General features: G+C 71.2%; 209 protein-coding genes, 5 tRNA genes, 1 other RNA gene and 8 pseudogenes (1 of these 223 only partly in view). 129 read left to right on the forward strand and 94 right to left on the reverse strand.

From position 1 onward, the window contains the following. The 10 genes from O7623_RS22540 to O7623_RS22585 all read left to right on the forward strand — a co-directional run. A protein-coding gene (locus O7623_RS22540) for an amino acid adenylation domain-containing protein (protein ID WP_282225003.1) crosses the window boundary here: on the forward strand, nt 1–993 show its 3' portion. It extends 570 nt beyond the left edge of the window; only the last 993 of its 1563 coding nucleotides appear in the window; the start codon falls outside the window, past its left edge; it ends in the stop codon at nt 991–993. Beyond that, nucleotides 993–1244, forward strand: a complete 252-nt coding sequence (locus O7623_RS22545; RefSeq protein ID WP_282225004.1) for a phosphopantetheine-binding protein — start codon at nt 993–995, stop codon at nt 1242–1244. Before O7623_RS22540 ends, O7623_RS22545 begins: the two co-directional genes overlap by 1 nt. A gap of 50 nt (nt 1245–1294) precedes the next feature. Further along, on the forward strand, nt 1295–2323 hold the full coding sequence (locus O7623_RS22550; RefSeq protein WP_282225005.1) for a 3-oxoacyl-[acyl-carrier-protein] synthase III C-terminal domain-containing protein: 1029 nt from the start codon (nt 1295–1297) through the stop codon (nt 2321–2323). 63 nt (nt 2324–2386) lie between these two features. Then, on the forward strand, nt 2387–3487 hold the full coding sequence (locus O7623_RS22555; RefSeq protein WP_282225006.1) for a hypothetical protein: 1101 nt from the start codon (nt 2387–2389) through the stop codon (nt 3485–3487). Next, nucleotides 3487–4893, forward strand: a complete 1407-nt coding sequence (locus tag O7623_RS22560) for an aldehyde dehydrogenase family protein (RefSeq protein WP_282225007.1) — start codon at nt 3487–3489, stop codon at nt 4891–4893. The genes O7623_RS22555 and O7623_RS22560 overlap by 1 nt, the downstream gene beginning before the upstream one ends. Further along, entirely contained in the window at nt 4890–6389 is a 1500-nt protein-coding gene (locus O7623_RS22565) for a class I SAM-dependent methyltransferase (protein ID WP_282225008.1), read from the forward strand. The genes O7623_RS22560 and O7623_RS22565 overlap by 4 nt, the downstream gene beginning before the upstream one ends. A 32-nt stretch (nt 6390–6421) precedes the next feature. Beyond that, the gene (locus O7623_RS22570; RefSeq protein WP_282225009.1) at nt 6422–6910 is read left to right on the forward strand and encodes a PhzA/PhzB family protein; all 489 of its coding nucleotides are present in this window, start codon (nt 6422–6424) and stop codon (nt 6908–6910) included. Between the two features lie 39 nt (nt 6911–6949). Beyond that, on the forward strand, nt 6950–8182 hold the full coding sequence (locus O7623_RS22575) for a 3-deoxy-7-phosphoheptulonate synthase (protein ID WP_282225010.1): 1233 nt from the start codon (nt 6950–6952) through the stop codon (nt 8180–8182). A gap of 10 nt (nt 8183–8192) precedes the next feature. Beyond that, nucleotides 8193–8882 carry a class I SAM-dependent methyltransferase gene (locus O7623_RS22580; RefSeq protein WP_282225011.1) on the forward strand — a complete coding sequence of 230 codons (690 nt, stop codon included), beginning with the start codon at nt 8193–8195 and terminating at the stop codon, nt 8880–8882. Next, nucleotides 8879–9256, forward strand: coding sequence for a VOC family protein (locus O7623_RS22585; RefSeq protein ID WP_282225012.1), 378 nt, complete (start codon nt 8879–8881; stop codon nt 9254–9256). The genes O7623_RS22580 and O7623_RS22585 overlap by 4 nt, the downstream gene beginning before the upstream one ends. Nucleotides 9257–9322: 66 nt before the next feature. Here O7623_RS22585 and O7623_RS22590 read toward each other — a convergent pair whose 3' ends face one another. Both O7623_RS22590 and O7623_RS22595 read right to left on the reverse strand, forming a co-directional pair. Next, entirely contained in the window at nt 9323–10822 is a 1500-nt protein-coding gene (locus O7623_RS22590) for a DHA2 family efflux MFS transporter permease subunit (protein ID WP_282225013.1), read from the reverse strand. Further along, entirely contained in the window at nt 10819–12183 is a 1365-nt protein-coding gene (locus O7623_RS22595; protein WP_282225014.1) for an FAD-binding oxidoreductase, read from the reverse strand. The genes O7623_RS22590 and O7623_RS22595 overlap by 4 nt, the downstream gene beginning before the upstream one ends. A 282-nt stretch (nt 12184–12465) precedes the next feature. Here O7623_RS22595 and O7623_RS22600 point away from each other — a divergent pair, with 282 nt between their 5' ends. Then, nucleotides 12466–12810, forward strand: coding sequence for a nuclear transport factor 2 family protein (locus tag O7623_RS22600; RefSeq protein WP_282229511.1), 345 nt, complete (start codon nt 12466–12468; stop codon nt 12808–12810). Between the two features lie 182 nt (nt 12811–12992). On the opposite strand, the pseudogene O7623_RS22605 reads toward O7623_RS22600, so the two are convergent. Both O7623_RS22605 and O7623_RS22610 read right to left on the reverse strand, forming a co-directional pair. Next, nucleotides 12993–13238 (reverse strand): annotated as a pseudogene (locus tag O7623_RS22605) (methyltransferase); the annotation flags it as partial. 125 nt (nt 13239–13363) lie between these two features. Next, a pseudogene (locus O7623_RS22610) lies at nt 13364–13597 on the reverse strand (hypothetical protein); the annotation flags it as partial. A 15-nt stretch (nt 13598–13612) separates the two neighbouring features. On the opposite strand from O7623_RS22610, the gene O7623_RS22615 reads away from it, so the two are divergent. Next, entirely contained in the window at nt 13613–13798 is a 186-nt protein-coding gene (locus O7623_RS22615) for a hypothetical protein (protein ID WP_282225015.1), read from the forward strand. 1062 nt (nt 13799–14860) lie between these two features. Then, nucleotides 14861–16432 (forward strand): aldehyde dehydrogenase, encoded by a 1572-nt coding sequence (locus O7623_RS22620; RefSeq protein ID WP_282225016.1) that lies wholly within the window; start codon nt 14861–14863, stop codon nt 16430–16432. Nucleotides 16433–16817: 385 nt separating this feature from the next. On the opposite strand, the gene O7623_RS22625 is transcribed toward O7623_RS22620, so the two are convergent. The 3 genes from O7623_RS22625 to O7623_RS22635 all read right to left on the reverse strand — a co-directional run bounded on the left by O7623_RS22625 (nt 16818) and on the right by O7623_RS22635 (nt 18863). Next, nucleotides 16818–17099, reverse strand: coding sequence for a hypothetical protein (locus tag O7623_RS22625; protein ID WP_282225017.1), 282 nt, complete (start codon nt 17097–17099; stop codon nt 16818–16820). 68 nt (nt 17100–17167) lie between these two features. Continuing rightward, nucleotides 17168–18061: a hypothetical protein gene (locus tag O7623_RS22630; RefSeq protein WP_282225018.1), complete on the reverse strand. Its 894-nt coding sequence runs from the start codon at nt 18059–18061 to the stop codon at nt 17168–17170. Beyond that, a complete protein-coding gene (locus tag O7623_RS22635) occupies nt 18054–18863 on the reverse strand; it encodes a hypothetical protein (RefSeq protein WP_282225019.1) in 810 nt (269 codons plus the stop codon). Before O7623_RS22635 ends, O7623_RS22630 begins: the two co-directional genes overlap by 8 nt. A 672-nt stretch (nt 18864–19535) precedes the next feature. On the opposite strand from O7623_RS22635, the gene O7623_RS22640 reads away from it, so the two are divergent. After that, entirely contained in the window at nt 19536–21041 is a 1506-nt protein-coding gene (locus tag O7623_RS22640; protein WP_282229514.1) for an ISL3 family transposase, read from the forward strand. A gap of 285 nt (nt 21042–21326) precedes the next feature. Beyond that, nucleotides 21327–22166: an IS5 family transposase gene (locus tag O7623_RS22645; protein WP_282225020.1), complete on the forward strand. Its 840-nt coding sequence runs from the start codon at nt 21327–21329 to the stop codon at nt 22164–22166. Nucleotides 22167–22286: 120 nt separating this feature from the next. On the opposite strand, the gene O7623_RS22650 is transcribed toward O7623_RS22645, so the two are convergent. From O7623_RS22650 to O7623_RS22660, 3 genes are all read right to left on the reverse strand, one after another. After that, nucleotides 22287–22359: transfer RNA gene (locus O7623_RS22650), tRNA-Arg, on the reverse strand. Between the two features lie 36 nt (nt 22360–22395). After that, nucleotides 22396–22486: transfer RNA gene (locus O7623_RS22655), tRNA-Ser, on the reverse strand. Between the two features lie 119 nt (nt 22487–22605). Further along, the gene (locus O7623_RS22660; RefSeq protein WP_282225021.1) at nt 22606–23916 is read right to left on the reverse strand and encodes a multidrug effflux MFS transporter; all 1311 of its coding nucleotides are present in this window, start codon (nt 23914–23916) and stop codon (nt 22606–22608) included. A gap of 154 nt (nt 23917–24070) precedes the next feature. Here O7623_RS22660 and O7623_RS22665 point away from each other — a divergent pair, with 154 nt between their 5' ends. From O7623_RS22665 to O7623_RS22685, 5 genes are all read left to right on the forward strand, one after another. Then, nucleotides 24071–25276, forward strand: a complete 1206-nt coding sequence (locus O7623_RS22665) for a transposase (protein ID WP_282225022.1) — start codon at nt 24071–24073, stop codon at nt 25274–25276. A gap of 544 nt (nt 25277–25820) precedes the next feature. After that, on the forward strand, nt 25821–26492 hold the full coding sequence (locus tag O7623_RS22670) for a trypsin-like serine protease (protein ID WP_282225023.1): 672 nt from the start codon (nt 25821–25823) through the stop codon (nt 26490–26492). A 195-nt stretch (nt 26493–26687) separates the two neighbouring features. Beyond that, the gene (locus O7623_RS22675; protein WP_282225024.1) at nt 26688–27587 is read left to right on the forward strand and encodes a hypothetical protein; all 900 of its coding nucleotides are present in this window, start codon (nt 26688–26690) and stop codon (nt 27585–27587) included. After that, the gene (locus O7623_RS22680) at nt 27584–30679 is read left to right on the forward strand and encodes a LuxR family transcriptional regulator (protein WP_282225025.1); all 3096 of its coding nucleotides are present in this window, start codon (nt 27584–27586) and stop codon (nt 30677–30679) included. Before O7623_RS22675 ends, O7623_RS22680 begins: the two co-directional genes overlap by 4 nt. A gap of 220 nt (nt 30680–30899) precedes the next feature. Further along, entirely contained in the window at nt 30900–31664 is a 765-nt protein-coding gene (locus tag O7623_RS22685) for a DUF5995 family protein (RefSeq protein WP_282225026.1), read from the forward strand. A gap of 21 nt (nt 31665–31685) precedes the next feature. On the opposite strand, the gene O7623_RS22690 is transcribed toward O7623_RS22685, so the two are convergent. After that, nucleotides 31686–32114, reverse strand: coding sequence for a helix-turn-helix domain-containing protein (locus O7623_RS22690; protein ID WP_282225027.1), 429 nt, complete (start codon nt 32112–32114; stop codon nt 31686–31688). A 131-nt stretch (nt 32115–32245) separates the two neighbouring features. Between O7623_RS22690 and O7623_RS22695 the strand changes: the two genes are divergently transcribed. After that, nucleotides 32246–33118: an SDR family oxidoreductase gene (locus tag O7623_RS22695; protein WP_282225028.1), complete on the forward strand. Its 873-nt coding sequence runs from the start codon at nt 32246–32248 to the stop codon at nt 33116–33118. 16 nt (nt 33119–33134) lie between these two features. On the opposite strand, the gene O7623_RS22700 is transcribed toward O7623_RS22695, so the two are convergent. The 5 genes from O7623_RS22700 to O7623_RS22720 are packed head-to-tail and all read right to left on the reverse strand — an operon-like array spanning nt 33135 to nt 38823. Next, nucleotides 33135–34013, reverse strand: coding sequence for a Dam family site-specific DNA-(adenine-N6)-methyltransferase (locus tag O7623_RS22700; RefSeq protein ID WP_282225029.1), 879 nt, complete (start codon nt 34011–34013; stop codon nt 33135–33137). After that, the gene (locus O7623_RS22705; protein ID WP_282225030.1) at nt 33964–34446 is read right to left on the reverse strand and encodes an NUDIX domain-containing protein; all 483 of its coding nucleotides are present in this window, start codon (nt 34444–34446) and stop codon (nt 33964–33966) included. Before O7623_RS22705 ends, O7623_RS22700 begins: the two co-directional genes overlap by 50 nt. A gap of 15 nt (nt 34447–34461) precedes the next feature. Then, a complete protein-coding gene (locus O7623_RS22710; protein WP_282225031.1) occupies nt 34462–35898 on the reverse strand; it encodes an ATP-binding protein in 1437 nt (478 codons plus the stop codon). After that, nucleotides 35895–37553 carry an FAD-dependent oxidoreductase gene (locus O7623_RS22715; RefSeq protein ID WP_282225032.1) on the reverse strand — a complete coding sequence of 553 codons (1659 nt, stop codon included), beginning with the start codon at nt 37551–37553 and terminating at the stop codon, nt 35895–35897. Before O7623_RS22715 ends, O7623_RS22710 begins: the two co-directional genes overlap by 4 nt. Before the next feature lie 7 nt (nt 37554–37560). Next, nucleotides 37561–38823 carry a nucleotide disphospho-sugar-binding domain-containing protein gene (locus O7623_RS22720; protein ID WP_282225033.1) on the reverse strand — a complete coding sequence of 421 codons (1263 nt, stop codon included), beginning with the start codon at nt 38821–38823 and terminating at the stop codon, nt 37561–37563. Nucleotides 38824–38916: 93 nt separating this feature from the next. Between O7623_RS22720 and O7623_RS22725 the strand changes: the two genes are divergently transcribed. Next, nucleotides 38917–39867, forward strand: a complete 951-nt coding sequence (locus tag O7623_RS22725) for a methyltransferase domain-containing protein (protein WP_282225034.1) — start codon at nt 38917–38919, stop codon at nt 39865–39867. Here O7623_RS22725 and O7623_RS22730 read toward each other — a convergent pair. From O7623_RS22730 to O7623_RS22740, 3 genes are all read right to left on the reverse strand, one after another. Next, complete coding sequence (locus tag O7623_RS22730) at nt 39852–41021, reverse strand: 4-hydroxybenzoate 3-monooxygenase (RefSeq protein ID WP_282225035.1); 1170 nt, start codon at nt 41019–41021, stop codon at nt 39852–39854. The genes O7623_RS22725 and O7623_RS22730 overlap by 16 nt on opposite strands. Further along, the gene (locus tag O7623_RS22735; RefSeq protein ID WP_282225036.1) at nt 41018–41704 is read right to left on the reverse strand and encodes a hypothetical protein; all 687 of its coding nucleotides are present in this window, start codon (nt 41702–41704) and stop codon (nt 41018–41020) included. Before O7623_RS22735 ends, O7623_RS22730 begins: the two co-directional genes overlap by 4 nt. A gap of 593 nt (nt 41705–42297) precedes the next feature. Further along, nucleotides 42298–42564, reverse strand: a complete 267-nt coding sequence (locus O7623_RS22740; protein WP_282225037.1) for a hypothetical protein — start codon at nt 42562–42564, stop codon at nt 42298–42300. Between the two features lie 311 nt (nt 42565–42875). Here O7623_RS22740 and O7623_RS22745 point away from each other — a divergent pair, with 311 nt between their 5' ends. Both O7623_RS22745 and O7623_RS22750 read left to right on the forward strand, forming a co-directional pair. Continuing rightward, nucleotides 42876–43115, forward strand: a complete 240-nt coding sequence (locus tag O7623_RS22745; protein WP_282225038.1) for a DUF397 domain-containing protein — start codon at nt 42876–42878, stop codon at nt 43113–43115. A 243-nt stretch (nt 43116–43358) separates the two neighbouring features. Then, on the forward strand, nt 43359–44186 hold the full coding sequence (locus O7623_RS22750) for a helix-turn-helix transcriptional regulator (RefSeq protein ID WP_282225039.1): 828 nt from the start codon (nt 43359–43361) through the stop codon (nt 44184–44186). A 63-nt stretch (nt 44187–44249) separates the two neighbouring features. Here the strand turns inward: O7623_RS22750 and O7623_RS22755 are convergent, their stop codons facing one another. Next, entirely contained in the window at nt 44250–46229 is a 1980-nt protein-coding gene (locus tag O7623_RS22755; RefSeq protein ID WP_282225040.1) for a PhoX family phosphatase, read from the reverse strand. Between the two features lie 381 nt (nt 46230–46610). Between O7623_RS22755 and O7623_RS22760 the strand changes: the two genes are divergently transcribed. Further along, nucleotides 46611–50951, forward strand: a complete 4341-nt coding sequence (locus tag O7623_RS22760; RefSeq protein ID WP_282225041.1) for an ExeM/NucH family extracellular endonuclease — start codon at nt 46611–46613, stop codon at nt 50949–50951. A 103-nt stretch (nt 50952–51054) separates the two neighbouring features. Here the strand turns inward: O7623_RS22760 and O7623_RS22765 are convergent, their stop codons facing one another. Then, entirely contained in the window at nt 51055–51492 is a 438-nt protein-coding gene (locus O7623_RS22765) for a DoxX family protein (RefSeq protein ID WP_282225042.1), read from the reverse strand. A gap of 262 nt (nt 51493–51754) precedes the next feature. Here O7623_RS22765 and O7623_RS22770 point away from each other — a divergent pair, with 262 nt between their 5' ends. The 3 genes from O7623_RS22770 to O7623_RS22780 all read left to right on the forward strand — a co-directional run bounded on the left by O7623_RS22770 (nt 51755) and on the right by O7623_RS22780 (nt 53375). Then, nucleotides 51755–52162 carry an STAS domain-containing protein gene (locus O7623_RS22770; RefSeq protein ID WP_282225043.1) on the forward strand — a complete coding sequence of 136 codons (408 nt, stop codon included), beginning with the start codon at nt 51755–51757 and terminating at the stop codon, nt 52160–52162. Further along, the gene (locus O7623_RS22775; RefSeq protein WP_282225044.1) at nt 52159–52905 is read left to right on the forward strand and encodes an ATP-binding protein; all 747 of its coding nucleotides are present in this window, start codon (nt 52159–52161) and stop codon (nt 52903–52905) included. Before O7623_RS22770 ends, O7623_RS22775 begins: the two co-directional genes overlap by 4 nt. A 62-nt stretch (nt 52906–52967) precedes the next feature. Further along, complete coding sequence (locus tag O7623_RS22780; RefSeq protein ID WP_282225045.1) at nt 52968–53375, forward strand: four-helix bundle copper-binding protein; 408 nt, start codon at nt 52968–52970, stop codon at nt 53373–53375. A 16-nt stretch (nt 53376–53391) separates the two neighbouring features. Here the strand turns inward: O7623_RS22780 and O7623_RS22785 are convergent, their stop codons facing one another. Continuing rightward, nucleotides 53392–54744 (reverse strand): polysaccharide biosynthesis protein, encoded by a 1353-nt coding sequence (locus tag O7623_RS22785; protein WP_282225046.1) that lies wholly within the window; start codon nt 54742–54744, stop codon nt 53392–53394. Further along, nucleotides 54741–56408: a DUF885 domain-containing protein gene (locus tag O7623_RS22790; protein WP_282225047.1), complete on the reverse strand. Its 1668-nt coding sequence runs from the start codon at nt 56406–56408 to the stop codon at nt 54741–54743. The genes O7623_RS22785 and O7623_RS22790 overlap by 4 nt, the downstream gene beginning before the upstream one ends. 62 nt (nt 56409–56470) lie before the next feature. Here O7623_RS22790 and O7623_RS22795 point away from each other — a divergent pair. Beyond that, a pseudogene (locus O7623_RS22795) lies at nt 56471–57382 on the forward strand (DMT family transporter); the annotation flags it as partial. A gap of 18 nt (nt 57383–57400) precedes the next feature. Here the strand turns inward: O7623_RS22795 and O7623_RS22800 are convergent. Then, the gene (locus O7623_RS22800; RefSeq protein ID WP_282225048.1) at nt 57401–58495 is read right to left on the reverse strand and encodes a PHP domain-containing protein; all 1095 of its coding nucleotides are present in this window, start codon (nt 58493–58495) and stop codon (nt 57401–57403) included. Between the two features lie 109 nt (nt 58496–58604). On the opposite strand from O7623_RS22800, the gene mtnA reads away from it, so the two are divergent. After that, nucleotides 58605–59594 (forward strand): S-methyl-5-thioribose-1-phosphate isomerase, encoded by a 990-nt coding sequence (gene mtnA / locus O7623_RS22805; RefSeq protein WP_282225049.1) that lies wholly within the window; start codon nt 58605–58607, stop codon nt 59592–59594. 93 nt (nt 59595–59687) lie between these two features. Here the strand turns inward: mtnA and O7623_RS22810 are convergent, their stop codons facing one another. Further along, complete coding sequence (locus O7623_RS22810) at nt 59688–60695, reverse strand: prephenate dehydrogenase/arogenate dehydrogenase family protein (RefSeq protein WP_282225050.1); 1008 nt, start codon at nt 60693–60695, stop codon at nt 59688–59690. Between the two features lie 128 nt (nt 60696–60823). Between O7623_RS22810 and O7623_RS22815 the strand changes: the two genes are divergently transcribed. From O7623_RS22815 to O7623_RS22830, 4 genes are all read left to right on the forward strand, one after another. Next, nucleotides 60824–61186: a hypothetical protein gene (locus O7623_RS22815; RefSeq protein WP_282225051.1), complete on the forward strand. Its 363-nt coding sequence runs from the start codon at nt 60824–60826 to the stop codon at nt 61184–61186. 58 nt (nt 61187–61244) lie between these two features. Beyond that, nucleotides 61245–61409 carry a hypothetical protein gene (locus O7623_RS22820; RefSeq protein ID WP_282225052.1) on the forward strand — a complete coding sequence of 55 codons (165 nt, stop codon included), beginning with the start codon at nt 61245–61247 and terminating at the stop codon, nt 61407–61409. Nucleotides 61410–61578: 169 nt separating this feature from the next. Continuing rightward, nucleotides 61579–62214 carry a tRNA adenosine deaminase-associated protein gene (locus O7623_RS22825; RefSeq protein WP_282225053.1) on the forward strand — a complete coding sequence of 212 codons (636 nt, stop codon included), beginning with the start codon at nt 61579–61581 and terminating at the stop codon, nt 62212–62214. Beyond that, nucleotides 62211–62708 (forward strand): nucleoside deaminase, encoded by a 498-nt coding sequence (locus O7623_RS22830; protein ID WP_282225054.1) that lies wholly within the window; start codon nt 62211–62213, stop codon nt 62706–62708. Before O7623_RS22825 ends, O7623_RS22830 begins: the two co-directional genes overlap by 4 nt. Nucleotides 62709–62795: 87 nt before the next feature. Here O7623_RS22830 and deoD read toward each other — a convergent pair whose 3' ends face one another. Beyond that, nucleotides 62796–63503, reverse strand: coding sequence for a purine-nucleoside phosphorylase (deoD, locus tag O7623_RS22835; RefSeq protein ID WP_282225055.1), 708 nt, complete (start codon nt 63501–63503; stop codon nt 62796–62798). 92 nt (nt 63504–63595) lie between these two features. Between deoD and O7623_RS22840 the strand changes: the two genes are divergently transcribed. Continuing rightward, nucleotides 63596–63685, forward strand: a tRNA-Ser gene (locus O7623_RS22840). Nucleotides 63686–63774: 89 nt separating this feature from the next. Here the strand turns inward: O7623_RS22840 and O7623_RS22845 are convergent. Beyond that, entirely contained in the window at nt 63775–64689 is a 915-nt protein-coding gene (locus O7623_RS22845) for a LysR family transcriptional regulator ArgP (protein WP_282225056.1), read from the reverse strand. A gap of 84 nt (nt 64690–64773) precedes the next feature. Here O7623_RS22845 and O7623_RS22850 point away from each other — a divergent pair, with 84 nt between their 5' ends. Both O7623_RS22850 and O7623_RS22855 read left to right on the forward strand, forming a co-directional pair. Continuing rightward, entirely contained in the window at nt 64774–65367 is a 594-nt protein-coding gene (locus O7623_RS22850; RefSeq protein WP_282225057.1) for a LysE/ArgO family amino acid transporter, read from the forward strand. Between the two features lie 123 nt (nt 65368–65490). Then, the gene (locus O7623_RS22855; RefSeq protein WP_282225058.1) at nt 65491–67122 is read left to right on the forward strand and encodes an LLM class flavin-dependent oxidoreductase; all 1632 of its coding nucleotides are present in this window, start codon (nt 65491–65493) and stop codon (nt 67120–67122) included. Here O7623_RS22855 and O7623_RS22860 read toward each other — a convergent pair. Next, on the reverse strand, nt 67109–67855 hold the full coding sequence (locus O7623_RS22860; RefSeq protein ID WP_282225059.1) for a maleylpyruvate isomerase family mycothiol-dependent enzyme: 747 nt from the start codon (nt 67853–67855) through the stop codon (nt 67109–67111). The genes O7623_RS22855 and O7623_RS22860 overlap by 14 nt on opposite strands. 643 nt (nt 67856–68498) lie before the next feature. Between O7623_RS22860 and O7623_RS22865 the strand changes: the two genes are divergently transcribed. Together O7623_RS22865 and O7623_RS22870 are read left to right on the forward strand one after the other, a co-directional pair. After that, on the forward strand, nt 68499–68951 hold the full coding sequence (locus tag O7623_RS22865; RefSeq protein ID WP_282225060.1) for a SigE family RNA polymerase sigma factor: 453 nt from the start codon (nt 68499–68501) through the stop codon (nt 68949–68951). 114 nt (nt 68952–69065) lie between these two features. After that, complete coding sequence (locus O7623_RS22870; protein WP_282225061.1) at nt 69066–70568, forward strand: recombinase family protein; 1503 nt, start codon at nt 69066–69068, stop codon at nt 70566–70568. 166 nt (nt 70569–70734) lie between these two features. Here the strand turns inward: O7623_RS22870 and O7623_RS22875 are convergent. Both O7623_RS22875 and O7623_RS22880 read right to left on the reverse strand, forming a co-directional pair. Then, nucleotides 70735–70860 (reverse strand): annotated as a pseudogene (locus O7623_RS22875) (transposase); the annotation flags it as partial. Nucleotides 70861–70876: 16 nt separating this feature from the next. Beyond that, nucleotides 70877–71761 (reverse strand): PaaX family transcriptional regulator C-terminal domain-containing protein, encoded by an 885-nt coding sequence (locus tag O7623_RS22880; RefSeq protein WP_282225062.1) that lies wholly within the window; start codon nt 71759–71761, stop codon nt 70877–70879. Nucleotides 71762–71958: 197 nt separating this feature from the next. Between O7623_RS22880 and O7623_RS31385 the strand changes: the two genes are divergently transcribed. After that, the gene (locus O7623_RS31385) at nt 71959–73017 is read left to right on the forward strand and encodes a cellulose-binding domain-containing protein (RefSeq protein ID WP_348775104.1); all 1059 of its coding nucleotides are present in this window, start codon (nt 71959–71961) and stop codon (nt 73015–73017) included. Between the two features lie 337 nt (nt 73018–73354). Here the strand turns inward: O7623_RS31385 and O7623_RS22890 are convergent, their stop codons facing one another. Beyond that, nucleotides 73355–73510, reverse strand: a complete 156-nt coding sequence (locus tag O7623_RS22890; RefSeq protein WP_282225063.1) for a hypothetical protein — start codon at nt 73508–73510, stop codon at nt 73355–73357. 748 nt (nt 73511–74258) lie between these two features. Next, nucleotides 74259–75989 (reverse strand): replication-relaxation family protein, encoded by a 1731-nt coding sequence (locus tag O7623_RS22895; RefSeq protein WP_282225064.1) that lies wholly within the window; start codon nt 75987–75989, stop codon nt 74259–74261. A gap of 977 nt (nt 75990–76966) precedes the next feature. On the opposite strand from O7623_RS22895, the gene O7623_RS22900 reads away from it, so the two are divergent. Further along, entirely contained in the window at nt 76967–77350 is a 384-nt protein-coding gene (locus tag O7623_RS22900) for a hypothetical protein (RefSeq protein ID WP_282225065.1), read from the forward strand. 69 nt (nt 77351–77419) lie between these two features. Here O7623_RS22900 and O7623_RS22905 read toward each other — a convergent pair whose 3' ends face one another. Next, a complete protein-coding gene (locus O7623_RS22905; RefSeq protein WP_282225066.1) occupies nt 77420–78376 on the reverse strand; it encodes a hypothetical protein in 957 nt (318 codons plus the stop codon). A 247-nt stretch (nt 78377–78623) separates the two neighbouring features. Here O7623_RS22905 and O7623_RS22910 point away from each other — a divergent pair, with 247 nt between their 5' ends. Continuing rightward, a complete protein-coding gene (locus tag O7623_RS22910) occupies nt 78624–79484 on the forward strand; it encodes a hypothetical protein (RefSeq protein WP_282225067.1) in 861 nt (286 codons plus the stop codon). 20 nt (nt 79485–79504) lie between these two features. On the opposite strand, the gene O7623_RS22915 is transcribed toward O7623_RS22910, so the two are convergent. Continuing rightward, nucleotides 79505–79927, reverse strand: coding sequence for a hypothetical protein (locus O7623_RS22915; RefSeq protein WP_282225068.1), 423 nt, complete (start codon nt 79925–79927; stop codon nt 79505–79507). Between the two features lie 355 nt (nt 79928–80282). Further along, nucleotides 80283–80630, reverse strand: a complete 348-nt coding sequence (locus tag O7623_RS22920; protein ID WP_282225069.1) for a hypothetical protein — start codon at nt 80628–80630, stop codon at nt 80283–80285. 638 nt (nt 80631–81268) lie between these two features. Here O7623_RS22920 and O7623_RS22925 point away from each other — a divergent pair. Together O7623_RS22925 and O7623_RS22930 are read left to right on the forward strand one after the other, a co-directional pair. Further along, nucleotides 81269–81442, forward strand: a complete 174-nt coding sequence (locus O7623_RS22925) for a hypothetical protein (RefSeq protein ID WP_158632279.1) — start codon at nt 81269–81271, stop codon at nt 81440–81442. 217 nt (nt 81443–81659) lie between these two features. Further along, nucleotides 81660–82712 (forward strand): phosphotransferase, encoded by a 1053-nt coding sequence (locus O7623_RS22930; RefSeq protein WP_282225070.1) that lies wholly within the window; start codon nt 81660–81662, stop codon nt 82710–82712. A gap of 81 nt (nt 82713–82793) precedes the next feature. Here O7623_RS22930 and O7623_RS22935 read toward each other — a convergent pair whose 3' ends face one another. The 11 genes from O7623_RS22935 to O7623_RS22985 all read right to left on the reverse strand — a co-directional run bounded on the left by O7623_RS22935 (nt 82794) and on the right by O7623_RS22985 (nt 92370). After that, nucleotides 82794–83879, reverse strand: a complete 1086-nt coding sequence (locus O7623_RS22935; protein ID WP_282225071.1) for a zinc-binding dehydrogenase — start codon at nt 83877–83879, stop codon at nt 82794–82796. A 24-nt stretch (nt 83880–83903) separates the two neighbouring features. Then, on the reverse strand, nt 83904–85106 hold the full coding sequence (locus tag O7623_RS22940) for a DegT/DnrJ/EryC1/StrS family aminotransferase (protein ID WP_282225072.1): 1203 nt from the start codon (nt 85104–85106) through the stop codon (nt 83904–83906). After that, on the reverse strand, nt 85103–85495 hold the full coding sequence (locus O7623_RS22945) for an AraC family ligand binding domain-containing protein (protein ID WP_282225073.1): 393 nt from the start codon (nt 85493–85495) through the stop codon (nt 85103–85105). The genes O7623_RS22940 and O7623_RS22945 overlap by 4 nt, the downstream gene beginning before the upstream one ends. Before the next feature lie 29 nt (nt 85496–85524). Further along, nucleotides 85525–86457, reverse strand: coding sequence for an aminoglycoside phosphotransferase family protein (locus O7623_RS22950; protein ID WP_282225074.1), 933 nt, complete (start codon nt 86455–86457; stop codon nt 85525–85527). Beyond that, nucleotides 86454–87437 carry a Gfo/Idh/MocA family oxidoreductase gene (locus O7623_RS22955; RefSeq protein ID WP_282225075.1) on the reverse strand — a complete coding sequence of 328 codons (984 nt, stop codon included), beginning with the start codon at nt 87435–87437 and terminating at the stop codon, nt 86454–86456. Before O7623_RS22955 ends, O7623_RS22950 begins: the two co-directional genes overlap by 4 nt. Next, on the reverse strand, nt 87434–88066 hold the full coding sequence (locus O7623_RS22960; protein ID WP_282225076.1) for an AAA family ATPase: 633 nt from the start codon (nt 88064–88066) through the stop codon (nt 87434–87436). Before O7623_RS22960 ends, O7623_RS22955 begins: the two co-directional genes overlap by 4 nt. Further along, complete coding sequence (locus O7623_RS22965) at nt 88050–89600, reverse strand: glycosyltransferase family 2 protein (RefSeq protein ID WP_282225077.1); 1551 nt, start codon at nt 89598–89600, stop codon at nt 88050–88052. The genes O7623_RS22960 and O7623_RS22965 overlap by 17 nt, the downstream gene beginning before the upstream one ends. Further along, nucleotides 89597–90508, reverse strand: coding sequence for a glycosyltransferase family 8 protein (locus tag O7623_RS22970; protein WP_282225078.1), 912 nt, complete (start codon nt 90506–90508; stop codon nt 89597–89599). Before O7623_RS22970 ends, O7623_RS22965 begins: the two co-directional genes overlap by 4 nt. Next, complete coding sequence (locus tag O7623_RS22975) at nt 90505–90684, reverse strand: hypothetical protein (RefSeq protein ID WP_278172123.1); 180 nt, start codon at nt 90682–90684, stop codon at nt 90505–90507. The genes O7623_RS22970 and O7623_RS22975 overlap by 4 nt, the downstream gene beginning before the upstream one ends. A gap of 678 nt (nt 90685–91362) precedes the next feature. Further along, nucleotides 91363–91536, reverse strand: coding sequence for a hypothetical protein (locus tag O7623_RS22980; RefSeq protein ID WP_278172122.1), 174 nt, complete (start codon nt 91534–91536; stop codon nt 91363–91365). Between the two features lie 333 nt (nt 91537–91869). Continuing rightward, nucleotides 91870–92370 carry a hypothetical protein gene (locus O7623_RS22985; protein ID WP_282225079.1) on the reverse strand — a complete coding sequence of 167 codons (501 nt, stop codon included), beginning with the start codon at nt 92368–92370 and terminating at the stop codon, nt 91870–91872. 248 nt (nt 92371–92618) lie between these two features. Between O7623_RS22985 and O7623_RS22990 the strand changes: the two genes are divergently transcribed. After that, nucleotides 92619–93989, forward strand: a complete 1371-nt coding sequence (locus tag O7623_RS22990) for a helix-turn-helix transcriptional regulator (RefSeq protein ID WP_282225080.1) — start codon at nt 92619–92621, stop codon at nt 93987–93989. Continuing rightward, entirely contained in the window at nt 93986–94903 is a 918-nt protein-coding gene (locus O7623_RS22995) for an aminoglycoside phosphotransferase family protein (RefSeq protein WP_282225081.1), read from the forward strand. The genes O7623_RS22990 and O7623_RS22995 overlap by 4 nt, the downstream gene beginning before the upstream one ends. A gap of 60 nt (nt 94904–94963) precedes the next feature. Here the strand turns inward: O7623_RS22995 and O7623_RS23000 are convergent, their stop codons facing one another. From O7623_RS23000 to O7623_RS23010, 3 genes are all read right to left on the reverse strand, one after another. Further along, nucleotides 94964–96253 (reverse strand): hypothetical protein, encoded by a 1290-nt coding sequence (locus O7623_RS23000; RefSeq protein WP_282225082.1) that lies wholly within the window; start codon nt 96251–96253, stop codon nt 94964–94966. A gap of 134 nt (nt 96254–96387) precedes the next feature. Further along, nucleotides 96388–97203, reverse strand: coding sequence for a DUF2637 domain-containing protein (locus tag O7623_RS23005; RefSeq protein WP_282225083.1), 816 nt, complete (start codon nt 97201–97203; stop codon nt 96388–96390). A gap of 29 nt (nt 97204–97232) precedes the next feature. Beyond that, nucleotides 97233–97607 carry a hypothetical protein gene (locus O7623_RS23010; RefSeq protein WP_282225084.1) on the reverse strand — a complete coding sequence of 125 codons (375 nt, stop codon included), beginning with the start codon at nt 97605–97607 and terminating at the stop codon, nt 97233–97235. An 88-nt stretch (nt 97608–97695) separates the two neighbouring features. On the opposite strand from O7623_RS23010, the gene O7623_RS23015 reads away from it, so the two are divergent. Further along, nucleotides 97696–98181, forward strand: a complete 486-nt coding sequence (locus O7623_RS23015; RefSeq protein ID WP_282225085.1) for a hypothetical protein — start codon at nt 97696–97698, stop codon at nt 98179–98181. Between the two features lie 757 nt (nt 98182–98938). Here the strand turns inward: O7623_RS23015 and O7623_RS23020 are convergent. After that, a tRNA-Ser gene (locus O7623_RS23020) sits at nt 98939–99023 on the reverse strand. An 87-nt stretch (nt 99024–99110) separates the two neighbouring features. Here O7623_RS23020 and ffs point away from each other — a divergent pair. The 9 genes from ffs (at nt 99111) to O7623_RS23065 (ending at nt 109058) form a co-directional block, all read left to right on the forward strand. Continuing rightward, nucleotides 99111–99201: signal recognition particle sRNA small type (ffs, locus tag O7623_RS23025), an RNA gene on the forward strand. Between the two features lie 235 nt (nt 99202–99436). Continuing rightward, nucleotides 99437–101857, forward strand: coding sequence for a DNA polymerase III subunit gamma and tau (locus O7623_RS23030; protein WP_282225086.1), 2421 nt, complete (start codon nt 99437–99439; stop codon nt 101855–101857). A gap of 113 nt (nt 101858–101970) precedes the next feature. After that, nucleotides 101971–102279 (forward strand): YbaB/EbfC family nucleoid-associated protein, encoded by a 309-nt coding sequence (locus tag O7623_RS23035; protein WP_282229515.1) that lies wholly within the window; start codon nt 101971–101973, stop codon nt 102277–102279. A 12-nt stretch (nt 102280–102291) separates the two neighbouring features. Then, the gene (gene recR, locus O7623_RS23040; RefSeq protein WP_282225087.1) at nt 102292–102885 is read left to right on the forward strand and encodes a recombination mediator RecR; all 594 of its coding nucleotides are present in this window, start codon (nt 102292–102294) and stop codon (nt 102883–102885) included. Nucleotides 102886–103123: 238 nt separating this feature from the next. Continuing rightward, the gene (locus O7623_RS23045) at nt 103124–104785 is read left to right on the forward strand and encodes an ABC transporter substrate-binding protein (protein ID WP_282225088.1); all 1662 of its coding nucleotides are present in this window, start codon (nt 103124–103126) and stop codon (nt 104783–104785) included. A 115-nt stretch (nt 104786–104900) separates the two neighbouring features. Next, nucleotides 104901–105905 (forward strand): ABC transporter permease, encoded by a 1005-nt coding sequence (locus tag O7623_RS23050; protein ID WP_282225089.1) that lies wholly within the window; start codon nt 104901–104903, stop codon nt 105903–105905. An 88-nt stretch (nt 105906–105993) separates the two neighbouring features. Beyond that, nucleotides 105994–106965, forward strand: a complete 972-nt coding sequence (locus O7623_RS23055; RefSeq protein ID WP_282225090.1) for an ABC transporter permease — start codon at nt 105994–105996, stop codon at nt 106963–106965. 3 nt (nt 106966–106968) lie between these two features. Beyond that, nucleotides 106969–107964, forward strand: a complete 996-nt coding sequence (locus tag O7623_RS23060; RefSeq protein WP_282225091.1) for an ABC transporter ATP-binding protein — start codon at nt 106969–106971, stop codon at nt 107962–107964. Next, complete coding sequence (locus O7623_RS23065) at nt 107961–109058, forward strand: oligopeptide/dipeptide ABC transporter ATP-binding protein (protein ID WP_282225092.1); 1098 nt, start codon at nt 107961–107963, stop codon at nt 109056–109058. The genes O7623_RS23060 and O7623_RS23065 overlap by 4 nt, the downstream gene beginning before the upstream one ends. A 48-nt stretch (nt 109059–109106) precedes the next feature. On the opposite strand, the pseudogene O7623_RS23070 reads toward O7623_RS23065, so the two are convergent. From O7623_RS23070 to O7623_RS23085, 4 genes and pseudogenes are all read right to left on the reverse strand, one after another. After that, nucleotides 109107–109349 (reverse strand): annotated as a pseudogene (locus O7623_RS23070) (hypothetical protein); the annotation flags it as partial. A 59-nt stretch (nt 109350–109408) separates the two neighbouring features. Further along, nucleotides 109409–110110 (reverse strand): HNH endonuclease family protein, encoded by a 702-nt coding sequence (locus O7623_RS23075; protein WP_282225093.1) that lies wholly within the window; start codon nt 110108–110110, stop codon nt 109409–109411. 226 nt (nt 110111–110336) lie between these two features. Continuing rightward, nucleotides 110337–112127 carry a 2-isopropylmalate synthase gene (gene leuA / locus O7623_RS23080; RefSeq protein WP_282225094.1) on the reverse strand — a complete coding sequence of 597 codons (1791 nt, stop codon included), beginning with the start codon at nt 112125–112127 and terminating at the stop codon, nt 110337–110339. A gap of 278 nt (nt 112128–112405) precedes the next feature. After that, nucleotides 112406–113161 carry a hypothetical protein gene (locus O7623_RS23085; protein WP_282225095.1) on the reverse strand — a complete coding sequence of 252 codons (756 nt, stop codon included), beginning with the start codon at nt 113159–113161 and terminating at the stop codon, nt 112406–112408. Nucleotides 113162–113479: 318 nt separating this feature from the next. Here O7623_RS23085 and O7623_RS23090 point away from each other — a divergent pair, with 318 nt between their 5' ends. Together O7623_RS23090 and O7623_RS23095 are read left to right on the forward strand one after the other, a co-directional pair. Next, nucleotides 113480–114745 (forward strand): aspartate kinase, encoded by a 1266-nt coding sequence (locus O7623_RS23090; RefSeq protein ID WP_282225096.1) that lies wholly within the window; start codon nt 113480–113482, stop codon nt 114743–114745. 6 nt (nt 114746–114751) lie between these two features. Beyond that, on the forward strand, nt 114752–115831 hold the full coding sequence (locus tag O7623_RS23095) for an aspartate-semialdehyde dehydrogenase (protein WP_282225097.1): 1080 nt from the start codon (nt 114752–114754) through the stop codon (nt 115829–115831). A gap of 51 nt (nt 115832–115882) precedes the next feature. Here the strand turns inward: O7623_RS23095 and O7623_RS23100 are convergent, their stop codons facing one another. From O7623_RS23100 to O7623_RS23110, 3 genes are all read right to left on the reverse strand, one after another. After that, the gene (locus tag O7623_RS23100; RefSeq protein WP_282225098.1) at nt 115883–116230 is read right to left on the reverse strand and encodes a hypothetical protein; all 348 of its coding nucleotides are present in this window, start codon (nt 116228–116230) and stop codon (nt 115883–115885) included. A gap of 336 nt (nt 116231–116566) precedes the next feature. Continuing rightward, nucleotides 116567–116643: transfer RNA gene (locus tag O7623_RS23105), tRNA-Pro, on the reverse strand. 95 nt (nt 116644–116738) lie between these two features. Beyond that, a complete protein-coding gene (locus O7623_RS23110; protein WP_282225099.1) occupies nt 116739–117632 on the reverse strand; it encodes a metallophosphoesterase in 894 nt (297 codons plus the stop codon). Nucleotides 117633–117657: 25 nt separating this feature from the next. Here O7623_RS23110 and O7623_RS23115 point away from each other — a divergent pair, with 25 nt between their 5' ends. After that, nucleotides 117658–118113 (forward strand): GatB/YqeY domain-containing protein, encoded by a 456-nt coding sequence (locus tag O7623_RS23115; protein WP_282225100.1) that lies wholly within the window; start codon nt 117658–117660, stop codon nt 118111–118113. Nucleotides 118114–118186: 73 nt separating this feature from the next. On the opposite strand, the gene O7623_RS23120 is transcribed toward O7623_RS23115, so the two are convergent. After that, the gene (locus O7623_RS23120) at nt 118187–120631 is read right to left on the reverse strand and encodes a transglycosylase domain-containing protein (protein WP_282225101.1); all 2445 of its coding nucleotides are present in this window, start codon (nt 120629–120631) and stop codon (nt 118187–118189) included. A gap of 397 nt (nt 120632–121028) precedes the next feature. Between O7623_RS23120 and O7623_RS23125 the strand changes: the two genes are divergently transcribed. Next, entirely contained in the window at nt 121029–121325 is a 297-nt protein-coding gene (locus tag O7623_RS23125) for a WhiB family transcriptional regulator (RefSeq protein ID WP_282225102.1), read from the forward strand. 19 nt (nt 121326–121344) lie between these two features. Here the strand turns inward: O7623_RS23125 and O7623_RS23130 are convergent, their stop codons facing one another. From O7623_RS23130 to O7623_RS23140, 3 genes are read right to left on the reverse strand one after another with little or no spacing between them, the layout of a single operon-like run. After that, nucleotides 121345–122493, reverse strand: coding sequence for an ArsA-related P-loop ATPase (locus tag O7623_RS23130; protein ID WP_282225103.1), 1149 nt, complete (start codon nt 122491–122493; stop codon nt 121345–121347). A gap of 37 nt (nt 122494–122530) precedes the next feature. Then, nucleotides 122531–123541, reverse strand: a complete 1011-nt coding sequence (locus O7623_RS23135) for an ArsA-related P-loop ATPase (protein WP_282225104.1) — start codon at nt 123539–123541, stop codon at nt 122531–122533. Between the two features lie 25 nt (nt 123542–123566). Next, nucleotides 123567–124493, reverse strand: a complete 927-nt coding sequence (locus O7623_RS23140; protein ID WP_282225105.1) for a hypothetical protein — start codon at nt 124491–124493, stop codon at nt 123567–123569. Between the two features lie 145 nt (nt 124494–124638). On the opposite strand from O7623_RS23140, the gene O7623_RS23145 reads away from it, so the two are divergent. The 10 genes from O7623_RS23145 to O7623_RS23190 all read left to right on the forward strand — a co-directional run bounded on the left by O7623_RS23145 (nt 124639) and on the right by O7623_RS23190 (nt 135865). Next, nucleotides 124639–124794, forward strand: coding sequence for a hypothetical protein (locus O7623_RS23145; RefSeq protein WP_282225106.1), 156 nt, complete (start codon nt 124639–124641; stop codon nt 124792–124794). Next, a complete protein-coding gene (locus O7623_RS23150) occupies nt 124791–125252 on the forward strand; it encodes a RidA family protein (RefSeq protein ID WP_282225107.1) in 462 nt (153 codons plus the stop codon). The genes O7623_RS23145 and O7623_RS23150 overlap by 4 nt, the downstream gene beginning before the upstream one ends. Nucleotides 125253–125318: 66 nt before the next feature. Next, nucleotides 125319–126089 carry an MBL fold metallo-hydrolase gene (locus O7623_RS23155; RefSeq protein ID WP_282225108.1) on the forward strand — a complete coding sequence of 257 codons (771 nt, stop codon included), beginning with the start codon at nt 125319–125321 and terminating at the stop codon, nt 126087–126089. After that, nucleotides 126086–129703, forward strand: a complete 3618-nt coding sequence (locus O7623_RS23160; protein ID WP_282225109.1) for an adenylate/guanylate cyclase domain-containing protein — start codon at nt 126086–126088, stop codon at nt 129701–129703. Before O7623_RS23155 ends, O7623_RS23160 begins: the two co-directional genes overlap by 4 nt. A gap of 55 nt (nt 129704–129758) precedes the next feature. Beyond that, complete coding sequence (locus tag O7623_RS23165) at nt 129759–130187, forward strand: hypothetical protein (RefSeq protein WP_282225110.1); 429 nt, start codon at nt 129759–129761, stop codon at nt 130185–130187. A 58-nt stretch (nt 130188–130245) separates the two neighbouring features. Beyond that, the gene (locus tag O7623_RS23170; RefSeq protein WP_282229516.1) at nt 130246–131883 is read left to right on the forward strand and encodes a serine/threonine-protein kinase; all 1638 of its coding nucleotides are present in this window, start codon (nt 130246–130248) and stop codon (nt 131881–131883) included. Nucleotides 131884–131963: 80 nt separating this feature from the next. After that, nucleotides 131964–132980: a hypothetical protein gene (locus tag O7623_RS23175; protein ID WP_282225111.1), complete on the forward strand. Its 1017-nt coding sequence runs from the start codon at nt 131964–131966 to the stop codon at nt 132978–132980. Nucleotides 132981–133088: 108 nt separating this feature from the next. Beyond that, nucleotides 133089–133757 carry a DUF305 domain-containing protein gene (locus O7623_RS23180; protein WP_282225112.1) on the forward strand — a complete coding sequence of 223 codons (669 nt, stop codon included), beginning with the start codon at nt 133089–133091 and terminating at the stop codon, nt 133755–133757. Between the two features lie 141 nt (nt 133758–133898). Then, the gene (locus tag O7623_RS23185; RefSeq protein ID WP_282225113.1) at nt 133899–134852 is read left to right on the forward strand and encodes a transporter substrate-binding domain-containing protein; all 954 of its coding nucleotides are present in this window, start codon (nt 133899–133901) and stop codon (nt 134850–134852) included. After that, entirely contained in the window at nt 134849–135865 is a 1017-nt protein-coding gene (locus tag O7623_RS23190) for a hypothetical protein (RefSeq protein ID WP_282225114.1), read from the forward strand. Before O7623_RS23185 ends, O7623_RS23190 begins: the two co-directional genes overlap by 4 nt. A gap of 15 nt (nt 135866–135880) precedes the next feature. Here the strand turns inward: O7623_RS23190 and O7623_RS23195 are convergent, their stop codons facing one another. Beyond that, entirely contained in the window at nt 135881–136558 is a 678-nt protein-coding gene (locus O7623_RS23195; RefSeq protein WP_278119492.1) for a Crp/Fnr family transcriptional regulator, read from the reverse strand. Between the two features lie 285 nt (nt 136559–136843). Between O7623_RS23195 and O7623_RS23200 the strand changes: the two genes are divergently transcribed. The 6 genes from O7623_RS23200 (at nt 136844) to O7623_RS23225 (ending at nt 142159) form a co-directional block, all read left to right on the forward strand. Continuing rightward, nucleotides 136844–137449 carry an adenosylcobinamide amidohydrolase gene (locus tag O7623_RS23200; protein WP_282229517.1) on the forward strand — a complete coding sequence of 202 codons (606 nt, stop codon included), beginning with the start codon at nt 136844–136846 and terminating at the stop codon, nt 137447–137449. Nucleotides 137450–137565: 116 nt separating this feature from the next. Then, a complete protein-coding gene (locus tag O7623_RS23205) occupies nt 137566–138696 on the forward strand; it encodes a CapA family protein (RefSeq protein ID WP_282229518.1) in 1131 nt (376 codons plus the stop codon). Nucleotides 138697–138719: 23 nt separating this feature from the next. Continuing rightward, entirely contained in the window at nt 138720–139529 is an 810-nt protein-coding gene (gene nth / locus O7623_RS23210; protein ID WP_282225115.1) for an endonuclease III, read from the forward strand. Continuing rightward, complete coding sequence (locus O7623_RS23215) at nt 139526–140179, forward strand: TlpA disulfide reductase family protein (RefSeq protein WP_282225116.1); 654 nt, start codon at nt 139526–139528, stop codon at nt 140177–140179. The genes nth and O7623_RS23215 overlap by 4 nt, the downstream gene beginning before the upstream one ends. Continuing rightward, complete coding sequence (locus O7623_RS23220) at nt 140176–140919, forward strand: CoA pyrophosphatase (RefSeq protein ID WP_282225117.1); 744 nt, start codon at nt 140176–140178, stop codon at nt 140917–140919. The genes O7623_RS23215 and O7623_RS23220 overlap by 4 nt, the downstream gene beginning before the upstream one ends. Nucleotides 140920–140980: 61 nt before the next feature. After that, nucleotides 140981–142159: a MarP family serine protease gene (locus O7623_RS23225; protein ID WP_282225118.1), complete on the forward strand. Its 1179-nt coding sequence runs from the start codon at nt 140981–140983 to the stop codon at nt 142157–142159. On the opposite strand, the gene mycP is transcribed toward O7623_RS23225, so the two are convergent. Together mycP and eccCa are read right to left on the reverse strand one after the other, a co-directional pair. Further along, a complete protein-coding gene (gene mycP, locus O7623_RS23230; protein ID WP_282225119.1) occupies nt 142080–143510 on the reverse strand; it encodes a type VII secretion-associated serine protease mycosin in 1431 nt (476 codons plus the stop codon). The genes O7623_RS23225 and mycP overlap by 80 nt on opposite strands. A 126-nt stretch (nt 143511–143636) precedes the next feature. Then, complete coding sequence (eccCa, locus tag O7623_RS23235) at nt 143637–147872, reverse strand: type VII secretion protein EccCa (protein WP_282225120.1); 4236 nt, start codon at nt 147870–147872, stop codon at nt 143637–143639. Between the two features lie 126 nt (nt 147873–147998). Between eccCa and eccD the strand changes: the two genes are divergently transcribed. Further along, complete coding sequence (gene eccD / locus O7623_RS23240) at nt 147999–149402, forward strand: type VII secretion integral membrane protein EccD (protein ID WP_282225121.1); 1404 nt, start codon at nt 147999–148001, stop codon at nt 149400–149402. Nucleotides 149403–149442: 40 nt separating this feature from the next. On the opposite strand, the gene O7623_RS23245 is transcribed toward eccD, so the two are convergent. Further along, a complete protein-coding gene (locus O7623_RS23245) occupies nt 149443–149949 on the reverse strand; it encodes an inorganic diphosphatase (RefSeq protein ID WP_282225122.1) in 507 nt (168 codons plus the stop codon). Between the two features lie 1154 nt (nt 149950–151103). On the opposite strand from O7623_RS23245, the gene dacB reads away from it, so the two are divergent. The 3 genes and pseudogenes from dacB to tilS all read left to right on the forward strand — a co-directional run. Beyond that, nucleotides 151104–152618: a D-alanyl-D-alanine carboxypeptidase/D-alanyl-D-alanine-endopeptidase gene (gene dacB, locus O7623_RS23250; RefSeq protein ID WP_282229519.1), complete on the forward strand. Its 1515-nt coding sequence runs from the start codon at nt 151104–151106 to the stop codon at nt 152616–152618. A gap of 52 nt (nt 152619–152670) precedes the next feature. Then, a complete protein-coding gene (locus tag O7623_RS23255; RefSeq protein ID WP_282225123.1) occupies nt 152671–153744 on the forward strand; it encodes a zinc-dependent metalloprotease in 1074 nt (357 codons plus the stop codon). A gap of 7 nt (nt 153745–153751) precedes the next feature. Continuing rightward, nucleotides 153752–154714, forward strand: a pseudogene (gene tilS, locus O7623_RS23260) (tRNA lysidine(34) synthetase TilS); the annotation flags it as partial. A 131-nt stretch (nt 154715–154845) separates the two neighbouring features. On the opposite strand, the pseudogene O7623_RS23265 reads toward tilS, so the two are convergent. After that, nucleotides 154846–155805: pseudogene (locus tag O7623_RS23265) on the reverse strand (helix-turn-helix domain-containing protein); the annotation flags it as partial. 152 nt (nt 155806–155957) lie between these two features. Between O7623_RS23265 and O7623_RS23270 the strand changes: the two are divergent. The 4 genes from O7623_RS23270 (at nt 155958) to folE (ending at nt 159800) form a co-directional block, all read left to right on the forward strand. After that, nucleotides 155958–156086 carry a hypothetical protein gene (locus O7623_RS23270; RefSeq protein WP_282225125.1) on the forward strand — a complete coding sequence of 43 codons (129 nt, stop codon included), beginning with the start codon at nt 155958–155960 and terminating at the stop codon, nt 156084–156086. Between the two features lie 71 nt (nt 156087–156157). Then, complete coding sequence (gene hpt / locus O7623_RS23275) at nt 156158–156730, forward strand: hypoxanthine phosphoribosyltransferase (protein WP_282225126.1); 573 nt, start codon at nt 156158–156160, stop codon at nt 156728–156730. A gap of 377 nt (nt 156731–157107) precedes the next feature. Next, the gene (gene ftsH, locus O7623_RS23280; protein ID WP_282225127.1) at nt 157108–159123 is read left to right on the forward strand and encodes an ATP-dependent zinc metalloprotease FtsH; all 2016 of its coding nucleotides are present in this window, start codon (nt 157108–157110) and stop codon (nt 159121–159123) included. A 50-nt stretch (nt 159124–159173) separates the two neighbouring features. Then, nucleotides 159174–159800, forward strand: coding sequence for a GTP cyclohydrolase I FolE (gene folE, locus O7623_RS23285; protein WP_282225128.1), 627 nt, complete (start codon nt 159174–159176; stop codon nt 159798–159800). A gap of 64 nt (nt 159801–159864) precedes the next feature. On the opposite strand, the gene O7623_RS23290 is transcribed toward folE, so the two are convergent. Further along, on the reverse strand, nt 159865–160500 hold the full coding sequence (locus O7623_RS23290; RefSeq protein ID WP_282225129.1) for a hypothetical protein: 636 nt from the start codon (nt 160498–160500) through the stop codon (nt 159865–159867). After that, the gene (locus O7623_RS23295; RefSeq protein WP_282225130.1) at nt 160497–163172 is read right to left on the reverse strand and encodes an FtsK/SpoIIIE domain-containing protein; all 2676 of its coding nucleotides are present in this window, start codon (nt 163170–163172) and stop codon (nt 160497–160499) included. Before O7623_RS23295 ends, O7623_RS23290 begins: the two co-directional genes overlap by 4 nt. 216 nt (nt 163173–163388) lie before the next feature. On the opposite strand from O7623_RS23295, the gene O7623_RS23300 reads away from it, so the two are divergent. Next, on the forward strand, nt 163389–163940 hold the full coding sequence (locus tag O7623_RS23300; protein WP_282225131.1) for a hypothetical protein: 552 nt from the start codon (nt 163389–163391) through the stop codon (nt 163938–163940). A gap of 13 nt (nt 163941–163953) precedes the next feature. Here O7623_RS23300 and O7623_RS23305 read toward each other — a convergent pair whose 3' ends face one another. The 7 genes from O7623_RS23305 to O7623_RS23335 all read right to left on the reverse strand — a co-directional run bounded on the left by O7623_RS23305 (nt 163954) and on the right by O7623_RS23335 (nt 172604). Then, nucleotides 163954–164556 carry a hypothetical protein gene (locus O7623_RS23305; RefSeq protein WP_282225132.1) on the reverse strand — a complete coding sequence of 201 codons (603 nt, stop codon included), beginning with the start codon at nt 164554–164556 and terminating at the stop codon, nt 163954–163956. A 22-nt stretch (nt 164557–164578) separates the two neighbouring features. Further along, the gene (locus tag O7623_RS23310; RefSeq protein WP_282225133.1) at nt 164579–165706 is read right to left on the reverse strand and encodes a M23 family metallopeptidase; all 1128 of its coding nucleotides are present in this window, start codon (nt 165704–165706) and stop codon (nt 164579–164581) included. Continuing rightward, a complete protein-coding gene (locus O7623_RS23315; RefSeq protein WP_282225134.1) occupies nt 165703–166251 on the reverse strand; it encodes a hypothetical protein in 549 nt (182 codons plus the stop codon). The genes O7623_RS23310 and O7623_RS23315 overlap by 4 nt, the downstream gene beginning before the upstream one ends. Before the next feature lie 6 nt (nt 166252–166257). Beyond that, nucleotides 166258–168189 (reverse strand): MFS transporter, encoded by a 1932-nt coding sequence (locus O7623_RS23320; protein WP_282225135.1) that lies wholly within the window; start codon nt 168187–168189, stop codon nt 166258–166260. A 1-nt stretch (nt 168190) separates the two neighbouring features. Further along, nucleotides 168191–171838 carry an ATP-binding protein gene (locus tag O7623_RS23325; protein ID WP_282225136.1) on the reverse strand — a complete coding sequence of 1216 codons (3648 nt, stop codon included), beginning with the start codon at nt 171836–171838 and terminating at the stop codon, nt 168191–168193. A gap of 64 nt (nt 171839–171902) precedes the next feature. Beyond that, on the reverse strand, nt 171903–172265 hold the full coding sequence (locus O7623_RS23330; RefSeq protein ID WP_282225137.1) for a hypothetical protein: 363 nt from the start codon (nt 172263–172265) through the stop codon (nt 171903–171905). A 15-nt stretch (nt 172266–172280) separates the two neighbouring features. After that, nucleotides 172281–172604, reverse strand: coding sequence for a hypothetical protein (locus O7623_RS23335; protein WP_282225138.1), 324 nt, complete (start codon nt 172602–172604; stop codon nt 172281–172283). 328 nt (nt 172605–172932) lie between these two features. Between O7623_RS23335 and folP the strand changes: the two genes are divergently transcribed. From folP to O7623_RS23365, 6 genes are all read left to right on the forward strand, one after another. Next, entirely contained in the window at nt 172933–173862 is a 930-nt protein-coding gene (folP, locus tag O7623_RS23340) for a dihydropteroate synthase (RefSeq protein ID WP_282225139.1), read from the forward strand. Further along, nucleotides 173855–174217: a dihydroneopterin aldolase gene (folB, locus tag O7623_RS23345; protein ID WP_282225140.1), complete on the forward strand. Its 363-nt coding sequence runs from the start codon at nt 173855–173857 to the stop codon at nt 174215–174217. The genes folP and folB overlap by 8 nt, the downstream gene beginning before the upstream one ends. Continuing rightward, the gene (folK, locus tag O7623_RS23350) at nt 174214–174741 is read left to right on the forward strand and encodes a 2-amino-4-hydroxy-6-hydroxymethyldihydropteridine diphosphokinase (RefSeq protein ID WP_282225141.1); all 528 of its coding nucleotides are present in this window, start codon (nt 174214–174216) and stop codon (nt 174739–174741) included. The genes folB and folK overlap by 4 nt, the downstream gene beginning before the upstream one ends. Nucleotides 174742–174826: 85 nt before the next feature. Beyond that, the gene (locus tag O7623_RS23355) at nt 174827–175294 is read left to right on the forward strand and encodes a DUF3180 domain-containing protein (RefSeq protein ID WP_282225142.1); all 468 of its coding nucleotides are present in this window, start codon (nt 174827–174829) and stop codon (nt 175292–175294) included. Between the two features lie 210 nt (nt 175295–175504). Then, nucleotides 175505–176929: an ABC transporter permease gene (locus O7623_RS23360; RefSeq protein ID WP_282225143.1), complete on the forward strand. Its 1425-nt coding sequence runs from the start codon at nt 175505–175507 to the stop codon at nt 176927–176929. 74 nt (nt 176930–177003) lie between these two features. Continuing rightward, entirely contained in the window at nt 177004–177324 is a 321-nt protein-coding gene (locus O7623_RS23365) for a hypothetical protein (protein WP_282225144.1), read from the forward strand. A 39-nt stretch (nt 177325–177363) separates the two neighbouring features. On the opposite strand, the gene O7623_RS23370 is transcribed toward O7623_RS23365, so the two are convergent. Then, a complete protein-coding gene (locus O7623_RS23370; RefSeq protein ID WP_282225145.1) occupies nt 177364–178347 on the reverse strand; it encodes an ABC transporter ATP-binding protein in 984 nt (327 codons plus the stop codon). A gap of 2 nt (nt 178348–178349) precedes the next feature. Between O7623_RS23370 and O7623_RS23375 the strand changes: the two genes are divergently transcribed. The 4 genes and pseudogenes from O7623_RS23375 to O7623_RS23390 all read left to right on the forward strand — a co-directional run bounded on the left by O7623_RS23375 (nt 178350) and on the right by O7623_RS23390 (nt 183003). Then, the gene (locus O7623_RS23375; RefSeq protein ID WP_282225146.1) at nt 178350–179045 is read left to right on the forward strand and encodes an ABC transporter permease; all 696 of its coding nucleotides are present in this window, start codon (nt 178350–178352) and stop codon (nt 179043–179045) included. 38 nt (nt 179046–179083) lie between these two features. Next, nucleotides 179084–179782, forward strand: a complete 699-nt coding sequence (locus O7623_RS23380) for an ABC transporter permease (RefSeq protein ID WP_282229520.1) — start codon at nt 179084–179086, stop codon at nt 179780–179782. 117 nt (nt 179783–179899) lie between these two features. Next, nucleotides 179900–180922: pseudogene (locus tag O7623_RS23385) on the forward strand (glycine betaine ABC transporter substrate-binding protein); the annotation flags it as partial. A 320-nt stretch (nt 180923–181242) separates the two neighbouring features. Further along, complete coding sequence (locus O7623_RS23390) at nt 181243–183003, forward strand: hypothetical protein (RefSeq protein ID WP_282225148.1); 1761 nt, start codon at nt 181243–181245, stop codon at nt 183001–183003. Between the two features lie 7 nt (nt 183004–183010). Here the strand turns inward: O7623_RS23390 and O7623_RS23395 are convergent, their stop codons facing one another. Together O7623_RS23395 and O7623_RS23400 are read right to left on the reverse strand one after the other, a co-directional pair. Further along, nucleotides 183011–184192 (reverse strand): NADH-quinone oxidoreductase subunit D, encoded by a 1182-nt coding sequence (locus tag O7623_RS23395; RefSeq protein WP_282225149.1) that lies wholly within the window; start codon nt 184190–184192, stop codon nt 183011–183013. Between the two features lie 5 nt (nt 184193–184197). After that, nucleotides 184198–185319, reverse strand: a complete 1122-nt coding sequence (locus tag O7623_RS23400; protein WP_282229521.1) for an SAM-dependent methyltransferase — start codon at nt 185317–185319, stop codon at nt 184198–184200. Between the two features lie 136 nt (nt 185320–185455). Here O7623_RS23400 and O7623_RS23405 point away from each other — a divergent pair, with 136 nt between their 5' ends. From O7623_RS23405 to O7623_RS23450, 10 genes are all read left to right on the forward strand, one after another. After that, nucleotides 185456–186403 (forward strand): Rossmann-like and DUF2520 domain-containing protein, encoded by a 948-nt coding sequence (locus O7623_RS23405; RefSeq protein ID WP_282225150.1) that lies wholly within the window; start codon nt 185456–185458, stop codon nt 186401–186403. Between the two features lie 20 nt (nt 186404–186423). Further along, nucleotides 186424–187329 carry a pantoate--beta-alanine ligase gene (panC, locus tag O7623_RS23410; protein ID WP_282225151.1) on the forward strand — a complete coding sequence of 302 codons (906 nt, stop codon included), beginning with the start codon at nt 186424–186426 and terminating at the stop codon, nt 187327–187329. Next, nucleotides 187329–187775 carry an aspartate 1-decarboxylase gene (panD, locus tag O7623_RS23415; RefSeq protein ID WP_282225152.1) on the forward strand — a complete coding sequence of 149 codons (447 nt, stop codon included), beginning with the start codon at nt 187329–187331 and terminating at the stop codon, nt 187773–187775. The genes panC and panD overlap by 1 nt, the downstream gene beginning before the upstream one ends. A 118-nt stretch (nt 187776–187893) precedes the next feature. Then, the gene (locus O7623_RS23420) at nt 187894–188799 is read left to right on the forward strand and encodes a septum formation family protein (protein WP_282225153.1); all 906 of its coding nucleotides are present in this window, start codon (nt 187894–187896) and stop codon (nt 188797–188799) included. 78 nt (nt 188800–188877) lie between these two features. After that, nucleotides 188878–190572 (forward strand): L-aspartate oxidase, encoded by a 1695-nt coding sequence (locus O7623_RS23425; protein WP_282225154.1) that lies wholly within the window; start codon nt 188878–188880, stop codon nt 190570–190572. Further along, nucleotides 190557–191462 (forward strand): carboxylating nicotinate-nucleotide diphosphorylase, encoded by a 906-nt coding sequence (gene nadC / locus O7623_RS23430; RefSeq protein ID WP_282225155.1) that lies wholly within the window; start codon nt 190557–190559, stop codon nt 191460–191462. The genes O7623_RS23425 and nadC overlap by 16 nt, the downstream gene beginning before the upstream one ends. A gap of 17 nt (nt 191463–191479) precedes the next feature. After that, nucleotides 191480–192238: a type III pantothenate kinase gene (locus tag O7623_RS23435; RefSeq protein ID WP_282225156.1), complete on the forward strand. Its 759-nt coding sequence runs from the start codon at nt 191480–191482 to the stop codon at nt 192236–192238. A 172-nt stretch (nt 192239–192410) separates the two neighbouring features. Further along, entirely contained in the window at nt 192411–193865 is a 1455-nt protein-coding gene (gene lysS / locus O7623_RS23440) for a lysine--tRNA ligase (protein WP_282229522.1), read from the forward strand. A 109-nt stretch (nt 193866–193974) separates the two neighbouring features. Continuing rightward, entirely contained in the window at nt 193975–194325 is a 351-nt protein-coding gene (locus O7623_RS23445) for an Lsr2 family protein (RefSeq protein ID WP_123603817.1), read from the forward strand. Nucleotides 194326–194826: 501 nt separating this feature from the next. Next, nucleotides 194827–197358 carry an ATP-dependent Clp protease ATP-binding subunit gene (locus tag O7623_RS23450; RefSeq protein ID WP_282225157.1) on the forward strand — a complete coding sequence of 844 codons (2532 nt, stop codon included), beginning with the start codon at nt 194827–194829 and terminating at the stop codon, nt 197356–197358. A gap of 192 nt (nt 197359–197550) precedes the next feature. Here O7623_RS23450 and O7623_RS23455 read toward each other — a convergent pair whose 3' ends face one another. After that, on the reverse strand, nt 197551–198447 hold the full coding sequence (locus O7623_RS23455; RefSeq protein ID WP_282225158.1) for an A/G-specific adenine glycosylase: 897 nt from the start codon (nt 198445–198447) through the stop codon (nt 197551–197553). A 95-nt stretch (nt 198448–198542) separates the two neighbouring features. On the opposite strand from O7623_RS23455, the gene O7623_RS23460 reads away from it, so the two are divergent. The 3 genes from O7623_RS23460 to O7623_RS23470 all read left to right on the forward strand — a co-directional run bounded on the left by O7623_RS23460 (nt 198543) and on the right by O7623_RS23470 (nt 200451). Beyond that, nucleotides 198543–199055: an ACT domain-containing protein gene (locus O7623_RS23460; RefSeq protein ID WP_282225159.1), complete on the forward strand. Its 513-nt coding sequence runs from the start codon at nt 198543–198545 to the stop codon at nt 199053–199055. Next, nucleotides 199052–199612 carry a peptide deformylase gene (locus O7623_RS23465; RefSeq protein ID WP_282225160.1) on the forward strand — a complete coding sequence of 187 codons (561 nt, stop codon included), beginning with the start codon at nt 199052–199054 and terminating at the stop codon, nt 199610–199612. The genes O7623_RS23460 and O7623_RS23465 overlap by 4 nt, the downstream gene beginning before the upstream one ends. A gap of 68 nt (nt 199613–199680) precedes the next feature. Further along, nucleotides 199681–200451, forward strand: coding sequence for a hypothetical protein (locus O7623_RS23470; protein WP_282225161.1), 771 nt, complete (start codon nt 199681–199683; stop codon nt 200449–200451). Nucleotides 200452–200541: 90 nt separating this feature from the next. Here the strand turns inward: O7623_RS23470 and disA are convergent, their stop codons facing one another. The 4 genes from disA to O7623_RS23490 form a co-directional block, all read right to left on the reverse strand. After that, nucleotides 200542–201729: a DNA integrity scanning diadenylate cyclase DisA gene (gene disA, locus O7623_RS23475; RefSeq protein ID WP_282225162.1), complete on the reverse strand. Its 1188-nt coding sequence runs from the start codon at nt 201727–201729 to the stop codon at nt 200542–200544. Nucleotides 201730–201798: 69 nt separating this feature from the next. Then, on the reverse strand, nt 201799–203259 hold the full coding sequence (gene radA, locus O7623_RS23480) for a DNA repair protein RadA (protein ID WP_282229523.1): 1461 nt from the start codon (nt 203257–203259) through the stop codon (nt 201799–201801). A gap of 11 nt (nt 203260–203270) precedes the next feature. After that, nucleotides 203271–203927, reverse strand: a complete 657-nt coding sequence (locus O7623_RS23485; protein ID WP_282229700.1) for a hypothetical protein — start codon at nt 203925–203927, stop codon at nt 203271–203273. Nucleotides 203928–204081: 154 nt separating this feature from the next. Next, entirely contained in the window at nt 204082–204921 is an 840-nt protein-coding gene (locus O7623_RS23490; RefSeq protein WP_282225163.1) for a UbiA family prenyltransferase, read from the reverse strand. 47 nt (nt 204922–204968) lie between these two features. Here O7623_RS23490 and O7623_RS23495 point away from each other — a divergent pair, with 47 nt between their 5' ends. Genes O7623_RS23495 through O7623_RS23505 form a run of 3 tightly spaced genes read left to right on the forward strand, consistent with a single transcriptional unit; the run spans nt 204969 to nt 208160 of the window. Further along, complete coding sequence (locus O7623_RS23495) at nt 204969–205775, forward strand: methyltransferase domain-containing protein (protein ID WP_282225164.1); 807 nt, start codon at nt 204969–204971, stop codon at nt 205773–205775. Between the two features lie 25 nt (nt 205776–205800). Beyond that, the gene (locus O7623_RS23500) at nt 205801–206970 is read left to right on the forward strand and encodes an acyl-CoA dehydrogenase family protein (protein ID WP_282229524.1); all 1170 of its coding nucleotides are present in this window, start codon (nt 205801–205803) and stop codon (nt 206968–206970) included. Continuing rightward, complete coding sequence (locus tag O7623_RS23505; RefSeq protein ID WP_282225165.1) at nt 206967–208160, forward strand: type III polyketide synthase; 1194 nt, start codon at nt 206967–206969, stop codon at nt 208158–208160. Before O7623_RS23500 ends, O7623_RS23505 begins: the two co-directional genes overlap by 4 nt. Here O7623_RS23505 and O7623_RS23510 read toward each other — a convergent pair. After that, a complete protein-coding gene (locus O7623_RS23510) occupies nt 208147–208977 on the reverse strand; it encodes a hypothetical protein (RefSeq protein WP_282225166.1) in 831 nt (276 codons plus the stop codon). The genes O7623_RS23505 and O7623_RS23510 overlap by 14 nt on opposite strands. A gap of 328 nt (nt 208978–209305) precedes the next feature. Here O7623_RS23510 and O7623_RS23515 point away from each other — a divergent pair, with 328 nt between their 5' ends. Genes O7623_RS23515 through O7623_RS23530 form a run of 4 tightly spaced genes read left to right on the forward strand, consistent with a single transcriptional unit; the run spans nt 209306 to nt 212236 of the window. Beyond that, nucleotides 209306–209791 carry a CarD family transcriptional regulator gene (locus O7623_RS23515; protein WP_282225167.1) on the forward strand — a complete coding sequence of 162 codons (486 nt, stop codon included), beginning with the start codon at nt 209306–209308 and terminating at the stop codon, nt 209789–209791. A 53-nt stretch (nt 209792–209844) separates the two neighbouring features. Continuing rightward, the gene (ispD, locus tag O7623_RS23520) at nt 209845–210570 is read left to right on the forward strand and encodes a 2-C-methyl-D-erythritol 4-phosphate cytidylyltransferase (RefSeq protein ID WP_282225168.1); all 726 of its coding nucleotides are present in this window, start codon (nt 209845–209847) and stop codon (nt 210568–210570) included. 52 nt (nt 210571–210622) lie between these two features. Then, the gene (gene ispF, locus O7623_RS23525) at nt 210623–211108 is read left to right on the forward strand and encodes a 2-C-methyl-D-erythritol 2,4-cyclodiphosphate synthase (RefSeq protein WP_282229525.1); all 486 of its coding nucleotides are present in this window, start codon (nt 210623–210625) and stop codon (nt 211106–211108) included. A gap of 9 nt (nt 211109–211117) precedes the next feature. After that, nucleotides 211118–212236, forward strand: coding sequence for a tetratricopeptide repeat protein (locus tag O7623_RS23530; protein ID WP_282225169.1), 1119 nt, complete (start codon nt 211118–211120; stop codon nt 212234–212236). 5 nt (nt 212237–212241) lie between these two features. On the opposite strand, the gene O7623_RS23535 is transcribed toward O7623_RS23530, so the two are convergent. Continuing rightward, the gene (locus tag O7623_RS23535; protein WP_282225170.1) at nt 212242–213411 is read right to left on the reverse strand and encodes a homogentisate 1,2-dioxygenase; all 1170 of its coding nucleotides are present in this window, start codon (nt 213409–213411) and stop codon (nt 212242–212244) included. A gap of 94 nt (nt 213412–213505) precedes the next feature. On the opposite strand from O7623_RS23535, the gene O7623_RS23540 reads away from it, so the two are divergent. The 4 genes from O7623_RS23540 to O7623_RS23555 all read left to right on the forward strand — a co-directional run bounded on the left by O7623_RS23540 (nt 213506) and on the right by O7623_RS23555 (nt 216262). Next, the gene (locus O7623_RS23540; protein ID WP_282225171.1) at nt 213506–214363 is read left to right on the forward strand and encodes a hypothetical protein; all 858 of its coding nucleotides are present in this window, start codon (nt 213506–213508) and stop codon (nt 214361–214363) included. After that, on the forward strand, nt 214360–215643 hold the full coding sequence (gene fahA / locus O7623_RS23545; RefSeq protein WP_282225172.1) for a fumarylacetoacetase: 1284 nt from the start codon (nt 214360–214362) through the stop codon (nt 215641–215643). The genes O7623_RS23540 and fahA overlap by 4 nt, the downstream gene beginning before the upstream one ends. A gap of 72 nt (nt 215644–215715) precedes the next feature. Continuing rightward, nucleotides 215716–215955, forward strand: a complete 240-nt coding sequence (locus O7623_RS23550; protein ID WP_282225173.1) for a hypothetical protein — start codon at nt 215716–215718, stop codon at nt 215953–215955. Continuing rightward, a complete protein-coding gene (locus O7623_RS23555; protein ID WP_282225174.1) occupies nt 215945–216262 on the forward strand; it encodes a type II toxin-antitoxin system PemK/MazF family toxin in 318 nt (105 codons plus the stop codon). Before O7623_RS23550 ends, O7623_RS23555 begins: the two co-directional genes overlap by 11 nt. 96 nt (nt 216263–216358) lie before the next feature. Here O7623_RS23555 and O7623_RS23560 read toward each other — a convergent pair whose 3' ends face one another. Both O7623_RS23560 and O7623_RS23565 read right to left on the reverse strand, forming a co-directional pair. Next, entirely contained in the window at nt 216359–216781 is a 423-nt protein-coding gene (locus O7623_RS23560) for a hypothetical protein (protein WP_282225175.1), read from the reverse strand. A 45-nt stretch (nt 216782–216826) separates the two neighbouring features. Further along, nucleotides 216827–216994, reverse strand: coding sequence for a hypothetical protein (locus tag O7623_RS23565; protein WP_282225176.1), 168 nt, complete (start codon nt 216992–216994; stop codon nt 216827–216829). Nucleotides 216995–217363: 369 nt separating this feature from the next. On the opposite strand from O7623_RS23565, the gene O7623_RS23570 reads away from it, so the two are divergent. Both O7623_RS23570 and O7623_RS23575 read left to right on the forward strand, forming a co-directional pair. Then, on the forward strand, nt 217364–218236 hold the full coding sequence (locus O7623_RS23570) for a helix-turn-helix transcriptional regulator (protein ID WP_282225177.1): 873 nt from the start codon (nt 217364–217366) through the stop codon (nt 218234–218236). Then, entirely contained in the window at nt 218233–218433 is a 201-nt protein-coding gene (locus O7623_RS23575; protein ID WP_282225178.1) for a DUF397 domain-containing protein, read from the forward strand. The genes O7623_RS23570 and O7623_RS23575 overlap by 4 nt, the downstream gene beginning before the upstream one ends. Nucleotides 218434–218535: 102 nt before the next feature. On the opposite strand, the gene O7623_RS23580 is transcribed toward O7623_RS23575, so the two are convergent. The 4 genes from O7623_RS23580 to O7623_RS23595 all read right to left on the reverse strand — a co-directional run bounded on the left by O7623_RS23580 (nt 218536) and on the right by O7623_RS23595 (nt 220465). Beyond that, nucleotides 218536–218931: a DUF805 domain-containing protein gene (locus O7623_RS23580; protein ID WP_282225179.1), complete on the reverse strand. Its 396-nt coding sequence runs from the start codon at nt 218929–218931 to the stop codon at nt 218536–218538. A 107-nt stretch (nt 218932–219038) separates the two neighbouring features. Continuing rightward, nucleotides 219039–219311: a type II toxin-antitoxin system Phd/YefM family antitoxin gene (locus O7623_RS23585; protein ID WP_348775171.1), complete on the reverse strand. Its 273-nt coding sequence runs from the start codon at nt 219309–219311 to the stop codon at nt 219039–219041. 163 nt (nt 219312–219474) lie between these two features. Further along, entirely contained in the window at nt 219475–220011 is a 537-nt protein-coding gene (locus O7623_RS23590; RefSeq protein WP_282225181.1) for a DUF6244 family protein, read from the reverse strand. Between the two features lie 70 nt (nt 220012–220081). Next, nucleotides 220082–220465 (reverse strand): MerR family transcriptional regulator, encoded by a 384-nt coding sequence (locus tag O7623_RS23595; protein WP_282225182.1) that lies wholly within the window; start codon nt 220463–220465, stop codon nt 220082–220084. Nucleotides 220466–220519: 54 nt separating this feature from the next. Here O7623_RS23595 and O7623_RS23600 point away from each other — a divergent pair, with 54 nt between their 5' ends. From O7623_RS23600 to O7623_RS23610, 3 genes are all read left to right on the forward strand, one after another. Beyond that, the gene (locus tag O7623_RS23600) at nt 220520–221482 is read left to right on the forward strand and encodes an aldo/keto reductase (RefSeq protein ID WP_282225183.1); all 963 of its coding nucleotides are present in this window, start codon (nt 220520–220522) and stop codon (nt 221480–221482) included. Nucleotides 221483–221526: 44 nt separating this feature from the next. Further along, nucleotides 221527–222165: a hypothetical protein gene (locus O7623_RS23605; RefSeq protein ID WP_282225184.1), complete on the forward strand. Its 639-nt coding sequence runs from the start codon at nt 221527–221529 to the stop codon at nt 222163–222165. Nucleotides 222166–222262: 97 nt separating this feature from the next. Further along, on the forward strand, nt 222263–222898 hold the full coding sequence (locus tag O7623_RS23610) for a hypothetical protein (protein ID WP_282225185.1): 636 nt from the start codon (nt 222263–222265) through the stop codon (nt 222896–222898). Here O7623_RS23610 and O7623_RS23615 read toward each other — a convergent pair. Both O7623_RS23615 and O7623_RS23620 read right to left on the reverse strand, forming a co-directional pair. Beyond that, on the reverse strand, nt 222885–224819 hold the full coding sequence (locus O7623_RS23615) for a HAMP domain-containing sensor histidine kinase (RefSeq protein WP_282225186.1): 1935 nt from the start codon (nt 224817–224819) through the stop codon (nt 222885–222887). The genes O7623_RS23610 and O7623_RS23615 overlap by 14 nt on opposite strands. Further along, nucleotides 224812–225507 (reverse strand): response regulator transcription factor, encoded by a 696-nt coding sequence (locus O7623_RS23620; protein WP_282225187.1) that lies wholly within the window; start codon nt 225505–225507, stop codon nt 224812–224814. The genes O7623_RS23615 and O7623_RS23620 overlap by 8 nt, the downstream gene beginning before the upstream one ends. A gap of 98 nt (nt 225508–225605) precedes the next feature. On the opposite strand from O7623_RS23620, the gene O7623_RS23625 reads away from it, so the two are divergent. From O7623_RS23625 to O7623_RS23635, 3 genes are read left to right on the forward strand one after another with little or no spacing between them, the layout of a single operon-like run. Then, entirely contained in the window at nt 225606–226886 is a 1281-nt protein-coding gene (locus O7623_RS23625) for a hypothetical protein (protein ID WP_282225188.1), read from the forward strand. 32 nt (nt 226887–226918) lie between these two features. Beyond that, entirely contained in the window at nt 226919–227578 is a 660-nt protein-coding gene (locus O7623_RS23630) for an ABC transporter ATP-binding protein (protein ID WP_282229526.1), read from the forward strand. Continuing rightward, complete coding sequence (locus O7623_RS23635; protein WP_282225189.1) at nt 227575–228810, forward strand: ABC transporter permease; 1236 nt, start codon at nt 227575–227577, stop codon at nt 228808–228810. Before O7623_RS23630 ends, O7623_RS23635 begins: the two co-directional genes overlap by 4 nt. Nucleotides 228811–228996: 186 nt before the next feature. Here the strand turns inward: O7623_RS23635 and O7623_RS23640 are convergent, their stop codons facing one another. After that, entirely contained in the window at nt 228997–229230 is a 234-nt protein-coding gene (locus O7623_RS23640; protein WP_282225190.1) for a hypothetical protein, read from the reverse strand. Nucleotides 229231–229313: 83 nt separating this feature from the next. Here O7623_RS23640 and O7623_RS23645 point away from each other — a divergent pair, with 83 nt between their 5' ends. Continuing rightward, nucleotides 229314–229904: a helix-turn-helix domain-containing protein gene (locus O7623_RS23645; protein ID WP_282225191.1), complete on the forward strand. Its 591-nt coding sequence runs from the start codon at nt 229314–229316 to the stop codon at nt 229902–229904. Then, entirely contained in the window at nt 229897–230667 is a 771-nt protein-coding gene (locus O7623_RS23650) for an SRPBCC domain-containing protein (protein WP_282225192.1), read from the forward strand. Before O7623_RS23645 ends, O7623_RS23650 begins: the two co-directional genes overlap by 8 nt. Nucleotides 230668–230686 lie beyond the last annotated feature (19 nt).

Raw genomic sequence — 230686 nt, forward strand, 5'->3', positions numbered from 1 at the left:
GACGACCGCTGGCTGCTCTTCCACTCCCTTGCGTTTGACGTCTCGGTCTGGGAGATGTGGGGCGCGTTCACCACCGGTGCCCGGTTGGTGGTGCTGCCCTACTGGAGCACGCGTTCCCCGGAGAAGTGCCTGGACACCGTCATCGACGAGGGCGTCTCGGTGCTGAACGTCACCCCTACCGCGTTCAACGGGCTGGCTGGTGCGGCGCTGCGTGCGCAGGCCGACCTGCCCGCCCTGCGGTACGTCGTCTTTGCGGGCGAGAAGCTGACCCCTGCCGTGCTCCGGCCGTGGGCGAAACGGTTCGGGCTGAGCCGGCCCATGCTGGTGAACATGTACGGGATAACAGAGGTCACCGTGCACGCCACCTTCCACCAGGTTACCGAGGACGACCTCGACGGCGATGTCTCGGTGGTCGGTCGGCCTCTTCCCGGTTTCACCCATCGGATCCGTACCCCAGACGGCCAGGACGCCGACATCGGTGAGGAGGGGGTTCTATGGCTCGCCGGCCCCCAGCTCAGCGCGGGCTACCTGAACCGACCCGATCTGAACGCCGAACGCTTCGCCCTGCTGCCCTCTCCGGACGGTGGCCCGCCGCAGCGGTACTACCGCTCCGGCGACTTGGTCAGAGTCCGAGCCGACGGCAACCTGGTCTACCGCGGCAGGGAGGACCTACAGGTCAAACTCCGTGGCCACCGAATCGAACTGAGCGACGTGGAGGCCGCCGTCGCCGATCATCCCGCTGTGCTTTCGGCGGTGGTCTGGGTACGGCGGTTCGGCCCGGAGGACGAACGGCTGGTCTGCGCCTACGTCCCAACCGAAGCCGGATCGCGAGTCGAGGTCCCGGCGCTGCGTGAGCACGTCCGACGAGTGCTGCCGCAGTACATGCGGCCAGCAGCCTACCAGGAACTGCCGGCGTTGCCCCGAACCATCAACGGAAAGGTCGACCGGGACACGGTCGCTCGCGCCTGGGAACGGCAGAAGGGAGAACGGTGATGACCGAGACCGAAGACCGCAATGCGGAGGTGGAGCGGCAGACCGTCGAATGGGTCGCCGAAATGCTGGGTGAGCCAGAGCTCTCCGCCCAGGACAACTTCATCGACCTCGGTGGGCACTCAATTCTGGCGCTGCGGCTCTGCCAGTACGCCAAGGAACAATTCGGCGCAGAGTACGACCTGATGCTCCTGTTCGAGCAGAACCTCGCGACCGCAGCGGCGGAGCTGGCCTCCCGTGTTCCCCCGCCCTGACCGAGCCACCCCACCCCGACGGCACGGACCGCTCACGAGGAGACGCGCGCATGGCCCGACCCACCGTGGATCTCGGAATAGCTAGCTTTGGTATCGCCCTCGGCCAAGAACAGGACGTGGCCGCCACCGCCGCCCGCTACGTCGACAACCCCGAGCGGGTGACGAACTGGGGCTACCGCACCTACCACCGGGCGGCGGAGGGGGTGCACGCCACCGACCTCGCGACGACGGCCGCGCAGCAGGCCATCGACCGACTCGGTATCGAAGCGGACTCGATCGACCTGGTGGTGTTCACCAACTCGGACGTCCCAGAGTATCTCTACTGGGACGGAGCCGCAGCGCTCGCCCGCAACCTAAAGATCGGGCAGGTGCAGACCCTGCTGCTTGACGAGGGATGTGCAGCGGGCGTGCACGGGTTGTACTACGTCGCTGCGACGATGGCGATGCAGCCCGAGGTCTCCACTGCCCTCTTCGTAGCGGTCAACCGGGTCAGCGAGTTCCACCGCAACCGGATGAACGTGGTTAACGCCGTGATCAGCGACGGTGCCGGAGCGGCCATCGTACGGCGCGGGCATCCGGCGAACCGATGGCTGGCGACCGAGCAGTTCACCGACCCCGAGCACTGTGATCTGCTGCGCTTGGACTTCGGCGGTGCGGTGCAGCCGTTGCCTCGGCCGGGCTGGTCGAGCACCACCGCGCCGGGTGGACACGCCGAGGTGCGGGCCAGGTTTGGCAACGACCCTGCAGTGCTCCGGTCATATCTGCAGAGCCGATACGCGCGCATGCTGGATGCGATCGACGGTGCCTGCACACGAGCCGGGTTGACCCGAGACGAAATCGCGCATCTGATTTACCTCAACGACAGCGCTAGCAGCATCGCCGCGATCGCGGAGCCGCTCGGGATCCCGCTTGCCCGCACCAACGCCGCGCTCGCGCCGGAGCATGGCCACATGGGCGGCGCGGACCAACTCGTCTCGCTAGCGGTGCAGCTGGACAGCGGCGAACTGCGTCCCGGCGAGGTGGTGGCGCTCTGCGGCATCTCGGCCGGCCGCTGGTCCGCCACCCTGATCCGGGTGTGACCGCTACCCCGAGCGTCCGTGCACGCCGCCTGACCAGTGTCTTCGAGTTGGAGCGAGTCAAACGTGCCTACAGCCGAACTAGATCTCCTCGACCTGCCCCGCGACGTCAATCCTGACCCCGACGAGTACGTCCGCGCCGCGATGCGGTGGCATTTCCAGCCCGAGACCGGAGCGCCGTTCTGGCTGGCACGCGCCGCCACCCTGCACTTCGATCCCCTGGCGGATGTGAAGTCCTACGCCGACCTGCGGCTCTTCCCGAACGTCGTCGCCGAGCTGCGCACCGCCCGCGTAGCGGATCTGATCCCGCGCGGGTACGGCCACCGTCCCGAGGTGATCGGCGTCTTCGACAGCGGCGGCACCACTGGACTGCCCAAGCGAGTGGTGCTGATGCGTGACTGGCTGGATCGGATGCTCGCCGCCAGCAACGCGAACCTCGACGCGCACGGGTTCCCACGCTCGGTCGACTGGCTGGGGGTGGTTCCAACCGGCCCGCATATCGTTGGGGAGTATTTCCGACGGTCGGCGAGTACCCACGGTCGGTACGGATTCTGTGTCGACATGGACCCGCGGTGGGTCCGGCGGCAACTTGCCCAGGGCCACCGCGAGGTTGCCGACGCGTACGCCGAACACGTCGTCGACCAGGTCGAGCATGTGCTGCGTACCCAGGAGATCGGCGTGATGACGGTTACGCCAACGCTTCTGGAACGGATGGCCCGCCGTGAGGAGTTGGTGGAGTTGATCCGTCGGCAGGTACGCGCCATCCGCTGGGGTGGCACCCAGCTCGACCCGGATTCGCGGCAGCTCTACCGAACCCAGGTATTCCCGGACGCTGTGCTCTGTGGCAACTACGGCAGCACGATGGTGCTCGGAATGGCCGGCGAACGTCCCGGCCTGCCCGCCGAGGCGGCGTGCGTGTTCGACGGGCTCGCTCCGTACATCACATTCGAGGTGGTGCGCTCCGAGGATCTGACGCCGGTGCCATACGGCGAGCGGGGTCGGGTGCTTGCTCACCATGTCAGCAAGTCGTTCCTGTTGCCGAACAACCTGGAACGCGACGAGGCGACCCGGGTGGCGGCCCGCCCCGGGCAGGTCGGCGACGCGGTGGCCGACATCGCCCCGGTGAGCACCTTCGAGGACGAACCCGTCATCGAGGGGGTCTACTGATGACTTCCCGTGTCCCACCCGCAAAGATCGACGCGCTCGGCCCGGAGGGGTCGTACCGCACACGACGCCGGCAAACGCTCACCGACGTGGCCGGCGAGGTCGTCGCCGAACTGAGCTTGGTCCCACCGCTCTACATCGAGCGTACCGTTGCCGCACTGCGTCGGGCCCCGGCGCGACCGGCACAGGAGCAGGCCGCGCTGGTCGCCAAGGCAGCTGGGATGTTCGCCTCGGCCACCCTCGCAGACCAGTCGGTGGATCAGTACCAGTACGCGGTGAGCCGGGTCGGCGGCATACCGATCTCAGTAGTCCGCGCCGCCACCCGGACCACCGCCGAGCGGCTAGCCCAGGTGGCAGAGACGGTCGAGTGCGCCCGTCCGGCCGGCACGGTCAGGGACTGGCGGGCTCCGGCCACCGCCTCCGGCAGCGGGGTGTGGCTGCGCCGAGGCGAAGTCCTCGCGGTGAATGCCGCTGGCAACCATCCCGGGACGCACAGTCTATGGCCGGAGGCGTTCGCCCTCGGCTACCGGGTCGCGGTACGCCCCTCACGACGCGACCCGTACACCCCGCGCCGGCTCATCGCGGCGCTGCGCGCTGCGGGTCTCGACGACGACCAGGCTGCGCTGCTCCCCACCGACCACGAACACGCGGGGACCCTGGTCCGCAGCGCCGACCTGAGCATGGTCTACGGCGACGACGCGGTGGTACGTCGGTACGTCGGCGACCCGACGGTGCTTCCTCAGGGACCGGGCCGGTCGAAGATCCTGCTCACCGCAGAGGCGGACTGGCGGCGGCACCTGGGCACCATCATCGACTCAATCGCAGGCAACGCCGGAACCGGTTGTGTCAACGCCACCGCGATCCTGGTCGAGGGCGATCCCGCGCCGCTCTGCGCCGAGCTGGCCGCGCGGCTGGCCGCGTTCCGCGCGTACCGGCCGGAGGACGACCGGGCCGTACTGCCAGTGCAGCCCAGCGGTGCGGCGCGGGCGATCGAACGGCATCTGCTCCGCCGGGCCTCCGGCACCCGCGCCTGGCTCGGCGGCGACGGCGTCGCCGAGGATCTCGGCGACGGCAGCGCGGCACTGCGTCCCGCGCTGCACCAGCTCGACCGGGCGGACGCCCCGCAGGCTGCCGTGGAGCTGCCCTTTCCATGCGTCTGGGTGGCACCGTGGCGCCGGGCAGACGGGGTCGGTCCACTGCGTAACAGCTTGGTCCTCACTGCGTTCACCCACGACACCGAGCTGATCGAGCGGCTGGTGACCGAGCCGACCATCGGCAACGTCCACGTCGGCGACCATCCCACGTCCCAGATGACAGCCGGCCTGCCCCACGACGGCTACCTCGCCGAGTTTCTGATGCGCAGCAAAACGGTCATCCACGACCCACCCCGCTCCGGAGGCCTGCCATGATCGAGTTCGGTACCGCCCAGCGCCCATTCCGGCCGTCGACGAACGGTGCCAGCCGGGTGGAGGCCGCCGCACCGGGCATGGTCGAACGCCTGCTGGCGCGCCACGACCAGGTCGCGGCCGCCACCGTCGTACCAGGCGAGCGTGGACCGGTCGCATACGTGGTGCCCGTCGCCGAGATCAACAGCGGCGGCGAGGAAGTGATCCACCGGCAACTCGACGAGTGGCAGCAGATTTACGACCGGCTCTACCGATCCTCCGCGGGCTCGCGGTTCGGCGAAAATTTTGACGGCTGGATCAGCAGCTACACCCGCCAACCCATCGCGCTCGACGAGATGCGCGAGTGGCGGGCGGCGACCGTCTCCCGGGTCCGGGCTCTCGAGCCGCGTCGGGTGCTGGAAATCGGTGTCGGCAGCGGGCTGCTCCTGGCCCACCTCGCCGCCGACTGCGAGGCGTACTGGGGCACCGACCTCTCCTCGGCCGCTGTGGAGGAGCTCCGTCGGCAGGTCGCTGCCGATGCCGACATCGCCGACCGAGTCGAGCTGCGCGCCCAGGGGGCCGACCGAATCGACGGGCTGCCGACCGGGTACTTCGACACCATCGTGATCAACTCGGTCGTCCAACTCTTCCCGCACCAGCGTTACCTCAGCGCTGTGATAAACCGGGCGCTTACCCTGCTGGTCGACGGGGGGGCGATCTTCCTCGGCGACATCCGGGACCTACGAGCGGCACCGGTCCTGCACGCCGCTGTCGCCGTCGGCCGCTCCCGCACCACCGAACCAGCGGTCGTCCAGCACCTCGCCCGAAAGGGCGAGAACCTGGATGAGGAACTGCTGGTACGCCCAGAGTTCTTCACCATGCTGCCGGCCGCCAACCCGGCTGTCGCCGCCGTCGACGTGCGACTCAAGGCTGGTCGATACCACAACGAACTGTCCCGCTATCGGTACGACGTGGTCTTGCACAAGGCACCTCGGGCCGTCGTCGACCTCTCGGAGAACCCCGTCTGGCGCTGGGAAGTCGACATCGACGACGTCGACGCACTCACGTCTGGTCTGACCGGCACCGCCGTGCGGGTGCTGCACATCCCCAACGCGCGGGTGGCGGCCGAAACGGCGGTCTGGCGAGCCCTGCGCCAAGGCAACCTGCCGTATGCCCGAGAGCTGCTGGCTGGCGGCGTCCGAGGCCTCGACCCGGAAATCTTCGGCGAGCAGGTGAGCTCCGCGACCGGGTTCGCCTGCGTCCTGACCCTCTGCCCGGAGCACGTCGACCACTTCGAGGCCGTGCTCCTGCCCCCAGGTTCCCCGGACGCGACGGTCGGCGGGACGTACCGGACACCAGCAATCCTGGATCAGCCGCTCGCGATGGTACCGGCAGCAGCTCACCGCGCAGACCTGCTCGCCACCCGCCTGGCCGAGTGGCTGCGGGCGCACCTGCCCGCTGACGCCGGCCCCATCGACGTCGTGGTCGTCGACGAACTCCCGACACCGGCTGCCCATTGAACTGAGGCTATTAACAGGAAGGAAGGAACACCGTGTCCGCCAACGGCTCGAAGTGCGACCCGAACGACGAGACCTCGGTGCGTGCGCACAACCGCACCATCGTCGAGCGCTACATGAACACTCGGGGCCAAGATCGGCTCCGGCGCCACCTGCTGTTCGCCGAGGACGGCACCGGTGGGCTCTGGACCACCGAAAGCGGTGCGCCCATCGTCATAAGTGGACGAAATCGGCTCGGTGAGCATGCGGTCTGGTCCCTGCGCTGTTTTCCCGACTGGGTATGGACTAACATCGAAATCTATGACACTCAGGATCCGGAACGTTTCTGGGTGGAGTGCGACGGTGAGGGCAAGATTCTCTTTCCGGGTTACCCGGAGGGGCACTACCAGAACCACTTCCTGCACTTCTTCCGTTTCGAGAACGGGTGGATCAAGCAGCAGCGCGAGTTCATGAATCCATGCCAGCAGTTCCGCGCCCTGGGCATCGCGGTGCCCGAGATCGTCCGGGAGGGGATACCCACCTGATCCGAGCCAGCATCGGCCCGACCCAGTGAGGAACCAGCCGTGCCACCTGACGTTGTCACCGTAGCCCATCAGCAGCCCGAATGGCCCGACCCAGACCAGGCCCGACAGGTCCGAAACTTCCTGCGCACCTGCCCGGTCCTGGTCGGCCCCGACGACGTGCTCGCGCTCCGTGCCTTTCTTGGCCGCGTCGCCGCTGGCGAGGCGTACGTCCTCCAGGCCGGAGACTGCGCCGAGCCCACCGAGGAATGCGACGCCACTCACGTTCGTCGCAAGATGGAGCTCATCAACCTGATGGCGGCGACGATGAGGGAGCGGCTGCCTTGCCCGGTGCTGCGGGTCGGTCGGATCGCCGGGCAGTTCACCAAACCCCGGTCCAACCCCACCGAGACAGTCGGTGGGCTCACCCTGCCAGCGTACCGTGGGCACTTGGTCAATGGGCCAAATCCTGACGCGACGAGCCGGCAGCCGGATCCACTGCGGATCATCTCCGGCTACGCGGCGGCCGGCGGCGGCATGAGCCACCTGGGCTGGCCCCGGCCCGAGCCGCTGACCTGGTCCACGATCGAATCTGCGGTCTGGAGTAGTCACGAGGCGCTGTTGCTCGACTACGAAATGCCGCTGACCCGGGAGATGCCCGACGGGCGGCGGTGGCTCGGTTCCACCCACTGGCCGTGGATCGGTAACCGTACTCGCCAACTGGACGGGGCCCATGTCGCGCTGATGTCCAGCATCGTCAACCCCGTCGCCTGCAAAGTCGGCCCGGGGATGGATCCGACGGAGCTCGTAGCACTCTGCGACCGGCTCGACCCCCGCCGCGAACCCGGACGCCTGACGCTGATCACCCGTATGGGGGCTGACCGGATCGCCAACGAACTACCCCGGCTGGTCCAGCGGGTACGCGCGGCCGGCCACCCGGTGATCTGGCTCTGCGATCCGATGCACGGCAACACGGTTCTCGCGACAGGCGGTCGCAAGACTCGCACGCTGACGGCGATGACCCGGGAGGTGCAGCTCTTCACCGAGGCAGTCGCCCAGGCCGGAGGTGTCGCCGGCGGCCTGCACCTGGAGGTGACCCCGCAGGACGTCACCGAGTGTGTCGCCAGTGATAGCGAGTTGGCGCAGGTCGCTGGTCCCTACACCAGCTATTGCGACCCCCGACTCAACCCGCAGCAGGCGGTCGCCCTGGTGCAGGCCTGGTCCCCGGCGCGCCGACTGGCGCCGGCAACGGTCGGACCAAACAACACCACCCACCCCACCAGCGACCTTCGATGAAGGAGAAGAAATGGCTGGCTACGACTTCCAATCGGCCGACTTCGACGCCGCATACCGTGGCCAAGACCTGCTGCCCGGGGCGGGCATCACCCGCGTGCCCTGGGACATCGCCGAGGCACAGTCGGCGGTGATCGAAATGGAGCGCGCTGGATGGTTCCGCGGCCGGGTGCTGGATGTCGGGTGCGGACTCGGTGACAACGCGATCTTCCTGGCAGGGCGCGGATATGAGACGACCGCCGTGGACGCCGCCCCGAGCGCAATCGAGGAGGCACGCCGCCGTGCCGGTGATCGACCGGTTGAGTTCGCGATTGCCGACGCGACGCACCTGGCCGGGTACGAGGGCGGCTTCGACACGGCGCTGGACAGCGCCTTCTACCACACCCTCACCGCCGAGGACCGTTCTCGATACCTCATCGCCCTGCACCGGGCGACCCGGGCCGGCGCTCACCTGAACATGCTTTGCTTCGCAGACGTACCCGGAGGGATGCCGGCCCCACTCGCGGTCACCGAGGCGGACGTGCGGACAGGGCTGACCGCAGGGGGCTGGCGGGTCGTGCACATGTCCCGTGCCGAGTACGCCGGGCTGGCCGCGCCTATGCAGACGTTCTTCGAGCGGCTCGGCCGACATCCGAAGCTCGACCAGCGGGGCCGGACCCGCCTGCCGGTGTGGCTAATCCGGGCCGAGCGGGTCGAGGCGTGAACGCGAGGGGCGTGGGCCGTCGCGCGTTCCCGGTCATCTACACCGACCAAGTGTCGGCGCTGGCGGCCTTCTACGAGTTGCTCGGATTCGTCAGGCACATCCAACATCCTCCGGCGGGTCCCGTACGCTTCGTGGCTTTGCGCCGGGACGCGGCCGAGGTGGGCGTCGCCGCAACCGACGGTACGGCGCGACGGGCAGGTTCTGGTCCTGTCGAAATGTTCGTCTTCGTCGACGCGGTCGACGAACTGGTTGACGAGTTGCGTGCGCGGGGCGTGCCGGTACTGCGCGAACCGGCGGACACGCCCTGGGGTGAACGGGTAGCCCAGGTCGGTGACCCGGATGGCAACCCGGTCGCCCTCGCGGCCCCTGCCTGACCTCTGGCCGCCGCCTCGGCCCCCACCCCGCACGGCGGAGTGCCCTCCCACCGTCAGGCAGAGGGATCAGCCCTCGGCCGGAACCGGCTCTTCGGCGGTCTGTGCCGGAGAGCCGGGGGGCTCGGCTGGCCGCGCGGTCATCAGAAGACACGCCACGGCGCCGACCAGCAGCACCGCGAGTAGTAGGTAGAACGCGGCGGCAGCGGCGTCCGCGAGGTCCTGCGGCGGCAGTCCGTCTCCGGCTCCGAACACCCCGGCCGGCTCCGCCGTACCTGTGAGCTGGGCCTGCAACAGAACGCCAACTGCAGCGCTGCCCAGAACGCTACCGACCTGGCGGACCGTGTTGTACGTGCCGGAGGCGACCCCCATCAGCGGGCCGGGCATGCCGCTCATGGCGACGTTCGCCATGGCGGAGAAGCCACCGCCGGTGCCTAGACCCGCCACGAAGAGACCAAGCACCACCCACGACAGGCTCACGCCCGGCCGGGAGGCTGCGGCCAGGATCCCGATCCCCGTGGCGAAGAGCAGAAATGAGGTCAGCACCACCCAGCGGCCGCTGATCCGGTCGGAGAGCACCCCGGCGATCGGACCCGCGACGATCCCGGAGACCGCCATCGCCACCAGGGTCAGCCCGGTGTCCCGGGCGGACATCCCGAGCACGGACTGGAGGAAGAGGGACAGCGGAAGGTACATCCCGGTCAATGCGAACGCGATCGAGACCGCCGCGATCGAGGCACCGCTGAAGTTGCGCCGCCGGAAGACCGTCAGCGGCATGAGCGGGTCGTTCGAACCGGCCCGCTGCCACCAGGCGAAGACCGCCAACAGCAGCACCCCGACGACGATCAGGCCGGTGATCGTGACTGGGCCGAAGACCCGCCCCCAGCCGTAGCGATCGCCGTTCTGCAACCCGAATACCAGCGAGAAGAGACCCAGAGCGGAGAGCAAGGTGCCGACGAGGTCGAACCGCCGCTGGCGGCGCGGCTGCCCACCAGGCACTAGCAGGACCGTCAGCACCACCCCGAGCAGCCCAATGGGCAAGTTGATCAGAAAGATCCACTGCCAGCCGCCTGCAGCGACCAGGAAACCCCCAGCGAGCGGCCCCACGATGCTCGCCAGCCCGGCCACCGCGCCCCACGCGCCGAGCGCAGCACCCCGTCGGTTCTCGGGAAACAACGTGCCGATGAACGCCATCGTCTGCGGTGCCATCAGCGCGGCGCCGAGGCCCTGAACGGTGCGGGCGGCGATCAGCTCCGTGGCGCTATTGGCCAGCCCGCAGAAGAGCGACGCGCTAGTGAAAACCACCATGCCGGCCAGGAAGACCGGCTTGCGCCCGAGTCGGTCACCCAGCCTGCCGGCAAAGAGCAACGGGACCGCATACGCGAGCAGATACGTGCTGTTGACCCAGACAATCTCGTGTAGACCGGCCGACAGGTCGATGAGCATATCGGGAATGGCCACGTTCACGATGGTGATGTCCATCATGATCAAGAAAAACCCGATGCAGAGCGCCGAAAGAGCGGCCCAAGGATTCGTCCTGCAGATGGCAGGGCGCGCGGCCGCGCTCATGCCAGCTCCAGGTTCTGATTGCGGCGGAAGATGTTGGCGGGGTCGTGGACCTTCTTGAGAGCGACCAGACGGTGCAGGATGTCCGGCTCGTACAGCTCAGAGCGGAGATCGGTCGGATTCCGTCGGCCGTAGATGAAGTTGAGCGAACGGCCCAGCGTCCGGGGCGCAACCCGCTCGAAGAGGTGCTCGTGCAGCTCGCGGACCCGCGTCGCATCCGCACCATCGAGCGGGGAGAGCACGCGCAGGATGTATTGCGCCGAGCGGAACGACACCGCGTTGGGGACGGCGGGCTGCCGAGCAAGCGCGCCGCCAAGGTGCCGTAGGTCGACGATGCACGGCACCTCGGCGGCGGGCCCCACCAGCTCCCGCACTGCCAGCAGGTCCTGCGGATCGAGATCCTCCAAGAGGACGCTGTTGCCGTCATAGGCGTGCGGGAAGTTCGGCTCACGATAGACAGATCCCGCCTTCCGGTAGGGCAACTCGCCGAGGTGCTCGACGATGGGCGGTGCCACGTCGAGCCACGGCCGGACCAACTCCGCCCCGCCAGCCAGGTCGGTCGTGGCGAACCTGACGTGCACGACGTGCCGCCCGCGCAAGGGTTCGGGGAAGGCCGGCAGGTCCGGGTAGCCGATCATGCCCAGCGAGGCGGTGATCGTCTCGGGCACCCGCGTCGTCCAGCTGTGAAAGAAGCTCAGCAGGGCCTCGGCGTGTACGGAGTCGAAGTAGATTCCACCGCCGTAGATCGAGCCGACCGGCGCGAGCGCGATCTCGATCCTGGTCACCACGCCGAAGTTGTCTCGCCCGCCCCGAATGGCCCAGAACAGGTCGACGTCCTCCGCGTCCACCCGGCGTAGCTCACCGTCCGCCGTGACCACATCAAGCGCGCGTACGTGGTCGGCAGCGTAGCCGAACTCACGCGCGAGCAGCCCAATCCCGCCGGCTAGGGTGTAGCCCGCGACCCCGACGTGACCGGCCGAACCGCTCGGCGGCACCAACCCATGCGGCTCTGCCGCTGCAACCACTTGGTCCCAGCGGGCACCCGGGCCGATCCGCGCCAACCCAGACTCCGGATCGACCTCGACGGCGTCCATCCGCCGGGTGGAGACCAGCACGCCGCCCTCATCCGGAACAGTCAGGCCGTGGCCGGTGGCCTGCACGGCGACCGGCAGATCCAGTGCCGCGGCAGCGCGCACGGCGGCGCAGACATCGGTGGCCCCACGCGCTCGCACAACGATCGCCGACTGGTGGCGCAGCCCGGTCTGGAACCCGGTCACCTCATCGTCGTAGCCGTCCATACCAGGCCGCAGGACCGAGCCGTCGAGCCCTGTCAGTAGTTCCGCCAATCGATCATCGAAGCTCATCCGAGAGTCTCCCAGGGATTGCCTACAAGAGTTCGGCCACAGCACGGCCCGCGAGTCTAATTCTCGGCAGACAAGACTGAAATGTCCAAGAGCGATCAGCACTGGAGCTTAGAACCAATGGTTATAGCGCCTCGGGTAGTGCCTGTTCCATCGGCGCCGCGCTTGTGGTACGGCGGGATTTGGCGCTATTCTGGAAAAGGTCGGAGTTGGCCCGGATACCGGTAACATGAAGATGTCGGGCGTGAAAAGTGAGGAGAGGTCATGTCGGAGTACGAGAAGGCGATGCGGCCCGAGGACATCACGCGGCTCTTCGTCGAGCGATCCAACGCGGGTGACGCGGCCGGCGTCGCCGCGCTGTACGAGGAGGACGCCGTGATGGCTTATCCTCCCGGCGGTCGTACGGTTGGCCGTGAGGCGATCCGGGAGCTGTGGGAGAAGGTGCTGGCCAACCGGCCGCACTTTGAGCCCGAGGAGCCGCTGCCGACGTTGGTCAGCGGAGACATCGCGCTCACCTCGACGCCGCCGAAGGACGGAGCCGGGGCGCGCGCCCAGGTCGTCCGGCGGCAACCGGACGGCAGCTGGTTGCGCCTGCTCGACCAGCCCGAGTTCGTCCAGCCGGGCACCTGACCGAGGTCGTCTGCAGTGGCGTGCGATCGAACAGCTCGACGCCGAGGGAGCCAGGCCGGTCGTCTCAGCGCGGCTGGCCCTCAACGATCGATAGCCACCCTGGCTCCGGTTTCGAAACGACCCGGGTCAGGCGAAGGCCGGCCGCTTCGAACAGTTCGGCGAATTCCGTCCTGGTTCTCTCCCTACCCCGTGAACGAGGCCAGGATGACCAGGTCGATGTACCTGCCGGGATGCGCGGCATCGCCTTCGGGTAAGACCGTGTCCAGCGCCACCACGCGGCCGCCCGGATTCATCGCCTGCCGGCAGTCGCCCAGGATGCGGACACACCGCTCGTCGTCCCAGTCATGCAGGATGTACCGCAGCGAGTAGAGGTCCCCGCCGGCCAGCACCTTCCCGAAGTCACCGGGGACGGCGGTCCAGCGTTGATCGTCGCCGGCGCGGCAAGTTCGTGTTGGGCGACCACATGTTCGTGGTCGAACAGCACCGCGCCAACCGGGGGCGGGTACCCAGCACCTCTAGAGGTTGTCTCGTAACTCGATGATGGCGTTGCCGGTCAACGTGTCGGCGTCATCCCGCCAGGATGACGTTTGTGGAGGTGGGCGACGCCGGAAGCGGTGTCGGTCAATGTGCGGGCGGCGCGGCGGTAGTCGCGCAGGATCTTGAAGGTCTTCATGTGGGCCAGGGCGTGTTCGACCTGGGCCCGGACAGTGCGGTGATGCTTGTTCAGGGTGGTCTTCCAGTCGGGCGGTTCCCTGCCGTCGGTGGGTTTGCGGTACGGGATGATCACCTCGGGGTGCCAGAGGTGGGCATCAGCGCCGTCCAGTCCGAGATCCGTCTCGGTCGTTTCGCCGAGGCGATCCGGCTGGCTGCCGAGGTGTTCATCCCAGACCACTACCCGCCGGACCGCCAGGCGCGGTACTTCTCCGCTGGCTTTCTCCACGCCCGGCGCAACGAGGACGCCGCCGCAGCCTTCGCACTGGGCGACTGATGCTGCTCGGCACCGGTATGGTCTGCCGTCCGCACCGACGTCGCTGCGGGGCTGGCTGACCGGGGGGACCGGCAGCGTTTCGACGAGGCTCGGCACGGCACGGGGGCGGATGTCTGGCTCCCGTCCGTTCCCGGTTGGGGTTGTCAACTCAGCACAGGGCCAGCGACCGCCGCCAGCAGGAGTGTCGGCGACGCGGCGGCGGTGCCGAGCGCAAACGACGATCTGATCCGGTTTCTTGCCAGGAGTCTCCGTAGCAGGATCAGACCAGTCAGTAGGGTGCCGAGAAGTTGCGGGTGCCGAGAACCCATCCATCCTGGTCACAGCAGTCTTGATCATCGAGGTGGAAGCTCCGGTGAGACGTGGAACGTCTCGGCTGGACCGTGATGGCCCGTCTACCTTGGGCACTGCGCGACCATGGGAGGTGCTGTTTCGACTGGCCCACCTCGGCGTGACCAGCACCCTCGCACTACTCCGGCTACGGGAATATGGCGACTTCCGTGTTTGACCTGGGTGTGGTCCGTTGGGCAGGACGACGTCGATCCCATCCAGAAGGACCACGTCATGGCAGACAAGAAGAACCAGGTCCAGCTTTCGGAGCCGACGACAGCGGAGCGGGAGTTCGCCCAGCGGCTGGTCGGGCGGGCCAAGGCCGACGGAGTCTCGTTGGTCAAACCGGGCGGGCTCCTCACGCCGACGCGGGAATTTCTCGACCGAGCAGGCCGCGATGAAGGTCCTCTACCTCGTCGTCCAGCAGAAACGCAAGGGCGGTGGGAGCATCACCGGACGGGTCTACGGTTGGGCAAGGAGCCTGACGCGTCCCAACATTCCTGACGCAAAGGTTGTCGCATAGCTGGGCAGCCGCCGGTCACGGTGGTGATGAGGCCGTGGGGGCGGGCAGGGTGCCTGGGCGATGTTGGTTTCGCCGTCGCAGCCGCCGTCTAGCGGTGGTGGCTGCCGTTGTGAGGGTTCCGTTCGAAAGAGCAGGCCGACCTCCGCCTTCACCAGTATGCTGCTGGAAATGGTGCAACTCGGTCACTCTGGACATCAGGTCGGACTTCGGTGTTGCGGCTGTGCTGGTGGTCGAGTCGCGCCGTGGCAGCGACAGGTCGTGTCGCGCGACTGGAGGGAGACCGCGTCGCCATGCCGGACGCTATCCGTACCGTCGATCTGTTGATCGGTGGGACGTGGACACCTGCTCAAGCAGGGCGAAGAACCACAAAGGTACACAATGTAGATGATGAGCCGCTGTGGGAGGTTGCAGCCGCCGGCCGTGCCGACGCGACGGCTGCCGTTGATGCGGCGGCCGCCGCCAAGGCCACCTGGGGAACCTGGTCGCCGGGGCAGCGGCGCGAGGTACTACAGCGCGCTGCGGGTCTGCTCACCGAACGCGGCGAGGAGATCGTCGGGACCATGTGCCAGGAGACCGGCGCGGTGCTCAGCTGGTGCCGATTCAACCTGAAGCTCGCCACGGACATGCTCATCGGGGCGGCCGCGGCGACGTACGACATCGTCGGCGACGTCATCCCCTCCGACGTGCCCGGCATGACCGCGCTCGGCGTCCGCCAGCCGGTAGGGGTTGTCGTCGGCCTTGCCCCGTGGAACGCGCCGCTCATCCTGGGTGTGCGAGCCGTCGCGCTTCCGCTCGCATACGGCAACACGGTGGTGCTCAAAGCGAGCGAGGAGGCCCCGGCGACCCACGTGGCGATCGCCGCCGCCCTGCACGACGCTGGTATGCCGCCCGGCGCGATCAACGTGATCACGAACGCCCCGGCCGACGCGGCGGAGGTTGTCGACGAGTTGATCTGCCACCCGCAGACCCGCTGCATCAACTTCACCGGTTCGACCTCAGTCGGGCGGATCATCGGTGAGAAGGCCGGCCGGCACCTGAAGCGCACCGTCCTCGAACTCGGCGGCAAGGCACCGATGCTGGTGCTGGCCGACGCGGACATCCCCGCAGCGGTCCGCGCCGCCATCGCCGGCTCCTTCATGAACCAGGGTCAGATCTGCATGTCGACCGAGCGAATCGTGGTGGACCGCACGGTCGCCGACGACTTCCTCGACGAGTTGGTGGTCAACGCAGGCAGGCTGGCCAAGGGCGATCCGCTTCAACCGTCGACCGAACTCGGCCCACTGGTGAACCAGCATTCCGTCGACCACGTCGCGTCGCTCGTCACCGACGCCCAGGACAATGGCGCCGAGGTGCTCATCGGAGGCAAGGCCGACGGATTGTTCTATCCACCGACCGTACTGCGTGGAGTGACCCCGAAGATGCGGATCTACCATGAGGAGTCGTTCGGGCCAGTCGCCGCGGTGATCGAGGTGGATGGCGTCGACGAGGCCGTCCGAGTCGCCAACGACACCGAGCTCGGCCTGGCCAGCGCGGTGTTCAGCCGCGACGTCGCCAACGCCTTGCAGGTGGCCCGTCGGATCGAAGCCGGGATCTGCCACATCAACGGCACCTCCGTTCACGACGAGCCGCAGATGCCATTCGGCGGCGTCAAGGCAAGCGGCTGGGGTCGGTTCGGCTCCCAGGCTGCGCTTGCCGAATTCACCGACCTACGATGGATCACCATCTCGCCCTTGGACCGGCAGTACCCGATTGGGCCACGCGTCCCGTCCCTGTCCGGGATCTGAGAAGCGGCCTCATTCGCAGCGGATTACGCGGACCCGAAGGGAGGGCTGGTTACCGTCATGTCGAGGTCCACGCGAGGGAAGGATGAAAACGCCACATGGGCGACCAGCTGACTGACGCACTCCAGATGCTGGAGCGTGGGGAGAGCCGTACCTTTAGTACTCCAGCCGCACTTTCAGGTTCGAAGTCTGCGCTGGTAGTGGCTAGTTCGGGCGCGTCGAGCCACGTCGGCGCGCCCGTGGTTACCTACTCGGACTGCTGTCGTCTGCCGTCCGCACCGACGTCGCTGCGGGGCTGGCTGACCGGGGGGACCGGCAGCGTTTCGACGAGGCTCGGCACGGCACGGGGGCGGATGTCTGGCTCCCGTCCGTTCCCGGTTGGGGGTTCTCAACTCAGGACAGGGCCAGCGACCGCCGCCGCCAGCAGGAGTATCGGCGACGCGGCGGCGGTGCCGAGCGCAAACGACGATCTGATCCGGTTTCTTGCCAGGAGCCTCCGTAGCAGGATCAGACCAGTCAGTAGGGTGCCGAGAAGTGCCGGTGCGCCGACGTAGACCCCGAAGATGGCCATGTCCTCGCACGGCGAGTTGCCATGTGCCACCCTCAGCCCGGATTGCTGGTCGAGGATGACGAAGTAGGCAAGGACCACCGAACCATGCCAGCCGATCATGACCAGGTACGGGGAGAAGCGGTTCGCGGCCGATCTGGTCCCGGGTGGTGTTACCGGGCGTGGGGCGTTCATTCTGGCCCGCATGAGGGGGCGGGGCGGGTTGCCGGGTCCCGGACGATTTCCGGGCAGCGAACGAGCCGGGGTGTGGGCAGCAGGGTCCAGTAGTGCTGAGCGGGTATGTACCCCATGCCGGCCAGGTCCTCACTCCATCGGAACGGCGCGTCGCCGGCGCCTGTCGTGAACTCGTGCCGTGCACCGTCAATCAGCACCACCCCACGCAGCACGTAGTCGTACTGCCATGGGCCGTAGATCGGTTCGACGGGCACCGTGAGCGTCGCCTCCCCGCCGGCGTTGAGATCAAAGACATATGTCATGTAGAACGAACTGTCAGGCGGTACATGGTCTGCGGCGACGGTGGTCACCGGCGCGAGGTCGTATGACTCGTCATGCTGGACTGGGCGGGAACCAGGCTCGGTGCGGCAGTGCAGCCGGACCAACTGCTCCTCGACCGTCGGACGCCGGGTCCGAGCCGTGACCGGCAGTTGCTGCGCCCAGAGTTGGTCGAGCACCACCCGGGCGGTGCGCCCGGTCCGGATGGACAGGGTGTGTAGGACCGTGCCGGTTCGGGCAGCGCCCGCGGAGTAGGCCCAGTCGGCGAAGGTCCGGCAGTCCCGGACCGTGGCTGGCGGGGTCTGCGATGCCAACTGGCGGGGAGCGATAAGCGGCGCACCGACGGCAGGGTCGGTGACAGTCATCGACGCCGTGACGACGACGTCGCCCGATGCCTGTTCCGTGCCGGACGTCGGATCCGCGCCGTTGGATCTGGCCGCTGGACCCGGTTCCTGCGGTCCGACTGCCCGATGAGCCGGTTGGGGGTCGGCCAGCATCCGGCCGATGCCCAGGCCGGCGACGACCGCGCAGGCCAGGACCAGACTGCGGATCAGCCAGCGCCGCCTACCCATGGAGGCCCCCACGCCCGCGCGAGCGCCAGTGTCCGGGCCATTCAACCGAGTAGAAGTAGCGAGACTCGTACCGTTCGGCGAAGGCGCTGGTCCGGAAGGGTCCGCTACCGGAGTCGACGGAAAGTGTCTGTTCCTTCTGGTCGACGAGTAGCGTCAACTCGATGGTCCACTCGTGGAGTTGACGGCCGCTGCGGGCGGTGATGTCCAGCGGCACGAGCTCCTGCGGGTCAATGGTCAGCGCGTTCCGGTCGAGATAGGGCACGCCGAGTCGACCGTCGTCGGTCGGGATTCGCGCAGGCGGGTTCGGAGCGTCCAGGTCGAAGCCGATCTCGATCGGCGGTCCGCCGCCTTCGGCGCCCCGGAAGACCAGCGCGCCGGCTAGTGGCGGGCCTGAGCGGTGCACACGGGCGCGGATGTCGACCACCTGAACCGGCCGTATGTGCTGTCCGCGCAGGGCGACCCGGATCCTGTTGAAGCCGACGCCTGCGAGCTCCGGAATGCCCAGGGCGCAGATGTAGACTCCGCCGGCCGCCGCAGCCCAGTCGCCTGGTCCGTCGGCGTCGCGGCTGTCCAACAGCAGCCTCTCGCGTTCGGGCGACAACGGCTCCGCGAAGGCCCATCCGAGCGAGTCGTCTGCCCTGGGGCGATAGGCGGCCGTACCTACGACCGGCGCTCTACCTGCGGCCTCCCGTTCCTGAGCGTCCCGTACCGCCTCCTGCGAGCGGACCTCCTGGCCCGGCGCGAACAACCAACCGGCGGCCACACTGGCCGCCGCTCCGGCCAGCGCGCCGCCACCCAGCACCAGGATCTCCCGACGGTTACGGCGGATCCACGACCCGCTATCGGATGACGTCGGCTCGGAAGGCTTCCGATGCTCGGGCAAGTCGAATGTGGTCGGGACCGGCGGCCGTACCGGAGTAGCCGGCGTCGCGGTCTTCGCCGCTGTCGGCTGACGCGGGGCACGGCCAGCTCGTTTCGGGGACCGTCGGCTTCTCCTGGTCACGACACCACCATCTTCAGTAGAGTGTCCGACTTCGGAAGGCAGAGTACCCGGCCGAATCAAAGTCGGGCACCCGCGCATCCGCGGCGAGTCCCCGCGCGTCGACCTTGTCGTTTAGTCATGATCGATTGCGATCATGGGCAATGGGTACCCCGCCCCACCTCATGCCGGGGTAGTACCCAATCGTGAATCGGGCGACACCCTACGCACCTGCACAATCCATGACGGTATGAAGACGACTGTGGCCAGACGTCTAGAGTGACGTGGTCTGGGGTGGTGCCCGGCGGTGCCAGGTGTGGGGATATCACAGGACGGAGTTCCTGGCGGGCTGTGGCCGCGAACAGGCGCCGCCGTGTCGTCGCTTCCTGAAAAGGGTCTGTAAGAACAACGGCCCTGTCTCACATCCGGTGGTGACGGAGGGTCGTCCGGCTCGTTGACACCCGCGTGATCGACGCCAACACGCTTGCGCAGACGGTGTTTTCGGGTCTTTCCCCGCTGGTCATCGAGGATGTGGTCGACGAGGGCGAGCGGATCGTGGTGCGGGCACGGACTCCACACGGCACCGCTGTCTGTCCGATGTGCGGCGTTCAGTCGGGCCGGGTGCACGGATACCACCTACGGACCGTCACCGACGTGCCGGTCGACGGACGGCAGGTCGTCCTCCGGGTCCGGGTGCGACGCCTGGTATGCCCCACCCACGGCTGCCAGCAGACCTTCCGCGAGCAGACCCCCGGAATCCTGGAGCGCTACCAACGACGCACACACCGGCTGTCCCAGCAGGTCAAGGCCGTCGTCACCGAACTGGCGGGCCGAGCAGGGGCACGGCTACTCGCGGCCCTCACCATGGGGCTGTCCCGCCACACGGCCCTGCGGGCCCTGCTGCGCATCCCGCTACCCACCGCACGCACGCCCCGGGTGATCGGCGTCGACGACTTCGCTCTACGGCGGCGGCACCGCTACGCCACCGTCATCATCGACGCCGAAACCCACGACCGCATCGACGTACTACCCGACCGCGCCGCCGACACCCTGGAAGCCTGGCTGCGCGAGCATCCCGGGATCGAGGTCGTCTGCCGTGACGGCTCCGCCACCTACGCCCAGGCCATCCGCCGCGCCCTGCCCGACGCGGTGCAGGTCGCGGACAGGTGGCACCTGTGGCACAACCTGTGCGAAGCCGCCCTCAGCGAAGTGAAGGCGCACAGCACCTGCTGGGCCGCCGTGCTGGACGCACCGGTGTATGACGGACCCCGCGCGCAGACGACCCTGCACCGCTGGCACCAGGTCCACCATCTGCTCGACCAGGGCGTGGGCCTGCTGGAATGCGCCCGCCGCCTCCAACTGGCGCTCAACACCGTCAAACGCTACGCCCGAGCCGACCGACCCGAACGGATCCTCCGCGTCCCCAAGTACCGGCCCAGCCTCGTCGACCCCTACCGCGAGCACCTGCGCACCCGCCGGGCCGAGGACCCCGCCGTCCCCGTCGCGCACCTCTACGACCAGATCAAGGCCCTCGGCTTCACCGGCTGCCTCAACCTGCTGCACAAGTACATCAACCAGGGCCGCGCCGACGCCGACCGCAGTCACATCTCCCCACGCCGGCTCGCCCGGATGATCCTCACCCGACCCGCCACCCTCACACCCGACCACCGCGACCTCCTGGCACGGCTGACCGCGGCCTGCCCCGAGATGACCGAACTCGCCGCCGCCGTCGGGCGCTTCGCCGTACTCCTGACCCCTCACGCAGGAAACACCGACCGGCTCTCCCGCTGGATCGACCAGGTCCGCACCGTCGACCTGCCGCACCTGCACGCCTTCACCCGGGGCCTGGACCGCGACCGCGACGCCGTGAACGCCGCGCTCACGCTGCCCTACAGCAACAGCCCCACCGAAGGCGTCAACACCAAGACCAAACGCATCGCACGCCAAATGCACGGACGAGCAGGCTTCACCCTCCTCCGCCACCGCATCCTCCTCGGATAACGGCACGCTCCGTCACCACCGGATGTGAGCCAGGGCCGAAAACTTGACAGACCCGAGAGTGGAGCCACCGTAACTGGCCTCAAGATGATTGGGGCGAGCATCCACCACTCGAGGAGTCCGCCGTTCCAGTATTCGGACTAGCTAGCCAGCGGGAAGCTTCGCTGTCTAAACGTCCTCGTGCGGGGGTGGTACGGCACCGGACGGAGCAGGACGTGAGAGGGTGTTTGACAAGGGTGTCGCACGGCGTGTCCGACTGATGGTTGCCGATGGATCGGTAGTCCGTGCATGGGAAGGCGACGGGCGTACCCCTCGGACCTGACGGATGAGCAGTGGGCGGTCATCGAGCTGATACTGCCGTTGATCAAGGAGCCTGGTCGGGTGCCGAAGCACCCGCGTCGGGACATCGTGGACGCGATCCTCTACGTGATCGTCGGTGGTGTGTCGTGGCGGCAGCTGCCGGCGGACTTCCCGCCGTGGCAGACGGTGTACTGGCAGTTCAGGCAGTGGGAGAGGCGTGGGGTCACCGAACGGATCGTGTGGGTGTTGCGGGAGGAGCTACGGGTCGACGCGGGCCGGGATCCGCAGCCGTCGGCGGGGATCATCGACTCGCAGAGCGTCAAGGGTGCGGACACCGTCGGGTCGGACAGCCGTGGCTATGACGCGGGGAAGAAGATCAACGGCAGGAGGCGGTTCATCGTGACCGACACGATGGGTCTGCTGGTCACGGTGTGGGTGCTCGCCGCGTCGTGGCAGGACCGGGACGGGGGCAGGGGTGCGCTGGTCGCGGCCATGGCGGCGACGCCGTCGCTGCGTCTGGTCTTCGCTGACCAGGGGTTCGCGGGCAGGTTTGTCGACTGGTGTGACTCGGTGTTGGGGCTGGCGGTGGAGATCGTGCGTCCGCCGGCGGGTCAGCGCGGGTTTCAGGTGCACCGCCGGCGGTGGGTGGTCGAGCGCACGTTGGCCTGGTTGACCGCCTGTCGGCGTCTGGCCCGTGACTACGAACGCCACCCGGCGGTGTCGGAAGCGATGATCCGGTGGGCGGCGATCAATCAGATGGTGCGTCGATTAACTCGCGGTGGACCCTCTCGCCGTCAGCGACGTCGGACCTTCGACTGGCCCGACTGACACCCCTGTCAAACACCCACTGAGGCACGCTCGTCGTACGAGCACCCAACCGACCACAAGGGATGGAAAGGCGAAGGGGCCTGACTGCCGTCTCGGCAGGTCAGACCCCTGTTGATCTTGCGCGCCCGAAGGGACTCGAACCCCTAACCTTCTGATCCGTAGTCAGATGCTCTATCCGTTGAGCTACGGGCGCAGGCTGCCTGGCAAGCATACACACCCTGCCGAAGCGCGGAGACTCCGGGATTCGAACCCGGGAGGGGCGGTAAGACCCCAACCGCATTAGCAGTGCGGCGCCATAGACCAGACTAGGCGAAGTCTCCTCGGCGGCCGCTGCAGACCACCGCCGACCGAGGATACAGGGCGGGGCGCTGCCGGGGCAAAGCACCCTGCCCTGGGTCGTATCACCCCGACCTCCAGGGGTGGTACGACCCAGGCTCGGTCAGTGCCCTCCCAGTGGGATCGACTCGTTGCGGTCCGGAACCGGCAACCGGCCGGGCCGTACGACGACCACCAGCACGATGACTGCGGCCAGCATGCCGCCGGTGATCACTGTCGCCATCGCGGTGCTGCCGGTGCCGAGCATGCCGACGGCTGGTGCGGCGAGTGCGCCGACCCCGAACTGCACGGCGCCGAGTAGCGCGGAGGCAGTGCCGGCGGCTTCGCCGTGGCCGGCCAGTGCCAGGGCCGGCGCGTTCGGCAGGGCGAAGCCGGTGGCGGCGAGCACGGCCCAGAGCGGGATCAGCACCCCGGCGAGTCCGCCGAAGTTCGTGACGGCGAAGCCGAGGAGCACGATGCCGCACGTCAGAGCGGCGATCAGGGAGGTCAGCAGGATCTGCTGCGGGGAGTAGCGGCGCAGGAGCCGAACGTTCAGCTGGGTCGCGGTGATCATGCCGATCGCGCCGGCCCCGAAGGCGATGCCGAACTGCTGCTCGTCCAGCCCGTACTGGTCCTGCAGCACGAAGGACGAGCCGGCGACGTACGCGAAGAGTGCCGCCATGGCGAAGCCGGCGACCAGCACGAGGCCGACGAAGACGCGGTCGCGCAGCAGGCTGCCGTACACGCGCAGGGTGTCCAGCACCCGCGCCGGGCGACGGTGGTGCGGCGGGAGCGTCTCCGGCAGGCCGAACATGGTCACCGCGAACAGTGCGACCCCCAGTACGGCGAGTGCGGCGAACACCCCGCGCCACTGGGTCCAGTTCAGCAGAGCGCTGCCGAGCGTGGGCGCGAGCACCGGCGCCACTCCCATTACCAGCAGCAGCCGGGACAACACCCGGGCGAACGCGATGCCGGTGAACAGGTCACGGACGACGGCCATCGCGATCACCGAGGCGGCTGCGGCGCCGAAGCCCTGCACCACCCGGAGGCCGCCAAGTACCGCGATGTTCGGTGCAATCACACAGAGCAGTGAGGCGAGTACGTGCAGTGCGGTTCCGGCGAGCAACGGTCGCCGCCGGCCCCACACGTCGGAGAGCGGGCCGATGATCAGCTGCCCGACGGCGAGTCCGGCAAGGGTGCCGGTCAGGGTCAACTGGACCCCGGCGGCGGTCGTCTGGAGGTCGTCACCGATCGCCGGCAGCGCGGGCAGGTACATGTCGATCGTCAGTGGGCCGACCGCGATGAGCGTGCCGAGCACCAGGATCAGTCGGACCCGTTGCCACGTGGTGAATAGCTCACCTGGGGTCGGCCCCGCCGCAGGAGTCGACGCGGTGGCGGGAGCCGGCGCGTCCGGGCGTTGGGCGAGCGCTGTCATCGGATTCCTTCCGTGGATACTTCGGTCTTCAGGCCGGGGAGGAACGGAACCCCTGCGGAGCGGGGCAGGGATAGCCGATCCGCCGCCAGGGCGGATCGGCGTCCGTCCACACGCCGCCCCCTGGGCTCATGACGGGATTGTTAGCCTGTGGACTGTGTCCAGGACCGTGAAGCGGGCGTTCAAGTACCGCTTCCACCCCACCCCGGAGCAGGCCGGCGAGCTTGCCCGGACGTTCGGTTGTGTCCGGCTGGTCTACGACATGGCCCTGGCCGCCCGCAGCGAGGCGTGGACCCAGCGTCGGGAACGGGTCACCTACCACGCCACGTCGGCGATGCTGACCGGGTGGAAGAAGACCGACGAACTCGCGTTCCTCAACGACGTCTCCTGCGTCCCTCTGCAGCAGGCGCTGCGGCATCTGCAGACCGCGTTCACCAACTTCTGGGCGAAACGCGCCGGGTATCCGACGTTCAAGTCGAAAAGACGGTCGCGCCGGTCGGCGGAGTACACCGCGAGCGCGTTCCGGTGGCGCGACGGCCGGCTCACCCTGGCGAAGATGTCCGAACCGTTGGACATCGTCTGGTCCCGGCCGCTGCGGCAGGGTGCGGTGCCGTCGACGGTGACGGTGTCGCAGGACCCGGCGGGCCGCTGGTTCGTCTCCCTGCTCTGCGACGACCGGATCGAGCACGTACCGGCGTCGGGTGCGGTAGGGGTCGACGCCGGCCTCGACAGCCTGTTCACCCTCTCCACCGGGGAGAAGGTCCCCAACCCGAGGCACGAACACCGCGACCGCGATCGGCTGGCCCGCGCCCAGCGCAACCTCGCGCGCAAGGCCCGAGGTTCGGCGAACCGGGCCAGAGCCCGACTGGCGGTGGCCCGGGTTCATGCCCGGATCGCCGACCGCCGCCGCGACCACCTGCACAAACTCACCACTCGGCTCGTTCGTGAAAACCAAACGATCGTGATCGAGGACCTGACCGTCCGCAACATGATGGCCAACCACAGTCTGGCCCGCGCCATCTCGGATGCGGCCTGGCGGCAGTTCCGCACCATGCTGGGGTACAAGGCGGACTGGTACGGCCGGGACCTGGTGGTAGTCGACCGCTGGTTCCCGTCGACCCGACGGTGCTCCGCCTGCGGCGCCATCGCTGACCGGATGCCGTTGACGGTCCGGTCGTGGACCTGCCGGTGCGGGCGGACCCACGACCGGGACGTCAACGCGGCCCGCAACATCCTCGCGGAGGGGCTTTCCGTGACTGCCTGTGGAGGCGGTGTAAGACCCCAACGGACGCACGTCCGGACGGGGCGGCCGCCGGCGAAACAGGAACCCCCTGGGGCGACCCAGGGAACCCCAGTCCGTTAGGGCGGGGAGGATTGTCAAGGTGCCTCTTCCGCGAGGGCGCGTCGTCGCGCGCGTGCCGGTGCGGGCCGACCGGCCCAGGTGGGTACGGGTGCTGCGGGACTGCCACGCAGCATCGGTGACAAGGTGGTCGACCTGTCGGGCATTCCCGCTAGGGCCAAGGGTGTGGCGGGTCACAGCGCGGTGCCACCGCCGGCCGGCGCGGTGCGGGGCCCGCTGGATGCCGGCAGCGGATCACGGCCGACGGACCGTGGCGCCGGTGTACCTGGTCACCTTTGATCACCGACGACAATGCATATTGCGCGCATCATATTATCCGTGTACGTCTGGGATCCGTCACACGCTATCAGAAATAATTGCCATGAGTGCTTGTTCGTGAAACCTGCTACCCCTAGCCTCTGGCCTCACCAGTGTGCGATCGGCACATCGGCGTGGCACCCGTCCGGGTGTCACCCACCTCAGGCGTTCCTGCGGTGTGACCCGCAGCAGGACGCCTCGGCCCGGCCGACCCGGAAACCCGGGTTCACCCCTCGGTAAGGAGCCAGACTTGCGTATCCGACTCACCTTGGCGATCGCCGCGACAGCTCTCGTCGGTGTATTCGTCGCGCCGACCGCAGCGGCTGCGGCGCCAGAGCCGATCATTGGCGGCAGTACGGTTTCCTCGGCGCCCTGGGCGGCGGCCGTGTTCCAGAACGGCTCGTTCGCCTGCTCGGGCTCGATCATCGCGCCGCGCTGGGTGCTGACCGCGCGGCACTGCATCGGCGGCACGATGTCCGTACGGGTGGGCAGCGTCTACCGTTCCTCCGGCGGCACGACCAGCTCGGTCAGCGCCACGTACAGCCGCTACGACCTCGGCCTGCTCTACCTGAGCTCGTCCATCTCCACCACCTACGTCACGCTGGCCTCGAGCAACCCGCCGGTCGGCTCGACGAACACGATTTTCGGCTGGGGCCGGACCTGCAGCACCTGCGATGCGTCGCCGCAGCTCAAGACCGCGTCGGTGCGGACGACCACGAATGGCGCCAGTGACGCGTACGGCGGCCCGGCGATCCGCAGCACCGGGGTCAACGGGGTCGCCTGGCGGGGTGATTCCGGTGGCCCGCAGTTCTACAACGGACAGCAGGTCGGCGTCTGCTCGACCGGCAACGGTTCGACCTACCAGAACTACGGATCGGTTGCCGCCAGCCGGAGCTGGATCGCTTCGGTCGCCGGTGTCTGAGTAGCCGTCGGCGCGGGCGGGGTGACCCGTCCGGCCCGGGTGCGGGGTGCCGGTCGGCGCCCCGCACAGCGGTTGCCACACCTCGACGGGCTCGTCCCGGCCGGCGACCGACATCGGGGCCAGCCGCCGGAAGGCCATCCGGGCCCGGACACAACGGTAGGTGTCCCGCGCGACGGCCACCGTGCCGGGTGCGGTGTGCGCCTGGAGCCGGGCCGCGATGTTGATCACGTCACCGGTGAGGAAACCGACGCCGCCGTCGACCGCCTCATCCGGGTCGACGACGGCGGTGCCGGTGGCCACACCGACCCGCAGCGCTGGCCGTACGCCGTGCGGGAACTCGGTACGCCGTACCGCCTCGGCCAGCTCCGCGGCGGCCCGGACCGCCCGGAAAGCGGCCTCGCCCGCGCCGTCGGACTGGCCCGCGCCATCGGACTGGCCCGCGCCGTCGGACTGGCCCGCGCCGTCGGACCGGTCGACCGCGCCGCCCGGGTGGCCGGCGCCGGGCTCGCTCCCGGCACCGAAGACGGCCATGACCGCGTCGCCGATGTACTTCTCCACGATGCCGGCGTGGCGGTGGATGACCGACCGCACCGCGTGGAAGTACCGGAGCTGTATCTGACGGACGTCCTCAGGGTCGAGCCGGGCGGACAGCCTGGTGAAGCCGACCATGTCGACGAAGAGGACGGTGACGGTGCGTCGCTGCGTACACACGGTTGGTCCGATCCACCCGGTCGGCGGTACACGTCGCCGACCGCAGTCGGCACAGTAGCGGTGGGTGGATCGGTCCGAAGCAGTGCAGCTCGGGCAGATCAGGCCCGTGACGGTGGGGTGCCGGTGGTCGCCGGACGGACAGTGGTGGGCATCGGCGACGACCCGCACGGTGTCGAGTCCGGCGCGACGGCTGGGGTTGCGACGGAGCGTCCTCATGATCGCCTCCTGCGCTGTGCTGGTGCTCCGGTTCCGCTCCGAGGTGGACGTGATCCGGTCCGTGCGGACCGACGTATGGAACGGATGGCTGAAACGGTCCCAGCACGGCGCAGCCCTAGGATCTGTAGAACGACGTATGTCAGATACTCCCACCCTTTATGTCGGTGATCGGATTGACACAGTCACGCGAAGCCAGCTCGCTGGCCTGGGGCGCCGACGATGTTCCCTTCGTCGGGCGCCAGGACCAGCTGCGGGTGCTGCACGAGTCGCTACGTAGGGTCGAACGGGGGGACACGGCCGCGGTCTTCGTCATGGGCGAGAGCGGCATCGGCAAGACGCGGCTGCTCAGCGCGGCCAGCGACAGGTTACGGACCGCCGGTGCATTGGTTCTTACTGGCGCATGTCTGGACATTGGGGACTCATCACCATTGCATCCGCTGCGCCAGGCGTTGCGGCGATACCGTCCGGAGCCGGGCCGATCCGGTGCCGTCGCCAGCGCCGCAGCCCGCGACCTGCTCGCGGTGCTCGACGGCGACGCCCGGGACCCCGACGGGGCCGGTGCGGTGCTGGAGCGGGTCTCTCGCGGGCTGGGTGGCGTTGCCGCCGGCCGCACCCTGGTCCTTGCCGTCGACGATCTGCAGTGGGCCGACCTGACCACCCGTCACCTGCTGCTGTACCTGATCGCCGGGTTGAGCGACGTACGGCTGCTGCTGCTCGCCGCCGCCCGCTCCGACACGCTGCAGGCCGACGACCCGATCCGCCGGATGGTGCTGGAACTACGCCGCTCCCGGGCTCGCTCCGGAGCGGTGCACGTGCTGGAGCTGACTCCGTTGGACCGGACCGAGACCGCCGAACTGGTGGCCGAGGTGGTCGGCGGCCAACCCGATCCCGACCTCGCCGAGTCGGTGTGGCGGCGCAGCGGCGGTGTGCCGTTCGTGGCCGAGGAGCTGGCCCGCGACGCCCGCGACGGCCGGGTCGGGCTCTCCGAGACGCTGCGGGAGATCACCCTGGCGCACGTGGACGCGCTGCCGGCCGACGCGCAGCTGGTGGCCCACGCCGTCGCGGCGGGCGTGGAGCCGGTGGCGCACGACCTGCTGGCCGGGGTGGTGCAGCTGGCCGAGGACCGGTTGCTCCAGGCGGTACGGGACGCGGTCGGTCAGCGGGTGCTGCTGTCCGAGCCGGACGGCTACCGGTTCCGCTATCCGTTGATCAGGGAGGTGCTGCAACCCCGGCTGCTGCCGGGTGAGCGGGTCCGCTGGCACCGCCGGTACGCCGAGACCCTCGCCGCCGTACCCTCCGGCGACCTGCAGCACGCCCGCTTGGCGTACCACTGGCGGGAGGCCGGGGAGACGACGCGGGCGTTGCCCGCGGTGGTGGCCGCGGCCGAGGAGGCCGAGCGGCTGTACGGTTTCGCCGAGGCGTTCGAGCACTGGGCCAGCGCCGTGGACCTGGCCAACCAGGTGCCGCCCGCCTGGCTGATGGAGTTCGACGTCACCACACTGGGGCGCCGGGCGGCGGAGGCGGCGCACCGCAGCGGGGAGCACGAGCGTGCGCTGGCGTTGCTGGAGCAGTTGGCGACGAACCTGTTCGGGCCGCCGCCGTCCTGGCTGTACACGCTGCGGGCCCGGTACCTGACGGCGGTCGGGCAGTTGGCCGCCGCCGAGCGCGAGTACGACCGGACGCTCGCCGCCGCCGACGTCGCCCCGAGTGAACGGGTCGCCGCCGCCGCGCACTCGGCCGACCTGCTGCTGCAGCTGTGTCGGTACGCCGACGCCGGTCGGCGGGCCCGTGAGGCCCTCGACCTGGCTGCCGGGGTGCCCGACGCCGCCTCGGCGATGGTGCTGGCGGGGGTGACCCTCGGCTACAGCCAGGCGTACCTCAACGACCCGGCGGCCGGCAAGGAGGCGGTCCGCGAGGCTCGGCGTACCGCCGAGTCGTTCGGCGGCCCGGAGGACGTCGCCGTCGCCGACCTGCAGCTCGCCGAGCTGCTCAGCGGCCCGTTGAACGAGCTGGAGGACGGCGTCGCGGTCGCCCGGCAGGGTGCCGAGCGGGCCGAACGGGTGGGGTTGGCCCGCACGTACGGCACCCGGCTGCTGTCGGTCGCGGCGAACGGTCTGTTCCGGCTGGGCCGGTGGGCCGAGGCCGAGGAGCTGATCGCCGCCGCCCTGCGGCACCGCCCGTCCGGCGCGGACGCGGTCGAGCTGCTGCTCGCGCGGTGCCGGATCCATGTCGGTTTCGGGCGGCTCGACGGTGCCGAGGCCGACCTGGAAGCGATCGAGACGCTGCTCGCCGCCGGTGGCGGGGTCCGGTACATGCTGCCGTTGCTGACGCTGCGGGCCGGTCTGGCGATGTGGCGTGGCCGGCACCGGGAGGCCCGGGACGCGGTCGGGCAGGGGATCGACCTGGCGGAGAGCCGATCCGACGACGTCTGGCTGCAGGCGCCGCTGGTCTGGCACGGGCTGCGGGCCGAGGCGGAGGCCCGGTCGGCCGGCGCGCCGCCCTGCCCGAAGGTCGTGCAGCGGCTGGTCGGGGTGGTCGAGCGGATGGAACGCAGCAGCACCACTGACACCGCGGCCCCGGTACGGGACGCGGTGATCGGCTACCGGGAGCTCTGCGCGGCGGAGATCAGCCGGATCGACGGCCGGTCCGATCCGGCGCTGTGGGACCGGGCCGCCCAGGTGTGGGAGCGGCGCAGCCACCCGTACCCGGCGGCCTACGCCCGGCTGCGGCAGGCGGAGGCGCTGTACGCGATCCGTACCCGTAACGCCGAGGCGACCCGGGCGCTGCAGTCGGCGTACCGGACCGCCCGGCGGCTCGGTGCCCGGCCGTTCACCGAGGAGATCCAGGCGCTGGCGAAGCGGGCCCGGATCGCCCTGCACGCCGGGGAGTCCGAGCCGATGCCCGAGGTGGACAGTGCGGAGCCGGTCACCCTGCGGGCCGGGTTGACCAGCCCGCCCAGCGTCGGCGACCGGGTCGCTCGCGCGCTGGGCAACGAGCGTACCGGCCGGTCGTCGGTGACCGAGCGGACCAGCCGGGTGCTGTCGCCGCGCACGGCGGACGAGTTGGCGGTGCTGACCGACCGGGAGCGGCAGGTGCTGGAGCTGGTGGCGGAGGGGCGGACGAACCGGGCCACCGCCGAGGCGTTGTTCATCAGCGAGCGCACCGTGGGCGTACACGTCTCGAACATCCTGAACAAGCTGCAGGTCAAGACGCGGGTCGAGGCGACCCGGGTGTTCATGCGCAATCAGCCACGTGCCTGAAACCCGACTGTAGACCTGCCAGTCCGGCTGGGGGCGGGCACCGACCGGCCGACCGCACCCGGCCGGTCGACGGTGCCGGTCGGGCGACCGCGTCGGTGTCGGCCGGGATCGGCCAGCGCACACCCGTCGTTGCGCGGATACCTGCGACTTGGCAGGCCCTGCCACTGTAGGGATCGACTGTCTCGAAAGAACAGGGGCCACTGCAGACTGGAGGTGTCCGATGCCGGAACTTCGCTGGGGTCACGTGCACGACCAGATCATGGAGATTCTCTGCCATCGGCCGACCGACGTCGCCGGTGTGGTCGAGGATCTGGCCGCGCTGCAACTGCTGCTGACCGAGGCCACGCCGGACGACCCGGAGAACCCGGTCGCCGACTTCAACCATCTCTACTGGGTCATCACCCGGACCATTCAGGAACGACTCGAGGCCGGTGCGTTCGCCGACCCGGAGTTCCTCACCCTGCTGGACATCGAGTTCGCCGAGCGGTACTTCGAGGCGTTGCGCTGCTGGGGCAACCGGGCCGACACCCCGGCCGCCTGGCAGGTCCTGTTCCGTCGGCTGCGGGACGAGAGCGTACGGTCGTTGCCGTCGGCGGCCGCCGGGGTGAACGCCCATATCAACTACGACCTGCCGTTCGCGCTGCTGAACACCTGGGCGAAGCTGGGGTCGGGTCCGGAGAACGACGCCCAGCACCGCGACTACCTGTACATCAACGAGATCTTCTTCGACCGGATCCCCGAGCTGCGGCGCAGCTACCTGAGCACCTGGCAGATCTGCATCGACCGGTTGAACGGGCGTATCGACGACTGGTACCAGAACCGGTTGGTCGAGTTCACCCGGGACATCGCCTGGCGCGACGCCGCCCGGATGTGGGCGATGCGCGACGACTCGGCGGCGATGGAGAGCGAGCGGATTCGGCTGGACCGGCACACCGCGTTCCTGGGTTGGGCGCTGCTGTCTCCGGTCGGCAGCCTGCTGCAGTGACCGACCGCGGGGCCGAAACCCTCAGTTGGCGGCGTCGAACCGGGCGCGGGCCGCGAGTACGGTCGGCATCGCGCCTTCCACGAGTTCGATCAGCCCCATCAGAGTGGTCGCGACGGACTGCCCGAGCGGAGTGAGGCTGTACTCGACGCGCGGCGGGATGGTGGCCTGGACGTCACGGTTGACCATCCCGTCGCGCTCCAGCGCCTGCAGGGTCTGGGCCAGCATCTTCTCGCTGATGCCGTCGACCCGGCGCCGCAGGGCGTTGAAGCGGTAGTTGCCCTCCAGTAGCGCGACGAGCGCCAGGATGCCCCATTTGCCGGACACGTGCTCCAGGGTCTCCCGGGACGGGCAGACCCGTGCGAACACGTCGGCGATCAGTTCCGCCATGGGGTCGTCGGCGGTGGCACCGGCGTGGTCGGGGTGCGGCGTGGTCGGGGACCGGGTGGCCATGGACCCAGGTTAGCCCCGATCGGGTACGAAGTCAGTGACAGCGCTCACCAATGGATTGCACTTTCTAAAAGTTAGTGCACTCTTGTGGGTGGCGGCCGCCGGGTCGCCGCCCACCAGACCCAGGAGCAGACATGATCACTGTCACCGGCGCAGCCGGCCATCTCGGTCGCCTCGTCGTCGCCGACCTGCTGGACCGCGGCGTACCGGCCGGCGAGATCGTCGCCGTCGTCCGCGACCCGGCCAAGGGCGCCGACCTCACCGCCCGGGGCGTGCAGGTCCGGGTCGGCGACTACGACCGTCCGGAGACCCTCGGCCCCGCCCTCGCCGGCACCCGCCGGCTGCTGCTGGTCTCCGGCAGCGAGGTCGGTAAACGGGTACCGCAGCACCGCAACGTGATCGACGCCGCCACCTCGGCCGGGGTCGAGCTGATCGCCTACACGAGCATCCTGCGCGCCGACACCAGCAGCGTCCCGCTGGCCACCGAGCACCTTGCCACCGAGGAGCTGGTCCGCGCCAGTGGGCTGCCGTTCGTGCTGCTCCGCAACGGCTGGTACCTGGAGAACTACACCGAGACCGCGCTGCCGCAGGCGTTGGCCACCGGCAGCGTCTTCGGCTCCGCCGGCGACGGTCGGGTGGCCGCGGCGACCCGTGCCGACTTCGCCGCCGCCGCGGCAACGGTGCTGACCGATCCGGCCGGCGCCGGACCGGCCGGATCGGTGTACGAACTCGGTGGCGACCACCCGTTCACCCTCGCCGAACTGGCCGCCGAGATCAGCCAGGCCAGCGGACGTACGGTCAGCTATCAGGACCTGCCTGCGGACGTGTACGCCAAGGCGCTGACCGACGCGGGCGTGCCGGCGGAGCTCGCCGCCGTGCTGGCCGCCTGCGACGTCGGGATCCAGCAGGGCGACCTGACCACCGACAGTGGTGACCTGCGCCGGCTCATCGGCCGGCCCACCACCACCCTCGCGTCGGCGGTCCGGGCGGCCGTCGCCGCCGGGTAGGCGGGCGGCGGGACCTTCACCCCGCCGGCCCGACCGGCATCGGCAGCTCGTAGTTGGTGATCAGCAGGTCCCAACTGCGCCGGTTGGCCGCCTGCAGATTGATGTCCCGGCGGGTGGCCATCCGGGCGATCGAGAAGTCAGGGCCGAACAGGTCCCGGACGAACGGTGTGTCGCTGTTGGTCAGGGTCAGCCAGACCCCCCGCTGAGCGGCCCGCACCATCGCGTCCCGCAACCGGACGTGGTCGTGCGGGCCGAACTGCTCCGAGGTGTACCGCTTGAAGTCGGACCAACCACCCAGCGGCACGTACGGCGGGTCCAGGTACACCCAGTCGCCGGCCTGTGCCGCGTCGAGCTCGTCGACGAAGTCGCCCGTACGCAGCTCGGCCCGGCGCAGCGCCCGGGCGGCGTCGAGTAGCACCCGCCGGTCGTAGTACGGCCGGTCGTAGGCGCCGTACGGCGTGTTGAACTCGCCCCGCCGGTTGACCCGCCACAGTCCCCGGAACGCGGTCTTGTTCAGATAGATGACCCGGACCGCGCGTTCCAGGTCCGAGCAGTCGGCGGGCGAGCGGCGACGCATGGCCGCGAAGTGCTCGGCGGTGTTGGGCTGCTCGTCGAGCAGCCGCATCACCGCCTCCGGGTCGGCGGCCACCACCTGGAAGCAGACGATCAGCTCCGGGTTGGCGTCGCTGAGCACCGCCCGTTCGGGGGCCAGCTCGAAGAAGACCGCGCCGCTACCCAGGAACGGCTCCCGGTAGGTGCCGGTGAACGGCGGGGCGGCGGTGACGATCGTCGTCGCGTACCGCGTCTTGCCGCCTGCCCACTTGAGGAACGACCTGCCCGTCGGCCTACCCGTCGGCCCGGTGGAGCGCGCGGAGCTGGCGCCGGTCCGGATCATGCGGCGAATGGTACGCGGCGCCGGCGGTACCCCAGGCGTAGTGCGGTGAGGCCAGGAACTCGGCGAGCAGGCTGGCCGAGCCGGGCGACAGCGGGCGGCCGTCGACGATCTGAGTTGGCAGCAGGAACGTCATCGCCGCGCCCTCGCCGAGCACGACATCCTGTTGGCGGGCCCGGGTGGAGCCGAAGAAGTAGTGCGCGGTCCGGCCATCGGCCAACTCCCGACGGCAGAACAACCGCAGCCCGTGCTCGGGCCGCAGCCCGGTCTCCTCCCACAGCTCCCGCAGCGCGGTCTGCTCGGGCGTCTCGCCGGGCTCGCAGTGCCCGCCCGGCACGCACCAGGTGTGCGGATGGCTGGGTGCCTGGCCGTCGCGCAGTTGCAGCAGGACGGCACCTGCCGGATCGACCAGCAGCACCGCGGCGACGTCGTTCACCCACCCAGTGTGCGGTCAACCGGCGGTCAGCGGGAGCAGCACCCGAAAGCTGGTCGCGCCGGGTGCCGAATCCACCCGGATGTCCCCACCGTGTTTCTTGACGACGATCCGGTAGGAGATGTCGAGTCCCAGCCCGGTGCCTTCGCCGATCGGTTTGGTGGTGAAGAAGGGCTCGAAGATCCGGGGCCGCACCTCCGGCGGGATCCCGGGCCCGGTGTCGGCGATCTCCACCGACAGCTGGTCGCCGGTGGTACCGGTGCGCACCGTCAGGGTGCCGGCCGGCCCCATCGCCCCCAGCGCGTTGTCGATCAGGTTGGTCCAGACCTGGTTGAGCTCCGCCGGGTAGGCCGGCACCGCCGGCAGCGTCCGGTCGTAGTCGCGGACCACCCGTACCTCGGCCGGGATCTTGCCGGTGAACATGGCGAGGGTGGCGTCGAGCAGTTCGTGCACGTCGACAGTCTGATGCGGGGCCCGGTCCAGCTGCGAGTACTGCTTGGCGGCACCGACCAGCGACGAGATCCGGCGGACCGCGTCGTCGATCTCGCCGAGCAGCAGTTCGGTCTCGACGGTGTACGCCAGCCAGCGCACCGCCGCCGTCAGGTCCGAGGCGAGGACCGCGCCGGCCACCTCGTCGAGGGCGGCGTCGTCGAAGCCGCCGGCGACCAGGGTGGCGGCCAGCTCCCACCCATCGGGTACGGCGTGCGTGTCGAGCCAGTCGGCAAGTGCGTCCTCCGCGTCGGCGACCTGCAACGGCGTGCGTACGGGTGCCGTGGCGGCCCGCTCCACCGCGGTCTCCTGCAGCCCGACCAGCCGGTGCAGCTGCGCCCCGTCGAGCCGGCCGTCGGCGACCATGGCGAGTTTCTGCCGCATCCCGGCGAGCCGTTCCCGCAGTACGGCGGTGGCCCGTACCGCCGCCGCGGCGGGATTGTTCAGCTCGTGGGTCAGCCCGGCGGTGAGCGAGCCGAGCGCGATCAGCCGCTCCCGTTCGCCGACCACCGTCTGGGTGGTCCGCATCGCCACGAACAGCCCGTCGAGCAGGTGCATCGCCATCGGGAACCACTGCCGGATCGCGGCGGCGAACTCCGGCGCGGGCAGCGCCAGCAGGGTGACGTCGGTCAGCGCCCGCATCGTGTTGGGGTAGACCTGCTCCATCCGGTCACCGGCGTACGCCTGGGTGGCCCCGGCGTACGCGCCACGCTGGTCGCTGCGGGTCACCTCGACGTCGGCGCCCCGGACCCGGCGGGTCAGCGCGATCGCCCCGTCGAGCAGCACGAAGAAGCACTCCGCCGGGTCGCCTTCGACGTACACGGCGGTCCCCGGCGGCCAGCGACGGACCCGGCCGAGGTGGCTGATCTCGGTGAGCTGGTCGTCGGTGAGCGACTCGAACAGGAACAGGCCGCGCAGTTCGGTGGGGTCGAGCCGGTCGGCGGCCGACGCCGGGTCGGTGTTCACTGTGCCGCCAGGTAGCGGTGCGCCAGGGTGACGACCAGGGCACCTTCGCCGACGGCGGAGGCGACCCGCTTCACCGACTCGGCCCGTACGTCGCCGGCGGCGAACACACCGGGGACGCTGGATTCCAGCAGGTACGGGTCCCGGGGCAACGACCAGCCGGGCGGTCGGCGCCCGCCGGTGGTGAGGTCAGGTCCGGTGACGACGAAGCCCCGGCCGTCGCGCACCACCGTCCCGTCGAGCCAGTCGGTTCGCGGCTGCGCGCCGATGAAGACGAACAGCCACGACGTGTCGACGTCGCGGGTGACGCCGGTGCGGGTGTCGCGCACCGTGAGCCGTTCCAGGTGGTCCTCGCCGGCCGCCGCGGCGACCTCGGAGTACGGATGCACCTCGATGGCGTCGATCCGCTCGATCTGTTCGATCAGGTACCGGGACATGGAGTGGGTCAGGTCGGCCCCCCGGATCAGCAGGTGCACCCGGTCGGCGTGCCGGGCGAAGTACACCGCCGCCTGCCCGGCCGAGTTCGCGCCGCCGACGATGTAGACCTCCTGGCCGACGCAGTGCGGTGCCTCGGTCGCCGCCGAACCGTAGAAGACCCCCCGGCCGGTCAGCTCCGCCAGACCGGGGGCGTCGAGCTGCCGGTACGCCACCCCGGTGGCGAGCACGACGGTGTGCCCGGCGATGGTGCTGCCGTCGGCGAAGTGCAGCAGCCGGGTCGCGCCGGCGGTGCTGAGTCCGACCACGTCGCGGGTGGTCAGCAGTTCGGTGCCGAACTTCAACGCCTGCCGCCGGGCCCGGTCGGTCAGCTGGGCGCCGGAGACGCCGTCCGGGAAGCCGAGGTAGTTCTCGATCCGGCTGCTCTGTCCGGCCTGGCCGCCGGTTGCCTGGCGCTCGACGAGCACGGTCCGCAGACCTTCGGATGCGCCGTACACGGCGGCGCCCAGGCCCGCCGGGCCGGCGCCGACCACGACCAGGTCGTAGAAGTCCCGGGTGGGTTCGGTGCGCAGGCCGACCTGGGCGGCCAGCGCGGCCCGGTCGGGGTTGCGCAGCACCGTGCCGTCCGGGCAGATCACCACCGGGATGTCGGCCGGCCCGGCGTCGGCGGCGGCGAGCAGCCGCTGCGCCTCGGGATCGTCGGCGAGCAGCCACCGGTACGGCACCAGGTTGCGGGCCAGGAAGTCGCGGACCTCGAACGACGGGGCCGACCAGCGGTGGCCGACGACCCGTAGCTCGTCGGCGGCCGCTACCGGGGTGCGCTGCCACGACTCGAGCAGCGCGTCGCAGACCGGGTAGAGCTTCTCCTCCGGCGGGTGCCAGGGTTTGAGCAGGTAGTGGTCGAGGTCGACGATGTTGATGGCGTCGATGGCGGCGTCGGTGTCGGCGTAGGCCGTCAGCAGCACCCGCCGGGCCTGCGGGTAAAGGTCCATGGCGGCTTCGAGGAACTCGATGCCGTTCATCTCCGGCATCCGGTAGTCGGCCAGTAGCAGGGCGACCTGCTCGGCACGGAGTTTCAGTTCCCGCAGGGCGGTGAGCGCTTCGGCGCCCGAGCCGGCCCGCACGACCCGGTAGCGGTCGCCGTACCGGCGGCGGATGTCGCGGGCGACGGCACGGGAGACGTTGGGGTCGTCGTCGACGGTGAGGATCGCCGGGTTGGTCACCAGGCAATCAAAGCACCTTCGACGAGGTGGCGGCGGGTGCCGGTGCGGTGGTGCCGGCGGCGGGTGCCGGTGCGGCGGTGCCGGCGGCGTGCAGGCCGGTCAGCCGGGCGGCGATGCCGGCCGGCGGCGGCAGCGCCGCCATCAACCGGGCCGCCCGATCGACGCCGCTGGTCGCCGGGCCGCCGGCGAGTAGATCGGCCAGCAGGCCGGCGGTGACCGCGTGGGGGTCGGCGCGTAGTCCGAGCCGGTGCCGGACCACCAGGGCGGCGTTGACGAACTGGTCGGCGCCGTGTGGCAGGACGAGCTGCGGTACACCGCCGCCGAGCGCGGTCATCATGGTCCCGGAGCCACCGTGGTGCACGACGGCGGCGCAGTTGGCCAGGGCAGGGGCCAGCGGCAGCCAGCCGGTGACCCGGACGTTGCGTGGCAGCGGCCCGAGCCCGACCCGGTCGGTGTCGTCGCCCCGACCGCCAGCGAGTTCGCCCCGACCGCCGTTTTCGCCGGCGGTGAGCACGAAGTCGGCGTCGACGTCGGCGGCGGCGGCGATGGTGCGGCGCAGCCCTGACAGACCGGCCAGGGCGGGCACCACGGTGCCCAGGGTGATCAGGACACGGGGCCGGTCGGCCGGCCGGCGCAGCCAGTCGGGCAGCACCCCGCCGGCGTTGTACGGCACGTACCGCATCGGCCAGCCGTCGCCGTCGCCGATCATCAGCTCGGCCGGCGCGAGGTGCAGGACCACCCGCTCGGGCAGCTCCAGCGGTACGCCGAGCCGGCGGTACGCCGCCGCCAGCCAGGGCAGGAACCGGGCGGCCAAGGTCTGCTCGCGGAGCAGATTGAACCCGTGCTCGACGGCCGGCACCCGCAGCGCCCGCGCGACCAACGGCCCGACCGGATGCAACCGGGAGTGGACGATGAGGTCCGGCCGCCACCAGCGGGCCACCGCCAGGGTGCCGTCGGCCATCAGGTCGGCGATCCGGCCGAACGTCTCCAGCAGCAGCGAATCGATCCGGCTGCCGGCGGCGGCGATCCGCAGCCCGCGCCGACGCATCCGGTCGGTCCACTCGGCCGGAGTGCCGGTGCCGAAGACTCCGGCGACCGGGACGCCGGGCGCGACGTCCACCGTGGGCAGGCCGGCGTGGGCCGCGCCGGCGAGCCCTTCGGCCGTGGTGGCGACCAGTACGTCGTGGCCGGCGGCCCGTAGCGCCCAGGCCAGCGGTACGACAGGGAAGAGGTGCCCGGCTCCGGGTGGACTGGTGAACAGCACGCGCACCGGCGGACCCCCGTTGACACTTGGATCGACAATGGATAATTTATCGTCATTGATCCGGTTTTGGCGACCGGTCCGAGGAGCGGAGACCGCGCGATGGCCCGGCCGATGGACGTTCCGTTCACCCCTGAGCTGCACCTACGCCTGCTGCTGAGCATCGACCGTGGACACAGCGTGCAGCGTGCCGTACGGGCCGCCGTCCGGCCCGGCGACCGGGTGCTCGACGCCGGCACCGGCAGTGGTCTGCTCGCGATGATCGCGGCCGACGCCGGCGCCGAGGTGGTCGCCGTCGACCGCCACCACGTCGCGATGGCGCAGCGGATCGCCGCGCACAACGGGCTCACCGACCGGATCGCGTTCGTCGAGTCCGATCTCGCCGACCTCGACCCGGCCGACCTCGGCGGCCGGTTCGACGTACTGATCGCCATGATCCACACGAACAATCCGCTGATCGACGAGGGCCGCTCCCGGCTCGTCGTCGACCTGCGCCGGAGGTTCGGCGTACCCGACTGCCGGGTGGTGCCCGGCGAGGTGCGCTACCAGGCGACCGGCTGCGAGCGGCGGGACTGGGACCTGTCGACCGAGCTGACCGATCTGGCGTCGGCGGGCGAGGCCCTGCGGGGGGCGTACGGCTGGGACTTCCAGCCCTTGATCGACGCGGTCCGCGACGGGGTCGCCGTGCCGGCCGCCCGGCCGGCCAAGGCGGTGGCACCGGTCTGGCGGTCGCCGACCCGCTCCGGGGCCCTGCGTTTCCCGCGCGGCGACGTGCGACTGCTGACCGACGCCGAGGAGTGGGTGACGGTGGACTACCAGGCACCTACCTTCGCCGGCTTTCCCGACCAGGTCCGGCTGACCGCCACCGCCGCCGGCCGGCTCACCGGCGTCATCTGGACCCAGCAGCTGCGCTACGCCGGGACACCGGTGTGGACCAGCGAGTCGTACAGTCCGGTCGCCGTACCGCAGCTGATCGCCGAGGGCCAGAAGCTGACGTTCACCGCCGGCGCGAGCTGGCGGGCGACGAACATCCTGCGTCACCACCCGACGTAGTCCTCGAGGAACGCGGCCAGGTAGGCCGGTGAGTCCACCAGCCGGGCCAGCCGGGCCGCCTGCACCCGGTGCCGGAACGGCGCGTCGGCCGTGCCGTAGCCAGGAGTGTTGACCAGGTTCATCATCCAGTGCACGAACTCCTGGGCCCGCCAGACGCGGGCCAGCCGGGCCGCAGAGTAGCCGTCGAGCCGACGGTCGTCACCGGCGGTGAACCGGTCGATCAGCCCGAGAGCCAGCTCCTGCGCATCGGCCAGGGCCAGGTTGAAGCCCTTGCCGCCGACCGGCGGCACGATGTGCGCCGCGTCCCCGGCGAGGAAGAGCGATCCGTACCGCATCGGCTCGCAGACCAGGCTGCGCATCCGGACGGTACCGGTGGCGCTGATCGGGCCGGTGTGCAGCGTCCACGGCTCGTCCAGCGCCAGCCGGATGCCGATCTCCTTCCAGATCCGCTCGTCCGGCCAGTCCGCCGCCGTCTCGGTCCGGGCGCACTGCAGGTAGAACCGGCTCACCGTGGGGGTACGTCGCACGTGCACGCACGCACCGGACTCGTGCAGGGCGTTGATCACGCAGTCACTCGACGGTGGGGCGTCGGCGAGCACCGACAGCCAGGCGTAGTCGTACTGGTAGCCGGTGCCGCGCAGCGCCCCGGCCGGGACGGCGCCCCGGGCGACGCCGTACTCGCCGTCGCAGCCGACGACCACGTCGCAGCGCAGCTCACCGCCGTCGGCCAGCTGGATGCGCGGTTGACCGGTCAGATCGACGATCCCTGCGGCCGCCGTCTCGAACCGCAGGTCGCCGCCGTCACCGAGGTACGCCTCGACCAGGTCACGCACCAGGAACTGCTGCGGGTAGATGTAGTGGCTGCGGCCGGCCGCCAACGGCTCGTAGCGGACCGGGTAGCGCCGGCCGCCCAGCCGGAACTCCACGGCGTCCTCGACCGCACCCGTACGTAGCAGGTTGTCGGCCAGGCCGTGCCGGCGCAGCAGCTGCACCACCCGGTGCTCGACGGTCGCCCCGCGCGCCCGGTGCGAGATGTACTCCCGGTCCCGCCGTTCCAGCACGACGCAGTCCACCCCGGCCCGGCGCAGCAGCACCGCCAGCAGCATTCCCGCCGGCCCGGCCCCGATCACGCCGACCTGGGTCCGGTCGGTCACCACCGGGCACCACCCGCGTCCGGTGCGGTCGACCGAGCGCCGTCGTCCGGACCGGCCGACCGAGCGTCGTCGTCGCGGGAGCCGCCGTCGAGGGCGAACAGGCGGGCCCGCATCAACTGGCGTACCACCTGGGTGCCCGGGGCGGCGGCCCGGCCGGCTGAGCGGGCCGCCATCCGCAGGCTGGGCAGCACGTCGCCGCCGAACCGCGCGCAGATCAGCTGGTGTGCCTCGTACGCCGCCACCGTCGCCTCGACGAACTCCTCGAACGCGCTGCCGAGCCGCGCCGGGCCGAGTTTGGCCCGCATCACCCGCACCTCGGCGAACATGGCGGTCAGGTGGGCATGGTCGCGGGTCTGCAGGCCGCTGAAGCCGGCGCGTACGGCCGGCGGTGCCATCGCCGGGCGGATCAGCTGCGTGTAGTCCACCGGGGCAAAGTCACAGGTGAAGCGGAAGGCCGCCGCCGAGCTGTGCATGAAGCCAGCGGCGACCGACAGCGCTGCTCGGGCGTCGTCGCTGTCACCGGCGGCGCTCGCCCGGAGGAAGCAGTTGAGCCCGGTGATCGTGCCCTGGATCAGGACGAAGAAGAGTTGATGACCGACCAGCCACCGGTCGGCGGGCATCGACGCGCCGGCCGGTACGGCCTCGTCGGTGTCGTTGTCCGCCGTCGGTGTCGCCGGCTCCATGCCGAGTGCCGTCGCGTCGGTCCCGGCGTACTCGAACAGCCTTTTCGTGCCTGTCCACAGCTGTGGGAAATCGCTTTTCCCGAGCTCCGAAAGGTGGTGCTGACCTGCATTTTCCGAAACCGACCGGCCTGCGCATGCGAGGGCGGTGAGGAAAGTGGGGCCAGGTGCGCGACGGGTACGGCGGATCTGAAAGTACCGGTCGTGTTCCTGGAAATCGACCTCGGCCGGGTCCGTGCGATCCGGCGTCAGTTCAGGCGGTACGCCGTACGCCTGCCGCACTGCCGGCGCGTTGTCGGCGATCGCCTGGTGGATTTCGCCCCTGCTTGCGGGCAGTAGTTCCGGATACGGAAGGTCAAGGCTGCCGACAGACACAGAGAATTGCCCTTCTGGCGGATTTCCGGGCACGGGTACGGTGTCGGGTCACTGCACCGACCGACTCGCCGATGTGCCCGAGCCGTCGGATCCACAATGCCGGAAATTCTCGCGGTAGAAGTGAGGGCTGTCAATCCCTGAGTAGTCGATCGGCGACCTGCAGTCGCCTTTCCGCAGGTCGTGCCGGCGGGCGTGGCACCGCCGAGCGGTGCCACGCCGCTTCAGCGTCGCGCGACGTCCAGCATGGGGTCGGTCTCCGCCCGGGGCAGTACGTAGGGGGCGGTGATGGTGTCCACGCCTGTCCCACGGGAGCCGGTCGGGCGGTAGGTGACCGTCGCCGCGCCAGCGGAGGCCGCCTCGATCACGCCGGCGCACCAGGTGCCGCCTCGGTAGACCCAGACCGGGTCGGCGGGCTGGTAGCGATCGGTCGGGTAGACGTCGTCGGGATCGCGTTGGCTGGGTTTGAGGATGGGAGCCGGCATGCTCATCGCCCTCCTGACTCGTCGTGCGCGGGGTCGTCGGATGGTCCATGGGGCGGTGGTGGAGTCCGCAAGATGATCACTCTGCGTGTGTCTGTCTCCACCGAGGCCTCGATGTTATCGATGCCCTCGACACCATATGCCCGATTTTCCATCACGATCGGTAAACCGCCGGATACAACTTCACGTGCGCTATCATGCTCGCTATACCTTGCAGGCGCAAGAGCAGATGCACGTGCATTTGATCGTTCCGCGACGAGGCGCGGTTCAGGGTGGATTCTGACAGCCATCGCGAATAATGTCCGATTTGGATTAAATGGATGTATAAGCCTGACAATGGCGTTTCTGGCGCCCAGTTGCCGGCCCTCCGATGGCGAAAGAGCGGTCGGAGCAACCCCAGCGGCAACTGTGTGGAGCTGGCCCGGTTGCCTGGCGGCGATGCGATCGCTTTGCGTAACTCCCGACACCCCGAGGGTCCGGCGTTGATCTACACACTCGCGGAGATCGAGGCGTTCATCCTGGGCGCTCGGGACGGTGACTTCGACGACCTCATCAGCTAGCAGCGATGACGCCGAGCCCGGCCCGTCCGTAAGGCCCTGACGTGCCGTCGTCGTTCACCGGCTGCCGGACATCGCCGTCCACAGATCGGAATCGGACCGGCTGAAGTAACTGATCACCCTCAGGTCATGGCATGCTTACTCGCCAGCAGTGGGATGTCGTGCAACGTGAGGGTGTCCGGAGGTCGGTGGGTGACGATGACGGCCCAACCAGATGGCTCGGCCACGGGTCCGACCGTGCTGCGCATGCTGCTCGGCGCTCAGCTGCGCCGACTGCGGGAGAGTCAGGGCGTGAGCCGGGAGGCCGCCGGCTGGCACATCCGGGCCTCCGAGTCCAAGATCAGCCGGATGGAGCTCGGCCGGGTCGGCTTCAAGGAACGTGACGTCACCGACCTGCTCACCCTCTACGGCGTCACCGACACCCGGGAGCGGACCGCGTTGCTCGGGCTCGCCCGGCAGGCGAACACTCCCGGCTGGTGGCACCGCTACGGCGACGTCCTGCCCACCTGGTTCCAGTCCTACCTCGGCCTGGAAGCCGCCGCTCGGATGATCCGCAGCTACGAGGTCCAGTTCGTGCCGGGGCTGCTGCAGACCCGTGAGTACGCCCGTGCGGTCGTCCTGCTAGGTCACGGCCGGGCACCCGCCGACGAGATCGAACGCCGTGTCGAGCTGCGGATGGAGCGCCAGGAGCTGCTCCGCCGGGCGCAGCCGCCGTACCTGTGGGCGGTGATCGACGAAGCCGTGCTGCGTCGCCCGATCGGCGGTACCGACGTGATGCGCGAGCAGATCCAGGCGCTGATCGAGGCGACGAAGCTGCCGAACGTACGGCTGCAGATCGTGCCGTTCGACGCTGGCGGCCACGCTGCCGCCGGCGGCGCCTTCACCATCCTGCGCTTCGCCGACCAGGATCTGCCCGACATCATCTACATCGAGCAGCTGACCAGCGCGATCTACCTGGACAAGCGGGAGGACGTCGACCACTACGCCGCCGCCATGGAGCGGCTCTGCGTCGAGGCCGAGCCTCCCGCCCGTACCCAGGATCTGCTGCACCGGATCCTGCGCGACCTGGAATAGCTCCTCCCGCGACCCGGACCGACCCGCGAGGGACCGGCCGGTCCCTCGCGGGTCGCCGGCGGATCAGGTGCCGATCACGCCACCGTCGACCTTGCGGATCACCACCGTCGCCGAGCGGGGACGACCGGCCGGATCGAAGTCCGGCCAGTTGCTCACCGCGCGCGGGTTCTCCGGGGTGGGATCGCCCCAGAACGTCGTCGACTCACCCGGATGCTGCACGTTGACGAACATCGTCCGCTGATCCGGGGTGGTGACCACCCCGGTGATCTCCGCGCCACGTGGCCCGACCAGGAACCGGCGGATCTCACCGGTGTGCGGGTCGGCGGCCAGCATGGCGTTGTTGCCCAGGTTGTCGTGGCCCCGGTCGGCCCGGTTCTGGGTGGAGTTGGAGATGTCGGTCTGAATCCAGAGTCGGCCGTCGCCGTCGAACCAGATGCCGTCCGGTGAGCCGAAGATGTTCGTCTCGTCCAACTGCACCCGTGGGTCGTACGCCGGGTCACCGGCCAGCACGAAGACGTCCCACTCGAAGCTGGTCGCCGTGTGGTCGCCGCCCCGCTCCCGCCACCGCACGATGTGCCCGTACGGGTTCGGCGTGCGCGGGTTGACCTCGCCGGGCCAGCCGGTGCCGTTGGTCAGGGTCAGGTAGACGTCGTCGTTGACCGGGTTGACCGCCACCCACTCCGGGCGGTCCAGCGGGGTGGCGCCGACCGCGTCCGCCGCCTGCCGGGTGCGCAACAGCACGTCGGCCTGGTCGCGCCAGCCGTTCGCCCGGGTCAACGCACCCTTGCCGAAGGTCAGCGGCAGCCACGTGCCCCGGCCGTCGTCGTCGAAGCGGGCCACGTACAGGGTGCCGTGGTCGAGCGGGTCGCGGCCGAGGGCACGCTGCATCCGCCACGACCGGTCACCGACGAACTTGTAGACGTACTCGCCGTCCTGGTCGTCACCGGAGTAGACGACGACCCGGCCGCGCGACTCGCAGAACGTGGCACCCTCGTGCTTGAACCGACCGAGCGCGGTCCGCTTCACCGGCGTCGACCGCGGGTTCATCGGGTCGATCTCGACCAGCCAACCGAAACGGTTCAGCTCGTTGGGGTTCTCGGCGACGTCGAACCGGGGGTCGGCCAGGTGCCAGCGGTAGTCGAACCCGGTGGCGTTGATCCCGTACCGGGCCTGCTCCGCCGTCGGCGTCCAGGCCGGATCCTCGGTGCCGAAGTAGCCGTTCCAGTTCTCCTCGCAGGTCACGTAGGTGCCCCAAGGGGTGTACCCGTGCGAGCAGTTGTTCAACGTACCCATGGCGGGGTTGTTGGCCCGCAGCGCCGGATGCCGGGCGCTGACCGGCCCGGAGAACGCCACCGGCGTGGTGCCGGTGACCCGCCGGTTGAACTTCGAGTCGACCTGGCGCCACTGGTCGCCGGCCTGTTCGATCTCGATCACGGTCACCCCGTGCCCGGCGAGACCCTTGTCGACCTTCTCCTTGGTCATGATCGCGTCGCCGTCGGTGTAGTGCAGCGTCTGGTCGATGTACTCGTGGTTGAGCACCAGCAGACCGCGACGGTTGCCCAGCGGACCCTTGCCCAGCGGGAAGAAGTGCATCCCGTCGTGGTGGCTGCCGACCTGCTGCGCCTGCTCGGCGGCGGTGTTGGAGGCGTCACGGCGCCAGGCCGGACCCCTGCGGTGCAGGGGGGTGCCCCACGGGATCAGTACCTGGGCGGTGTAGCCGGGCGGCACGGTGATCCGGTCGTCGGTGCTCGGCGCCACCGGAGCGAAGCCGAGCAGCGGCCGGCGGCCGGGCCTTCCGGGGCGGTCCGGCGTGCCAGGGCCGTGGCCGCTGCCGTGGCCCTTGCCAGCGGCGGCCGGGTCGGCGGCACCGACCGCGCCGGTCAGCCCGAGGAACGCCGCGGCGGCGATCACCGTACCGCCACGCACCACCTCGCGGCGGGCCGCCCGGGCGGCCATGACCTCGCGCATCGGCCGGTTGCCTGAGGGATTGGAGCTGATCTCGTCCGGGTCGACGGGGACGTGCCTGTCATGGTCGAGTGACATGTCGATCCTCATTCGGTCGAGCGGCCGGCCGCTCCACGGCGCACCGGCGCCGGCTGCGCACCGCCCCTGATCGACGGTCCGAGCTGGAACACCGGCCGCTGGCACCGGGACCGTAGGCTGCCGACCACGACCGCCACCGAACGCGCATGCGGACGCCCGGCGACCTGCGGATGAACGATCGGTTTCCGCAACTGGGGAGCCTCCTGCGTGGCCGTTGTCACGATGAGGTCACGCGACCCGAATGTTTAACGGGTCACCCCCGGGTCGTCTGTGCTTCGACACCGACGTCTCCTAGATTTGGCTGACTCACCCTCTGACCGGAGGAACACATACATGCGCCAGCACAGACGCATAGCCACCTGGAAATTGATCACTGCGGTCGTGGGGGCCGGTGTACTCGGTGTCACCGGCGGCACGGCCGCAGTGGCAGCACCGGCGTCCGACGACCCGTTCATCAGCGAGATCCACTACGACAACGCGGGCACCGACACCGGTGAGGCCATCGAGATCACCGCCCCGGCCGGGTTCGACCTGACCGGTTGGCAGATCGTCCTCTACAACGGTGCCAACAGCGCGGTCTACGGCACCCGTACCTTGTCCGGCACGGTGCCGTCGGCCGGGGTCCTCGTCGCCGAGTACCCCACCGACGGCATCCAGAACGGATCGCCGGACGGCGTGGCCCTGGTCGACCCCGCGACCACCGTCGTGGAGTTCCTCAGCTACGAAGGTACCCTGACCGCGGCCGGCGGCCCGGCGGACGGTGCGACCAGTGTCGACATCGGCGTCGCCGAGACCGCCAGCACACCGGCCGGCCACTCGCTGCAGAAGATCGGCGACAGTTGGCAGGCGCCGGCGCCGCACACCTTCGGCGTGGTCAACGGCGGTGGCACCGATCCCGACCCCGACCCCGACCCGGCGCCGGGTTGCGACGTCGCGGTGACGCACAGCATCGCCCAGGTGCAGGGCACCGGTGACGCCACCCCGCTGGCCGGTACCGCCGTCACCATCGAGGGCATCGTCGTCGCCGACCACCGTACGGGCGGCTACAACGGCATCTACCTGCAGACCGCGGGGACCGGTGGCGAGCGGACCGTCGGTGCCGGCACCGCCAGCGACGGCATCTTCGTCTACCTCACCAGCAACGCCGCCAACCACCCGACGGTCGCCCTCGGTGACCGGGTCCGGGTCAGCGGCACCGCCAGCGAGTACTTCGGGCTCACCCAGGTCAGCATCGCCGGCAAGGCCGGCGTTCAGGTCTGCGACCAGGACAACCCGCTGCCCGAGCCGGTCGCGCTGACCCTGCCACTGGATGCCGCCGGCCGCGAGTCGGTCGAGTCGATGCTGGTCGCCCCGGTCGGCGCCTACGCCGTCTCCGAGGTCTACAACACCAACCGGTACGGCGAGGTCGTGCTCGCCGCCGGGGACGCCCCGGCGGTCATCCCGACCGACGTCGCGGCCCCGGGCAGCCCCCAGGCCCAGCAGATCGCCGCCGCGAACCGGCTGGCCCGGCTCCTGGTCGACGACGGCCGGACCACCAACCTGGCCAGCGCCGGGCTCGCCCCGCCGTACGTCTCGCCGGCGCAGCCGTTGCGGGTCGGTGACGCGGTCGAGGCGTTCGGGCCGAGCGTGCTGTCGTACGGCTTCGACGAGTGGCGGCTGCAGCCCACCCGTCCGGTCGACGCCGACACCCCGGCCGCCGAGCGGACCACCTTCAAGGTCGCCAACCCCCGGACCGCCGCGCCCGCCGAGGTGGGTGGCGACATCCGGGTGGCCAGCTTCAACGTGTTGAACTACTTCGTCCACTTCGGCGGCGACGCCCGTGGCGCGGCCGACGAGGCGGGCCTGGCCAAGCAGGAAGCCAAGATCGTCTCGGCGATCTCCGCGCTGGACGCACACGTGGTCGGCCTGCAGGAGATCGAGAACTCGGTACGGTTCGCGCCGACCGATCCGGAGAAGGCACTCAAGCGGCTGGTCGCCGCGCTGAACGCCGTCGACGGGGCCGACACCTGGGACTACGTCCGCTCCCCTGCGGACCTGCCGGGTGCGGCGCAGCAGGACGTCATCAGCAACGCGATCATCTTCAAGCCGGCCGCGGTGACGCCCGCCGGTCCGTCCCGGTCGATCGACGACGAGACGGTCTGGTTCAACGCCCGCGAGCCGATCGCGCAGACGTTCACCGCCGACGACCTCACCTTCACCGTCGTGGTGAACCACTTCAAGTCCAAGAGCGCCTCCGGGTCGCCCACCGGCGACAACGCCGACGCCGGTGACGGCCAGGGCGCGTACAACGGTGACCGGACCCGGCAGGCGGCGGCGCTCGCCGCGTTCGTGACCGGGCTGACCGAGACCACCGGCAGCGACGACGTGCTGCTGCTCGGCGACTTCAACTCGTACACGCAGGAGGATCCGATGCGGATCCTCTACGACGCCGACTACGTCAACCTCAACGACACCGGGCGCAGCACCTACGTCTTCGGCGGTGAGTCCGGCTCGCTGGACCACGCGCTGGCGTCGCCGTCGTTGGCGGCCCGGGTCACCGGTGCCGACGTCTGGCAGATCAACGCCGTCGAGTCGTACGCCTTCCAGTACGACGGCTTCCCGGCGTTCTACGACGCTGGTCCCTACCGGGCCAGCGACCACAACCCGATGGTGATCGGCCTGGCCACCGGTGAGGCCGGCCCGGTCGAGCTGCAGCTGCTGAGCATCAACGACTTCCACGGTCGGCTCGAGTCGGTGGGCACCTCGAACGGTCAGCCGGTCGGCGGCGCGGCACAGGTCGCCGGGCTGGTCGACCAGCTGCGGGCGGAGCACCCGAACACCGCGTTCGTCTCCGCCGGGGACAACATCGGTGCGTCGACCTTCGTCTCGGCGATCGCCGACGACAATCCGACCCTGGACGTGCTCAACGCCGCCGGGCTGGACGTCTCGGCGGTCGGCAACCACGAGTTCGACAAGGGCATGACCGACCTGACCGACCGGGTCATCCCCCGGTCGGACTTCCCGCACCTGGGTGCCAACGTCTACCGGGGCGACGAGCGGGCGCTGCCGGCGTACCACGTCCAGGAGATCGGCGGGATCCGCGTCGGCTACGTCGGCGTGGTCACCGAGCAGACCGCGGCTATGGTCAGCCCCGACGGCATCGCCGGGATCACGTTCCGTCCGGCCGCGGCGGAGGCCAACCTGGTCGCCACCCAGCTCAAGGACGGCAACGAGGCCAACGGTGAGGCCGACGTCGTGGTGCTGCTCACCCACGAGGGGGCGGCCACCCAGAACATCGGTTCGCCCGAGGCGCTGATGAGCGACCCGGTGTTCGGACCGTTCACCCGTACGGTGCCCGAGATCGACGTCATCTTCAGCGGCCACACCCACCAGCCGTACGCCTTCGAGGTGCCGGTGCCCGGCACCGACGAGACCCGGCCGGTGGTGCAGGCCGAGGACTACGGCAAGAAGGTCGGCCGGGTGGTGCTCCAGGTGGACGCGGAGTCCGGGGAGATCGACACCGAGCTGGTCGAACTGGTCGACGTGGTGGGCACGCCGGTCAACCAGGAGGTGGCCGACATCGTCGCGGCGGCCAAGGCCGAAGCCGAGGTGCTCGGCCAGCAGCCGCTGGGGTCGATCACGGCCGACATCCGTCGGGCGTACACCGGCGGTAACGAGGACCGGGGCAAGGAGTCGGCGCTGGGCAACTTCATCGCCGACGTCCAGCTCGCCGGTACCCGGGAGCCGGGTCGCGGTGGCGCGCAGATCGCCTTCATGAACCCGGGCGGGCTGCGAGCCGACCTGCTGTACGGCGAGGACGGGGTGATCACCTACGCGGAGGCGTTCTCGGTCCAGCCGTTCGCCAACGACATGGTGACCCGCACCTACACCGGGGCGCAGGTCAAGGAGGTGCTGGAGCAGCAGTGGCAGCCGGCCGGGGCGTCCCGTCCGGTGCTCTGGCTGGGCGTGTCGGAGGGCTTCTTCTACACGTACGACCCCACAGCGGCCCAGGGTGAGCGGATCACCTCGATGCGGCTCAACGGGCAGCCGATCTCGCCGACGGGCACCTACCGGGTCACGGTCAACTCGTTCCTGGCAGCGGGTGGGGACAACTTCACCACGTTGGCCGCCGGCACGGACACCATGACCACCGGCGACAACGACCTGACGATGCTGATCGCGTACTTCGCGGCGAACTCGCCGGTGACCGCGGACACCGCGTCGCGGTCGGCGATCGGCCAGCCGGAACCGACCTGCGACGTGACCGTCACCGGTACCCACACCGGTGAACTGATCGTCAAGGCCGGGATGACCTACTGCCTGACGGCGGCGACGGTCAACGGCCCGGTCACGGTCCGGCCCGGTGCGACGCTGATCGCCACCGACGGTGCGGTCAACGGTCCACTGACCGCGAACCGGCCGGAGTCGCTGACCTTCACCGGCACCACGTTCGCCGGTCCGTTGGCGCTGCTGCGGGCGACCGGGTCGGTGACCCTCACCGGGGTGACGATCCGGGGTCCGCTGGAGGTGACCGGCGGTGACGGCGGTCTGCGTCTCGACGGTGCCGACATCTCCGGCCCGGTGAGTTTGGTCAACAACAAGCACGACGAGCTGCCGGTGGTGGTGGCCGGGACCACGGTCCGTGGCCCGCTCCACTGCCAGGGCAACAGCCCGAAGCCGGTCGACGAGGGTCGGGCGAACACGGTGCAGGGTCCGGCGTCCGGGCAGTGCGCGAAGCTGTGAGCGCGAGCTGAGCGTGCGTACGGACAGGTGACGCAACGGGGCCGCGGCCCGGTGGACCAAGTTGGTCCGCCGGGCCGCGGCTCTCGTTGTGCGGGGGTGGGGGTCAGACCGTCGCCGGCTTCGGTTCCGACACCTGCTCCCGACGCGCGCGCAGCAGGGCGTCGAGCGAGTAGCGGCCCGGCCCGAGCGCCGCGACCAGCAGGAACGACCAGCAGAACAGGGCGGCGAGTTCGCCGCCGTTGTTCAGCGGCAGCAGCGCGGACGGCTGGTGCATGACGAAGTACGCGTAGGCCATCGACCCGGAGCAGATGATCGCCGCGATCCGGGTCCCGAGTCCGGTGAGGACCAGGAGCCCTCCGACGAACTGGATCAACGCGGCCCACCAGCCGGGCCAGGAACCGATGGCGGCGGCTTCACCGCTGCCGCGGTGGCCACCGAAGACTCCGAACAGCGTTGCCGCGCCGTGCAGCGCGAACAGCAGTCCGACGACCACCCGGAACAGCGCGGTGACGATCTCGGGCAGGCGTTCAGTTGGGGACATGGAGGGACTCCTCGTACATCGGGGAATTTCGGGTCCCACGGCGAGAGGAGCGTAGCTACATCAATCAAAGCTAGTCAATATTTTGTTACCCGCTGTCAACATACTCTAGGCGTTGCGCCATCGGCGCTCGTCGGTCGCCGGTCCACCCACCCGTCGGTCGCCATCGTCGCGTAGGCTGGTCCCTTCGAGCAGCCACACCCCCGTCCGCGCCGCACTGGACCGCACCGGTCGGAGAGAAGCGACTCGCCATACGGAGAGCAGCATGCACGAGATCCGGGTGTCGCCGCCCGAAGCCCGGCACTGCGTGGTCGAGGCCTCCGGTGAGCTCGACATGGCGGCTACCGGGGACCTCTGCGGAGCCGTCGCCACGATCGATCCCCGCCAGGCAGAGTGGATCATCGTCGACCTGGCCGGCGTGACTCTGATCGACTCCAGTGCGATCAAGGAACTGGTCGACGCACACCATGCCGCCGCCGACCGGGGCCAGATCCTGCTTGTCCGCAACGCCCGGCCGATCGTCCTGCGGGTACTGCGGGTCACCGGTGTCGCAGCGCTGCTCGGCATCGCGCCGGCCAAACCGGGCACCGTGTACGGCCAGCCGGGCACCGTGTACGGCCAGGCGGGCACCGGGCCCGGCGGCGGTGCCGGCGGCACCGGGAACGCCGGGTGAACACCCTCACCTGGCAGGTGAGCCGCGACTTCGCCAGCGGTGTCACCCAGGTCCGACTCGCCGGTGTGCTCACCGACACCGAGCTGGTCCGGCTCGCCCCGGTGCTGCGACGCTGCCTGGTCGAGGAGCCGCTGGGTCTGATCGTCGAGCTCGGCGAGGTCACCGTGGCCAGTCCGATCGGGCTGCGGGTCTTCGCCATCCTCGCCGGCGGCGGGGGCGGCCACCGGCCGGCGATGCACCTGTGCGCCCACCCGGGCACCCCCGCCGGCCTGCTCGCCCGCCGCAGCATCAGCGACCTGGTGAGCGTGCAGGACAGCGTCGTCGACGCGCTCAAGCTGATCGAGAGTGGTCCACGGTCGCCGTACCGCTGGCATCAGCACCTCGCCCCCCACCCGCGATCCCCGGGGACGGCCCGCCGACTCATCGAGGCGGCCTGCCGGTCCTGGCAGCTCACCGCGCTGCTCGACGAGGCCATGGTGGTCGGCTCGGAGCTGGTCGGCAACGCCGTCGAACACGCCGGCACCGAGCTGGACGTCACCACCACCCGCCAGGCCGGGGCGATCCGGATCAGTGTCCGGGACCGCGCCGCCCAGCTGCCGACGCCGGCGAACCGGACGGGATCGTCGCACACCGGCCGACGTGGTCGCGGGTTGGCCATCATCGAGGCGCTGGCCAACGACTGGGGCTACGCCGCGATGCCGGACGGCAAATCCGTCTGGGCGGCGCTGCGGCTGCCCGACTGACGGCGTTAACTCCGTGCCACCGTGGGTACGCCCTCCATCAGGTCGAACCTCCGGAGGTAGTCATGACCCACGCAACCGCGATGCTGGACACGTACCCGCTCGACCTGGGCCACGTCGACCGGCAGGCACTCGCCGACTGTATCGACGCCTGCTTCGACTGCGCCCAGGCCTGCACCGCCTGCGCCGACGCGTGCCTCAGTGAGGACATGGTCGCCGATCTGGTCAAGTGCATCCGTACCAACCTCGACTGTGCCGACATCTGCGCGTCGACCGGCCGGGTGCTGTCCCGGCACACCGGCTACGACGCCAACACCACCCGTACCGTCCTGCAGGCCTGCATCCAGGCCTGCCGGTCGTGCGCCGAGGAATGCATCGCGCACGCCGACACGCACGAGCACTGCCGGGTCTGCGCCGAGGCCTGCCAGCGGTGCGAACAGGCGTGTCGGCAACTGATGGCCGCCCTCGGCTGACGTCCCGGTCACCCGGTCACCCGGTCGCCGTCGGGGCGACCCCGGCGACCGGTGCAGACGCGGGAGTACGCCGCATCGCCACCGCGGTGGCGGCGGTGGCGAACGCCGCCGCCACCAGCGCGGCCGCCACCACCGCCTGGATCGACTCCGGGCGGGTCGCCAGCAACCAGCCGAGCAGCCCTACCGTGGTGATCCACAGTGGCGCCGCCGGCCGTCGGGCACCCGCCGCGACCTGGGCGTTGACCATGACGTACACCAGTGCGTAGAGCGCCCCGACGGCGGCGAAGTACGGCGCGTACCGGCCCAGCGGCACGTAGTCCGGGCCGCCGGCGAGCCGGAACGCCAGGCCACCGGCGAGCGCCGACGCCAGCACCAGCAGCGCGCCGCAGCCGGCCACCAGGGCGAGCGCCACCCCCCGGGCCCGCCGGTCGCCCCGGGCCAGCCGGGGCAACGCGACGATGGTGACCACCTGCGGAGCCCAGATGGCCCCCTTGGTCAGCACCGCGCCGATCGCGTAGCCACCGGAATCCACTGGGGACAGCAGATACCGTGCCATGATCAGATCGGCGTACGAGAGCACCAGCATCGCCAGAGTGGCGCTGCTCGCAGTGAGTACGGCGGCGGCGGTCAGCCGGCCCGTCGCCGGGCCCGCCACAGCGTCGGCCCCCGGGCCTGCCACAGCGTCGGCCCCCGGGCCTGCCACAGCGTCGGCCCCCGGGCCTGCCACAGCGTCGGCCCCGGGGCCTCCCACAGCGTCGGCCGCCGCCCCGGCGTCGGCCGTTGCGGCGGCCCGTCGACCGGCCGGCCGGGCCAACCAGGCCAGCACCGGCAGGGTCGCCACCCCGACCAGCACCCCGGCCAGCAGTGCACCGGTCGCGTCCAGACCGACCAGCAGGCCGGCGATCACGCCGCCGTAGCGGGTCACCGCGAGCACCGTCATCGCCGCCGCGAGCCGCAGGAACCGTTGGTCGCCCTGCAACTCGCCCAACCAGCGGCAACCGAGGACCGCCGTACCGGTGGCGGCGGCGAGCAGCCCGACCATCGCCAGCGACAGGTCCAGCGCACCGACCAGCACCGGCCCGGCGGCCAGCACGGCCGCCGCGCAGATCCCGGCGGCGATCCAGGCCAACCGTCCAGCCGGATCGGTGCCACCGCGCGCCCGGTGGACCGCGACCGCGATCTGCAGCCCGAGGCCGGGCACCGAACCGACCGCGCCGAGCGCCAGCACGGTCGCCAGCGCGCTGAGGCCGGCCGCCGGCAGCGCCCGGCCACCGAGCATCGGCGCCAGGTACGCCAGACCGTTGGCCAGCACGCCGGCCAACGCCACCGCCGGCCCGGCGCGCAACAGCCCGCCCGACCGGGCGGTCACAGCCGGTCCAGCGCGGCGCGCAACGGATCGAGGCCCAGCACCCCGAGATCGAGCGCGGACCGGTGGAACTCCTTCAGGTCGAATGCCGCACCCTTGCGGGCCTGGGCGTCCGCCCGCGCCTGCAGCCAGATCCGCTCCCCGACCTTGTACGCCGGTGCCTGCCCCGGCCATCCCAGGTAGCGGTCCAACTCGAAGCGCAGGATCTCGTCCGGCACCCGGCAGTGCGCCCGGAGGAACTCCCAGCCCAGGGCGGGCGTCCACCGCTCACCCGGATGGAAGTTGAACGAGTTCGGCGGGATGGTCAGCTCCAGGTGCATGCCGATGTCGACGATCACCCGGGCGGCCCGCAACGCCTGCCCGTCGAGCATCCCGAGCCGGTCACCGGGGTCGGCCAGGTACCCCAGTTCGTCCATCAACCGCTCGGCGTACAGCGCCCAGCCTTCGCCGTGCCCGGAGCACCAGGAAAGTAGCCGCTGCCAGCGGTTGAGCCGGTCGGCCCGGACCTGGGTCTGGCCGATCTGCAGGTGATGGCCGGGGACACCCTCGTGGTAGACGGTGGTGACCTCGCGCCAGGTCGAGAACTCGGTGAGCCCCTGCGGCACCGCCCACCACATCCGGCCCGGCCGGGAGAAGTCCTCGCTGGGCCCGGTGTAGTAGATGCTGCCGTCGCTGGTGGGTGCCAGGCAGCACTCGATCCGCCGGACCTGCTCCGGGATGTCGAAATGGGTGCCGTGCAGTTCCGTGATCGCCGTGTCGGCCAGCGCCTGCATCCAGTCGCGGAACGCCTCGCCGCCGGCGATGGTGCGGGCCGGGTCCGCGTCGAGCAGCCGCACCGCGTCGTCGACCCGGGCGCCGTGCCCGGCGATCTCGGCCGCCGTGCGGCGCATCTCCTGCTCGATACGGTCCAGCTCGAAGAAACCCCAGGCGTACGTCTCGGCCAGGTCGATACGCGCGCCGAGGAAGTACTGGGAGGCCAGCTCGTAGCGGTCCCGGCCGGCCGCCTCGGTCTCGCGCCCGTGCGGGGCCAGTTCGGTACGCAGGAAGTGGCCGAACCCGATCGTCGCGGCGGTGGCGGCCGACGCGGCCCGGCGCAGGTCGGCGGTGAGGCTCTCCGGCGCGGCCAGCCGGGCCACCAGGCTGTGGAAGAAGTCGTCGGCCTGTGGATCGGTCCAGACGTCGCACTGGTCGGCGACCTTGAGCATCTGCGCCCGGGGCGCGGCGTGCCCGGCGGCTGCGGCGTCGAGCAGCGTCACCCGCAGCTGCTCCAGAGCCTGCGGGTAGCGGTCCAGCCGGGCGGCGATGTTCGCCACCGCCTCGGTGCCGTCGGTCGGCATCAGGTCGAACGCCTGGCGCAGGTGGTGCAGCCCGCTGGTGATGACGCTCAGCTCACTGGTCTCCTCGCCCGCGTCGTAGCGGGCCAGCTCCAACCCGAGCCGTTCGGTCATGGCGTCGCGGGCGACCCGTTCCGTCTCGGTCTGCGGGTCGGCGACGTCGAGCTCCCGCAGCGTGTCACGGATCAACGCCGCCCGCTGCGCGTACCCGTCGGGCGACAGGTCGTCGAGCTGGTCGTCGTGGCCGGCGATCCCGGCGTAGGTGGCACCGACCGGGTTCAGCCGCGCCCACTGATCGACATAGCGGTCGCTGATGTCATCCACACGTCCCATGGTGGGAGACCCTACGTGGCCGGTGGTCGCCGGTGTCGTACCCGCAGGGCAGAGTGTCAGGGGTGCAGACCCCCATCGGCCCTGACCTGGGCGGAGCCGGCCCCCGGCCGGCCCGCTGGCTACCCGGGTTCGTCCTGCTCGCGGTCGTCTGGGGATCCAGCTTCCTGTTCATCAAGGTCGGCGTGGCCGAGCTGCATCCGCTGTACGTGACCCTGGGCCGGGTCGCCGCCGGCGCGGCGACGCTGCTGGTCGTGCTGGTGGTCACCGGTGACCGGTTGCCCCGCGACCTGCGGCTGTGGCTGCACCTGACGGTCGTCGCGGCGGTCGGCGTCGCACTGCCGTTCACCCTGTTCGGGTACGGCGAGCAGCGGATCCCGTCGTTGCTCGCCGGCATCTGGAACGCCACCACACCGCTGATCGTGCTGCCGTTCGCGGTGCTGGTGTTCCGTACCGAGCGGTTGACCGTCCGTCGGCTGGCCGGCACCGCGCTGGGTTTCGTCGGGGTCCTGGTGGTGCTCGGTGTCTGGCAGGGGGTGGGTGGTGCGCAGCTCACCGGGCAGCTGATGTGTCTCGGCGCGGCGGCCTGCTACGGCTTCGCCATCCCGTACCAGAAGCGGTTCGTCGCCGGTCGGCCCGAGACCGGTGTCGCGCTGACCGCCGCGCAGTTGCTGCTCGCCACCGTTCAGCTGATGGTCGTCGCCCCGTTGGTGGCCGGCGCCCCACCCGCGCCGACGCAGCTGTCCCCGCAGGTCGTCGGGAGCGTGCTGGTGCTCGGCGCGCTCGGCACCGGGGTGGCGTTCGTGATCAACATGCGCAACATCCGCCTGGTCGGGGCGAGTACGGCGGCCACCGTCACCTACCTGGTCCCGCTGGTCGCGGTGGCGGTGGGCGTGCTGGTCCTCGACGAGCGGCTGACCTGGCACCAGCCGGTCGGCGCGATGGTCGTCCTGGCCGGGGTGGCGCTGGCCCAGGGTGCCCGGCCGCGTCTGCTCTCAGGCGGCCGCCGGCTGATGTCCGGCGGTCCAGTCGAGCAGCCGGCGCACCGGCCAGGTGTTGACGACCCGGTCGGGCTCGACTCCGCAGAGCACCGCCCGGGCGCAGCCGAACCGTTGCCAGTCGAGCTGCCCGGGAGCGTGCGCGTCGGTGTTGACGGCGAACAGGCAACCGGTCTCCACCGCTAGCCGGATCAGCCGTTTCGGCGGGTCCTGCCGCTCCGGCCGGGAGTTGATCTCCACTGCCTTGCCGTGCTCGGCGCAGGCGGCGAAGACCGCCGCCGCGTCGAAGTCGCTCGGCGGCCGTGACCGGGCCCGGTGCCCCCGGTCGCCGGGTCCGGTCACCCCGGCCGGCCGGTCGGTGACCATCCGGCCGGTGCAGTGGCCGAGGATGTCCAGCCGGGGGTTGGCCACCGCCGCCAGCATCCGCCGGGTCATTCGCGCCCGGTCGTCGCGCAGGTTCGCGTGCACCGAGCCGACCACCACGTCCAGCTGGTCGAGCAGTTCGTCGGACTGGTCGAGGGAACCGTCCGGCAGGATGTCGACCTCGATCCCGGTGAGGATCCGGAATCCGGCCGGCAGCGCCGCGTTCACCGCCGCGACGTGGTCGAGTTGGCGGCGCAGCCGCGCGGCCGTCAGGCCCCGGGCGACGGTCAGCCGGGGGGAGTGGTCGGTCAGCGCCAGGTACTCGTGGCCGAGTTCGACCGCGGCCAACGCCATCTCCTCGATCGGCGAGCCCCCGTCGGACCAGTCCGAATGGGTGTGGCAGTCGCCGCGCAGCGCGGCCCGCAGCGCGCTCGCCGCCGCGTCCAGGTCGGTGCCCTCGGTGGCCAGCAGCCGCCGCAGGTAGACCGGCTCCTCACCGGCCAGCGACTCGGCGACGCAGCGGGCCGTGACCTCACCGACCCCGGCCAGCTCGGTCAGGGTGCCGGCGGCGGCCCGGTCGGCGACCTCGTCGGCGCCCAGGGCGGCGAGCGCACCGGCGGCGGAGCGGAACGCCCGTACCCGGTAGGTGGCCTCGTTGGCGCGTTCCAGCAGGAACGCGATGCGACGCAGGTCGGCGACCGGGTCCCGGGCAGTGCTCACACCGGCCACCCTAGGCGGTACGGACCGACCGTGCGCGGCGAACCCGGCGGGTGTCCGCCGGGCTACCCACGGTCGAATCTGCGGGTGCCCACAGCGCGGCGGCGATAGGGTCGACGGCATGCGGACCATCGACTGGGTCGGCGACGCCGTCGAGATCATCGACCAGACCGCGTTGCCGGACAACACCATCGTCCGGCGACTATCCACGGTGGATGAAGTGATCGAGGCGATCCGGTCGTTGGCGGTACGGGGCGCGCCGGCGATCGGTGTGGCCGGCGCGCTCGGTGTGGCGCTCGCCGCCCGGCTGCACGCCGACGCGTCGGAGGACCTCGCCGACGCCGTCGCCCGGCTTCGGTCGGCCCGGCCCACCGCGGTCAATCTGGCCCGGGGCGTCGACCGGGCGGCAGCCCGGATCCCCGACGGCCGCGACGCCGTGCTGGCCGAGGCGACCGCGCTGATGGCCGAGGAGGAGGCAGCCTCGGCCGCGATGGCCCGCGCCGGTGCCGACCTGCTCGGCGAGCTCTGCGGTGACCGACCCCGACTGCTGACCCACTGCAACACCGGGGCGCTGGCGACCGTGGTCGGTGGCACCGCCCTCGGGGTCGTCACCGAACTGCACCGACGGGGTGCGCTCGGCGCGGTCGTCGCCAGCGAGACCCGACCGTTGCTGCAGGGCGCCCGGCTGACCGCGTGGGAGCTGGGCCGGGCCGGGGTCGACTTCCGGGTGGCGGTCGACGGGGCCGGCCCGTTCCTGATGGCCCGGGGGCTGATCGACGCGGTGATCGTCGGCGCCGACCGGATCTGCGCCAACGGCGACACGATCAACAAGATCGGTACGTACGCGCACGCGCTCGGTGCCCGCCGGGCCGGACTGCCCTTCATCGTGGTCGCACCCGAGTCCACGGTGGATGTCGCGACCGCGACCGGGGCGGAGGTGGAGATCGAGGACCGGGGCTCGGCCGAGGTCGTCGGCTTCGCCACGGCCCGGACCACCCCGCCCGGCACCGAGGCGGTCAACCCCGCGTTCGACGTGACCCCGGCCGACCTGGTCACCGCCATCGTCACCGACCAGCGGGTGATCCGGCTGGATCGCGGCGAGCGGATCTGACCGCGCCGCACCCGCCCACCCGGACAGGCGCGTCGGTCCGCCTGCCCGACAGCGCTCAGAGGCAGGTCCGCGGCGGTCGGGGCGGTCGGCTCGTCAGTCCGCCGGCTCGGCCGGCGCCGGCCGGACCGCGGTCACCGTACGGCGGTCTGCGGCGACCGCGCTCACCCAACCGCCGGCGCGACCCAGCCGCAGCAGGGCGTCCGGCTGAGCCGGCAGCTCCAACGGACGCCCCGGGGTCGGCGGCCAGTCGGTGCGCGCCGCGTTGCCCGTAGACAGCCACGGCACCAGCGCCGGGATCGGCTCGGCGGCGTCCAACGCCGCCCGCGCCACCGACAACGCCGCCAGCACCTCGTCCAACGCCGACCGGACGGCCGCCGCGTTGCCACCGCACATCGCCGCGACCAGCTCGGGGCGGCTGGCGGCGACCCGGGTGCCGTCGCGGAAGGAACCCGCCGCCAGCGACCAGGCCAGCGGGTCGGTCACGGCGGTGGCGGCCAGCGCCGAGGCCAGCAGATGCGGTACGTGACTGATGGCGGCGACCGCCCGGTCGTGCTCACCTGCGGTGGCCGGCACGACCCGGGCGCCGAGCCCGGTGACCGCCGCCGCGACGGTCAACCAGTCGTCGATCGCGGTGACCTGAGGTTCCAGGCAGAGCACCCAGGAGCAGCCGGCGAACAGCTCCGGGTCGGCGGCGGTGAATCCGGAGGTCTCCCGGCCGGCCATCGGGTGACCGCCGACGAAACCGGCCGTCCGGTCGTGCAGCCGGTGCAGGTGCCGGTCGACGAGCTGGCGTACCGGCTCCTTGACCGACGTCACGTCGGTGACCAGCCCGGTGTAGCCGACCGCCGCGACCTGGTCGAGCACCTGGCCCAGCGCGGGCAACGGCACCGCCAGCAGCACCAGGTCGGCGTCGGTGACCGCGTCCCGCACCGTGGGTGACACCTGCCATCGGGCCCCGGTCGCGGCCCGGGCCGCCGCGGTCCGGGCGGTCGCGCGGGTGGCCGGGTCGGCGTCGTAGCCGAACACCCGATGGCCGGCCGCAGCGAACGCGCGCAGCGCGGAGCCGCCGATGAGCCCCAACCCGATCACCGCCAGACGCACGCGGTGACTCTGCCACATCGCCGTCGGGGTCGGCCGGGCAGCCGTCGTCGGTACGCTTGTCGACAGGGCAGCCGGCGCTCGGCAGGACGCCGGGTCCTCAGCGGCGGGCGGACGAAGGAGCGAGGCGGATGCGGGACCACCCGATCAACTGGCCGTCGCCGCACTGGCCGCCGCCTCTTCCGCCGGCGCCGCCACCACGGCCGACGTACCGGGAGCCGCATCCGGTGCGGCCGGGCGCCATCGCCGCCGGCGCCCTCGCCACCGCCCTCTGGCTGCTGCTGACCGGGCTGCTCGGCACGGATCTGCGCAGCTACGCCCTGACGACGCTGGCCGGCGGGGCGGTCGCCTGGGGTGTCGCGGTCCTGCTGGCATGGATCGGTGACCGGGGCGTCGCCACCGGTGTCGCCCTGGCGACGTCGGCGGGCTGGAGCATCGCAACTGTGGCGATCGCCACTCACTGGGCCGCCACCGGCAGTTGGCCGCTGTGGTGATCCGGGCGGCCGAATTGCGGGCTTGACGAATGCCGTACCGGTCGGCACGCTCGGCGGCATGGCCAACACTGGGCATCGGCTCGACCCGCAGCGGCACCGCCGTCGTTTGCAGATCCTCGCCGAACTCGCCGGCGCGAAGATCGCCCGCGACCGGGAGCGCCCCCGCCGGGTGCGGGATCAGCAGCTGCGCGAGCTGATCGTCGCACGCCGACTGGTCAACTGACTTCCGCGACCGCTGTCGCACACCCGTCCCTGCACGTCAGGGGTGTTCGGGGCGTTGTGGGTTCAACGACCGACCTGACCCGATACCGTCATCCTGACGACTGATTCGGCGGTTACCTGACGGCGGCGAGCGACGCCGGAAGGTCACCGCAGGGACCATTGGGGGGACCGTGCCCTACTTCGCTGCCGCTGCCGTACGCGGCCCGGCCGGTTGGTCAGGTGCCGAACTGGACCTCGGCGGGGTCGCCGACATCGACGAAGTGGTCGACCGGCTCCGCGAGGTCGACCCGGACGCCGAGGTGTCACTGCTGTTCGTCGAATCGGACGACAGCTACCTCGTGATCCTGCGTCTCGACGAGGGCGAGGACCTACGGATCTTCAGCTCGGACGCCGCGTTCGCCGACGAGTCCCGGCTCGGGGCCCTGCTGATCGGCGACATCCGGACACCTGCCGTCGAGGTCGATCTGGAACCGGTCGTGGTCGGTGCCGCCGCCAGCGGGGGCACGGTCGCCGGTGGCGCGGCCCCGTCGCCCGGTGGCGGTGCCGGCGGGTACGCCGGTGACCCGCTGACCGACTTCGACGACGACGTGGATGCCCTGGCCGACGAGGAGGACGACGAGGAGCCGGTCGCCGACCCGGACGCGGAGCCGGTCGGTGACGCCGACCTGCTCGCCGACCTCGGGGTGTCCGCGCGCCGGCTGTTGGCGCTCTGCTCCCGGGACGGAATGCTGCCGGCCGACGTGACCGCCGAGGTCTGCCAGACCCTCGGCTGTGGCGACGAGATCGAGGAACTGCGCGAGGCGTGACCGGCCCGGGGAGCACCGTGCCGGCCGCGCGACGCCACCGCGACCCGCAGCACGAGCGGTGGATGCGGCGGGCGCTGGCGGTCGCCGCTGCCGAACCGCCGCCGGTCGGGGCGGCCGATGTGCCCGTCGGGGCGGTCGTCTACGACGCCGACGGCACCGAGCTGGCGACCGGCCGCAACGAACGTGAACTGACCGGCGACCCGACCGCCCACGCCGAGATCCTCGCGCTGCGGCGGGCCGCCGCCCGACGCGGCGAATGGCGGCTCGACGGCTGCACCCTGGTGGTCACCCTGGAGCCGTGCACGATGTGCGCCGGGGCGCTGGTGCTGGCCCGGGTCGCCACCGTGGTCTTCGGCGCGTGGGAGCCGAAGACCGGGGCGCTCGGCTCCCTGTGGGACGTGGTCCGGGACCGGCGGGTCAACCACCGGCCGGCGGTGTACGGCGGGATCCTCGCCGACGAGTGCGCCGCCGCGCTGCGGACGTTCTTCCGCTGACGTACGGGTGCCCGCGAGCGGGCGGCGGCGTACCTCAGAGGCGTACCTCAGGCGGCGGCGTACCTGGGTCGGCGACGGCGGCGACGCTCAGGCGACGACGGTGTCGAGTGCGATCCGTACCATTTCGCTGAAGGTCTGCTCGCGGTCCTCGGCGCTGGTCTTGTCGCCGGTCCGGATGTGGTCGCTGACCGTGAGAATGGTCAGCGCGCGGGCCCGGAACCGGGCGGCGATGGTGTACAGCGCGGCCGACTCCATCTCGACCGCCAGGACCCCGTAGTCGGCGAGGGTGTCGTACAGGTCCGGCCGGTCGGTGTAGAAGGCGTCGGCGGCGAGCACCGGACCGACCCGCATCGCGACGCCGTGCCGGGCCGCCACGTCGACCGCCGTACGCAGCAACCCGAAGTCGGCCACCGGGGCGTAGTCGACCAGGCCGGCGAACCGCACCCGGTTCATGTTCGAGTCGGTGGCCGAGCCGTTCGCCGCGATCACGTCCCGTAGCTGCAGGTCGTCGGTGAGCGCGCCGCAGGAGCCGACCCGGATCAGGGTCTTCACCCCGTAGTCGTTGATCAACTCGTGGGCGTAGATCGACGCCGACGGCATGCCCATGCCGGACCCCTGGACGGAGACCGGCGTGCCGGCGTAGGTGCCGGTGAAGCCGAACATGCCCCGTACGGTCGAGTAGCAGGTGGCGTCCGTGAGGAAGTTCTCGGCGATCCACTTGGCGCGTAGCGGGTCACCCGGCATGAGGACCCGCTCGGCGATGTCGCCGGGGCTGGCTCCGATGTGCGTGCTCATGTCCATGATCCTGCCAGGTGGGGTCGGGACCGCTCCGGTGCGGGCGGATACCGCCGCGACGTCGCCACCGCTCGTCGGGTACCCTTCTCGGCGGTGGTGTGTCCGAGTGGCCTAAGGAGCACGCCTCGAAAGCGTGTGAGGGTTCACGCCCTCCGCGGGTTCAAATCCCGCCGCCACCGCCACTTGAGCAGGGCGGACACCCTGCTTACCGAACGCCCGGCAGGTCCGTCACGGACCGCCGGGCGTTCGATTTCGTAGCCGTAGCGGCTGGTCAGTGGAGTGCGGTGCCGGCGGCGGCCCGGACCGCCTCCGTCAGCGCCGACAGCACTGTCGACTCCAGACGCCAGTACTGCCAGTACAACGGCACGTCGATGTGGTGGCCGGCGGCGACCTCGACGAGTCGACCGGCGGCGACGTCGGCCCGGGCGATGTCCTCGGGTACGAGGCCCCAGCCGAGGCCGAGCCGGATCGCCTCGGTGAAACTGGCCGACGCCGGCACGGCGTGCGTCGGCGGGTCGAAGGGCGCGGTCTGGTCGACGTCGTGGCCGGTAGCGTCGCGGCCGGTGACGGCGCGGACGAAGCGGTGCTGCAGGGTGTCCTTGCGGTTGAACCGGAGCATCGGGGCGGTCGCGAACGCGGTGGCGAGGTCGCCGTCGGCGAACCACACCGGGTACCGGTCGGGCGCGGCGACGGCGAGGTAGCGCATCGCGCCGAGCCGGTGCACCCGGCAGCCCTGCACGGCGACTCGTTCGGTGGTGACTGCGGCCATCACCGTCCCGGCGCGCAGCAGCTGCGCGGTGTGCCCCTCGTCGTCGGTGTGCACCTCGAAGATCACGTCGGGCAGGGCGGTGAGGACCGGCAGGAACCATCCGGCGAGGGAATCGGCGTTGACGACGACGGCCACCCGGGTGCGGGACGGGCCGTCGAGTACGCCGCGTGCGGCGCGCAGTGCCTCGTGCTCGAGGAGCGCGATCTGACCGCCGAGGCGGACCAGGGGCAGCCCGGCGGCGGTCGGCACGCACGGTCGGGTCCGCTGGACGAGGACCTGTCCGACGACCTGCTCCAGCGCCTTGATGCGCTGGCTGACCGCCGACGGTGTGACGTGCAGGACCTGGGCGGCCGTGTCGAAGCTGCCGTGCGCCACGACTGCCTGGAAGGTCGCGAGCTGGACCGGGTCGAGCGGCATGAGCAGCCCCAACGTAAGCAGAATTCACCGTACGCAAGAAACTTTAGCTGGAGTGCAGGAGCTCGTCGCCCTAGCGTTCGCCACATGGGTTCCGTGTTCGCCGGGTTCGGCCTCTCCCTCGCGTTGATCGTCGCCATCGGGGCGCAGAACGCGTTCGTGCTGCGCCAAGGGCTGCGCCGCGAACACGTACTGCCGGTCGTGTTGACCTGCGCGGCGACCGACGCGGTGCTGATGGCCGCCGGCATCGCCGGCCTCGGCGCGGTGCTGACCGCGGCCCCCGCGATCCTGACGGCCGTACGCTGGGGCGGCGCGGCGTTCCTGTTCGGCTACGCGGCGCTCGCCGCCCGGCGCGCCCTGCGGCCCGGCGACCTCACCCCACTGGACCGGCCGCCGGCGACGCTGCGCGCCACGCTGCTGACCTGCCTGGCGTTCACGCTGCTCAACCCGCACGTCTACCTGGACACGGTGGTGCTGGTCGGCGCGGTCGCCCAGCAGTATCCGAGCCGGTGGGCGTTCGGCACCGGGGCGGCGGCGGCGAGCCTGCTGTGGTTCGTCGGGCTGGGTCTCGGTGCCCGCTGGTTGGCCCCGCTGCTCGCCCGCTCGGTCGCGTGGCGGGTGCTGGACGCGTCGATCGCCGTGGTGATGGTGGTCCTCGCGGTGTCGCTGCTCCTCGGCTGACGCCGACTGGTGATCAGTCTGCTGGTGATCGGCCGACGGGTGATCTTGGCCACTGTCGGGCAGGTCCCGGCCGCGTGGACCGTTCCGCAGGACGATCCTGTCGCGGATCGAGGGGGCGAGAAAATGACCGACTACGGGCACGATCTGCTGTTCGGTACGTTCGTCACACCGGTCGCCGCACAGGCCGACCAGGTGGTGGCGCTGGCCCAGCTCACCGAGGAGGTCGGCCTCGACCTGGTGACCGTGCAGGACCATCCGTACCAGGCCCGGTTCCTGGACACCTGGACGCTGCTGTCGGTGATCGCCGCCCGCACCACCCGGGTCCGGGTCGCGCCGAACGTGGCGAATCTGCCGTTGCGGCAACCCGCCGTACTGGCCCGCAGCGCGGCCACCCTGGACCTGCTGACCGGCGGCCGGGTCGAGCTGGGCCTGGGCGCGGGCGCGTTCTGGGACGCCATCGCCGCGATGGGCGGCGGCCGGCTCACCCCCGGGCAGAGCGTCCAGGCGCTGGAGGAGGCCATCGCGATCATCCGGGGGATCTGGGCGGTCGACGGCGGATCGGTGAAGGTCGACGGCACCCACCACCGGGTCCGGGGCGTCCATCCCGGGCCGGCACCCGCCCACGACATCGGCATCTGGCTGGGCGCGTACAAGAAGCGGATGCTGACCGTCACCGGCCGGCTCGCCGACGGCTGGCTGCCGAGCAGCCCGTACGCGCCGCCGGAGCAACTGCCGGCGATGAACGCGGTGATCGACGACGCGGCCCACGACGCCGGCCGCGACCCGGCCGCTGTCCGCCGGCTCTACAACATCGCCGGATCCTTCGGCCGGGGCAGTGACTTCCTCACCGGGTCGCCGGCGGACTGGGCCGAGCAGTTGGCCGAGCTGACCCTGCGGGACGGCGTCAGCGGATACATCCTGACCAGCGACGACCCGGACATGATCCGGCGGTTCGCCGCCGAGGTGGCCCCGGCGGTGCGCGACCTGGTCGCCGCCGGCCGGTCCGCCGCCGCTGCCCCGGCGGCGAGCAGTCCGGCCCCGGCCGCCGCGGACGATTCAGCGGTCGCGGTGGTTCCGCCCGCTGCGAGCAGCCCGACTCCGGCCGTGGGCAGCCCTGCCCCGGCCGTGAGCAGCTCGGCCGCGTCGGCGGCTGCGGCCGCCGCCGGGATCACCCCGACCCCGGACGACGGGGTACGGCTCAGCGACGAGCGCCTCTGGGACGAGTCGACCCGGCCGACCGCGCCCGCGCCCGACCCGACCCTGCGGTACAGCCCCGCCCAGCGGGCCGCCGGCCAGCACCTGATCGACGTACACGATCATCTGCGCAGCGAGTTGCGGACGGTGCGGGACCTGATCAGCCAGGTCGCCGCTGGCGCCATCAGCGCCGGCGGCGCCCGCGCCCACATCAACACGATGACGATGCGGCAGAACAACTGGACGCTCGGCGCCTACTGCGAGTCGTACTGCCGGGTGGTCACCACCCACCACACCATCGAGGACATCAGCATGCTGCCGCAGCTGCGCCGCGCCGACCCCGCCCTGGCGCCGGTGGTCGACCGGCTCACCGAGGAGCACCACGTGATCCACGACGTGCTGGAGCGGGTCGACCGGGCGTTGGTCGCCCTGGTCAGCGAACCGGACCGGATCGGCGAGGTGCAGGCCGCCGTCGACCTGCTGACCGACACCCTGCTGTCGCACCTGTCGTACGAGGAACGCGAACTGGTCGAGCCGTTGGCGCGGTTCAGCCAGGGGTGAGCGGCGGCGCGACCGCCGCCCGGGTCCGCCGGTCCGCCGGCGGCGGATCGATCAGGACCTGGCCGGCCATCGCCAGCCGGCGGACCGGATGGAACTTGGGCCGGTCACCGAGGACCCGGGCACGCAGGACCGGTACGCCGTCGCCGTCGAGCTCGTCCCAGCCGGCGTCGCGGCCACTCATGGTCAGCAGCAGCGCCTCCGCCGGGCCGTGTACCGGGGCCCCCTGCCCGATCCGCCACCCGGCGTCGGTGGCGACCAGCTCCAGCCCGCGCAGCTGCGGCCCACGCGAGTAACCCAGGGCCGGATGGTGTGCCAGATGGTGGAAGGCCACCCAGCGGGACTCCTCGGGCGCGTCCCGGGGGATGCCCAACGGCCGGCGGATGTCCAGGTCGTGCAGTACGGCGTCGGTGAGCACCGGGTCGAAGCCGGAACGGGGAATCGTGGTGCGTGCCCCGGCCCGCCGGTGCAACGTCTCGACGAGTTCGCCGATCGGTCGCCGGGCGGCCCAGCGGGTGAGCGTCACGTTGATCCGGTCGATGTCGGCGGCGGTGGCGACGATCCCCAGGTAGAGCTTGAGCTGACCAAATCTGAGGTAGGTGGTCAGGTGCGCGGCGATGTCGTGGATGGTCCATCCGGCGCACAGACTCGGCGTACGGAGCTGGTCGGGGGTGAGCCGGCCGAGGGTCCCGGCGAGCGCCTGCCGTTCGCGCACCACCATGTCGTACACGCGCACGCCGCCACGCTACGGCCGTCGCGCCGCAGTCGACGTCTTCGAGGTTGCGGTTCCCGCGCGACGACGATTCCGGCGCGGCGTGCAACCTCCCGCCGCGCAGCCGTGTGGGAAGGGGTGGAAAGGGGCCGGCAGCCGCCGGTCCGACCGCCAAGGAGGCCGTTTTGTCGAAGAAGCCTGTCGTGTTCGCGTTGCTAGGGGTCGCTGCCGCCCTGGTCTACGCGGTGCCGGCGATCGCCGCGATGTCCTCCGAGTCATCCGAGCCGCAGCCACGGCCGACTGTCACGGCCGCACCGGCTCCTGCGGTGTCTGCCCCGCCGGCTGAGAGTCCGGTCCCGGCGGTGCCGGCTCCGCCGGCGGAGGATGAGCCGGCGCGGGACGTACCGATCGCGCCGACGGCCGCGCCGGCGGAGGACGTGTCACCTCAGCCGGCGATTCCGGCCACGCCGCCGCCGGCCGAGGACGTACCGATTGCGCCGACCGCCTCTCCAGTCCCGGCGGTGGAGGTGTCACCACCGCCGGTTGCGGAGCCGGTCCCAGCGGCACCGACGGCAGTTCCCGCCAAGTAGCCGGTCAGGTCCGAGTCGGGGGACCATCGCACCGGGTCCGTCGCAGGTCCCCCTGTTCCTGAGGAGAAGTGCTGCCGTTGACGAACGGTTCGCATGAATTGGACGCCGGGTTCAGCGAGTACGTCGCCACCCACGCAGAGCAGGTGCGCTTCACCGCGTACCTGCTCTGCGGCGACTGGCACGAGGCGGAGGACCTGGCGCAGGCGGCGTTCGTCCGCCTGTACCTGGCGTGGGAGCGGGTCGACCGGACCGAGCCCATCAACGCCTACGTACGGAAGATCGTCACCCGTACCTATCTGAACGAGCGGCGCAGGCTGTGGCGCAAGCTGGAACGGCTGACCAGCGCACCTCCCGAACCGCTGGCTGAGTCGCCGCCCGCTCCGGAGCAACGGATGCTGATCATGTGGGCGCTCGCCAAGGTGCCGAAGCGGCAGCGGGCCGCGCTGGTGCTGCGGTACTGGGAGGACCTGAGCCTGGTCGAGACCGCCGAAGCCCTCGGCTGCTCGGTCGGCACTCCCAAGGGTCGTTAGCTGCTAAGGTCGATGTTAGCAGCTAGGGGCATCGATTGAACAGGGGACGATCCGATGGTACGGCGGGGATCGCGGGCTGGGAACCGGGCTCGGTTCGACAGCAAGGACGCGTTGTTGGCTGGCGGCGCGGAGGTGCGGGCGTTGCGGTACCAGCGGGCCAGTCAGGACAAGAAGGAACAGGGCAAGAGCGTCGGCGACCAGGGCAAGATCAACCTTGCCGAGATTACGAAGCGGTCGTGGACCGACGCCGGGTCGTTCACCGACAACCACCGGTCGGCGAGCCGGCACGCCACGAGGGAGCGCGAGCAGTTCGAGTTGTTGATCGAGCGGATCCGCTCGGGCAAGGGCGACGTGCTGGTGATCTGGGAGATCTCCCGGCGGGAACGTGACCTCGCGGTGTACGTGAAGATCCGGGACATGTGCACCGAGGTCGGCCTGAACTTCTGGCTGGTCGGCGGGGTGCTGTTCGATCTGCGGGACAAGAACGACCGGATGATGCTCGGCTTCCAGGCCGTCCAGGCGGAGTGGTTGGCCGACTCGATCCGCGACAACGTGTTGCGCGGCGTCGTCGGCGCGGCGGAGGCGGGCCGTCCACACGGGAAGGTGACCTACGGCTATCGGCGGATCTACGACCAGCGGACGAAGGCATTGGTGCGGCAGGAGCCGGACACCGAGATCCGCACGGCGGTGGCGGTGGACGGGACGGTGACCGAGTACAGCCACGCCGGGGTGGTGCGGGACAACTTCACGAAGGTGGCTGCCGGGGTTCCGCTGATCACGATCGAGGACGAGTTGAACGCCAAGGGCATCCCGTCGCCGCAGGGGTCGACGTGGCGGCGGGGGATTATCCGCAAGCACGTGATGAACCCGGCCTACATCGGTAAGCGGGTGTTCCGGGGCGAGGTGATTGGGGACGGCATCTGGCCCGCGCTGGTGGACGAGGACCTCTACTGGGCGTGCGTCCGCCTGCTGGAGGACCCGTCCCGGACGACCACCCGTGCCGGACGGGCCGTCCACCTGCTGTCCTACATCGTCCGCTGCGGGGTGTGCGGTAGTCCGGTCTCGTCCCACCAGGTCAGCCGCCACGGTTGGGAGGGGCGGGTGTACTCCTGCCTGCGGAGGCGGTGCGCCGCTGTGAAAGCGGAGCTCCTGGACGAGTACGTCCAACGGGTCGTCGTGGCCTGGCTGTCATTGCCGGAGACCGGAGAGATGCTGTCGGCCCTGTCCGGCGGGGACGAGCAGGCCGCGCACGCCCGCGCCGAGGCCGCCCGGCTGCGCGCGGAGTTGGAGGACTGGCGCAAGCTGGGTGAGGAAGGCGAGGTGTCCGCAATCGCCTATGCCCGCGCCGAGAAAGGCCTGACGGCGCAGATCGCCGAGCACGAGGCACGGGCGCAGGAAGCCGGTATCCCGCCGGTGCTGCGCGGGATGATCGGGGAACACGCGGCGCGGAAGTGGGCCGAGCTGGGTGACGAGGTGGCGGTGAAGCGGGAGATCATCCGCATCGTGGCCGACATCAAACTGTTGCGGGCCGGCAAGGGCACCCGTCAGCCGTTCGGCGCCCACCGCCTCGAATGGACGTGGCGGTTCGGCCCGGAGGTCGAGGAGAACGCGGCGTAGGCCGCTGGCGCGGGTGCCCAACCCGCCGCGTCGTGCCAAAAATGGGCCGGAACGGCTTGCGACGGATGGTGCTGGGTTCTCGTCGGTGGCTACGTTGCGTTTTGTTCGGCATCAAGGATTTGATCGAAGTCCTTCCATTCGGTGCCGATCTCAATGCCGCGCTCGCGATCATCCGGGACGCCAGCTGCGGTTTCGTCGCGAATCGCACCTGCTGGGGAACACCGACCTCGGCACGGCGTCTGGGATCGCCGCACCAGGACTTCGGTAGGTAGTGGTAGAGGGCCGTGTCGAGCTCGACGTCACTCGCGCTACGACGCCTCCTGGCTGATCCGTTCCCATTCGCGGATGGCCGCAGGTTCCCATCTGGTGTGCTGATCGTGGAACAACCGCACGGCAGGTTCACCGATCCACGGGTCGGGCAGGAGTTCTGCCGGTAGCACCGGGTCGATCAGCGGTAGTCGGCGCCAGGCGTGCACCAGGCGGGTGAAGCGCACGATCGGGTCATCCGATGGCGGGCTGGTGAACTCGTCGATGAACTCCTGGTAGGCCCGTTCGAGCTCGTCGAGGTCCCACGCCTGACGGACCAGGCTTGGCAGGTCACCGCCGCCGAGGTGCTCGGAGAGGAACAGCTGCGCCCGCTCGTACGCTCCCACCTCGCGCAGCAGGAACTCGACCTCCTTGACCCGCCCGGTATGGGTGCTGACCCAGGCGCCGGGTGCGGGCCGGCCGAAACCGAGCCAGCCGAGCCGGGTGTGCAGCAGGTGCCGCACCGCGCGGTCCCTCTCAGGGAGGCGGGCCAGTAGGAGCAGCCACCGGCGGTCCCAGCCAGGCTGGGCTCCGGTGAACCCGAGGATCCGGCCGGCACCGATGTCGAGGAAGTGCTCGAAGGCGGGGCTGAGACGCCACCAGGTGTACCGGCCGTCGCGGCGCGAGATCAGCCAACCATCGGCCGATGCGCGGACCAGGGCCTGCCGGCAGGCTGGCTCCGCGACCCCGAGGCGACCGAATGCGTCGATGAAGGCTGACGTCGGCGCGGGTCGTCGGGTCGGACGCAGGTAGTCGCCCAGCACGGTGATCAGTAGACCGCGGACCCCGCCGGTGCCGGCGGCGTACCGGCGGGAGAGCACGAACCGTTCCCGGGACGCACTGCCGTACGGGCTCGACGCCGCGCTGCCCCCGCCAGGCTCAGCCATGCTCGGATCGGGGCCCGGCCGCCCGTCCGTGCCCGAGGTCAGCTCGCATCCGGCGATTGTATTGCCGGCCTTGTCACCACCTGCCGTGCCACCTGCCGTGGCACCTCATTCGACAGAACGGTTGACCGACGACATGAGTCTGTCACATCATCATATCGACAGTCATCCATCCCACGATGATCATCGGGAGGACAACGGTGCATTCGCATCCCCGCAGAGCAGGGATCCGCCTGTTCGTCGCGGTCGCCATGTCCGTGGCGGTCAGCGCCGCAGTCAGCACGGTCGTGGCGGCCCCGGCCGCCGCCGCACCTGGTTGCCGAGTCGCCTACTCGGTCAGCTCACAATGGCCCGGCGGCTTCACCGGAAACGTCGCCATCACCAACATCGGCGACCCACTCAGCAGCTGGACGTTGACCTGGTCGTTCAGCGCCGGCCAGCAGGTGACCCAGGCCTGGAACTCCACCATCAGCCAGAGCGGCTCACAGGTGACCGCCCGCAACGTCAGCTACAACGGCAACCTTCCCACCAACGCCAGCACGAGCCTCGGCTTCAACGGCTCATGGAACGGCAGCAACCCGGCACCCACCAACTTCGCGCTCAACGGGACCACCTGCAACGGCACCACCCAACCGTCACCGACCATCAGCCCCACGGCCGGGCCGTCACCGAGCCCGAGCCTCAGCCCCACCCCCGGACCCACGACCAGCCCGACGACCGGCCCGCAACCGGCCCGCTCGATGGGCTTCATCGGCTGCTCGATGGCTGAAAACGTCGCCCAGGGCTACGTCGCCATCGGCGGACAACGCATGTGGGGCCCCTACGGCACCGGCGGCGCCGTCGTGCAGTCCTGGACCAACACCAACTCCAGCTCCTGGCAGGCCTTCGACCGGCAGGCCGCCCAGTACGGCCGACCGACCGCAGTGTGGGTGCAGATCTGCATCTTCGCCCAAAATGGAGCGACCTACAACGAGGTACGGCAGCTCATCACCAACGCCCGCCAGCACGCCGCCCCTGGCGCGACCATCTACATCTCCGGCCAGCCGCTCTACGACCCCGGCCAGACCTGCTTCCTCGCCGGCAACGGCGGCCCCGAGTTGACCGACAGCCTCGCCCGCCAAGCAGCCGCCGACGCCACGCAGAACGTGATCTACCCCGGGACGTTCCGCCTGCGCAGCAACGAGGTCTCGGACGGCTGCCACGCCAACACCACCGGCCAACAGTCCCTCGGCCGGCAGGCAATGGCGTACTGGGGCTAGCCGACAGTCCAGGCGACTGACCCGGCCGCGCGGGCAGCGGCAACGGCGGTGCCTCGTCACGCCCTTCCATGACGAGGCACCGCCCCAACTGCCCGCCAACTCAACTCAACGCAGCTCGGATCGTCGAGGTGTGCCGTCGGGTTGACCAGACGATCGCATCGGCTGCCAGCTGAGACTCCATCTCCACCCGGTCAACGCACACCGGTCTGGCCGAGGCGGTAGTGGCAGCCGAGGGAGCGAGGGTGGAGGCGCTCGTGCCGCTCAGCGAGCGGGCACACCGGGCGAGCCGCAGGGGGACCATGCATGGATAGGATCGCGGCTCGCCCAGGCGTGCATGTCAGGCGACCCGGTCGGTGGTGGTGGTGGTGTTACGTTCGTTCCACCGCAGCATCCTGGCTACCCGGATCGCCACGTCCGGAGCCATCCGTGGTGCGGTTCGGGCAAGTGCCTGTATCTCGTCCTCGATCGATGGGTCGAGCAGGTGGCGGGCCATCGGTAACGTCCCCCGAGCGTCCGGATGGCCGGGTGTGTTCGCGTTTGGGTTATCGGCGGGGGTGGGGTCGCTGCCGGGCCTTACCGCGCGGTGGAGCGTACCCTGGTCGCCTCGTGGGCGACGGCGTGGGTTAGGTGTCGTCTGGCTTGTGGCCATCTTCCTCCGCTGTGAATGCCGCTTGTCGGGTCCGCTGCGTTGTGGTCATCGCTGGTTTGCCTTTCTATGGGTTGAGAATGACGCGGTGGCGTTACCACCCGCGCTACCCGTAGCTGTCGATAACAGCCGTTTCCGGCACGAGGCGACACGGGAGAACAAAGCCCGACACAGGCCGGGACAATAGGGTGTGATGAAGTGCACAGATTCGTTTTCGGGTATCAAGGTCGAGGTGTTACCAGGTGCGCGTAGGCGTTACCGCCTCCGGCTGGTGCTACGGGCTACCGGTAGCGCCCAGGCCGCCGGGGCGATGGGTGTTACCAGCGCGGCGGCACTGGTCCCGCCTCTGTCGGAGCGGCCGGCGGCACCCTTACGACGCGGTCGTGGTGCTGTACGCCGCTCGTGTCGGGCTGTACCGTTCCGTATTGATTGGTCTGTGCCCGTAGCGCGGTTGCGGTGATCACTCGTCGAATAGCCGGGCCGGTTGAGCAAGTTGTAGTACGGGTTACCAGATCTCGCGTACGCGCCGTCCGGCCGCGTAGCAAGATATGGCAATTGGCCGCCATCTTGCGGAGCAAGATATGGCCTCTGCTTATCAATCTCGACCGGGCGCGGTCGAGATTCCGGTGGTGCCGTGGTCAGGGGTCGTGGCTGTCTGGGCGAGTAGTGCGGTGATGAGGTCTGCCAGTGGGGTGATCGTGTGTCTCTGGTGGTGGGGTAGGCGTTGGTGGTGGTGGCAGCCGGGGCAGGTGCCGGTGTCGTTGGTGGGCAGGGTGAGGGCGCAGCGGGCGCAGGCGGTGAGGTGTTCGTCGTCGAGCGCGGCGGCGAGGGTGTCGCGGTGGGTGTGGTGGCGTTGCCACCAGGACAGTGCACGCCACCGCCGGTCGACGTTTTCGTCACGCCACTGCGGATAGGTGAGCCGGGTGCCGTAGTGGCGGTTGGGGGGTTGCCAGTCGCGCCAGACGTCGGCTTGGGCGTCCTCACGAATCTGGGCGTGGTCGAGCCAGCGGTGTTCGGTGGGGGTGAGCAGACGTTGTCGTGCGAGGCGGGCGGCGGCGGTGTACCAGGCGGGCCGGTCGCCTCCAGTTGCGGTGAGGTGGGCGAGGTGGTGGACCTGATGGCTCCAGGCGGTGTGGTGTGCCCGGGTGAGCGCGGTGCGCAGCGTCTTGGCGGTGGTCGGGTCGTCGGGGTGGTGTCGCCACCAGTCGGCGAGCGCGGCCAGAACGCTGCTGGTGTCGAGGTCGGGAGTGAACGGGTTGCGGGGGTCGTGGTCGCGGTCGAACAGGTAGGCCAGCAGGTCGACGGCGGCGGGGCCGAGGTCCGATTCGAGTTGCTGTGGGTGGCGGGCCAGGGTGTGCAGGGTGTGGGAGCGTTGGCGGGCGAGCTCGGCGGCGTGTTCACGCCGGTAGGCGGGTTGGGCGGCGGCGGTGATGGTGGCGCGTTCGGTGAGGATCGCGGTGATCGTGGTTTCGGCGGCTTCGGGGTCGGTGAGGTTCCAGGCGTGGGCGGTGACGGCGCGGGCGGGGTCGCGGACGAGGCCGGTCGCGGCGACGATCAGCCGGCCGTGTTTGGCGATCAGGTCGAAGTCGGTGACAGGGTGTCGGCGGTAGCGGCTGGGGGCGTGGTCTTCGCGGAGGTGTTTGGCGGCGTTGCGGGTGAAGGTGACGGCCCGGTGGACGGTGGTGGTAAACAGCAGCAGGGGCGGGCAGTGCGGGAACCTGCCGCGCCACGCCTGGTCGCGGGCGTAGGCGCGGTAACGGTCGAGTTTGGCTCTGAGCTGGTTTTGGGTCATGGAGGCGAGGTCGATCTCCACGAACGCCGCCGTCGTCCTGCCGTCTGGCAGGGTGGCTTCGTAGACGGCGTCGGGGGTGAGGCGCTTGGTCGTGGTGCCGCCCCATGCGGAGGTGGGGCCGTCCCATTCCTGCCAGCCGGCCCGGTCGGTGGCCCAGCCGGTCATGGTGAGTCCGGCGGGCGGGCCGTTGTCGCGCAGGGCGAGCCACACCTCGGTGATGGTGGCGGCGTGGGCGGTGAACATGGCGGAGGGTCGGCGGCCGTCCGTCAGGGCGGTGCCGGTGATCAGGCGTGCTCCGGCGAGGCGGAGCCACCAGTGGTGGGGTGCGCTGCCGGTGTGGCGGCCGGGCCGGTCGTAGTCGACCATGCCGGCGCTGCGGAGTTGTTCGAGCCGGTACAGCACTGTGCGGGCCGGTGTGGCGGTGGCGCGGGCGAGTTGGTCGGTGGTCATGACCCGGTGGTCGTTGAGCAGGAGCAGGAGTTGTTCGCTGGGACCGCCGGAGGCCCGCAGCCGTAGGGTGGTTCCGGAGGACATCAGCTTTCCTTTCGATGTCGCGCTGATAAGCGCATCCCTGGGGGAAGAGTTGACATCTATGTCAGTCGCCGGTCCATGAAGGATGGGCGAAGCGGGGTTGACCTGCGGGTTCAAGCCGTGTTGGGTTGCGGATCGGGTTGAGAGCAGTCCGCAACCCCTGACAGCCGCACCGCGTCGGGCACGGACCGACACCCGGATCGGGCACCTTCTGTCAGCGCCTGGACCGGGGTGAACCCCGCGAAGGCCGCTGTTCAACCTCGAATCATCCAGTTCAACTACTAATCGGACACTCTCTGTCGGTGGTGGACTTCTGTCAGGCGTCGGTGATGACAGACACCGTCAGGGACTGGACAGCCCCGCACTGCCACCGCCGCAGCGGGATCGGGTGTTGGGCGGGTGGTGGGTGTCTGTTGGGTAGACAACAGCCCCGGCGCGAGGCGCGGGCCGAGGACGAGCTACCCCTTCACCAAGGGATTACAAATCCGGGCCGCCGATTGGAAAACCGCAGGCCACAGCGCTTCAACCTGAGACGCCATCCGTCGGCTTCATCCCGGTACGCGCGGACTGTCGGCAACAGGGGATGACCGAGGTCCTCTACCTATAGAGGGGAAGCGTGGGCGGTCGAACTTTCCGTCCGCGCGAGAAAAATCTTGGCCACCCGCGCGCGTAGGTGCGATGCGCCGTCTCGCTGTTGTCAGCGGCGAGCGGGCCTTCGCGTAGATTGATCGCCGCTCGTCGGGCGATCAGGGCGGCCGGCTAGTGGTCAGGGAGTTCACTGCGGGACGCTGCGGCCCTGGCCATCTGCTGTCCGTGGTGCATGACGGTCCAGCCCGGACCGGGCCCCGCTGACCCGCCCGGCATCCCGCTCTTTCACATCCCGAAAATCTGCCCCTTGACGGGAATAGACCATCGGTGCTATTGCGCTGGCCTATCGCGCAGCCGCGTTCCATGCGGGCAGTCGATCGTGAGGAGCTGATTTGACCAGCGTGGACTTTCACGCCAGGTGCGAGTCGTACGTCCGGATCTCGATCAAAGACCTCAACGGCAAGTACGGTGTCTACCTGGACACCGACTACCCTGACCAGCACAACTTCCCCGGTGTGAAGGTCGCCGCGTGCGAACTCGCCGCCGGTCACCCGGGCGAGTGCGAGATGTTCGTCGAGGGCGATGGCGGCCACAACGGCGAGCCCTACCAGGGGCACTGGCTGGCCTGGCACCACCGCAGCAAGTACGACGAGCTGCAGAGCACCTACCGGTGGACCAGCCACCCCGAATGCTGCCAGGCGCAGAGCCCGACCGGATGGCACTGCAACCGCTACGCCAAGCACCGTGGCGGCCACGCCTTCATAGTCGAGGACTAGCGACGGCACCAGGTCCGGCCCGCCGCCCTACCAAAGTCGGCGGGCCGGACCCGCGCGTCAGGCAGCGCCCTACCAGCCGCGCCGGCTCTGGTAGGGCGGCAACTGGTCCCGCAGCACCCCCGCGAACTCCGCCCGCAGGGCCGCAAGGTCGACCGGCCGCCCAGCCATCCGCTGACCCAGCTCGGCGAGGGGCCACGCCGCAAGGTAGCCGAACCGCACCGCGTACACCCCGACCGTGTGCAGGCCATACCGGTCCGAGTAATCCAGCAACGCGTACCCGAGCAACTGGTCCAGGTCCGTCCGCGCCAGCGACGCCGCCCGAGTGCCGTCCGCGCGGGGCTTGCCACCCTGACCAGCTTTGAAATCGACCAACATCCCACCGGCGATCAGGTCCGCGTCGCCAGCGAGGTCGGCACTGCCGTCGAACGTCATACCGGTCGTCACGGGCCCGGCCGGCAACCCTGGCAGCAGCCGCTCAACCGCCAGATCCCGCATCGCGACCAGGTCGGCCACCTCCACCTCGTTGGCCAACGCGAGTAGATCCGCCGCGCAACTGGACTCGTCCAGGCGCATCAGCCGGGAGTGCTCCACCGACACCGCCCGGTACAACTCCACCAGCAGCGCCAAGGCGTAACAGACCCGCGCCCACCACTCGTCACCACGATCGGCGAACCCGGCCGGACGCATCCGCAACTCGACCGCACCGTTCGCCGTCTTGCGGGGAGATTCCCCGGCCGCGAGCTCGCGAAGCAACTCCCTGCCCGCCCGCAGGCACGGCGCCCGCCCCGACAACAGCCCCACCAGTGGCAGCGCGATCGACGGCAGCGGATCCACGAGCATCCGCAGCCAGAAATCGATCGCCGCACCCTGCGTACCCGGCACCACCCCAGCCGGCATCAGCACCTGCTGGACGCCGGCCGCGACGCGGAACTCCGACTGGATCTCCTTGTACTGAGGAAACGTGGCACCCAGCCACGCCGCCACCGGGCTCTGCCGGTCCTTCACCTCATACGTCAATGCAGACACACCAGCACACTACCGAGGGCAACCGACAGGAAGCGCTAAGCGATCCACGCTCCAAACTGCCCTCCACCCGACAGCTGGCAGCAGAACGGGCCGCTGAGCAGTGACATCCATCCGGCACCTCGCACGTAGGCTCGTCATCACGGTCAGGAGCCACAGTCCGCTCCGGTGGTGAGCAGCGAAGGACGGGGTCAACGGGATGCGATCATCGCGCCGTACCGGCAACCGGTCTCGCTGACAGGGATCCGCCGTGCCCGCCCCGCACCAGCCGACCCCACTGCCCAACGCCGGACTGGGACCACCACGACGACGGGCAGACCTCACCGTCCTCGGCCAGATCGAAGCCCAGGCCCGCACCCGCATCACCCTGACCCTCCCCAGCAACGTCATCGACCCGGACACACCACCGACCCCGCTACCCATGGTCGACTTCCGCCTCTACGTCATGCGCGCCCCCGGCCCCATCCGGGACCGAGCCTGGCGGTGCCTCGCCGAAACCGCCCGCGCCCACCGCGGCGACTGGAACCTCTACTCGCTCGGCGTCGCCTACCCAAAACTCCGCGCCCAGGCCAACAAACTCACCGCCTACCTCGCCCCCGGCCCGGCCGCCCAGGTCCACTACACCCTCGCCATCGAGTTCCTGTTCGCCCTACACCGCCTCGACCTGACCACCCCTAACCTCTTCCCCCGACTCACCGACGCCGCCTACACCCACGCCAGCGGACGCAAACGACAACACCCACCACCCACCTACGACCTCGACGCGCTACCCGACGGCCGCATCCCCCACTCCGAGCACGGCAACCCCGAACACGACGCCCACCTCAACGACGCCAACCAGGAGACCGTCCACGACGTCCTGAACCGCCTCGTCACCCACTCCGGCGGGCAGACGATCAGCGACACCCAGGCCACCCTGATCCGCCGCACCTACCTCAACGGCGAAACCCTGCGCCACGTCGCCACCGACCTGCACCTCAGCGAACCCAGCGCCTCCAAACAACGCTCCCGCGCCGCCACTACCATCGCCAGACTTCTCGGCCGACACGACCTCACCGAGCCCACACCCACCCGTCCGGCCGTTCGGCACGACCCGCCCGAGCGGAGATAGACGCCACCGTGCCCGCCAGGTCAATCCGGAGGCAGGCCGCCGTCGGCCGTCAGCGCCGCCCTGGTGCCGAACGCCAACTCGATCCCGGTGCGCAACAGCGACAGAGCCTCCCGCGCTGGCGCATCATCCTCGGAGATCCACATACAGTGATCTTCCAAGTCGTCCACGCACACCAACACCGGCCCGGCGAACGGCTCCCACGGAACGACCATGCTCCAGTCGTCCACCCCTCCCTCGAAGCAATGCACGTACAGGACCACCCCGCCACGCCCAGCGACACGACCAAACTCACCGCCGAGGGCGATCACACGCGGCGCTTGGTCGAAGGCAACCTGAGCGTCAACAGCGGAAGCCCACCGGACCCGCACCGCCGCAGCCGCCACGAAATCACTCAGCCCATCACGCGGAGGCTCGGGGTTCGGATGCGCCAACTCCCACGCCAACCGCTCTGCCAACCTCCGCCGACGCCCGGCAGCTCCCCGTGACTGGTCAACGTCAGCCACGGCGGGCACCGGTGGTTCGTCCGGCAGCGGCAAGCTCCATCTCCACAGCTTGACACCCAGGCGGTTCGTGGCGCGAGCCACTGCTGAACGACGCTCGGCATGAGTACGTGGGGTAGTGGGCCGATCGCCGTCCTGAACCGGCTCAGCGAATCGCGCGACCGCAGTCACTGCGACACGGGCCAACTGCAGGACGGGACCATAGTTCGCCTTCGCGCCTGGCTACGTGCCGATGGTTGACCTCTCGATCCCGCGCCGCATTGAGCCACAGACCAGCCGAGGCCAACATTCTTGAGCGTCACCAATCCCGACTGTGTCGCCCTGGCCTACCGGTTCGGGCTTCAGGCAGTGGGCTGAAGATGTGATCTCGGTATGCGCGCTCCGGGACAAGGCGCCGACCAGCCTGAGCCTTCTTGAGCCAGTCGACAAGTTCGAGGATGTCCTCCTCGCGTACGCCTTCTTGGCGTAGCTTCGCCGCGAAGGCTTCAGGTGCCACCCCACGCCACCGGTCACGGGCGTTCATGAGGTCTGCCTTGAACATGGCCTGTTCGTTCCACTTCAAGTGGTTGTCGTAGCCCTTGGCCATCATGGCGAGGTACTCGGCGATGCTGGCGACGCTGGATGGAAGGCCTTCAGGGTGAGTCATGGGCGAGTTGTATCATGTTGGTACGACATCGCTCAGAAAGCTTGACTTCTTGGCAGCGGCGCGGTGGTCCAAACAGTGCCCGTGCCGGAAGAGCTGAATTTAATGGTGAGATACCTGCATATAATGGACGAGGCATTTGAATAATGGACGCCTTCGAACAGCAAGCCGAAGCGATCAAGGCCAATCCGGCTGCCTATCGCAAGGAGAAACGGATCATCTGTGACCGCTGCCAGTCGCACCGCACGATCGCCGTGGTGTATGTCGGTGTGGACGGACGCCGGTGGCTATGGACGCCGGCTGGTCGCGGCCCGGTAAATCGTCCGGGGCAGAGCAGCGACGGTCCAGTCACTCCGGAACGCATACCTGCGCGAGCTGTTCCACTGCCCCGTGAGCTAGGGGATCTCGTCCAGTCTGCCGTAGCGACATGCCGACGGTGTCGAGCAGGGCTCCTCCTCATGCCCCAGATGGGTCGTATCCTCGCTGTCCCGCTGGGCGCGCCGACGTGGGCGCGGGTGACAGAGTAGCCGCCGCCATATGGTACTTTTGGAGCAGAACTTTATTGCCTGACCGGGATCGGCGAATCTGGCTCGCGCGCCTTGGCCGCCGCGAGACTTGGCCCCGAAGGGGGTTACCTCGCCGTGTCCGCGCTCGAATCGTATCTTTCCGCTGGGCCCTGGGTACTGGTCATTGTCGCCTTGACCTTCGTCGTGCCCCGCCTCGTAGTCGCGTTGGTCGCCCTGTTCAGGGTGGACGCGGACAAGCTGCCGGCCGTGCTTCGGGCTCTGGCCGAACTCTTTCGCATCCGGCGCTGAGGGGGTCAGCAACGGCGAGATGAAGACCTGCCCGGGGAGGATCGGCTTCGACGTGGGTCTGGTCTTGGGGTGCGGTCCGACCACGGCCACAGGCGGGCGCGCTTCATGGAATCTCATTGAGGGAGTGCTCCTACGAGCACCGCTGGCTGCCCTCGGTACCTGAGCTGCGGCCGCGCCTTCCCGGGGCTGTCCGGCGGATTCGGTAGCGTACGTCCCTGTGACAGCTTCCGTGCTTGCCGAGGTCGCCGCTCTCGACCTGGCTGCCCAAGACCTGCCGTTACTGGCCGACATGTACCGGCTCGGCGAGGTCGAGGAGGTTCGATATCTGCCCGATGGGTTGATGAACCGCAACTGGCAGCTGCGGACAGCCGGTGGCGAGTTTGCGCTGAAGCTGCTGTTGGACGCGCCCGTGTCGACCGTGCGACGCAATCTGAGCGTCGCTGCGGCGCTCGCTGCGGCTGGGGTACCGGCGTGTCCGCCGGTACGGACCCTCGGCGGCGATGTCGTCGCCGAGGTGGATGACCGCGCTTACAGTCTGTTCGGCTGGCTGGAGGGCGAGCACATTGCGGGTACCGGATTGTCGGCCGGTCAAGCACATCACCTTGGCGGTGTGGTTGGCAGGCTGCACCGCGAGCTCAACGATCCGGGCCTGCGGAGGTGGCTGCCGGCCGCCGGTGCCGTCACGGCCACGGTGACAACGCCCGGCGAGGCGGTGGCCGAGGCTGACCGATATCTACGCGCCATCGACGCGTTCGCTTCGGCTACACCGTTCGACGTCCAGACGGTCGAGCTGCTGCGGCGGCGCAAGGCGCTCATCGCGGAGTATGGGCACCTGCGCCCGGCCACCGGTCGCCCGGCTGGCCCTGCCGGATACACCCATGGCGATCTTCAGCATCGCAACATCATCTGGCGTGATGGGGCGGTGGCCGGAGTGATCGACTGGGATCGGATCAGGGTTCGCCCGTTCGGCGAGGAGATCGCCCGGACCGCCACCCTGCAGTTTGGCGGTGAGGCGGGCGAGTTGGATCTGGAGCTGGTGGCCGCGTTCGTCGCCGGGTACCGTGCCGTGGTCGCGATCAGCGACGCCGAACTGGCCGACGCGGTGGACCGCCTATGGTGGAAGCGGGCCTCGGACTTCTGGCAGCTGGTCTTCCACTACGACCGAGGCGACCGCTCCTGTGACCACCTCTTCTTCTCCGGTGAGGCGTTCCTGCACTGGTGGACGGCAAACCGGGGTCAGGTTCGCGACGCCTTCGCGGCGCGACCCTGACCCTCGCGCTACTTGCAGGGCGATGTGCTCGATCTTCCGGAGCGGGGCTGGAGGGCGCTACCGGGTCCGCGCTGGATGAGGCTAGAAATGGATCATGGATCGGATGCCTTGGCATGCGTCGGCGTCGGCCATCGCCTCGTTCAGGTTGTGCAGCGGCCTGCTGCTGGTGATGATCTCCTCGCTGCGCAGGGTGCCCCGTATCGCCAGATCGGCGTAGCGCGGGATGTCGAAGCGCGTGCGCACCGATCCCATCACGGTGCCGGTGATCCCGCGACCGTGCCGCAACAGGGCTGCCGGCAGGCGAATTTCGGCACCGGGCGGCATCATTCCCAGAACGGTGGCCTGCCCACCAGGGTGCAGCACAGCGAACGCCTGCCCGGCCGTCTCGGCCAGGCCGACCGCCTCGATCGCGGCGTCGACGCCGCCGGGCGCTTTCGCGAGAATTTGCTTGGTGACGTCGCCGTCGGCTGGATCGATGGTGACGGTGGCACCGAGCTTGGCGGCGGTCTCCCTGCGGTGCGGCTCCAGATCCACGGCGATCGTCTCGGCAGCGCCGCTGATCCGTGCGGCCTGGATGGCAGCCAGGCCGACCCCGCCGCAGCCGAACACGGCCACTGTCGACCCCGGTGCCGGGCGGGCGACGTTGAACACCGCCGCGAGACCGGTGGTCAGGCAGCAACCCAGTAGCGCTGCGGCGTCGAAGGACAGCCCGGCGGGCATCGCCACGAGTGCGGCCTCGTCGACGAGCATCAGTTCGGCGAACGCGGAGACACCCAGGTACTGGCGTACGAGCCGCCCGTCGATGGTCATGCGTGCTTTCTGGCGCTGCTTGGTGCCTGGGTCGGTGCAGTAGACCATGCGCCCGGTCAGGCAGGCCGCGCACCGTCCGCAGAAGGTCTGATCACACACGATCACCCGGTCGCCGTCTTTGAAGCCGCTTACTCCGGCGCCGATGGCCTCTACAACACCGGCGGCCTCGTGCCCCAGCACGGTGGGTACGGGGAAAGGCATGGTGCCGCGGGCGAAGTGCAGGTCGGTGCCGCAGATCCCGGCCGACATGGTACGCACCAGGACTTCGCCGTACGCGGGCTCGCTGAGTTGGATGTCTTGTAGCTGGAAGGGCTCGCCGGGCTTGTGCATTACTGCGGCGCGGCAGATGTAGGTCATTGGGGGACCTCCTGGGGCGGTGGGTCAGGGATGGTGGGTCAGCACGTGGGCCAGGGCCTGGCCGACCTGGGCCATGTAGTCATCGGCGGCCACGGTGGGGATCTTGAGGATGAGGGTGCTGCGGCGTGCTTGCCGGTAGTGGGGGAACGCGCCGGGGTCTGGGGGCCGCCATGGGCTGTGTTGTAGGTGTGGCCAGTAGCGGTGCAGCAGCGCCGGAGTGTGCAGCAGCGGGCTGGTCAGCCAGTCCGGGTAGATGCGCCGCACGGGGATGCCTTGCGCGGCGAAGGTTTCGTGCAGCGCTTCAGCGTCGGCGTCGGGCTGAAGAAGCCGTAGCGGGGTGCCGTACCAGCCTCGGACGCCGCCCGGTCCAGGGTCGGGCACGGTGATCGGGGCGGCGCGGTCGTGCAGTACGTCACGCAGGATCGCGAGGTTTGATTCGGAGGCCGCCATGCGTTGTGGCAGGCTCGCCAGCTGCTGCCGGGCGATGACGGCCGACAGAGCAGGCATCCGGTATTTGTGTGCCGCGCCGGTGTCGGCGGTCGCCACCAGTTCGGGCAGGGTCAGCTCGGCCTGCAGGCGGTGAGGATGATGCCCGAGGCTCATCGCCCGTTCGTAGACGGCCTGGTCGTTGGTGGTCAGGATGCCGCCCTCGCCGCCGGAGACCGACTTGGCCTCCTGCAAGCTGAAGCATCCGGCGGTGCCCCAGGAGCCGACCGGGCGTCCGGCGTGGCGTGCCCCGTGTGCGTGGGAGCAGTCCTCGACCACAGGGACTGCGGCGACTGCGGTCAGTGTGTCCATGGCGGCGGGTAGGCCCCAGGCGTGCGTGACGAGCACGGCGCTGACGTCGCCCGTTTCCGTGAGCGCGCATGTGTCGAGGTTGGCCGACTCGGCCGCGACGTCGGCGAATACTGGGAAGCTCCCGGCCTGGAACGCGGCGGTGATCGGCGAGATCCACGTCATCGGTGACATGAGCACGCCGGCGTCGGGACGGGCACCGACCGCGTGTAGGGCGGCCTTGAGTGAGGCGGTGCCGGAGTTGAACGACAACGCGAAGGCGGTGCCGGCTACGGCGGCGAAGGCGTCCTCGATTGAGGCGGTCGCCGGGCCTCGGGTGGTCTCCGACAGGTGTCCGGTGTCGAGCAGTTGCAAGACGGCTGCACGCTCGGCTGGTCCGTACTTCGGCTGCTTCGGGAACGGAAGTTTGACTAGCGGAGCGGTGGCGGTCATCGCGGCCCGCCTGCGGAGACGATCCGTACTGCGTGTTTGATCGCGTCGTGTTCGGTGCGGTGCAGGTGTGCGCCGCTGCCGCCTGGGGCCGGTGGCAGGGACAGCCAGAACACGCGCAGCTCTTCGGCGACGGCGATCACATCGTGGTCCAGTCCGGCGGCGGTGAAGATGATGTCTCCGGCCGTGATGTGGTGCTGCTCGTCGCCGACCTGGACCATGCCGGTTCCTGCGGCGACGAGCCAGAACTCGTCGAAATCGTGGTAGTGGCGGTCGAAGGTGGCGGTGCCGTCGGAACGGATGACGAACATCCCAGCTGATTGAACCGGGCAGCCCGGCGGTCTGCTGTCCGGGGTGATCCGCTGGCGGGCAGCGGTGTGGATGACGGTCATGCGGTTCCCTTTCACATCGGTGGTGCGGGTTAGATGGCCAGGCGGGGGATCGCGCGGGGAGCTCCGTGGTCGAGGTCGTCGAGGTCGGCGGCCAACTGCGCGGCGCGTAGGCGTACCGTTTGCGGGTTGCCCTGGTGGGCGTGCCAATGCAGCAAGGAAGTGGCGATACGCAGGCGGTATACGGTGAGGCGGTATCGGATCTGCAGGCTTGGCGGTTGGTCGAAGTAGCCGTCGAACAGCGCGGTGGTCAACTCGGGCGGCTCCTGCAGCGACCAGCCCGCCAGGTCGGTCAGCGGGTCGGCTCCGCGCACGCTCTCCAGGTCGACCAGTCCGGTGACCCGGCCGGCGTCGGCGATGACGTGCCGTGCGGCCCAGTCGCCGTGGACTAGTCGCGCGGCAACACCGTCGCAGTTCCTGGCGTGCTGTATCAGGGCGTGGTGCGTCCGGGCCTCCAGCGCCGGCAAGCTGACGCCGGCGATCCGCGAAGGGATCGCGCAGGTGCGGCCGCCGAGTAGCCAGCTGCGCATCGACGGATGTCGGCCGTGTCCGTCGGCGTCGAGCTGCCCGAACCCGTCGACTGCGGTTGCGTGGACGCGGCGTAGTAGCCGGCCGGCCTGCCGGGCGACGGCAGTATCTGCGGCGGCCAGGTTTACGTCGCCCGCCGGATCGGCGAGCGGCAACCCAGGGCACCGGGTCTCGACGCAGCTGTGCTGGTCGAACCAGAGAATGCGGGGCACGGGGACGCCTGCGGCCGCGAGGGTGGCGCTCGCCCAGGCCGCGACGTTGTACCGTGCGGCCTGGTGCCGGCGTAGTTTGATCATCACTGGGCCGTGGGCGGTGGTTGCCGAGTAGAGCCGGTTGTCCGCGCCGCCGCACAGCAGGGTCAGCCCGGCCCGGTCGGCTGCCGGCTCTGCTTTGGCCAGCGCGGCACGAGCTGCGGTGTAGGAGTCGCTGCCGATCATGGGCGTTCCCAGGCCGGGGTGACCGGGGCCGGGCGGCCTGTGCGCGCCGAGGTCAGCGCAGCGTCGAGTAAAGCGATCGGGGTCAGCGGCGGCGCCGTGGCGGTTCCGGCGTGCAGCGCGTCGACCATCGCGTCGATGCACAGCCGGTATCCCGGTGGTGTGTCCGGCAGGTGGATCAGGCGACCGCTGTCCTGACTGCCGGCGCAGACGGTGACGGTGCCGGCGCCGTCCCAACGGGCTGCGAACCCGTGTGCTTCGACCCGCCAGATTCCATTCGCCGGGGTGCGCAGCTGCGGTCCGGTGTACCCGACGCGGTAGCTGGCGAGAGAACCGTCTGCGAATGTGACGATCATGGTGGCGAGGCCGCCGTGAGGGCCGACGAACCCGATGGGCGTCTCGGTACAGCAGACCTGCACCGCAGGTGCCGCGACCAGCTCGCTCAGCTGGTCGAACGCGTGCACGGCTAGGTCGGTGGTCACCGGCAAACTTGTCTTGCTGCGAAAGCCGGGGTCGGGCAGGCTGACCAGGACGTCTCCGGTAACCATGAGCGGTCCCTCCGTAGCCTGGCGCAGCAGGTCCCGGAACTGCAGGAACTGGCCGTCGCGGGCACGGTTGCGCATCACTGCGAGCAGCAGGCCGCGCTCGGCGGCCATCCCGGCCAGCATGCTGGCATCGGCAAGGCTGGTGGCCAGCGGCTTTTCGGACAGCACATGCAGTCCTGCCGCCAGGGCGCTGCGCGACACGGCGGCGTGCAGCGCCGGTGGCGTGAGATTGACCGCCACCTCGGCGTCAACGGCGGCGAGGGCGGCCGCCAGGTCGGGGAACCACCGCGCTGCCACACCGGGATGCCGAAGATCCAGCCGCTGCGCGGCCGTGGCGTCGGGATCCACGAACGCGGTGACGCGGACGCGGGGATCGGCGCTGAGCGTCCGAAGCCACCGCGAGGCGATCGCGCCGCAGCCGATGATGACCGTGTTCACGTCGTCGCCTCGACCGCCGCTGGGGCTTGCCCTCGCGTGGGGCGAGCACGCAACCGCTCGGCCTGGTCGGCGACGGCTGAGGTGAGGTCATCGAGTCCACCGGCGCTGTCGAAGCGGATCACCGTCGGGGAGATCGGACCGGAAAAATAGGCGTTGAACCCCGCCGCGAAAGGCGGCGCGTAGAAGATGCGAGGCATGGCAGTCCGCCGGGCTGCCCGTTGTTCGATGACCTCGGCCGGGGCGTGCAGCAGCACCGTCATGTCCGGCACCACGATCGAGCTGGCCAGCACCAGAGCGCGACCGGCGGCGTCGGTGTCGAAACCGCGCAAGCGGCCCACGGCGTGGGAGTGAGCGAGCAGCGTGTCGACTGTCCGGTCGAGGATGACGTCCCGGCCCTGATCGTGAGCTCGGATCGCCAGTCGTCGCCGCTGCGCCTCGATGTCGAGAAAGGCTGCCAGCGCGGCCATCTGTTCGTCTGCGGTCGTCGCCGATGGGGCGGGAAGCTGGCTGGGGTCGGCGGCACAGTGGTAGTAACAGGGAATCACCAGCGGGTTGTGCAGCCGCTGGGCGAGTTGGGCCGACAGCGTGGTCTTGCCAGTACAGCTCACCCCCTCAATCCCGATGATCACGGCTATCCTCCTCGGACGGTGGGACCGTTGTGTTGCGCCGGTTTGTTTTCGGCGATAGCGCGCCGTCGCCTCGGGTAATCCGGTCCGCCACCGCAGCGATCGGGCCGGTGGAGCGCAGCAAGTAGGCGGCGAGAACCTCGATGGACTCGCCGGCCTGCTGCCGCACGGTCAGGTGCCGACCCTCGGCACCGGCGAGCATCCGCACGGGGGTAACTGTGCCCAGCCACAACGCCGCAGCGGCCAGGACGCGCACCGGTGGGCGGAACCGGCCGGCGGCCAGCACAAGGCACGCCGCAGTAGCGGGACCGGCGGCGAGCCACGCCAGCCCCCGGTAGGCCGCCACAGTCAGCATGGCCGCGTGTTCGGCGGTGGTCCCGACAGCATCGGCGCGCGCCCGCGCCGCGCACCGGGGGTAATCCAGGTAGTTCTGGAACCAGCGTCGTCCCTGGGCGATAAGGTCGCGCACGTCCTCCGGCGCGTCGGCGACCGCCAGTCCTGGCACGCAGTCCACTGGGATGCCTTCGACGGTCAGGCGGTACCCGAACGGCAGATCGTCCAAGACCGTATAAGTCGGCAGGCCACCAAGCCGGGCAAAGACATCACAACGCACCAGCAGCCCGTGGCCGACGGTCTGGGCAAGGCCCCGCATCGCCGCATCCAGCAGCGGCACGCCTGTGACACGACGGGTCGCCCACGCGAACCGGCGGAAACTGGGAACCTCGCGGCGCAGCGTCCACAGCGTCTGCACCCGGGCCGCACCGCGACAGAGGGCCCGGTCGGCCCAGCTCGGACCGGTGCCAGCGGTGGTGAATCGGGCAGACTGCTGCACTACGGCCGGAAGTTGCCCATCGGCGCTGGCCCGTTCGGCGATGAACGCCAGAGTGCGCCGCATCAGACTTTCACTAGGGCGGGAGTCGACATCGTAGACAGCGAAGTAGCCGACCGCATCGCTCCCTAGGCTGGCTGCGGCGTGGTTGACCTGGGCTGCCTTGCGGCCGTCCCCGTCGAACTGGACATGACGCACGTGCGCTGGCCGCAGCAGCCGGTCGAGTTCCTCCTCAACGACGTGCGCGGTCAACGGAAAACGCTGAAGGACATTCCTAGCCGCAGCCTCAGTCAGCACCCCGCGTTGGGTCTTGACTGCGGCATCCACCAGATCGTGCAGCTCCGCGTCACGCAACTGGGGAAACCGGACCGGGGTGATCGACTGCGCATGGCAGCCCGTCAACAACCGGATCATGTGTTCTCGCTCGCGCTGCTCCCGGCCGGTGCTGACGATGGTGAGCGTCGAGCCGGAGAACTGGTCCAACAGCGGAACGAACCACTCCAGCGCCGGGCGGATGTGAGGCTGCTCGCGCAACACTGGGATGACGACGTGGATCGGAATCGTGGGCACGCCGTCGCCGTCCGCCAGCCTGGCTACGGTGGCGAGCTTGAGTGTGCTTCGCAGGTTGAGGGCACCGATGGTGTGCCGAGTCAACACTGCGGCCGCCAGCCAGAATTCCGGCCGTCGCCACAGACTCCGGCCGCTCATCGGCTTGCTTCTGAAGTCGCGAGCAGGAAAGACCGGTAGCGCTGCAGCGCCGGGCCGGCCGGGTAGCCGGGAAGCCACGGCTTGTCGCTGCCCGCGAAGTGGAGCACGGCCGCGGTGTGCTCGTCGTCGAGCAACTGCGCAAGCGGCATCACCGGCTCGGTGTCGGTGTGGACGAAGCCGGGCTGTTCGACCAAGGGGGAAAGCACGAAGGTGTTCCACCGGCGGTCCAGCCGCAGCCACTGATCGTCAGCCGCCACGTTGAGTGCGTCCTGATCCCACAGTCGTACCTCGTCCGGGAAGTCGGCCAGGAACTGGGCCGCCCGCTCGAACAGCCCCGTCCTGCGGCACTGCCCGAGGTCCATCAGCATGACGCCGGAGTTGAAGTAGTCCCGCCCAGCGGGTACGCCCAAGCGCCTCCATCCGGGCAGGGCGATCCCGCCGCCAACCAGCGGATTTCGCGGGTCACGCACCGCCGCCAGCGCCGCTCCGTGTAGTGGCCGGCGCAGTAGCGGCCGCAGATCGGCGACTGCGAGCACGTCGGCGTCAAGGTAGAGGATCACACCATCGAGATCGAGAAGCTCGGCGAGCTGCAGGCGGAGATAGACCGCCGGGCTGACCCAGCCGGACACAGGTCCGCGCACAGTGATGCCATCGGCGGCGACGAGCCGGATCGTTAGGCCAAGCTCGTCGGCGACGCGGGTCAACGCCGTTCGACTGCCCTGGCTCAGCCGGTGATGCACGACCAACAGGTGCAGCTCGCCGACGGCGTCGGGGTGTGCGGCGGCCAGCGAGCGCATCAACGCCTGCAATGGTGTGGCGTAACCGTCATCGATCGCGCAGACGATGGGCGGCAGGGGCGCATGGCCGTGCGATGCCGCAGGAGGGGGTGGGGAAAAGACAGTGGTCATAGTGCGCCTTTCGTCGCAGAACTGGTGCCCCGCTGCGCCTGTACGAGAATTTTCGACAGTGATTCGACGATCGCCTCACTCTGGTCGATTCGCAAATAGAACGACTGTCGACCTTCGAAATCACCCAATTCCAGCCTGATGAAGTCGGTCGGCTGCGGGTCCTCCGGATAGCGCACCAGTTGGACTGTCACCTCCGTGCCGGGCTTATTCGGTGGCGGGTTGCAGATATGCTGGCGGCCCCAGTGGGCCGGTGGCGCCGACGTCGGGTGAAACTCGGCTGGACCGGCGACGGTGCACTGGTCTGGATCACACCACACCGGGTGGCCCAGTCCGTCTGAAGCCGCTGGGGCGAGTCTGTCCAAGATGCGACCCTTTCTATTAATGAAGCGGTGCTGGAGGCAGTAAGTCACACCACGATTGGAGTACCGGTAGATGTGGGGCGGATGGTGTGTGGACGACGCGGTAGCGACGGGTCAGTGACGCCACCGTCGATCCCCACGTCGCGCTCGTCACGCGGCATGACATGTCGCGGGAGAAGTGAATCAACCGCAGTTCCGCCGCCAGGACCAAGAACGAAGGTCACCAGAACTGCAAGTTTTGAACTTGTGTCGACGACGCCCGGCCGCCACTGGCCAGTGCGGGGTGCCCATACCCATACTGGATCATTCTTGCGGTAGGTGCCAGCGTCCGCGATTTGATCGGGCCGGCGCTGATTCGGGTCAATGATAGGGAAAGGGGACGACATCATCGCTCCTCAACCACTGTGCTAATGGTCAATCAAGGGGAAGCTCTGCGGATACCGCCTGCGGCCTGCCCGCCGCCACGCCCTCCCCGGCAGCGACGGCGGGCAGGAGTCAGATCCGCCAGATGAAAGCCAGTTCCTCCGGTACCGCCCCGACCCGCACGGCTACCAAGGCCAGCATGAACAGCCCGGCAGCCTCCGTTGGATCAAACACACTCTCGATCGGGAGCAGTCCGCTGTCGTCCAGCGCGTTATACGTCTGCCGTTCCACCGCCTCCGCGTCCACGGAACTCAGCCGACAGCCGCAGGAAGAGCGATAGCACCGCCTCAGCGATGATCTGCTCCAACACGGTGTGTTCGAGGACATCGTCCGGGGTGTCTTGTCGGCCACCCACAGACGTCCGTCACGGACATTGATCCTCCCGATCAGGAGCGCTGCTGCCAGGCCGAGTCCGGTCGTACGTTCGTTCAGGCGCGGTTTCCCGGTCACGTCGTGGTACGCCAGTCTCCAGAAGTCGTCAGCGAGTTGCATGAGACTTCATCTCCCCGGGACGCAACAAGACGATCGACGTTGGACAGACTGGGCGCGGTCGTGGCTGGCTCATCGTGGTCGTGCCTGTCAGCCGGCCAGCACGAACGACAGGTCGTCGACCGTCCCGGCCACGACGATCGCTCCGAATGCCCGGTGGGCCAGGTCGGAATCCTTCATCGCCGACGTTTCGGCAAGCGGCGCACCGATCTGCCGCTGGGCAGCGTTGTAGACCAGGCACTCAACGGTCGCGGCATCTATGGCAGACAGGCGGCACCCACACACGCTGCGGTACGCACGCGAGCCGTCGACCAGAAGCACTGGATCGCAGGGTCGTCCGCAGACGCAGCGCAGCAGACCCCACAGCGGGTAGGCGTCGGCCAGATCGGCGGGGAACGACGAAAGCCGCCGAGTCTGCTGCCGGCCTTCCCCCTTGCCCTCTCCGGACCGGTCGCGGCCGACGGGGAACGGCCGCGACCGGCGGTCAAGGACGCGGTCCGGAGTTCCGAATGGTGCGAGACAGAGGGCCGGATCGCTGCGGCTGCCTGGTTCCGCACGGAACACCCTCACCGTGCCAGCAGTGGAGACCATCTTCCCTCCCCATCCGATGCTCCGACCCGCCGACGCAGCAGGCCGCCACCTCCGTAGCGGCACCGTGCGCCGCTACGGGTACAGCATCACCGACAGCTACTGATCGTGTAAGTGCCGTCACTAATAGGTTTGGATGTACGGCTCGGTGACTAGTCGCGCTAGTCCCCTTGACCTGTCGAGGATTCCGCACCCCGGTCAGGCCAGCTAGCCTGCCCAAAAGGGCCCAGACGAAGGCGGGGGTCGTCAGCGTGAACCTGGACCAGCACCCGGCGGACCGGATCGCTCCTGCGACGTGGGAGCAGCGCGACATGCGACGCGCCCTGGCCGCACGCGACCTGAAGACAGTGTACGAACGACTCCAGCGAGTCGGCGTCTCCCAGCGTCAGATCGCCCGGCTCACCGGTCAGAGCGCGTCCGAGATCTACGAAGTCCTCCGAGGCCGCCGCGTCATGGCGCACGACCTACTGATTCGCATCGCAGATGGACTCGGCGTGCCACGTGGCTACATGGGACTCGCCTACGACGAGTCGACAGAAGCCGCCCTCGACCTGGCCACAGCAACCTTCTCCTCGCGGGAAAGCGAGCGCGACCAAGTCCGCGCACTCCTATCCCACGCGGCCAACATCACCATGGGGACCTCCGTCAGCGAGGTCGCCCGATGGTGGCAACCAGTCGACAGGGAAGTCGCTCCGGCGCCATCGCGCATCGGCCTATGCGACGTGGAACACGTCCAAGCGCTGACCGCCGCGATGCGAGCACTCGACTACCGACACGGTGGCGGGGCCTGCCGTGACGCGGTAGCAGCGCAGGTCCGCTGGGTACAACAGCTGTTAGAAGCCACCTGCTCACAGGAAACCCGGACCCGCCTCCTGCTCGCGCTCGCAGACCTGCACAACCTGGCCGGATGGACATCCTTCGACGTCGGGATGTACTCGACAGCGCGCAGGCACTTCGCTCGCGCCCTCGAACAAGCCAAAGCAGTGAACGACCTGTCCCTCGCCGCCAACATCCTCTACCGTATGGGCCGACTCCACCTTCACCGCGGAATGCACCGCGACGCGCTACGCTTCTTCCAACTCGGCCAGATCACCGCCCAGGACTCTGGCTGCGGACTTACCGTTTCCATGTTATGCGCCAACGAAGCCTGGGCGTACGCTCTCGTCGGCGACCGCAAGCAGATGGATCGATCAATAGGGCGCGCCAAAGACGAGTTCATCCGCGCCGACCACGGGACCGCGCAGGCATGGGTGCGCTTCTTCGGTGAGGCGGACTTGTACGCTTCGATCGGAGTGGCGAAGGCATCCTTGACTGACGCCAACGACGCCGACGTGTCCGACGCAATCAGATTTCTGAACCAAGCACTCGACCACCGTGGAGCTGACATGACCCGAAGTCGGATCTTCGAAGCAACCGCCCTTGCCGTCGCACACCTGCGCGGCGGAGACGACAAGGCCGGAAAGCGGGCGGCCCGTGACGCCGTAGCATCGGCGGCGACTGTCCGATCCATTCGCACACTCGACAGGCTGCAACCCCTGCAGGAGATCGCAACAAGATATCCCGCCGACTCCGATATCCAGGCCATGGCGAACGACATCAAGACGCTAAGAACTGCGATATGAAGAAAATCGGCGAAGCGTCGCCCCCGGGCACCAGCGAGTCGGCGGGCTGGCACTGGTCGATGTTCGCCGATGTCTGCGCACTTGCCGGTTTGAACCCGGCAGGGGCCAGGCTCATAAAGTTCACGAACAACGCTGTCTTCGAGCTGGCCAACGAACCTGTCGTCGTACGAATACCAGGATCAAAAACGGTCCAGGATCGAGTCGAGAAGGTTATTGCCGTCGCACGATGGCTCGCTGAGCATGACATGCCGTCGGTTCGACTGCTGAATGATATGGACCAGCCGGTGATGGTGGGAGATCGTAAAGCGACTCTCTGGCAGCGAGTGTCCAGTGAAGGCTCAACCCCAACCGGGCGCGACCTTGGTCGGATACTACGCCGCTACCACTCGCTTCCCGGTCCTCGATTCAGCCTTCCTCCATGGCGGCCAATGGCTGCAATTAGACAACGGATCATGGAGGCCGAGCGCCTGTCGTCGACCGATCGCACTTTTCTAGAACAATGTTGCGATGAGACGGAGGAGCAGCTCGGCGCCCTGGAGTTCTTCCTTCCATCCGGACCGATCCACGGAGACAGCTTCCTGGGCAACCTTATCCCTAGCCCGCGTGGGCCTGTAATATGCGACTTCGACTCCGCCGCATCAGGCCCTCGGGAGTGGGACCTGACACCAGTCGCCGTCGGAAAACTTCGGTTCAACTACACCCCTGACGCACATCGAGAGGTCGTCGAATCCTACGGCGTAGATGTGCTCAGCTGGCCAGGATTTGTGGCGATGCGCAAGCTCCGTGAGCTCCAACTCGTGACGAGTGTCCTGCCGGTGCTAAAAAGCAACCCGAGTTTGACGGACCAGTGGCGCCATCGCTTCGCCACTTTCCGCGAGGGTGACATGCTGGCGACTTGGAGCCCGTACAGATAATCGCAGGATACTCGCGCACAGCCAACACCTCGTGAAACACCCCAGACTCCATCTTGGGTATCAGGTCCAGGTAGTCGTGTGTGCACTTGCAATCAAGACCTTCTGTGCTACAAAGCGGGCAATCTCGATGTCATGATCGAGCAGCTTTGCTTCGGGGCCAAAAGGCAAAAGTAGTTCAGCCTGAGATGGTCCGCCCCCATCTTTGGCGTGGACGATGCGACACCTAAGGTCGTATATGCGGTCCGCGACTTGTGTGCCGAGTGTTGAGCCTTGATCCCGTAGGGAGATTTGCTTGATATGCCGGAGGCCGCCGGTCTTAAGTCCGACAAACTTCGCCCGCTGTGAGTCTGCTTTGATAAAATTCTCCAGATCGCCCGCGTCGACACAGTGCTGGATGGTAGCTCGCAGCTGATCCTTCTCTGACGGAAAGTTCTTTGCTCGGATGGTCTGAGCCAGGCGCGAAAGCTTCGTTTTGTCGTCCGGGTTAAATGATGGGTCAACGACAATTTGGCGAATGCGATCGAGTACATCGCGTTCGGTGTAGGCTGGAAAGAAGTGCTCCATCACTTGATAGAATGCCAAGAAGCGAAGCAATGGCTGCCTTTCGGCGCTCTGCGCGTAACGAAAGAGCGCACTTGCCTCTGGTGAATAGCGTAGCTGCGGAACCTTTGGTGGTGGCCCCGTGTCAAACTGTTTTGCAGTTACTGTTTCGAGTTGGGGAAAGTCCATGGCTGCAACGTTCACGCTATTTACTACTGCCAGTTCGAACAAGGTGGAATTGGTGATGTTTTCTACTGTTGACGCGAGCCTCTCGGGAGTCCTGTCTTTTTCGCTCAGGCCAGCTATAAAAAGGCTGGCCAGGGTCCGCACCGCACCGCCCCGACTGTCGCCGACCCCTGCATTCTGGAGGGCTGGAGTGGACATTCCGATGCGGATGCGGAGACTTGACTGGGGCCTTGCTGTGAATTCGACTCGCATTCCATTCGTGAATTGCTGATTGAGTCGTGCGCCCGCAAACTCTTGATGGCCGCCGAGTTGCATGAGGCGCCTCGTGTCGGAAAGACTGTGTGCAGATAGAGCGATTTCAGTTTCTTGTAGGTCGCTACGATCGATGGCGAAGTAGTCGGCGACGAACGACCAGCATTCGAAGTTTGCCGCTAGGTACAGAGTGGCGTTTTCTGGTGTAATAAAAATTGCGCGGGGCTCTCCGTTGAGCCGAGGTACTAGGATTCGAATCACCGAATACTCGGGATAATCTACCTCAAATGTGCACGGAAGATTTGCATCCTTCGCTCGCTGCTCTACCTCGGGCATCAGCTTCATCGCTTCGCGAACGTTGACTGATTCCATGCCGAGGTACCTTAGTCGTCTACGGCGACCGATTGCTAAGCTGCCACTGTGCTACCGAACCTTGGACAGTTCGACGGCGCGCTTGGTGGGATGCTGATCGGTGCTTATCGGACCTCTTGCCCCACCAGGTGTCTCTACGGCAAGTCCCAGGCCGTTGCCCCATCCTCTCCAGCTGCTCGTCTGCGTGGCCCCAAGAAGGTGCCCGCGTCCCGGTCTGTCCGAAGGATCTTCACCAAGAGCGATGCGCGGTGGTTGGACACGCCATGACCGTCGGAACGCATGGCATCCGCCAGAGTGTCCCGAGACAGCGCGAGTCCCTTACTTGCCAGGCTCGCCTGAGCGGCTCGCGCTGCAGGAAGGAGATGCGCCACGGCCCGCGCATCGGCCGAGGCCGTCGTCGCTCCTGTCTCGGACGGCTGCTCACCGCCCGGCGGGTCAGCCGGACCGGCTCCAGCCGGCCCTGTGCGGCCGGCCTGTTCGCCTGTCGTTGTCCCGGACGGCTGGTCGCCGGTAGAGGAAGCCGGTGGAACCGTCCCCAGAACAGTGGGACGGTCGGCGGACGTCCGCTGATCGTCCGGGACGGTCCGCTGACCCTTCTCGCCGTGGTCGATCATGCTGAACAGCAGCTTCACTGCGATGAGCATCGACAGCGCGGGCCAGCCGGCCAGGATCTTGCCGATCACGCTTTCACCGCCGACCGCGATGTTCGCGGCCAGGCTCGCGGCGGTGCCGACCACCAAGGCGATCCACGGCAACCATCCCGTCCGCCGTCCCGCGCGGCGCTGCACCACCATGTACAGGGCGGCGACGATCTCCAGCCCGTCGACGCTGATCGGGAACGCGAACGCCTTCCATCCGTGCTGGTCGTGCTCGGTCGCCAGCTCGTGCATGTGCGCGAAGGAGATCGTTCCCGCGACGACGGCCAACCCCGCGACACACACCACGGTCACGGCCGTCAGGATTCGATCCGTACGGCTCCTCACCACGACCACCCACTTTCGGCCTCGGCTTCGGTCGTGAGCAGCCGCAGCGCGGACAACAACGGCGACGCGTTCCCCACCGTCATCGCGATGCCGCGGTCACCGTGCTGGATGTGTAGATAGGTCTCGCACGGCCACGGCGCGACAGCCTGCGTCAGATACGCCTCCCCGGCCTGCGGCGCGAGGGCTATCGCTGTGGTCAGATCGAGACGGACCGGTGCCGACCGGTGCTGCCCTGCGGTAGCGGGACGGTAGCTGTTGCCGGACAGCGCAGCCGCGTCAGCTGTGCATCGGGCGCGGTCACACCAGGCGGGATGCCGCTGGTCAGGACTGGTTTCGGTAGATCCAAGATTCTTCTGGCTTCTTACGCTCACTGACTACAGTGAAGAGCCAATGCGCCCGTGGGTTGCAGCGGATGCGTGAACTTCTGCCCGACGACGTGGCCATAGGGGGGCGAAGCCTGTGAACGAGTCCGACTTGACCTCGGCGTTCATCGAGGTCCGGGCGGCCGCAGCGCCGCCGCACCGGCTGACACCGCAAGCTCTGATCGCCGCCGGGCAGCGGGCGCGCCGCCGCCGTCGGATCGCCACGACGGCCGGAAGTGGGCTGGCCGTGCTCGTGGTCGTCACCCTGGGCATCGGTACGGTGAACGCGTTGTCGTCCGGTCGGCACGAGGCTCCTCCGATCGAGCCGGGCTACTCGTCGCCGACCGCCGTACCGGAGCGGCCGGTGCCTGCCACGCCGGCCCCGACTTCCACCCCGGCACCGGACCACCCACCGACCCCGGCCGTATCCGACCCGCCACGCGCGCCGGTCTCGGTCCCCGCCGGGCCGGCGATCGACATCTCTCCGTCGGCGGACCCGGCGGTGCCGGTGGAACCGGAGCCTGGTGTCTCGGCCACGGCGGAGGAGTCCTTGCCCGACCCGCCGAGCGCGTCGCCCCGCTGACCCTGCGACCAACTCTGCCGGCTCCGAGCCGTGATCCACAGCGTCTCATCGACCCGACACGCCGGGGCCGGTCAGCTGGAGCGCTGTCGATCACGGTGCGCTGTCCGACGACCAGGTATGTCGGCAATCGATAAAGCGCATCCAGCGGCTCGGCTTCCGCGTACCGGCGAGACTGTGACCTGACCCGGCGGCTGAGTCGGCGGTCCATTTGGTCAGCTCCCCGAGCGTCACGAACGTGATGCACAGAGCCCTACCGGCCGACGGGCACGAAGTCGGTCAGGAACCCGGCTTCGGAGGAATGCCGGCGCGACGCCGGTATCCAGGACAACCAGACTCACACGGCCCCAGCCCGACGGGAGGCGTACAGGCCGGCGAGGAAGTCATTGAACTCCTCATCCGACTCGAACAGGTCCGGCCGGGCAAGGTCCTCAACCGAGGCGATCGGGCGCACGCCCTGACGACGCGCCAGCTCCTCAGCCGGCAAGTGCTCAGCGGTCGGTCACTCGGGCATCTGTTCGGTGTTGCTCGACATCACGGCTCACCTACTCGCGGCTCTTGACCGCCTCCCATAATCCCACACAGGCCCGAAGGCGGGGTCACCTGCGACGCGGACCAGTCACGGACCTGATCTTGAACGTTGGTGGCTGACTTCGTCGCGCAGTCGGCGGACGCCGAACTTCCGGACCAAGAGGCGTGCGAACGCCGCTGGCCGGTCCCCTCAGGGGACCGGCCAGCGGCGTTGTGGCTGCTCAGTGAGCGGAGGATACGAGATTCGAACTCGTGAGGGTGTTAACCCAACACGCTTTCCAAGCGTGCGCCCTAGGCCTCTAGGCGAATCCTCCGTCCGACAGGATACAGGCCGCGGTCGCTACGGCCACGGCGGGCCGGGGTCGCCGGCGGCCGGGTGCGGCCCGGGGTAGAGTGGGCTCAACCCCTCGTGCGGCGTGCATCTCGTGAACCTCCCCAGGGCCGGAAGGCAGCAAGGATAAGCGGGCTCTGGCGGGTGCACGGGGGGCCCTTTCGTTTCCGGGCCAGGCGCTGCGGCCACTGGCACGCCAGCGACCTTGCACGCCCAGGACGCTGGCACGTCGTTGGCCTGGTAATCGCCAGTTTGACATGACAGCCTGACAGGCGGCCCGCGACGGGCGACGCCCGTCGGCGTCGGGCACCGGCGGGGCCGGGGTGGCAGCGGCCGGGCCGGCCGCGCAGAATGGCCCCCGGCGCAGCACGGCACGGTCGAAAGGAGGCGGCGAGGGTGGCTCTGGCGCTCTACCGCAAGTACCGGCCGAGGACGTTTGCCGAGGTCATCGGCCAGGAGCACGTCACCGAGCCGTTGTCGCAGGCGCTGCGGACCGGCCGGCTCAACCACGCGTACCTCTTCTCCGGCCCGCGCGGCTGCGGCAAGACCTCCAGCGCCCGGATCCTGGCCCGGTCGCTGAACTGCGAGCAGGGGCCGACGCCCGAGCCGTGCGGTACGTGTGACTCGTGCCGCGCGCTCGCCGCCGACGGCGGCGGTTCGATCGACGTGATCGAGATCGACGCGGCCAGCCACGGCGGTGTCGACGACGCCCGCGAACTACGCGAACGGGCCTTCTTCGCCCCGGCCAGCAGCCGATTCAAGATCTACGTCATCGACGAGGCGCACATGGTCTCGTCGGCCGGCTTCAACGCCCTGCTCAAGCTGGTCGAGGAGCCACCGGAGTACGTCAAGTTCATCTTCGCCACCACCGAGCCGGAGAAGGTCCTCGGCACGATCAAGTCGCGGACCCACCACTACCCGTTCCGGCTGATCCCGCCGGGGGTGCTGCGGCCGTACCTGGAGCAGCTCTGCTCGGCCGAGGGCGTCAAGGTCGACCCGGCGGTCTTCCCACTGGTGGTGCGGGCCGGCGGCGGCAGCGCCCGGGACAGCCTGTCGGTGCTCGACCAGTTGATCGCCGGGGCCGGCCCGGAAGGGGTCAGCTACCCGCGTGCCGTCGCGCTGCTCGGCGTCACCGACAGCGCCCTGCTGGACGAGATGTGCGACGCGCTGGCCGCCGGTGACGGGGCCGCCGCCTACGCGACCGTCGACCGGGTCGCCGAGGCCGGGCACGACCCGCGCCGGTTCGCCTCGGACCTGCTGGAGCGGCTGCGGGATCTGATCGTGCTGCAGCAGGTGCCCGACGCGGTGAGCAAGGGTCTGATCGACGGCCCGACGGACCAGATCGAACGGATGACGGCCCAGGCCGAGCGGCTCGGGTCGGCGACGTTGTCGCGGTGCGCCGACATCGTGCACAACGGGCTGGTCGAGATGCGCGGCACCACCGCCCCCCGGCTGCTGCTGGAGCTGGTCTGCGCCCGGATGCTGCTGCCCGGTGCCGAGGACTCGACCGGGGCGTTGCTGCAGCGCCTCGAACGGATGGAGCGGCGGCTCGCCGCCGGCGTACCGGCCGGGGGTGTCGACCTGACGGCGGTGCCGCCGGCTGCGGTCCCGGCCGCACCACCGGCATCCCCGCCGCCGACGTACGCCGCACCTGCGGCACCGCCGGCCGCTGCCCCGGCACCACCGGCGTCCGCCGCACCGGCGGCTGCGGAGCCGGCCCCGGCACCTGCCGACCCGCCGCGCCGACCGGTCGCACCGGAGGCGGTGATGCCGGATCCGGCGATCCCCGACCCGGTGCCCGCGCCGGCCGTGCCGGGGGCGCTCGACGCCGCCGGGGTCCGGCGGGCCTGGGACCAGATCCTCGCGATGGTGGGCAACCGCAGCAAGCGGGCCGCCGCCGTGGTCCGTGAGGCGACGGTACGCGAGGTGGCCGGCGACACCCTGGTGCTGACGTTCCGGCACAGCGTGCACGCCACGATGCTCTCCGCCTCGCCCGACCTGCTGCTCGAAGCGATCTACGAGACCCTCGGGGTGCGGTGGCAGATCCGCTGCGAGACCGCCGGCGGCGCTGCGGCGGGGCCGGCCCGGTCCGCTGCGGCGCGTCCAGCCGCCCCGCCGGCGGCCCCCGCTCAGACTCCGCAGCGCAGCGCGGCGGCCAGCGCCGCCCGAGCGGCGGCCGGTGGCGGCGGCCAGTCCGGTGGCGGCCAAGGCGGTGGCGGCCAGTCCGGCGCGGGCGGATCGGCGCAGCGCCCGGCGGCGACCGCTGGCGACGACACGGACTGGCCGGAGGCGGCGCGCCCCGGCGGCGGACATGCGGCCGCCGGCGGTCCCGCCGGGACCGGGTCGACTACGGCTGGCCAAGGGTCCGGAATGTCCACCGGTTCAGGTGCGACCGCCCCCGCCGGCTCGGGCGCGACCGGCAACGGGTCCGCCGCGCGTACCAATGGGGTCGGCCCGGGCGCCCACGGCGCGCGCCGGCCGGTCGGCGGTGACGGCGGTGCCTGGTCCGACGGGTCCCCGGCGGAGGAGCCGCCGTACGACCCGGACTACGACGGACCGCTGCGCCGGGGTGCCGGCGCGTCGGCCGCCGGGCAGCCGACGGCCCCCGCCCCGGCGCAGGGGCCGGCCTCGGGGCAGCCGCCGGGTCAGGCGTCGGGCCGGCCGACCGCCGCCTACGAAGGGTTCGACCCGGGTGACGAGCCGCTCGACGAGATCGTCGACGAGAAGACCGCCCGGCAGAGCAGCGAGGAGCAGGCGATGCAACTGCTGCGGCAGACGCTGGGCGCCGAGAAGATCGGCGAGATCGACGCGCGCTAGGCGGTCGCGTCGTGCCAACCGCCGCCGGGCCGGATCGACGGGCTAGGCTGGGCGGCGGCCCAAGCCAGCCATGACGAAGGAGCGGTGCCGTGCGCCCCGGTGGACAGCCCAACCTGCAGCAGATGATGAAGCAGGCGCAGAAGATGCAGCAGCAGATGGCGACCGCCCAGGCTGAGCTGGCCGAGGCGGAGGTGACCGGTACGGCAGGCGGTGGCCTGGTCACGGTGACCCTGTCCGGCATCGGCGAGATGCGCTCGGTCAAGATCGACCCGAGGGCGGTGGATCCGGACGACGTGGAGACGTTGGAGGATCTGGTGCTCGCGGCGGTCCGCAGCGCCAACGACGAGGTGCGCAAGCTGACCGAGGAGAAGATGGGCCCGGTCACGGGTGGCCTCGGTGGTCTCGGCCTGCCGGGTTTCTGAGCCGTCACCGGTATGTACGAAGGCGCCATTCAGGACCTGATCGACGAGTTGGGGCGGCTGCCGGGGGTCGGCCCCAAGAGCGCCCAGCGGATCGCGTTCCACATCCTGTCGGCCGACGCGGCGGACGTCACCCGGCTGGCCACCGCGCTGCGGCGGGTCAAGGAGCTGGTGCGGTTCTGCACGGTCTGCTTCAACGTGGCGGAGACCGAGCAGTGCCGGATCTGCCGGGACACCCGGCGCGGTGCCGACGTGCTCTGTGTCGTCGAGGAGCCTAAGGACGTCGTGGCGATCGAGCGGACCGGCGAGTTCCGGGGCCGCTACCACGTGCTCGGTGGGGCGATCAATCCACTGGAGGGCGTCGGCCCGGACAACCTGCGGATCCGCGAGCTGATGCTGCGGCTGGGCTCGGGCGAGGTCAAGGAGCTGATCCTGGCCACCGACCCCAACACCGAAGGCGAGGCCACGGCCACGTACCTGGCGTTGATGGTCAAGCCGATGGGGATCGCGGTGTCCAGGCTGGCCAGCGGGCTACCGGTCGGCGGTGACCTGGAGTACGCCGACGAGATCACCCTGGGCCGGGCCTTCGAGGGCCGCCGGTCGGTCTGACAGCTTGCCGCTGAAACATTCGAAACATGTAACAAGTTGGTATAGCCCAATTTCCGACAAATCTGGCCTATCATCTCCCGTGGAGGGTCTGACCGCCGCTGTCGGGACAGTTAAGACACGATCCGGTACCAACCGCGTTCCGGCCGGTTTCCGGCCGCGTCGAACGCCGGCTAAGGTCTCGCCATCGGTGACCCCCGTCACTACGTTGTCCGTACCCAAAGGACGAGGTGAAGCACCCATGCGTGCACCCAGGCCGAAGGCCGCCATCGCGGCCGTCGCGGTCGCGGCGCTGGCCCTAGCCGGCTGCGCCGAGAGCGAACGCGGTGACTCCGGCGAATCCAGCGATGCCACTCTGGTCTTCGGCGTAGCCGGCGACCCGAAGGTCCTCGACCCCAGCTTCGCCAGTGACGGCGAGTCGCTGCGGGTGGCCCGGCAGATATTCGAGACCCTGGTCCGCCCCGAAGAGGGTGGCACGGCCATCTCGCCCGGTCTGGCGGAGAGCTGGACCCCGGACGACACCGGTACGGTGTGGACGTTCAAGCTGCGCTCCGGCGTCAAGTTCCACGACGGCACCGACTTCAACGCCGAGGCGGTCTGCGTCAACTTCGACCGCTGGTACAACGCCACCGGGCTGATGCAGAGCCCCGACGTCACCGCCTACTGGCAGGACGTGATGGGTGGCTTCGCCGTCAACGAGAGCGAAGACCTGCCGGAGAGCCTCTTCAAGTCGTGCAACGCGGTCGACCCCACCACCGTGGAGCTGGCCTTCACCCGGGTGTCGAGCAAGATCCCGGCGGCGCTGATGCTGCCGTCGTTCTCGATCCACTCGCCGGCCGCGCTGGAGGAGTACGGCGCCAGCGACGTCACCGGCAGCGCCGACGACATCACCTACCCGGCGTACGCCCTGGAGCACCCGACCGGCACCGGTCCGTACAAGTTCAAGGGCTGGGACATCGCCAACAAGACGCTCACCCTCGAGCGCAACGAGGACTACGCCGGCGACAAGGCCAAGATCAAGACGTTGATCTTCCGGACCATCTCCGACGAGAACGCCCGCAAGCAGGAGCTGCGCACCGGCGGCATTCAGGGCTACGACCTGGTCGGGCCGGCCGACGTGCAGCCGCTCAAGGACGACGGGTTCAACGTCCTGACCCGACCGGCGTTCAACATCCTCTACCTGGCGATGAACCAGGCCGGCAACCCGGCGCTGGCCGACATCCGGGTCCGGCAGGCGATCGCGCACGCGCTCAACCGCCAGGCGCTGGTCGACTCGAAGCTGCCGCCGGGCGCCGAGGTCGCCACCCAGTTCATCCCGCCGACCGTGGACGGTCACAACCCCGACGTCACCACCTACGACTACGACGTCGAGAAGGCCAAGGCGCTGCTGGCCGAGGCCGGTCACCCGAACCTGACCCTGCGGTTCCACTACCCGACCGAGGTCACCCGGCCGTACATGCCCAACCCGAAGGACATCTTCGAGCTGCTCGCGGCCGACCTGCGGGAGGCCGGCATCACGGTCGAGGCGATCCCGCTGAAGTGGTCGCCGGACTACCTCAACGCCACCACCTCGGGTAACGCACACGACCTGCACCTGCTCGGCTGGACCGGTGACTACGGCGACGCCTACAACTTCATCGGCACCTTCTTCGACCGGCCGAAGGACGAGTGGGGCTACGACAACGCGGAGCTGTTCGCGAAGTTCGCCGAAGCGGACGGCACCGCCGACATCGAGGCCCGCTACGAGCTGTACAAGGGCCTCAACGCCGACATCATGGAGTTCCTGCCGGGTGTGCCGATCTCGCACTCGCCGCCGGCGATCGTGTTCGCCAAGGACGTGATCGGGGTGCAGGCCAGCCCGCTCACCGACGAGCGGTTCGCCACCGCCGAGTTCCAGTCCTGACCCACCGAGTGCACTAGCGAACGGAACGCGGGCGGGCGTCCGCCGTACCCCGGCCACCAGCCGGGGTACGGCGGTGCCTGCCCACGCGACCCTCCACACCCCCTGCCGAGGCACCGTGTTCCGCTTCATCGTCAGACGTCTGCTCCAACTCGTCCCCACCCTCTTCGGCCTGTCCCTGCTGCTGTTCATCTGGCTGCACCGGCTGCCCGGCGGCCCGGAGTCCGCGATCCTCGGTGAGCGCGGCACCCCGGAGATGCGCGCCGCGATCCGCCGCAACCTCGGGCTCGACGAGCCGATCCTGATCCAGTACGGCCGGTTCATGAAGCGGCTGCTGCAGTTCGACCTCGGTACGTCGATCTCCACCAAGCGGGAGGTCACCACCGAGTTCCTGCAGCGGTTCCCGGGTACGGTGGAGCTGACCATCGCGGCCATGGTGATCGCGGTGGGGGTCGGTATCCCGCTCGGCTACCTCGCGGCCCGCCGGCGCGGCACGCTGCTCGACCACGGCTCGGTCGTCGCGTCGCTGATCGGGATCTGCATCCCGGTCTTCTTCCTTGCTTACGTGCTGAAGGCGATCTTCGCCGAGAACCTCGGCTGGTTCCCGTCGAGCGGACGTCAGGATCCGCGTATCGACGCCACCCGGGTGACGAACTTCTTCGTCCTCGACGGACTGCTCACCCGGGAGTGGGACGCGTCGCTCGACGCCCTGTGGCACCTGGTCCTGCCCGGTCTGGCGTTGGCCAGCATCCCGTTGGCGATCATCGTGCGGATCACCCGGGCCAGCGTGCTGGAGGTGCTCGGCGAGGACTTCGTCCGGACCGCGCAGGCCAAGGGCCTCACCGAACGGGTGGTCCGGCGCCGGCACGTGCTGCGCAACGCGATGCTGCCGGTGGCCACCAGCATCGGCCTGCTGACCGGCGGGCTGCTGTCCGGCGCCGTACTGACCGAGACGGTCTTCGCCTTCGGCGGCATCGGCGCGTTCGTCGCCGACGCGATCAGCCAGCGCGACTACCCGGTGCTGCAGGGCTTCATCATGATCATCGCGCTGGTCTACGTGCTGGTGAACCTGCTGGTGGACATCTCATACACCTTCATCGACCCACGGGTGCGGGTCCGGTGAGCGGCGATCGACCCACGGGTGCGGGTCCGGTGAGCGCGACGAGGTCGGCGGCGGGTCAGGCACGCAGGCGTGGACGGAGGACGGCCCGATGAGCGACCTGCTGAACCCGGGGCGCAAGAAGGAGAAGCTCGACCGGCTCGCCGAGCTGTCGGCGGTGCACGACGACGAACGCGGGGTGAGCCTCTGGCAGGAGGCGCTGCGCCGGCTGCGGCGCAACCCGGCGGCGATCGTCGGCGCGGCCATCCTCGGCGTGTTCCTGCTGGTCGCGCTGGTCGGACCGTTCCTGGTGCCGTACGACCCGGTGGCGCAGCTGTGGAAGGACGAGATCCGCGAGTCGCAGGCCTACTACCCGGGTCCGCGCGCCGAGAACTGGTTCGGCGTGGACCACCTCGGCCGCGACGAGTTCAGCCGGATGATCGTCGGAGCCCGGCAGACCCTGCTCGTCGGGGTCGTCGCCACCCTGATCGGGCTGACCGTCGGCGCGCTGATCGGTGGCCTGGCCGGTGCGGCCGCCGGGCTCGGTGGGCGCTGGGGGCGCTGGATCGACACCGTCCTGATGCGGATCGTGGACATGCTGCTGGCCATGCCGAGCCTGCTACTGGCGATCAGCATCGCCGCGCTGCTCGGTGCCAGCCTGACCACGGTGATGATCGCCGTCGGGGTGGTCTCGGTGCCGGTCTTCGCCCGGCTGCTGCGCGGCTCGATGCTCGCCCAGGCCAACAGCGACTACGTGGTGGCGGCGACCTCGTTGGGCGTACGGCGGTCGAAGATCGCGGTGGCCCACATCCTGCCGAACTCGCTCGCCCCGGTGATCGTGCAGTCCACCCTCACCCTGGCCACGGCGATCATCGAAGTGGCGGCACTGTCCTTCCTCGGCCTGGGCAACCCGGACGCGTCGATTCCCGAGTGGGGGGTGATGCTGGCCGACGCGCAGCGTTACCTGGACGCGGCACCCCGGCTGGCGATCCTGCCCGCGCTGGGCATCATCGTCACCGCGTTGGGCTTCACCCTGCTGGGTGAGGCGATGCGGGAAGCCCTCGACCCGAAACTGCGGAAGTGAACCATGGCGCTGCTCGACGTGGATGAACTGGCGGTCACCTTCACCCGCCGGGGCCAGCGGACCGTGCACGCGGTCGACGGGGTCTCCTTCTCGGTCGACGCCGGCGAGGTGACCGGCCTGGTCGGCGAGTCCGGCTGCGGCAAGAGCGTGACCTCGCTGGCCATCATGGGCCTGCTTCCGGCCGGCAAGGGGGTGCAGGTGAGCGGTCGGGCCACGTTCGACGGCACCGACCTGCTGCGACTGGCGCCCCGGGCGATGCGCGACGTCCGGGGCCGCGACGTGGCGATGATCTTCCAGGACCCGCTCTCCTCGCTGAACCCGGTGGTGCCGATCGGGGTGCAGGTCACCGAGGTGCTGGTCCGCCACCGGGGGATGCGCGGCGACGCGGCCCGTACCGAGGCGGCGCACCTGCTGGACCGGGTCGGCATCCCGGACCCGACCCGTCGGCTCAAGGAGTACCCGCATCAGCTCTCCGGAGGGATGCGCCAGCGGGCGCTGATCGCGATGGCGGTCGCCTGCCAGCCCCGGCTGCTGATCGCCGACGAACCGACCACCGCGCTGGACGTGACCATCCAGGCGCAGATCCTGGAACTGCTCAAGGACCTGGTACGCGAGTCGGGTACCGCCCTGGTCATGATCACGCACGATCTCGGGGTGGTCGCCGGCATGTGCGACACGGTCAACGTGCTCTACGGCGGCCGGGTGGTCGAGACGGCCCGCCGACGGCCGCTGTTCGCCGCGCCCCGGCATCCGTACACCGTCGGTCTGCTCGGCTCCATCCCCCGGCTGGACGCCGGCCACGGACGGCGACTGCAACCGATCCCCGGTTCGGTGCGTGACCTGCTGCCCTGGCCGGACGGATGCGCCTTCGCGCCGCGCTGCGACCGCCGCGTCGACGACTGCCTCGGTGCCGCGCCCGCGTTGCGGCGCGACGCTGGCGGGCACGCGTTCCGCTGTGTCAATCCACCCGCGACCGACCCGGCGGAGGCCACCCGGTGAGTGAGACCCTGGTCGAGGTCCGCGACCTCAAGGTGCATTTCCCGATCAGCCGGGGCGTGCTGTTCGACCGGGTGGTCGGGCACGTCAAGGCGGTCGACGGAGTGGATCTGCGAATCGCCCGTGGCCAGACGTACGGGCTGGTCGGTGAGTCCGGCTGCGGCAAGTCGACGCTGGGCCGGGCGATCCTGCAGCTGACCCCGCCGACCGCCGGTGAGGTGGTCTTCGACGGGGTGACGCTGAACCGGTTGCCGGCGGCCAAGCTCCGCACGATGCGCCGCCGCTTCCAGATGATCTTCCAGGACCCGATGTCCAGCTTGGACCCCCGACAGAACGTCGAGTCGATCCTGGTCGAAGGGCTGCAGGCGCACGGCATGGGCGCCGACCGCGACGACCGGCGGCGGATCGTCGTCGAGGCCCTCGACGCGGTCGGGCTGCCCCGCTGGGCGCTGTCGCGCTACCCGCACGAGTTCTCCGGCGGGCAGCGCCAACGGATCGGCATCGCCCGCGCACTGGTGCTCGGCCCGGAGCTGATCGTCGCCGACGAACCGGTCTCCGCCCTCGACGTGTCGATCCAGGCCCAGGTGATCAACCTGCTCGACGAGCTGCAGATCGACCGGGGCCTGACCTACCTGGTCATCGCCCACGACCTGGCGGTGGTCCGGCACATCTCCGACACGATCGGCGTGATGTACCTGGGGGCATTGGTCGAGGAGGCTCCCGGCGACCGGCTCTACCAGGAACCGCTGCACCCGTACACCCGGGCGTTGCTGTCGGCGGTGCCGGTGCCGGACCCGGAGGTGGAGGACCGCCGGGAGCGGATCCTGCTCGCCGGTGACCTGCCCTCACCAGCGAACCCACCGGCCGGCTGCCGGTTTCACACCCGGTGCCCGTGGGCGCAGCCGACCCGCTGCGTCGACGAGCGTCCGGTGCTGCGGGAGATCGGTGCCTCCCGGGTGGCCTGCCACTGGGCGGAGCAGATCGCCGCCGGCACCATACGCCCGCACCAGGTGACCGCGCAGCTGGTGCACCCGGCCGACGGCGCGGCGGCGCCGCACACCGTGTCGGCCCCGAGCGAACCCGAGTCGTACGTCTGAGCTCTTGGCCCGGGCCCCCGCCGGGCCCGCCGGGCGCGGACCCCGTCGTCAGCCGTCCGGGCGGTGCAGCAGGCCGACCGCGATCGCGTGTACGGCGGCCAGGTCGGCCGGGTCGGCGAGGCTGGCCCGGCCGCCGGTCACCACGTACCACTCGTCGGCGTCCTTGTACTGCACGCGAAGGGTGACCTCGCCGGCGGCGAGTTCGGTGCGCAACGTCAGCTCGCCGGTCACCACGCCGACCTCGTCGGTCATCACCCCGCCCGGGCCGGCGACGATGTCCTGGGTACGGCTGTGCTCCGGCGGGTCACCCACAGTCTGCTCCTGTCCTCAGCCTGCGCCGTGCGACGCGGTCACGGGCAGGTCGCCAACATGTCGGCCAACGTCGCCTTCTCCGGCTGGGTCACCGACAGTTCCCAGTAGTGCTTCACCGTGATCCAGTCCTGGGCGTACTGGCACCAGTAGTCCCGGTTCGGTGGCTGCCACTGGGAGGGGTCCTGGTCTCCCTTTGCCCGGTTGGACGACGCGGAAACCGCGATCAGCTGCGGGCGTTCCAGATCGTTGGCGAACTCGCGGCGCTGGTCGTCGTTCCAGCTGTCGGCGCCGGAGCGCCACGCGTTGGCCAGCGGCACGATGTGGTCGATGTCGAGATCGCGGGGGTTGGTGAAGGACTGCCCGTCGAAGGCGCTGAGCCATTCGCCGCCGACCACGTTGCAGCCGTCCAGCTCGATCGCCGTGCCGTCGCGTTCCAGCACGGTGTCGCGCACGTCGCAGTTGCTGCCGGCGGAACTCCAGTGCGGGAACCGGTCCCGGCTGTAGCCCTGCATGCTGCCGGCGGCCGCCACCGTCAACTGGTCGAGCAGGGCGGTGGCCTCGTCCGCCGAGCCGGCCGCCGGTGCGTCCACCGGTGGCGCGGCCGACGGGGCGCCGAGAGAGATGTCGACGGACTCGCAGCCGGTGGTCGCGGTCAGCGCCAGGGCGGCGGCCACCGCGACCACCGCCCGGCGCAGCGGAAGTCGGTCGGTCGGCAGATGTCGTTGCTGAGGGGTTCGCACCCGTCCAGCTTGCGGGTGCCGGACGGTCGGCGCCAGGCACCCGCAGTTCCGGCGTTTCGCCAGGACCAAAGTGGATCTTGCGAGCCGTCGGCCCGGCGAGCCGTCGGCCCGGCGAGCCGTCGGCCCGGCGAGCCGTCGGCCCGGCGAGCCGTCGACCAGCCCGCCGGCCGGCCGTCAGCCGGTCGTCAGCCGGCCGGTCGTCAGCCGGTCGTCAGCCGGCTGGCCGTCAGCCGGCCCGACGGCCCCGGTTCACCGCGCTGGTCACGGCCCGTACCGAAGCGATGACGATGTTGGAGTCCAGGCCGACCCCCCAGACCGTACGGTCACCGACCTCGCACTCCACGTACGCCGCAGCCTGGGCGTCGCCCCCGGCGGAGAGCGCGTGCTCGTGGTAGTCCAGCACCCGCACGCCGACCTGCACCGACTGCAGCGCGTTGACGTACGCGTCGATCGGACCGTTGCCGACCGAGTTCAACGTGTGCCGGACCCCGTCGACCACGACCACCGAGGTCGCCTCCACCTTGCCGTCGACCGTGCTCGTCGCGTACGACTCCAGCACCACCGCCGGGTCGGGCTGCTGCCCGGCGAGGTACTCGGTGGCGAAGATGTCCCACATCCGCTGCGGTTCGATCTCGCCGCCGGTGTCATCGGTGAACGCCTGCACCACACCGGAGAACTCGATCTGCAGCCGCCGGGGCAGGTCCAGGTTGTGCTCCTCGCGCATCACGTACGCCACCCCGCCCTTGCCGGACTGCGAGTTGACCCGGATCACCGCCTCGTAGGTGCGCCCCACGTCACGCGGGTCGATCGGCAGGTACGGCACCCCCCAGGCGTGCGCGTCGACCTCGACCCCGGCGGCGGTGGCGTCGGCGGCCAGCGCGTCCAGACCCTTCTTGATGGCGTCCTGATGGGAGCCGGAGAAGGCGGTGTAGACCAGGTCACCGGCGTACGGGTGACGCTCGTGCACCGGCAGCTGGTTGCAGTACTCGACGGTCCGCTTGATCTCGTCGATCTGCGAGAAGTCGATCTGCGGGTCGACGCCCTGGCTGAACAGGTTCAGCCCCAGGGTGACCAGGTCGACGTTGCCGGTCCGCTCGCCGTTGCCGAACAGGCAGCCCTCCACCCGGTCGGCCCCGGCCAGCAGACCCAGCTCGGCGGCGGCCACCGCGGTCCCCCGGTCGTTGTGCGGGTGCAGGGACAGGACCAGGCTGTCCCGCCGAGGCAGCCGACGGTGCATCCACTCGATCGAGTCGGCGTACACGTTGGGGGTGGCCATCTCGACGGTCGCCGGCAGATTGATGATCAGCGGCCGGTCCGGGGTGGGCGCGATCACGTCGATCACCGCGCTGCACACCTCCAGGGCGTAGTCCAACTCGGTGCCGGTGTACGACTCGGGCGAGTACTCGTAGAAGATGTCGGTGTCCGGGGTGTGGATCTCGGCGTACTTCTGGCACAGCCGGGCCCCGGTGGTGGCGATGTCGGTGATCCCGGCCTTGTCCAGGCCGAAGACGACCCGCCGCTGCAGCACCGACGTCGAGTTGTAGAAGTGCACGATCGCCCGCTTCGCGCCCCGCAGCGACTCGAAGGTCCGGTCGATCAGATGCTCCCGGCACTGGGTCAGCACCTGGATGGTGACGTCGTCGGGAATCAGGTCCTGCTCGATCAGCTGCCGGACGAAGTCGTAGTCGGTCTGGCTGGCCGACGGGAAGCCGACCTCGATCTCCTTGTAGCCCATCCGGACCAGCAGCTGGAACATCCGGCGCTTGCGGTCCGGCGACATCGGGTCGATCAGCGCCTGGTTGCCGTCGCGCAGGTCGACCGCGCACCAGCGGGGGGTCTGCTCGACGCGGCGGGCCGGCCACTGCCGGTCCGGTACGTCGACGGCGAACTGCTGGTGGTACGGCTGGTACCGCTGGTACGCCATCCGGCTCGGCTGCTGCCGGGCGATCGGGTCAGTGCTGTTGTCGGTGGTGGTCGGGTCAGTGGTGGTCGGGTCGGTGCCGGCAGTCGTGGACATGATGGAAACTCCGCTGAGTCGAAAGGATCCCGCTGGTGCCGCTCGGGGCGCTCGTGTCGGGCGAGGCGCCTACGCCGTACGGGGTGCGGGGTGCGGGGAAGGTCAAGGCGGCGCGAAGCGACTCCGCGACGAGGTGCCGGCCTAGGAGGCCTCGTCGCGGCAGCGAAGGAGGAGCGCCTGCCACATGACAGGAATCACCCTACGTGGTCGGCGGGCCGACGGCAAAGCCGTACGGTTCGAATCGGTCGACCGGACGTCGCGGTGGTCGGTGGTGTCCGTCAACCGGACGTCGCGGTCGTCGGTGGTGCCGGCGGGCTGCCGGTACGCAACGCCGGCCGCTCCGTCACCGGGCCCGGCAGGGTGACCGACGGCGGTGCCGCCCCCGGTTGCCCGGCCAGCACGACCGTGCCCAACTCCAGCCGGGCACCGGTGAGCGTGCCGTCGGGCCGGTAGCAGTAGATGCCGACGTCCAGCGGCGGGCGCAGCGACGCGGTGGTCGACTCGACCGAGAAACAGGTGCCGTCGGCGCCGGGCAGCGCGTCGGCGACCGACACCGCCAGCGGTGCCCGCTGGTCGGCGAGCACCCGCCGCCAGTCGGTGAACAGGTGCTGCAACCGGGGATCGAAGCCGGCTTCCACCGGCGCGTCCGGATCTCCCAGCCGGACGCAGGACGGTGCCACCGGCTGCGCCGGCGACGGCAGCGCGCACTGGAACAGCCCGTCGGCGTTCTGCGCCATCGCGATGTCCACCGCGCCGCCGTGCGCGCCGCCCGGGACGTCCACCCGCCAACTGCCGTCGGTCGCCAGGGTGACCGCCAGCGTGCGATCCGCCCGACCCGGCGTGGTGAGGGTGTAGAAACCGGTCATCCGCAGGTCGCTGGCGGCGGCGGCCGCCGCCGCCAACTGCAGCCGGGGGTTGGCGGGGGAGGTGACCGGTGGGTCCGCCGAGGCACCGGTCACCTCCGGCGACGGGCTCTGCCCGGCCACCGGACCGGCCGAATCGCAGCCCAGCAGGGACAACGTGACGAACGCCACGGAAGCCAGGACGGCAGGTGAGTTTCGTGACGCATCGACACCCCGGGAACGCATCCGCCCATTCTGCGTACCGCTCCGGGTTTTGCGGCAGGGCGGTCCGCCAACACGCCGATTTGCGCCGCGTACGCCGTCCCCACCTCCGGCCTTTCGGCCGGCGGCCTGGTCCGGCCCGACCGGCCGGCACCCCACGACGTCGCCGCCGTCGACACGGGCAGTGACCGCGTCCGGCCGGATCGTGGGAACGGCTCACGGTACGGTCCGCCGACGCCGGTACCCTGATGCCGGCAGGTTGGCAGCAGCTGGAGGGAGTGGACCGCCGTGGCACTGGTGGTGCAGAAGTACGGCGGATCCTCGGTCGCCGACGCCGAACGCATCAAGCGCGTCGCCGAACGGATCGTCGCCGCCCGCAAAGCCGGCGACGACGTCGTCGTGGTCGTCTCCGCGATGGGCGACACCACCGACGAACTGCTCGACCTCGCCGGGCAGATCAGCCCGCTGCCGCCCGGCCGTGAGCTGGACATGCTGCTGACCGCCGGCGAGCGGATCTCCATGGCGCTGCTCGCGATGGCCATCCACAACCTCGGCTACGAGGCCCGGTCGTACACCGGCTCGCAGGCCGGCGTACTGACCACCTCGGCGCACGGCAAGGCCCGGATCATCGACGTCACCCCCGGCCGGCTGCAGGGCGCCCTCGACGAGGGCGCGGTCGCCATCGTCGCCGGCTTCCAGGGCGTGTCCCAGGACACCAAGGACATCACCACCCTGGGCCGGGGCGGCTCCGACACCACCGCGGTCGCCCTCGCCGCCGCGCTGCGCGCCGACGTCTGCGAGATCTACACCGACGTCGACGGGGTCTTCACCGCCGACCCGCGGATCGTGCCCAACGCCCGGCACATCAAGCAGATCACCTACGAGGAGATGCTGGAGCTGGCCGCCTGCGGCGCGAAGGTGCTGCACCTGCGCAGCGTCGAGTACGCCCGCCGGTCCGGGCTGCCGATCCATGTCCGCTCGTCGTACTCGACCAACACCGGCACGATGGTGACCGGATCGATGGAGGATCTTTCCGTGGAGCAAGCACTCATCACCGGAGTCGCCCACGACCGGAGCGAGGCGAAGATCACCATCGTCGGGGTGCCCGACGAGCCGGGTGCCGCCGCCCGGATCTTCGAGACGGTCGCGAACGCCGAGACCAACATCGACATGATCGTGCAGAACGTGTCGACCGAGGGAACCGGCCGTACCGACATCTCCTTCACCCTGCCCAAGGCCGACGGCCCGACCGCGATGGCCGCCCTCGGCAAGGTGCAGGAACAGATCGCCTTCAAGGGCCTGCTCTACGACGACCACGTCGGCAAGGTGTCGCTGATCGGTGCCGGCATGCGGTCGCACCCCGGGGTGGCCGCCAACTTCTTCGCCGCCCTCGCCGAGGCCGGCGTCAACATCGAAATGATCTCCACCTCGGAGATCCGGGTCTCGGTCGTCTGCCGGGACACCGACCTGGACGCCGCGGTACGCGCGGTGCACGCGGCCTTCGACCTCGGCGGTACGGAAGAGGCGGTGGTCTACGCGGGCACCGGGCGGTGAACCCCGGTGCCTGACGCCAAGGCACACCCGCTGCCGACCCTGGCGGTGCTCGGCGCGACCGGAGCGGTCGGCACCGTCATGTGTGAGCTGCTCACCTCCCGGGCCAACGTGTGGGGCGACATCCGGCTGCTCGCCTCGCCGCGCTCCGCCGGCCAGCGGATGCGCTGCCGGGGCGAGGAGCTGCCGGTCGCGGCGGTCAGCCCGGAATCCTTCGACGGCGTCGACGTCGCCATGTTCGACGTACCCGACGAGGTGTCCCGGCAGTGGGCACCGGTCGCCACCGCCCGTGGCGTGACCGTCGTGGACAACTCCGGTGCCTTCCGGATGGACCCCGGCGTACCGCTGGTCGTGCCGGAGATCAACGCCGGGCAGGTCCGTCGCCGTCCGCGCGGGATCGTCTCCAACGCCAACTGCACGGTCCTGGCGATGATCGTGGCGATCGCCCCGCTGCACCACGAGTACGGCCTGCGCGAGCTGGTGCTGGCCAGCTACCAGTCCGTCTCCGGCGCCGGCCGGTACGGCGTCGAACTGCTGCACAGCCAGCTCGCCCGGGCCGCCAGCGACCGCACCCTCGGCTCCCGCCCCGGCGACGTACGCCAGGCCGTCGGCGACGAGCTGGGCCCGTTCCCGGCACCGCTGGTGCTCAACGTGGTCCCGTTCACCGGCGAACTGGCCGACGACGGCTGGTCCACCGAGGAGCTGAAACTGCGCAACGAGTCGCGCAAGATCCTCGGGCTGCCGGACCTGAAGGTCTCCTCGACCTGCGTACGGGTGCCGGTGGTGACCGGGCACTCGGTCGCCGTACACGCCGTCTTCGGCAGTGAGGTGACCGCGGACGGTGCCCGCGAGGTGCTGCGCAACGCCCCCAGCGTCATCGTGGTCGACGACCCGGGCAACGCCGAGTTCCCGATGCCGATCGACGCGGTCGGCACCGAACCGTCCTGGGTGGGCCGGATCCGGCGGTCGACCGACGACCCGCGCGCGATCGACTTCTTCGTCACCGGGGACAACCTGCGCAAGGGCTCGGCGCTGAACACCATCCAGATCGCCGAGCTGATCGCCCGGGACCTCACCAAGCAGCGCTGACCTGGGGTGCCGTCGGTCAGCCGGTACGGGCGGTCGTTCCGCGCTGGGGTGCTACACGTACTCGAGCTGCACGTCTCGGGGCCGGTAGTCGGCACCAGATTCAGCGGATACATCCCAGGGCGTGTGCCCGCCGATGGCGTGGATGGCTGTCCGGACGATCGTTCGCGACTTGTCGAAAGCGCCAGTCTCGGTCTCGTCGGAGATCAAGAGCTCGACAAGCACGGTGCCCATGTCGGCGTCAGTCGCGGTCACCGAGTCGCAGAAGTCATCGTTGCACTGTTCCAGATCGAGCAGGGCCTGCATCAGCCGTTCGCCCTCCGCGTGGAGCTCATCGGCGTTGAGGCGACGACCGTCGGCGGTGCGAACATCGAACTGTCGGGCGATGTGAACCTGGATCATTTACCCGTTCCTCCGTCCTGTTCGTCGTCGTCCTTCTGGATCCAGCAGGGGAGCTTCCTCGCCCACCTGATCGCATGGTTGCCGTGGTACGGGCTTGACGGCGTCAGGTGTAGCTGTCGCTGATGCTGGCCGCACGGGCATCTCAAGAACTTTCTGCACAAGTAATCCGAGCTCTCTTGTGTCGTCTGCTGAGCCTGCAAAGGGCGCTTCGCTGGGGCGAGACCATGGGTGGACGTGAGCGGCCTCGGACCCGACGACGAACCGGCCAGGGGAGGCGCAGACACTCAGTTGGACATGCGAAGGGCCATGTCGACGTCGTCGACATGGCCCTTGACCTGGTCGGGGTGGCCGGATTTGAACCGACGACCTCTTCGTCCCGAACGAAGCGCGCTACCAAACTGCGCCACACCCCGAGGTCCGCTGGGCAATACTAGCCCACCGGCCCGGCGAGGCAAATTCGGTATCCCCGGTGCGCCGCAGGCCCGTCGCCGGAGCACGGCGCACCGGTTCAGCGGGCGATCAACGTCAGCAGGGTGGCCTCCGGCGGGCAGGCGAACCGGACCGGCGCGGTCGGGTGGGTGCCCAGACCGGCCGAGACGTGCAGCCAGGATTCGGTGGCCGGCCACCGGTGCAGGCCCTTGGCCATCGAACGGGGCAGGTCGCAGTTGGTGACCAGGGCACCGACGAACGGCACGCAGACCTGCCCGCCGTGGGTGTGCCCGGCGAGCAGCAGGTCGAACCCGTCGGCGGCCATCTCGTCGAGCACCCGGGGCTCGGGGGAGTGGGTCAGGCCGAGGCTCAGGTCGGCCTCCGGTGACGGCGCGCCGGAGACGGCGGCGTAGTCGTCGCGTTCGATGTGCGGGTCGTCGACGCCGACCGCCTCGATCAGCCGACCGCCGGCCTTGAACGACGCCCGCCGGTTGTTCAGGTCGTGCCAGCCGGCGCCGACCAGCACCTCGCGTAGCTCCTCGAACGGCAGGTCCGCGCCGGACCGGTACTCCCGCTCGGGCAGCAGATAGCTCAGCGGGTTCTTCCACACCGGGCCGGTGTAGTCGTTGGACCCGAAGACGAACGCTCCGGGCAGGTCGAGCAGGGGCTGGAGGGCCCGCAGCGCGCCCGGTACGGCGTCCGGGTGGGCCAGGTTGTCGCCGGTGACCACGACCAGGTCCGGGTCCAGCCCGGCCAGCGCCGCCACCCAGGCCTGTTTGCGCCGCTGGTCGGGCATCATGTGCAGGTCGGACAGGTGCAGGATGCGCAGCGGTTCCGCGTCCGGCGCGAGCACCGGTACGTCGAACCGGCGCAGGGTGAACATGTTGCGCTCGATGAGCGAGGCGTACGCCAGGGTGGCGGCGCCGAGGGCCATGGTGCCGGCGGCGAGCCGGAATACGGTGCGCTTTCGCATGCCGACCAGGGTAGTTTGGCCACCCATGAGCACCGTGAAGGACCGTCTGACCGCTGACATGCGGGCCGCGTTGAAGGCCCGCGACGAGCTGACCACGTCCACCCTGCGGATGGCGCTGGCCGCGATCGGCGTCGCCGAGGTCGCCGGCAAGGCCAAGCGGGAGCTCTCCGACGACGAGGCGCTGGCCGTACTGACCAAGGAGGCCAAGAAGCGCCGGGAGGCGGCGGAGGCGTTCGCTGAGGCCGGCCGGGCCGAGCAGGCCGCCAAGGAGCGGGCCGAGGGCGAGGTGCTGGACCGTTACCTGCCCCGTCAGCTCGACGACGAGGCGTTGGCCGGGATCGTCGCCACGGCGCTGGCCGAGGGCGGCTTCACCGGCAAGGCCCAGATGGGCCCGGCGATGAAGGCGGCCCAGGCCGCAGTGGCCGGCCAGGCCGAGGGGGGCCGGGTCGCCGCCGAGGTACGTCGCCAGCTGGGCCTGTGAGCGTCGGCTGACGCCGAAGGGGGCGGGCACCGGTGATCGGTGCCCGCCCCCTTTTTTCGTGCGTGACTGTCGGTCAGTCGTCCGGGTTGCCCGGGTTGCCGGGTCGTCCGGGGCCGCCGCCCGGCCCGTTGCCGGGACCGTCGCTGTTGCCCGGGCTGGGCTGGGCACCCTGACCGTTGCTGACCTGGATGATCACCACACCGCCCTTGATGGTCCGACCGCTCGGGCTGGTGCCGGCGGCGGTGCCGGCCGGGCAGGTGGAGTCGATCGGGCCGGAGCGGTCCACCTCGACCTGGAAGCCGGCACCGGCCAGTCGTGACCGGGCGTTGTCGATGGACTGGCAGGCCACATCCGGGATGGAGCGCTGCTCACCGCGGACCACCTTGCCGCTCGGCGGCGTGAACTGCTTCTTCTCCTTGCCCTTCATCGCGTCGCGCAGCGTCTCGTAGACCGCCGGGTTGACGATGTCGTGGGACATCCTGGCGTTGGTGTCGGCCCAGTCCGGGTCGGCCAGTACCCCGGCGACGGCGAGCTGCTTGGTGGTGACCACCATCGTGGCGGTCTTCTCCGCGTCGGTGGTGCCGGTCTTACCGGCCACCGGGTGGCCGACGATGTTGCGGACACCGCCCGCCGTGGCACCGCGGCACCGGGTGGTGCTGGACCGGTCGCCGACCGGGCAGCGGGCGGCGTCGATCGCGGCCCGGGCCACCTCGACCGAGACCGCCTGCTTGCACTGCGGCTTGGCGATGTCCAGGCTGTTGCCGTCCTGGTCGCGGATCTCCTGCACCGGCAGCGGCTTGCAGTACTTGCCGTCGGCGGCGAGGGTGGCGTACGCGTTGGCCATCTCCATCGGCGTCGTGTTGGACACGCCGAGGGTGAAGGCCCCCCACTGGTCGGCGCCCTCCGGGTCGGCGGCGAACGAGGCGTCGTTGGCTGCCCGGAAGGTGATGCCGAGGCGTTGTGCCACGTCGACGGCGGCGGCGGCACCGACCCGCTCCTGCAGCGGGACGAAGTACGTGTTGACCGAGGCACCGAAGGCGCTCCACATGTCGTGGAGGCCGTTCATGCTGGGGCTGGCGTTCTTCGGGCAGTACTTGTTGGTGCCCGCGCAGGCGGCCGGGCTGCCCTGTTCGACGATGTACTTCGACTGGTACGGGCTCTTCGCGTTGATCGGGTACTCCAGCGGGTAGCCCTTCTCCAGGGCCGCCACCAGCGGGAAGATCTTGAACGTCGAGCCGAACTGGTAGCCGGTGATGTCACCACCGCCGGTCAGCAGCGGGTTGGTGGTGTTCGGGTAGGTGCCCCGGATGCCCTTGTCGGCCTTCTTCGGGTCGCTGGAGATCTTGTTCTGCGGGTTGTCCGGGTCGTCGAGCTTGTAGTTGCGGTTGACCGCCATGCCGCGCACGTACCCGGTCCCCGGCTCGACGGCCGCGACCATCAGCGCGTTCTTGCTGCCGGTCTTCAGCGCGTCCTCGACGGCCTTCTTCGCCGACTCCTGGGTCTGCACGTCCAGGCTGGTGACGATGTGGTAGCCGCCGCTCTTGAGCCGCCGCTCCCGGTCGTACGCGGTGGCACCGAACGTCTCCTGCTCCAGCCACCAGCGGTAGAAGTAGTCGCAGAAGAAGCCCCAGTGGTTCTTGTTGGCGGCGACGCAGCCGTTCGGCGCGCGCTTGCCGTTGACGACCAGCTCGACGGCCTTGGCCGCCTCGGCCTCCTCCTGGGTGATCGCGCCGGTCTGCACCATGTTGTCGATCACGTAGTTGCGTCGGTCGACCGCCTGCGGGTAGCCGCCGGGCGTGGTCGGGTCGAACGCGGTCGGCGCCTTGACCAGGCCGGCGAGCAGCGCGGCCTCGTCGATCGTGAGGTCCGCCGGCTGCTTGCTGAAGTAGACCTGGCTGGCCGCGAAGACGCCGTACGCACCGTTGCCGAAGGGGGCGATGTTGAGGTAGCGCTCGAGCAGCTCGTCCTTGGACATCTCCTTGGTGAGCTGCATCGCGTACTTCATCTCGCGCAGCTTGCGGGCGTTGGTGTCCTCGGTGGCGGCGATGACGTCCTCGGGGTGGGTCGCCGAGTAGGCGATGGCCAGCCGGACGTACTGCATGGTCAGGGTCGAGGCGCCCTGGGTGGTCTCGCCGGCGCCCTGGTTGGCGACGAAGGCCCGGGCGACGCCCTTGACGTCGACGCCGTTGTGCTCGTAGAAGTTGTGGTCCTCCGCCGCGATGATCGCCGCCCGCATCAGCGGCGAGACGTCCTTGAGCGGTACGTCGCGGCGGTTCTCGTCGTACATCGCGGCCAGCATCGTCTTGCCGTCGGAGGCGTACAGGTAGCTGATCTGCGGCGCCCGCTTGACGGTCAGCTCGCTCGGCAGCTTGTCGAAGGTCTCCGCACCCGCCTTGGCGGCCAGCCCCGACATCGCCACTGCGGGGAACGCCGCGGCGGCGACAACCACGCCGGCCAGCAGCCCACAGATCAGCAGCGATGCGGCGTTGGTCAGAAGGTTGTGGTCTCGCTTCCGCATCCAGGTCACCCAGTCAGGGTACGTGAGGTACTGAAGTGGCCGCCGGTTGGCGTACCGGTGCATTTCCTGCCGGCGTCGGCCTCGTTGTGCTAAACGCAGAGACCTGTCACCCGGTTGTGGTCTCGCCGCCCAGTTTCCTCCGGGGAGGCGTCGGCGGTGGGTTTCCCGCTTTCCGGCTTGGGTACCCCTGCCCGGTACAGCGCCTGACAAGTGTAGGTGTGTCCGGATAAGTGGATTTCATCAATAACGTTGCGTAATCATCCGACTACCTATGATGATGGTCCGGCGAGGATCGCACGGCCGCCGTGCTGCGGGGGAAAGCAGCACGGGTACGGCCAGGCTTGCCGACTGACTCCACCGGTTGGAAGCGGAAAATTGCTAGGGGGGACGAGGAACGATGGGCATGATCGCTGATTGGCCCAGCCTGGCGGCATGCCAGAGCGGAGACCCGGACGCACTGTTCGTACAGGGCGCCGAGCAGAATGTGGCGAAGCGCGTCTGCCGGGGCTGCCCCGTGCGGTACGAATGCCTCGCCGACGCGCTCGACAACCGGATCGAGTTCGGAGTCTGGGGCGGCATGACCGAACGGGAACGGCGCGCCCTGCTGCGCCGGCACCCACAGGTGGTGAGCTGGCGAAAGATGTTCGAAGCCGCCATGCGCGACCGCGACAAGGTGCTCGTCACCACCAAGTGACCCGGACCTGCCGGGCGACTCAGCCGCCCTGGCTGATCGCCTGACCGATCGTCCGTAGCCCGTCGACGTCGTGCACGTCGGCGGGCTGCGCCCGGACCGTCGCCACCGGAACCTGCGGGTACGCGTCGGTGAACACCGTCGCCACCTGCCGTTCCCGGGCCGACTGCTGGGCCACTGCGGCATGCACCCGCAGCACCTCGGCGGTGGCCGGATGCGCCCCGTTGCGGTCCAGGTCGCGGGCGGCGGCCAGGGACCGCTCCGCCGACAACTCCGTCGCCGGCTCGTGCACCCGGTTGAGCACCAGACCGGCCAACGGCATCCGCTCGGCGCCCAGCCGGCCGGCGAAGTACGCCGCCTCCCGTACCGCGTCCGGCTCCGGCGCCGCGACCAGCAAGAATGCCGTCTCGTCGGCCTGCAGCACCCGGTACGTCTGCTCGGCCCGTTGCCGGAACCCGCCGAACATCGAGTCCAACGCCGCCACGAAACCGGACAGGTCACTGAGCAACTGCGCGCCGAGAATCTTCTGCACCACCCGGGAGAACATCCCGAACGACGCGGTGACCAGGCTGAACATGCTCCGTCCGCCGGCCCGTGCCGGGGCCAGCAGCAGCCGCAGCATCCGCCCGTCCAGGAACCGCGACAACCGGGCCGGCGCGTCGAGGAAGTCCAACGCCGAGCGCGACGGCGGGGTGTCCACCACGATCAGGTCCCACTCGCCACCGGCGTGCAGCTGACCCAGCTTCTCCATCGCCATGTACTCCTGCGTACCGGCGAACGTCGAACTCATCGCCTGGTAGAACGGATTGGCGAAGATGTCGGCGGCCTTGTCCGCGTCGGTGTGGGCGAGCACCACCTCGTCGAAGGTGCGCTTCATGTCCAGCATCATCGCGTGCAACTCGCCGCCGCTGGCCTCCGCGTCGATCCCCTTGACCTGCCGAGGCGTGTTGTCCAGCTCGGTCAGGCCCAGCGACTGCGCCAGCCGACGGGCCGGGTCGATGGTGAGCACCACCGTACGGCGGCCGTGCCGCTCGGCGGCGCGCAGCGCCAGCGCCGCGGCGGTCGTCGTCTTGCCCACCCCACCGGCACCGCAGCAGACCACGATCCGTACGCCCGGATCGGCCAGGATCCGGTCGACGTCCAGCAGTGGCGCTGCGTGATCAGTTGGCACCTGTCGAGCGTATCGGGGCCCGACGGTGATCCGCTGATCAAGTCGCTGTGAGGTCGCTTCCAGCCGCCGCCTGGCCATGGGTGAGCAGTGCCGTGGCGAGCAGGTCCAGCCCGGCCCGGGTGACGCCGTCCGGAAGCAGCGGCAACGTCACGATCGGTCGATCCAGCTCGACCAGGTCGGTCTGCAGCGACTCCTCCAGCGCCCGGCGGGTCAGATGCTCCTGGGCCTCGGTCTGCAGGGCGGCGACCGTGGCCCGGTCGACCGGCAGCCCGGCGGCGGCCAGCCCGCGCCGCAGCTGCGCCTGGCTCACCGGCCCGTTCCGTAGCAGCGGCGGGCGGGCGGCGTTGACGATGACGTTGCCCACCGGAATGCCCAGCCCGGTGAGCTCGGCGACCGCGTCGACCGTCTCCTGGACCGGCATCTCCTCCAACAGCGTCACCACGTGCACCGCGGTGATCGGGGACCGCAGCAGCGCCGCCACGCCTTCGCTCTGGGACTTGATCGGGCCGACCTTGGCCAGCCGGGCGGTTTCCGCGGTCACGTTGAGGAACCGGCCGATCCGGCCGGTCGGTGGTGCGTCGAGCACCACCGCGTCGTACACCCGGCGGTGGTCGACCATCCGGGTGGTGGCCTCCTTCACCTTGCCGGTGAGCAGCACGTCGCGCAGGCCCGGAGCGATCGTGGTGGCGAAGTCGATCGCGCCGAAGCGGCGCAGCGCCCGGCCGGCCGCCCCCAGCTTGTAGAACATGTCGAGGTACTCCAGCAGGGCTTCCTCCGCGTCGACCGCCAGGGCCCGTACCTCACCGCCGGCGGCCGAGGTCGCGATCCGCCGCTCCTGGTACGGCAGCGGCTCGATGCCGAACAGCTGGGCGACCCCCTGCCGGCCCTCGACCTCGGCCAGCAGGGTCCGTCGGCCGGCTCCGGCCAACGCCAGCGCCAGCGCGGCGGCGACGCTGGTCTTGCCGGTGCCGCCCTTGCCGGTGACCACGTGCAGCCGCGACGGCCAGCCCGGCACCGCCGACCCCGGTGACTGTTCGAATACCCCCACGTGCAACCAGACTAGTCAGTCCGGCTCAGTTGACGTCGCAGACGAACCAGCCCGACTTCTGTACCACCACGAAGTTGAGGTCCTGCTCGGCACTGCGCTCGTCCTCGGTGACCATCCGGACGGTGACCGAGACGAGGGCCCGTTCCTCGTTCTGCTCGTCGATCGTCGGCACGTTCCACTCGAACTGGGGGTTGCGGTACGTCGAGGAGTAGCCCTCGATCTCCTCGACCTTGTCGATCAATGCGGTCTCGTCGCGGGCCTCGCGGCAGACCAGGTCGGCGGCGGCGGTGACGTCCCGGTCGGTGTAGACGGCCTGCAGGAACTCGTCGACCGCGGCGACCGGCTCGGCCGCGCCCCCGCCGGTCTCCAGGTTGTTGATCACGAGGAAGGCGGCGATCCCACCGCCGCCGCAGAGCAGCAGCACCACACCGAGCACCACCGAGGTGATCAGCAGCCCACGTCGGCGGCCCGCCGCTGGCGCGGCCGGCGACCCGGGTGCCATCGGCACCGGCTGGCCAGGTGCCGGCGGGAAACCGCCGGGCCCCGGTGGACCAGCTGCGGGCCCCGGCGACACCGGCTGGCCCGACGGCGGTGACGCGCCGAGCGACTGGCCGAACGGCTGCCCCGGCGGTGGTGGCGCGCCGAGCGACTGGCCGAACGGCTGCCCCGGCGGCGGGGGAGCGAACGGCTGCCCGGGTGGCGGTGGTGGCGCGGCGAACGCTGGCGGCGCGGAGGACGGCGGTCCGGCGGGTGCCGGTGGGCCAGCGGGCGGCGGGGCGAACGCCGGCGGGTCCGGCCGCTGCCAGGGCGGCGGCGGGAACGGCTGACCGCCGGTCGGCGTGGACCCGGTCGGTGCCGGCGCGGCCGGCGACGGCGGTGGGGTCTGCGGCGGCGCGGCGTCCGGCGGCTGGGCGTCCGGCGGCGGGGTGCCGCCGCTGGGCGGTTGCGTCATCCTCATCCCCAGGTTGTCGTCGCGGGCAGCGGGATCGTCGTCACCCGACGGTGACAGGGTAGCCGCCCGTCGCTCCCGGAGCACTCTGCCGTCCGGTGGCCGTAGGCTGTGCCCGTACCCGAGGAGAACGAGGAGCCGTACCGCGATGCAGAAGTGGGAGTACGTCACCGTGCCGCTGCTGGTGCATGCCACCAAGCAGATTCTCGACAACTGGGGCGACGACGGCTGGGAGCTGGTCGCCGTGGTGCCCGGGCCCAACCCGGACCAGTTGGTGGCGTACATGAAGCGGCCCAAGGCATGAGCGCCGATCCGTACGCCCGTCTCGCCGATCTGGGGCTGAGCCTGCCGACGGTCGTGCCGCCGGTGGCGGCCTACGTCCCGGCGGTCCGCTCCGGCCAGCACGTCTACGTTTCCGGGCAGCTGCCGATGGCCGACGGAGCGTTGCTCGCGGTCGGCAAGGTCGGTGCCGAGGTGACCCCGGAGGAGGCCAAGGCGCTGGCCCACCAGTGCGCGTTGAACGCCCTCGCCGCGGTCGAGCAGCTGGTCGGCCTCGGCGCGGTCACCCGGATCGTCAAGGTCACCGGCTTCGTCGCGTCGGCCGCCGGCTTCACCGGCCAGCCCGCGGTGATCAACGGGGCGTCGGAGCTGTTCGGTGAGGTCTTCGGCGAGGCCGGTCGGCACGCGCGCAGCGCGGTCGGGGTCGCCGAGCTGCCACTCGGCGCACCGGTCGAGGTGGAGATCATCGTCGAGGTGTCCTGACCCGACGGGGTCGGTCGACACGAGGAAGTCTCGGCGAAGTCACGCTGCGGTCGTACGATCGCAGCCATGACCTCGCACGTCACCGCCCCCGCCACGGCACTGGCCGACCAGTTGCCGGGTTGGGTGAGCCTGCTGCGGGCACCCAACCCGGGGCCGATGACGCTCGACGGCACCAACACCTGGGTGCTGCGCCAGCCGGGGCAGTCACTCGGCGTACTGGTCGACCCCGGCCCGGCGCACGCCGGGCACCTGGACCGGATCGCCGCCGCCGGCCCGTACGCGGCGGTCCTGCTCACCCATGGCCACCCGGACCACGTCGAGGCGGTCCCGGCACTCGCAGGGCGGGTCGACGCCCCGGTGCACCACGCGGTCGCGGACGGGACGCCCCTGCACGTCGGCGGGTTGACGGTCACCGCGCTGGCCACCCCGGGGCACACCGGGGACTCGGTCTGCTTCCTGGTCGCCGGCCCCGCCGGGCAGCGGGTGATGCTCACCGGCGACACCATCCTCGGGCGTGGCACCACCGTGGTCGCCTGGCCCGACGGTGACCTCGGCGACTACCTGACCAGCCTGCGGCGGCTGGCCGCGTACGACGGGGTGCCCGCGCTGCCGGGCCACGGGCCGGCGCTGGTCGACTGCGCCGCCGCCGCCCGGTTCTACCTGGCCCACCGGCAGGCCCGGCTCGACCAGGTCCGGCAGGTCGTGGCCGCCGGCGTCACGGACCCGGCCGCCGTCGTGGCCGAGGTCTACGCCGACGTCGACCGGGCGCTGTGGCCGGCCGCCGAATGGTCGGTACGGGCACAGCTGGCCTACCTGCAGCGGTCGGACCCGCAGTGACCTGCGCGGTCTGCGGCACCGTCCCGGTGCCCGGTGCCCGGTTCTGCCACAACTGCGGTGCGGCGCTGCCGGCCGCCGCGTTCCTACCGGCCGCCGAACGCCGGGTGGTCACGGTGCTCTTCGGTGACCTGTCCGACTTCACCTCCTGGTCGGAGGATCTCGACCCGGAGCGGGTCGGCGCGGTGACCGACCGGGTGCTGGCCGCCCTGGCCGGTGCGGTCAAGACCTTCGGCGGGCACGTCGACAAGCTGACCGGCGACGGGATCATGGCGGTCTTCGGTGCCCCGGTGGCGCACGAGGACGACGCGGAACGCGCCGTCCGGGCCGCGCTGAGCATGCAGCGGGCGGTGCGGCGGGTGCTCGACGACGAACGCGGTGGCGGGGCCCCGCTCGGCCTGCGGGTCGGGCTGAACACCGGCGACGTGGTGGCCGGCATCCAGGCGGCCATCGAGTACACGGTGATCGGCGACACGGTCAACACCGCCGCTCGGCTGGCCGACGCCGCCGCGATCGGTGCGGTGTACGCGGGGGCCAGCACTGAGACCGCGACCCGGCACGTGGCAGCCTGGCGGCGGCTGCGTCCGCTGCGGCTCAAGGGCAAACGGGCCCCGGTCGAGGCGTACGAACTGCTCGGCCTGCACGACGCACCCGGTACCCGGTCCGGCATCGGCGACCAGGCACCGTTCGTCGGTCGGGAGGCCGAGGTGGGCCGGCTGGCCGGCCGGCTCACCGAGGTGATCGACAACGGCGAGCCCCGGGTGCTGGTGCTGACGGCGGAGGCCGGCATCGGCAAGTCCCGGTTCGCCGCCGAGGTCGAGCGGTACGCGGCCGGCTACGACGTCGGCACCGGCCGGTACGCCGCCCCGACCGGTGCCCGGGTGCTGTCGGTGCGGTGCGCGGCGTTCGGCGAGCGGCGGCGGCTGGCACCACTGGCGGACCTGGTGCGGATCGCGGCCGGGTTGCCCCGGGACGGATCCACCGCCGTCACCCGGGCCGTCGTCGAGGAGCGGCTGCGCCGGCTCGGCCACCGGCTGACCCGGCTGTCACCGCAGCCGCCGACGATCGCGGTCGACCTGCTGCTGAACCTGCTCGGGTACGCCGACCCGCCGACCGCCCACCCGTCGTCGGGGCCGGCGGACCTCACCGCCGACGCCCCGGTGCTCGACGCGGAGGCCATCCCCGGCGCGGTCGCCGACCTGCTCAGTGCCCTGGCCCGGGAGACGCCGCTGCTGGTCGTCGTCGACGACCTGCACGACGCCCTGCCGGAGACGGTCGAGGCGCTCGGCGAGACCCTGTCGCGACTCACCGGCCCGGTGCTGGTGCTGCTGCTGGGCCGCCCCGAACTGGTCCGGACCACCGCTGGCGCGTTGAACCGGGTCGCCGACGCCGAGGTGCACGCGTTGCCGCCGCTGCGCGGGGCCGACGCGGCCCGGCTGCTCACTTCGTACCTGGGCGGTGGCCGGTTGCCGCAGCCGGACGTGGACCGGCTGCTGGCCACCGCCCAGGGCAACCCGTTCTATCTGGCGGAGCTGGTCACCCTGCTGATCGAGCGCGGGGCGCTGACCCGGACCGGCCCGGTGCCCGGCGACGGGGCCGCCGACGACGTGGACTGGCGGCTGGTGCCGGGTTCGCTGAGCAGCCGGCTGCTCTCCCGGGACCTGGCGGCGGTGCTGGCCGCCCGGATCGACGCGCTGCCGGCCGACGCGCGGTCGGTGCTGCGGGACGCGTCGGTGGTCGGTGACGTCGTGCCGGAGGGCACCCTGGAGGCGCTGCGGGACCGGCGCGACGGCCGCCCGGCGGCGGTGGTCGCCGTGGAGCTGGCTCGCGCCGTCGAGGAGCTGCTGCAGCGCCGAATGCTGCGGCGGACCCGGACCGGGTACGCCTTCCCGACCCCGCTGATGCGGGAGGCGGCGTACGCCGGTATCGGCAAGGCCGACCTGGCCGAGCGGCACGCCTGCCTGGCCCGGTGGGCCGACACCGTGGAGAGCCTGGCCCTGCGGGACGCCTTCATCGCCGAGCACGCCGAGCGGGCGGTCGGGCTCGCCGAGGCGGTGGGTCTGCGACCGGACTCGCCGGCCCGTACGGTGGCGGCGATCGGGGTGGCCGCGCTGGGCCGGGCCGCCCGCAAGGCGATCGCCGGTGGCGAGCCGCAGCTGGCCGTCGAGTATGCCGAGCGGGCGACCGCGCTGGGCGGCGAGTCGGTGCCCAAGGTCGACCGGCTGGTGTACGCGCGGGCGCTGCTGCAGACCGGCCGGCCGGCCGACGCCCTGGCGGACGCGGAGAAGGTCTTCGCCAACGCGGCCGACGACGCGACCGCCCGTACCGGTGCCCTGCTGGTGGCCGGGCGGGCCCACCGGGCGCTGGGTGACGCGACCCGGGCGACGGCGACCTGGCGGGAGGCGTTGCAGGTGGCCACCGAGGTGGGGCTGCCCGCCGAGCGGGCCGAGGCGATGCGCCGGCTCGGCATGGCCGACTTCCTGGCCGGCCGGCTCAGCCGGGCGAGCAGCCGGTTCGCCGCCGCGTACCAGGTCAACCTGGCCGCCGGCGACCTGCGCGGACAGGCGTGGTCGCTGCAGAGCCTGGCCTGGGTGACCACGACCCGGGGTGACTTCGCCGGAGCCGATGCGGTGCTGGGCCGGGCGGCGCGGCTCTTCGCCGAGCTCGACGATCCGGTCGGTCGGGCGTGGCTGCGCGGGACCACCGCGTTCGCCCGGTTGCTCTCCGGCCGGTTGGCCGACGCCCGGCGGCTGGCCCAGGTGTTCCTGCCGTTCGGCGAGCGGGTGGGGGAGGCGTGGGCGGTCGGCACGTTGCGGGCGGTCGAGGCGTTCGCCGCGGCTGAGCTGGGTGAGCTGGCCGAGGCCGACCAGTCGGCCCGTCGGGCGTACCGCGATTTCGACAGCGCGGCCGACGACTGGGGCCGGGGCTTCGCGCTGCTGGCCCGTGGCGCGGTCGCCCGTGGGCTGGGTGAGCGGGACCACGCCAGTGACCTGTTGTCCGACGCGTTGGCGCAGGGCGAACGGATCGACCATCCGCTGCTGATCGCGATGGCCGGCACGTTGTGCGGGTTCGTCGCGCTGGAGCGTGGTGAGATCGACGAGGCGCAGCGGCTGGCCCAGTCGGTGCTGACCTCGGTGGAGCCGCACAATCCGTTGGCGGCGGTCCAGGTGGCGCCCCGGGTGCTGCTCGCCTCGGCGCGGCTGGCGGCGGGGGACGCGGCGACCGCCGTGGGCCTGCTGGCACCGATCGCGACCGCCGCCGGCAGCCCGGCGGTGCTGTTCTCCCGGCGGCAGGCGCTGGCCCGGTACGCCTCCGCGCTGCTCGCCGACGGGCAGCCGGAGCCGGCGTTGCACTGGGCGCGTCGGGCGCTGCACGCCGCCGCCGAGGACGTCCGGAGCCGGGTGATCGCGCTCGGCGTCCTGGCCACCGCGTTGGCGGCCACCGGCGACGGTACGGCGGCCCGGCTGGCCGCCGATCAGGCGGTGACCCTCGCCTACGCGACCGAGCAGGTCAGCGAACGGGCCACCGCCGAGCAGATCCGGTCGGCAGTGGACGGTACGCCCGGTGCCGAGCGGTCACCGGACCCGACGATGTGGGTCGGACCGAGCGGTAGCTAGCCTGAAGCCACAGTGTCCCGCCAGGGGGTCACTGTGGCCGGAAGGACACCCCCTGATGAAGCTGCCCCGTTCGGTTGCCGGTTGGACCATCGCCGTCTTCGGGGCGATGGCCCTGTTGCTGGGCGCGGTGGGTCTGGTCCAGCCGGACGTCCTGTTGGTGATGCTCGGGTTCGACGTGGTGCCGGCGGCGGAGCGGGCGGCCGGTGACTACACCCGTACGTTCATGGCGGCGTCGTCGATGGCGTCGTTCAACATGGGCGTCTACTACCTGCTGGCCGCGGTCACCGACTGGCGGCCGTTCTTCCTGTTCACCGTCGTGTTCCGGCTGGTGACGACCGTGGTGTTCGGTGTGCTTGTGGCGGCGGAGGTGGCTCCGGCGCGGTTCGTCGGGGTCGCGGCCTGGGAGGGCCTGGGCGCGGTGGTGACCGGGGTCGCGCTGTTCGTCGAGCGTCGTCGCGAGGGGCGGGTGGCGCTCTCCGGCTGAGACGTTGGGTACCGTTTACGGTGTGAACGACAGGACGCCGAGCGCACTGCCGTTCCCCATGGTGCCTGGACTGTCGGATTTGTCAGTCTTTGCCAGGGGCGGATTCGCCACCGTGTACCGCGCCGTCCAGGAGTCGGTCGGCCGCGAGGTCGCCGTCAAGGTCGAGAACCGCCCCCTGGACAACGAACGGGAGCAGCGCCGCTTCATGCGGGAGGCGCGGGCCGCCGGGCGGATGTCCTCGCACCCCCACGTCGTCGACCTGTTCGACGTCGGGGTCACCTCCGACATGCACCCGTACCTGATCATGGAGATGTGCGACGGCTCGTACGGCGACCGGATGAAGACCTCGCCGCTGGACGCCTTCGAGGCCCGCGACGTCGGGGTGAAGATCGCCGACGCTCTCGCCGACGCCCACCACCTCGGCGTGCTGCACCGCGACGTCAAACCGGCCAACATCCTCTACTCCCGCTTCAACGAACCTGCGCTGGCCGACTTCGGCCTCGCCGTACTGGTCGAGGCGCGCGACGCGTCGGTCACCCTCGAGGTGCTGACCCCCGCGTACGCCGCGCCCGAGTCGTTCCACCACCGCCCACCATCGCCCGCCGCCGACGTCTACGCCCTCTGCGCCAGCCTGTACGCCATCATGCGTGGTCGGCCGCCACGTTGGGAGGACGATCGTAGTCCCAGCCTGGTGATGCTGCTCGAACTGTTCGACCGGCCCCTGCCGGAGCTGCCCGGCGTCCCCCCGGCGCTCACCGACGTGCTGCGCCAGGGGATGGCCAACGACCCGGCGGCGCGACCCTCGGCGGTCGCGCTGCGCGACATGCTGGCCGCCGTACCGCTCGGCCCGCACTGGAGCCCGGCGGCGCCGCACCGGCCGCCGTTCTCGATCGCCCCGGTCTCGGGCGGGCCGTCGACCGGCGCCACGGTGAGTGGCGGTCGCGCGTCGGTGCCGGCGCAACCGTCGGCGCAGCCGAGTGAGCAGACCAGCTGGACCGTGCCGATTCCACAGCCGCCCGGTGTGGTCCGTTCGCCCGGTGCGAACGGTGTGGTCGGCCCGCCCGGTGCGAACGGCGCGGTCGCTGGTGCGGCCGGCCCGCCGGCCCGGCCCGGTGCCGTGACCGCACATCCCCGGCTGCGCATGCTGGCCGGCGGGCTCGGGGTACTGGTGCTGCTCGCGATGACGAGCGTGGGCACCTGGATGGTCGCGAAGGGCAGTCTGCCCGGTGGGTTCGACCGGCCGTCGGCGGCCACGCCGCAGGAGCGCACCCCCCGCCCGGCCGGCGTCACCGGACCGGCCGGCGCCGTACTGCCCAACTGCGAGCTGTCCACCCGTCCCGGCCTGCGCTGCCCGGACGACCTGGAGTGCTTCGAGGGCGAGCTGACCGGCGGGCAGCAGCAGCTCGCCGTCGTCGCCTGCACCGGCCGACACACCTGGGAGACCTTCGCCGTCGGCGAGCTGCCGGCCCACCTGTCCGGCGCCGACCACGCCACCATCGAGGCGGATCCGACCGTACGGGCGGGGTGCAGCGCGGAGGTGTTCCGGCTCGTCACCCTGCGGATGGACGTCAGCGACTGGCGGTTCGCGGTGCTCGCCCCGGGCGAGGTGGCGCTGGCCGGCGGCGAGCACAGCTACCGCTGCCTGGCCGGCAAGGGGCCGAACGGGCTGTTCGGCCCGGCCCTGGCCGCCCGCTGACCCGGCAAACGCCAGTCGAGGCGCGCCCCGCGCCCCTAGGCTGAGCAGGCCAGACGTAGCCGAGCGGGCTGAGGTGGCCGATGGACCAGCCGCACCCGGACCAACCGACCCGGGTCAGTCGGTGCCTGCTGACCGGGGCGATCCTCGCGGTGGTGGCGACTGCGATCATGGCCGCGTTCACCTGGCCCGCCGTGTACGCCGAGCCGCGCGGCGTACCGATCGGTCTGGTCGCGCCGCAGGGCGCGTCGCAGGCCGTCACCGACGCGCTGGACCAGGCCCGACCGCACGAGTTCGTCGTCCGGCGTTACGCCGATCGCGACGAGGCGGTGCGGGCGATCCGGCACCGGGACGTCTACGGCGCGGTCGTGGTCGGCGACGAGGCGCCGCCGGAGCTGCTGGTCGCCTCGGGTGCCAGTACGGTGGCCCGCCAGCTGATCGAGGCCCTGTCGGCGGCGTTCGGTGCCGACCCCTCGGCCGCCACCGATCGGCCGCAGGTCACCGATGTCGTACCGCTGTCGCCGCACGACGAGCACGGAGCCGGTCTCAGCGCGTTCTTCTTCCCGTTGCTGCTCGGCGGGCTCAAGGGCGGGATCTTCATCGCGATCGGCATCCAGGGCACCGGCCGGCGGCTGTTGACCCTCGCGGTGCTGGCCGGCGCGGCCGGTGTCGCGGTCGCACTCGTCGGCCAGGTGGTGTTCCGGATCCTCGGCGGCGCGTTCGCGCTCAACGTCGCCGCCAGTGGCCTCACCATCGCTGCCATCGCCGCCACCGTGATCGGGCTGCGGAACCTGATCGGGCTGCACGGCGTCGGCGTCGGTACGGTCGTGATCATGCTGGTCGGCAGCCCGATCTCCGCCGCGATGCTGCCGGTCGAGTTCCTGCCCCGGCCCTGGGGGACGATCGGCCAGTTCTTTCCTCCCGGCGCGTCGGTGTCGCTGATCCGCAGTATCTCCTACTTCCCCGACGCCCAGACCTTCGCACAGTGGTCGGTCCTCGGTGGCTGGACCCTCGCCGGCTGCCTGCTGGCGGTCGTCACCGCCGGTCGTCCGTCGGCCCACAGCAGGTCCACGACACCGGCGAGCATCAAGGCGGCCTGACAACGGTGGCGACGAGGCCGGAACGGTCGCGACGGCGATTTCGGGTCGACCCGCAACCATCCGTCGTCGCCGGCCGTATCTGTTACGGGTACCCAGGGAAGGAATCTGATGACAGAGCACACCCGGTGGTCGCGGTGGCCGGCGGTGACCACCGGCGCGCGGATCGTCGGAACGTCCGCACGTCGTGCCGTCGCCGTCGCGGTCGGAGGTCTGGCCGCAGCCGTACTGGTCGGCGGCTGCACGGCCGGCCCGTCGGCGAACGGTGCCGACCCCACGGCGGAGCCCTCGGCAGCCACCGCCCCCGCCGCGCCGAACGCGACGGACATCGCTTTCGCCCGCGACATGATCCCGCATCACCAGCAGGCGATCGAGATGGCGCAGCTCGTCGCCGGGCGGTCGGCGAGCACCGACGTACAGGATCTGGCCGGGCGGATCCGCGCGGCGCAGGACCCGGAGATCGACCAGATGGCCAGCTGGCTCACCGAGTGGGGTCAGCCGTTGCCGAGCCCCGGACAGCACACCGGCGCGGACGATCATCACGGGATGCCGGGCATGCTGACCGGCGACGAGATGACCGCCCTGGCGAATTCGACCGGCGCCGAATTCGACCGGCTGTTTCTCGACATGATGATCCGTCACCACGAAGGCGCGGTGCAGATGGCGCGGATTCTACGCGCGGACGGTGCCGATCCGGCGGTCCGGCAGCTGGCCGAGTCGATTGCCACCAGCCAGGAGGCGGAGATCGGCGAGATGCGCGAGCTGCTGGCGGGGATCTGAGCGCCGGCGGCGGTGCGGCAATCCGCTGAACGGGTGATCAGAGCCGCTTGCCGTCAGCGGCTAGATTGAAGACGGCCGGCAATGTGGACGGCTGCCCAGTGCATGATCGACTGTGACTGTCGCTGTCGGGCGGAGGCTGCCGTGACGGATGTGACCATTTCGCCGGATCCGGTCCGCCGGAGCCGGCGGCGCCAGCTGGTGACCACCGTGGCGGTGGCCGCGACACTGCTGCTGGCCAGCGCCGCTGCCTGCGACGACGATACGGATCCCGGGCTGCCGACCGTGCAACAGCTACGCGAGGCGTCCACCATCCACGACCGGGCCAAGCTGCGTATCGGTGTCAATCCGGACTTCCCGCTGATGTCCTACCTCGACGGAAACACCCGCAGAGGGTTCGACGTCGAGGTCGCCCGCTACATCGCCAGGTCCCTCGGGTTCGAAGGGGACCAGAGCATCCAGTGGGTTCCGCTGACCACCGAGCAACGGGTCGAGTTTCTGCGCAGTGGCAAGGTCGACATCGTGGTGGCCAGCTTCTCCATCACCGACGACCGGGCGAAGGACGTCGGTTTCGCCGGACCGTACCTGATCACCACTCCGGAGGTGCTGGTCCTGAAGGAGTACGCCGACGAGATCCAGACCATCCCGGATCTGCGCAAGAAGGAGTACGCCGTCTGCGTCGCCGGTGGCTCCACCACCCAGGGCATGTTGAAGGAGCTGTCCGTCCCGGTCGGGGAGGCGGACAGCCCGTCGGACTGCCGGGACGGTCTGCTCGACGGCAAGTTCCAGGCGATGGTCTCCGACGAGACGATCCTCGCCGGCTTCCTTTCCGAACACCCCACCGAATTCGAACTGGTGGACATGCCGTTCGGTGTGGAGGAGGCGCTCGGCATCGGTGTGCCGCTGGAGGACGAGAACCTGCGGGACCTGGTGGCGTACTTCCTGGCCAAGAGCTACGAACAGAGCCAACGCGGCGAGGCGACCGCGTGGCAGACGGCGTACATCACCACCCTCGGCAACTGGCTCGGCGAGGCGCAGCAGCCACCGCCGATCGGCGCCCCCGACCTGCTCGACCACGACGACAAAATCCGCCAGTGACCGCGCCGGCCCGCCGCCCGGAGGACGAGGAGCGACGAAACCGGGCAGCGCAGCAGTTCTGGAGCGTGGTGGTCGGCGCGCCGGCCATCGTCTCGGTGCTGCGGCTCGTGGTCGAAGCCGGCGGCGAACTGCAGACGACGCTGCTGCTGGCTGCCAACGTCAACCCGGTGAACCTCGTCGCCGCCTTCGTCACCACGGCGAGTCGGCTGGTCTCCGGCGCGATGGTCGCGCTCTTCGCGATCAGCGCGGTGCTCGCGGTCAGCATCGACAACGACCCGGCGGGCTGGCGACGACGACCGATACCGCTGCTGGTCCGCTGGAAGCGGGTGGTCCCGGTCTGGCTGGTGATCGTCACCCTCCTGGTCGCGGCGGTGACCTGGAAGATTCTCTACCTGCCGTTGCTGCTGCCTGTGGTGGCCGCGACCTTCCAGCTCTCGCTGCGCCGGGTCCACGAGCGTCGGGCATTCCAGTTGGCTGCCCTCGCCGCGCTCCTGGTCGCCTACTACGGCCTGCTCGGCCCGACCGTCGCCGCGGCCGTCGGGGCCGGGGAGTGGATCGCGGCGCTGGTGCTGGCCGCGCCGCCGTTGCTCGCCGTTGCGGTGACCGGCCCGGTGCTGGCGGCCACCGTACGCCCGCTCGTCGGGCTCGGCCAGCTGGCCATCATGATCATGCTGGCCTGGACGTCCTACTCGGTGGCCACCGCCCCGGTGTTGCCGACCACGGTGACGACCGTCGAGGTGGCCGACGACGAGACCGAGCAGATCCGGGGCAGCGTCATCGCCGTGGACGACGTCAGCGTGGTGATCCTGCAGGAGCAGGGTGGCATCCGCTACGTGGACACCGAGGAGGTGGGAGCCCGGGTCCTCTGCCCCGACGAAGGCGACCTGCCCCGGTACCGGCTGTGGGTACACGGATTCCACGTCGAGGATTCGCTGCTGCAGGCACTGGGCCGGCAGGTGCGACCGATAACCCCGGTCGGCGCGGTCTGCCGGGCGACCGCCCCCGGGTCGTGACCGGGCCGGCGGGGCTCAGACCCGGGCCCGGCGGGCCAGCCGCTCCGGGTCCAGGATGATGATGCTCTTGCCGTCCAGCCGCAGCCAGCCCCGGGAGGCGAAGTCCGCCAGCGCCTTGTTCACGGTCTCCCGGGACGCGCCGACGAGCTGGGCGATCTCCTCCTGGGTGAGGTCGTGGGTCACCCGCAGTACGCCGCCGTCGCGAGTGCCGAACCGACCCGCCATCTGCAGCAGGTTCTTGGCCACCCGGCCGGGCACGTCGGTGAATATCAGGTCGGCCAGGGCGTCGTTGGTCCGTCGCAGCCTGCGGGCGAGTACCCGCAGCAGTTGCTCGGCGATCTCCGGCCGGTTGTTCAGCCACGGCCGCAGGGCCTGCTTGCGCAGCCGCGCCAGCCGGGTGTCGGTGACCGCGGTCGCGGTCGCGGTACGCGGCCCGGGATCGAACAGGGACAGCTCACCGACCATGTCCGACGGCCCCATCACGGCGATCAGGTTCTGTCGCCCGTCGGCCGCCCGCCGACCGACCTTGATCTTGCCGGTGAGGACGATATACAGGCTGTCTCCGGGCTCGCCCTCGTTGAACACGATCTCGCCCTTGCGGGCCTCGATCGTCTCCATCTCCTTGGCGAGCGCCTCTGCGGCCTCCGGGTCGACGCCCTGGAAGATCCCGCTACGAGCCAGCACCTCGTCCATCGCGCACCTCCGCCTGCGCGGCGTCCGCTCCCGGCACCCAGCCGGCAGCTACCGCGCGCAGTCAGTCTAGGTGCATCCCGCCCCTGGCCGGATGCGCACCCTCCGAATCTTGATCCAGAAGCGTAACCCAACCGGGTGGATCCGTCGTTAATATGCGGCACCGGTTCGCCCACCGGTGCCTGCGGCGCGGCCGGCGGGCCGCGCCCGTCCGGTTGGCCGTATCGTCGACCGGTGTCTGATCTCGCCCGCCCCTGGTTCGCCACCCGCACCGAGGACGGTACGGCGCTGCCGTACGCCTGCTGGGCCCTGACCGGGCCGGCGCTGGCGATCAGCTCCGCGCCGCTCGGCGGTGGCATCGGCCTGCGCTGGTGGGTGATCAACGCGACGGTGCCGATGTCGTACCGCCGCGACGACCCCGACGCGCACCTGACGGCCCTCGCCGACCAGGCCGACCTGCGCGGGCCGGGGGTCGGGCTGCTGACCGGGGTGGACGTGCGCAGGACGGTGACCTGCGACGAGGCCGGCGTGCGGATCTGGGCGACCGTCGGGCTCGGCACCCCGATCCTGGCCGCGGCCGACCCCGACCCGGGCTCCGACCCGGGCCGGGTCGGCACGATCAACGTGGTGGCCGCGCTGCCGGTGCGGCTGAGCGACGCGGCGCTGGTGAACGCCGTGGCCACCATCACGGAGGCGAAGACCCAGGCCCTGGTCGAACTGGGGCTGCGGGCCACCGGTACCGCCACGGACGCGGTCGTCGTGCTCTGCCCGCCGGACGGTCCGCCGGAACCCTACGGCGGACCGCGTTCCACCTGGGGATCCCGGCTGGCCCGGGTGGCGCACCGCACCGTGCACGACGGTGCCCGGCCAGGCGGGCCGGGACACGCCGGATAAACCAGCCGGACGGTGGTCGTCGGTGGGCGCCACCGGCCGGTAGGGTCACGCCAGTGACCGACGCCCAGCGTTCCTCGCGGGGCCGCAGGCGGCAGGAATCCACCGCCGGCAGCCCCATCGTGTCGATCGTCGTGCTGACCGCCGTTCTGCTCGGTGCCGTCCTGGTCGGCATCGTGGCGCTCGGCGGCATCAACCGGGACGAGCCGGATCCGCAGTGGCGCCCGGCCGCCGGCCCGGCCGCCGCGCCGTCGCCCAGCGACAGTCCGAGCCCCCAGCCGCAGCCGATCAGCATGTCCGCCACCGGCGACATCGTGCTCGGCAACGCCCCGGACCGGTTGCCGCCCGACGACGGGGCCGGCTTCTTCGACTCGGTCACCGAGGCGCTCGCGGCGGATCTGGTGATGGGCAACCTGGAGGAGCCGCTGACGGTCGACACCGGCACCGGCAAGTGCGCGCCCGGCTCGACCCAGTGCCATCAGTTCCGGGCGCCACCGGAGTACGCCGCGCATCTGCGCGACGGCGGGTTCATGCTGCTCAACCAGGCCAACAACCACGGGTACGACTACGGCGAAGCCGGCTACCGCAACACCCAGCAGGCCATCGAGGAACACGGCATGCGGCACACCGGTGCGCTGGACCAGATCACCGTGCTGGACGTGGCCGGGGTCAGCGTCGCAGTGGCCGGGTTCTCGTCCTACTCGCCGCCGAACAACAGCCTGATCGACATCGACGCGGCGGCGGATCTGGTGCGCCGGGCCGACGAGCAGGCCGACCTGGTCGTCGTCCAGGTGCACATGGGGGCCGAGGGGTCGGAGATGACCCGGGTCACCGAAGGCACCGAACTGTTCCTCGGTGAGAACCGTGGCGATCCGATGGCCTTCTCCCGCGCCATGATCGACGCCGGGGCGGACCTGATCGTCGGCCACGGCCCGCACGTGCTGCGCGGCATGGAGTTCTACCAGGGCCGGCTGATCGCCTACAGCCTCGGCAACTTCGCCGGCGGCGGCGGCACGCTCAGCAACAACGGGCGGCTGGGCTGGGGCGGAGTGCTGAAGGTGTCGCTCAATCCGGACGGCAGCTGGGTCGACGGCGAGTTCGTCGCCACGTACATGAACGGCAACGGCCTGCCGACCGTCGACGACGATCGTCGGGGCCTCGACCTGGTCCGCGAGCTGAGCGAGTCGGACTTTCCGCAGACAGGTGCACAATTCGCTGATGACGGGACCATCTCCCCTCCACTGGACTGAGCCGGCGACGTAGGCTGGCCGGCGTGACCACCTCGGCCCCCCGCGCCACGAGAATCCGGGCTGACCATCCGGAGACCGACCTGGGCCGCAAACGTCGGGCCCGGCGGATGGCGAAAGTGCTGGCCCGTACCCACCCGGACGCGCACTGCGAACTCGACCACGACGGGCCGCTGCAACTCGCGGTCGCGACGATCCTGTCCGCGCAGTGCACCGACAAGCGGGTCAACGAGGTCACCCCGCGGCTGTTCGCCCGCTACCCGACGGCAGCCGACTACGCCGGTGCGGACCGGGCCGAGCTGGAGGAGCTGATCCGGCCGACCGGGTTCTTCCGGAACAAGACCGACTCGCTGATCCGGCTCGGCCAGGCCCTGTCCGACCAGTACGGTGGCGCGGTGCCGGGCACCCTGCCGCAGCTGGTGGCGTTGCCCGGGATCGGGCGCAAGACCGCCAACGTGATCCTCGGCAACGCCTTCGACGTGCCCGGCATCACCGTCGACACACACTTTCAGCGGCTGGTCCGACGCTGGCGGTGGACCGAGGAGACCGACCCGGTCAAGATCGAACACGCGGTTGGGGCGCTGATCGAGCGCCGTGACTGGACCATGCTCTCCCACCGGGTGATCTTCCACGGCCGGCGGGTCTGCCACGCCCGCAAACCGGCCTGCGGCGCCTGTACGCTCGCCCCGCTCTGCCCCGCCTACGGCACCGGCCCGACCGCGCCGGCCGACGCCGTCAACCTGCTCAAGGGACCCCGTGCCGGGGAGCTCGCCGAGGCCGCCGGGATCAGTGCCGACCTCGTGCCGGCGGCCGCCGTGGCGGCGGAGGCGCCATGACCGTACTGACCCCTGCCGCGTCGACCGGTGCCAGGCCGGGCTGGCGACGGCTGCTGGCGGCCGCCGTACCGCTGCTGGTGCTGGCCGGTTGCGCCGGTGGCGCCGGCGGCGGGCCGACCACCGACGACGGGGCGGTGCCGTTCGCCGACTGCGCGGGCCTGACCACCGCCCCGCCGGCCGCCACCGCACCGCCAACCGACGGCGTGTCGCCGGGCGCCACGCGGACCGGCACGCCGCTGCCCGCGATCGAGCTGACCTGCTTCGCCGACGGCACCCCGGTCGCGGTCGACGCGATCCGCGGCCCCGCGGTCATCAACTTCTGGGCCTCCTGGTGCGAGCCGTGCCGCGACGAACTGCCGGCCCTGCAGCGCCTCGCTGACCGTACCGACGGTCAGCTGCACCTGGTCGGCGTCAACACCTGGGACGACCGGGACCGGGCCGTCGCAGTCGCCGAGGACCTCGGGCTGAGCTTCCCGAGCCTGGTCGACCGGGACCGGGCGTTGCTGCTCGGCGTGGAGCGGGTCGGCCTGCCGCTGACCCTGTTCGTGGACGACCGGGGCCGCGTCCGGTACGCCTACGAGGGCACCGTCGACGACGCCACCCTCGCCGAACTGGTGCAGCGCGAGCTCGCTCTGCCGGTGACCCGGTGACCGGGCCACCATCGCCGGTCGGTCCGCTGCCGCCCTGGTGGCAGCCGCTGCTGAGCCGGCTTGACGCCGCCCGTACCACCGATTTCAGCCGGCTCGCCACGCCGGAGCGCGGCGGCCGGCCCAGCGCCGTGCTGGTGCTGCTCGGCGAGAGCCGACCGGGCGAACCCGACGTGCTGCTGCTGCAACGGGCCGCCACCATGCGCAACCACGCGGGGGAGTCGGCGTTCCCGGGCGGCGGTGCCGAACCCGGTGACGCCGACGCCCCCGCGACCGCGCTGCGGGAGGCGCAGGAGGAGGTCGGGCTCGATCCCGACAGCGTCACCGTGGTGGCCCAACTGCCCCGGTTGTGGATTCCGGTCAGCGGCTTCGTCGTCACCCCGGTGCTCGCCTGGTGGCACCGCCCGCACCCGGTGCACCCCTGTCAGCCCGCCGAAGTCGCCCACGTCACCCGACTGCCCGTCGCCGAGCTGGTCGACCCCGACAACCGACTGCAGGTACGCCACCCCAGCGGCTGGATCGGCCCGGCCTTCCAGGTGCGCGGCATGCTCGTCTGGGGGTTCACCGCCGGAGTGCTGTCGGCGCTGCTCGACATGGGCGGCTGGGCCGGCCGGTGGCCGACCGACCGGGTGATCGACCTACCGGCCACCCCGCCCACCGGCGCGGGAGGACTCGACACGGTGGGTGAACGGCTCGGCGACGTACCGCCAACTGTGGACGGGTCGGCGCCGCAGCGGTCCTGACGGCGGCCGCCACGGACGGCTACCGGTCCGACCACCTGACGTGCCCCCGTAGTCTTGACGGGTGTCCGCCGTCGATGTCGTACTTCTGCTGCTCATGTTGGTCTTCGCGGTCAGTGGCTACCGCCAGGGATTCGTCATCGGGATCCTGTCGTTCGCGGGGTTTCTCGGCGGCGCGTTGATCGGGTTGCAGCTCGGCCCGCTGCTGGCGCAGCAGTTCGTCGACAACGCGGCCCGGGTGGTGGTCTCGCTGGTCGCGGTCTTCGGCCTGGCCGTACTCGGGCAGGCGTTGGCCGGCTGGGCCGGCTCCCGACTGCGGCACGCGATCACCAGCCCGGCGGGCCGCCGGGCCGACGACATCGGCGGTGCGGCGGTCTCCCTGGTCGCGGTCCTGCTGGTCGCCTGGCTGGTCGCGGTGCCGCTGGGTTCCTCGGCGATGCCCGGACTCGCCGGCGCGGTCCGCAACAGCGCGCTGCTCAACGGCATCGACCGGGTGATGCCCCCGCAGGCGCAGGCCCTCTCCACCGCCCTGCGCGACACCGTCGACACCCGTGGCTTCCCCGACGTCTTCGGCGGCCTCACCCCGACCCGGGTACGGGAGGTGCCCGCCCCGGATCCCGCCCTGGCCGGCTCGGCGGTGGTCGCCAACGCCGAACGCTCGGTGGTGAAGGTGCTCGGATCCGCGCCCCGCTGCTCCCGCCGCATCGAGGGGTCCGGGTTCGTGTACGCCGAGGACCGGGTGATGACCAACGCGCACGTGGTGGCCGGTACGCAGACCGTGGCGGTCGAGGTACTGGGCGAACAGCACAACGGGCGGGTGGTGGTCTACGACCCGGACCTGGACCTGGCCGTCATCTACGTACCGAACCTTCCGGCCCCGGTGCTGCCGTTCGCCGACCGACCGGCCCCGACCGGCGCGGACGCGATCGTGCTGGGCTTCCCCCTGGACGGACCCTACGACGCGCAGTCCGCCCGGGTCCGCGACGTCGGCCCGATCACCGGTCCCAACATCTACAACGAAGGCGACGTCAACCGGGACGTCTACACGATCCGGGCGCTGGTCCGCTCCGGCAACTCGGGCGGACCGCTGGTCGCGGCGAACGGACTCGTGCTCGGGGTGATCTTCGCGGCGGCGGCGGACGACCCGAACACCGGCTTCGCGGTCACCGCCGAGGAGGCGTCGGTGGCGGCGGGGTTGGGAGTACGGAGCACCCGTCAGACCGCCACCGGCGAGTGCGCGTGACCTCTGCGCGAGCGGTCGTGGCGGCCGCGGTCACCAGATGCATCCGGCGGGCCAGCCACGCCCCGATACCGACCGTGACCAGGACCAGCAGGCCGCTGCTCAGGAGTCCCTGACCGCCGTCGTCCGGGTCCGCACCGACCGGACCGATCGACCAGCCGGCGCCCTGATCGTCACCCGGTCCGCTCAGCCGGGCCGTGCCGCCGGCCACCGCCGCGGTGGTGGACTCCAGCCCGGGTGCCGGGCCGAAGCCGACGATGCCCGGTGTCTCGTTGTCGTCGAGCGGGTTGTGCGCCACGATCTCCACGCCCTCGGTCAGCGCGGCGACCGGATCGACCACGCCGAAGCCGTACCGGTCGTCCCGACCCGGGGCACCGAGGTCCCGCGCCGTCTCGATGAGCCGGGTCACCACCGTCGCGGCCGACATCTCGGGCCAGCGCGCCCGGATCAGCGCGGCGGTCGCGGCGACCAGCGGCGCGGCGAAACTGGTGCCCTGGACCCGCCAGTAGCCGTCCGGCCGGGCACCGACCAGCCCGGTCGCCGGTGCCGTCAGCACCGTCTGCGCACCGGTGATCGACCCGGCCCACAAGGCCTCGCCCTCACGTTCGAGGCCGGCCACCGCGATCACACCCGGCTCCCGTGCCGGATACCACACCTCGGTGGTGCCGGTGGCGGAGACGTTGCCGGTGCAGGCGACCACCACGACGTCGCTGGCGAACGCGTAGTCGAGCGCCGCCGCCAGTGCCGGGCTGTCGCCGCTGCCGCCCAGCGACAGGTTGATCACCTGGGCGCCGTTGTCGACCGCCCACCGGACCGCCTTGGCGACGATCATCGCGTCGTCGTAGCGGTTCTCCTCGTCCAGCACCCGCACCGGCAGAATCCGGGCCCCAGGGGCGAGCCCGAGTACCCCGCTGTCGTCGTCGCCGCGCCCCGCGATCAGGCCCGCGACAGTGGTGCCGTGCCCGACCGGGTCGGACCGGCCGTCACCGTCGTCGACGAAGTCCATCCCTGGCAGCACCTGGCCGGCGAGATCCACGTGCTCCGCGTCGACCCCGGAGTCGATCACGGCGACCGTCACGCCGGTGCCGGTGGAATGCTGCCAGGCGGTGGGCGCCGACAGTTCCCGCAACTGCCACTGTTCGTCGCGGATCGCGTCGTACCGCGCCGGCAGCGCGGTCGGTGGCGTGGCCACGGCCGCCGCGGCGACCCCGGCGGCCGGGGCGGTCCGGGAGGTGGTCACCGGAGTGACGACGACCAGCACGACGAGCACCGCTGCGACGACACGGACGGCAGGTGCCGCCGTGACGAGGCGTCGGACGGCAGGTGCCGCCGTGACGACACGGACGGCAGGCACCGGCGCGACGAGGCGTCGGACGACAGGCACCGTCCCGACGAGGCGTCGGACGGCGCGGCGCGGTTGGCGCGGCAACGACGTCACAATCTGGCCTTCTCACCCCAACAGACACTTGCTGCACGGAGGTTACCGTGATTCTCTACCGCCAGATGTGCTCTTGGGGAGACTGATCTGGCCGTCGGGCACCGGCGGCGGCAGATAGGCCAACTGGATCAGCCGGCTCTGCTCCCGACGGGTCACCAGCCACCCCCGGCCGGGCGGCAGCGGTGTGGGGCGCACCGTGCCGACCAGCGGCCCCTCGTCAGGATCGCCGGAGAGGACCAGGCCGGCGCTGGACAGCTCCCGTAGCCGCTGCTGGACCGGCCGGTACAAGGCCCGCGCCGCCCCGCCGCTACGCCGCGCCAGCACCAGGTGCAGCCCGACGTCGCGGGCCTGGGCAAGGTGTTCCACCAGGGGCTGCAGCGGATCCGGGCCGCCGTTGTCGACCAGGTCGTGATCGTCGACCAGGACGAACAGCTCCGGACCCGACCACCAGGACCGGGCGGCCAGTTGTCCGGCGGTCACCTCCGGCCCGGGCAGCCGGTCCCGCAGGTAGCTCGCGGCCGACGCGATCAGGTCCACCGTGTGCGACGGGGTGCTGCCGTACCCGATGAGGTGGGGCGAGGTGACCGCGCCGAGCAGGCTGCGCCGGTAGTCGACGATGATCAACCTGGCCCGTTCCGGGACGAACCGCTTGACAATGGATGCGGCGAGTGCGCGGAGGAAGGCCGACTTGCCCGACTCCGCGTCACCGAAGACCACCAGGTGCGGGTCGGCCGCGAAGTCGATCGCCACCGGTCGCAGGTCAGCCTCGGCCAGGCCGATCGCCAGCCGGAGCCCATCCGTACCGTCACCGGTCGCGGCCGGGGAGAACTCGGCGTACGGCACCAGGTCCGGCAGGAGCCGCACCGGTGGCGCGCCCCGTCCCGGCCAGTGCCGGGCGATCGCGGATACCAGCCCGGCGGTGCCGGTGTCCGCGCCCGGACCCGGACCGGCGCCCGCGCCCGGACCCGCACTCGCACCTGGGTCTGCCACCTCGGCGAGAGCGGTACGGAAGTGGAACCCGTCGGCGGACAACCCACGGCCCGGCTGGGCCGGCACGTTGCCGGCGGAGCGGCGGGACACCATCGATTCGACCGGATCGCCCAGCCGCAACTCCAACCGCGACCCGAACAGGTCCCGCACCGCCGGCCGGAAATCGGTCCACCGGGGGGCCGACGCGACCAGGTGTACGCCGTACGACAGGCCCCGGGTGGCCAGGTCGGTGATCGGCTGCTCGAGGTCGTCGTACTCGCCGCGCAGCGTCGGCCAGCCGTCGACGACCAGGAACACGTCGCCGTACCGGTCGAGGTCGTCCGCCGCGCCACCTCCGTCCGCCGCGCCACCCCCGTCGGCGGCGCGGACCCCGGCGGCGCCGACCCCGATGGCGGCCCGGCGACGGCGGTACGCCGCCATCGAGTCCACCCCGAGCGCGGCGAACCGCCGCTCCCGGACGGCGAGCAGGTCGGCGACCTCGGCAACGGTGCGACGGACCGTGGCCGCGTCGGTGCGACCGGCCACCGCTCCGACGTGCGGCAGCTCGCGCAGCCCGGCCAGGGTCCCGCCGCCGAAATCGAGGCAGTACACCTGAACCTCGTCCGGGGTGTGGGTGAGCGCCAGCGCGCAGACCACCGTACGGAGCAGGTGCGACTTGCCGGCCTGCGGCGCGCCCACCACGGCGAGGTGCCCGGCGGCGGCGTCCAACGACAGCCACAACGGGGCGCGCTGCTGCGCGGCTGGCTTGTCGACCAGCGCGACCGGCACCCGCAGCCGGCCCGCGACGGCGGGGTCCGCCACCTGCAGACCCCGACCGGGTACCGGACGGACCGGCCCGAGCAGGTCGTCCAGGCATGGGGAGGTGTCCAACGGCGGCAGCCACACCTGGTGGGCGGTGGGGCCGTACCGGGCGAGCCGGTCGACGGTGACGTCCAACAGGCTCGGGCCGGTCACCGGCGCCGCGACGACCGGCTCCGGCGCGACCGCCGGCACCACCGCCGTCCGGTAGTCGTACAGCCGGGGCGCGCGGCGGCGTCCGCCCGCCGCTCGCGGCATCGGCCGCCGGTACGGTCCGGACACGTACGCCGCCCGGAACCGCACCGGCGGTTCGGTGCCGTAGGCCAGGAAACCGTGTCCCGGATCCCGGGGCAGGTGGTAGGCGTCCGGGACGCCGAGGATCGCCCGGGACTCCAGCGCGGAGAAGGTGCGCAGCCCGATCCGGTACGACAGGTGCGTGTCCAGCCCGCGCAGCCGGCCCTCGTCCACCCGCTGCGAGGCCAGGAGCAGATGGATCCCGAGTGACCGACCGAGGCGTCCGATCTGACCGAAGACCTCGATGAAGTCCGGCTTGGCGGTGAGCAGCTCGGTGAACTCGTCACAGACGATCAGCAGCGCCGGCAGCGGCGGCAACGCCGGGACGTCCTGCCGGGCCCGCAGGTACTCCTGGCGGCTGGCCAGGTTGCCGGCCCGGCGCAGCAGGTCCTGCCGGCGTACCACCTCACCGGTCAACGAGTCCGCCATCCGGTCGACCAGCGGCAACTCCCGGGCGAGGTTGGTGATGACGGCGGCGGTGTGCGGCAACCGGTCCAGGGCCGCGAAGGTGGCACCACCCTTGAAGTCGACGAGGACGAGGTTCAGCTCCTCCGGCGGGTGGCTCAACGCCAACCCGAGCACGAGGGTCCGCAGCAGCTCGGACTTACCGGAGCCGGTGGCGCCGACGACCATCCCGTGCGGGCCCATGCCCTGCGCCGCCGATTCCTTCAGGTCGAGTTCGACCGGCCGGCCGTCGGCGTCGACACCGATCGGTACCCGGAGCTGCCGGCCGGCGTCCGGGCCGCGCACCGGTCCGTCCGCCGTCCACCACCGTGCGGCGGGCGCGACGTCGAGTCCGAGCAGCCGGATCAGGTCGGCGTCGGCGGCCGACCCGGGCGTCGTACGATCGCCGGACACCAGCCGCAGCGGCGTCAACTGCCGGGCGAGCGCCTCCGCCTCGACGGTGCTGAGCTGGTCCGCCGTCGCCGCAGCCGGCAGTCCCGTCCGGCCGCCGTCGGTAGCGGTGGGCCCGGCGCGGTGGTCGGCGAGCCGGCCGTCCGGACCGATCGCCAGTTCCAGCGTGGCCGGGTCGAGCGCCGCCGGCGCCGTGGGGTCCACCTCGATCACGGTGAGCCGGGCCGTGCCGCCGCTGTCGCGACGCAGGGCCGGCAGGTCGCCGGTGACGCCGTCGAGGACCACCACCAGGTGCGCGCCGGTGCCGGTGGCCGGTCCGGCCTTGGTCGGCGGTGGCGCCACCAGCTGCGCCAACTCGGCGACGTCGGTGGCGACGAGCCGCAGCGCACCGGCGGCGTCGTGCCGCTGCGGATGCCAGACGTGCGGCAGCCACTTCGTCCATTCCCAGGCGGGTCGACGCTGCGGTGCGGCGCAGACGGCGATCCGTAGCTCGTCCGGCGGGTGGAAGACGGCGAGCTGGGCCAGCATGGCCCGCACCATCGCCGCCGGCCGCGTACCGCCGTCCGGTGCCGGGCTTCCGCCGTCCGGTGCCGGGCCTCCGCCGTCCGGTGCCGGGCCTCCGCCGTCCGGTGCCGGGTCTCCGGCGTGCACGTGTGGTGCCGACCGGTTCCCGGTCGTGGTGACGACGATCCGGGACCACGCGGGCAGCGCGACCGTCGTCGGCAGGTCCGGCACCTCGGCGTAGGTGTCGACGAACCGTCGTACGGCGGCGGCGGTGAGCGGCTCGACGTCCTCGGGTGCCTGGGCGGTCGGGGCGACGAGCGCGGTGGCGAGGCGTTGCGGGCCCGCCCCGATCCGGATCACGCCGAAGTCGTCGTCGCCTGCCCGGCGCTCCCACACCCGGCTGCTGGCCGCCGTCGACCACAGCATGTGCGGGTCCGGATGGCGGTAGCACAGCGCTGCCCGTTGCCGTACCGCCGTCTGTCGCACCTGTCGGCGTAGCCCGGCCAGGTAGCGCAGGTACCGCCGGCGGGCGACGTCCATCTCGGACGTGGTGGCCGTACCGCCGCCGGCCTGCCACGAGGTGGCCAGCATCGCCAGCGCGGAGACCGCGAACACCGCGCCCATCAGGTACGGGTAGGCACCGCGGCCCTGGTTGAGGGCCATCGCCGCCGCGACCGAGCCGCCGAGCGCCGGCAGCAGCATGAACGCCTGCTGCCATCGGCCGGCGGCCCCGGTGGGTTCGGCCGGCAACGACGGCGGCGCGGCGATGCGGATCTCGCCACCCGCGACGTCGGGCGGCGGCTGGCGGGCCGGTCGGTCGAGGACGGTACCGGACATCGACTCAGCTAACACGGCACGCTACGTCGTCCGCAACGGACACACCGTGGTGTTCCCCAGTGTATCGAAAGTGGATACAGTGCTTCGGTCCGTCCGGCCAGTGCAGCTGTGCGTAACGGAGGTGCCGTGAGCGTACGTCTGGCGAAGATCACCGTATGCGGGCCGCGCCGCCGGCTGGACCTGGCGCTGCCGGCCCACGTACCGGTCGCCGAATGGCTGCCGGAGGTGCTGCGTCGCGCCGGCGACGGGCTGGCCGACGAGGGCGAGCGGCACGGCGGTTGGATGCTGTGCCGCACGGACGGTACGCCGGTGAGCGCCACTCGGCCACTGCCGCAGCAGGGGGTACGCGACGGCGAGGTGCTGCACCTGGTGCCCGGCGACACCTTCTGGCCGGAGCCGGAACACGACGACCTGGCGGACCTGGTCGCTGCGACCTCCCGCAGCCGGCGCACGCCGTGGTCCGGGCAGACCACCCGGCGGTACGCCTGCGCGGCGGCGGCCGTCTGGCTCGCCGGCGGCTGGCTGCTGCTGGTCCGCCTCGGTGGTCCCGACCTGGCGGAGCTGGCGGTGGTGGTCACCGTGGCGGCGGCGGTCGCCGGAGTGCTCGCCGACCGGGTGTGGCGGGATCCGGTGGCGGGCCTGACGCTGGGCGCGAGCGCTCTGCCGTACGCCTTCGCCGCCGGCCTGCTGCTCGCCGGGGGCGACGGGCCGGTCGGCACGGACCCGCACGGCTGGCCGAGCGCCGGGGCGGTACTCGCCGCTCACCTGGCGATGCTGGTGGCCGCGCCGCTGATCGCACTCGGGGTGACCACCGGCCGCTCGATCTTCACCGCCGCGACCACCGTCGGTCTGCTCGGCAGCCTGACAGCGGCGGTGGCGCTCGCCGGCGCGGGGGCGGCCGGCGCGGCCGCCGTGGCGCTGGCCCTGGTCGGCTGCGGAACCGGTCTGCTGCCCCGGCTCGCGGTCCGGATCGGGCGGCTGCCGGTGACCAACTTGGCGACGGGCCTGAGCGGGGTGACCACACCCGACGCGACCACGGTGGGAACGTCCGCACCGGAGCCGGACGCGGTGGCACACGGCGTGGTCCGCGCCGAACAGGTACTTACCGGCATGCTGGTCGGGTTCGCCGTTCTGGCCGTCGTCGCCAGCACGGTCCTGGTGTGGCGCGGCGGCGTGGCCGGCCTGGTGCTGCTCGGGGCGGCGGCGGTCGCGTTGCCGTTGCGCTGCCGGATGTTCGTCGTCGCCCGTCAGCGGGTGCCGTTGCAGGCGGCGGGGCTCACGGCGGCGGTGCTGCTGGTGCTCGTCGGGCTCCCGGCGTACCTGCCGCTGCCGGCGACCGGGTTCGTCGTGCTCGCGGCCGCACTCGCGCTGACCAGCGCGGCGGCCGGCAGCCGGTACGCCACCCGTGTCCCGTCGCCGTATCTCGGTCGGGCCGCGGACGTGCTGGACACGCTGGCGGTGGTGTCGCTGATCCCGGTCGCCGGTGCGGTGCTGGGCCTGTACCGGTGGGCCACCGGCCTGCTCGGCTGAGCATGGCCGGCAGCCCACGCAGGGCTGATCTGGTAGCCGGTCAGTGGGCTGCCTCGCCGCGTTCCAGAGCGGCCTCACGCCGCCGGAACGATGCCTGGATCTCGGCTTCGGCCTCGACCCGCCCGACCCAGGTCGCACCTTCGACCGACTTGCCCGGCTCGAGGTCCTTGTAGACCACGAAGAAGTGCTGGATCTCCAGCCGGTCGAACTCGCCGAGGTGGTGGATGTCGCGCAGGTGCTCCTGGCGCGGGTCCTCGTACGGCACGCAGAGGACCTTGTCGTCGGCGCCTTTTTCGTCTTTCATCCGGAACATGCCGATCGCCCGGCATCGGATGAGGCATCCTGGGAAGGTGGGTTCCGGTACGAGTACCAGTGCGTCCAGTGGGTCGTCGTCCTGCCCAAGGGTTCCCTCGATGAAACCGTAGTCCGCCGGGTACTGCGTCGAGGTGAACAATGTACGGTCCAGCCGGATCCGGCCGGTCGCATGATCGACCTCATATTTGTTCCGGTGACCCTTGGGGATCTCAACCGTCACGTCGAAATCCATCATCACGCTCCCTCGTCGCCCGCGCTGGCTACGGAAATAGAGCGGTACGCCGCTCGGGCGTTGCCCCGCCCGACCGTTGGCTCCCGCTCGCTTTGTGAACACAAGTAGTGTCGCCTAGTCGGTTCGTCGTATGGGAGGTGGGGCCGGTGGGGAGGGAAGATTCACACTCGGGTAAGACCGCCGGTGAGTCCGCCCCGGCGGGCCGGGAGCCCGACGTCGCGTCACAGGGTGATGTGATCGATGCGGAGAGTGGCAATCCGGTCGGTAGTGATCAATCCGAGGGGGAGGGTCCGGCCGACACGGCGGCCTCGCCTGCCGTTGCCACCGCCGACGAAGCGACCCCAGCCGCGCCCGTGCCCGTGCCGAAACCCGAGCCCGTGCCCGTGCCGAAACCTGCTGGCGAGCCCGAGCCCGAGCCCGAGCCCGAGCCGGCGGAGGCGGCGACAGCGGCAGCGACACCTGAGCCCGTCCCGGCATCGACACCGACCCGGCCGGAGTCGACAGCCACGCCGCAGCCGGCTGCTGAGCCCGGTCCGGTCGCCCCTGAACCGGTCGCTGAGACCGAACCGGCTTCCGGGCCTGAACTGGCTTCCGGGCCTGGGCCGGCTTCCGGGCCTGGGCCGGCTTCCGGGCCTGGGCCGGCTTCCGGGCCTGGGCCGGCTTCCGGGCCTGGGCCGGCTTCCGGGCCTGGGCCGGCTTCCGGGCCTGAGTCGGTCGCCGCGCCAGCCCCGCAGCCGGCACCACCGGCGGCAGGGCCGACGGGGACGACAGAGGCGGAGCCGGCGCGGCGGCCGGCGACCGGTCGGGCCGCCGTACCGTCGACCCCGCCCCGGCCGCATCGTGGCCAGGCTGTCGTACCGGTGCGAGCCACCGCGTCGCCCCGGCAGCCGTCGACAGCTCCGCCACCTGCGCCGACGCCCCCTCCGGCAGCAGCTACGACGCCAGCTCCGGCGCCGACGCCCCCGCCGCCGGCACCTGCGGCTGCCTCTGTGCCGGCACCTGCGCCACCGACCCGGGCGGCATCGACCGAGCCCGAGCGTGCTGCGGCAGTGCCGGAGCCGTCTGCGGCTGAGCCCGAGCGTGCTGCGGCTGAGCCCGAGCAGCCCGCCGCCGTGCCCGGACCGACCGGCGCCGGGCACGGCCGCCGGCGGGCCGTGCTGCTGGCCGCCGCGATCGTCGGTGCCTTCCTGCTGGTGAGCGGTACGTCGGTCGCTGTGCTGCGACCGGGGCCGGTGGCCGGCTGGTTCGGTGCCCAACCCGATCCCACCCCCAGCCCGTCAGGTGATCCGACGCCCGGCCCGGTGCTCGCCGCCCTGGCGGCGGACGCCCCGATGCCGGACCAGGAGACGCTGGCCAGGGAGCTCACCGCCGCGCTCGCCGCGTCCGGACTCGGCGGCCGGGTGCACGTCTCCGTCCAGGACATGACGACCGGGTCGGTGCTGTTCGGCCAGCAGCCGGCCATGATGACCATGCCGGCGTCGACCACGAAACTGGTCACCGCGGCGACCGTGCTGGCTGCGGTCGGCCCGACCCACCGGATCGCCACCCGGGTGGTTGCAGGCTCGGCTCCCGGCGAGGTCGTGCTGGTCGGCGGCGGCGACCCGACCCTGGCCATCGACGGGGACGGGTTCTACCCGGCAGCGGCGCGACTCGACGAGTTGGCGGCCGACACCCGTACGGCACTCGGGGCGACCCCGGTCGCCAAGGTCGTCATCGACGCGTCGCTGTTCTCCGGTCCGGCGTTCGGGCCCGGCTGGGACGACGACATCCCCACCGGCGGGTACGCCGCGGCGATCACCGCGTTGATGGTCGACGGCGGCAGGACCGACCCGAAGGCGGGCAAGGGGTGGGCACCCCGCTCGTCGGCACCGGATCTGGCTGCCGGTCGGGCCTTCGCCCGGGCCCTGGGCCTGCCGGCGGAGGCGGTGACCAGCGCACCTGCGGGCTACGCCGAGCAGCTCGCCGGATCGACCGGACAGCCGACGGGCAGCACCGGGGCGGTCGCGGGTGCCCCGGCCACCTCGGCACCGGGGACCGGCACCGACGCGCCCACGCGGACCGCTGGCACCGGCGACCCGGCGGTGCGTCCTGGCACCGAACTCGCCCGGGTCGAGTCCCCGCCGATGATCAGCCTGGTGGAGACCATGCTGGCCGACAGCGACAACGTGGTGGCGGAGGCGCTGGCCCGACAGGTCGCCATCGCCCGGGGCGAACCCGCGTCGTACGCGGGCGCGGCGGCCGCGATGGACGGCGTACTGGCTGAACTCGGCCTGCCGGCCGAGCAGAGCGAGCTGTTCGACGGCAGCGGCCTGTCGCGGACCAACCGCATGTCGCCCCGCCTGTTGACCGAGTTGACGGTGCTGGCGGGCAGCGGCAGCCGTCCCGAGCTGGCCGGGATCTTCGCGGGGCTGCCGGTCGCCGCGTGGTCCGGCACCCTGCAGGGCCGGTACCGGGCGACGGCCGCGCCGCAGCGGGCCGGCGCGGGTGTGGTACGGGCCAAGACCGGCTCGTTGTCCGGGGTGAACTCCCTGGCCGGGACGGTGACGACCGCCGATGGGCGGTTGCTGGCGTTCGCGGTGCTGGCCGACGCGGTGCCGCTCTACATCGACCAGGCCCAGGAGGCGCTGGACCGGATCGCGGCGACCCTGGCGGGCTGCGGTTGCCGCTGACCAGGGCATGATCAACAGGGTCGACGAGCGGTACGCGGGTACGGTGGGTGGCATGGCGCAGTTCGTGGACTGGGATCTGGCCGCCGCTACCGCCGGCGCGCTGAGCAAGTCGGGCCCGAAGGCTACCTTGGACGAGGCGACCCAGGTCGTCGACGACCTTCGGCGACTCACCGACGAAGCGGCCGGGCACGTCGTCGCGTACACCGGGTTGCAGGCCCAGGTCGCCCACCCGCCGGTGCGGGTGGTCGACCGGCGGGACTGGGCGGCGGCGAACATCGCCGGGCTGCGTGACGTGATCACCCCGCTGGTGTCCCGGGCCGCCGGGGACCGCCAGCCCGGTGCGCTGACCGACGCCATCGGCTCGCGGGTGACCGGCGTCCAGGCCGGTACGGTGCTCAGCTACCTGTCCGGACGGGTGCTCGGCCAGTACGAGGTCTTCTCCGGTGACCCCGGCCAGTTGCTGCTGGTCGCGCCGAACATCGTCGAGGTCGAGCGGAAACTGCAGGCCGACCCCCGGGACTTCCGGCTCTGGGTCTGCCTGCACGAGGTGACGCACCGGACCCAGTTCACGGCGGTGCCGTGGATGCGGGGGCATTTCCTCGGGCAGGTGCAGGCCTTCGTCGACGCCTCACAGGCCGGCGGCGACAACATCGTCGAGCGGATCCGGCGGGGCGTCGGCACACTGTCCGACGCCATCCGCGACCCACAGAGCCGGGCCAGCGTGCTCGACATCGTCCAGACCCCGGCCCAGCGGGCCGTCCTGGACCGGCTGACCGCGTTGATGACCCTGCTGGAGGGGCACGCCGAGTTCGTCATGGACGGCGTCGGGCCGGAGGTGATCCCGACGGTGGAGCAGATCCGGGCCGGCTTCAACCGGCGCCGCGAGGCGGGCAACCCGTTGGAGAAGGCGATCCGCCGGCTGCTCGGCGTGGAGGTCAAGATGCGCCAGTACGCCGAGGGCCGCAAGTTCGTTCACGGCGTCGTCGAACGGGTCGGCATGGCGGGGTTCAACAAGATCTTCGACTCGCCGTTGACCCTGCCCCGGCTGGAGGAGCTCGGCGACCCCGACGCGTGGGTGGCCCGGGTGCACGGCCCGGTATCCGGTTCGCCGCCCACGGTCGCCTGAGCCGCCGGTGGCCGGGCCCGCTCCTGAGGTCGCCGCGCTGCGGGTCGCGGTCCGCAGGGTCCTGCGCGGATACGCCGGACGGACCGTGCTGGTGGCCTGTTCCGGCGGTCCGGACTCGCTGGCGTTGGCGGCCACCGTCGCGTTCGTGGCTCCCCGCTGTGCCGTCACCGCCGGTCTGGTGACGGTCGACCACGCCCTGCAGCCGGGTTCCGCCGCGCGGGCCGGGCAGGTGGCCCGGTGGGCGGCCGGCGTCGGGTTCGACCCGGTCGTGGTGGCACCGGTGTCGGTGGGGCGCGACGGTGGTCCGGAGGCGGCGGCCCGTTCCGCCCGGTACGCCGCCCTCCACGAGGCGGCCACCCGGCACGGTGCCGTCGCCGTGCTGCTCGGGCACACCCGCGACGATCAGGCCGAGACAGTGCTGCTGGCGTTGGCCCGAGGGGCCGGGCCGGCCGGACTGTCCGGGATGCCGCCGGCCCGCGAGGTGGCCGGTGTCACGCTGCTGCGACCGTTGCTGACGGTGACCCGGGCGCAGACGACGGCGGCCTGTGCCGCGCTGGGGCTGGACCCGTGGGCCGACCCGCACAACACCGACCCGGCGTACGCCCGGGTCCGGGTCCGGGTCGATCTGCTGCCGGCGCTGGTCGACACGTTGGGTCCCGGGGTGGTGGCGAACCTGGCCCGGACCGCCACGCTGCTGGCGGCCGACAACGCCGTACTCGACGGGTTGGCCGACGCCGCGTTGCGCCGGGCCCGGACGGTGGCCGGGCTGGCGGTGGCGGTGCTTGCCGAGCAGCCCGACGCGGTACGGACCCGGGTGCTGCACCGGTGGGCCCGCCAGCTCGGCGCGGCGGGCGGGGCGTTGTCCCACCGGCACGTCGACGCCCTCGACGCGCTGGTGACCAGCTGGCGGGGGCAGCGGGCGGTGTACCTGCCCGGGGGGATCCGGGTCCACCGTCGGGCCGGCGTACTGGCCGCCGTGAGCGCGACCGCCGACGAGCCGGCCGCGGACGCTCAGCCGGTGGTCGACGCTCAGCCGGTGGCCGACAGGCCGTCGGTGATCGACGACGAGCCGGTGGCCGACGCGCCGACAGCGGCGTGGCCCCGGGACGCGGTCCGGTCGCGGAACGTGGTGCGGTAGGCCTGCGGGGTGGCGCCGACCCGGCGGGTGAAGTGGTGGCGCAGGGTGGCCGCGTCGCCGAAGCCACAGCGTCTGGCGACCGCCTCGACGCCGAGGCCGGTCTCCTCCAGCAGTTGGCGGGCCCGGAGCACCCGCTGGCCGGTCAACCAGTCGTGCGGGGTGGTGCCGGTCTCGGCACGGAACCGCCGGGCGAAGGTGCGCGGGGCCATGTGTGCCCGTGCCGCGAGGTCGTCGACGCTCGCCGGAACGTCCAGGTGGGCCTGCATCCAGGCGAGCACCGGCTCCAGGGTGGTCGCGGTCGGGCTGGTCGCGATCGGGGTCTCGATGTACTGGGCCTGGCCGCCGTCGCGGTGTGGTGGGACCACCATCCGGCGGGCGAGCTTGGTGGCCAGCGCGGAGCCGTGCTCCTGACGGATCAGATGCAGGCAGGCGTCGATCCCGGCGGCGGTGCCGGCGCTGGTCAGCACGTTGCCGTCGGGCACGTACAGAGAGTCGCACTGCACCCGGGCGGTCGGGTGACGGCGGGCGAGTTCGTCGGCGTACTTCCAATGGGTCGTGCAGGCGCGGCCGTCGAGCAGGCCGGCGGCGCCGAGCACGAAGGCGCCGGAGCACACACTGAGCAGGATGGCACCGCGCTGGTCGGCGGCGCGCAGTGCGTCGAGCACCGGCGGCGGCACCGTGCGCTGGCGGGCGGCGGCCGGGACGGCCACCAGGTCGGCGTCGGTGACCGGCCCGAGGTCGGCGGTGGGGGTGATCGAGAACCCTGACGAGCTGCGGACCGGTGCCCCGTCGACGGTGCAGACGTCGAAGCGGTACGTCGGGAAACCGTCCGCGCTGCGGTCGAGGCCGAAGACCTCGCAGATCACTCCGAGCTCGAAGGCGGCGACGTCGTCGAGGGCGATCACCGCGACGGTACGGATCATGCGACCGAGGTTAGCGTGCTGTTGGCAGTAAATCGATGGACAGTGGCATTTCTGCCGCTGTCGGCTCGGGTCGCGCGGTCGCAGACTGGTCACAGACGTCCGGTGCGCACCGGCGGCAGACCTGTCGAACACCATCAGAAGGTGACGCCGCCATGGAACTGTTCATCGTCATAACGATCATCGCGTTGCTGGCCGCCGCCTCCGCGGCCGGCCTGACCCGCGACAGCCGTGACTCGGCCGACTGGCGGCCGAGTCACCAGGGCGACCGTTGCCCCCGGTGACCGGGTGGGCGACCATCGTCACGGCCGGCCCGGCTGCCGGTCGGTGAGCCGGATGCGGCAGGCTTAGGGGCATGGCTGACGGCTCCTGGTACGACGCCGACATCGACCACGTGATCATCACCGAGGATCAGATTCGCGAGAAGACGGCGGAACTCGCCAAGCAGGTCGCCACCGACCACGCCGACGTGCCGGGTGGGCTGCTGCTGGTCTGCGTGCTCAAGGGCGCGGTCATGTTCATGGCCGACTTCGCCCGGGCGCTCGGCCGGCAGGGCCCACCCGTGGAGCTGGAGTTCATGGCGGTCTCCTCCTACGGGCAGGGCACCACCTCGTCCGGCGTGGTGCGCATCCTCAAGGACCTGGAGCGCGACATCGCCGGCCGGCACGTGCTGGTGGTCGAGGACATCATCGACTCCGGCCTGACCCTGTCCTGGCTGCTGAAGTACCTGGAGTCCCGGTCGGCGGCGAGCGTCGAGGTGGTCGCGCTGTTCCGCAAGCCGGAAGCGGTCAAGGTGCCGGTCCCGGTGCGCTACGTCGGTTTCGACATCCCGACCGAGTTCGTGGTGGGCTACGGCCTCGACTTCGCCGAGCGGTACCGGGAGTTGCCCTACGTCGGGGTGCTCAAGCCCGAGGTGTACGCGCGGTAGTCGCGCCGGTGCACGGCCGGTGGTCGCGCCGGTGCACGGCCGGTGGTCGCCGCGCGGTGTGCGGCCGGTAGCCGTACCGGGTGTCGCCGGGTCTTCCGTCCGGGAAACTCGTCGGGACGTCCAGGCCACTTCCAGAAAACAGCGCTACGGTGTCTGATGGTGCGGGCGAACACCCGTACCGGCGGGGCGGACGCCGCCACCGTACCGGCCAGTCGACAGGCCCACGCCGACCGACCGACCGGGCGCGCGGACACGCGCCGCGCCACCACGGTGTACCGTCGAATGACCGTGGCGTGCGGGTGGCGCCTCGGGGTCGCTAACCAGACGGTCAGAACGTCGATCAGGAGGGTCCGGGCGCCGCGGCGCTCGACATACGTATGGAACGTACGCGTTTCTTCCGCCGGCCGGTGGTCTGGATCATCCTGGTGATCATCGGTGCGATTGCGCTCAGCTCGTTCTTCACCAACGGCCCCAGCTACCACAAGGTGGACACCTCGGTGGCGCTGGAGCGGCTGGAGCAGGGCGGCATCGACAAGGCGATATTCCAGGACCGGGAGCAGACGATCCGGCTCGACCTGGCCGAGCCGGAGCAGTTCGGCGAGACCGAGACCGACCGGATCGAGGCACAGTTCCCGTACGAGGTCGGCGGCGAGATCTGGACCGACGTGCTGGCGGCCAAGGAGGCCGGCCGGATCACCGGCCCGGCCGAGGCCGAGGTCTCGTCGGACAGCATCTTCATCACGCTGCTGGTCAACCTGCTGCCCATCGCCATCCTGGTGATCCTGCTGCTGCTGTTCATGTCGCAGATGCAGGGCGGCGGCTCCCGGGTGCTCAACTTCGGCAAGTCCAAGGCGAAGGTGATCACCAAGGACACCCCGAAGACGACCTTCGCCGACGTCGCCGGCTCCGAGGAGGCGGTCGAGGAGCTGCAGGAGATCAAGGACTTCCTGCAGAACCCGGCGAAGTATCAGGCCCTCGGCGCCAAGATCCCCAAGGGCGTACTGCTGTTCGGCCCACCCGGCACCGGTAAGACCCTGCTGGCCCGCGCGGTCGCCGGCGAGGCCGGAGTGCCGTTCTACTCGATCTCCGGTTCCGACTTCGTCGAGATGTTCGTCGGTGTCGGTGCCAGCCGGGTCCGTGACCTGTTCGAGCAGGCCAAGGCGAACGCCCCGGCGATCGTCTTCGTCGACGAGATCGACGCGGTCGGCCGGCACCGGGGCGCCGGCATGGGCGGCGGCCACGACGAGCGGGAGCAGACCCTCAACCAGCTGCTGGTCGAGATGGACGGGTTCGACACCAAGGGCGGCGTGATCCTGATCGCCGCCACCAACCGGCCCGACATCCTCGACCCGGCGCTGCTGCGGCCCGGCCGGTTCGACCGGCAGATTCCGGTCGACGCCCCCGACATGGAGGGCCGCAAGTCGATCCTGCGGGTGCACGCCCGGGGCAAGCCGTTCGCGCCCGACGTCGACCTGGACGCCGTCGCCCGCCGGACCCCCGGCTTCAGCGGTGCCGACCTGGCCAACGTGATCAACGAGGCGGCGCTGCTGACCGCCCGGCAGGACGCCCGGGCCATCAGCAACGAGGCCCTGGAGGAGTCGATCGACCGGGTGGTCGCCGGCCCACAGCGGCGGACCCGGGTGATGGGCGACAAGGAAAAGAAGATCACCGCGTACCACGAGGGCGGGCACGCGCTGGTCGCCTGGGCGTTGCCGCACGCCGCTCCGGTGCACAAGGTGACGATCCTGTCCCGTGGCCGGTCACTGGGCCACACCCTGGTGCTGCCGACCGAGGACAAGTACACCCAGACCCGTGCCGAGATGATCGACACCCTGGCGTACGCCCTCGGCGGCCGGGCCGCCGAGGAGCTGGTCTTCCACGAGCCCACCACCGGTGCCGGCAACGACATCGAGAAGGCCAGCGCGCTGGCCCGGGCCATGGTCACCCAGTACGGCATGAGCGCCAAGCTCGGTGCGGTCAAGTACGGCACCAACGGCGACGAGCCGTTCCTCGGCCGCACCATGGGCCACGAGCGGGACTACTCCGACTCGGTCGCCGCCGAGATCGACGGCGAGGTCCGGGCGCTGATCGAGCTGGCACACGACGAGGCGTGGGAGATCCTCGTCGAGTACCGCGACGTGCTCGACAACATGGTGCTCGAGCTGATGGAGAAGGAGACCCTCTCCACCGCCGACATGGCGCGGATCTGCGAGCGGGTGGCCAAGCGGCCGCCGATGGCCCCGTTCAACGGCTTCGGCAAGCGGCAGCCGTCGACCGAGCCGCCGGTGCTGACCCCGGCCGAGAAGGAGAACCTCGGCCGGCAGGCCGCCGAGGACGGTGCCCAGGCCATCTTCGGCACCGGCATGTCCGCCAACTCGGACGGCACCCCCTGAGCAGCCAGACTCCGTCCAACGCATCGTCGACCGAACCGGACGACGATGCGTTGGACTATCTCGCCGCCCGCCTGATCAACGGCAAGCTCAACGGCACCCCGATCGAACGCTCCGTCGATCTGGGCCGCATCGAACGCGCCGTACGGGAGATCCTCGTCGCCGTCGGCGAGGACCCGGACCGCGACGGGCTACGCCAGACCCCTGGGCGGGTCGCCCGCGCCTACGCCGAACTGCTGGCCGGCCTGCGGGCCGACGCCGGCCAGGTGCTCACCACGACCTTCGAGGCCAACCACGACGAGCTCGTGCTGATCCGCGACATCGAGGTCATGTCGCTGTGCGAGCACCACATGCTGCCGTTCCGTGGCGTCGCGCACATCGGCTACATCCCGGGCGCCACCGGGCGGATCACCGGGCTGTCGAAGCTGGCCCGGCTGGTCGAGGTCTACGCACGGCGGCTGCAGGTCCAGGAACGGTTGACCGCCCAGATCGCCGACACGCTGATGGCCCGGTTGGAGCCGCGGGGCGTGGTCGCCGTACTGGAGTGCGAGCACATGTGCATGGCGATGCGCGGCATCCAGAAGGCCGGTGCCCGGACCATCACCTCCGCCGTCCGTGGCGTCTTCCAGCGGGACGCCAAGTCGCGGGCCGAGGCGATGAGCCTGATCATCCACAGCTGAGCCAGCTGAGCTCACCGGCGACGGTGCCGGCCGGCGCGTCCCGGCACCGTACGGGGCGCGCCTGTCATCGCAGCAGGGCGACGACGGCCGCGAGGACGAGCGCCAGCAGCAGCGGAGCGGCGCAGACAGCGAGACCGACCAACGGCGTACGGTCCACCTGTCGACCCGGGCCGGCGTAGACGAACCCGACGGCCAGCCAGCCGAGACCGAACGCCACCGCCGGCATGAGCACCCCGCAGCCGAGTACGTAGCGCAGCGGTGCCTGGTCGCCGGCGGCGGCGAACAACGCGATCTGGATCACCACGACGATCATCGCGAACGGCCCGTACACCAGCAGGTTCCGCAGCCACACCGGCGAGCTGCCGCCGGTCGGTGCCGGTCCGGCCAGCGCGGCGGCTGCCCCGTCCATCGCGGCCACGGTCCGCGCCACCGTGGCCTGGCGGGCGGGAGCGCCACCCGATTCGAGCGCGGCCCGCGCCGCGGCCACCTCCTCCGCCGCCGGATCCAGCGCCCCCGGCGGTACGCCGAGCCCGATCAGCTGGTGCCGCTGTGCCGTCAGCCGGTCCGCGATGGCCGCCGCCGCCCCCGGCGCACCGGGAGTCGCCCCCGGTGACGGAACCGCCGGGGCCTGACGCAGCCGGGCGAGTCGCCGGACGGTCGCGGCGTACTCCGCCCAGTCGGCGGACGGGGGCACGGTCACGACGGCACCTCCCCGTACCCGGACACCACGCTGCGGCCGTACGGCACGAAGACCGTGCGCCGGTCGGTCTGGGCGTCGTACAGCAGGCCACGACGGTCTCGGGGACGCCACGGCGGCAGCCGGTCCGGGCCGGCGGTTTCTACGGTCACCGGCACATCGAGCAGCACGATGCCGGCGATCAGCTCCGGGCTCGGCCCGAGGAACGCCACGAACGGGTCCACCCGTTCCCAGCAGGAGAGCAGGTGGACCCCGCGCGCCGGACCGGAATCCAGCAGGTTGCGCAGTCGGGCGGCGGCCGGCCCACCGAGCTCGAGTACGTCGGCCGTCGCGATGACCAGGTAGGCGGGTGTGGATGTGTCGCCGAGCGTCCGCAACACGTCCAGGTCGACGATCTCCGTCGTCAGCCGGCCGTCGACCGCGGCGGCGAGGCTGTCGAGCTGCGGCCGGTCATGCTCGCCGAACGACACGAGGATCAGCCGGCCGGTGCCCGGCTCGTGCTGCCCGGCGAGGCTGGTGACCGCCGTGGTGAGCAGCTCGGCCGTCCGGGTGCGGGAGCCGAAGACGGCCAGGTGCCGCCCGGGGGCGCGTTCGAACCGGAACTCCGCTGCCCGCTCCGGCAGCTCCACCGCCCGACCGAGCCGGCACACCGGCGGTCCGGTGCCGTCGCCCGCAACCGGCGCGTCCGCCGCCAACGTCGGTTCGGCGTACCCGGCGAACACCTGCGGCGGTCTGGCCTGCGGGTCGGCCCGGGACCAGAGTTGCCGCCGCAGCCGGGTCAGCCCCGGCCGGTCCGCGTACGGGTCCGGGAAGCTGACGGTCCGCTCGTGGCCCCGGGTGGCGCCCCGGGGGCCGCCGAGCCCACCGGCGGTGTTCACCACTGCACTGCCCAGCGGCAGGCCGGCCGCCGCGTCGTTGTCCGGCTCCAGCAGCCAGTCACCGCCGGACAACGCCACCCGTACGGGGAAGTGGCCACGCAACGTGTCGTCCTGCCACCAGGGTGCGTCGGCGGCCGGGGCGGTCGGCCCAGCGGTCCCGCTGTCCGTGTCGTCGGCCGGCCGGCCGCCGGTCGAGTCGGCCAGCAGCAGGTGGACGCCGCAGCCGCGACCGCCCCGGGCGATCCGGTCCAGCAGTTCGACGGCGTCGGCGGCGGTGCTACTGGAGCGGTCGAGCAGCGGCCCCGGATCCTTGATGACACAGAGGACACGGCCGATCCGGGCGTGTGCCGCGAGGTCGGCGAACCGGCTGGCGCCGCTGCGGGCAGCCAGCCAGGTGCGCCGTTCCACCTCGGCGGCGAGCAGTCGCAGTACCGACAGCCCGTACTCCGGGTCGGCCTCGACGCCGACCGACGCGACGTGCGGCAACCAGGCCGGCTCGGCAGGGGTCGCGGTGACGCCGGCGAAGGACTCCCCGGGCGACAGGTCCACCAGATGTACGGTCAGCCCGTCCGGCGGGTACCGGACGGCGAGCCCGTACAGGACGTCGACCAGAAAGTCGGCCACCGCGGCCCCGGCCTCGCCGGCGACCAGCCAGTGTGGGGTGACGTCGGTGAAACCCAACGGCACCTGACGGTGGCCGTCGAAACCGGCGACGACCACCAGGCCGTCGGCCGCCGATTCGGTCCAGCACTGGGTGGCCGGGTCGGGCAGGAGTTCGGTGAGCGTCGGGCGGGCCGGGGGACCGGCCGCCGCCAGTTCGGCACTGACCCGGTCGACGAGGTGGTGCGGCGGGTCCGCGTCGAGGTACACCGGCACGGCCAACCCGCCCGGTCGGCCGGGTCCGGCCGACGCGGGATCGCCGAATGCCTCGCCCGGCGGGTCGCCGACCAGTACGTGCGGGTTGCGCAGCCGCACCGTGGTGCTGCGCGGCAGGTCGTCGCGGGTCTGCTCGGCGCTCAACGGCGGCGGTGGCCAACCCGCGACCACCAGGTGCAGACCGTGGTCGGGGCCCGCCTGCGCGAGCCGGGCGATCCGGTCGAGGTCGACACCCTCGGTGTCCTCGGGCAGTGACGCGATCACCAGGACCATGAACCGGCCGTGCCGGTGGTGCCGGGCGACGGTCGGTCGGGCCGGGCGGATCCACTGTTCCGCCTCGGCCAGCACGGACCGCAGCCCGGCGGTCTGGGTGGCCGCCGGGCGCAGGACGCCAGCGTCGATCAGCGCGCCGAACGGAGCCAGTACGTCGCCGGGCACCGTCGCGATGCCGTCCACCGCCCGTACCGTCAGGCGGCGCTGCGGTACGGCGGCCAGCAGCCGGAGCACCAGCGCCCGGAGCAGTCCGGCCACCCGCCTGTCCCGGACGTCGCCGTCGATGGCCAGGTGCCCGGTGCCCAGCAACGGCACGACGACCGGGAAGCGGGCGTCGTCGAGGGGCTGGGCGATCCCGATCCGGACGTATCCGGCCTGGTCCATGTCGCCGAGCGGCAGGGCCGGGGTCTGGGCGTCCAGTGGCGCGCCCCACCAGCCCGGAGCGAGCCGGGCGGCGAGGCTGCGCAACTGTTCGGCGATCTCGTGCTGGCTCGTGCCCGGGTCGACGCTGTCGCGGTCAGCGCCGAGCCGGCCGCCGCCGTGCCGGTCGACTCTGGTAGCCGGATGCTGCCCGGTCAGCGTCAGGGCGGCGACGCCGGCGGCAGCCGAGCGGTGCAGCGCGGCGGCGCGGTCCAGGTCAATGCCCATGTCGACCACCTGCCTACTGCTTGTTCGCCAACCCGATCTGGCGGGTGCCGGTCGAGTCCAGACCTGAGACGGTATCCCAGCGCCCTGGGAGCCGGTCGGCGGCAACCGATGTTTCACGATTGATCGGCACTCGTCGGGGTGCTTCGCCGGATATGTGACCAATGAGGACGCCGCTCCGCTATTCAGTCTCACGTTGTCGACGGATACTGTCGAAGGGTGGAGCAGACGCGACCGGCGACCCCCGTACGCCGGGGCTGGGTGCCCCGGCAGCGGACCGCTCCGGGCGTCATCCCCCCAGCGGTGGTCCCACCCGGTCGCCGGCTCCGCCTCGTGGTGGTCCTGGTCGCCGGTGCCCTCGCCCTGCTCTGCATGGGCGGGGCCGGCGTCGCCTTCGTGCTGTACGCCAACGTCACCACCCCCGACCGCAGCACGCCGGAGACGGCAGCGCTGAGCTTCCTCGACGCGTACCTGTTGCAGCGCGACGATGTCGTTGCCGACCTGCACCTCTGTGAGCAACCGTCGATCGCGCCACTGACCGCCTACCGCTCCGACACCGTCGAGTGGGAGCAGCGTCAGGGCACGCTGTCGGCGATGACGATCGGGCAGTTGACCACCGAGTCCTCGGGACAGGATCGGGCGGTGCTGACCGTGGAGGTGGAACGGAGGATGCCGAACGGGGGGTTGATCACCCGACTGACCGACCGTTGGCGGATCACCACGGTGGACGAGGGCGGCTGGCGGGTCTGCCAGGTCGAGCGGTTGACGTGAGCGCGGCGACGCGTCACTCGGCCCAGACCAGATGCACCGGCAGTTCGATGGTCTCCGGCGGCTGACCGGTCCAGACCCAGCGGTACCACGCCAGCTCGGTGCTGGCCCGCACACAGATGTCGCCGTCGGCACCGGTGTGCAGCTCGGTGACCGCGCGCAGATCACGGCGTTCCGTGCCGTCGTCCATGTGCACGATGCGTCGGCCGGCGAGCGGGCCGGCGTCGACCGCCGGCACCGGGAAGCGGGCCGCCGGGGCGTCCAGCGAGACCAGCCGCGACAGGACGTCGTCACGTGGCGGGGCGGTCAACCGCTCGTCCGGCCGCTCGACCCAGACCCGGTCCGCCGGCACCAACGGCGCGAACACCTCGACGCCCTCGGACTCCGCCCGGTACCACTCCTGCTCCGGTAGCACCGGCACGTAGGTGCGGCTGCGCTGCACGACCTTCTCGTCGCCGCGCAGATCGCCGCGCCAACCGGTCCCGGGCAGCCCGATCAGCACCCGCCGGCCGCGCAGTTCCGCCTCGGCGGCGGCCGGCACCAGGGCCAGCGGCCGGGGCGGCCGGGGGGCCCAGTCCGGCTGATCGGCGAAGGGATCCGGCATCGGTTCCCGGGTCATCGTGGTCCTCCCGCCCGGTCGATCAGCCGCTCTCGCCCAGTGGCGCGCCCCGCTCCCGCATGAAGGGCACCGGGTCGACCGCGCCACGTCGGCTCCGGTCACCGTTGATGTGCACCTCGAAGTGCAGGTGCGGACCGGACGAGTTGCCGCTGGAGCCGACCTTGCCGATCACCTGCCCGGCGTCGACCAGCTCACCGGTGGCGACGTCCGGCTGTTCCACCATGTGACAGTATCTCGTGATCACCTGGTCGGCGTGCAGGATGTCCACGAACCAGCCGCAGCCGCCCTTGCTGGGGGAGCCGTCGACGTCGCAGTCGAGGCGACCGTACTGGTCCGGATCGCACCGCGAGACGATCACCCGGCCCGCCGCCGCTGCCCGGATCAGCACACCCTTGGGCTGCGCGATGTCCACGCCGTTGTGTCCCGGCCGGGCATTGGTGCGGAACCCGGAGCCGACGTTGCCCGGCACCGGCCTGGTCCACCCCGAGGCGGCGATCTCCCCGTCGGCGGCGCAGCGGAGCCCGTCGGGCCCGCTCACCGCGCGGGCCGCGCCGTCGGTGAGTACGTTGACGATCCGGGTGGCGAGGGGTTCGTGCTTGGCGTAGGCGTCCGGGAAGGCGCTGACCTGTACGCGCTGCGCGGCGACGGTCAACGCCATCGTCTCCCAGCCGTCGATGGTGAGGAGCTTGTCGTAGAACTTCCCGGACGAGTACGCCGGGTCCTGCAGCTGTTCGGGGGTGCCCCAACCCTGGCTCGGCCGCTGCTGGAACAGCCCGAGCGAGTCGTGATCGTTGCGGGACCCCAGATTCCCCAGGTTGCGTAGGGCGGACTCCTGCATGGCGGTGGCGACCGCGATCACCCAGCCGCGCGGCGGGACCGACATCTCGGCACCGACGTTGATGATCACCACCGCGTTGGCGATCTGGTCCGGCCCGTACGGCCCGATCCGGGGGGCGCGGTCCGGGTCGACCGGCCCCTCCCGGCCGCAGCCGAACGTGCTGAACAACGTCGACTGGTCGGCATCGTCGCTGAACAGCACGGCACCGATCCCGCCGGTGCAGCACAGCAGCACCATCGTCGCGGTCAGCGCCACGGTGAGGGCGACATGCCGGCCGGCCCGCGACCGGAGGCTGGGCTCGGCGTCGCTCATCCCCGCTCCCAGTCCACCCCGTCGACCAGCCAGATCCCGTCCGGGCCGGTCAGCCGCAGCCGCAGCAGGCCGGAGTCCACGTCGATCACCACCTCGACCAGATTCGTCGCGTACGGGACGACGGCGGGCTCCCCGGTCAACCGCTCCGCCGGCACCACCACCGGGTCCACTCCGACCAGCTTCTCGGCGAGCTCGGCGGTGACGTACGGGCGCAGCCCGCGGTGCCACTGCTCCGGGCCGAGATCGCGCCGGATCCACTCGGTCGCGAACGCCATCGCGACGGTCTGCGGGTCCGGCGCGCCCGGACTGGTCACCGGGTCGGGCGGCGGAGCGACCGACTGGATGCCGTCGTCACCGGCGGTCGGGTCGATGGTCAGCGCCGGTTGTGGACCGGGGTTGCCCAACGGCGGCCGGACGGCACCGTCGCCGGGACCGACCACCTGCCCGATCCCGATCACGCTGACCACGACGACGAGCAGCAGGATCGCCAGCCCGACCCGGGACCGGAAGAGGAACCGGGTCAGGAAGGCGATGACGGCGCGCATCCGGGCTCACCGCGCCTCGGTACGGATCCGTGGCTTCGGCGCCTCGGTGCTCTTCGGCGCGCTGCCCGGCCGGTAGATGGCGTACTGCTGCTGCTCGGCCGGCACGTCCGGGGCCGTCCAGGTCGGGGTGCGGCGCGGTCTGGCCGTCGCCGGTGCCGCCGTGGGCTCCGGCGACGGATCCGGGGCCGATTCGCGACCGTCCGGGCGTTCCCGGGCCGGGGCGGCGGTGCTGTCGGTGCGCGGCTTGTCGGCGGCCGGATCCTCCAGGCGGGCCTCCGGCCGGACGGTGGACTGCTTGACCACCGTGCTCCGGTCACCGCCCTTGGTGCGGACCACGACCTGTTCCGGTTCGCGGGTCTCCCTGGTTTCCCGGAAGTACCGCAGATGCCAGGAGCTGCCGCCACCGGAGCCGCCGCGACCGCCCAGCTCGGTGATCCGCCGGTACGGGCGCAGCAACAGCCAGCCGACCATGCCGCAGAGCCAGATCAGCACCACCTGCAGCCAGCCCGGCAGGGTCGGCGTACTCATGATCAGATCGACGGCGAAGAGGTACACGGCCGCGCCGGTGCCGAAGATCGCGATGTTGAAGATCGCGGCGACGACCGCGTTGCCGAGTCGGCGCATCCCGGCCCCGGCCGGGCGCAGCAGCCCGATGGTGCCGAGGATCGGTGCCGCGACCACCACCCAGCGGAAGAGCAGGAAGCCGAGCAGCACGAGCAGCGACGCCGCCAGGTCGAACATGGCGAACATGACCGCGGCGAAGATGGCGATCAGGCCGGTACCGACCCGGTCCATCTCGCGGATGCCCTGCAGGTGCTCGTACGCCTCCGGATCCTCGGTACGGATCTGTTCGGCCACCTTCATCCACTGCTGGTTCTTGGCCGAGATGATGGCGTCGCGTCGCGCCGGGTCGGCCCGCATCGCCTCGATCTCCACCCAGGTGAAGGCCTGGGCGTCGTACAACGCGAAGCCGTACTTCTGCGCCGTCGGGCTGTCCGCCGACCCGAGCACCCCACGCAGCCAGTTGCGATAGATCATCGACGAGGTGATGGTGTCGCTGGCCCGGACGGCCGGCGGGCGCTGGTCGGCGCAGCGCTGCGCGTCGGCCTCCGGGCACTCCTCTGCCGGGATCTCGACGGCGCGGGGGCCGACCGCTTCGTGCACGACGCCGAGCGTGCTGGTCAGGGCGCCGTCGGCGAGGTTGGCCGAGCGCACCGGCCAGGCGGCGATCGCCGTCACCACCACCATGATCAGGACCGCCCACCCGGCGGTGGTGATCATGTTGCTCATGTCGGACTGTCGGGACCGCCAGATCAGGTAGAGGCCCACCACGCAGAGCGTGATCAGGCCGAAGACGGTGAAGACCTCCTCGTAGATGGCGGTGGTGGCCTGCTCCACCAGGGGGTCGGCCCAGGCGTACATGGTGCCCGGATCCCAGGCGCGTTCGCGGATCGCGTTCGAGGCGCCGATGATGGCCGTGGCCACCATCATCTCGAAGTTGGCGATGCCGTTGAACGCGCTGACGTCGACGTTGGTCACGCTGGACGCGCAGCCGCCGTCGAGGTCGTAGGTGGGGAACCGGTAGCCGGCGTACCCGTAGTTCATGTACAGCCCGCCCGCGCCCTCGGTCTGCTCCGGCTGGGTGGCGAACCAGCCGCCGAAGCCGGAGTCGGGAGCGCTCGGGGCCGGTGGCTTCAGACACTGGGCGCGGGCGGAGCCGACGTCCTCCAGGCGGTCGAGGCAGGCCCGGAAGTCGGCCTGCCACGCCTCCACCGGGCACAGGTTCGTCGGGTCCTGGGCCGGCAACTGGGCGACCGGGGCGATCGGGGCGGCCTGTGCGGCAGACCCCGCAGCCAGGACCGGCCAGGAGACGCTCGCCACGGCGGTGATCAGGACGGCGAGCAGTAGTGCGGTGCACCGGGTCGCGGTCCTCGCCACGTCACACCTCCAGGTCGCTGAGCGCTGATGGCAGTCCTGCCGGTGCCGACTGCGGTGTGCCGGGGGTGGTGTCCAGGTGGTCGAGCAGGCCGTCCACGTACGACACGTCGACCCGGACCTTCTGCACCCGTCCGTCCACGTCGCGCATGATGAACTCCCGGAAGCCGAGGCGGGCCGCCGACGAGCTGTCTACGCTGGACAACGAGGCGAGGGTCGCTTCGTAACCGTCGTCGACTGGGACCCGCAGCAGCCGCAGCGCTTCGGCGGCGATCTCCTCGTCCTCGGCGATGCGTCCGACGAAGACGGTGGAGACCAGGTTCTGAACGTCGAGGCCGAGAATGTCCTTCGGGTTCTGCGAGGAGACCAACGCCGCGAGGTTCCACTTGCGGGAGTCCCTGGCCAGGCGGACCAGGAAGGACCGGCCGGACCGCCAGCCCTCCATGAAGTGCGCCTCGTCGAGGCCGACCAGTTTGCGCGACGACATCGAGCCGCCGTAGCAGCGCCGTACGGCGAGCCGGTGCGCGGTGTGCAGCATCGGCAGCGCCAACGCCTCCTCCGCCGACCAGTACTCGCGTTCGATTTTGAGGTCCGGCAGCCGCAGCCCGGCCATGGTGATCACGGTCAACGCGGCGTCGGCACCGAGCAGCCCGGGCGACGGGGAGCCGAAGAACAGCAGCGCCAGCGGCATCTCGGCGGTGTCCAGCAGCAGGTTCGCCAGCTCCCGGCCGTCCTCGTCGATGCCGTTGAGGCAGGCGACGACGTTGTCGAGGGTCGAGGTCTCCTCGGCGGGGACCTGCCGGACCGCGTGCCGCAGCAGGGTGGCGGTCGACGACTCCCGGGCCACCTGTGGTGGCACCAGCATCATGCAGATGTCCTGGACCAGCATGCGCCGTTCGGCCCGTGCGTTGGAGACGGCGATCTCGTACTCGCGGTCGCCGGCGGCACCGGTCGCGAACTCCGCCCGGACCGGGGTCGGGATCAGCGAGTACGGCGCCAACGTCCCCTGTTCGGAGCCGGTCAGGTTGAGCACCCGTGAGTACGGCCGCAGCTCCGGCATGGCGCAGAGCCGGGCGAGCGGCCCGGACGGGTCGAGCAGCGTCACCTGGACGCCCCGGCGGGCAGCCAGGTATCCGAGGGCGCCGAGCAGGGTCGACTTGCCACCGCCGGGCTCGGCGACGAAGACGGCGAGCCCGGACCGTTCCCGGACCTCCATCGGGAAGTGCAGGTCGAGGAAGACGGGTCGGCGGCAGGTGCCGGCGGTCCGCCCGATCAGGTCGCCACGGCGGTCGCCGACGGTCGACGCCGCCTGCGGCAGCGCGGCGGCGAGCAGCTTCACCGGCATCCGTCGGATGTAGCCGGTGTTGGCCACCGGTTCGCCGGGGATGAACTCGCGGGCGAGCCAGTCCTGGTTCTTCGGATGCTGCAGCGAGATCCGCATCTCACGGGAGTAGAGCTGGATGAGTCGGCGGGCGCGTTCCAGGCACTCCTCCCGGGTACGGCCGCCGACCGCGATGCGGTGCCAGCCGTGCGCCCGGGCGGACTCGACGGGCAGCCCGGTGGTCATCTCGTCGCCGATGTTGAGCGCCCGTTTCGCCAGGCGCTCCAGCTCCGGCGGGGCGTCGATGCCGTGTTCGGCGTAGTCGAGCTGCTGCGACCGGATCATGCGGAGCCGGTGTTCCAGGTTGCGGAACGAGTCGGTCGGGCCGAGCAGGTCGATCCGGGAGGAGATCTCCATCGGCCAGGGCAGCCGCTCGTGGAAGTGCATCCACGGCTCGTGCCGTTCGGGGATCTCCAGCGGTTCCATCCGGCCCACGGCCAGCACGGCGACGTGACGTTCCTCGCCGCTCATCCGGTTGACCAGCTTGAGCGTCGAGCCGTACGGGGTGCGGTAGCGCTCGATCTGCTCGGTGAGGGCGAGCAGATCGCCGCGGTCCCAGTTGCCGTCGCGGACCGGCGAGAGCATCGTCGGTGGGGTCATGCACAGGGCGACCGACCGGTAGAGCAACCATTCGAGTTCGCCGGCGGTCACCCGCCGGCCGCGCATGCCGAAGGCGCCGAGGACCTCGTCGAACTGGTCGACCATCCGGCTGAGCCGACGGCGTTCGCTCTCCGCGACGCCCCGGCCGAACAACCGCAGCACCCGCTCGGAGAGCGAGTCGCCGAGGGACCGCCGAGCGAAGGTGATGCCCAGGTAGGTCTGGCCTTCGGCGTGGTTGACCGACATCAGGTGCCGTTGGGCGGCGACCAGGTGGTCGGCCCAGGAGGCGGCTCCGTCGACGGCGGGCAGCGGGTGGGCGGTGAGCCCGTCGATGGTCCGGGCCCATTCGTCGGCGGGGAACGGCCGGGTGGTGCGGCGCAGGTGCAGCCGGAAGCCGGCGAGTCCGGCGTACTGCTCGGAGATCGCCGACAGCAGCACCTCCCGTTCGGCGTCGGGCCGGAAGGCCCAGCGCACCTCCGGGAGCCAGTACCAGGCGGTGACGGTGTTCGGGGTGAAGGTCAGGTGGCCGGCGATCTCGGTGATCGCGAGTTCGGCGGCGGGGTCGCGGTCGGTGAACTTGACCTTCGGGGGCCGTACCGGGACCGGCTTGATCGGCTTGTCGGACCGGGAGGTCTCGGCCTTGGGCCGCCGTCGTGGTCGCTTGCCGCCGGTGGTGGCCGGCGCGACACCGGCACCGGCTGCGGGGTCGGCCGCGCTGTCGACCGCCGCCCTGGCGGCTGCGGCGGCGTCCCGGTCGCCTCCGCCGGCGGCGGGGTCGCCTCGGCCGGCGGCGGCTGCGGGGGCGGGTCGGCCGGCTGCGGGGTCGCCTCGGCCGGCGGTGTCCCAGCCGGTCGGCGGCGGGCCGGGGATGTCGCCGGGCGCGACCGGGTCCGGCGAGGTCCGGGTCCGCGGTGCCGGGCGGTCCGGTGGCGTCGTCCGTGCCGTCGTCGCGGGGCGTGCGTCGGGGTGCGGGTGTCCCGTGCGGTCCGCCGGGGCGGAGCCGGGCCCGTGCGGTGCCGCCGGCTCCGTCGCCGGGACGGCCTCTGTCGCGGTACGGGGAGGTGGTGCCGCGCTCCGCCGCCGGGTCGCCGGGTCGGGGTGGTCGGCGGTCGGGCCGGTCAGGGCGGTGCCGATCCCGTCCGGTGGGGCTTCGGCGGGCCCGGAGCGGGCCGGCGGCGCCTGGGCGGGCCCGGAGCGGGCCGGCGGTGCGATGGCGCCGGGCGGGGCCTGCGGTGGGATCGCGGCGGGTCGCGCCGGGGGCTCGATGGCACTGGGTCGGTTCGGCGGTTCGATGGCGGTGGGCCGGGTGGGAGGCTGGATGGCCGGCCGGTGCCGCTGCGTGCTGGGGGTGGTGCCGGAGAAGAGGTCGAGGAAGGGCGAGTCGATGTCGCTGTGGTCGGTGGCACCGGAGGCCCGGGGGGTCGGCACCGGATGGTGCGGCGAGGTCGGCGTGGCCGGCCCGGAGGCGGTGCGGCCGGCGCGGGGGCCGCGGGTTGCCGACGGGGTCTGGAAGACCGCGACCGCGCCGTGGCTCGGGCTGGTGACGAGTTCGGTCTCGGGGGCCTCGTCCGAGTCGGTGCTGCGGTAGTCGTGTGATCGCTTACCGTTACCACCGTTGTCGGCCGGCTGACCTGCCGGGCGGGGGCCGCCCGGCGGGAATGATCGACTCATGCCATCGCCTCGCACGCGTGGCTGCCGGAGTGGGTGCGGGCCGGCGTCCGGATGCCGGTGCAGGTCATGCCAACTCCTCCCGGATCCTGATGTGGCTGGCGATCAGGCGTGGGTCCCGCTGCTCGGTCGCCGGTTCCCGGGTCCGGCGCCAGTCCGTGAGGGCGGTGCGCACGACCATCCGGGCCGGCCGGTCCGGGTCGACGTACCGGAAGATGAAGGAGGTCGTGACGATCGCGAGCGCGATCTCCCAGGCGGGGAAGAGTTCCACGTTGAAGGTGAACGCCCAGTGGACGAACATGTAGAACGGAACAAGTAGGATGAAAACCCCGTACTGGGCGTACGGCAGGTGGATCGGCAGCGTGTAGCCCGGCGGGCCCAGGTAGACCAACCGGGCCCGGTAGATGTCGTCGTCGGTGCGCAGCCGCATCTCGTGCTCCGCGCTCTATTCGAACATCAGGTTGATGAGGTAGTCGCCGACGAAGAACAGGGTCGCGGCACCGGCGATGAACGCCAGACCGACGATCGCGATCGCGGAGCTGGTCAGCACCTTGGAGATCTCGCCCTTGCTGGCCCGGCCGATGAAGATCACGCCCAGTACGGCCAGCAGGATCGGGGCGACCTTGCTGGCGAGGAACGAGACGACGCCCTCGGTGTTGAAACCGGTCGGCGTGTCCGGCTCGCCGGTCGGCGCGGCCAGCAGCGACAGCGTGTCGACGGCGGAGACCACGCTGGCGTGGACCGCTTCGACGAGCGTCGTTTCGATCATGGGAACCTCCGGTGTGCGGCCGGCAGAGCCGGGGCACTGCAGTTGTCACACCTTGTGGGCGTCGTGGGTCGAGCCGCGAAGGTCGACCCTATGTCCGACGATCACTGCGTACGGTCACGACGTCTGGGCACTTTGTCCAACTTCGGCCCTTCTTCTCAACCTTCGCCCCCACTGGCCCCCGGCAACTGCAAAGCGTACGGGCCACCCTTGTCTGGTACAAGCTGCGTGGAACCAGACCGACAGCGCCGCCCGCGACCGTTGTCTCATTCGAGGGTACCCACCGCGCCCGGTCGCGTCCGGCCACGAAGTGCGCCGGTACCGTCTACCCGTGACAGATCTACTACGCCCGGCCAGGCCGGTCGTGATGGGCGTCCTGAACGTCACGCCCGACTCCTTCTCCGACGGCGGGCGGTACGCCGACCTCGACGCCGCCGTCGCGCACGGGGTCCGGCTGCACCGCGACGGCGCGGACCTGGTCGACGTCGGCGGCGAGTCCACCCGGCCCGGAGCACAGCGGGTCGACCCGGAGACCGAGGTGGCCCGGGTAATACCGGTCATCCGCGAGCTGGCCGCCGCTGGCGTACCGATGAGCATCGACACCACCCGGGCCCGGGTGGCCGACGCCGCGCTCGCCGCCGGGGTGAGCGTGGTCAACGACGTCTCCGGTGGCCTGGCCGACCCGGCGATGGGCGCCGTGGTCGCGGCCGCCGGCTGCCAGTGGATCCTGATGCACTGGCGGGGCCACTCCGACCGGATGCAGGACCTGGCCGACTACCGCGACGTGGTCGCCGAGGTCCGTGCGGAACTCGCCGCGCGGGTCGACGCCGCGCTCGCCGCCGGGGTGGCCGCCGAGCGGATCGTCGTCGACCCCGGCCTCGGCTTCGCCAAACGTCCGGAACACAACTGGCAGCTCACCGTCCACCTGGGTGAGCTGCTCCGCCTCGGCTATCCGCTGCTCTTCGCCGCCAGTCGCAAGTCCTACCTGGGGCGGCTGCTCGCCGATCCGGACGGCACGCCCCGCCCGGTGGACCAGCGGGCCGCCGCGACCACCGCGACCAGCCTGCTGGCCGTCGCCGCCGGTGCCTGGGGGGTCCGCGTGCACGATGTGCGGGACACCGTCGACGCGCTCGCCGTCTGGCAGGCCAGCGGTCGTCCCGCGCTCACCACCCGGCCCCCGCAGCCGACGACGGCTCCGAGTCACCGACCCGACCACCGGAGCCGGCCCACTGAACCGATCACGGGAGCCGACGATGACTGACCGGATCCAGCTCACCGGGCTGCGGGCCCGTGGCCGGCACGGCGTCTACCCGCAGGAGCGGGCGGCCGGCCAGGACTTCGTCGTGGACGTCGTACTCGAACTGGACCTCGCCCCGGCGGTCCGGACGGACCAGGTCGAGCAGACCGTGCACTACGGTGACCTCGCCGGCCAGCTCGTCGCCGTCGTGGCCGGCGAGCCGGTGAACCTGATCGAGACGCTGGCCGACCGGCTCGCGGCGGTCTGCCTGGCCGACCCCCGGGTCCGGAGCGCGACGGTCACCGTCCACAAGCCGCAGGCACCGATCCCGCACGAGTTCGCCGACGTCGCGGTCACCCTCACCCGGAGCCGGTCGTGACCCGGGCGGTGCTCGCCCTGGGCAGCAACCTCGGCGACCGGTACGCGCGGTTGCGCGACGCGGTGCGGGCGCTCGACGACGTACTGCTGGTGGTGTCGGGGGTGTACGAGAACCCGCCGTGGGGTGATCCCGCGCAGCCGGACTACCTGAACGCGGTCGTCCTCGTCGCCGACCCGGCTGCCGCTGCCGTCGACTGGCTGGACCGCTGCCGCGCCCTGGAGCAGGCCGCCGGGCGGGTGCGCGAGGCGGACCGGCCGTACGGACCCCGCAGCCTCGACGTGGACGTCGTCGCCGTCTGGTCCGCCGACGGTTCGCCGGTGCACAGCGACGACCCGGAGCTGGTTCTGCCGCATCCCCGCGCCCACCTGCGGGCCTTCGTGCTGCGTCCGTGGATCGACATCGCGCCGTACGGGCAGCTGCCGGGACACGGCTGGCTGACCGACCTGCTCGGTCGGGAACCCGTCGCGAGTGACCTGCGCGATCTGCGCCCGCGTCCGGATCTGCCGCTAGAGTCGGCACAGTGAAGGTGCGTCTGTCGATCGCTGTGCCGGTGCTGCCGTGACCGGGCCCGGGGTCAGTCCGCGTGGCCGGGGGCCGGACGAGCCACGGATGGAACCCACCCGGGCCTCGACGCTCGTGGTGGCGGCGTTGGCGGCGGCCGCCGTCGGGTGGTGGGTGATCAGCACCTGGTACGTACGGATGCCGGTCTTCCCGTGGTTACCCTCTGTGACGCTGGCGGCTCTGGCGGTACTCGAGGGGTACGCGGCGATCAACACCCGCGCCCGCATCGACCGCCGGCCGGGCCAGGATCCGGTCAACCCCCTGCTGGTCGCCAGGTTCGTGGTGCTGGCCAAGGCGTCGGCGCTCGCCGGAGCGATCTTCGCCGGCTTCTACGCGGGGCTGGTGCTGTGGCTGTTCATCCAGCAGACCCGGGCGGCGGACAACGATCTGCCTGCGGCCGTCAGTGGCCTCGCCGCGTCGCTCGCGCTGGTGGCGGCCGCCGTCTGGCTCGAACGCGCCTGCCGGGTGCCGGACCAGCCGGAGGATTCCGACACCCCGGAACCGCCCGTCGGCTGAGCCGTCGTCGGCTGCCGCCCGCACCGGTTCCGGTGGTCGCCTGCGCACACGGGGGGTGACGGCCGTACCCGGTCGCGGGTACGGTGCCAGCGACCGGTACCGCTCGACGCGCCACCGCGCCTGCCGCACTGGTCGATCGAACGACCAGGTCCACCTGCCGTCGTAATCCCGACCGACGGTGGTGGACGGGCACGGCAGAGGAGACGCGGTATGGCGTACGACGACTCGCCTTATCGCCGGCGGAGCGCGGGCGTACCGGAACCGGGCGGCCACAGCGACCCCGGCCATGGCTACTCCGGCGACGCCGGCTACGGCGGCCCGGACAGCTCCGGCGAGCCTGGCAACCGTACCGCCTCCGGCTATCAGACGAGTTCGTTCACCACGGCCGGTGCCTTCACCGACACGGGTGCCGGCGCCACCACCACCACGGACCGGACCCGTGGTGGCGGCAAGCGGTCGGCGGGTCGGCGGTCCGGCCACCGCCGCCCGGCCCCCGGGCTCGACGACGTCTTCGACGATCCGCGGCACGGCGAGCCGGGCCGCGACCGACTCGGTGTGCACGTCGTCTGGGAGACGGTCCTGCTGGCCGTCGTCGGTGGGCTCGGCTACCTGCTCTACCAGGAGGATCCGACGGTCACCGGGGCGGCGGCCCGCGACCCGCTGCTGGTCTACGCCACCGGGCTCGGCCTGCTCGTACTGGCCGCCGGGGTGAGCCTGCGCGCCGGGGCACCGAATCTCGCCATCGGGCCGGTGGCCATCGCGGCCGCGCTGCACTTCGCCGAGAACGGTGACAACGGCGTGCTGCCGGTGCTGGTCACCGCCGGCATCTGGGCGGTGGTGCTCGGCGTGCTCACCGCCGTGCTGGTGACCGGCCTGCAGATGCCCGGCTGGGCCGGCAGTCTCGTCGCCGCCTGCGTCGCGGTCGTGTTCATCCAGCAACGTGCCGCGCCGGTCGACCTGCAGGGCGCCTTCGACCCGACCGGCCAGGCGTTGTTCCTGTTCGGTGGGTTCGTGGCGGTGGCCGTACTCGGCGGGATCCTCGGCACCGTCAAACCGGTGCGCCGGGGCGTCGGGCGGTTCCGTCCGGTCGCCGACCCAGCGGCGCGGCGCGGCACCACCGCCGCCCTGGTCACCAGCGGGGCGCTCGTGGTCTCGATGGGCCTCGCGGTCGGCGGCGGGGTGCTGCTGGCCGCGGTCGGCGGCGGGCCGGTCAGCCCGTCGGTCGGGCTGGAGTGGAGCGCGCTCGCGATCGGTGCCGCGCTGCTCGGCGGCACCAGCGCCTTCGGTCGTCGCGGCGGGATCTTCGGCGCCGTGTTCGCGGTGGTCGGCCTGACCATCTTCATCCGGTACGCCGATCTTCGCCAGCTGGACATCGCGTTGTACGCCACCGCTGCCGTCACCCTGGCGGTCGGCCTCGTGGTGACCCGGCTGGTGGAGACCTTCGGGCGGCCCCGCGTCCGGCAGGAGGCCGAAGACGACGAACCGCCGCCGCCTGCGGAGGAGGAGGACGAGTGGGTCGAGCCACAGCCGCAGTCCTGGACGCCGGCCGTCACCCAGGACTCCTGGTCGGCGACGCTGCCGGCGCAGCCGGCCCGGGCCCGGGAACGCTGGGACACCGGAAACCACTGGGGATGAGCCTGGCCGGCGCGGCTGTGGCCGACCCGCTGCCGGGCCGCCCGGGCCCGCCACGGTCGGGTTAGGCTCGGCGCATGACCGAATCGCCGGCCCCGGGGCGCGCTGTGCCGACCTTCGCCGAACTCGACGTGCTCTCCACCGAGCAGCTGCGGGAACGGGCCTTCGACCTGGCCCGCGAGCGCAAGGACCTCGGCTTCTTCTGGTCGATCACCAAGCGGTTGTCGCGGGCCGACGACGCCAGCGAGCTGGACGGCGCACCGAACTCGATCGGCCCGACCGTCGACGACGCGGTGGCGATGTGGCGGGAGTTCACCGGCCACGAGTACGGCGAGTCCGAGCCGCTGCTGCGAGCGGCGTTCATCGACTACCTGTTGCACGACGGTCACCGCGACTGAGCGGTGCCGTGCCGCCACCGCGCCCTGTGGCCGGTAGCGTCAGCCGGCGTCCAGCAGCCGGCGGCGGCTGACCACGCCGACCGGATGCCCTGCGACGTCGACGACCCGCCCGTGCTCGGTCCCGTCGGCGAGCAGTCGGGCCAGCGCGTCGTAGCGGGAGACGCCCAACGTCAGGGTGGGCAGCCCGGCCGGGTCCGGTAGGTCCGCCTCCGGCTCCAGCAGGTCCCGGTCGACCGGGGTGACCGCGAGGCGGCGGATCGCCCGGTCCGCGCCGACGAACTCCCGGACGAACCCGGTGGCCGGCTGACCGAGCAGGGTGGTCGGGTCGGCGTACTGCTCCAGGTGGCCGCCCTCGGACAGCACGGCGATCCGGTCGCCGAGCCGGACCGCCTCGTCGAGGTCGTGGGTGACCAGCACGATCGTCTTTCGGACCTCGGCCTGCAGCCGCAGGAACTCCTCCTGCAGCCGGCCACGCACGATCGGGTCGACGGCGGAGAAGGGTTCGTCCATCAGCAGGACGACCGGGTCGGCGGCGAGGGCGCGGGCCACGCCGACCCGTTGGCGCTGTCCGCCGGACAACTCGTGCGGGTACCGCTTCGCGTACCGGCTCGGCTCCAGACCGACCAGGTCGAGCAGTTCGTCGGCGCGGCGGCGGATCTGGTCGCGGGGCCAGCCGAGCAGCCGGGGCACGGTGGCGACGTTGGCCCGGATCGTCTGGTGCGGGAAGAGTCCGACGTGCTGGATGACGTAGCCGATCCGGCGGCGCAACCGCACCGGGTCGACCCCGGTGACGTCCTCGTCGCCGAGCAGGATCCGACCGCTGGTCGGCTCGATCAGCCGGTTGATCATGCGCAGGACGGTCGACTTGCCGCAGCCCGACGGCCCGATCAGCACCACCAGTTCGCCGGCGGGGATGCGCAGCGACAGGTCGCGTACGGCGCGGGTGCCGTCCGGGAACTGTTTGCCGATGCCGGTCAACGTGATCGCCGCCGCGCCACCGGCGTCCCGCGCGGTACCGTCCACCTGTGTCCTTCCACCTGCTCGACGACCGGGCTGATCCGGGGAATCCGTGGTTCTCCGGCCAGTACGTGCGGGACAACTGGTCGACGATCGTCGCCGCGTTCGCCGAGCACGTCACCCTGACCGTACAGGCGGTGGTGGTCGCGGCGCTGATAGCGGTGCCGCTGGCGGTGCTGGCGTACTGGTTCCGGCCGTTGACCGGCCCGATCCTGGCGCTCACCGGGGTGCTCTACACCATCCCGTCGCTGGCCCTGCTGGCCTTCCTGGCCCCGTACGTGGGAGCGACCAATCCGGCGTCGGTGCTGATCGCCCTGGTCCTGTACGCGCTGCTGCTGGTGGTGCGCAACTGCCTGGCCGGGCTGACCCAGGTGCCGGCGGAGACGATCGAGGCGGCCGACGGCATGGGGTACGGCCGGTTCGTCCGGCTGTTGCGCATCGAGCTGCCGCTGGCCCTGCCGAGCATCCTGACCGGGGTGCGGTTGGCGACGGTCTCCACCGTCGCGCTGGTCACCGTGGGGTCGTTGATCGGCTACGGCGGTCTCGGTGACCTGATCTTCAGCGGTTTCCGGAACAACTTCTACAAGGCACAGATCCTCACCGGGACCCTGCTGAGTGTGGCGTTGGCGCTGGCGCTCGACCTGCTGCTGGCGGTCGCCGGCCGGCTGCTGACGCCGTGGACCGCCCGGCGGGCCGTCCGGTGAGCCGTCGGTACGCGGCGGCGAACCCCGTCGAGCAGGCGATGGTCTGGCTCAACGATCCGCTCAACTGGACAAATCCGGGTGGGGTGCTCGACCGGCTGGGCGAGCACCTGGTGATCTCGGCGGCGGCGGTGGCGATCGGGGCCCTGGTGGCCTGGCCGCTCGGTCTGTGGCTCGGCCACACCGGACGCGGTGGCGCCCTGGTGGTCCTGGTGTCGAACATCACGTTGGCGGTGCCGACGATCGCGCTGCTGTCCATTCTGCCGTTGACGTTCCTGGGCTTCGGCAAGCCGCCGGTGATCCTGGCCCTGGCGGTGTTCGCGGTGCCGCCGCTGCTGGCCAACGCGTACACCGGGCTGCGTCAGGTCGACCCGCAGGTGCGCGAGGCGGCCCGGGGGATGGGCCTGTCGGGCTGGCAGGTGCTGCGCCGGGTCGAGCTGCCGCTCGCGGTGCCGTACCTGGCGGCCGGGTTCCGGACCGCCGCGGTGCAGGTGGTGGCGACGGCGGCGCTGGCGGCGTTCGTCAATGGCGGGGGCCTGGGCCAGATCATCAGTGCCGGGTTCGGGTTGGGCATCTCGGTCGGCGGCGGCCAGATCCTGGCCGGCGGCCTGCTGGTCGCGTCGCTCGCGCTGGTCACCGAAGCGGTGCTGGCGGTGGCCGAGCGGATGCTCACACCACGGCCGCTGCGGCGCGGCCGGCGGCGGGCCGACGAACAGGCCAGTGCGGTGGGAGCGGCCTGACGCGTCCTGTGACGATCCGATGACAACCGATCTTCAGCGCTTGTCGGACCCGGCTGTGAGGATGTTCGGTAGGAATCGGATGACGGCACCGGCACCGGCCGGTCGCGTTCACGGGCACACGGGAGGCGGGCAGTCATGCTGGTACGGACACGGGTCGCGCTGGGCGCGGTGAGCGCGGTCGCGGCGGCGGGGTTTCTCGCCGGCTGCGGCGAGGCCGGGTCGTCCGGCACCGACGCGCCGCAGGCGGGGGCGTCCGGTGCCGGCTGCGCGCCGGTCGCCGGCGATCAGCTGGTGGTCCTCGAGGACGACCAGAACCTGCAGAACACCGACAACATCGTGCCGGCGGTCAACGCGGACGCGGCCCAGCCGGAGCTGATCGCGGCGTTGGACAAGGTCTCGGCCGCGCTCGACACCGAGCAGCTGATTCAGCTGAACCGGGCGGTCGACGTCGACCGCCAGACGCCGCAGGCCGCGGCCGAGGAGTTCGCCGCCGCCGAGGGCCTGACCGACGGTATCGAGACCGGACCGGGCGGTGAGCTGACCGTGGGCGCGGCCAACTTCAGCGAGAGCGAGATCCTGGGCGAGCTGTACCGGATCGTGTTGACGGCCGCGGGCTACGAGGTGACCGTGCAGCAGATCGGCAACCGTGAGCTGTACGAGCCGGCGTTGGAGACCGGCGAGATCCAGGTGGTTCCGGAGTACGCCGCCACCCTGGCCGACTTCCTCAACAGCAAGGTCGAGGGCGAGAACGCCCCGGCGATCTCGTCGACGGACCTGACCGAGACGATGGCCGGGCTGCGCCAGGTCGGCGAGCAGGTCGGCATCGTCTTCGGGGAGCCGTCGGCGGCGCAGAACCAGAACGCCTTCGCGGTGACCAGTGCGTTCGCCGAGGAGTACGGGGTGCGGACGCTTTCCGAACTGGCCGAGAAATGCTCCGGTACGGCGACCGTGCTGGGCGGTCCGCCGGAGTGTCCGCAGCGGCCGAAGTGCCAGCAGGGGTTGATCGAGGTGTACGACTTCCGGGCCGGTGAGTTCAGTTCTCTCGACGCCGGTGGGCCGCAGACCAAGACGGCGTTGACCACCGGCGAGATCAGCGTGGGTCTGGTGTTCTCCTCGGACGGCGCGTTGGCCGCCGGCTAGTTTTCCGGTGGCGTCCGTACGGATGCCACCACTGGCTGTCGTCGGGCCTGTCCACTCGGCCGGTCAGCGGTACCCGTTCCGTTGATCTGCAGATGTGGGTAGGCTCGACAGCCATGTCCGCTCCCGAGGCCGAAGAGGAGCCGCGCCGTACGGTTCCACTCAAGTGGCTTACCTGGGGTGGCTTGGGGTTGGCGCCTCTAGCTGCGGTTTTGTTGCTGCTTGGCGATGGTGACGGGTCATTACGGCTCGCGATGGTGATCGCTATCGCGTCGGTCGTCCTGATCGGATTGTCAATCACTTTGCGTGGCGGCATCGAAACTATGCGCACCGACATGGAAGATGCGCTGGTCGAGGAGATGGACGTGCTCCGTGAGGACGTCCGTAATGACATTTCCACGGCGGTACGTGCCACCCATCGCGCGTTCGGCGAAAAGATGCAGGCGATGCAGGACAACGTCGAGGCACTGCGTGGCCAGGTGGATGCGGTCCGTGGCGAAGTGGTACGCAGCGAGGCGGTCCGCGTCGAGTCCGCCCGAGCCGAGGCGGTCCGGGCGGAGGCCACCGTCCGCGACGTACCGGGCCGGGGCCGGGACGCCTCGGGCGGTGACCGGGGCCGGTCGGCCCGTCCCGACGACGAGGTCGGGTACGACCGCTTCGACCCGACCGCCCCGGCATCGGCGGTGCCGGCGGCCGCTCCCGCCTCCGGCCCGGTCGACTACGGCGGGCGCAACGGCGCGACCAGCTACGACGGTCGCAACGGCGCCGACGGCCACGACGGCCAGTACGGCGCGGGTCAGTACGGGTCCGGACCGTACGGGTCCGGTCCGACCGGTGGCCGCGCCTCGGTACCGGCGGTGACCGGAACCGTGCTGCCCCGTCAGCCGGTGGCCAACGGGTTGGCCCGGCAGATCGAGCCGGCCCCGGTGAGCAGCCGGCGGACGGCGGCCGAGGAGCCGGGCGGCACCGTGTACGGCGGCACCCGGTACGGCAGCCGCAACGGTGAGTCGATCGACGGGGAATGGTCGGCCAGTTCGCCACGCGGTCGACGCTCCGCCGAGGCCGACGAGCAGTCGTGGTCCGATCGACGGCCGCGTGGCCAGGCCGACGACCGGTGGTCCTGGAACGGTGACCGCGACGACAGCTCCGAGCAGCGGTACGGCGACCGGGCCGAGGACCGGTGGGACGCCGGGCGGGCCGACGGCTACGGCACCGGCTCGCCGGCGCAGCGGTGGTCGACCGGCCGGGGCGAGGACGGCTACGCCGATCGGGCGGCCGGTGCCGGCCGGGCCGACCGGTACGCCGAGGACCGGGCCGACCGCTACCCCGACGACCGGTTCGACGGGTCGGGTGGCCGCTTCGACGGCCCCGACCCGAGGGGCGCGCGGGACGCCTCCCGGTTCGACGCGCCCGTGTCGGGTGCCCGGTCGCCGGACGAACCGCCATGGCGCGACGCCCGCTGGGACCAGCGGGCGCCCGACGTGGCGGACAGCCCTGGTCCGCGCCGTGCCGCGCTGCCGGCGCTACCGGCCGGCAGCAGCGCCGAGGTCACGCCCTGGTCGTCCGGCGTACGGGAGGTGGCCGACGCCGAACCGGTGCGCCGCAGCCGTCGCTACCGTGACGACGACGAACCTGGTCGTCGCTACCGCGACGACGATGAGTCCGGCCGGCGCTACCGGGCCGACGACCTCGACGGTGGCCGCTACCGGGCCGACGACCTCGACGGTGGCCGCTACCGGGCCGACGACCTCGACGGTGGCCGATACCGGGCCGACGAACCGGGCGGGCGCTACCGCGCCGACAGCGGCCGGGACTTCCGTGGCGAGCCCGACGGCGGCCGGCGCTACCGGGCCGACGAGTTCGACGGCGGCCGGTACCGCGACGACGGCGACGCCGGTCGCCGCTACCGGGACGACACCGGCCGGGACCTGCACGACGATGCGGGGCGCGGCTACCGGGACGACGGCGGGCGCGGCTACCGCGACGACGGCTACGCCGACGACGGGCGGGGCCGCTACGGCGACGACGGGCGGGGCCGCTACCGGGACGACTACGAGTACTCCGAGGACCGTCGACGGCGCTAGCCCGACCTCACTTGTCGATGTCACCGACCACGAAGAACATCGACCCGAGGATCGCCACCAGATCCGGCACCAGGCTGCCCGGGATCAGCGTCGCCAACGCCTGCACGTTGGCGTACGAGGCGGTCCGCAGCTTGAGCCGCCACGGCGTCTTTTCGCCCCGGGACACCAGGTAGTAGCCGTTGACGCCGAGCGGGTTCTCGGTCCAGGCGTACGTGTGCCCCTCGGGTGCCTTGACCACCTTGGGCAGCCGGACGTTCACCGGCCCGGTCAGCTGGTCGACCCGGTCCAGGCAGCGGCGGGCCAGATCGAGGGAGACGTACACCTGGTCGAGCAGGACCTCGAACCGGGCATGGCAGTCGCCGGTGCGCCGGGTGACGACCGGGACGTCGAGCTCACCGTAGGCGAGGTACGGCTCGTCGCGGCGCAGGTCAAGGTCGAGCCCGCTGGCCCTTGCCACCGGGCCGGACGCGCCGAACGCGGCGGCGGTGGCGGCGTCGAGCACCCCGACGCCGACCGTACGGGCGAGGAAGATCTCGTTGCGCCGGATCAGCCGGTCCAGGTCGGGCATCCGCGCCTCGACCTGGCCGATGGCCTCCCGGGCCCGGCGGGTCCAGCCGGCCGGCACCTCCTCCTTGAGGCCGCCGACCCGGTTGAACATGTAGTGCATCCGCCCGCCGGAGACCTCCTCCATGACGGTCTGCAGGGTCTCCCGCTCCCGGAACGAGTAGAACACCGGAGTGAGCGCCCCGATCTCCAGTGGATACGAGCCGAGGAACATCAGGTGGTTCAGCACCCGGTTCAGCTCGGCCAGCGCGGTCCGCAGCCAGACGGCCCGTTCCGGCACCTCGATGCCCATCAGCCGCTCGACGGCGAGCACCACGCCGAGTTCGTTGCCGAATGCCGACAACCAGTCGTGCCGGTTCGCCAGCATGATGATCTGGCGGTAGTCGCGCACCTCGAACAGCTTCTCGGCACCCCGGTGCATGTAGCCGACGATCGGCTCACAGGAGACCACCCGCTCGCCGTCGAGGACCAGCTTGAGGCGGAGTACGCCGTGTGTGGACGGATGCTGCGGGCCGATGTTGAGCACCATGTCGGCGGTGTCCAGCCCGGCACCCGTGCCGACGGTGACCTGACGGAGCCCGGCTGCCGGGTCGGCCACGGGCAGCGAACCGGTCTCGGTGTCCATGCCGGTCATCGTGCCATGTCGTCCCCGCCCTCGTCGGCCAGCAGCGCGGCGGCCGCGTCGGTGGCCGGCGGCGGCCCGTCCACGTCGGCCGGCAGCGAACCGTCCTCGGCGGTCAGGCCGACGGGTTGCAGCAGCCACCAGTGCGCGCCCAGGCCGTACGGGTCGGTCAGTTCGGCGGCGGTGCCGGCGGCGGACAGCGCGGCGAGGTAGCCGCGCGGGTCGCTGCCGGCCAGGGTCAGCGGCGGCCGGGCACCGGACACGCCCAGCGTCCGCAGGACGTCGCGTTGACGGCGCAGCAGATGACCGGCGCCACCGGCGGCGACGGTGCCGGCGGCGGCCACCGCGTCGATCGCCACGTGGGCGGTGATGTCGCAGGAGCCGTCGGGTATCGGGGCCACGGTCCGACCGGACCGGTAACCGGTCAGCGTGCTGGCGGTGGGGCGTTCGGCGTACCGGTGGCCGTAGTCGACGGCGACCGCGACGCCCCGCCGCAGCGTCCGGACGGCCTCGGCCCAGGCCTCGTCGCGGGCCCGGCCGAGGTCGGCCCGGCCGTCGTCGGGCAGCGCCGGCCACCACCGGGCCAGCCAGGCGGCGTCGGCGTCGGTGAGCGGGTCGCCGGGCCGCTCGGCACCGGTGACCGGGTCGACCAGGCCGTACCGCACCGCGCCGTCGACCCGCACGGCCAGATCCAGCGGTACGTTGTCCAGCCATTCGGTGGCGACGAGCAGCCCGACGACCCCGGTCGGGAAGGTGGCCTGCCAGCCGATGTCGGTGGCCAGCCCGGCGGGTCGGTCGGCGTGGTCGACGCCGATCAGCCGGAGCCGTCCGGCGAGCGGCCGCCGGTCGCCCGGTGCGGGGCGACCCCGGTCCCGCCCTGGCCGATCCCCGTCCGGCCGTGGTCCGGTCAGTTCGTGGACGGCGGCGAGCAGTTCGCCGCCCCCGGCACCGACGTCGACCAGGTCGAGCGGGTCGGGGTGGCCGAGCAGCCGGTCGACCCGGGTCAGCAGCCGCAGCACCGCCGTGGCGAACGGCACCCCGCTCTGGGCGCTGGTCCGGAAGTGCGCCGCCGGCACCGGCGGGTCCCCGGCCCGGTAGAAGCCCTGCGGACCGTAGAGCGCCCGGGTCATGGCGGCCCGCCAGGTCAGCACCCGGCCAACCCTAGTCGACGGGGGTGAAGGTTTTCACACACCATGTTTCGGCCGTGTGGCGGCGGCGCATACTGGGCATCGACCGGTACCCCCGTTTCGAGGACTGGATCACGTTATGAGCGCATTGGCGCGCCCGGCAGCGGACGTCTCCGCCGACCGGGACATCGGCCCCGCCGTCGGGGTCATCGGCGCCGGACGGGTCGGCGTGGTGCTCGCCGCCGCCCTCGCCGCCGCCGGCTACCGGATCACCGCCGTCTCCGGTGACAGCCCGACCAGCCGACAACGGACCGCCCGGATGCTGCCCGGTGTGCCGCGTCGGCCGGTCCCCGCTGTGCCGGCCACCGCCGACCTGCTGATCCTGAGCGTGCCCGACGACACCCTGCCCGGCCTGGTGGCCGAGCTCACCGCCCGGCAGGTGCTGCGAACCGGTCAGGTGGTGGCGCACACCTCGGGCGCGTACGGGCTCGGGGTGCTCGCGCCGGTGGAGCGTGCCGGGGCCGTCGGGCTGGCACTGCACCCGGCGATGACCTTCACCGGGCAGCCGGAGGATCTCGACCGGTTGCCCGGCATCAGCTACGGCGTCACCGCGCCGGCATCGCTGCGGGCCCTGGCGCAGCGGCTCGTCGCCGATCTCGGCGGCAGCGTCGAGTGGGTCGACGAGGCCGACCGTCCGCTGTACCACGCCGCGTTGGCACACGGTGCCAATCACCTGGTCACCCTGGTCAACGAGGCCGCCGACCGGCTGCGCGACGCCGGGGTCGGTGACCCGGCGAAAGTGCTGGCGCCGCTGCTGCGGGCGGCCCTGGACAACGCGCTCGCGCAGGGCGACGCGGCGCTGACCGGGCCGGTGTCGCGCGGCGACGCCGGCACCGTCGCGCGGCACGTCGACCGGCTGGCCGGGACCGCGCCGGAGAGTCTGCCGAGCTACCTGGCGCTGGCCCGGCGGACCGCCGACCGGGCGATCGCCGCCGGCCGGCTGTCGGCCGGCGACGCCGTACCGCTGCTCGACGTGCTGGCCGGCCGGGACACCGCCGCCGCGGCGCGTCGGGAGTGGGCGCGGTGAGTGCGTCGGGAGTGGGCGCGGTGAGTGCGTCGACGACGGCCGGCCTGCAGGTCGCCTGGACCCGTGCCGAGCTGGCCGCCGTGCGTTCCGGCTGGACCGGATCGGTGGCCGTGGTGATGACGATGGGGGCGCTGCACGACGGGCACGCCGCCCTGCTGCAGGCGGCCGTGGCCCGGGCCGACCACGTCATCGTGACGATCTTCGTCAACCCGCTGCAGTTCGGCCCGACCGAGGATTTCGACCGCTATCCGCGCACCATCGACGACGACCTGGAGATCTGCCGGAAGGCCGGGGTCGGGCTGGTGTTCGCGCCGGGCCGGGCCGAGATCTACCCGGACGGCGAGCCGATGGTCCGGGTGAATCCCGGACCGGTCGGCGAGACGTTGGAGGGGGCGAGCCGGCCCGGCTTCTTCCACGGCGTACTCACCGTGGTGCTCAAGCTGCTCCAGCTGACCCGCCCCGATCTGGCCTTCTTCGGCGAGAAGGACTACCAGCAGCTGACTCTGGTCCGGCGGATGGTGCGGGACCTGGACCTTCCGGTGGAGATCGTCGGGGTGCCGACCGTCCGGGAGACCGACGGGCTGGCCCGGTCGAGCCGTAACCGGTACCTGTCCCCGTCGCAACGGCAGACGGCGCTGGGGCTGGCCGTGGCGTTGCGGGCCGGGGCGGCAGCGGCCGACGCCGGAGGTGACGCCGCCGAGGTGGTGGCTGCCGGCCGGGCCGCCTTCGACCAGCACACCGCCGGTGCCGCCGAGCTGGACTACCTGGTGTTGACCGACCCCGACCTGGCCCCGCCGGTGGCCGGCCCGGCCCGGCTGCTGATCGCGGCCCGGGTCGGTGCGACCCGGTTGATCGACAACTCGCCGGTGGACCTGAGCGGCCCCCGACCCGACCTGCAGTCCGGCCCGCGATCGGAAGGACCCTGATGCTGCGCACCATGCTCAAGTCGAAGATCCACCGGGCCACGGTGACCCAGGCCGACCTGCACTACGTCGGCTCGGTAACCGTCGACGCCGATCTGCTCGACGCGGCGGACCTGCTCCCCGGTGAGCAGGTCGCCATCGTGGACGTGACGAACGGGGCGCGGCTGGAGACGTACGTCATCGAAGGTGCCCGGGGCAGCGGCGTGATCGGCATCAACGGTGCCGCCGCCCACCTGGTGCACCCCGGCGACCTGGTCATCCTGATCGCGTACGGGCAGTTCACCGACGAGCAGGCGCGGGCCTTCAGCCCCCGGGTGGTACACGTCGACGCCGCCAACCGGGTGATCCAGTTGGACGCGGACCCGGCCGGCGCTCCGGTCGGCCTGGTCGGCGACCCGGTACGCGGTGATCGGGCCGTCGGCTGGCCGGCGGTTGCCGCCACGCCGTAGCGTGGGACGTCACCGCCGTACCGTGCTGTCCCACCGTCACCGGTCGGTGACCGGAAGCTCACGTATGCTCGGCGGTCCGTACTACTGCCTGCCAGCCAGTGCCCGTGGGAGGGACACGATGCGTCGATGGACCGCCGCCGTAGCGGTCGGCGGAGCGCTCGCGCTCGGCCTGACCGGTTGTGGTCTGCCTGCCGGGGTGGACGGGAAGCTGACCAACAGTTGGCAGCCGATCCCCGAGCCGACCCCGTTCGTGCCCCCGGCGGAGGTCTGCCACTCGGGTGACTTCGCCGAGACCGCCTACCTGTCGTCGTACAGCCCGGTGGACTGCACCGCGCCGCACCGGACCGAGACGGTGCACGTCGGCGCGTTCGGCGCGGCGGTGGCCGAGGCGGCCGAGCCGCCCGCCCAGGGGTCGGCGGAGATCCGTGGCGCGTACGCCGAGTGCGACACCAAGGCCAGCGAGTACGTCGGCGGTGACTGGCGCTCCGGCCGGCTGTGGATCGGGGTCGCGGTGCCCTCGCCGGCGGCCTGGGAGGGCGGCGCCCGGTGGTTCCGCTGTGACATGACGGAGCTGACCAACGTCGAGGACAACGGCGGTACGGCCAGCCGTACCGCGAGTCTGCGCGACGCGCTCGCCGAGCCGTCCCCGCTGCACCTGACCTGTTACGCGGTGCGCAACGACAGCAACGGCGCGATCGACACGATGCCGGCGGAGCAGTGCGACAAGCCGCACAACGCGGAGTTCGCCGGGGTGTGGCAGGCGCCGGACATTCCGTTTCCCACCCAGGACCGGGACTGGGCCCAGTTCCACGCCGAGTGCCGCAAGATCATCGGCCGGTACGCCGGGGTGCCGCTCGACGACAACCTGCAGTTCCGTACGGGTGTGATCTCGCTGCCGGGTGGCGCGACCGAGTGGGCGGCCGGCAACCGGGGGGTCCGCTGCTACCTGTGGCTCAACGAGCGCAACGTCAGCCGTTCGCTCAAGGGTGCCGGGACCGACGGACTGCCGATCCAGTACGAGTAGGCGTCGGTGCGGGTGCACCGGCCCACATCCGGTCGCCCCGGCGCACCAGGTCGTCGTCAGGCGGGGTTGACTGACTCCATGCTCGTGCCTACCCCGGAACTGCCCGCCCTGCCGGGCCGGCTCGCCGCGCCGCAGCCCGGTTGGGCGGAGACCACCGACGTGGTGGTCGTCGGCTCCGGGATCGCCGGTCTGACCGCCGCGCTCTACCTGCGGGAAGCCGGCCTGCACGTCACCGTCGTGACCAAGGTCAACATCGACGACGGCTCCACCCGCTGGGCGCAGGGCGGGATCGCCGCCGTGCTGGACCCGCTGGACACTCCGGCCGCGCACGCCCAGGACACCGAGGTCGCCGGCGTCGGCCTCTGCGACCGGGACGCGGTCCGGACCCTGGTGGAGGAGGGGCCGGCCCGGATCCGTGAGCTGATCCGGGTCGGTGCGGAGTTCGACCGCGACGCCGCCGGCATGCTGCTGCTCACCCGGGAGGGCGGGCACCGGGCGAACCGCATCGTGCACGCTGGCGGCGACGCCACCGGTGCCGAGGTGCAGCGGGCGCTGCACGCGGCGGTCCGCCGGGACCCGTGGATCCGCCTGGTGGAGCACGCCCTGGTGGTCGACCTGCTGCGGGCGGCCCCGGAGCGCGCCGGGGCACCGGGCGCGGCCTGTGGGGTCACCCTGCACGTGCTCGGCGAGGGCTCCCCGGACGGGGTCGGGGCGATCCTGGCCCGGGCCGTGGTGCTGGCCACCGGCGGGATGGGGCAGATCTTCGCCACCACCACCAACCCGGCGGTCTCCACCGGCGACGGGGTGGCTCTCGCACTGCGGGCCGGCGCGGTCGTGGCCGATCTGGAGTTCGTCCAGTTCCATCCCACCGCACTGGCGGTGCCCGGCGGGGCCGGTGGCAGCGGACAGCAGCCGCTGGTCTCCGAGGCGCTGCGCGGCGAGGGCGCCCACCTGGTCGACCCGGACGGCAAACGGTTCATGCTCGGCCAGCACGAACTCGCCGAGCTGGCCCCCCGGGACGTGGTCGCCAAGGGCATCCACCGGGTGATGGTGGCCAACGACAGCGACCACGTCCATCTGGACGCCCGGCATCTGGGCGCCGAGTTCCTGGACCGGCGCTTTCCGACCATCGTCGCCTCCTGCCGGGCCGCCGGCATCGAGCCGGCGCAGGCGTTGATCCCGGTCGCGCCGGCCGCGCACTACGCCTCCGGCGGCGTCCGTACCGACCTGCACGGCCGGACCAGCATCCCCGGCCTGTACGCCTGTGGCGAGGTGGCCTGCACGGGGGTGCACGGCGCCAACCGGTTGGCCAGCAACTCGCTGCTGGAAGGGCTGGTGTTCGCCCGGCGGATCGCCCGGGACATCGCCCGTCAGCTGCCCGCCCAGCGGGATCCGGCCGGGTCTGGGGCCGACCCCGGTGCCGGTTCCGGGTGGGTCGTGGCGGCGACCGCCCGGCAGCCGTTGCAGCGGGCGATGAGCCGGGGCGCCGGGGTACTGCGGTCGGCGGCCACCCTCGACGGCGCGGCGACCGCGCTGCGCGCCGCGGCCGCCGTACCGGGTGTGCCCGGCACCGCCGACTGGGAGACGACTAATCTGGTCACCGTCGCCACCGCGCTGGTGGCGGCGGCGTACGCCCGGCAGGAGACCCGGGGTTGTCACTGGCGTGACGACTTCCCCGATGCCGACGAGGACTGGCTGGGACATCTGGTGAGCGGTCTCGGCTCCGCCGGAGCGCCCACCCTGACCTGGGAGCCGTCATGCGCAGCGAGCTGACCGCCGGGCCGGTCGACGGCGACCTCGACCCCGTCGTGGTCGAGCGGGTGGTGGCGACCGCGCTCGCCGAGGATCTCGGTCCGGCCGGGTTGGACGTGACCACGGCCGCGACGATCGACGCCGACCAGATGGGCACCGCCGAGCTGGTGGCCCGGGCCGACGGGGTGGTGGCCGGGCTGGCGCTGGTCGCCGCCGTGTTCGACGCGGTGCCGTCGCCCGGTACGCCGGTCGAGGTGCGGTTGCACTGCCGCGACGGTGACCGGGTGCCGGTCGGTACGGTGCTGGCCTCGGTGACCGGGCCGGTCCGGACCCTGCTGACCGGGGAACGGACCGCGTTGAACCTGATCAGCCGGCTGTCCGGGATCGCCACCCACACCCGCGCCTGGGCCGACGCGCTGGCCGGTTCGACGGCGACCGTGCTCGACACCCGCAAGACCACCCCGGGGCTGCGGGCGTTGGAGAAGTACGCGGTGCGCGTCGGCGGCGGCGGCAACAAGCGGATGGGCCTGTTCGACGTGGCGATGGTCAAGGACAACCACAAGCTGGCTGCCGGCGGGGTGGGGGCGGCGTACCGTCGGGTCCGCGCGGCGTTCCCGCAGGTGCCGGTCGAGGTCGAGGTGACGACGCTGGCCGAGGCGGTGGAGGCGGTGGCGGCCGGGGCGACGTTCCTGCTCTGCGACAACATGCCACCGGAGCTGCTGCGGGAGGTGGTGGCCGCCGTCGGCGACCGTGCCGAGTTGGAGGCGACCGGGGGGTTGACGCTGGCCAACGCGGCGCGGTACGCGGCGACCGGGGTGGACTACCTGTCGGTGGGGGCGCTCACCCACTCTTCGCCGATCATGGACATCGCCCTGGACCTGCGGCCGGCCGCCGACGGGCCGTCGCGCTGACTGGCCGGGAGGACGACATGCTGCTCTGCATCGACATCGGCAACACCAACACGGTGCTGGCCACCTTCGCCGGCGACAAGCTGGTCCACTCGTGGCGGATCAAGACCGACGCCCGGTCCACCGCCGACGAGCTGGGCCTGATGTTCCGTGGGCTGCTCGCCGGGGACGCGGTGGAGATAACCGGGGTGGCGGCCTGCTCGACGGTGCCGGCGGCGCTGCGGTCGCTGCGGTCGATGCTGGCCCGCTACTACGGGGACATCCCGAGCGTGATCGTGGAGCCGGGGGTGAAGACCGGCGTGCAGCTGGCGATCGACAACCCCAAGGAGGTGGGCGCGGACCGGGTGGTGAACACGCTCGCCGCGCATTGCCTGTACGGCGGTCCGTCGATCGTCGTCGACTTCGGCACCACCACGAACTTCGACGTGATCAGTGCCCGGGGGGAGTTTCTCGGCGGCGCGTTCGCGCCGGGTATCGAGATCTCGTTCGACGCGTTGGCGGCCAGGGCCGCGCAGCTGCGTAAGGTCGAACCGACCCGGCCCCGGTCGGTGATCGGCAAGAACACGGTGGAGTGCCTGCAGTCGGGCATGTACTTCGGTTTCGCCGGTCAGGTGGATCGCATCGTGGAGCGGATGTCGGAAGAGTTGGGGCAGCTCAGCGCGGTCATTGCCACTGGCGGGCTGGCGCCGGTGGTGATCGGCGAGTGCCGGACGATCACCCACCACGAGCCCATGATCACCCTGATCGGCCTGCGGATGGTGTTCGAGCGCAACACCTGATCCGTCCCGGCGCTTGTCGACTGCCGGCTCCGCGCCCGCTTGAGTACGCTCGTGGCCGGACGGCCGCCCCGAGCTGCCCGTCGTTGTCCGTACCCCCTGCTTTTTGAGGATGCCCACCGTGACCGAGCACGTGACCGAGCCCGACGATTTCGCCGAGGATCTGCCGGAGCAGATGCGGGTGCGCCGGGAGAAGCGGGACCGGCTGCTGGCCCGGGGCATCGCGCCGTACCCGGTGGGATATCCCCGGACGGCGACGCTGGCGCAGGTACGCGAGCGCTTCGGTGACCTGCCGACCGACACCGCGACCGGCGAGCAGGCTGCGGTGACCGGCCGGGTGATCTTCGTACGGAACAGCGGCAAGCTCTGCTTCGCGACGTTGCGTGACGGCGACGGCACCGAGTTGCAGGTGATGCTGTCCCGGGACCGGGTCGGTGCGGAGCCGCTGGAGGACTGGAAGCGGCTGGTCGACCTGGGTGACCACGTCGGGGTCACCGGTGAGGTGATCACCAGTCGGCGGGGTGAGCTGTCGGTGCTCGCCGACTCCTGGCAGATCACCGCCAAGGCGCTGCGTCCGCTGCCGGTGGCGCACAAGCCGTTGAGCGAGGAGTCGCGGGTCCGGCAGCGGTACGTCGATCTGATCATGCGTCCGGAGGCGCGGCGGACCGTGGCCACCCGGGCGACCACCTTGCGTACGCTGCGTGACTCTTTCCATGCTCGCGGGTACGTCGAGGTGGAGACGCCGATGCTGCAGCTGTTGCACGGTGGCGCGGCGGCCCGGCCGTTCGTCACGCACAGCAATGCCCTGGATGCTGATCTGTATCTGCGAATCGCCCCGGAGCTTTTCCTCAAGCGCTGCGTGATCGGCGGCATCGACCGGGTGTTCGAGATCAACCGGAACTTCCGCAATGAAGGGATCGACTCGTCCCACTCGCCGGAGTTCGCGATGCTGGAGACTTACGAAGCGTACGGGGACTACGACACCATGGCGCGGCTGACCCGGGAGTTGGTACAGGAGTGCGCTGCCGCAGTCAGTGGGTCACATGTGGTGACGCACGCCGACGGGTCGGAGTTCGACCTGGGTGGTGAGTGGCGGACCGTCACACTGTACGGAGTGTTGTCGGAGGCTCTCGGTGAGGAAGTCACCGTGCGAACCGACCGTACGCAGTTGCTGCGTTACGCCGAGAAGTTCGACGTCAGCGTCGACCCGAAGTGGGGTCCGGGCAAGCTGGCGGAGGAACTCTTCGAAGAATTGGTCGTGCCGCATCTGCGCAAGCCGACGTTCGTGCGGGACTACCCGGTGGAGACCAGCCCGCTGACCCGGGAGCACCGCAGCGAGCCGGGGCTGGCCGAGAAGTGGGACCTCTACGTGCGCGGGGTGGAGCTGGCCACGGCCTACAGCGAGCTGGTCGACCCGGTGGTGCAGCGGGATCGGCTGGTGGCACAGGCCCGGCTGGCCGCCGGGGGAGACCCGGAGGCGATGCGCCTCGACGAGGACTTCCTACGGGCCATGGAGTACGGAATGCCGCCGGCCGGGGGCATGGGAATGGGAATCGACCGCTTGCTCATGGCCCTGACCGGCCTGGGTATTCGCGAAACCATCCTCTTCCCGCTGGTCCGTCCGGAGTAGTTCCGGCAAGTTTTCTGGGGGAGTTTGCGCGTCCTATTGACGGCTGGCGCATCTTTCGGGCTATTGTGCTCTTGATTGCGGGAGAACGTGCTCGGAAGGACAACGGCCTGTGGCCAAGCAGATCATTCACAAGCTGGTCGACGATCTGGACGGCGGCGACGCCGACGAGACCGTCAAGTTCGCCCTCGACGGCGTCCAGTACGAGATCGACCTCTCGGAGAAGAACGCGGACAAATTGCGGCAGGTGTTCGCTCCGTACGTGGCTGCAGGCACCAAGATCGGCCGCGGTGGCGTGGTCGTGGGTGGTCGGGCCGCGCGGGGTCGTGGCGGTGCTGCTGCCGACCGTGAGCAGAACCGGGCGATCCGTGCCTGGGCGAAGAAGGAAGGCAAGGAGATCTCCGACCGCGGGCGCATCCCGCAGGAGATCGTGGACGAGTACCACGCCAAAGCCGGTCGCTGATCGTCCCAGGCGTACCGGTGCTGGCCGGCCCGGCCGGACCAGTCAGGTGCAGTGACACGAGGTACGGATGGTGACATCCGTACCTCGTGTCGTTTTTGGGGGTTTCTGGGTTTTTGGGCGCTCACTGCCTGCGGCCCTGGACTCACCCGGCGCACCGAGGGTCGCCGGAGGTTTTCCACAGGCTGTGCACCAGTTGTCCACAGGCCTGTGGACAACTGGCTGGCCCGGCCCGGTACGGACGGCGCGGCCGACTGCGCCGACGCCGCGCCGAACCTGCGGATCGACCGGATTTCGCTCACCGCGTAGCGCCGGAGCCTCGGGGAACAGCCGGCGAGGCGGCACAGTTGGGTTAAACGTTGCGGATCGCCCCTGCTCCGGCCAGACACGGCAGGAGCGGAGTCGGTCCACGGCGATAGAGTGATGGCACGAGCTTCCACCTGGAGGCTCGTGCGCTGGCCCCGCCACGATCAATGGCGCACGGCACGTGAGGAGCACGAGGGCATGTTCGAGCGGTTCACCGACCGAGCGCGACGGGTTGTCGTCCTGGCTCAGGAAGAAGCCCGGATGCTCAACCACAACTACATCGGCACGGAGCACATCCTGCTCGGCCTCATCCACGAGGGTGAGGGCGTGGCGGCGAAGGCCCTGGAGAGCCTGGGCATCTCGCTGGAAGGTGTGCGTCAACAGGTCGAGGAGATCATCGGCCAGGGCCAGCAGGCACCGAGCGGGCACATCCCGTTCACGCCGCGGGCCAAGAAGGTTCTGGAGCTGTCGTTGCGCGAGGCGCTGCAGCTCGGCCACAACTACATCGGCACCGAGCACATCCTGCTCGGCCTGATCCGCGAGGGTGAGGGCGTCGCCGCCCAGGTCCTGGTCAAGCTCGGCGCCGACCTCAACCGGGTGCGCCAGCAGGTCATCCAGCTGCTCTCCGGCTACCAGGGCAAGGAGCCGGCGGCCGCCGGCGCCGCGGCGGGCGAGGCGGCCCCGTCGACCAGCCTGGTGCTGGACCAGTTCGGCCGCAACCTGACCCAGGCGGCCCGCGAGGGCAAGCTCGACCCGGTCATCGGCCGGGAGAAGGAAATCGAGCGGGTCATGCAGGTGCTGTCCCGCCGCACCAAGAACAACCCGGTGCTGATCGGCGAGCCCGGCGTCGGCAAGACGGCCGTGGTGGAGGGCCTGTCCCAGAAGATCATCAAGGGCGAGGTGCCCGAGACGCTGAAGGACAAGCAGCTCTACACCCTCGACCTCGGTGCGCTGGTCGCTGGCTCCCGCTACCGCGGTGACTTCGAGGAGCGCCTGAAGAAGGTGCTCAAGGAGATCCGCACCCGGGGCGACATCATCCTGTTCATCGACGAGATCCACACCCTGGTCGGCGCGGGCGCGGCCGAGGGCGCGATCGACGCGGCGAGCATCCTCAAGCCGATGCTGGCCCGTGGCGAGCTGCAGACCATCGGCGCGACCACCCTCGACGAGTACCGCAAGCACCTGGAGAAGGACGCCGCGCTCGAGCGCCGGTTCCAGCCGATCCAGGTCGGCGAGCCGTCGCTGGCGCACACCATCGAGATCCTCAAGGGTCTGCGGGACCGCTACGAGGCGCACCACCGGGTGAGCATCACCGACGGGGCCCTGGTCGCCGCCGCCACCCTGGCCGACCGGTACATCTCCGACCGGTTCCTGCCGGACAAGGCGATCGACCTGATCGACGAGGCCGGTGCCCGGATGCGGATCCGCCGGATGACCGCGCCGCCGGACCTGCGCGACTTCGACGAGCGGATCGCCCAGGTGCGTCGCGACAAGGAGTCCGCGATCGACGCGCAGGACTTCGAGCGGGCCGCGCAGCTGCGCGACAAGGAGAAGCAGCTGCTCGGGCAGAAGGCGCAGCGGGAGAAGGAGTGGAAGGCGGGCGACCTCGACGTCGTCAGCGAGGTCGACGACGAGCAGATCGCCGAGGTCCTCGGCAACTGGACCGGTATCCCGGTCTACAAGCTGACCGAGGAGGAGACCTCCCGGCTGCTGCGCATGGAGGACGAGCTGCACAAGCGGGTCGTCGGCCAGTCCGACGCGGTCAAGGCGGTCTCGAAGGCGATCCGGCGCACCCGGGCCGGCCTGAAGGACCCGAAGCGCCCGTCCGGCTCGTTCATCTTCGCCGGCCCCTCCGGCGTCGGTAAGACCGAGCTGTCCAAGGCGCTGGCCGAGTTCCTGTTCGGCAGCGAGGACGCCCTGATCCAGCTGGACATGTCCGAGTTCCACGACCGGTACACGGTCTCCCGGCTGGTCGGTGCCCCGCCCGGATACGTCGGCTACGACGAGGGCGGCCAGCTGACCGAGAAGGTCCGGCGTCGGCCGTTCTCGGTGGTCCTCTTCGACGAGATCGAGAAGGCCCACCCGGACGTGTTCAACACGTTGCTGCAGATCCTGGAGGATGGTCGGCTCACCGACGGTCAGGGTCGGATCGTCGACTTCAAGAACACCGTGATCATCCTGACCACGAACCTGGGCACCAGGGACGTGGCCAAGGCGGTGTCGCTGGGCTTCCAGGCGTCGGAGGACAACGACTCCAACTACGACCGGATGAAGCAGAAGGTCAACGACGAGCTCAAGCAGCACTTCCGGCCGGAGTTCCTCAACCGGATCGACGACACCATCGTGTTCCACCAGCTGAACCGCACCGAGATCCTGTCGATCGTGGACATCATGATCGCCCGGATCGAGACCCAGCTGCGGAACAAGGACATGAGCATGGAGCTCACCGACAACGCCAAGAAGTACCTGGCGAAGAAGGGCTTCGACCCGGTGCTGGGTGCCCGGCCGCTGCGCCGCACCATCCAGCGCGACATCGAGGACAACCTGTCGGAGCGGATCCTGTTCAACGAGCTCAAGGCGGGTCAGATCGTGGTCGTCGACTGCGACGGCGACCCTGAGGACATCGACAAGTCCAAGCTGGTGTTCCGGGGGGCGGAACGGCCGGTCACCGTACCGGACGCGGTGCCCGCCGACCTCGGCGGCACGGCCGCCGCCGGTGCCGACGAGTAACCAGCACCCGCACCATCTGTTCGTGAGGCGTCGCCGGGCCACCGGCGGCGCCTCACGGCGTCGCGGGGGTGCTGCTGCGCCGCAGGGCGTCACGGGGTGCTGCTGCGCCTCACGGCGTCAGGGGGTGCTGCTGCGCCGCAAGGGCTCGTGGGGTGCTGCTGCGCCGCACGGGGTCGCGGCGTCCGGCCCGGTTCAGCCCTGACCGGCCAGGGCGTACCCGGTCGGCGGGGCGTCGTCGTGGCCGACCGGCTCCACCAGGCCGTCCTCGATCAGGCTGGCCAACGCCCGGCGGCGCTGCAGATCGTCGGCCCAGACCGTGTCCAGCCGCTGCTGCGGCACCGGGCCGGTCGCCTCCCGCAGCACCGCCAGCAGCAGCCCACGTACCTGCCGGTCGGTGCCGGCGTACTGCTGGGGTCGTCGGCTCGGGCCGACCAGCGGCGGGCTGCCCGCCGCCCGCCAGGCGCATCGTCGGGCCATCGGGCAGCCGCCGCAACGGGGCGTACGGGCCACGCAGACCACCGCACCCAGCTCCATGAAGGCGGCGCTGGCCCGGGCCGCCCGAGCCGGCTCCACCGGCAGCAGCGCCGCCGTGGCCACCAGGTCCGCCGGCCGAGTGGCCGGACCCGCGTCGGCGGCACCGTCGATCGCCCGGGCCACCAACCGCCGTACGTTCGTGTCGACCACCGGATGGCGCTGCCCGTACGCGAACGCGGCGACCGCCCGCGCCGTGTACATGCCGACCCCGGGCAGCGCGAGCAGTTCGTCCAGGTCGGTCGGCACCGCGCCACCGTGCCGGGTGACCAGCTCGACGGCGCATTCGTGCAGCCGCAACGCCCGGCGTGGATAGCCGAGCCGGTTCCACATCCGGATCGCCTCGGCCGGTGGGTCGGCCGCCAACGCCGCCGGCTCCGGCCACCGGTCCAGCCAGGCCCGCCAGGCCGGCAACACCCGGACCACCGGTGTCTGCTGCAGCATCACCTCGCTGACCAGGATCGCCCATGCGCCGATCCCCGGCTCACGCCACGGCAGGTCCCGGGCGTTGCGGTCGTACCATTCGATGGCGGCATCAGCGAAGCTCACGTCACGCATAGCGTGGACGATCCTGCCAGGCCGCGCGGACGCCCCGTCATCCGGTCGGGCAGACTGCTCAGGTGGAGTCGACCGGAAGTGAGGGCCCGACAGGCATGAACGAAATCGCGATCACCGTGATCGGCCGCGACCGGCCGGGGATCGTCGCGGACGTCGCCGAGGCGTTGGCGGGTCTCGGCGCGAACCTGACCGACTCCACGATGACCCGGCTGCGCGGCCACTTCGCGATGACCCTGGTCTGCACCGGTCCGGCCGGGTCCGACGTCGACGCGGCGCTGCGCGGGCTGACCGCAGACGACCAGCTGCTGGCCACCGTACGGCCGGTCCCGGCCGACAACCAGCTGCCGTCGGCCGGGGAGCCGTATCTGGTCAGTGTGCACGGAGCCGACCGGCTGGGCATCGTCGCGGCGGTGACCCGGGTGGTCGCCGAGGCGGGCGGCAACGTCACCGACCTGACCACCCGGCTGACCGGTCCGCTCTACGTACTGGTCGCCGAGGTCGAACTGCCGGTCGGTACAGCGCCCGAGGTGGGTCGGCGGCTGGCGGAGACCGGGCGGGAGCTCGACGTCGAGGTGACCCTGCGACCGGTCGATTCGGACGTGCTGTGAGCACCGTCAGCCGTACGCTCGCCGACTGGACCGAGGCGGCGCTGGGCGTACCGGGACAGGTGGTCCCGGTGGTCACCGCGCCTGATCCGACGCTCAGTCGACCCGGTGAGCCGGTCGATCCGTGCGCGGCCGAGGTGGTGCGGCTCGCCGCCGACCTGGTCGCCACCATGCGGGTGTCGCCGGGCTGTGTCGGCCTGGCCGCGCCGCAGATCGGCGTCGGTGCGCAGGTCTTCGCCGTCGACGTGACCGGGCATCCGAAGACCGTCACCGGACACGGCACGTTCGTGCTGTGCAACGCGCGGCTGGTCGAGGCGACCCGGTGGCGACCCGGCCGGGAGGGCTGCATGTCCGTTCCCGACCTCACCGGTGACGTCAAGCGGGCCAGCCGGGTGGTGGTCGAGGCGCAACTGCCCGGCACCGGCGAACCGGTCCGCCTGGTCACCGACGGGTTCGAGGCCCGTGCCCTGCAGCACGAGATCGACCACTGTGCCGGCCTGCTCTTTCTGGACCGGGTGGCCGGCGCGCACGCGGTCTTCGCGCGTAAGACATATCTCTGACGGACCCGCCCGGGGCGTCGGCGCGTCGCGTGCCGGCCGACCCGGACTTGCCGATACGGTGTGCCATCATGCGACTGACGGTTGGCCCGCTGCCATCCGCCATCTACTGGCGGCGTCGTGCCGTCGTGCTCGGCGCAGTGTTGATGCTGTTGTTCATCGTGGTCTACTCCTGCAGCGGCTCCAACCGGTCCGGTGTGGGTGGCGGCCCGACGCCGACGCCGACGCCGTCGGGCGAGATCCTCACCCCGACGACCGGCTCGCCGCCGGCCGACGACTCCGGTGACGACGGAACCTCCGGTGGCGGCACCGGCGACGCCGGCGGTACGGGCGACGGCGGCACCGGTGACGGTGGCCCGGCTGCCGGTGGTGCGACCGGCGGCCAGCCGCCAGCCGCCGGTGGCGGGGATCCGGGTGTGCCACCGGCTCCGGTCGGTCCGTCCTCCGGCACCTGCACCGACGACGAGCTGCTGCTGGCCGCCTCCGCGTCCCCGGCGAGTGCCCAACGTGGCGTGACCCTGGCGCTGCGCCTGCGGGTGCAGAACGCCGGCAGCCGTACCTGCGACCGGGACGTGGGTGCCGACCCGCAGGAGCTCTACCTCAAGCGCGGTGCCGAGCTGATCTGGTCGTCGGACACCTGCGGCACGGCGCGCGGCACCGACGTGCAGACGTTCGGGCCGGGGACGGCCCGCGACTACCAGGTCAGCTGGAACGGTCGGGCGGCCAGCACCTGCGCCAACGACGTCGCCGCCGGTGACCACCTCGCCGCTGGCGAGTACCAGCTGTTCGCCCGGCTGGGCAGCAAGGTGAGCGAGCCGTTCGTCGTGACCATCACCAACTGACAGCCGTCGGCCCGGCACGGCGACGCCAACTGTCGCCGGCCAGGGCGCGCCGAGCTGCGCTGCGGCTCAGCCGTGGCCCGCCCCGGCGGCTCAGACGTAGCGTTCCAGGATCGACGCCTCGGCCAGTCGGGACAGACCTTCCCGTACGCTGCGCGCCCGGGCGTCGCCGACACCGTCGACGGCCTGCAGGTCCTCCACGGTGGCTCCCAGCAGCCGCTGCAGGCTGCCGAAGTGGTTGACCAGCCGGTCGACCACCGCCACCGGCAGCCGGGGCACCTTGGCCAGCAGCCGGAACCCGCGCGGGCTGACCGCCGCGTCCAGGGCCTCGGTGGAGCCGGCGTACCCGATCGCCTTGGCCACCGCGACCAGGTCGATCAGCTCGGTCGCGGTCAGCAGGTCCAGCTCGACCAGTGCCTCGTCCAGGGTGCGGGGTTTGCGCCCGGTCGGCAGGTAGTCGCGGATCACCAGGGTCCGGTCGGCGTCGACACCGGCCATCAGCTCGTCGAGTTGCAGGGCGAGCAGCCGTCCGTCGGTGCCCAGCTCGACGACGTACCCGGCGATCTCGTCGGCGATCCGGCGGACCATCTCCAGCCGCTGCACCACGGCGACCGCGTCGCGGACGGTGACCAGATCCTCGATCTCCAGGGCCGACAAGGTGCCGGAGACCTCGTCCAGCCGCAGCTTGTAGCGCTCCAGGGTGGCCAGCGCCTGGTTGGCCCGGGACAGGATCGCGGCGGAGTCGTCCAGTACGTGCCGCTGACCGTTGACGTAGAGACTGATGATCCGCATCGACTGGCTGACCGAGATCACCGGGTAGCCGGTCTGCCGGGCGACGCGTTCGGCGGTGCGGTGCCGGGTGCCGGACTCCTCGGTGGGGATCGACGGATCCGGCATCAGGTGTACGGCGGCCCGGACGATCCGGGTGCCGTCGCTGGAGAGCACCACCGCGCCGTCCATCTTGCACAGCTCGCGGACCCGGGTGGAGGAGAATTCGACGTCCAGCGGGAAACCGCCGGTGCACAGCGACTCGACCTGTTTGTCGTAGCCGAGCACGATCAGTGCGCCGGTGCGTCCGCGCAGGATCCGTTCCAGCCCGTCGCGCAGCGCGGTGCCCGGCGCCATCAGGGCCAGATTGGCCCGCAGTGGGTCGCCGGTGGCAGCCGGGGTGGTCAACGCGGACGTGCCGGCGCTGATCGGGCGGGCCGGGGAGCCGACGGCACCGACCCGGCCGGGCGTGCCAGCGCCGGCAGTCTTGTTCGCATCGCGGTCGATCGCCACGGCACCAGTCTACGGACCGGCATGCGGTGGGTGCTGCCGTGGTTACTGTTGCCGCGGTGACGCCGGTGGTCAGTCGGCGGAGGCACGGGCCGCGGCCTGCAGCGCGGCGCGCACGTCGCCGACCTCGGTGACGTGCATGTTCGCCGGCAACGGGTCACTGCCGGCGGCGGCCGCACCGGGTGGCACCAGGGCGTACCGGAAGCCGAGCCGGGCCGCTTCGGCCAGCCGGCGGGCGACCGCGCCGACCCGGCGGACCTCGCCGGTCAGCCCGACCTCCCCGATCGCCACCAGCTGCGGGGAGATGGCCAGGTTGACCCCGCCGGACGCGACCGCCAACGCCACCGCAAGGTCGGCGGCCGGCTCGACCACCCGGATGCCGCCGACGGTCGCCGCGAAGACCTCCCGGTCGTGCAGGGTGAGCCGTTCGGTACGCCGTTGCAGCACCGCCAGCACCATGGCCAGCCGGGCACCGTCGAGCCCGGAGACGGTCCGCCGGGGCGAGCCGGCGACGGTGGCCCCGATCAGCGCCTGCACCTCGGTGACCAGCGCCCGGCGGCCCTCCATCGCCACGGTCGCGCAGGTGCCCGGCACCGGTTCGCTGTAGCGGGTGAGGAACAGCCCGGACGGGTCGGCCAGGCTGCTGATGCCGCCCTCGTGCATCTCGAAGCAGCCGACCTCGTCGGCGGCGCCGAACCGGTTCTTCATGCCGCGCACCATCCGCAGCGACGAGTGCTTGTCGCCTTCGAAGTGCAGCACCACGTCGACCAGGTGCTCCAGCACCCGGGGGCCGGCGACCTGGCCGTCCTTGGTGACGTGGCCGACCAGCACGGTGGCGATGTTGCGTTCCTTGGCGGCGGCGACGAGCGCGGCGGTGACGGCCCGGACCTGGGTGACCCCGCCGGGGATGCCGTCGGAGCCGGGCATCGAGATGGTCTGCACCGAGTCGAGCACCAGCAGCCCCGGCTTGACCGCGTCGAGGTGACCGAGGACCACCCCGAGGTCGCTCTCGGCGGCCAGGTAGAGCTTGTCGTGCAGGGCGCCGATCCGTTCCGCCCGCAACCGGACCTGGCTGGTCGACTCTTCGCCGCTGACCACCAGCGACGGGCTGCCGGCACCGGCGGCCCACTGCTGGGCGACGTCCAGCAGCAGGGTGGACTTGCCGACCCCGGGCTCGCCGGCGAGCAGCACCACCGCGCCGGGCACCAGCCCGCCGCCGAGGACCCGGTCGAGTTCGCTGACGCCGGTCGGGCGGGCCTTGGCCGGCGCGGCGCTGATGGTGGCGATCGGTCGGGCCGGTTCGGCGGGCATCCGGGTGCTGACCACCCGGCCGGAGACCACCGGGCCGCTGACGACCGACTCGATCACCGACCCCCACTCGCCGCACTCCGGGCAGCGGCCGACCCACTTGGGCGGCTGGTGTCCGCAGGCGTCGCATTCGTACGCGGGTCGGGGCTCACGGGCCGCGCGGGCCCGCGGCGCGGCACCACCACGGGTGGTGCCGGCGGCGCTGCCGCCGGCACCCCGGGGGATCGACCGCGAGCTCAGTGCTCTTCCTCGTCGTGCTCGGCCGGGGCGCGCGGCACCGGGGTGAGCGGCATGTCGACCGGGGCCGGCACGACCAGACGTTCGTTGCCGTTGTCGAACTCGAAGACCAGGTTGACCGAGCGGCCGGCGGTCAGCGTGTCGGTCAGGCCGGTCACCCGCAGCGGCTCGGTGTCGTCGGTGCTGAACAGGGCCCAGCCGTTGGCCGGCAACGAGATCCGGGCGTCCCGGCCAGGGTCGGCGGCGGGCTGGCCGGTCGGCTCCGTACCGTCGGTGGTCTGCGGCGACGGCTCGGCGTCGGATCCGCCGATCACCACCGACGCGGCACCGATGACCGTCTCCCGGTCGCTGTCGCCCGGCCCGGCGACGCTGACCGTCACGGTGACCGGGTCGTTGGTGTTGTTGAAGATCGCGACCTCGACGGGGGCGCTGCTGCCGGCCGGGTAGCCCTCGACCCCCGGGTAGGGCACGGACAGGTCGCGCAGCGACACCGTACCGTCCGGTGAGTCGACGTTGACCCCGTTGATCGACGCCGACTTGATCGCGGTCTCGGCGATCTGGCCGGTGCCACAGCCGCTGAGCAACAGGGCGCTCGCTGCGGCCGCGCCGGTGAACAGCACCGTGACTCGGCGGTATCCCCTGGTCGAGGGCGTCACGTCGGTCCTCCTCGTTACGATCCGCGCCGCGCCGGCGCCGGGCGCGGGGCGACACCCCGCGCAGACCGGCTCCAGGGTAGTTGGCGATGATCGGCCGTCCGCCACGGACCCGACAATCACCTGACCTGGCCCCCTGCGCGGGTGGCGTACCCGCTCAGGCCACCGGGCCGCTGGCGACCAGCAGGACCACGTCGATCACGGCGACCAGCATGACGGCCCGGAAGACGGCGTCCGGCCGGGCGCCGTCGGCGGTGGCGCGGCGGGCCACGTACCAGCCGGTGGCCAGGATGACGACGGTGCCGGCGACCGCCGCGAGCCCGGCCCACGACGGCGGTCCGGGCGGGCCGACGACCAGGGTGACCGTGGCGGCGGCGAGCAGCCCGGCGGCGGCCAGCCCGGACCCGGTGGCACCGAGGCGGTGCGGCAGTCCGCGCACCCCGGTGCGGGCGTCGTCGGCCAGGTCCGGCAGCACGTTGGCGAAGTGCGCGCCGGCACCGAGCAGCGCGCCGGCGGCGACCAGCCAGGCCGGCGGGGCCGGCGCGCCGGGCAGGGCCAGGACGACGAACGCCGGCAGCGCCCCGAACGACACCGCGTACGGCAGGACCGAGACGACGGTGAACTTCAACGGCCAGTTGTACGCCAGGGCGCTGAGCAGCGCACCGGTGATGCACGCCGTGGCCGGTACGCCGGTCGGCGCGGCCAGCAGCGGGGTGGCCGCCGCCGCGACCAGCCCGGCGGCGCCGACCGTCCGCGCGCTGACCGCCCCGGCCGGTACGGGTTTGTCGGCCCGCCCCACCCGCCGGTCCCGGTCGGCGTCGAGCCAGTCGTTGGTCCAGCCGACGGCGAGCTGGGTGGCCGCGATGGTGAGTGCGACCAGGACGATCCCGACCGGACGGTGCCCGACGCCCCAGGCCAGCAGCGCCGCGACGGCGGTGACCGCGACCGCCGGTTCGGGATGGCTGGCCTTGATCAATGCGGACACGCGGCGTGACATAGCCGTCAAGTGTGGCCGTTACCAGCTGGTCGTGTCACGCTCACTCAATGTCCGGGCTGCCCGCGAACGACGTCCGCCAGTACGACGTACTGGCCGACGAGTGGTGGCGACCGGCGGGTGCGTTCGAGATGCTGCACTGGATCGCGCAGGCGCGGGCCGAGCTGATCCCGCCGGCCGCCCGCGACGGCGCGGTGCTGGTCGACGTCGGCTGCGGAGCCGGCCTGCTCGCCCCGCACCTGCACGGCAAGGGTTACCGGCACGTCGGGGTGGACCTGACCGCATCGGCGCTCGGCCAGGCCGCCGCGCACGGGGTGACCCCGGTACGCGGTGACGCGCTGGCGTTGCCGCTGGCGGACGCGGTGGCCGACGTGGTCTCCGCCGGTGAGCTGCTGGAGCACGTGCCGGATCTGGCGGGAGCCGTCGCCGAGGTGTGCCGGGTGCTGCGTCCTGGTGGGCTGCTGGTGCTGGACACCCTGAACGCGACCCTGCGCTGCCGGCTGGTCGCGGTCGAGCTGGGGGAGCGGCTGCCGATGGTGCCGCGCGGCATCCACGATCCGGCGCTGTTCGTGAGCCCGCAGCGGCTGACGAGGGAGTGCGCGCGGCACGGCGTACGGCTGTTCGTGCGGGGGCTGCGGCCGACCGGCCCGGCGCTGGCCGACTGGCTGCTGCGGGCCACGCTGGCGCGCACCGGCACCCCGGGCACCGGCAGCGCGCGCGCCGGCACCCCGGGCACCGGCAGCGCGCGCGCCGGCACCGACGCCTCGCGACCCCCGTTGTGGCCGGTACGGCGCCGGATGGTGCCGACCCGGTCCACCGCGCTGCTGTACCAGGGCAGGGGGCTGAAGTCAGGCTGATCGACCGGCGGAAGGGGAAGCAATGGTGGGCGACGCATTGGCGGCGGCGCGGCGGTTGGTGCCGAGGTTCGCCGCGCGGGCGGGTGAGCACGACCGGGCCGGGAGTTTCCCGGTGGCGGACTTCGCCGACCTGCGCCAGGAGGGCCTGTTCGGGCTGCTGGTCCCGGAGCGCATGGGCGGCCTGGGTGCCGGGTTCGCCGACTACGCCGAGGTGGCGTACGAGCTGGCCCGGGGCAACGGGGCGACGGCGCTGGTGTTCAACATGCACGTGTCGGTGACCGGGGCGCTGAGTGCGGTCGACGACAACCTCGCCGAGGCGCTCGGGCTGCCGGACGAGGCGCTGGCCGCCCGGGACCGGCTGCTCGCGGCCGCCGCCGCCGGCACCTGGTACGCGGTGGCGATGAGCGAACGGGGTGCCGGGTCCCGGCTGTCCCAACTGTCGACGGTGTACCACCCGGTGCCCGGTGGCGGGTTTCAGATCAAGGGTGCCAAGGCGTTCTGCTCCGGTGCCGGGCACGCCGGCGGGTACCTGGTGGCGGCCCGGCACGCCGACGATCCGGCGACGGTGTCGCAGTTCCTGGTGCCGGCGGACACCCCGGGGCTGCGGGTGGAGCAGACCTGGGATTCGCTGGGGATGCGGGCGACCTGCTCGCACGATCTGCACCTGGACGTCACCGTGCCGGCGTCCGCCCTGCTCGGCGGGGTCGAAGGGTTGGCGCTGGTGGTGGCCCAGTTGATGCCACACTGGATGGTCGCCAGCTATGCGGCGGTGTACGCCGGGGTGGCGCGGGCGGCGGTGGACGCGGCGGTGGCGCACCTGACCGACCGTGGCCTGACCGGGCTGCCGGCGGTGCGGGCCCGGATCGGTCGGGCGGACGCGGCTGCGGAGTCGGCGTGGCTGACCGTACGGGAGGCGGCCCGCCGGGTGGACGCCGCGCCGGGGGATCCGCAGACCAACCAGTGGGTGTGGCGGGCCAAGCTGGTGGCCGGTGCCACGGCGGCCGAGGTGGCGTCGTCGATGGTGGAGGCGGCCGGCACCGGGGCGACCCGCCGGGGTCATCCGGTGGAGCGGCTGTTCCGCGACGCCCGCTGCGGTGCCCTGCATCCGCCGACGTCGGACGTCTGCGCGGACTGGCTGGGGGTGGCCGCCCTCGGCGGGGATCCGGACCGCGACGGATCGGCGCCCCGGTGGTGACCGCCTCGGTGGGGCCGGCGGTGGGCGAGACGACGCACCGGTCGGCGGCGGTGGTCGGGCTGGGGCTGGCGTTGCCGCCGTCGGCGACCCAGGACGAGCTGTGGCGGGACTTCTTCGCCGCCCGCTACAGCGGTGCCGCCCGGGCGTTGGCCGCGCGGATCTTCGCCAATTCGGGGGTACGGACCCGGCAGGCGGCGGTGAGTCCGCTGCTGGAAGACGTGGCGGACTGGCCGACGGAGCGCCGGATGCGTCGCTACCAGGTCGAGGCGTTGCCGCTGGGCAAGGAGGCGGTGGCGCAGGCGTTGACCGGGTCGGGGGTGTCGGCCGGCGACATCGGGCTGTTCGTGGTCTGTTCCTGCACCGGGTACGCCACACCGGGCCTGGACATCCTGCTGGCCCGGGATCTCGGGATGTCACCGGCGACCCAGCGGCTGTTCGTCGGGCACATGGGCTGCTACGCGGCGCTGCCGGGGCTGGGCGCGGCGGCGGACTTCGTCACCGCGCGGGGCCGGCCGGCGGTGCTGCTGTGCGCCGAGTTGACCAGCCTGCACATCCAGCCGCCGGGCCGCCGTACCGACACCCAGCAGATCGTGGCGCACGCCCTGTTCTCGGACGCGGCGGCGGCGGTGGTGCTGGCGCCGACCGGGCCGAGGCCGACCGGCGCGGGCGGCATCCCGCCCGGTCCGCGCCGGTCCGGCGACGATGCCGTACGGTCCGGCGACGTCCCACGGTCCGGTGACTACGTCCCACGGTCCGGTGACTACGTCGTACGGGAGATCGTGGCGGCGACGGACACCGCGACGGCCGACCACATGACCTGGGAGGTGACCGATCTCGGGTTCCGGATGGGCCTGTCACCCCGGGTGCCGCAGGTGTTGTCGCTGCACGTCCGGGCGCTGGTGGCCGACCTGCTGGCCCGGCACGGGCTGTCGGTGGCCCAGGTCGACGGTTGGGCGGTGCATCCGGGTGGTCCGCGCATCCTGAGCGTGGTGCAGCGGGAGCTGGCGTTGCCGGACGAGGCGATGGCGGCGTCCCGGGAGACCCTGGCGGAGTACGGCAACTGTTCGTCGCCGACCGTACTGCTGATCCTGGACCGGCTGCGGCGGGCACCACGGCCGCCGGGCCGGGTGGTGATGCTGGCGTTCGGTCCGGGGCTGACGCTCTACGCCGGCCTGCTCACCGCTGACTGACCAGCCCGGCCAGGTCGGCGCGGTACGTCTCGGTGGTGCGGGCGGCCGGCACGAGCCGGACGACGTCGCCGCCGCGCGCCACGAGCAGGACGGTGGCGGTGTCGGCGACCGGGGTGACGTCGACGAAGTCGCGGATCTCGCCGGTCGGGTCGGCCAGGCGGTGCACGGCCGGTTCGGTGGCGGGCAGCGGATCGCTGCCGTCGGTGGCGGGCGTCGCCGCGTTGCCGTCGGTGCCCGCCGCAGGGTCGGGGCGGTCGGTGACGGCGACGACCGACACCCCGGCCGGGGCGGCGCCTCGGGCGGCGGCGACCTGATCTGCGCAGTCGCAGCTGTCGACCAGCAGGATCACCGCTGGTAGCAGGGCGTGCAGGGCGACCGGGCGGCCGGCGGGGTCGATCAGGTCGAGCGCGGGCAGCGGCCCGGCGGGCAGGGTGGCCGAACCCGCCGCCGCCGACGGTGCCACCGACGGCTCGGCCGACTGGCCCGGCGACGGCGGCGGCCGGTCGGTCCAGGCGACGATGAACAGGCTCACCATGGCGGCGAGTACGGCGACCAGCATGATGGTCAGCGGCAGGCGGAGCGCGGCGATCTCGTGCGGTCGGTGTCCGACCTGGTCGGAGCGCAGCCCCAGCCGGCGGTGCCAGCGGTCGCGGCGGCGGGTGCGGCGCAGCTCCCGGCGGACGAGCTCGGCCTCGGCGGCGAGCGCGGCGGGATCGTCGGGTACGACGATCGGGCCCCAGTCGGCAGGGATCTGCGGCAGGTCGTCGGGCGCTCCCGCGCCGTCAGACCACCCATCGCCGTTGCCTGTCCTGCCCACAGCACCCCCAGCCCGCTCGCCCGTGAGGTCGATCGGGGTCCAACTATCAGGGTCTCGCACCGGACCTGGTTACGCCAGAGCCAGGTAAAAGATGAGGGTGACGGATAGGATGAGAGGGGTCGAAACGCGCCTCGTCCGGCCACCGGGCGGGTTAGCTGCCTGCTGATCGTCCGGTTACTCACGGTGGTCGAAGCTTGCCGGCGGCTGCGTGTCAAGCCGGAGAAAGACCTCTCACAGCCCCTCTGACCTGCGCTTACGGCTATGAGTACGACGGGACATCGGTGCCTGAGCGTGTTACCCTAGACACAGCGAAAGGGGCTTCGAACCTATGGTTTTCAGTGTCGGCGAGACCGTTGTTTACCCCCACCACGGGGCCGCACTCATCGAGGCAATCGAGACTCGTGTCATCAAGGGCGAGGAGAAGCAGTACCTCGTCCTCAGGGTTGCGCAGGGTGACCTGACGGTGCGAGTTCCCGCCGAGAACGCCGAGATCGTCGGTGTGCGTGAAGTGGTTGGCGAAGAAGGCTTGGGCAAGGTCTTCGATGTGCTTCGCGCGCCACACACCGAGGAGCCGACCAACTGGTCGCGGCGGTACAAGGCGAACCTCGAGAAGTTGGCGTCCGGAAACCCGCTCAAGGTCGCCGAGGTCGTTCGTGACCTCTGGCGTCGGGAGCGGGAGCGGGGGCTGTCCGCAGGCGAGAAGCGCATGCTCGCCAAGGCCCGGGACATCCTGGTCGGCGAGGTCGCGCTTGCGGAGAAGAGCACCAAGGACGAGGCGGAGAACCTCCTCGACAAGGTGCTCACCGACGCGTAAGGCAGCTCTCCACCCATAGATCGTCTGTTGCTCCCGAAAACGAGGACCGCGACGTGACCGCGCATCTCCAGCAGCGCGGTGACGTCGCGGTCCTCGTTCCGGCTGCCGGTGCCGGGGTACGCCTCGGGCCCGGCGCGCCGAAGGCTCTGCGCCTGCTCGGCGGCGTACCGCTGCTGGTGCACGCGGTCCACCGGCTCGCCGACGCCGCCTCGGTCGCGGTGATCGTGGTCGCCGCCCCACCGGCCGACGTCGACGCCGTGCGCGACCTGCTCACCCCGGCCGCCGCCGGGCTACCGCTGATCGTCGTGCCGGGCGGGGCGCACCGGCAGGCCTCGGTGGCCGCCGCGCTGGCCGCCGTACCGGCCGGCCCGCAGATCGTCCTGGTGCACGACGCGGCCCGGGCACTCACCCCACCCGACCTGATCGACTCGGTCGCCGCCGCGGTCCGGGCCGGTGCCCCGGCCGTCGTCCCGGTGCTCCCTGTCGTCGACACGATCAAGTCGGTGGACGCCGACGAGACCGTCCTGGCCACCGTCGACCGGTCGACGCTGCGGGCCGTACAGACCCCGCAGGGGTTCCGCCGGGACGTGCTGGCCGCCGCGCACGCCGACGCCGCCGACCCGCACACCGACGACGCCGGGCTGGTGGAGAAACTCGGCGTACCGGTCGTCTGCGTGCCCGGCTCGGAGCGGGCGCTGAAGATCACCCGCCCGTTCGACCTGGTGATCGCCGAGCACCTGCTCGCCACCGAACCGGCACCCCGTACCCTGCCGTCATGATCGTCCTTCGGACCGAGCCGTCATGATCGTCCCGTCCGACGGAACCCGCGCGATGATCGTTCCCCGGGTCGGGGTCGGCACCGACGTGCACGCCTTCGCCGCCGACCGCCCCTGCTGGGTCGCCGGCCTGCACTGGCCGGGCGAGACCGGCCTGGCCGGGCACTCCGACGGCGACGTCGCCGCGCACGCCGCCTGCGACGCGCTCTTCTCCGCCGCCGGCCTCGGTGACCTGGGTGCCAACTTCGGCGTCGACCAGCCGCAGTGGGCCGGGGCCGCCGGGGTCGACCTGCTCGCCGAGGCGGCCCGCCGGGTGGTCGCCGCCGGGTTCGTCATCGGCAACGTGTCGATCCAGGTGATCGGCGTACGGCCGAAGATCGGTCCCCGCCGCACCGAGGCGCAGCAGGCGCTCAGCGCCGCCGCCGGTGCCCCGGTCACCGTCTCCGGCACCACCACCGACGGGCTCGGGCTGACCGGCCGGGGCGAAGGGCTGGCCGGCCTGGCGGTCGCGCTCGTCTATCCGCTCGCGCCGCCCGGATAGGCTCGACAGGTGTCGAGCGAGTCTGCCCCCGAGCCGCCCACCGACGTCCACGGCTACCTGCAACGGGCCGGGCTGCTGGCCGACCTCGGCCGCTACGACGAAGCCGCCGCCGAGATCGGGTTCGCGACCGCGCTCGACCCGGACAGCGTCGCCGCCCGGATCATGCTGGCCCGGGTGCAGTTGGCCGCCGACCGCCCGGAACAGGCCCTCGCCGCGGTCGACGGGTCGACCACCGGAGACGTGCCGAGTCCGTGGTCGGCGGCGGCCGCCGAGCCACCGACCGACCCCGCCGCCGGGCTCGACGTCGCGGACCGGATCGCCCTGCAGGTGGTACGCGGACTGGCGCTGATCGACCTGCGCCGGTTCGCCGAGGCGGCCCGGGTCGCCACCGACCTGCTGGCCACGTACCCCGACGACGCGTACGCCCAGCGCAGCGGAGCGGCGATCCTGGCCGGCTCACGCAACGGCCAGCCGGCACTGAACGCGGCCTGGCGCGGGGTGGGGCTGGCCCCGCAGGACGCCCAGGCGCACCTGGTGCTCGGCCTGGTCGGTGCCCGGCTGGAACTGTTCGACCTGGCGCACCGGGCGTACGGCGAGGCGCTGCGGCTGGACCCGCTGATCGGTGAGGCGCAGCACGACGTCGGGGTGATCGGCCTGGAGCAGCGCCGGTACGCCGCCGAGCTGGCGATCCTCGCCGAGCAGGCGACCATGATGGCCCCGCCGCCACCACCGGATCCGGGGCAGCGGCAGCCGCGCACGGTCGACGAGGAACTGCGCCGGCTGGTGCTGATCGGTGCCGGCTACAGCATGGTCGCGGCGGTGACCGTGGCCTGCCTGGCGGGCAGCACCGCGTCGCGCGGCTGGGCGATGTTCTCGGCGATCGGCGGGGTGGTGCTGGTCTGGTTGCTGGCCCGGCGGGTGCCGGGCCGGATCAGCGAGGTGCTGTCGCAGCTGTTGGACCGCCGCCTGGCGACGGCCGTGTACGCGGTGGGCGCCGCCCCGGTGCTGATCTTCTGCTACGCGGCGATCGCCTCGCCGTGGCTGCTGGTGTCGGCGATCGGTGCCGCCGCGTTCGCCCAGTTCATGGTGTTGCGCTCGGCCACCGGTCGGCCGCCGGACCAACGGTAGTCGGCTCAGCGGGCGTTGCCCGCCCAGGTCCAGGCGTACCCGCTGTCCTCGACGGTCAGGGCGGCGTCGCAGAGGTCCAGCGGTCGGAAGGTGTCGACCATGACGGCGAGTTCGTCGAAGTACTCGGCACCGAGTGAGCGTTCGACGGCCCCGGGTTGCGGCCCGTGGGTGAATCCCGCCGGGTGCAGCGAGATCGAGCCCTGTTCGATGCCGGAGCCGCGTCGCGCCTCGTAGTTGCCGCCGGTGTAGAACAGCATCTCGTCGGAGTCGACGTTGTGGTGATTGTACGGCACCGGGACGGCCTGCGGGTGGTAGTCGACCTTGCGGGGCACGAACGAGCAGATCACGAAGTTCGGGCCGGCGAAGGTCTGGTGCACCGGTGGCGGCTGGTGCAGCCGGCCGGTGATCGGCTCGAAGTCGTAGATGCTCAACGCCCACGGGTAGAGGTGGCCGTCCCAGCCGACCACGTCGAACGGGTGGTGGGCATAGACGTGCCGGGTCCAGCCCTGCCGGTGCCGCACGTACACCTCGACGTCGGTGCCGTCGACCAGCAGCGGCTGGCCGGGTCCACGGATGTCCCGCTCACAGTACGGCGAGTGCTCCAGGAACTGGCCGCGCTGCGACAGGTACCGCTTGGGCGCTCCGATGTGGCCGGTCGCCTCGATGGTGAGCAGTCGCAGTGGTACGTCGTCGACGGGCACGATCCGGTGCACCACCGAGGTCGGGATGATCACGTAGTCACCGGAGGTGACACCGAGCACCCCGAAGCTGGTCTCCACCCGGGCGGCGCCGGACTCGACGTACAGGCACTCGTCGCCGGTGGCGTTGCGGTACAGCGGGGACGGCTGGTCGGCGACGACGTAGCAGATCCGTACGTCGTCGTTGGCGAGCAGCGGTTGCCGGCCGAGGACGGCGTCGGTGTGTCCGGAGTCGAGCTTGTGGGTACGCAGGTGCCGTGGCGTGAGCGGGTGGTTCGGCAGCCGTCGGGTCGGCGGGGGCGCGTAGGCCTCGGCGGCGACGATCGCGGTGGGCAGGTGCCGGTGGTAGAGCAGGGACGAGTCGGCGGAGAAGCCTTCCTGGCCCATCAGTTCCTCGGCGTACAGGCTGCCGTCGGGTTGGCGGAACTGGGTGTGGCGCTTGCGGGGGATCTCGCCAACGCTGCGGTAGTAGGGCATCATTACCCTCCGTATCTCCCCGTTGACCGGGCGAAAGCGTCCGATAGTCGGACGCTGTTGTCCGTTAATCGTAGAATCCACTAGGTTCAAAGGCGTGTCAATGCAGGTACCCAGGATCTTCGCCGGCCTCGTCGACGACGCCGCCGTCTTCCCGCCGGGCAGCGCCGACCTGCCCGACGCGATCACCGCGCACCGTGGCCACCGCACCGCCTGGTACGCCAACCTGGTCGGCCCGTTCCTGCTGCCCGCCTCCGAGATCGACGCGGCCCGGCGGCTGCTCGGACCCGGCGAGGAGCTGGAGATCGGCCTCATCGGCGACACCGGGCTCGCCGCCCTGCCGGCCGCCGTCGACGCGCTGCCCGCCGACCGGCTGCGGCTGCGCCAGGTCGAGGTCGCCGTCGCCAAACGCGGCGAGGACCCGCAACCCGGCCTCCGCGCGCTGCTGGCGGCCCTCGCCGGTTGGCCCAAGATCAGCGGGTACGCCGAGGTGCCGCTGACCTGGGGGCTGCTCGCCGCCCTGGACACCCTCGCCGAGGCGCGGGCCGGCGGCGTCGACGTGGCCGCCAAGTTCCGCACCGGCGGGCTGGCCGCCGAACTGTTCCCCACCCCGGTCGAGCTGGCCGCCGTGATCTGCGCCTGCCGGGACCGCGCGTTGCCGTTCAAGCTGACCGCCGGGCTGCACCACGCCATCCGGGACACCGACCCGGAGACCGGCTTCACCCACCACGGCTTCCTCAACGTCCTCGCCGCCACGATCACCGCCGCCGAGGGTGCCGAGGTGGCCGAGGTCGCCGAGCTGCTCGCCACCACCGACGCGGCGCGGCTGATCGAGCCGGCCCGCACGCGCGGGCGCGCCGACCGGCCGCTGTGGGTAGGTTTCGGGTCCTGCAGCATCACCGACCCGCTGACCGACCTGGTCCGGCTGGGGCTGATCAACGGAGGATTCGCGTGACGACCTGCTGGGTGCCGGGTGCCGACGGTTCACCGTACGGGGTGCAGACCCTGCCGTACGGTGCTTTCCGCCACAGCGGCGGGGCCGGCTCGCCTGGCGGCGGCTCGCCTGGCGGCGGCTCGCCTGGCGGCGGCTCGCCTGGCGGCGGCTCGCCTGGCGGCGAGCAGCGGCTCGGCGTACGGATCGGGGATTTCGTGCTCGACCTGCGCGGCGCGGAGGATGCCGACCTGATCCTCGCTGGCGGCGCCCTGTGCCAGCCGACCCTCGACGCCTTCCTGGCCCTCGGCCGGGCACAGTGGACCACCGTCCGGCGGCGGATCGTCGAGCTGCTCACCGAGTCGGAGCACCGGGCGGCGGTCGAGCCGCTGCTGGTCCCGTTGGCGCAGGTCGACCTGGTCATGCCGTTCACCGTCGGTGACTACGTCGACTTCTACTCCTCCGAGCAGCACGCCAGCAACGTCGGGCAGATCTTCCGCCCCGGCCAGCCGCTGCTCACTCCGAACTGGCGGCACCTGCCGATCGGCTACCACGGGCGGGCCGGCACGGTCGTCGTCTCCGGTACGCCGATCGTGCGCCCCTGCGGGCAGCGGCGCAGCTCCGCCGGCCCGGTCTTCGGCCCGTCGGGCCGGCTCGACATCGAAGCCGAGGTCGGTTTCGTCGTCGGGGTGCCGACCCGGCTCGGCGACCGGGTGCCGACGGAGCGGTTCGCCGACCACGTCTTCGGCGTCACCCTGGTCAACGACTGGTCGGCCCGCGACATCCAGGCCTGGGAGTACCAGCCGCTGGGTCCGTTCCTCGGCAAGTCGTTCGCCACCTCGGTCAGCCCGTGGATCGTGCCGCTGGAGGCACTGGAGCACGCCTGGGTGCCGGCCCCGCCGCAGGATCCACCGGTGTTGCCGTATCTCGCTGAATCGTCGCGGCGCGGCCTGGACCTGTCGATCGTCGTCGAGTGGAACGGCACCAAGGTCAGCGAGCCGCCGTTCGCCGGCATGTACTGGACGCCGGCGCAGCAGTTGGCGCACCTGACCGTCAACGGCGCGGCGCTGCGCACCGGCGACCTCTACGCCTCCGGCACCGTCTCCGGGGACCGGCGCGACCAGGTCGGCTCGTTCCTGGAGCTGACCTGGGGCGGCACCGAGCCGGTCACCCTCGACGACGGCTCGCTGCGCACCTTCCTCGACGACGGCGACACGGTGACCATCACCGCCACCGCTCCCGGCCCGGCCGGCACGACCATCGGCCTGGGCGAGGTCACCGGCACCGTCCTGCCCGCCTCCTGACCGGCCGGCGTGGTAGCCGACTAGGTAGATCGTTTAGTAGACGATATGTAGACTAGTGGGTAGACTACCTCCATGGCGACAACGACGATCAGGGTCAGCGCTGCCACCCGCGACCGGCTGATGCGGACCCGTGCACAGGAGTTCGGAGACGCGTCGATCGACGATGTCATCACGCGGCTCCTCGACGAACATGCCGACCACGCGTTGAAGGCGAGAATGCGGGCGGACGCGGAGCACGCGCGCGGCAACGTCGACGACCTCGCTGAGGTTCGCCGGGTCCAGGCGGAGTTGGACGAGCTCAGTGCGTGGTGACGTCTACCGGCTCCGCGCTCCCCGTGACGCGATAGGTCACGAACAACAAGGCCGCCGGTACGCCGTGGTGGTGCAGTCCGACGAGCTGCACCTGTCGACGACGGTAGTTGCTCCGACCTCCACGTCGGCACACCCGTATGTGTTCCGTCCTGAGGTGACTGTGCGTGGTGAGTCGACCCGGCTCATGCTGGACCAACTGCGTGCCGTCGACACCGAGAAAGCCATTGGCGAGCGTGTCGGACGACTGAGCCCCGCCGAGATGGTGGAGGTCAATCGCCTGCTACGAGCCGTACTCGACATTCTCTGACCGGACGAGCCCCTTACCCCCCATGATCGCGACGATCTTGCGCTTATCGAGAAGATTTGTCCACTTTGTCTCACGATAACCGCAAGATCGCGGCGATCATGAGGCGGGGTGTGCTGAGTCGTCGTCGTCATCGCTGGCCGGTGGGGTGAGGCCGGCGTACTGCAGGACGGCCCGGATCTGGCGGGCGGCGGCCTGGTCGCGCCGGTCCAGCACCGCGAGCGCCTCCAGGAACAGATCGCAGTACGTACGCCCGCAGTGCCGGCAGCCGGCCATCCGGTCCGGCATGTGCCGCTGCGCCATCCGCTTGGCGAGCTGCGCCACCGTCACCGGGTTGTCGGGTGGCGCCGGGGCGACGCCTCGCGCGCCGACCAGGTGGAAGCGGGGGTCGGCGTCGACATCGGTGTCACCCGGCACCCGTTTCGGCAGCGGCGGTCGGTCGGGAGTGGGCCGTTCGTTGATCAGCTTTGCCGGTAGCGGCGGCCTGGTGAATCGGTCCGGCTTGTCATTGCGGTACGGCATGATCCCTCGCATTGGCGCGTTGTCGGTTGTGGTGGAAATTGCAAGTCAACTGCCGTTGCTGATCTGCATATTATGGCCGTCCGGTGGCCGTGGGTAGGTCATCGCCCCGCACTCGGGGCACCACCGGCTCTTGACCTTGAAACTGAGCAGGCCGGCGAGGAAGCCGACCAGCGTGGCGCTGGCCATCGCGATCGCGAAACCGACGTCGGACATCTCTTCCACCTCCTGTAACGGCGGTGAGCTGGGAAAAGTTCGGGCGGCGTGGCGGCCGTACGGCTCGGGGGCGCCGTGCCGGCCGCCACGCCTGATTGGGGAGAAACGTCCCTGGCCGTTCGGATGGTTTGCCGCCCACCGATCGGTCAGGTCGTATTCGTCGACGAAAGGTCCGCGCCGATTTGCGGCGCTTCGATCTCGTTCCCGAACGAAGACGAGTCTGTCGGCCAATCCGCGCCACCGCAACACTGTCGGGGCCCTGTGATAGAGATATGGCCAGCCAGTTGTATAGACCTCGGTCGACCAGAAGTCGACCTGCCAGACGTGCATGATCAGCCCGGGTGTGATCAATTCCAGGAGGTGGCACCAATGTCCTCGGCCCTGTTGAACTCGTCGGTCCCGCGACGCCAGCTCGGTCGGGAGCTGCGTCGGCTGCGGGAGCGGCTGGCCCGGGTCCCGCAGACCACGGCGGCCCGCGAGCTGGACTGGTCGGCGACCAAGCTGTTGCGGATGGAGCGGGGCGAGGTGCCGATCCGCGCCGAGGACGTGGTGCTGCTCTGCGAGCTGTACGGCGCGGACCTGCCGACCATCGAGGCGCTGACCGCGCTGGCCCCGAAGACCAAGGAGAAGGGCTGGTGGCACGACTACGCCAGCATCCCGTCCTGGTTCGAGCTGTTCATCGGCCTGGAGGAGGCCGCCTCCCACCTCCGCGAGTACCACACGGGCGTCATCTCCGGCACCCTTCAGACCCGGGAGTACGCGACGGCGGTCTTCGCCCGCAGCCCGCTACGCCTGTCGCCGGAGATCATCGAGCAGCGGGTGGCGGTGCGGCTGCAGCGCGCCCGGCTGCTCACCCGGATGGAGCCGATCCTGCCCCGGTTCGACATCGTGATGGACGAGGCGGTGACCCGTCGCCCGGTCGGCTCCGGGGCGATCATGGCGGCCCAGCTTCGTCGCCTTGCCGAGGCGAGTGAGCTGCCGAACGTCTCGATCCGGCTGATCCCGTTCAGCGCCGGCATCCACGGTGGAACCTTCACCGGCGGCTTCGTCATGCTCGACTTCCCGGCCGAGCTGGAGCCGACCACCGTCTACGTCGAAGGCCTCACCGGCGCCCTCTATCTCGACCGCCCCGACGAGGCCGAGCGCTATACGATGGCTTTCGATGACCTGACCGCCGCCGCGCTGGGCCAGGCCGCGACACGTGACCTCCTCGCCCGGACCGCAAAGGAGTACGAGTCATGATCGACCTCTCCACCGCCACCTGGCGCAAGAGCAGCCGCTCCAACGATCAGGGCCACTGTGTCGAGGTGGCCGACGGGCTCGGCGGCGTGGTCGGCGTACGGGACTCCAAGGACCCGGTCGGCCCGGTGCTGGTGATCGCCCCGGCGAGCTGGTCCGCCTTCATCGCCGCTACCAAGGGCGGCACGCTCACCGCCTGACCGCTCGGCACCGGCAACGGCCCCACACGATGTGAGGCTGGGATACCCAACGAGCGTGCCGTTGGGTGTCCCAGCCTCACGCGGGTGTCGCTGCCGCAGGCGTCAGACGGCTGGGCCGAACCCGGCGACGTCCTTGGGGTCGGGGCCGAAGCGGTTCGGGCCGGCCGTGCCGTTCTGCACGTAGAACACCAGCAGGACGATCCAGCCGATGATCGGGATCAGCCCGATCAGGATCCACCAGCCGGACCGGTCGGTGTCGTGCAGCCGGCGTACGGCGACCGCCAACGACGGCAGCAACAGCGCCAGGCTGACGATCAGGCCGATGACGCCGTTGGTGGAGTCCTCGAAGTTGGTGCCCAGGGCGGTGTCCAGGACCGAGGTCACGATGCTGACGAGGAAGGAGAAGAGGAAGAACCACCAGTACTCGGAGCGGCGGGCCCGCCCGCTGAACCCGACGTACTGGGTGAGCACAGAGCGAACTGCGGCGGTGAAGTTCATGACGCCTCCAGCGTCTCAAGCGGGGCGGTGCGTGGCACTCAGGGTAGGAGACTGTCGCAACTGGATCTTGCCTGCCTGAGCGTACGGTGCCCGTGAGACCGGCGCTTCTACGAACGGCGCTTCAACTCACCGAGGACCTCGTCCATTGCGAACGTGTCGCCCGCTGCGAAGTCCTCCCGGGACTGGCGGAGATCCGCGAGGGCGTCGCCATCGGAGATCAGGTCGAGTGTTTCCCGCATCGACTCGTACTCGGCTACCGAGATCAGCATGACGTCGGCGCGGCCGTTGCGGGTGATGGTGAAGTGGTCGTGTTCCCGGGCGACCCTGTCGGCGAGTTCGGCGATCCGGGCTTTGGCTTCCGAGATCGGAATGGTCTCCATGAAGGTCATTCTGGCAACCGGGCGAACATCGACTACCGCCCGCTGAGTTGCGAGCACACCTGGCAGCGCGGCGGGCGACCGCAGACCCTCGCCGAACAGCACAAATCACATCATTAGCCACTAGTTGGGCGCAGGGGAACCAGCGGAAGACGGCGGTAGAGGGTCAGCTGCCCGGGTTCGTGCCGACGCGGCGGGCGGTGGTGGCGGCAGCGGTCAGCGACTCGTCGACGCTGCCGGCCTGTTGCCGTACCGCCGCCAAGGTCTCCTTGACGGTGCCGAGCGCGCCGAGCAGCCGGGCCGGGTCGCCGCCGGCCAGCACCCGGGCCACCAACGTCGCCACCTCGTCCGCCTTGGCGGTGGCCGCGCCGATGCCGTCGTGGACGGTCCGGAGCTTGTCGCCGGCCCGGCCGAGGGTGGCCAGCACCTCGGCCGGTGATGCTTCCCGGGGCACCGGGACCACGGTCGCCGTCGTCTCGTCGAGGGCGCCGGTGACCCCGGCAAGACCGGCCTGCAGCTCCTTCAGCGCGTTGCGTACCTGGATCATGCCGGCCACGATGCCGCTGAAGCCGCCGGCCGCCGCCTGACCGGCGACCCGCTCGGCCTCGTGCTGGGCCGACGCGGCGGCCGTCCGTGCCTGTTCGATGCCCGCCCGCATCGCCCGCAGGTCCCTGCCGACGCCATCCACCGGTGCTGCCGCCATCGTCGTGCTCCTCACCCCGTTTGACCTGCTTTTTCCATGGTGCGGGGTGGTCGGCGGAAAAGCCGGCAGACTAGCCGTGGGTTGCGGTCGTGTCCGCCGAAGCCTGGTCGTGGTACCAGGCGAGCTTCTCGCCGAGCCGGGCCCGCCAGCGGTGCAGCTGTTCGATCTGCTGCTCGACCGCATCCGCGTGTTCGCGCAGCAGCGCGATCCGCTCCGGAACGGTCTGCGGGTCACGGCACAGCTCGCCGTAGCGGCGTAGCCGTTCGATCGGCATCCCGGTGTCCCGCAGGCAGCGCAGGAAGTCGAGCATGCTCAGGTCGTCGTCGCTGTAGACGCGGCGCCCGCCGGCGGTGCGGGCGACCGGCGACAGAATGCCTTCCCGCTCGTAGTAGCGCAGGGTGTCGATCGAGAAGCCGGACCGGGCCGCCGCCTCGGCAGGTGAGTAGGCCGTCATTCCGCCGACAGTACCGCTTGACCTGGAGCGCACTCCAGGTCGCAGGGTGGACTCATGACGTACGAGAAGAGCACCTGCGCACCGGCCTCGCCGCTGGTTCTGGGCGCGATGATGTTCGGCACCCGCATCGACGAGGAGACCTCGTTCGCCCTGCTCGACCGATTCGTCGAACGTGGCGGCGAGTGGATCGACACCGCTGACTGCTACGCGTTCTGGGCCAGCCAGGACGGCCGGGGCGGTGACAGCGAGCGGGTCATCGGACGGTGGCTCGCCGCCCGCCCCGGCGTACGGGACAAGGTGCGCATCGCGACCAAGGTCGGGGCCGAGCCGCTGTGGGCCGGTTCGTGGCCGCGCGTGCGGGCCGGGCTGAGCCGCCGCGCCGTCGCCGACGCCTTCGCCGGCAGCCTGGACCGGCTGGGCGTGGCGAGCGTCGACCTGCTCTGGCTGCACCAGGAGGACCGGGCCACCCCGATCGAGGAGACCGTCGACGCGGTCGCCGCACTGGTCGCCTCCGGTGCCGTACGCCGGGTCGGCGCGTCCAACCACCCGGCCTGGCGGATCGAACGGGCCCGCGCCCACGCGGCCGCCACCGGTACCCGGCCGATCGACGCCCTGCAGCTGAACGCCACCTATCTGCGGGCCCGCCCCGGCACGCTGCCCGAGGGAGTGGTCCATCCGTTCGGCCTGCTCAGCGACGAGCAGCGGGACATCGCCGAGGCGTACCGGATGGAGGTGTGGGCGTACACCCCGCTGCTGTCCGGTGCCTACGACGACCCGGCCAAGCCGATCCCGCCGGTGTACGACCACCCGGGCAGCGCGCGGCGGCTCGCGGCACTCGACGACGTCGCCCGGACCACCGGCGCGTCCCGTGGCCAGGTGGTGCTTGCCTGGCTGGTGGCGCAGGGCATCCGCCCGATACTGGGCGGCAGCAAGCCGTACCAGTTGGACGCGGCGCTCGACGGCGTCTCACTGGAGCTCACCGACGAGCATCTCGCACACCTGAATGTGGCCGGCTGACGGTGCTGACAGGTTCCTGATGGTTGGTCGGCAATCTCGTTCGCATGACGACATTTCGACACCCCCGTCGGTCCGGCCGCCGGTCCGTTCGTCGGTCCACTCCGCTGGTTGCCGCGCTGGCCGTGGCGGCGTGCGGGCTGCTGGCCGCCTGCGGCGGCGGGGGAAAGGACCCGGCGACCGGCGGTACGGCGACCGGTGCCCAAGGCTCGGCCGGTGACGGCGGGGTCGCCTCGATCGTGGGCAGCACGGCACCGGACGCGTCGCCGTCGCCGCAGGCGGAACGTCCGCTGATCCGTCCCGACACCTCGCGGGAGGAAGAGGATCGGCTCTACGCCGTCTACCTACAGTGCCTGGAGGCCAATGGCCTGCCCAAGGGCGTCCGGGCGCCGGAGAACGGCGGCGACGACGCCCCGCCGGTCGCTGGCCCCCCGGAAAGCGCGGAGGATCAAGCCGCAGCGCGGAAGGCGGCCGAGGCGTGTGCCGCGCTGGAGCCCGAGGAGCTGTGGGAACGGTCCATGCGGCTCGACCCGACGTACCGGGACAAGCTGCAGGTGTGGGTGACGTGCCTGCAGGACAAGGGGGTCGACGCCTACGCCGACGGCGACAACCTGATGCTCAACGACGGGCTGCCGCCCGGCAACGAGATCGAGGAATGTGAGGCGGAGGCGTTCATCGAGGGCTGACCGGTGCTCCGCCCTTCAGAACGGGAGAGGATGTCAGTGGTGCAAGGAAGGTCCGGCGCTGACAGGTTCCTGATGGTCGGTCGGCAATCTCGTTCGCATGACGACATTTCGACACCCCCGTCGGTCCGGCCGCCGGTCCGTTCGTCGGTCCACTCCGCTGGTTGCCGCGCTGGCCGTGGCGGCGTGCGGGCTGCTGGCCGCCTGCGGCGGCGGGGGAAAGGACCCGGCGACCGGCGGTACGGCGACCGGTGCCCAAGGCTCGGCCGGTGACGGCGGGGTCGCCTCGATCGTGGGCAGCACGGCACCGGACGCGTCGCCGTCGCCGCAGGCGGAACGTCCGCTGATCCGTCCCGACACCTCCCCGGAGGAGGTGGATCGTATCTACGACGTCTACTGGAAGTGCCTGGAGGACAACGGGCTGACCCAGAGCGGCAGGGTCGTCGGCGGCAGCGGCGATTCGCCGACACCCACCAGCCCACCCAAGAGCCCGGAGGAGGAGGTCGCGGTGCGGAAGGCCGTTGAAAGATGTGCCGTACTGGAACCTGAGCACCTGTCCGAGCGGTCCCAGCGGCTCGACCCGACGTACCGGGACAAGCTGCAGGTGTGGGTGAAGTGCCTGCAGGACCGGGGGATCGACGCCTACGCCGAGGGCGACAACCTGATGCTCAAAGACGGTCTGCCGCCCGGCGACGAGATCGAGGAATGCGAGGCGGAGGCGTTCATCGAGGGCTGACCGGTGTCCGGGCCGGGATGCGTACGGTGACGTGCGTGCCCCGGCCCGGCTCGCTCGCCACGGTGATCTCCCCGCCGTGGGCGCGGGCCAGCTGCCGGGCGATCGGCAGACCCAGCCCGCTGCCGCCGGTGGACCGGCTGCGGGAGGCGTCCGCCCGCCAGAACCGGTCGAACAGTTTCGGCAGGTCGTCGGCGGCGATCCCGACCCCGGTGTCGACCACCTCGATGGTCAGCCAGTCGTCGCCGCGTACCGCGCAGTCGACGGTCACCGACCCGCCGGCCGGCGTGTGTCGGACCGCGTTGCCGACCAGGTTGCCGACGAGCTGGCGCAGCCGTACCGGATCGAGGACGACCTCCGGGTCGCCGTGGACCGCCAGCCGCAGGGCGACCCCGGCGGCGGTCGCGGCACCCTGGTTGGCCTCGACGACCTGGGTGAGCACGTCGCCGACGAACGTCGGCTCCGGATGCAGGGTGAAGGTCCCGGCGTCGGCGGCGGCCAGATCCCGCAGATCGTCGATGACGTGCTGCAACAGGGTCGCTTCCTCGGTCAGCAGCGTGAGGGTACGCGGATCCACCGGGGCCAGCCCGTCCTGGGCGGCCTCCAACCAGGCCCGAATGTTCGTCAACGGGGTACGCAGCTCGTGCGCGACGTCGCTGACCATCGCCCGGCGCTGCTGTTCCAGCTGGTCCCGCCGCTGCGCCAGGTCGTTGAGGGCGGTGGCGAGGTAGCCGATCTCGTCGCGGGTGGTGACCGGCACCCGGTGCTGCCGGTCGACCGGCGCACGGGCCGCCTCGGTCAACGCCCGCAGCGGCCGGACCAGGCGCCTCCCGACGCCGACGGTGACCGCGACGGTGAGCAGCAGGACCAGGCCGGCGACGCCGGCGATCCGCAGCAGGTTGCCGGTGGAGAGGTTGACGGTCGTCGGTTCGGGCCCGGCGGCCGTCGGGTCGGTGACGAACAGCAGGACGGGCGGAGCGACGTACGGTCGTAGCTGGCTGCGTCGGCTCTCCTCCACGCAGGCCCGCAGCTGCGCCACCGACGGTACGCGCGGCAGCGCGCGGACGACCCCGACGGTCAACTCAGCCGTGATCGTCAGGTCGATCTGATCGACCACCGGGCTCAGACAGTTCCTGGTGAGGTCGAGCAGTTCCTCGAAGGGGCCGATCTCCCCGCGCGTCGGCTCGTGCAGCACGTCCGGCTCGACGCACCTGCCGTCACTGGGGAAGGGCACAGCTTCGAGCCCCTCGACGGCGGGCGACGGCCCAGGCTCACCCGAGGAGACGATCTCGACGGTCGGTCGGCCGCTGGGCAGCTCGACGATGCGGGCGGTGTCGTCGCTGCGGCCGAGACAGGTGAGGTACTCCTCGGCGACCTCGCGCAGCATCGCCCGTTCGTCGTCGGTGGGTCGGTACGGTCCGACCACGCGGGCGTCGATGCGTGACTCCTGACCGGCGGCCGTCGCGCCGACGTTCGCCACCGGGCTGGTGACCGTCGCGGCGGTCCCGGCCAACGCCGGGTCGAGGTCGAGCGGGTCGACGGTGGCCGACGGCCGGGCGTCGCGCAGCGACGGCCCGGGTGCCGACTCGGCGATCGGGTCGCGGGTCACCGGGTCGAGCAGCACGATCCTGCGGTCGGTGCGGGCCGCCAGTTCGTCGACGGTCGGGGCGACAGCCGACCAGTCGCGGTGCTCGACCGCGTAGGTGATCAAGGTGTCGTAGACGCTGACGTCGTCGGCGAGGGACCTGCCCTGTTCCTGTTCGATCGCCCGGGTCGTCGACTCCACCGTCAGCCAGGCGGTGGCGACGACCGCGCAGACCGTCACCAGCACCGACGCGGCGAGCAGCCGCAGCACCAGACTGTGCCGCAGCGGCACCCGGGCACCGCCGGCCGCCGAGGCGCCGCCGGTCCCGGACTCAGCCATTGTCGGGGTCGCGGAGTTTGTAGCCGACGCCGTACACCGTCATCAGGTACGCCGGGCGGCGTACGTTCGGTTCGATCTTGCGGCGTAGGTTCACCATGTGGGTGTCGATGGCCCGCTCGGTCGAGTCCCGCTCCACGCCCCGGGTGTGCTCCAGCAGTTGCGCCCGGGTGAAGGCGCGTTCCGGCTGTTGCGCCATGGCGGCCAGGATGGCGAACTCACCCGGGGTGCACACGACCGGCCGCCCGTCGACGGTGACCTCGCGACGGGCCGGGTCGACGGCGAGCGCACCGACCCGCCGTACCCCGTCGATCGTGGTCGGCAGCCGGTCGACGCGGCGCAGCAGCGTCCGGACCCGGGCCACCAGCTCCCGCGGCGAGTACGGCTTGGTCAGGTAGTCGTCGGCGCCCAGGTCCAGCCCGCGCAGCATGTCGTCCTCGTCGGCACGGGCGGTGAGCATCAGCACCAGCAGGTCGGATTCGCGGCGCAGGATCCGGCAGACGTTCAGCCCGTCCAGGCCGGGCATCATCACGTCGAGCACCAGCAGGTGCGGGCGCAGCCGACGGGCCCGGTCGAGCGCGTCGCGGCCGTCGTGGACCACAGTGGTCCGGTGACCCTCGGATTCGAGATAGCGACGCAGCACCTCGGCCTGCCGTCGGTCGTCCTCGGCGATCAGCACATGGGCAACCACCGCCGAACCATACTGCGCCGCCGGGCCGACCCAGCCGTGGGAAACCGCACCCGCACGGTCTGACAAGATCCTCACAATCGTTGTCGACGCTGGTCGGCATGGTGTTCTCCCTGCGGGTCGCGGGCCGTCGTTGGCGGCGGCCCCTGACGTACGGACTGCTCGTCGTGATGCCGGTGGCCGGGTTGGTGGCGGCATCGACCATCACCGGCTGGGGCTGGCCCGGCCGGGATGCCGACGCCGAGGCGTCGGCGACCGACGACCCGGTCTGGGTGGCGACCACCGAGGTGGTCCGGATGGACATCTCGGACAGTCGGGAGCTGGACGGCACCCTCGGCTACGGCGCGGCCCGGCCGGTCCGGGGCACCGACGGGGTGCTGACCTGGCTGCCCGAGCAGGGCACCGTCGTCGGGCGCGGCGAGCAGCTGTACCGGGTGGACGACCAGCCGGTGCTGCTGTTCTACGGCGGTACGCCGTTGTTCCGTACCCTCGACACGCCCAACCTGGTCGGCCGCGACGTACGGGTCGTCGCCGACAACCTGACGGCGCTGGGCTACCAGATCGGTTGGCAGCCGCCGGTCGGCACGACCGTCTCGGTCCCGGACCAGGATGCGGATGCCGACGCGGACCAGGATGCGGATCCGGGCCAGACGCCGGCCCCGACGCAGTCGCCGGACAAGACGCAGTCGCCGGCCCCGACCCAGGCTCCCGACTCCGGTCGGCAGCCGACCCCGGCCGGCGGCGTGGTCACCGTCCGTACCGGCGACGCGGTCCTCACCCCGGACCTGATCTCGGCGATCCGACGCTGGCAGCGCGACCGCGACGCACCGGAGACCGGCACGCTGCGCCCCGGCGAGGTCGCCGTACTGCCGGGAAAGGTCCGGGTCGACGCGGTCGCCGCGCTGGCCGGCGACAGCGCCGCGACGGACCTCATGTCGGTCACCCCGACAGACAAGATCATTACGGTACGGGTGGGAGTCGGCGAGGCGAGCGGGATGGCGCCCAAAGCTCCGGTGTCGATCACCCTGCCCGACGGCACGACCGTCCCCGGCACGATCACCGCCGTCGGCACCGTCGTCACCGATCCCGAGGGCCAGCCGGGGCAGGCTCCGCAGCTGAACCTCAGCGTCGTGCCCGACGACCCGGCGGTGGTCGCCGCGCTGGAGTCCGCGCCGGTCCGGGTGCAGTTCCACACCGAGGTACGCGAGCAGGTCCTCGCCGTACCGGTCGGTGCGCTGCTGGCCCTCGCCGAGGGCGGGTACGCGGTCCAGTTCACCGACGGCACCCTGATCGCCGTGGAGACCGGCCTGTTCACCCGCGGCATGGTCGAGGTCACCGGGGCCGGCCTCGACGAGGGCATGACGGTGGTGACGACCTCGTGAGCGTCGCGGTGCTGTCGGTCGTCGGGGCCGGGATGAGCTACCCCGGTGGAGTGGCCGCGCTGACCGACGTCGACCTCGACATCCACGCCGGCGAACTGGTCGCCATCGTCGGCCCGTCCGGCTCCGGCAAGTCCACGTTGCTCAACATCATGGGTACGTTGGACCGCCCCACCACCGGCACGGTCCGGCTCGGCGGCCACGATGTGACCAGCTTGTCCGACCGGCAACTGTCGGCGTTGCGCGGGCGCTGGCTCGGCTTCGTCTTCCAGCAGTTCCACCTCAGTGACGGGCTGACCGCTGCCGAGAACGTCGCCACCGGGCTGCTGTACGCCGGCGTACCGCGCCGGCGCCGCCGGCACCTGGCCGCCGAGGCTCTGGCCCGGGTCGGGCTCGCCCACCGGCTCGGTCACCTGCCCCGGCAGCTGTCCGGTGGGGAACGCCAGCGGGTGGCGATCGCGCGCGCGCTGGTCAACGACCCGGCGCTGGTGCTGGCCGACGAACCGACCGGCGCGCTGGACACGGCGACCGGTGGTGCCGTACTCGACCTGCTCACCGCGCTCAACGCCGACGGCACCACGATCGCGGTGATCACCCACGACCGGGACATCGCGGCGCGGCTGCCGCGGCGGGTGGAGATCCGCGACGGCCGGCTGGTCAGCGACGTCCGCCAGCAGCCGGTGGCGGCGTCATGAGCGCGGCGAATGCTCCCCGACGGGCCCCGGTGGAGTTGCCCCGTCCGGTGCGGCTGGCCCCGCTGGACCTGCTGCGGCTCGGCCTGGTCGGCATCCGTACCCGCCGGCTGCGGGCGGTGCTGTCGGCACTGGGCATCTCGATCGGCATCGCCACGATGATCGTGGTCACCGGGATTCCGGCGGCCAGCGAACGGGCCCTGCTGGCCGAGCTGTCCGCCCTCGGGGTGAACCTGCTGCAGGCGACCGCCCGACCCGGCGACGACGGGATCACCCGGCTGCCGGTCGAGTCACCGGCGATGGTGGCCCGGATCGGCCCGGTGACCGCGACCAGCGCGGTCGCCAACACCAACACGGTGATCCGCCGGTCCGACTGGGTCGACCCGCGTGACGGCTCCGGGTTGACCGTGCTGGCCAGCGCGCCGAGCCTGCCGGAGACCCTCGACGCGCGGCTGCGGACCGGCCGCTACCTCGACGCCGCCACCGAACGTCTGCCGACGGTGGTGCTCGGTGCGGTGGCCGCGACCCGGTTGGGCATCGTCGACCTGGGGCGGGCGGACTCACCGACCCAGGTACGCATCGACGACGAGTGGTTCACCGTGATCGGCATCCTGGAGCCGCTGCCGCTGGCACCCGAGATCGACCGTTCGGCGTTGGTCGGCTGGCCGGCCGCCGAGGCGAAGCTGGGCTTCGGCGGGCATCCGACGGTGATCTACCTGCGGGCGCACGAGCCGTCGATCGAGGCGGTCCGGGCGGTGCTGCCGGCCACCATCGACCCGCAGCGGCCCAGCACGGTGCAGGTGACCCGGCCGTCGGACGCGCTGGCCGCCAAACGCGCCACCGAGAGCAGCTTTGCGTCGCTGTTCCTGGCCCTGGCCGGGGTGGCGCTGCTGGTCGGCGGGATCGGGGTGGCGAACACGATGGTGATCTCGGTGTTGGAACGCCGTGCGGAGATCGGGCTGCGCCGGGCGCTCGGTGCCAGCCGGGGCCAGATCCGGGCGCAGTTCCTCACCGAATCGGTGGCCATGTCGCTGCTCGGTGGCCTCGCCGGTACGGTGCTCGGCCTGCTCGCCACCGCCGGCTACGCCCTGGTCAACGACTGGCCGGTGGTGGTGCCGCCGGGGGCGACCCTCGCCGGGCTGGGCGGGGCGTTGCTGGTCGGGGTCGTGGCGGGCGGCTATCCGGCGTTCCAGGCGGCCCGGCTGCCGCCGACCCGGGCGCTGAGCGCACCCTGACCGGCGGTCTGCCTTGGCCGGTGGTCCTGCCCTGACCGGCGGTCTGCCTTGGCCGGTGGTCCTGCCCTGGCCGGCGGTCCTGCCCTGGCCGGCGGTCCTGCCCTGGCCGGCGGTCTGCCGACTGGCAGGGAGAGCGCCGGGCGGAGGACAGGTAATGCGCCGAGTCGTTATTCCTCTGAGGAATAGTTATTCCTCAGAGGAATAACGGCTGAAAGTCCTACCTGTCGGTGTCGAGGTGACAGTGGGTGACGTCGTGGCACCTGGCGGCGTCACGGCGAGTGCGCGGGCGAAGCCGATACCGGCCGGCAGGAATCCGGCGGCGAAGAGCACCCCGGTGGCCAGCGGGTAGCCGGAGACCGGGTCGGTGACGAAGACGCCGGCGACCGCTCCGCACTGAAGCAGCGGCCGGATCGGTCGCATGTCCGGCACGCTACCGCGTCCCGGCAACATTGACAGAAGATCCTGTCTTGACAGGATCTTCTGTCAATGGCAGGTTGATGACCGTGCAGGACATCGAAGTCATCGAGGATCCGCAGGTGGCGGTCGCCGCGCTGGAGCCGACCCGGTCGCGGCTGCTGGCCGCGCTCGCCGCCCCGGCCAGCGCCACCGAACTGGCCGGGCGCACCGGGCTGACCCGCCAGCGGGCCAACTACCACCTGAAAGCCCTGGAGCAGCACGGTCTGGTCCAGCCGGCCGGTGAGCGCCGGCACGGTGGCCTCACCGAGCGGCTACTGGTCGCCAGCGCCGCCGCCTACCTGGTGTCGCCGGCAGCGCTCGGCGACGCGGCCGGTGACCCGGCCCGCACCGCCGACCGGGGGTCGGCCCGCTACCTGATCGCGCTCGCCGCCCGTACCGTCCGCGAGCTGACCCGGCTGCTGCGCCGCGCCGACACCACCGGCACGCCCGTCGTCACCTTCTCGCTGGACAGCGAGTTGCGGCTGGCGGCGTCACCGCAGGCCCGCGCCGCGTTCGCCGACGACCTGACCGCCGCCGTCGCCGCCGTGATCCGCCGGCACCACCTGCCGGCCGACGCCCCCGGCGACGACTACCGCCTGATCGTGACCACCCATCCGAGGGAGAACGTCAATGACTGACCCTGTCGAGGTGTCCGCCGAGGTCGTCGGCACCCCGGAGGAGCTGTGGCCGCTGCTGACCACCGGCCCCGGCATCTCCACCTGGTTCATGCCGGCCGAGGTCGACGCCGCCGCCGGGACCGTACGGCACCGGTTCGGCCCCGGCGACGACGAGGTCTCCGACGGCACGATCGTCGCGCACGAGGCACCGCACCGCTTCGCGTACGTCGAGGAGTGGGTGCCCAGCGAGGGCGCCGCGCCGATCACGTCGACCACCGAGTTTCTGATCGAGGCGGTCTCCGGCGGCACCAGCCTGGTCCGGATCGTCTCCGCCGGGTTCGGCACCGCCGGCCCGGACGCGCAACGCCAGGCCGAGTCGACCGCCGCCGGCTGGACCCAGGCGCTGCGGGTGCTCACCCTCTACCGGGCACATTTCCCCGGCCGGCCGAGTGCGTCGCTGCGTGCCTGGGGCCACTCGACCCGACCGATCGTCGAGGTCTGGCAGGCCTTGACCGGCGACCTCGGGCTGACCGGCGCGGCCGTCGGCGACCGGGTCCAGGTCGGCGGTGACGCACCGCCGCTGGCCGGCCAGGTGACCGCGCTCGCCGGCACCGGGATGACCCTGCTGCTGGACGAACCGGCCGGCGGCGTCGCCAGCGTCACCGCCGCCGACTTCGGCACCAGCCGGGGCATGGTCGTCGACATCTTCTGGTACGGCGAGCAGGCCACCGACGCCGTCGCCACGTACGGACCGGCCTGGGAGAAGTGGATGTCGACCCGCTGACCCGTCGCCCCGGCTCCGT

The sequence above is a fragment of the Solwaraspora sp. WMMD791 genome, from assembly GCF_029581195.1.
Lineage (GTDB): Bacteria > Actinomycetota > Actinomycetes > Mycobacteriales > Micromonosporaceae > Micromonospora_E.

Coding starts and splice junctions, on each gene's coding strand:
- ftsH (WP_282225127.1), top strand. CDS start 157,108: ATGGAACGTACGCGTTTCTTCCGCCGGCCGGTGGTCTGGATCATCCTG.
- O7623_RS22545 (WP_282225004.1), top strand. CDS start 993: ATGACCGAGACCGAAGACCGCAATGCGGAGGTGGAGCGGCAGACCGTC.
- O7623_RS23140 (WP_282225105.1), bottom strand. CDS start 124,493: ATGACGCAACCGCCCAGCGGCGGCACCCCGCCGCCGGACGCCCAGCCG.
- O7623_RS22880 (WP_282225062.1), bottom strand. CDS start 71,761: ATGGCTGAGCCTGGCGGGGGCAGCGCGGCGTCGAGCCCGTACGGCAGT.
- O7623_RS23405 (WP_282225150.1), top strand. CDS start 185,456: ATGAGCGCATTGGCGCGCCCGGCAGCGGACGTCTCCGCCGACCGGGAC.
- deoD (WP_282225055.1), bottom strand. CDS start 63,503: ATGAGCACGCACATCGGAGCCAGCCCCGGCGACATCGCCGAGCGGGTC.
- O7623_RS23270 (WP_282225125.1), top strand. CDS start 155,958: ATGGAACTGTTCATCGTCATAACGATCATCGCGTTGCTGGCCGCCGCC.
- O7623_RS23425 (WP_282225154.1), top strand. CDS start 188,878: ATGCTCGTGCCTACCCCGGAACTGCCCGCCCTGCCGGGCCGGCTCGCC.
- panD (WP_282225152.1), top strand. CDS start 187,329: ATGCTGCGCACCATGCTCAAGTCGAAGATCCACCGGGCCACGGTGACC.
- O7623_RS23570 (WP_282225177.1), top strand. CDS start 217,364: ATGTCCTCGGCCCTGTTGAACTCGTCGGTCCCGCGACGCCAGCTCGGT.
- O7623_RS22855 (WP_282225058.1), top strand. CDS start 65,491: ATGACCGACTACGGGCACGATCTGCTGTTCGGTACGTTCGTCACACCG.
- O7623_RS22935 (WP_282225071.1), bottom strand. CDS start 83,879: ATGACCTACATCTGCCGCGCCGCAGTAATGCACAAGCCCGGCGAGCCC.
- O7623_RS23630 (WP_282229526.1), top strand. CDS start 226,919: ATGAGCTACCCCGGTGGAGTGGCCGCGCTGACCGACGTCGACCTCGAC.
- O7623_RS22625 (WP_282225017.1), bottom strand. CDS start 17,099: ATGATCGGCTGGCATGGTTCGGTGGTCCTTGCCTACTTCGTCATCCTC.
- O7623_RS22660 (WP_282225021.1), bottom strand. CDS start 23,916: ATGACAGCGCTCGCCCAACGCCCGGACGCGCCGGCTCCCGCCACCGCG.
- O7623_RS23155 (WP_282225108.1), top strand. CDS start 125,319: ATGACCTCGCACGTCACCGCCCCCGCCACGGCACTGGCCGACCAGTTG.
- O7623_RS23420 (WP_282225153.1), top strand. CDS start 187,894: ATGCGTCGATGGACCGCCGCCGTAGCGGTCGGCGGAGCGCTCGCGCTC.
- O7623_RS23380 (WP_282229520.1), top strand. CDS start 179,084: ATGGTCTGGCTCAACGATCCGCTCAACTGGACAAATCCGGGTGGGGTG.
- O7623_RS23610 (WP_282225185.1), top strand. CDS start 222,263: ATGACGACATTTCGACACCCCCGTCGGTCCGGCCGCCGGTCCGTTCGT.
- O7623_RS23335 (WP_282225138.1), bottom strand. CDS start 172,604: ATGATCGAAACGACGCTCGTCGAAGCGGTCCACGCCAGCGTGGTCTCC.
- O7623_RS23330 (WP_282225137.1), bottom strand. CDS start 172,265: ATGCGGCTGCGCACCGACGACGACATCTACCGGGCCCGGTTGGTCTAC.
- O7623_RS23115 (WP_282225100.1), top strand. CDS start 117,658: ATGAGCACCGTGAAGGACCGTCTGACCGCTGACATGCGGGCCGCGTTG.
- O7623_RS22815 (WP_282225051.1), top strand. CDS start 60,824: ATGCGGGACCACCCGATCAACTGGCCGTCGCCGCACTGGCCGCCGCCT.
- O7623_RS22645 (WP_282225020.1), top strand. CDS start 21,327: ATGGGAAGGCGACGGGCGTACCCCTCGGACCTGACGGATGAGCAGTGG.
- O7623_RS22560 (WP_282225007.1), top strand. CDS start 3,487: ATGACTTCCCGTGTCCCACCCGCAAAGATCGACGCGCTCGGCCCGGAG.
- ispF (WP_282229525.1), top strand. CDS start 210,623: ATGATCGTTCCCCGGGTCGGGGTCGGCACCGACGTGCACGCCTTCGCC.
- O7623_RS23595 (WP_282225182.1), bottom strand. CDS start 220,465: ATGACGGCCTACTCACCTGCCGAGGCGGCGGCCCGGTCCGGCTTCTCG.
- O7623_RS23455 (WP_282225158.1), bottom strand. CDS start 198,447: ATGCGTGACGTGAGCTTCGCTGATGCCGCCATCGAATGGTACGACCGC.
- O7623_RS23325 (WP_282225136.1), bottom strand. CDS start 171,838: ATGAGTCGATCATTCCCGCCGGGCGGCCCCCGCCCGGCAGGTCAGCCG.
- O7623_RS23460 (WP_282225159.1), top strand. CDS start 198,543: ATGAACGAAATCGCGATCACCGTGATCGGCCGCGACCGGCCGGGGATC.
- O7623_RS23315 (WP_282225134.1), bottom strand. CDS start 166,251: ATGCGCGCCGTCATCGCCTTCCTGACCCGGTTCCTCTTCCGGTCCCGG.
- O7623_RS23245 (WP_282225122.1), bottom strand. CDS start 149,949: ATGGATTTCGACGTGACGGTTGAGATCCCCAAGGGTCACCGGAACAAA.
- O7623_RS23145 (WP_282225106.1), top strand. CDS start 124,639: ATGCAGAAGTGGGAGTACGTCACCGTGCCGCTGCTGGTGCATGCCACC.
- O7623_RS22940 (WP_282225072.1), bottom strand. CDS start 85,106: ATGACCGCCACCGCTCCGCTAGTCAAACTTCCGTTCCCGAAGCAGCCG.
- O7623_RS23640 (WP_282225190.1), bottom strand. CDS start 229,230: ATGCGACCGATCCGGCCGCTGCTTCAGTGCGGAGCGGTCGCCGGCGTC.
- O7623_RS22895 (WP_282225064.1), bottom strand. CDS start 75,989: ATGTCCTCCGGAACCACCCTACGGCTGCGGGCCTCCGGCGGTCCCAGC.
- O7623_RS22890 (WP_282225063.1), bottom strand. CDS start 73,510: ATGGCCCGCCACCTGCTCGACCCATCGATCGAGGACGAGATACAGGCA.
- O7623_RS23550 (WP_282225173.1), top strand. CDS start 215,716: ATGGCGACAACGACGATCAGGGTCAGCGCTGCCACCCGCGACCGGCTG.
- O7623_RS22630 (WP_282225018.1), bottom strand. CDS start 18,061: ATGGGTAGGCGGCGCTGGCTGATCCGCAGTCTGGTCCTGGCCTGCGCG.
- O7623_RS22595 (WP_282225014.1), bottom strand. CDS start 12,183: ATGAGCTTCGATGATCGATTGGCGGAACTACTGACAGGGCTCGACGGC.
- O7623_RS23470 (WP_282225161.1), top strand. CDS start 199,681: ATGCGACTGACGGTTGGCCCGCTGCCATCCGCCATCTACTGGCGGCGT.
- O7623_RS23495 (WP_282225164.1), top strand. CDS start 204,969: ATGTCCGGGCTGCCCGCGAACGACGTCCGCCAGTACGACGTACTGGCC.
- O7623_RS22735 (WP_282225036.1), bottom strand. CDS start 41,704: ATGGAGCCGGCGACACCGACGGCGGACAACGACACCGACGAGGCCGTA.
- O7623_RS23650 (WP_282225192.1), top strand. CDS start 229,897: ATGACTGACCCTGTCGAGGTGTCCGCCGAGGTCGTCGGCACCCCGGAG.
- O7623_RS23055 (WP_282225090.1), top strand. CDS start 105,994: ATGAGCGACCTGCTGAACCCGGGGCGCAAGAAGGAGAAGCTCGACCGG.
- recR (WP_282225087.1), top strand. CDS start 102,292: ATGTACGAAGGCGCCATTCAGGACCTGATCGACGAGTTGGGGCGGCTG.
- O7623_RS23535 (WP_282225170.1), bottom strand. CDS start 213,411: ATGCCCTACTACCGCAGCGTTGGCGAGATCCCCCGCAAGCGCCACACC.
- O7623_RS23590 (WP_282225181.1), bottom strand. CDS start 220,011: ATGGCGGCAGCACCGGTGGATGGCGTCGGCAGGGACCTGCGGGCGATG.
- O7623_RS23355 (WP_282225142.1), top strand. CDS start 174,827: ATGGAACCCACCCGGGCCTCGACGCTCGTGGTGGCGGCGTTGGCGGCG.
- O7623_RS23305 (WP_282225132.1), bottom strand. CDS start 164,556: ATGACCCGGGAACCGATGCCGGATCCCTTCGCCGATCAGCCGGACTGG.
- O7623_RS23175 (WP_282225111.1), top strand. CDS start 131,964: ATGGACCAGCCGCACCCGGACCAACCGACCCGGGTCAGTCGGTGCCTG.
- O7623_RS22850 (WP_282225057.1), top strand. CDS start 64,774: ATGGGTTCCGTGTTCGCCGGGTTCGGCCTCTCCCTCGCGTTGATCGTC.
- O7623_RS23515 (WP_282225167.1), top strand. CDS start 209,306: ATGGTTTTCAGTGTCGGCGAGACCGTTGTTTACCCCCACCACGGGGCC.
- eccCa (WP_282225120.1), bottom strand. CDS start 147,872: ATGTCCGGTACCGTCCTCGACCGACCGGCCCGCCAGCCGCCGCCCGAC.
- O7623_RS23365 (WP_282225144.1), top strand. CDS start 177,004: ATGACCGAATCGCCGGCCCCGGGGCGCGCTGTGCCGACCTTCGCCGAA.
- nadC (WP_282225155.1), top strand. CDS start 190,557: ATGCGCAGCGAGCTGACCGCCGGGCCGGTCGACGGCGACCTCGACCCC.
- O7623_RS22950 (WP_282225074.1), bottom strand. CDS start 86,457: ATGATCGGCAGCGACTCCTACACCGCAGCTCGTGCCGCGCTGGCCAAA.
- O7623_RS22565 (WP_282225008.1), top strand. CDS start 4,890: ATGATCGAGTTCGGTACCGCCCAGCGCCCATTCCGGCCGTCGACGAAC.
- O7623_RS23110 (WP_282225099.1), bottom strand. CDS start 117,632: ATGCGAAAGCGCACCGTATTCCGGCTCGCCGCCGGCACCATGGCCCTC.
- O7623_RS23560 (WP_282225175.1), bottom strand. CDS start 216,781: ATGCCGTACCGCAATGACAAGCCGGACCGATTCACCAGGCCGCCGCTA.
- O7623_RS23615 (WP_282225186.1), bottom strand. CDS start 224,819: ATGGCTGAGTCCGGGACCGGCGGCGCCTCGGCGGCCGGCGGTGCCCGG.
- O7623_RS23215 (WP_282225116.1), top strand. CDS start 139,526: ATGACCGTACTGACCCCTGCCGCGTCGACCGGTGCCAGGCCGGGCTGG.
- O7623_RS22550 (WP_282225005.1), top strand. CDS start 1,295: ATGGCCCGACCCACCGTGGATCTCGGAATAGCTAGCTTTGGTATCGCC.
- O7623_RS22700 (WP_282225029.1), bottom strand. CDS start 34,013: ATGATCCGGACCGGCGCCAGCTCCGCGCGCTCCACCGGGCCGACGGGT.
- O7623_RS22970 (WP_282225078.1), bottom strand. CDS start 90,508: ATGACCACTGTCTTTTCCCCACCCCCTCCTGCGGCATCGCACGGCCAT.
- O7623_RS23295 (WP_282225130.1), bottom strand. CDS start 163,172: ATGGGCATTGACCTGGACCGCGCCGCCGCGCTGCACCGCTCGGCTGCC.
- O7623_RS23600 (WP_282225183.1), top strand. CDS start 220,520: ATGACGTACGAGAAGAGCACCTGCGCACCGGCCTCGCCGCTGGTTCTG.
- O7623_RS22790 (WP_282225047.1), bottom strand. CDS start 56,408: ATGGGACGTGTGGATGACATCAGCGACCGCTATGTCGATCAGTGGGCG.
- O7623_RS23575 (WP_282225178.1), top strand. CDS start 218,233: ATGATCGACCTCTCCACCGCCACCTGGCGCAAGAGCAGCCGCTCCAAC.
- O7623_RS23125 (WP_282225102.1), top strand. CDS start 121,029: ATGGGCATGATCGCTGATTGGCCCAGCCTGGCGGCATGCCAGAGCGGA.
- O7623_RS23165 (WP_282225110.1), top strand. CDS start 129,759: ATGAAGCTGCCCCGTTCGGTTGCCGGTTGGACCATCGCCGTCTTCGGG.
- O7623_RS22995 (WP_282225081.1), top strand. CDS start 93,986: ATGAAGAAAATCGGCGAAGCGTCGCCCCCGGGCACCAGCGAGTCGGCG.
- O7623_RS22690 (WP_282225027.1), bottom strand. CDS start 32,114: ATGGCCACCCGGTCCCCGACCACGCCGCACCCCGACCACGCCGGTGCC.
- O7623_RS23490 (WP_282225163.1), bottom strand. CDS start 204,921: ATGTCACGCCGCGTGTCCGCATTGATCAAGGCCAGCCATCCCGAACCG.
- O7623_RS22820 (WP_282225052.1), top strand. CDS start 61,245: ATGGCCAACACTGGGCATCGGCTCGACCCGCAGCGGCACCGCCGTCGT.
- O7623_RS23120 (WP_282225101.1), bottom strand. CDS start 120,631: ATGCGGAAGCGAGACCACAACCTTCTGACCAACGCCGCATCGCTGCTG.
- O7623_RS23045 (WP_282225088.1), top strand. CDS start 103,124: ATGCGTGCACCCAGGCCGAAGGCCGCCATCGCGGCCGTCGCGGTCGCG.
- O7623_RS23255 (WP_282225123.1), top strand. CDS start 152,671: ATGGCGCAGTTCGTGGACTGGGATCTGGCCGCCGCTACCGCCGGCGCG.
- O7623_RS22845 (WP_282225056.1), bottom strand. CDS start 64,689: ATGCCGCTCGACCCGGTCCAGCTCGCGACCTTCCAGGCAGTCGTGGCG.
- O7623_RS23400 (WP_282229521.1), bottom strand. CDS start 185,319: ATGACCCGGGCGCTCTACGGTCCGCAGGGCTTCTACCGGGCCGGGGAC.
- O7623_RS23170 (WP_282229516.1), top strand. CDS start 130,246: ATGGTGCCTGGACTGTCGGATTTGTCAGTCTTTGCCAGGGGCGGATTC.
- O7623_RS22765 (WP_282225042.1), bottom strand. CDS start 51,492: ATGTCCCCAACTGAACGCCTGCCCGAGATCGTCACCGCGCTGTTCCGG.
- O7623_RS22740 (WP_282225037.1), bottom strand. CDS start 42,564: ATGAGCATGCCGGCTCCCATCCTCAAACCCAGCCAACGCGATCCCGAC.
- O7623_RS22985 (WP_282225079.1), bottom strand. CDS start 92,370: ATGGTCTCCACTGCTGGCACGGTGAGGGTGTTCCGTGCGGAACCAGGC.
- O7623_RS22725 (WP_282225034.1), top strand. CDS start 38,917: ATGGCCCGGCCGATGGACGTTCCGTTCACCCCTGAGCTGCACCTACGC.
- O7623_RS23395 (WP_282225149.1), bottom strand. CDS start 184,192: ATGGACACCGAGACCGGTTCGCTGCCCGTGGCCGACCCGGCAGCCGGG.
- O7623_RS23310 (WP_282225133.1), bottom strand. CDS start 165,706: ATGAGCGACGCCGAGCCCAGCCTCCGGTCGCGGGCCGGCCGGCATGTC.
- O7623_RS22580 (WP_282225011.1), top strand. CDS start 8,193: ATGGCTGGCTACGACTTCCAATCGGCCGACTTCGACGCCGCATACCGT.
- O7623_RS23390 (WP_282225148.1), top strand. CDS start 181,243: ATGCGCACCGACATGGAAGATGCGCTGGTCGAGGAGATGGACGTGCTC.
- O7623_RS22750 (WP_282225039.1), top strand. CDS start 43,359: ATGCTGCTCGGCGCTCAGCTGCGCCGACTGCGGGAGAGTCAGGGCGTG.
- O7623_RS23625 (WP_282225188.1), top strand. CDS start 225,606: ATGGTGTTCTCCCTGCGGGTCGCGGGCCGTCGTTGGCGGCGGCCCCTG.
- O7623_RS23100 (WP_282225098.1), bottom strand. CDS start 116,230: ATGATCCAGGTTCACATCGCCCGACAGTTCGATGTTCGCACCGCCGAC.
- O7623_RS23635 (WP_282225189.1), top strand. CDS start 227,575: ATGAGCGCGGCGAATGCTCCCCGACGGGCCCCGGTGGAGTTGCCCCGT.
- O7623_RS22745 (WP_282225038.1), top strand. CDS start 42,876: ATGTATAAGCCTGACAATGGCGTTTCTGGCGCCCAGTTGCCGGCCCTC.
- O7623_RS23585 (WP_348775171.1), bottom strand. CDS start 219,311: ATGGAGACCATTCCGATCTCGGAAGCCAAAGCCCGGATCGCCGAACTC.
- O7623_RS23580 (WP_282225179.1), bottom strand. CDS start 218,931: ATGAACTTCACCGCCGCAGTTCGCTCTGTGCTCACCCAGTACGTCGGG.
- O7623_RS23565 (WP_282225176.1), bottom strand. CDS start 216,994: ATGTCCGACGTCGGTTTCGCGATCGCGATGGCCAGCGCCACGCTGGTC.
- O7623_RS23360 (WP_282225143.1), top strand. CDS start 175,505: ATGGCGTACGACGACTCGCCTTATCGCCGGCGGAGCGCGGGCGTACCG.
- O7623_RS23180 (WP_282225112.1), top strand. CDS start 133,089: ATGACAGAGCACACCCGGTGGTCGCGGTGGCCGGCGGTGACCACCGGC.
- O7623_RS22755 (WP_282225040.1), bottom strand. CDS start 46,229: ATGTCACTCGACCATGACAGGCACGTCCCCGTCGACCCGGACGAGATC.
- O7623_RS23060 (WP_282225091.1), top strand. CDS start 106,969: ATGGCGCTGCTCGACGTGGATGAACTGGCGGTCACCTTCACCCGCCGG.
- O7623_RS22685 (WP_282225026.1), top strand. CDS start 30,900: ATGCCGGAACTTCGCTGGGGTCACGTGCACGACCAGATCATGGAGATT.
- O7623_RS22600 (WP_282229511.1), top strand. CDS start 12,466: ATGCGGCCCGAGGACATCACGCGGCTCTTCGTCGAGCGATCCAACGCG.
- O7623_RS23150 (WP_282225107.1), top strand. CDS start 124,791: ATGAGCGCCGATCCGTACGCCCGTCTCGCCGATCTGGGGCTGAGCCTG.
- O7623_RS22945 (WP_282225073.1), bottom strand. CDS start 85,495: ATGACCGTCATCCACACCGCTGCCCGCCAGCGGATCACCCCGGACAGC.
- O7623_RS22920 (WP_282225069.1), bottom strand. CDS start 80,630: ATGACTCACCCTGAAGGCCTTCCATCCAGCGTCGCCAGCATCGCCGAG.
- O7623_RS23605 (WP_282225184.1), top strand. CDS start 221,527: ATGACGACATTTCGACACCCCCGTCGGTCCGGCCGCCGGTCCGTTCGT.
- O7623_RS23195 (WP_278119492.1), bottom strand. CDS start 136,558: ATGGACGAGGTGCTGGCTCGTAGCGGGATCTTCCAGGGCGTCGACCCG.
- O7623_RS22590 (WP_282225013.1), bottom strand. CDS start 10,822: ATGAGCGCGGCCGCGCGCCCTGCCATCTGCAGGACGAATCCTTGGGCC.
- O7623_RS22965 (WP_282225077.1), bottom strand. CDS start 89,600: ATGAGCGGCCGGAGTCTGTGGCGACGGCCGGAATTCTGGCTGGCGGCC.
- lysS (WP_282229522.1), top strand. CDS start 192,411: ATGCGGGTGCGCCGGGAGAAGCGGGACCGGCTGCTGGCCCGGGGCATC.
- leuA (WP_282225094.1), bottom strand. CDS start 112,127: ATGTCCACGACTGCCGGCACCGACCCGACCACCACTGACCCGACCACC.
- folB (WP_282225140.1), top strand. CDS start 173,855: ATGACTGACCGGATCCAGCTCACCGGGCTGCGGGCCCGTGGCCGGCAC.
- O7623_RS22780 (WP_282225045.1), top strand. CDS start 52,968: ATGACCCACGCAACCGCGATGCTGGACACGTACCCGCTCGACCTGGGC.
- O7623_RS23000 (WP_282225082.1), bottom strand. CDS start 96,253: ATGGAATCAGTCAACGTTCGCGAAGCGATGAAGCTGATGCCCGAGGTA.
- O7623_RS23450 (WP_282225157.1), top strand. CDS start 194,827: ATGTTCGAGCGGTTCACCGACCGAGCGCGACGGGTTGTCGTCCTGGCT.
- mtnA (WP_282225049.1), top strand. CDS start 58,605: ATGCGGACCATCGACTGGGTCGGCGACGCCGTCGAGATCATCGACCAG.
- hpt (WP_282225126.1), top strand. CDS start 156,158: ATGGCTGACGGCTCCTGGTACGACGCCGACATCGACCACGTGATCATC.
- O7623_RS22695 (WP_282225028.1), top strand. CDS start 32,246: ATGATCACTGTCACCGGCGCAGCCGGCCATCTCGGTCGCCTCGTCGTC.
- O7623_RS22770 (WP_282225043.1), top strand. CDS start 51,755: ATGCACGAGATCCGGGTGTCGCCGCCCGAAGCCCGGCACTGCGTGGTC.
- O7623_RS23435 (WP_282225156.1), top strand. CDS start 191,480: ATGCTGCTCTGCATCGACATCGGCAACACCAACACGGTGCTGGCCACC.